The organism is Rhodococcus sp. OAS809 (genome assembly GCF_040546695.1).
GTDB classification, from domain to species: Bacteria; Actinomycetota; Actinomycetes; order Mycobacteriales; family Mycobacteriaceae; genus Rhodococcus_F; species Rhodococcus_F qingshengii.
Map to the genome: position 1 here is coordinate 233,187 of NZ_JBEPOI010000002.1, position 228,105 is coordinate 461,291.

Consider the following 228,105-nt stretch of genomic DNA (forward strand, 5'->3'; position numbering starts at 1 on the left):
CGACTCCGGTGTTCCGATCATCGTTGCGTGACCACCACCCGCAGCGAGCGTCCCGAGGAGTTCCCGCACAGTCGGTGCGTCCTTCTCGACGATCCGCAAAATAGTGGCGTAGCGGCCCTGCGGCCCGGTGAACGCTTCGAGTGGAGGCAACGGGGGCACGGGCCCGTCGAGATCCCAGTTCTCGCAATCCTGTCCGGTGAACAACGAGAGTTGGCGTATCGACTGTTCGGCGGGCAGCAGGAGATCGAGTTCGGCCTTCTTCGCCCTGGCCTCGGCGACGGTGCTGCCGACGTAGGTGACCAGTCCCGGCATGACGGCGACCGAACTCGAATCCCGGCCGGCTCGCTCGATTCTCGATTTCACGTCCGCGTAGTAGGTCTGTGCGCTGGGTAAGTCGTAGGCAACCGAATAGATTGCCTCGGCGCGACGCGCCGCCAGATCGCGACCCTGCTCGGACGCCCCGGCCTGGAACAACACCGGCCGGCCTTGCGGGGAGCGCGGAACCGTCAACGGCCCGTCCACCCGAAAATGTTTGCCGTCGTGATCGATTCGAGAAATCCTGTTTGCATCGGCAAAACGCCCCGACCGGTCGAGAATCAGCGCGTCTTCCGACCATGAATCCCACAATGCGAGGGCCACTTCGACAAATTCGTCGGCTCGTTCGTATCGGGATGCATGATCGGGCATCGCCTCGAGTCCGTGGTTGCGCGCCTCCTGGTCGAACATCGAGGTCACGACGTTCCAGCCGGCCCGTCCGCCGCTGATGTGGTCGAGCGAGGCCAACAGTCGCGCCGCGTGAAACGGCGTGTAGAAAGTGGTGGAAATGGTGGTCACCAGGCCGATGTCCGCTGTCGCTCGTGCCATGGCAGTCAATGCGGTGATCGGCTCGAGAAACCACGACGCACCCGACTCGGGTTCGCGAACACTGTGACCGTCAGCGAAGAAGACGGCGTCCAGCTTGCCGCGTTCGGCGATCTGGGCGAGCGACTCGTAATACGTTATGTCGCCGAGACTTTCGACCGGTGAGTCGCGATGACGCCATGCCGCACTGTGATGTCCGCACCCGAGCAGGAACGCACCTATCCGCAGCTGTGCGCCCATCAGTTCTTGACGAGTCCGCCGTCGACAACCAGGTTCTGGCCGGTCACGGCCCGCGACCATGGGGAGGCGAAAAAGAGTGCAGCGTCGGCAAATTCGTCCGGCGTGGTGACTCGGCGCAGGGGAGTGCTTGCCGCGATCATGTCGAACACGGCTTCCGGTGTTGTGGCGCTCGCATCGGTGGTGCGGAGCAAGCCGCCCGAGACCATGTTGACTGTGATCCCGTCCGGACCGAGGTCGGCGGACAGCGTCCGTGTCAGTGCCAACAGTGCGGCCTTGGCAGCGGTGTAGTCGTGGTACGGAACTACCGGATTCTGGACCAGATTGGTTCCGACAGTGATGATTCGGCCGAAGCCGAGTTCGCGCATGCCTGGTAGCGCTGCCTGGGTGGTATTGAGTGTTCCGGCAACAGCTCCGCGTAGTTGAGAGTCGAAGTCGGCCCAGGTGATCGTGTCCGCGTTCGGCCGTGCATCGCCGTTGAACGAGAAGTCAACCAGTGCATTGTCGACCACGGTCGAGATCGGTGCGTCGAATCTCTCGCGTGCAGCGGAGAACAACTGGTCGACGGAACTGCGGTCCGTCACGTCCGCCTGGACTGCGAAGGTGCGATCCTCACCCAGTTCGGCGACCAGGGCCTCGGCGGCATCGCGGCTCTTGTTGTAGTTCACGATTACGCGGGCGCCCGAGCGGGAGAATGCTCGGCTCAGTGCGGCGCCGAGCCCGCGGGCGCCACCGGTGATCAGAACGATCTGCTCGTCCAGGCTGAGTGCGCGCTGAAATTGCTGTTCGGTCATGTCGACATCCCTCCGCCAGTGCTAACTGGTCAGGTTCATCGGGTCTGATCTCAGCCGACTTTTTCGGCACCCCGTGTCACCGTCCATCAGACCACGTGAGGTGAATCGTCCTGAACGCCGGGTGCGTTGTAACGGCCGGCGCGATGAGTTTTCGATTGCTCGGGAGTCGTAATTGCAAGCGAAGTGGCAACCGGCCGCTCGCCTTCGCCCCAGGAGATTCCGATGACCACCCAGCCCGTCCACAACGAAACTGTTTCCGGTAACGCCCCGACGACGACACCTTCGGCCACGGCTCGCAAGCTCGGATACGTCCTGAGTGGGCTGTTCGTCGTTTTCATGCTCTTCGACGGCATCATCCACATTCTCAACCTTCAGACAGTCAAGGATGCGTCGGCTGAACTTGGGTTGCCGGACTCGCTGGCATTGACGGCTGGGGTGGTGCAACTGATCTGCCTTGCGCTGTACGTGATTCCGCGAACGTCGATACTCGGCGCGATTCTGCTCACCGGTTACCTGGGGGGAGCGGTGTTGACCAACCTTCGAGCTGAACAGCCTCTGCTGAGCACGACCCTGTTTGCCGTCTACACCGGAATCGTCATGTGGGCGGGACTGTATCTCCGGGACGAGAAGGTTCGCGAGATCATCCCGCTGCGTCGGGCCTGAAATAGGCCCCCGAGGGGGTTGCGTGGGACGCGGTGTCCCATTATGTTTGACCTCATTCAAGTCCGTCGACTGCAATCGACGGACTGGCCGTGAGGAGACACCGATGGCTCGGTCAGCGTCGATCGAAGTGGAAAAGCCGTACCACCAGGTACTGCAGACTTTGTCCGAGGGCTCAGTTGCCCGCAGTTTCGATCCCTATCTCGACATCGACTGGGATTCACCAGAGTTCGCGATCGATCCGCATGATCCGAGATGGGTGCTCTCGTCCGTGTCGGACCCCCTCGGGGCGACGCAGTGGTACCAGGATCAGTCGTTGGAGCGTCGAATCGCCATGGGAATGTGGCGTCAGGCGAACGTGACCAAGGTGGGTTCGGCCTTCGAGAGCATCTTGATCCGGGGAATGCTGCAATACATCATGGCGCTACCCAACCAGTCGCCTGAGTTCCGGTACTGCCTGCACGAGATGACCGAAGAGTGCAATCACATCCAGATGTTCCAGGAACTCGTCAATCGCATGGACATCGACGTGCCGGGTATGCGTCCGATGTTCCGGCGGCTGTCGCCGATCATCGGAGTGCTGGGAGCAAAGTTCCCGGTCATCTTCTTCATCGGCATTCTGGCTGGTGAAGAACCGATCGACCACTTCCAGAAGGATCTCATCCGCGAGGGTAAGGACACGCCGCCGGCGATGCTCCGCACCATGGAGATTCACATCGCCGAAGAAGCGAGACACATCTCGTTTGCTCACGAGTTCCTGCGTAATCACGTCCCCAGACTCAGTCGTACGAGTCGAGCCATCACATCGGTCGCCTTCCCCGGCGCGATGCGTTGGCTTGCGGGCGAAATCATGTCACCGCCAAAGGAATTCGCCGAAGAATTCGGAATCCCGGACGAGGTGATGAAGAGCGCCTTCTGGGGGAGCCCGCATTCACGCCGCATCCTGGGTAACTACTTCGGTGAAATGCGAGCCCTGGCAGACGAACTCGGATTGATGAATCCGGTGTCGAAGCGTGCGTGGCGAAAGCTGCGCATCGACGGCGACTACGCCCGCTACCGCGGCGAGCCGAAGCGTTCCGACAAGACCCGGATCTAGTCCGGCCGCGAAGTTCCTCCGTCGGAGGACACCAGCTCGGCTATGAGCGTGGACAATTCGACATGGGGATCGATCTGTAGTCCGCTCGAGCGGGCAACGCCGTCGAACATGTACCAGGTGTATTTCGCGAGGTCGGCGACGATCTCTTCGCGGCTCGGTTTCGGATCGGTGCTTCGGACCCAGTGGGTGAGCGTGCCCTCGACCATTGTCACCACTGCGAACGGTAGTGAATCGAAGGGTGAGGAGTCGATCCCCACGGATCGACCGACTTCGGTGATAGTGGTGCGGGCGGAGTCGGCGATTGTGGCCTTCAGACTGCTGATCGCGTCGATGCTCTCGTCGTCGTAGTCGGTGGGGCCGGTACCCATGAACTCGTGAATCCGTGGATGCTCGGTGATCCACTCGGCGACGGCGCTGATGGTTCGGGTCAGGATCTGGTCGAGAGTGCCTACCGAAATGCTCATCGACGCGTCCAGGGCCGCCGCAAATTGGCCGAGCACAAACGCTCGGACTCGTCGATCGAGGTCGTCTCGGCCGCTGAATTGGCGGTACACCACCGACTTGGCGAGGCCGGCACGATCGGCGATCTGCTGGACGGACACCTCGGCACCTGCCGCACGCTCTTCGATCAGTTCGACCGCCGAGGTGAGTATCCGTTTCTGACGCTCGGAGTTGTGTCGCTCCCACCGCGCTTCGCGACCGGTCAACTCTGCAGTGACAGGTTGCGCAATTGCGTCGCTCGGCATCGCGCCAGTCTATCCGGACGGACCTGCCGTGTTTCCGACTTGTCATCGGGCGCGGCATCGGGATCGGTCGTCGGTACAACGTGGGACACTGGTCGAGTGAGGTTGTATCGAGACACGGCGGTGGTGCTGCGCCTGCACAAACTGGGCGAAGCCGACCACATCGTCACGTTGCTCACCCGTCAGTTCGGGTTGGTACGTGCCGTGGCCAAAGGTGTCCGCCGAACCACCTCCAAATTCGGTGCCAGACTCGAACCGTTTGCTCACATCGACGTGCAACTACTTCCGGGCAAGAATCTCGACATCATCACTCAGGTGCAGACGGTCGACGCATTCGCCACCGACATCGTCGACGACTACAGCCGGTACACCACGGCCTGCGCCGTACTCGAAACTGCCGAGCGGTTGGCCGGCGAGGAACGCGCGCCGGCCCCGCAGCTTCAGCGATTGACGGTGGGAGCACTGCGTGCGATCGCCGAGCAGGCACGACCGGTCGAGTTCGTGCTCGACGCGTTCTTGTTGAGAGCCATGGGCTATGCGGGTTGGGCGCCTGCCCTCGAAGAGTGCGCCCGCTGCAGTGCTCCTGGACCGCACCGGGCCTTTCATGTCGCCGCAGGCGGAGCCGTGTGTACCTATTGCCGCCCGGCGGGTGCTGCGACGCCGTCGCCCGGAGTGCTCGACTTGATGGAAGCCCTGCTCCGAGGGGAGTGGGAGGGTACCGATTCGGCGCCCGCGACGCTGCGGACGCAAGCCAGCGGACTGGTCGCGGCACACCTGCAGTGGCATCTCGAGCGCCAATTGCGGACGTTGCCGCTGATCGAGCGTTCGAGGCCGCATGCAGCCGTCGAGGTCGACTTGCCCGTGAGGCAGGATGGAACACGTGATTCGACGACGCGAACCGCGAACTCCGCTTGATTCTGCTGCTGACCGGGTGATCCGACCACCGGACCCACATCCGTCCGGGGCGACCCCGCCGATCCTGCAGACCGAACTGATCCCGCGCCACGTCGCTTTGGTGATGGACGGCAACGGACGATGGGCGCAGGAGCGCGGTCTGCCCCGAACCGCCGGGCACGAACGCGGCGAAGCTGTCCTGATGGACACCGTCTGCGGGTGCATCGAGATGGGTGTCGAGTGGCTCTCCGCTTACGCCTTCTCCACCGAGAACTGGAAGCGGAGTCCCGACGAGGTTCGATTCCTGATGGGCTTCAACCGTGATGTCATCCGCCGTCGACGCGACGAGATGAACGAAATGGGTGTGCGTGTTCGCTGGGCCGGTCGTAAGCCACGCCTGTGGGCCAGCGTGATCAAGGAACTCGAGATCGCCGAAGAACTGACCAAGAACAACACCGTCATGAACTTGACCATGTGTGTGAACTACGGCGGCCGGGCCGAAATTGCCGATGCGGTAAAGGAAATCGCGAAGCGTGTCGCGGCCGGTGAGATCAATCCGGACAAGATCACCGAGGCGACGGTTGCCAAGTACCTCGACGAACCCGACATGCCCGACGTCGATCTCTTCCTGCGTCCGTCGGGGGAACAGCGGACGTCCAATTTCTTGATCTGGCAATCCGCCTACGCCGAAATGGTGTACCAGGAGAAGCTGTTTCCCGATTTCGACCGCCGCGACCTTTGGGCCGCCTGCGTCGAGTACGCCTCACGCGACCGTAGATTCGGTGGCGTCAAATGACAGGGGAGAACATGACCGACACCACCGACGAAGCAGCCCGCCTACAAGAACGCGCGGCCGCCTCGCTGGCGCATTTCGTGACGGTCGATGTGGCTGCCGACGGATCACTGGGTTTCCAGTACTCCGGCGCGCTGTGTTCCATCCAGGCGATGAATCTGTCCGAGGGTCTGGACGTGCTGTCCATGACGTGTGTTCTCGCATGGGACCGACCGGTGAGCGCGGCACTGCATCGCAAGGTGGCCGAGCGGAATCGCACCATCCAATTCGGCTCCATCGCGGTGTTCGGCCACGGCAGTCTGGCGGACGTCATCCTGCGTTACACGTTCCCTGCCGCCGGACTGGACGACGAGGCACTGACCACGATGTTGCTACTGGCGCTCACCGGTGCCGATACCGCCCGGCAGGGTTTGATTCCCTGACGCTCTCAGGCGGCGGCGCAGTCGCGGCAGGTGCCGAAGATCTCGACGGTGTGACTCACTTCGGTGAAACCGTTGTCCTCGGCGATGGTCTGTGACCACTGCTCGACCGTCGGGCCCTCGACCTCGACGGTGAATCCGCAGTTGCGGCACACCAGGTGATGGTGGTGCCCGGAGGAGCAGCGTCGGTAGACGGACTCACCTGAGTCGGTGCGTAGGACGTCGATGGTTCCGGCGTCGGAGAGTGCCTGCAGCGTGCGGTAGACGGTGGTCAGGCCGATGCCTTCACCTCGCTTGCGCAGTTCGTCGTGCAATTCCTGAGCCGACTTGAATTCGTCGATGTCGTCGAGCAGGGCGGAGATGGCGCTGCGCTGTTTCGTGGAACGAACGCCGACTGTGGCCGGTCCACGTTTCGAGGTCGTACTGCCCGGGGTGTTCATGCGGTGGAATCTCATCCTTCTTCGGCGTGGGCGACAGCGTCGACGACGATGTGTGCGAGGTGATCGTCGACGAGTCGATAGAGAACTTCTCGTCCGTTGCGTTCGCCGCGGACGACGCCCGCTGCTTTGAGTACGCGCAGATGCTGGCTGATGAGTGGCTGAGTGACACCGAGAGCTCCGACGAGTTCGTGAACGCAACGCTCCGACTCGTGTAACTGAAGCACGATCGCGATCCGAACGGGTGCAGCGAGCGCCCGCAGAATTTCGCCGGCTGCCGCCAGGGTTTCCTTGGGCGGCACGGGCGCGGGCGGTGCGGCTTCGAACGGGTCGTGCGTGTGTCCGAGGTCGGAATGATCATGGCTTTTGTGGAGATCGCCGGTATCCGCAATGCTCACAGCGAGGCTCCTTCGAGGGGTAGATCATGATGTCCGGGCATAGCCATCTCACCACATTATTGCAAATCACTTTCATTTTGATATGCACAAGTATGCATGTCAACCTTGGACGGAAGTGCGTGGCAGCCGCCAGATAGGCTGATGGTGCGAAAAGCGCACGAAAATCATGCATCTATTACCCAGATGGAGAGCAATCGAGTGGCACCCAAGTCCAAGATCGAAGCCGTTGTCAATCTCGCCAAGCGGCGAGGCCTGGTCTACCCCTGCGGTGAGATCTACGGCGGTACCAAGTCCGCATGGGACTACGGCCCATTGGGTGTCGAGCTCAAGGAGAACATCAAGCGCCAGTGGTGGCGCAACATGGTCACCAGCCGCGAGGACGTCGTCGGCCTCGACTCGTCGGTGATCCTGCCCCGCGAGGTGTGGGTCGCGTCCGGTCACGTCGGTGTCTTCAACGACCCGCTCGTCGAGTGCCTCAATTGTCACAAGCGTCACCGTCAGGATCACCTGCAGGAGGCGTACGCGGAGAAGAAGAAGCTCGACAACCCGGACGACGTCTCGATGGATGTCATCGGTTGCCCCGATTGCGGCACCGTCGGCCAGTGGACCGAGCCGCGCGACTTCAACATGATGCTCAAGACGTACCTCGGCCCCGTCGAGAGCGAAGAGGGCATGCACTACCTTCGCCCCGAGACCGCACAGGGCATCTTCGTGAACTTCGCCAACGTGCTGACCACCTCGCGTAAGAAGCCGCCGTTCGGCATCGGCCAGATCGGCAAGAGCTTCCGCAACGAGATCACCCCCGGCAACTTCATCTTCCGCACCCGTGAGTTCGAGCAGATGGAGATGGAATTCTTCGTCAAGCCGGGCGAGGACGAGCAGTGGCATCAGTACTGGATCGACTACCGCCTTGACTGGTACACCGGCCTCGGTATCAACAAGGACAACCTGCGTCTGTACGAGCATGCGCCGGAAAAGCTTTCGCACTACTCGAAGGGCACGACCGACATCGAGTACCGCTTCCACTTCCAGGGCAGCGAATGGGGCGAGCTCGAGGGCATCGCGAACCGTACCGACTTCGATCTCTCGACGCACTCCAAGCACTCGGGCACCGAGCTGAACTACTACGACCAGACGACGGGCGAGCGGTACACGCCGTACGTCATCGAGCCGGCGGCCGGTCTCACGCGTTCGCTGATGGCCTTCCTGGTCGACGCCTACACCGAGGACGAGGCGCCCAACTCCAAGGGCGGCGTCGACAAGCGCACAGTGCTCCGCCTGGATCGTCGACTCGCTCCCGTCAAGGCTGCCGTTCTGCCGCTCTCGCGTAACGCGGACCTGACGCCGAAGGCCAAAGATCTTGCAGCGCAGCTGCGTCAGAATTGGAACGTCGAGTTCGACGACGCCGGCGCCATCGGTCGTCGTTACCGTCGCCAGGACGAGATCGGCACACCGTTCTGCATCACGGTCGACTTCGACACTCTCGAAGACCAGGCTGTGACGGTGCGTGAGCGTGACTCCATGGCGCAGGAACGCGTCGCCCTCGATCAGGTGGAAAGCTACCTGGCCGCACGGCTGATCGGCTCCTGATTCTCGTTCGAAGCTGACGGGCGGTCCTTCTCAATCGAGAAGGACCGCCCGTTTTCTCTTTCCCCGATGGTCCTTCAGGCGCAGGATCGAAGTTATGAGAAAACTCAGCGTGACCAACAGCGTGACTCTCGACGGTGTCATGCAGGCACCTGGTGGGCCGGACGAGGACCGTCGTGGCGGATTCGAGCACGGTGGGTGGGCAGCACCCTTCAACGATTCCGTCATGGCGCAGAAGATGGGGGAGGGGATGGCGAAGAAATCGGCGTTGCTGTTCGGTCGCAGAACTTACGAAAACTTCGCCTCGTACTGGCCGTTTCAGACCGACAATCCGTTCACCGAGGTGCTCGACAACACGCAGAAGTACGTAGCGTCAAGGACTTTGGGTGAACCGCTGCCGTGGAAGAACTCGACCTTGTTGAAAGGTGATGCCGCCGACGCGGTCGCCACGCTCAAGGAAAGTGAGGGCCCGGATCTGATGATTCTGGGCAGTGGCGACTTGATCACGTCCTTGGCCGATCGGCGTCTCGTCGACACCTTCACTCTGCTGATACATCCGCTGGTTCTCGGAACCGGGCGCAGATTATTCCCCGACGGAGCTGCGCTCGCTCAGTTCACCCTCACCGACAGCGTCCCTACGACAACAGGCGTCATCATCGCGACGTATCAGTTGAGCTGAACGCAGTTGAGCTGAACACAGTCGAGCTGAGTACATCAGGGAACTCGCCGAAATGCCGAATCTGCCAGCGCTGAGTTCTGACTGCTTGCGCGCTGGTCGGCGTAACCCAGGGCGCATAGACCCGGACAGCGCGCTTACCGCCGGAGAAGTTCGTCGAGACGATGTCGTGTTCGACGAGGGTTTCGACGGGAAAGACGAAGTGCCCCGAATGCTCTTCGTCGTATACCTTCACCACGAACAGCATCACGCGGTCGCTGGCGTCGAATGGGCGGATGGGCCCGGCCTCGGATCGGCGCCACAGTGTGACGAACTGACCGAGCTTGGTCGGCGTCGTCTTGGCGGTTCGATAGACGGTGGGAAGGCCGTTGACGGTCAGCGTGTGAGCGTCGTACTCAGCACCCTCGGACTCGGGAATCGGTGTGGACCAGGTAAATCCGTCGGCGTTCATCGGCACCGATGATGCCACGAACCACCGACAACCTTCGTGACGAACGCTGTCGGTGGTAGTCCCGATTCAGGCCGAAGGCACCTTGTCGAGAAACCCGAGGACAAGCGTCACCCGGCCGTCGTCGTCGCGTTCGAGTACGTCGAATCCGTCGATCAGTGACTCGGCCCCCGACGGGCCGAGAGCCCAACCGAATCGGGCCTGTCGGTGATGCGCGTCCACAGGTCCGACGAGGGTGAAGTGCATGCCCGGAAATTGTTGCTGCACAGCGTTGATCATCGCGTCGATCTGATCGTGTCCGGTGACGTCCGCGAGCGGATCGGTGTAGCGACCGCCGGGTGCGAACAATTGCTCGACCCGTGCTTTACGGGCGGTGGTATCGGTTTCGTTCCACATGTCGATGTAGGCGTCGGCGATTGCGTCGAAGTCGCTCATGGTCGCTCCCTTGATCAGTTTCCGGTGGTGAATGTCCGGCGGCCTCGCCGGCTGAGACCACTGTTCCTCCGAAACTGCGTCGGGTCGATTACCTCTGAGGTCATGGCCTCGGCTACCTCGGGTCGCTAACTTGAAAGAATGACCTTCGAGACGATGGACGTGGGCTCCGAACTCAAGCGGTGGCGGGAGCGGCGAAGGCTCACTCAGTTGGGACTCTCGGCGGCGGCAGGAGTGTCGACCAGGCATCTGAGCTTCATCGAAACCGGCCGCTCCAAGCCGAGCCGGGACATGATTCTTCACCTGTCCGAATGTCTGGATGTTCCTCTACGACAACAGAACACGCTTCTGCTGGCAAGTGGCCACGCGCCGGAGTACTCGCAGAAGTCGTTGGCAGAAGCGCCGATGTCAGCGGTGAGTGAGGCCATCGATCGCATCATCGACGCGCATGACCCGTATCCGGCCGTGGTGGTCGATCAGCAGTGGGAGATGGTCGCCGGGAACCAGGCCGTGGGAATTTTGACCGCGGGCGCCGCTGATTTCCTCCTGGAACCACCGGTGAACGTATTGCGTCTGAGCTTGCATCCCGAGGGCATGGCGCCGCGGATCGTGAACCTCGCGCAGTGGCGGGCCCACCTGCTCACAAGGCTGGCTCGGGAAGTGGAGGTCAGTGCGGATGCGCAGCTGTCGTCGTTGCTCGACGAGCTGCGCGCCTATCCGAGCGGCGGAGACTGGCACGACGACCGCGCGAATTCCCTGCTGGTTCCGTTGCGTGTACGCGTCGGCGATACCGAACTGGCGATGTTCAGCACCACCACCGTGTTCGGTACGCCGCGCGACGTCACGCTCGCAGAGATTGCGATCGAATCGTTCTACCCGTCGGACACGCAGACGGCCGACTACTTTCGATCGGCCGCCGAGGTCACAGGGACTTCTTGCCGAACTTGAGCTTCCACGGCACCAGTGCAGACTCCAACTGAACCGAGAGACTCATCTTGGAGACGCCTTCGGTGCGCTCCTCGAAGCGGATGGGCGTTTCGGCGATCTTCATGCCGCGCTGAACAACTCGGTAGTTCATCTCGACCTGGAACGCGTAGCCGTTGCTCTGCACCGATTCGACGTCGATGTCGCGCAAGGTCTTTGCATGCCACGCCTTGAAGCCGGCGGTCGCATCCTTGACGTGCAGTCGCAGAATAGCGTTGACGTAGAAGTTCGCCCAGGCGGACAAGGCCTTGCGGTGCCACGGCCAGTCGCCGGCGACTGCGCCGCCTTCGACGTAGCGGGAGCCGAGAACGACTGCCGCATCGGTAGTGGTGAGGATCTCGATCATGGCGGGGATCGCTTCGGACGGGTGCGAGAGATCTGCGTCCATCTGAATGACGATGTCTGCGTTCTCTGCCAGAGCCCGGCTCATGCCCGCGACGTAAGCACGGCCGAGTCCGTCCTTGACCGTGCGGTGAAGCACTCCGACCGGGATGGGACCGTCGATACCCAACTTGTCCGCAACCTCACCCGTGCCGTCGGGGGAGTTGTCATCCACCACGAGGACGTGCAGGTTCGGGATCTTCAACGCGGCGAGGCGATCGACGAGCTTTGGCAGGTTCTCACGCTCGTTGTATGTAGGTACAACGACGGTTATCTGCGGGGCGACGCTTTCCATAACACCTTCGTATGATCTGTGATCCCGACTTGCCGGATGAAGCGTACGACGAGTGCGGTCGTGAACAAAGTAGGGATTTTACTACCTCGACTGGATCGGTCAGAACCGGCCGCCGCCGCCTCGACTGGTTCGGCCGCCGCCCCCGCCGCCGAAACCACCGCCGCCGCCACCGCGACCGGAGCGTCCGCTGCTGCTCGGTCCGCCGTACGAACGGGGCCCTCCGCCACCTCGCAGAATGCTGTTGATCAGGATGCCGCCGAGGATCGCTCCTGTCGCATCGCCACCGCCGCCACGGGGTCGTTGGTTTGCTTCCCAGGTGTTGACGTCGTTTTGCGCGGCGCGAAGTGAGTGCGTCGCCAAGGTGGTCGCGGCCTGGGCGTGTTGCAGCGCCTTCGACGGATCCGAGGCCTGCAATTGCTGGGCCGCCTGCAGGTGCCGCTGAGCCTCGGCGTAGCGAGTGCGCGCCTCCGCTCCGATCGCGCCGCGCCTGGTTCCGAGGAAGTCGCCTGCAGCGGTCACCTGAGCCTGTGCGGCCAGAATGTCCTGGGCGAGGCGCTGCTGTGCACGTTCGAGCTGCTGCTTCTGCTCCTGAGCGTCGGCAAGAAGCGCGTCGAGTTGGGCGTCGGCCGCGACGATCTGGTTGAAGGCTGTCAGCGGATCGCTGTCCTTCGATGTCTGAGCATTCGCCAACGCTGCCTGGGCCGCGGCCTTCGCGTCCGCCAACTTCTGCCCGCCTTGCGCCAGGTAAGCGTCCGCAGCGGTGATGCCCTGTTGGACGTCGTCCATCGCGGACGGAAGTGTCGCGATGGCGTTTCGGATGTCGTCGGCGGCGTGATCGACGCCGTCGAGTAGCTTGCGTGCCTGATCGAGGGCGGCTTCGGCCGTGCGAATCGCAGTGACGGCAGCGCCTTGCTTACCGGCCGGCAGCGCGGTGGCATCGCGGCCCTCCTCGATCGACTTCTCGGCGAGCGTCAGGCGTTCACTCGCCATCGTGACGTTGTTCACGACCGATGCCAGCGTCGGCGCGGGGAATTGATCCTTCAATTTGGTCAGAATCGCCTCGGATTCGGGCAAGCGCACGCTGAGAGAAACAACACTCTGCGTCAACGCATCGAGACGTGCGGGGGCGTTGATGAGAAGGTCGCGAAGCCCGTCGAACTCCTCGACGCGAGCTTCGAGTTCTTGGTCGGCTCGACCGCACGAGGAAATGATGTCGATCAGCATCTGTCGGCGTTGATCGGGAGTTTCGGGGATGGCGTCGTCGAGTCGCTGCCTGATCGCGAAGGCTTCGGCGAGGGTGGCCTTGGCCTTGTCGAATGCTGCCGAGAAGGGTGCGACGGCGGAATCTCCGAACTCGCTGCGGGCCAGATCGAGTTCCTCCTGGCTGCCGGCGATCGCGTTGTCCGTCTCGACGAGGATCTCCTTCGCGCGTTCGTCGAGCGTCGGCAGCGGGAGTGCGTTGAGGCTGGCGATGTCGTCGGGGGAGATGTTCTTCGCGGCTTCGACGCTTGCCTTGTTCTTGTCGTTCTTGCGCTTACGTGAGTACAGGACCACGCCGCCCGTCCCGACCACCACAGCGCCGCCCGCGATGAGGAGTGTTCCGACTCCCATTCCGCCGCTCGTGTTGTTCGCGTCGCCGAGTGCTCCAGCTGCGGCAATTGCCGCGCCGGTCCAATCATCCTCGGCGAGAGCCGGTTCCACCGCGTCGGTATTGATCGATTCGATGTCGGAATCCGTGATGTTGCTCAGCTCAGCGGGCACATCGAGGTAGTAAGCACGCTCCGCCGTGGCAACTGCAAGCAGGACGGACTTGGTACTCAGCGTCGACTTCGTGGCTGTCTGCTGTGCCCACGCCTGGCCACCCAGGTTGTTGAAATCGGGGACGAACGCGACCCACAGATCGATCTGGTGGTCCTCGCCGAGTTGATCGATCGCGGCTTGTATGTCGCTGCGTTGCCCGGAATCGAGGACCCCGGAGGTGTCGGTGATGTGATTCGGCAACACCATCGGGGCGTCCGCCGAGGCGAGCGCAGGACTGAAGACGAGCGCCAGCAAAGCGAAAATCGCAGCGACGGCGGCGGCGCTTCCCCGACGCCGAACGGGTCGGGTGGTTGTCCGACTCTGCTCTACCGAGGACAACTGCGCGAAGTGTGGTGCGAGGGCCATGACGCAAATCTATCCGTTGTGGCGCGTCGGCATCGGAGGTGATCGCTGCGAACTGGCAGAATTGCGGGAGTGAAACCTGCTTTCGGTAACCGCCCCCACGACCCATCACCCTCGCGGGCGGGCGGCTTCGGGGCAGGATTGGCTCGCTGGACGCGCCGACTGATCGCCGGTGCGGTGTTGATGGCCGTGGTTCTGGTCGGGGGTACTGCGTTCCGGGTGTGGCAGGTGGCGCGCATCGACGACACGCGGCCGGCCGACGCGATAGTCGTTCTGGGCGCGGCTCAGTATTCCGGCACTCCGTCGTCCGTCTTCGAGGCCCGACTCGAGCAGGCGTACAAGCTGTACAAGCGCGGAGTGGCTCCGCAGATCATCACTGTCGGCGGTAAACAAGAAGGCGACGAGTACACCGAAGCGGCGTCGGGAAAGATGTATCTGACCGATCGCGGAATTCCTTCGAGTGCGATCACCGCGGTGGAGACCGGTTCAGACACACTGCTCAGCATCGACGCAGTCAGTGCCGAGATGTCTTCGCAGGGAATCAATTCCGCCGTCCTGGTCAGTGATCCGTGGCACTCCTTGCGAACACGGACGATGGCCCGCGACACGGGCCTTCAAGCGTGGACCGCACCTACTCGTCAAGGCCCGGCTGTGTTCACCCGTGAATCCCAGTTACACGGAATCGCTCGCGAAACCGGCGCACTGCTCTGGTATCAGCTCACGCACTTCTCGGCAGACTTCCCCTACACGGCAGGGCAATAGAGACCATGACAGCTCACACCACCTACGGAGGCGGCACCTACTCCGAACACGACCTCGGACGTCGTGTCGTCGAGGCGCCGAAGCGAGCGGGGTTGCCGGGTTCGCAGATCGCAGCGGCGCAGCATCGTTCGGACTTCTCGCGAGATCGGGCCCGCGTCCAACACTCCGCGGCTTTGCGGCGGCTGGCCGACAAGACCCAGGTTGTCGGCCCGCGCGACGGAGACACGCCTCGTACGCGGTTGACACACTCGATGGAGGTTGCGCAGATCGGGCGAGGGATTGCCGACGGACTCGGTTGCGATCCGGACCTGGTGGACCTCGCCGGTCTCGCGCACGACATCGGGCACCCACCGTACGGTCACAACGGCGAGAAGGCCCTCGACGAAGTCGCCAAGGACTGCGGAGGTTTCGAGGGCAATGCGCAGAATCTGCGGATCTTGACCAGCCTCGAACCCAAGATCCTGCGCCCCGACGGTCTGAGCGCAGGCCTCAATCTCACCAGGGCGTCACTCGACGCAGCCATCAAGTATCCCTGGACCCGCCCTGAGCCCGGCGCGAAGTTCGGGGCATACGACGACGACGCAGAGGTGCTCGCCTGGGTTCGCGAGGGAGCGCCCGAGCGTCGGCAATGCCTGGAAGCTCAGGTCATGGACTGGGCCGATGACATCGCCTATTCCGTGCACGACGTGGAGGACGGGGTGATCGCAGGCCGCATCGACCTTCGCTCGCTTGCCGATCCGTCCGAGCAGCGCGCACTGGCAGAACTCGGGGCCTCCGAGTTTCGCGGATTGGTAGTCGACGATCTGATCGAAGCCGCCCAACGGCTGTCCGAACTCCCCGTCGTACGCGGGGTCGGAAGTTTCGACGGAACGCTAGGGAGTTCCGTCGCATTGAAGAATCTGACGAGTGAATTGGTGGGACGCTTCGCCACCGCGGCGATCGCCAGCACCCGGCTGACACACGGTGACCGACCCCTCTCGCGCTATCAAGCCGACCTCGACATACCCGAGGCCGTCGCATCCGAGGTGGCGTTGCTCAAGACCGTGGCGCTGTACTACGTGATGTCCGACGCCGGACACAAAGCGCGTCAGGATCGGCAGCGTGATCGTGTTCATCGCGTCGCGGAATGGCTGCTGGCAACTGCGCCGGCCGGGCTCGATCCGATCCTGCTGCCCGCGTGGGAACGCGCCGCGGACGACGGTGCTCGGGTCCGGGTAGTGGTGGATCAGATCGCGTCGTACACGGAGAGTCGGCTCGAACGGGTGGACAAAGCGAGCCTGGGCGCGCAGGCCAGCTGGGGCTGAGCCACTTACGCCCTCAGCAAGTCATCCGCGTCGACGGGTCGGTAGTGGTATCGAGCCACTTGCCGTAAGCGTCGCCACCTGCTGCGCGAACGTCCTTGCAGATCTTCGACTCGGTGTTCCCGGATTCGCGATACACCGTGTAGATCGCCGTCCCCGAATCGGAGACTTGACGCAGTGACGGGCAGGACTGGTCTGTGCGTAGGTATTTCGAGCCGGGGAACGCGTCGAGGTAGTTCTGAATCTCGCTGGCGTACGTTGCCGGATCGGTGGCATTGGCCAACACCACGATTCCGGTTCCTTTGCATGAGGGGACGGTGATCGGCTTGCTCACCCCGAGGTCGCCATTTCTCGCGGACGGGTTCGACGCCCGGGTGGTCGTGGTCGCCTGCAGTCCGGCGGTGGGTAGCGGCTCGAGCTTCGGCGTTCTGACTGGATCCTGAATGGGTGCCGGTGCCGACGTGGCGGTGGAAGCTGCTACAGCGATTGGTGATTCGGGGCCCGAATTCCCCAGCGTCACCCAGGCCGCCGTGCCTCCTGCGGCCAGAACGAGTGCAATTCCAGCCGCACCGATCGCGATCGGTGCTCGGTTTCGCTTGGTCTTTGTCACGATGTGCGTGTAGTTCCCGTGAGCGGGATTCGCCGTGGTGTAGGTGGGCTGCCCGACGATCGTGGGTTGCAATCCGCCGGCGGCACCGGGGGTGTGGGTCGTCGAGAGGGCCTGCCGCGCTTGGAGTGCGAGCGCTCCCGTAGTCGGATAGCGGTGTGCGGGATCCTTTGCCATGCCGCGAGCCACGATGGCGTCAAGGCCTTGCGGGAGCGACGGAACCGCCAGTGTGGGGCGTGGCGGCGGAGAGTTCAGGTGCGAATTGACCAGATGCTCGATGCTTGTGGTGTTGAAAGGTGTTGTTCCGGTGAGTGATTGGTAGAGGACACAAGCCAGGGAATAGACATCCGCTGCGGCCGTCGGCGTTTCGATTCCGAACCGCTCCGGCGCCATGTATGCATACGAACCGACTGCGCTTCCCTCGGTGGTGATCTTCGTGTCCGTCTGTGAGTATGCGATTCCGAAGTCGACGAGGTAGGCGAAGCCGTTGTTCGTGAGAATGATGTTGTCTGGTTTGACGTCACGATGGATGAGCCCGCGGGCATGGGCGGCGTCCAACGCCGACGCGATTTGCGAGACGATGTCGACGGCTCGTACAGGCGTGAGTCGGCCGAATTCGGTCAACTCGGCTCGCAACGTATGACCTTCGACCAATCGCATGTCGATGAAGAGAACTCCGTCGATCTCGCCCCAGTCGTGCACAGGGATCACGTGCGGTTCGTTCAGGGCGGCGGTGGTGCGAGATTCTCGGCGGAAACGAGCTTGGAATGACGGGTCGGCCGCAAGCTCTCAATGGAGCAACTTGAGAGCGACCAGGCGATCCTTCGAGGTGTCGTACGCCTCGTACACTTCACCCATTCCGCCTCGGCCGAGGAGGCTACGCAACTCGTACACGCCGAATCGGGTTCCTGATCGCCCTTCGTGCGAGCTCGAGGCGTTTTCAGTCATCGTCGGTCCCATCGCTGCGGTGCAGAGTCGGCCATCAACATATCGTTGTCAGGAGGTGCCGGGCGACCGCCTAGACTGATGTACGTGGCGGGCCGAATTTCTGACAGAGACATCGCGGCCATTCGCGAACGCACTCGCATCGAGGACATCGTCGGTGAATACGTTTCACTCAAGCGTGCCGGTGGCGATTCGATCAAAGGTCTGTGTCCCTTTCACGACGAGAAGTCGCCGTCGTTCCATGTGCGACCCAACCACGGCCTCTACCACTGCTTCGGCTGCGGTGAGGGTGGTGACGTGTACTCGTTCCTGCAGAAGATGGATCACATCAGCTTCGTAGAGGCCGTCGAGCAGTTGGCGGATCGACTCAGCTACACGATTTCGTACGAGGGCGGCGGACCGTCCGTTCAGCGCGATCGCGGCACCCGTGCACGCTTGATCGCAGCAAACGCGGCGGCTCAGGAGTTCTACGCCGCTCGTCTGCGCGAACCCGATGCCCAGGCGGCTCGCGACTACCTCACCGAGCGAAACTTCGACGGTGCCGCGGCCTTGCAGTTCGGGTGTGGATACGCGCCAGAAGGTTGGGACACTCTCACAAAACACTTGATGTCCAAGGGCTTCGAGTTCAAGGAACTAGAAGCAGCCGGGCTGTCCAAAGAAGGCCGGCGAGGTCCGATCGACCGGTTCCATCGCCGACTTCTGTGGCCGATCCGCAGCGTCGCCGGTGACGTCATCGGCTTCGGTGCCCGCAAGCTCTTCGACGACGACACCATGCCGGGTAAGTACGTCAACACGCCGGAAACGATTCTCTACAAGAAGTCTCAGGTCTTGTTCGGCTTGGACCTCGCCAAGCGCGACATCGCCAAGGGGCACCAGGCGGTAGTCGTCGAGGGTTACACCGACGTCATGGCGATGCATTTGGCCGGCGTCAAGACCGCCGTCGCTTCGTGCGGGACCGCCTTCGGTGAGGAGCACCTTGCGATGCTCCGTCGACTCCTGATGGACGACAGCTACTTTCGCGGTGAGATCATCTACACCTTCGACGGTGATGCCGCGGGGCAGGCCGCTGCGATGAAGGCGTTCGAGGGTGATCAAAAGATGGCCGGGCAGACGTTCGTCGCCGTCGCGCCCGACGGAATGGACCCGTGCGATCTGCGACTGAAGTCTGGTGACGCCGCCGTTCGCGACCTCGTGGCACGGCGCACTCCGATGTTCGAGTTCGTGGTGAAGTCCATCCTCACCGAACACGATCTGGAGACCGCTGAAGGTCGTGTCGAGGCACTGCGTCGTACCGTGCCCGTCGTTGCGCAGATCAAGGAATCAACTCTGCGCGACAGCTACGCGAATCTGTTGTGCGGATGGGTCGGTTGGGACGATCTTCCGTCGGTTCGACGACGCGTGCGTGACGAAGCTCGCAAACGGGCGTCGACGCGTGGATCGTCACCGGCACCCAAGCGTCGTCAGGTTGTCGACCAACCTGCTGCCGATGCGCTTGCGCTGCCGATCGGAATCTCCAGGCCCCGGCCCAACGATCCCGCGCTCTCGACGCAGCGAGCTGTCCTCAAGGCCGCATTGCAGCACCCTGGCATCGCCGGCAGTGTCTTCGACTCGTTGCCGCCCGAGACGTTCACCCACCCCGCCTACGTTGTCATCAGACAGGCAATGGCTGACGCCGGTGGAACGAGCAAGGGACTCGGCGGCGCCGAGTGGATCGAAGTCGTCACCAAGGGCGTCGAAGACATGACGGTGGCCTCGGTTGTATCTGAGCTGGCCGTCGAACCGATGCCGTGTGACGAAGACACGGTTCCGCGCTACATCAACGGAGTGCTCGCACGACTGCAGGAAGCGTGGGTGGGCGAGCAGGTTGCCGACCTCAAATCCAAGCTTCAGCGCGTTTCACCTGCTGCAGCCCCCGAGGAGTACAACTCACTGTTCGGCGACCTCGTGGCGCTGGAGCAGTATCGCCGACAGCTGCGTGAGCAGGCTGTCGGCGACCAAAGCGTCTGACCTAGCGGTTTTTCTTCAACTGGTCGTGGGGGACCAGAATCGTAGTCTCCTCGTTGATCGGCTTCATCGGCTCGAGCTTGGGCTGAGTACTCAGTGAGTCGGCCAGCTTCTGCCGTGACGCGTCCAACACCTTCTTGGTGGCCGGACTGGTGGCCACCGCCTTCGCGGCCCGGCTGATCTGCTCGTATCGTGCGCGGCCCGCTTTGGTTCCCAGGACGTACCCAGCTGCAACACCGATCAACAAACGCATCATTCCTGCTTCCCTCCAGCACCGATCGTCCTGACTCCATCCTGCCTGATGACTCGCTGGGCAGGCGATTTGGTACTTCGGTGAAGGATTCGCTACAGTTTCTCAGGCAACGCCGGAACGGGCGAAGCGAGCAAGACAATCCCCTGTAGCTCAATTGGCAGAGCTTCCGACTGTTAATCGGACGGTTGCTGGTTCGAGTCCAGCCGGGGGAGCAGCAAAGCCCCTCACCTGAGAAATCGGGTGGGGGGCTTTCTTGTTGTGGTCTGATCTTGTTTTTGTCTGACCTAGTGCGCTCGCAGCAGACCCACCGATCGAAGTGCCGATTCGACGTCTGCCGCCTTGTTTGCTTGTTCGCCGCGAATTCCCAGCCGTCGAGCGCTGAGGACGTTCACCGGGTTGTCGTCGACGAAGAAGGTCTGCTGTGGACGCGCATCGAGCAACTCCAGCGCAGCCAGGAAGGCCGCAGGTTCGGGTTTGGTAGCTCCGAGCATGCAGGAGAAAACATGCTCGTCGATTGCCGATGGAGTTACGACACTCTCGATGGCGGCCAAGAGAACAGGTCCGTTGTCGGAGAGTGTGGCGACCACGACCCCCTCGCTTCGAAGCGCGATTGCGAGATCGATGACCGCGCGGTCCGGGATGAAGGCCTTGGCCCAGGCTCGGCGTAGCTCGTCGCGGTCACCAGGAAACCCGAGTCGTCGAAAGCGTTCCAGGATCGCGGTTTCGGAGTGAATGCCGAGATCGCATTCCTGGTCGAACCCGGACGCGAACACGAGGGCATGAATCTCGTCTTCCGTGACGCCGATGGCCGCAGCCAGTTCTGCGGCGCGACGGTCAGGCTCGAATCGACACAGCACACCGCCCAGGTCGAACAACACGAGTTCAGGTGGTCCGCTGTCGTTCGCCATGTCGGAGAGGATAGGCGGCATCAGCACCCGTGAACGCGACGCGAAGATATTGGCGACAGATACACCAAAGCCCGACGCAAGTGTCTGCGTCGGGCTTTCGGTGGAACCGTCGAACTGTCTGACCGGTGCGCCTACTTCGCTGCGCGATCCGACGGCTCGAACAGCCGGATGATGTGGCTGGGGTTGATGTAGTAGACACCATTCGGAGAATTGAGAACGAGAGTGTCTTCGGTGAAATCGGTGACGGTGCCGTTCAGTTTCGCGCCGTCGGACATGATGATCCGGATCGTGGCCTTCGAGTTCTTGAATTCGGTCAGTGCAAGCTTCATGTGGTGATCCTGTTCCGTGGGGTGTGCACTCCCACGGTATCGGCTCATCGCGCCTGTGCCGACCAACCTTGGAAGACTCGACTCGAAAGAGTGCAACGCGTCACCGCCTGCCCGATTGTGATCCGCGTCGGATGTGCCGGTAACATTCGGATTCGCCGCGATGCATCGCATCCGGATGGGGCGGTAGCTCAGTCGGTTAGAGCCGTGGACTCATAATCCATTGGTCGCGGGTTCGAGCCCCGCCCGCCCCACATTCAGTTGCCGTGAGCCCGCAGGTCAGACCCAATGACGTTTGTCGAAAGTCATGCTGCCGACGATCGCAACGGCGACAAGTGCGCAGAGTGCAATCAACAGGGCAGTTGCCCACAGGTAGTTGGTGCAGTTGCCCACACGTAGTTGGTATTGAATCGCACGCAACGCGCATGCGGGTACGGCTGTGATCCTTCGTGGCTACACAAGTAAATGTCGTACCGCGATCGTCGATCTCGGACGAGGTGAAAGTCTCGGATCCGGATACCCAATCCTCGACAAGTATCGGGAGCGCAGTGCAATTGGGCGCAACCGAGCGAGCGACGTGCCGGACGTGAAGGAAAAGTAGGTACCTATCCGGGTATTTCAGCGTATGTGCTCGACGTACAGAAGTGTCACGCTTTAGACGTGCCTACCGGTGTAGGTACAAGGCAGTCGAGCCGTCCCCCCCCCGCGACTCGGCTGCACCCAAATGTTGACGCGCTGACCGGCAGCCGACTGTCGGAAACGACTCTACGCAAGGAACGGCAACGATAGTGGGCCCCGCAACTGCGGGGCCCTTTCCCTGTCTGAAAAGCGCTGTCGGACTTGGGTCATCACCATTGAGGACTTCGTGCTCGATCACTGGAAATGAGTGCCAACGAGGGCTGTCTCGCCGTCCTTGTCTGCGTCGGATCCATTTTGCCGAGCTTCGTGAATTGCAGAATCCGCAGCCCGCGAGAGCTCAGTAGTTACCTCGATCGGGTGCAAAACCGGGCAATCGGAACAAAACGCTTGTCGATGCGTTACAACTATTGTTAAAGTGTAACGATGAACTGCAAGTGAACAGCAACTTCAAGGTCTCGCTACCGGAAGCCGATGGGCGCCGGGGGAGATTCGTCTGCTGTCGATGGACGCGACGCCGTTGGGCGGCACGGATAAAGGCTCTGCGAATTGCGCCGGGTCGCACCCCTGATCAACCTGACAGACCAACGTAACGGAGAACATACTGTGACAATCAAGAACTCGATCGGGCCTGGTGTCGAAGCCGGTCATGGAAACAGGCTGTTCGGCAACACTATTCGATCAGCTGAAGGTGAGGAACTGGTCCAGCGGCTGAATGCCATGTTCGAGCGAGCGAACAGCGCAGGTCAGGTGGTGAATCAACGAGAACTCTCGACCGTGCTTTCTGTGCGGAGATCCGAGGGTTCGCCGGTCGACCGGTCGATTCCGGCGCCTGACAGGCTGATGCATGCGATCGAGGGACTCTCGTACGAATCCCTTTCCCTGTTGATTTGTGCGGCCGAGCATTTACTGCGTTCGGAAGGGGTACATGTCGACTCGACGCCCTTCACGTGAGGGGCGACGAGACCCGTCGAGGAAATCGAAGTGATCGGTCCGTCGCCGACGAACGAGTATTTTGTCACGAACGGAATGACGTAGTTACGTCGTCGTTTGTAATTCTGTTGTGCGACCGGCGAATCAGGCCTCCGGCGTTGCTCAGTCGCACGATCCCGATTCCGCTGCTTCGAAGGCTTCTTGGTGCGCTCACGCGCCTTAGCGTCGAATCCTCTCCAGTCGTCGTGCGGTCCGCTCATGTCATCGCGGACTCGATCGATCGGCGACGTGGAATCAGTCGGAGTATGTCCAGTTCTTCGGCCGATCCGAGTATCGACCGGCAAATCTTGTCGACGGAGTCAGATGCCGGATACCGGCACCGAAATACGGATCAACATTCACCTCGGGAAGCCGCATGAAGTGAATTGACTAACGCAGTCTGCTGTTGTGGTGTGAACGCTGCCCAGGCGCTGGCGGAACCCACGAGTTCAGGGACATCGTTCCATCCAGGGCTCTGTAGCCGGGCCAACGCCGCCTCGACCGTCCCGAAAACTTCGAGGTACGAATGTGCGTCGTCGCATGTGAAGGCGAGTTCGTGTGGTTCGGCGTCGCCCCCGTCCCCGCCACACGAAGTAAGCATCAGCACGAATGGAATCGCAATACCGACCATGATGCGCTTCATCGGCCAATCGAAGCAGACCGACTCCGCTCCCGCGGACTATTCTCGATGCATGCCGATCACCCCGGATACAAAGAACTGGACCTGGGTCCTCGAACGCCCTTGCGGCGAGTGTGGGTTCGATTCATCCACCGTCGCATTCACGGACGTTCCCGATCTCGTGCGTGCCAACGCCGCATCCTGGGCTGCAGTGCTCGAACACGAGAACGTGACGGTGCGGCCAGACAGCGACACATGGTCAGCGCTGGAGTATTCCGCCCACGTACGCGACGTGTTCCGGATCTTCAAGGTGCGGTTGGAACAGATGCTCGAATTCGACGATCCGCGATTCGAGAACTGGGATCAGGACGCAACAGCCGAGGCCGAGCGGTACAACGACCAAGATCCGGCAACGGTGGCATCGGAATTGTCCGACGCCGCGGCGGAGGTCGCGAATGCCTTCGAAACCGTGCCAGAGGGTAGCCGCCAACGACGGGGTCTCCGCAGTGACGGATCGGCGTTCACCGTCGAATCGTTGGCGGCCTACTTCATTCACGATCCGATCCATCACCTGCACGACGTCTCGGTGTAGTCAGAGCCCGCGCACCTCCTCGAGGGTTCTTCTGGCTCCGACGGAGTGCAATGAGTCGAGGGTCTTTCGGAAGCTTGCGACAAATCGGCGATCGTCCACGAGATCGCCGAACACTTGTCGGTACCCGATGAAGGCCAACGGGTCGCTCGACTGTTTCTGGGCGAGCGGCACCAGAGTGTCCGACAGCTGATCGACGACGGTGATGGGATCTCCGTTCTCGTCTGTGCCCTCGGCGTAGCGGGCCCAGCTGGCGACAATTGCGGTGGACAGGTTGATCGACCCACCGGTGTCGAGTTGGGTCCGGATGACGGGCAACAGCCACTTGGGAATTCGATCGGACGACTCGGCGCACAGACGTGCAATCGTGTCGCGGATCTGGGGGTTCGAGAATCGTTCGATGAGGGTCTTCTTGTACTGATCCAGGTCGACGCCGGGTACCGGGTCAAGGGTCGGCGTCGCTTCGAGATTCATGTAGTCGAGCAGGAACCCCGACAAGAGTTCGTCCTGGCATGCCTCGTGGACCAGGCGGTATCCGGCAAGGTAGCCGAAGTACGCGATGCCTTGATGGCCGGCATTGAGAAGGCGCAGTTTCATCAGTTCGTACGGGCGAACATCCGGCACGAGATTGACGCCGGCATTCTCCAGAGGTGGCCTGCCTGAGGTGAACTCGTCCTCGAGGAACCACGCGGTGAACGGCTCAGCCGCGACCGGCCACTGATCTTCCACGCCAAACGTCTCGGCGATCTCGGTGGTCACCTCGGCTGTCGTGACGGGTGTGATCCGGTCGACCATGGAGTTGGGGAAGGCGCCGTTCTCGTCGATCCATTCCGCAAGTTCGGGATCTTTCAGAGCGGCGAAGGCTTCGACAGCCGTCTTGGCGACCGATCCGTTGCCTTCGATGTTGTCGCAACTCATGATCGTGAACGGGGCGAGGCCCCGGTCGCGACGGAGTGCGAGTGCCGCACAAATCAGACCGAAGGTGGTGCGGGGGAGTGTTCCCGGCTCGAGATCGTGCATTACATCGGGATCGGACGCGTCGAACTCACCCGTAGTGTGCGAGATGTTGTATCCGCCCTCGGTGATGGTGAGAGATACGATTTTCGTCGATTCGGATGCCATCTTTTCGATCACCGCCTCCGGATCCTCCGGAGCGAACAGGTACTCGACGATCGACCCGATGACCCGGGCCTCGAGGGTTCCGTCGGAATGCTTGAGCGCCAGCGTGTAGAGGCCGTCCTGCGCGCGGAGTGCGTCTTTCATTCGCTTGTCCGACGGCATCACTCCCACTCCGCAGATTCCCCAGTCGAAGCCCTCACCGCGTCGCAGGAGAGCATCGATGTACATGGCCTGGTGTGCACGGTGAAAGCCTCCGACACCGAAATGCACTATGCCGGTAGTAACTTTGCTCCGGTCGTAGGTCGGCACTTCGAGTGCAGCATCGAAGTCGAGCAGGGTCTTCGTATTGAGTTCCATGAAAGTACTAGTCTCCTTCGGCGACAATGACTACGGCTTTGATGCTGCCGGGAATGCGATCGGCCACCAGGGCCTCTTGCGACTGTTCGAGTGAAAAGCGTGCTGTGACCATCGAGTCCAGATCGACGCGCCCGGCAGCGACCAGTGCGGCGGCGATCGGCCACGTGTTGGCGTATCGGAACACTCCGGTGAGCATCAGTTCGCGATTCTGAATGATCGGGACCGGCAACGGTATCTCGTCGGCACCCATTCCGACCAGAACGACGGTTCCAGCGGGCCGAACTGCGTGAATCCCGTCGATCACTGCGGCCGTGGCACCCGACGCGTCGATGAATGCGTCGACGGCCAGCGAGCGTACGTCGCTTACATGGGGATCAACGACGGTTGTTGCGCCGAATTTCAGTGCCACATCACGTCGGGCCGCATCGATGTCCGAGACAATGACTTCCGTCGCGCCGAATGCCTTGGCCACCTGCGTCGTCACGATTCCTACCGGGCCGGCGCCGGCGATCAACACCCGAGAGCCGGCAGTGATCCCCGCCTTCTGGGCTGAGGCGATCCCTACGGAAAGTGGCTCGAACAGCGCAGCTGCCTCGTAGGACACGGAATCTGCGATGGGATGGGCGAAGTCGGCACCGATCGTGACGTAGTCGGTCAGCGCACCGTCGATCGGCGGCGTCGCGAAGAACTCCATATGAGGGCAGAGGTTGTATCTGCCTGCCTTGGATTCGGGACTTGTCGGATCGGGCTTCTGAGGCTCGATGGAGACACGCTGCCCGATGCGTCTTGGGTCGACGCCGTCACCGACCGCAGCGATGCGTCCCGATGCTTCGTGTCCGAGAACGAGCGGTGAGTTGACTACGTAAGGGCCGATGCGACCTTCGTGAAAGTAGTGCGCGTCCGACCCGCACACGCCCACGGCATGGATGCGAACGAGGACTTCACCCGCCTTCGGGGACGGTCGTGGTCTCTCGACCATCTGCATCTTTCCGGTCTCGACGAGGACATTTGCCCGAATTGTCGCAGGTAGATCGACGGATTCTCCGGAAACTGTTGTGTGGGTCACAACGTAGATGTTAGCTTAATGAGCATAAGAACATCTAGTGAGCATTTGCTCACGATCGAGAAACTTTGAACCTGATGCACAAGGAGACCGTGTGAACCAGTCGGCTCAGCCCACAGGACTCAAGACGTCGAAGTTGCCCGCTTCCGAAGATGTGCGGCTCGCCTTGCGGGCAGCGACCATGTATCACCTCGAAGGTGCCACTCAGGCGGAGATTGCAGCGAAGTTGGGCGTCTCGCGGCCGACAGCCGGGCGACTGTTGGCCAGGGCGCGGACGCAAGGTTTGGTCAGGGTCGAGATTTTGGTACCGCCGGAGCTCGAAGGTTCGGTGAACACGGAGTTGGAATCGAAGCTGGAGAAGCACTTCGGGTTGGCCGAAGTGTTGATCGTCCCCGAAGCGATTTCGGATGCGGACGACCCGGACTTCGACGCACTCGGTCGACGAGCAGCGGAAGTTCTGGTTCGTCGTCTGCAGCCGTCGAGCGTTCTCGGGTTTACCTGGGGTCCGGAAACCGTTGCGGTAGCAGGATCTTTGCCAGACAAGGCCGCGAAGTGCTCGGCTGTGGTACAACTTGACGGCTCCATGACGGTGACCGACTACCAAACCGGTGTCGACTTCACCATCGGCCGATGTGCACAACAGTTGCAGGCCAATCCTATTCGTCTCAACGCTCCGCTGTATGCCGACCCGGCGACTGTGGAGTCGATGCGAAACGACTCGGTGATCTCGAAGGCGCTGCAAGCCGGAACTGATTCCGACATCATGGTTTTCGGAGTTGGTGCCGTCTCGACTGCCACGACTTTGTTTGCCGGTAGCTTCGTCGACTCGACCATGCTGGACGAGTTGGAAAGTCGAGGCGCTGTCGGTGAAATCGGCGGCCGTTTCTACACCGTCGACGGCAATCCAGTGGAGGGGCCACTGCCTGAGCGAACGGTCTCCGTCTCGCTCGACGCAGTGAAATCCTGCGATCAGACGATTCTGATTTCGGGGGGAACACACAAACGCCAGGCCGTTCTGGGCGCATTGCGCGGAGGTTTGGCAAACGTACTCGTCGCCGACGTCGAGTGCGCCCAGTGGCTGCTCGAAGGCTAGCGATCTCACGAGTTTCGCTGTCCGAGCGCGCGACTGACACGCAAGTGTGAAGGAAGGTAATCCGTGAAAACAGGAAGACGAGTGTGGGGCGCTGCCGCGGCGGCGCTCTGCCTCCTGGTGTCGGGATGTGCGGGCGCTGGTGCGCTCGGTGGTTCCGGCGAACGAACAGTCACCATCGCGATGGTGTCGAACTCGCAGATGCAGGACGCCATCAAGCTGGCGCCAGCTTTCGAAGCCGAGAACCCCGGCATCGACCTCAAATTCGTCAGCCTTTCCGAGAACCAGGCGCGCGCCAAGATCACGGCGTCGACGGCAACCGGCGGCGGTGAGTTCGACGTCGTGATGATCAGCAACTACGAGACACCTCAGTGGGCCGCAAACGGTTGGCTCACGAACCTGTCCGAGTACGCAGACACGACGCCCGGTTACGACGAGGACGACTTCGTACCGTCGATCAAGACTTCTCTGTCGTACGAGGACAGTATGTACGCGGTCCCCTTCTACGGGGAGTCGTCGTTCCTGATGTACCGCAAGGATCTGTTCGATCAGGCGGGGATTACAGTTCCCGAAGACCCGACGTGGCAAGAAGTCGCAGGTTGGGCAGCGCAGTTCGACAACCCGGACGCCAAGATGGCGGGAATCTGCTTGCGCGGAAAGCCTGGCTGGGGTGAGGTACTCGCACCGCTGAACACAGTGATCAACACCTTCGGTGGACGCTGGTACGACGAGAATTGGAATGCGCAGCTGACCAGTCCGCAGGTCGAGGATGCGGTTCAGTTCTACGTGGACACGGTCAAGGAGCACGGTCAGCCGGGTCCTGCCACAAGCGGATTCGGTGAATGTGCAACACAATTCGCGCAAGGCAACACGGCGATGTGGTACGACGCGACGTCGGCTGTGTCGGTTCTCGAGGACCCTGCGTCGTCGAAGGTAGTCGGCAACATCGGATATGCGAAGGCCCCGAAGGTCGAGAAGTCCGATCCTGGTTGGCTCTACACGTGGGCGCTCGGAATCCCGGAGTCGGCACAGAACAAAGATGATGCCTGGAAGTTCATTTCCTGGATGACGAACAAGGACTACATCCAGAAGGTCGGAACCGAACTCGGCTGGTCGAGAGTTCCTCCGGGAAGTCGCCTATCGACCTACGAGATTCCGGAATATCAAGAGGCCGCACAGGCATTCGGTCCGATCACCCTCGAATCGATCAACAATGCAGATCCGAAAAACCCTACAGTGCAACCGGTTCCGTACACCGGCGTCCAGTTCCTCACCATCCCTGAGTTTCAGGACCTGGGCACTCGCGTCAGCCAGCAGATCAGTGCGGCCATCGCGGGTCAGAAGAGCGTGAAAGAAGCACTCGAACAATCCCAGCAGTATGCCGAGGTGGTCGGCAAGACCTATCAGGAGAACCGATGACTACGGTTGCCGAGCCCAGAACTACGGTGGACGACGCGCCACCGGTCCGTGTCGAAAAGAAGATCTCCCGCGCCGAGGGTTGGCGTCGTAGAGGTCCCCTGTTGCCGGCGTTGATCTTTTCGATCGTCGTCACCCAGATTCCGTTTCTGTTCACCCTCTACTACTCGACGCAGTCGTGGAACCTTGTCCGGCCGGGATCGCGGCAATTCAACGGGTTCGACAACTACATCGAGGTTTTCAAGGACAGTCAGTTTCGGGAAGTCGCGGTCAACACGGTCATCATGATCGTGGGGACGGTCATCGTTTCGGTGATCCTCGGACTCGCGTTGGCACTGCTACTCGACAGAGCCTTCCTCGGTCGCGGGATCGTGCGGACACTGCTGATCACGCCGTTTCTCATCACCCCCGTCGCTGGCGCATTGCTCTGGAAGACAACAATGTTCGACCCGGTGTTCGGTATCGTGAACTTCGTCCTCCAGCCTTTCGGTGTCGGCCAGGTCGACTGGGTCAGCAAGTTTCCGCTCGCCGCCGTCATGATCAATCTGATCTGGCAGTGGACGCCTTTCATGATGCTGCTCATTCTGGCCGGCTTGCAGTCCATGCCCCGAGACATCCTCGAAGCCGCACGGGTGGACGGAGCCAAGCCGTTTGCGATGTTCCGCGAACTGACACTGCCGCACCTGCGCCGTTTCATCGAACTCGGTGCAGTTCTGGGTGCGATCTACCTCGTGAACACCTTTGACGCGGTGTACATGATGACGTCGGGCGGGCCAGGCGTGGCCAGTTCGAACCTGCCGTTCTACATCTACCAGCGCGCGTTCCTCGGCTTCGACGTAGGTCAAGCTGCGGCGATGGGTGTCGTGACAGTGATCGCGACCATCATCGTGTCGACACTTGCGCTCCGATTGATCTTCAAGAGCTTCACCGGCAACGAGGAGGCGGCGTGATGACTGCCGTAGAGACGACAAGCGTGACGACCGACAAACCCGTCGTCAAGAAAAAGAAGAGCAGTAAGTTCAGTCCGTGGTCGGTCGTGGCGTGGATCGCCGCTCTGGGATTCTTCTTCCCGGTCTTCTGGATGGTCCTGACCGCATTCAAGACCGAGGCAGACGCCTACACGGATCCGCCGAAGTTGTTCTTCACCCCGACGCTCGAGCAGTTTCGTGCCGTTCTCGATTCCGGTCTCGGCACGACGCTGGCGAACTCGGCATTTGCCACAGGAATGTCGACGATTCTTGTTCTGCTACTGGGTGTTCCGGCGGCTTTTGCGCTCTCGCTTCGCCCGGTGAAGAAGACTCAGGATGTGCTGTTCTTCTTCATCAGTACCAAGATGCTCCCAGTCGTCGCTGCAATCGTGCCGCTGTACGTGATCGTCAACGACATCGGATTGCTCGACAATATCTGGGCGCTGGTCATCTTGTACACATCGATGAATCTTCCGATCGCAGTGTGGATGATGCGTTCGTTCTTTCTCGAAGTCCCCGGCGAACTTCTCGAAGCTGCCAGCATGGACGGCGCGAGTTTGTGGACCTCGGTTCGCGAGGTGATCCTCCCGCTGATCTCGCCCGGAATTGCTGCGACTGCGCTGATCTGCGTGATCTTCTCGTGGAACGAATTCTTCTTCGCAGTCAACCTGACAGCTGTTCAAGCGCAGACGATTCCGGTCTTCCTGGTCGGGTTCATCACCGGCGAGGGACTGTACTGGGCTCGGCTCTCCGCGGCAGCGACCATGGCGGCATTGCCCGTCATCCTGGCCGGTTGGTTCGCCCAGAACAAACTGGTGCGCGGCCTGTCCTTCGGTGCAATCAAATAATTCTCCTCACCCTCTCAGGAGTTCGTCATGGCTGAAATCTCTTACCAGAAAGCGTCTTGCATCTACGAAGGTGCTGGGACCCTCGCTGTAGATTCACTCGATCTTGACATCAAGGACGGGGAGTTCATCGTGCTCGTCGGTCCGTCAGGTTCCGGAAAGTCCACGGCCCTGCGCATGTTGGCAGGGCTCGAGGACATCGATTCCGGTGCGATCACCATCAACGGCAAGGACATGACCGATGTCCCGTCGAAGGATCGCGACATCGCAATGGTCTTCCAGAATTACGCGCTGTACCCCAATAAAACCGTCGGCGAAAATATGGGGTTCGCGTTGAAGATGCGCGGTGTGCCCGTCGAGGAGCGTAAGAAGAAAGTGGCCGAAGCGGCCAAACTGCTTGACCTGACTGACTATCTCGACCGCAAACCGGCCAAGCTTTCCGGTGGTCAACGGCAGCGAGTTGCCATGGGCCGAGCTATCGTTCGTGAACCGCAAGTGTTCTGCATGGACGAGCCGCTCTCCAACCTCGACGCAAAGCTACGCGTCCAGACCCGCACGCAGATCGCGGCGTTGCAGCGTCGTCTCGGAACCACCACCGTCTACGTCACGCACGATCAGGTGGAAGCGATGACGATGGGTGATCGCGTGGCAGTGCTCAAGGGCGGCAAGTTGCAACAATTCGCTTCTCCGACCGAACTTTACGATCGGCCGGCCAATGCGTTTGTTGCCGGTTTCATCGGATCTCCAGGTATGAACTTGGTAACGGCGCCGGTCAGTTCGGGTGGGGTGCGTTTCGGTGACGTCGAGGTTCCGCTGGACCGCGAGCAGATGGCGGCAATCGCCGCGGCCGGTCTGGCTTCGGTCACAGTGGGAATTCGGCCCGAGCAATTCCAGGTGGTTGCTGCCGGAGACGGAATCGCAGCTCAGATCGACCTGGTAGAGGAACTGGGCAACGAGTCGTACATCTACGCACACGTGCCTGGTACCGAAGCCGACCCGATCTCGCTCGTTGCACGCACCGGCGGTCGATCGAAGCTGCAGTACGGCCAGACGCTGGGCTTCGAGCGGGTGGACGGCCTCGTTCACCTCTTCGACCCGACTACGGGTGAGCGCGTGGGTAGCTGAATCCCACCATAATCGTGACCTGCTCGGCACCCGAACTCGTTCGTGCCGAGCAGGTCACATCCATCTTCGACCGGTGAGAAGGTTAGGGTCTACCGATGAGTGATACACGCGAACGATCCGTCGTGGTGTGTGGTGAGGGACTGGTTGATCTGGTTCCGGTGGGGGAGAACTTCTCACCCAAGTTGGGCGGTGGACCGTTCAACGTTGCGGTTGCACTGGGTCGACTCGGATCCGACGTGGGATTCGTCTCTCGCTTGTCCACCGACGCCTTCGGAGATCGGATGATCGACTCGCTGGCCGCGTCCAATGTCGACACAACCGGAGTCGAACGTGGGCCCGAGCCGACAACTCTGGCCGTCGTGAACCTTGCAGCGGACGGAGGTGCGCGGTATTCCTTCTACCTCGAGGGAACGGCAGATCGACAGTTCGCGCTGCCGAAACTTCCCTCTGCCCGGGCATTCTCGTTCGGAACGCTGTCGCTGGTGCTCGAGCCCGGGGCCTCGGCCTACGAAGCTTTGCTGCACGAAGCCCACGCCCGCGGTCGACTCACCATGGTCGACCCCAACATTCGTCCGGCGGTGATCTCCGACCCGGACGCGTATCGACGACGGTTTCGTTCGTGGTTGCCCGCCATCGATATTCTCAAAGTGAGCGACGACGACGCGAAGTGGTTGGGTTCGGTCGACGGCGCCGAGTGGCTCCACGAAGGCGTCGGCGCCGTCCTGCTCACCCGTGGTGGTGACGGGTTGCGGTTGATCACCGAGGAACTCGATGTTTCGGTGCCGGCGCCCGCGGTCGACGTCGCGGACACGATCGGTGCGGGCGATACCGTTCACGGAGCCCTGTTGGCCTACCTTGATCGTCACGACGCACTCGACGTCGCTGTTGTGCGTGCGTTCACCGAGGCAGATTGGTCGGCCGCGTTGACCTTTGCCGCACGCGCGGCAGCCGTCACCGTGTCACGTCCCGGGGCGGATCCGCCGTGGTCAAGGGAGTTGGGCCTGCCCGTCTAGCACTGGGGACCACCGCCCTACTGCGAGCGCAGTACGTCGAACTGCCTACCTGTGCACGATGTGCGACGGGGTCGTGTATCGGCACAGTGACACGCATGTCGATATTCCTGTACAAACTCTCGCGACTCGCGTTTCGGCGCCGTTGGGCAATGGTGGGCTTCTGGGTCGTCCTGCTGGTGGCGGGCGGAGTAGGCGCAGCAACGCTGTCCGGTCCGACCGTCAATACGTTGTCGATTCCGGGCACCGAATCACAAGCGGCGCAGGATCTTCTGGCTGAAAGATTTCCGCAGTCGTCCACCGACGGAGCCAGTGCTCGCATCGTCTTCGAATCTCCGGCAGGCACGACGCTCACCGATCCGGCGATTCGACAATCCGTCAGTGACTTGGTCTCTGCGCTCGGGAAGGACCCCGAGGTTGCAGCGGTATCGGATCCGTATGCCTCCGGCGGAGTGTCGCCGACTGGGACGATCGGATACATGCAGGTCTCCTATACCGCCGACTCGATCGACTTGCCGGACAGCTCGAAAGAACTGCTCGAGTCCGCCGTCCACGACGCCGCGGATTCAGGGCTGGCAGTCGATGTTGCCGGCAACGTGCTGATGGAAAGCAGTGCCGAATCGATGGGCGAAGTGATCGGCGTCGCGATCGCCGCTGTGGTCCTGACGGTCACTTTCGGTTCGTTGGTGGCAGCAGGGCTTCCCTTGATCAGCGCGTTGATCGGCATCGGCATCGCGATCTGCACGATCACTATCGCAACTGGTTTCATCGAATTGGGTTCGAGCACAACCGTCCTGGCAATGATGCTGGGGCTCGCCGTGGCGATCGACTATTCGCTCTTCATCGTCTCGCGCTACCGCTCCGAACTACGTGACGGACATGATCCAGAAATTGCTGCGGGCCGCGCAGCGGGGACTGCGGGTTCGGCCGTAGTGTTCGCGGGGTTGACGGTGCTCATCGCATTGGCAGGACTGTTCGTCGTGAACATCCCGTTCCTGACGAGCATGGGTCTGGCTGCAGCATTCGCAGTTGCTGTTGCAGTGGTGATTTCACTGACGCTGCTGCCCGCCACACTCGGATTTGCAGGGTCGCGCGTCATGAGTCGGTCTGATCGTCGACTGCTGGCGTCCGGCGGTGAACTGACACACCGGAAACAGTCGGAGGGGGCGGGCTCGCGATGGGCCAAGTTCGTGATCCGGCGTCGAGTTCCGGTTTTGCTCGCGTCAGTCCTCGGGCTGGGATTGCTGGCGATCCCCACCTTCGGAATCAACCTGAGTTTGGCGAGCCCACCAGTGCCCGACACAACTGCCGCCAGGGCTACCGACCGACTATCCGAGGGGTTCGGTGCCGGGTTCAGCGGTCCGCTCATGGTGGTCGTCGACGTTGCCGACGCCGCAGATCCGGCAGCGGCATTGAGCGGCGCCCAGGAAAAGCTCGGCGCTCTGCCCGACGTAGCGGCAGTGACGCCGCCAGCACTCAATCAGGCCGGCGATACAGCAGTCATCACGGTGGTTCCCTCGAGTGGCCCGGAAACCGAGGCAACAAAGGCGCTCGTCGCAGATATACGTGAGGTCGCCGGATCACTGACCGACGAGACCGGAGGCACGATGTCGGTCACCGGTCAGACAGCGTTGACGATCGACGTTTCGGATCGCCTGGCCGACGCCCTGGTTCCCTACCTCGCATTGGTCGTCGGCCTCGCCTTCATCCTCCTGATGTTGGTGTTCCGCTCGATCTTGGTACCACTCAAGGCAACTCTCGGATTTCTGCTCTCGATCGGTGCGACGTTCGGTGTGCTGGTCGCGATCTTCCAGTGGGGTTGGTTCGCCGGCATTCTCGGAATCGAAGGTCAAACCGGATCAGTTGTGGCGATGTTGCCCATCTTCATGATTGGCATCGTCTTCGGGTTGGCGATGGACTACCAGGTGTTCCTGGTGACCAGAATGCGTGAAGCGTTCGTCCACGGTGACGGACCGGATGAAGCAGTCGTGAAGGGCTTCGACCAGGGCGCGCGAGTGGTCACGGCCGCGGCGCTGATCATGATCGCCGTTTTCGCGGGCTTCATCTTCGGCGGCGACGCCTTCATCATGCAGATCGGACTCGGACTCTCGTTCGCGGTTCTGTTCGACGCCTTCGTGATTCGTATGACCGTCGTACCGGCCGTCATGTCCCTGTTGGGCTCGAGGGCATGGTGGTTCCCCTCATGGCTGGACCGGTTGGTCCCGAACGTCGATGTCGAGGGGGAGCAGTTGACTGCGCTGCTCGCAGATTCGAAGGAATCCAGTGAACCCACGAGCGACAAGTTGTCGGTGTGACCCGGATACGGTAGATCGATGACTTCGACATCGACGTGGGGTCGATGGTGTGCGGAACACCCGCGCACCATCGACCTGGCACTGGCGATTCTCGTGCTCCTTGCCACGTGGACGGCGCACCGCATCGCGCTCGACGGCAATGACACCCGCGAGGTCACGGTTGTGGGAGTGCTTGTAACAGCGATCGCAGCGGCAACCATCGTGTTCCGAAGGCGCTATCCGTTCTCGGCACTGGCGGTGGCAGTACTCCTCGGCGTATTGATGATTGCACTGTCAGCGCCGCCGAATGCCGGCACAGGTTCCGCAGCGATGGTGTGCCTCTACTACGTTGCCAGCACGAGTGACCGCCGGAGGACCTTCTTCGCAGCGGCGAGCACAGTCAGCTCGCTGATGCTCGTCACGATCTTCCTGGGAGTGGGGAACAATCTCCTGCAGGAGGCACTGGGGTTGTTGGCTTGGTTGCTGATGGCAAGTTTTGCCGGCGCCGAGGTCCGTTCTCGCCGAGCCTATCTGGAGTCCGTCGAGGCGCGCGCGGTGCAAGCGGAAAGAATGCGCGAGGACGAGGCCCGACACCGCGTCGTCGAAGAAAGGATGCGGATTGCGCGAGACCTGCACGACGTTGTCGCGCACCACATTGCCTTGGTCAACCTGCAAGTCGGGGTCGCGTCGCACTTGATCGGGAAAGACCCGGAGAAGGCGACGACTGCACTACGCGGAGTGGAGGAAACGTCCAAGGCGGCACTCGATGAAATTCGGGCCACGGTCGGAGTTCTCCGTGATGCTCAGGACGGTGATCGCTCGATGAAGCCGGCTCCGGGGCTTTCGGATCTACCGGCACTGGTGGATCAATTCGTCAGTGCAGGAATGGAAATCGATGTGCGCGCTGTGGGTTCGCTGCGCCCACTCGGGCCCGCAGTAGATCTAACAGCGTACCGAATTATCCAGGAGGCACTCGTGAATGCGAGCAAGCATGCGCTGCCAGGAGCCGTCACCGTGTCGTTGTCATACGAAGCCGAGGTTCTGATGCTGTCGGTCGAAAACGCCGGAACGGCAGTGCCTTCGACGTCACCACCCGGGTACGGACTGCTGGGAATGAAGGAGAGGGCACAGGCGATGGGAGGCGAGGTCTCAGCAGGATTCCGCGCCGACGGGGGATTTCGTGTGGACGCCCAACTACCGCTTGTCTCGGTGTCCAGGGGTTCGGAGCGTGAGGAGTCGTGAGTATTCGGGTGGTAGTGGCAGACGATCAGGCGCTCTTCCGTCAAACGCTTGCGCTGCTGATCGGTTCGGAAGAGGACATGGAGGTGGTCGCCGAGGCGGCAGACGGAGAGCAGGCATTCCAGGCGGCGCTCGAGCATCGACCCGACGTTGTATTGATGGACATTCGAATGCCAGGCACCAGCGGAGTCGAAGCGACCGCCATGATTGCAGATCATCCGGATTTGACCGACGTGCACGTGTTGATTCTTACCACCTTCGAAGTGGATGAGCATGTGGCACAGGCGATCCGGGCGGGAGCCAGCGGCTTCATCGGCAAAGGAATCCGAGCCGAGGATCTACTCGATGCTGTTCGGACGGTCGCAGGTGGGAACTCTTTGCTGTCGCCGATTGCGACCAGCGCGTTGATTTCTCGGTTCCTTTCCACTCCGTCGCGGGCCGACTCGACTTCTGGGATTTTCGGTCAGTTGACCCCACGCGAACTCGAAGTGGTAACCCTCGTTGCCCTCGGGATGTCCAACGACGAAATCGCTGCGGAATTGGTGATCAGCGCGGTCACGGCAAAAACGCACGTGAACCGGGCGATGACAAAACTGGATGTCCGCGACCGCGCGCAACTGGTGGTTCTCGCCTATCAATGCGGTGTGGTGATTCCGGGACGCTCGGTGGATTGACTCGAGAAACTCTTGACTCGAACGGGTGTTCGAGTATTGTTTGGGGAGGGGATCGGGGGATTCAATGAGTGTCTTGTTGTCGGATGTGGTGTCTGGTTCTGCGGTGGGGTTACGCGGACGTCTGTGGCGGTTGTCTGCTGCTGAGTTGCGTGAGGCTGCGGTGTCGTCGAGTGCGGAGATTCTGCGCCTGGAAGCGGTGCGGGTGGCGGTGGTGGACGAGTTGTCGTTGCGTCCGGATGATCAGGTGATCGCGAGCCGCGGTGTGGGGTCATGGTTGGCGGCGAACACGATGCTGCAGGTTCGGGACGGGAAGAAGATCGCCGCGTTGGGTGCAGCTTTGCGGCCGTTTCCGGCGGTGGCGGCTCGGTTCGATGGCGGGGATTGCTCCTTCGATCATGCCGTGTTGATCGTGGCGTTCTGTGAATCACCACCGAAGGGGATGCCGGAGGAGGCGCTCCCGAAGTGCATCGATTTGTTGCTCGCTGCTGCGTCGGGTGTGGAGGCGACGACGACGAAGGTGCGGAACGTGATTGCGACCTTGGAGCGGTTGTTCGAATCGGATGAGATTCCGCCCGCCGAGGATGTCGATCTCAATGAGTTGCGGATCGCGTCGACGCTCAATGGTCGGGTGGTGGTGCGTGGGGATTTCGATGCTCTCACCGGTGAAATGTTGTTGTCGGCGTTGTCGAATCTGACGATGCCGACCCCGGCACCAGATGGGACGCCGGATTCTCGGTCGGCGGCGAAGCGGACTGCGGATGGGTTCACCGAACTGATTCGCCGCTATCTCGATTGCGCCAAGACCGGTACCGATGGTGGTCAGCGTCCGCATGTGAACGTGCACATCAATGCTCGGGATCTGGCTGAGCATCGGGACTGCGCCGCCACACCAACTGATGGTGGTGGAGTGGCTGTGTCTGATCTTGATGTCGGGCACATGCCCTGGCTCGGACCGCTGTCCGTTTCGCAGACAAGGCTTCTCGGGTGTGATTGTTTCCTCTCGACCGTGCTGCTCGACGATCACGGCACGCCCTTGGATGCGAAACCAGGAAAGAGGTTGGTCACCGCCGAACAACGGACTGCGTTGATTGCCCGCGACAGAGGCTGCGCGTTCCCGGGCTGCACATGCGTGCCCGCCTGGACCGATGCGCACCATATCCGGCACTGGGCGAACGGTGGCCCGACGGTGATGAACAACCTGGTCCTGCTGTGCCGTTCACACCACCGACTGATGCACCGGAAATCAGGGTTCGTCGGCAAATGGGAAATTCGGATAGGAGTCGACAATAAACCCTGGTTCATCCCGCCGCCCTCGATCGACCCGCAGCAGCACCCACGGCCGGCGAACACCACCTTCAAAACCTGAGGGGCCAAACCTCAGATGCACCAGAACATGCCCAGGCCTGTTTCAGACCCGCTGCTCTGTGTCCGACCGATTGGTGGGAGGTGGAGTCGAATGGTTGCGTGCTTTCGGGGCGGCTCTACTTTCGGGTGCCCGTGTGGCCTGTCCCACTCAGTGGGTCATTATTCCGTCATTGCCGCGCCGGTTGTGCCAGGTCATTTGGACGTCTGACCTGCAGTGCAAAATCTTTCGTTAGAACACGTTCCAATTTCGCAGATTTGTGGCTATGGTCACAGAGATAGATGCGGGTGTGCGAATGAAAGGGTGAAGTGACGTGAAGACCAAGGGTGCAATCCTGTGGGGCCTCAATGAAAAGTGGTCCGTCGAGGAGATCGAGATCGGTGAGCCGGTAGCCGGCGAAGTTCAGATTCGCATGGAAGCGGCCGGAATGTGCCACTCCGATCACCACATCGTCACCGGCGCGACCCCGATGCCGTCGTTCCCCGTCATGGGTGGGCACGAGGGTTCGGGCGTCATCACCAAGCTCGGCCCGGAGGTCAAGGGTCTGGAGGTCGGCGACCACGTCGTTCTGTCCTTCATTCCGGCTTGTGGAACCTGTCCGGCGTGTTCGGCCGGTCATCAGAACCTGTGTGACCTCGGGATGGGCCTCCTCAGCGGCCAGGCCATCAGTGACGGCACTTACCGGATCCAGGCTCGCGGCGAAAACGTGATCCCGATGTGCCTGCTAGGGACGTTCTCGCCCTACATGGTCGTGAACCAGTCGTCAGTGGTGAAGATCGACAAGGACATTCCGTTCGAGGTTGCCGCACTCGTCGGTTGCGGCGTCCCGACCGGTTGGGGATCGGCAACCCACATCGCCGATGTGAAGCCCGGCGAAGACGTTGTGATCATGGGTGTCGGCGGCGTCGGTATCAGTGCGCTACAGGGTGCAGTTGCATCGGGCGCCCGGTACATCTTTGCCATCGACCCCGTGCCGTGGAAGCGTGAGCAGGCTCTGAAGTTCGGCGCAACGCACGCTTTCGAAAGCGCTGCCGCTGCCATTCAGCCGATCATCGACGCTACGTATGGCCGCATGGCGCAGAAGACGATCATCACCGTCGGCGAAATGAAGGGTGAGTACGTCGAAGAAGCGATGATTCTGACGGCAAAGGCCGGCCGTTGTGTCGTCACCGCAATGGGGCACCTGACGGACATGGATGTGAAGCTGAACCTGTTCCTGATGGCGATGCTTCAGAAGGACCTTCAGGGCAACATTTTCGGCGGTGGCAACGCTCGCCAGGACGTGCCGAACCTCCTCGCGATGTACAAGGCAGGCAAGCTGAACCTCGACGACATGGTCACTCGGACCTACACGCTCGAAGGCGTGAACGACGGCTACCAGGACATGTTGGATGGCAAGAACATCCGCGGCGTCATCCGCTACACCGAAGCTGACTGGTGATCGGAAGCGCAACCCTTGTGCCAGTAGTCTGATCGGGTGCCCAGTACTCACAGTCTCGACGTAATCCAGCAGTGGCCGGTCGACAATGCGGCAGCGGTCGTCCTCTCCGGAAAGAATCCCGGTGAGGGCGACCGCATTCGTGCTTTCAGTGGCGACCAGGCGCATGTTTTCCCCCTGGCTTCGGTGACAAAACTGTTGTGCGCCTACGCGATTCTCGTGGCACTGGAGGAGGGGGCGGTCGAGTTGGATGGGCCGGCCGGGCCTGAGGGGTCGACCGTTCGTCATCTCCTCGCACATGCTTCGGGATTGGCATTCGCCGAACGTGTTGTTCAGGCGCCGGTGGCGTCGAAGCGGATCTACTCGAGTGCGGGGTTCGAGGTGCTTGCCGAGTTGGTTTCCCGGGAGACCGAGATCGAATTTGCCGACTATCTGGCCGAGGCGGTGTTCGCGCCGTTGGCGATGACCAGCGCGGCTCTTGTCGGTCCGGCCGGTCACGGTGCGCAGGCATCGGCAGACGACTTGGCCAAGTTCGCGGCTGAACTGCTCTCGCCGACTCTGGTCTCGGCGCAGACGTTCGCAGAGGCGACAACTGTGCAGTTCCCGGGGCTCAACGGAATTCTTCCGGGCTATGGCTCTCAGCGCCCCAACGACTGGGGGCTCGGATTCGAAATTCGGGGCGACAAGCGTCCGCATTGGACGGGTCTCGAGAACTCGGCCGCTACCTTCGGTCATTTCGGCCAGTCCGGGACGTTCCTGTGGGTCGATCCCACGATCGATACTGCGTGCGTCGTGCTTACCGATCGCGATTTCGGTGATTGGGCCAAGCCTTTGTGGACCGAATTGTCGGATGGCGTGGTCGGTGAAGTTTCGCGGTAGAGCACAAATTTCTCTCCTTCCACTGGCGCAACACGGGTAACACAAGGCACACTGTTCAATCGAGCGTGCTGCACGAACTCGACAGAGGTCGTTGGGGAAGACGTCCCTCGTCGAAGCAGGAGGCTCGAGTGCGCGAAATGAATCAATTCGCGGACGTGACGACTGGTGTGGTTTACATCCACTCGTCGCCCGCGGCGCTGTGCCCGCACGTGGATTGGGCTTTGTCCGCCACGTTGGACAGCCCTGCCAAGCTCAGATGGACCTCACAGCCTGCCTACGACGGGCTTCTGCGTGCGACGACGGACTGGACGGGTCCCGTCGGAACCTGTGCCCGCCTGGTCGACTCGCTACGCGCGTGGCCGATGTTGCGGTTCGAGGTCACCGAGGACCCGAGTCACGGCGTCGACGGCGAACGGTACAGCCATGTGCCCGGTCTGGGCCTGTGGCGCGGATCCACCAGTGCGAACGGTGATGTCGTCGTAGGGGAGATGAAACTGCGGTCCATCATGAATTCCGGTGGAGACATCGCCGCGGAAATCGATCGGGCGATAGGTACACCGTGGGACGAGGAACTCGAACCCTTCCGGAGTTCAGGCGAAGGTGCCGAAGTGACATGGCTGCGAAGGCGTGTCAGCTGACCGAGGTCCATCCTGAACCCGGAGTGCTCTCGCGGCTTGAACGACAAAGACTCGAATGACAAAGGTGGGCCCCGCCGTATCGGCGAGGCCCACCTTGCTGTCCAGGGTTGTCAGAGCGGAATGTTCTTGTGCCGCGCGCGGACAGATGGTGCAGACGCGAGGGCAGCGGTCACGATGCTGCGAGTCTTCGCCGGGTCGATTTCCTCGTCGACGACGCCGATTTCGACCGCGCGGTCGACGCCGCCCGCGATTGCCTCGTGCTCGGCAGCGAGTCGGTCGTGCAATGCTTCACGCTCGTCGTCCGGTGCAGCTGCGAGGGCCCGCTTGTGCAGGATGCCGACAGCAGCCTTCGCACCCATCACGGCTACTTCGGAGTTGGGCCAAGCGAATACGGCCGTGGCTCCCAGTGCTCGCGAGTTCATCGCGATGTAGGCGCCGCCGTAGATCTTTCGAGTGACGACGGTGACGCGGGGGACCGTTGCCTCGGCGAAGGCGTGAAGTAACTTCGCTCCGCGTCGGACAACGCCTTCCCACTCCATCGAGACGCCCGGCAAATACCCGGGAACATCGACGACGACCACGAGCGGCACGCCAAATGCGTTGCACAGTCGCACGAATCGAGCGGCCTTCTCTGCACTTTCGGAGTTCAGGCACCCCCCGAGTCGCAGTGGGTTGTTCGCAATGACGCCAACGGTGCGTCCGGCCATCCGGCCGAAACCGGTGACGATGCTCCGAGCGTAATTGCCTTGCAGTTCTTCGAAACTCGACTCGCCTTCGACGTTGTCGAGCATTTCGTGAACGATGGGACGAACGTCGTATGCACGTTTTGCGGACGCAGGCATCATGGCGCGCAGATCGCTGTCGCCGAGTTCCGCTGCCCGCTGATCGAATTCGCCCTGCTCGCACATCATCGAGACCAGGCGTCGTGCGCGGTGCAATGCGTCGGCCTCGTCGTGTGCGGCGATGTGCGCGACACCCGACTTCTTGGTGTGTGTGTCCGGACCGCCGAGTGACACCATGTCGACCTGTTCGCCGGTGACACTACGAACTACGTCTGGCCCGGTGACGAACACTCGGCCTTCCGGCGCCATGATCACGACATCGGTGAGGGCTGGACCGTACGCGGCTCCGCCAGCAGCAAAGCCGAGCACGACGGAAATTTGAGGTATGAGACCCGACGCGCGGACCATGGCCTCGAAGACCAGTCCGACGGCGTGGAGCGCCTCGACGCCTTCAGCCAGACGCGCGCCACCGGAGTGCCAGAGGCCCACGATGGGGGACTCTTCCTCGATGGCGGTATCGATGGCTTTGACGAGGTGTTTGCAACCGTCGACGCCCATGGCGCCACCCATGACAGTGGCGTCGGAGCAGTATGCGATGGTGCGGACGCCGTCGATGTTTCCGGACGCAGCGAGCACACCGGACTTGTCACGGGCGTGGAGCGGCACTGTTGTGCCGGGGTCGAACAGATTTTCCAGGCGCGCAAGAGGATCGCGCGGGTCTGTCGATGATTCGGACTTTGTCACGGGGGCCAGGATGGTCATCGCGTCCTCCTTCAGTACGAGCCTTGGGTGGAACGAAAGGTCGGTGTTGTCCGCGGGTGACGTTGTGTTGCAACGACACCCGCGGACAGGTGCAAACCACGGTTCGGGCTAGGCCCGACCGAAGGCGAGCGCGACATTGTGCCCACCGAAACCGAACGAGTTGTTCAGTGCGAAATCGAAAGAGCCGGTTCGGGGTTCACCCTTGACGACATCGAGATCGATTTCTGGATCCTGGCTGTCAACATTGAGCGTGGGCGGGATGATCCCGTCACGCACTGCCAGAACCGTGAGGACTGATTCGAGGGCGCCGACAGCGCCGATCGAGTGTCCCAGCGCGGATTTCGGGCCGTACACCGCAGCGTGATTGCCGACCGCTGCGTTGATTGCCTTTGCCTCTGCGATGTCACCGATCGGCGTCGCAGTGGCGTGGGCGTTGATGTGCTTGATGTCGGACTTCGTCAGTCCGGCCATCTCGATTGCTCGGGTCATGGCTCGCGCCGCGCCCAGGCCTTCCGGATGCGGTGCCACGATGTGGTACCCGTCCGAAGTGATTCCGGAACCGAGCAGGCGGGCGTGAATCGTTGCCCCGCGTGCCTTGGCGTGCTCCTCGGTTTCGAGGATCATCAGGGCGCCGGCTTCGCCGAAGACAAATCCGTCGCGGTCCTTGTCGAAAGGACGTGAAGCTGCGGCCGGATTGTCGTTGTTGGTGCTCATCGCACGCATCATGGCGAAGCTCGCGATCGGAACGGCGTCGATGAAGCTCTCGACTCCACCAGCCACAACCATGTCCGCGTCACCCATGACAAGCATGCGGTGAGCGTGAGCAATTGCCTCGGAACCTGATGAACATGCCGACACCGGAGTGATGACGCCACCGCGGGCCCCGAGTTCGAGTCCGACCGTTGCGGCCGGTCCGTTGGGCATGACCATCTGCACCGAGAACGGGGACACCTTGCGGTATCCGCCGCCACGGAGCTTGTCGACGGCGTCGATGAGCGTGTCGCCGCCGCCGAGTCCGGTGCCGATGACAACGGCCAGGCGGTCCTGATCGACTTCAGGGCTGCCGGCGTTGCTCCAGACCGTGCGACTCAACGTGAGGGCAAGGCGTTCCACCCAGCTCATCCGTCGAATTTCGACGCGGGACAAGCCCTCGTCCGGTGAAACCTTCAGGTGCCCGCCGATGCGAATGGGAAGGTCGAACTCGTCGATGAACGGGTCATCGAGGATTCCGATGCCGCTTTCGCCGGCGAGTAGCGCCTTCCACGTGCCATCCACATCACCAGCCACCGAGGTCGACGTCGCGAGGCTCGTGACGACGATGTCGGGGAATTTCCCTTTGCGGGTAGAAGCGGAAGTCACGGTCGGCTCACTCTGCGTTCTTGGCTTCGGCGCCTTCGGCTTCGAGCTTCTGGATGTACGCGACGATGTCGCCGACGGTGCGCAGGCCTGCGAGATCCTCGTCGGGGACCTTCACGCCGTACTTGTCTTCGGTCTGAACGGCGATCTCGACCATGGACAGGGAGTCGATATCGAGGTCGTCCACGAAGGACTTGTCGACGGTGACCTCGGAAGGCTCGATACCGGTGACCTCCTCCACGATCTGGCCGAGTTCCGCGATGATTTCTTCCTGAGTGTGGGCCACTGGTGTGGCTCCCTTCTTGATCGATTGAGGTGGGGTGAAACGTCCGGCCGCCGTTCGGGCTGATCGGCCGGGTGGGCGTCCGAGCTAGGTCAGCTCGGACAGTGCGGAGATATCCTCCGGGTTCTTGAGGGCCACCGTCGGTGTGCCACGCATTTCACGCTTGGCAATTCCGACGAGGGTTCCGGCCGGCGGGAGTTCCACGATCGCGCTGACTTCTGCTGTCCGCAACGACGCGGAGCAGAGGTCCCAACGAACGGGGCGGGTTACCTGCGCGGCAAGCTTGGTGAGGGCGTCGGCGCCCGAGGAGACGGGTGTGCCATCCGAGTTGGAAAGCAGCGTGCGCGTCGGATCGGAAGGGGTGATCTTGGCGGCAGCAGCTGCGACGGCGTCCTGCGCAGGCGCCATGAAGCGGGTGTGGAAAGCTCCGGCGACGGGTAGTGCGCGGACTCGGGCCTTTTCGGGTGCGTTTGCTGCGAGTTCTTCGAGCGCGGTGAGCAGTCCGGCCGCCACGATCTGGCCGGCCGCATTGCGGTTGGCTGCTTCCAGCCCGAGTTCTTCGATTCGTGCGAGCACTTCGGCTTCGTCTCCACCGAGAACGGCTGACATGCCCGTGGGCTCGAGCGCACAAGCCTTGGCCATCTCGGCGCCACGGAGGGCGGCAAGCGCGACCGCGTCGTCAGCGGAGATAACACCGGCGACCGCAGCAGCGGCAAGTTCACCCACCGAATGGCCGGCAGCGATGACGTCGGCGCCGAGGAGCCCACGTGATTCGATTTCCTCGTATGCCAGCAGAGCAGCGGCAACGACGAGGGGCTGGGTTACCGAGGTGTCGGTGATTTCTTCGGCGGTCGCGGTCGTGCCGAGTCGGACGAGGTCCAGGCCGGCTGCCTTCGACCACACTTCGAGGCGGTCTTGTGCTCCGGGCAGTGCCAGCCAGGGGCTGAGCATGCCGGGTGTCTGAGAGCCCTGTCCCGGGGCGAGCAACGAAATCACTTATTAAGAGAACACCGCCGCGAGCGACCTGCGAGATGTCGGTCGCGATGAACTCTGGCGAAGTGTTTTGTAGGGTTCCCACAAAATCCCACGTCGCGCTCGGCCATCGAAATTGGACGCTCAGGGGTTACAGGTTTGTTTGTCCGGATGTTAAAGATGTGACTGAAGTAACCGAATTGTTCGATTTGAGATCGATTTGTGTCAATCGGCCCACGGTAGCGGCGATCCGTAGTACATACGCGTCGCGTGGATTCGTTGGATCCCGGCCGGTAACTTCCGCGATTCGCTTCAAGCGGTACCGAACGGTATTTGGATGAACAAACAGAAGACGTGCACAAGTCTCAACCGCACCTCCACAGTCGAGATAACTGTCTAAAGTATCGGTCAAGACTGTGCCGGATTCAGCTAAAGGCGCGACAAGGAAATCGCGAAGAGCCTTCACGGCAGCGGCGTCTCCCAGTAGTGCCCGTTCCGGGAGCAGTTCAGTCGCGAAAACGGGACGAGGTGCGCCGCGCCACCCGGCAACAGCCTTGATTCCCGCCAGAGCTTCGGACGCACTGAAGTGCGCTGCGCTCAACGAGGGTGTCGTCGGGCCGATCACCACCGGCTCGTCGGCGAAACTCATGAGCAGGTCTTGAAGGAATTGGCTGCCTTCCGTCTTGCTACTCAGTTCCCCGCTGACGATCATCACCAGTCGCGGACCCTGCACCACGGCGAGAACAGCGCGCCCGTGCGCGGCGGCAGTCGCGTGGACGGTGCCGGCAACCGAGACCCGCTCGTCCGGCGGGGGAGACCCGACGATGACGGTGGCCGGAGCCGTGGCATCCCAGTTCAAGGTGGCGGCGCGAGAGAGCATGTCCGAGCCGGTGTCTCCCTGCACGACGGCGTCGACGACGAGCGCTTCCAGTCGCGTGTCCAGGGCACCCCGCGACTCGGCAGCGCTTGCGTACACCGTCGCTGCTGCGAAACCGAGTTCACGCCCGTAGCGCAGGACGGCTTCTGTCAGCGCGATCAGCTGCTGATCGTTGCGGGCGAGAGCCGGCAGCCATTTCTCGAAGAACTCCATCGCCACCCGGACCATGTCGACGGTCTGGCGCAGCGTGAGCTGTCGAGCAAGATCCTGAGGGATGACCGGAAACGACTCGTATCCGAAGCTGATCTCCGAGTCGAGTTGCCGCAGCCATTCCAGGAAATTCACCACCGACGTCTGCACCAACAGTTGAACGTCGGCGCGTTGCGAAGCGTCGAGACTGTCGAAGAACGGAAGCTGCTCCTCCATCACGGTCACGGCCTCGGTGGAGAGCCGGCCGGAGAACTGTTTGACGCGGCGGAGCAAGGCTTCTGGAAGTGGATCGCGAACCTGACGACGGCGGGCGAGTACAGCCTGCAACCCGGACGACTGTGGTCGAGTGCGGCGTACGCCCTCTTCGGGTTTCTCGGGATCAGGTTCGGGCATGAGAAAAACCTACGCCCATCGCCGCAGCGGATGTCGAGATGACACCCGCGGCGATGGGCGTAGGTCTGTTTTCGATCGCTGGGACTGTTGCCCTACGACTTAGGCGCTACCGGTGTCCCCGGTCTGCTCGGGAGCAGCATTCACGTCGTCGATGCGGTATCGGCTCGCTGCTTCGACGGCCTTCGACCGCTCGATCGATCCTTCCTTCGCCAAACCGATCAGCACGGCAACGACGATGGATTCGGCATCGACGTTGAAGTAGCGACGCGCTGCAGTGCGGGTGTCGGAGAACCCGAACCCGTCCGTGCCGAGCGTGGTGTAGTCGCCGGGAACCCACTGACGGATTTGATCCGAGACCGCCCGCATCCAGTCCGAAGCCGCGACGACGGGGCCTTGGGCCGAGGACAACGCCGTGGTGACGAAGGGAACCGGAGCATCCTCGGACGGATTGAGCAGCGCCTGACGTTCGCACTCGACGCCTTCGCGGCGCAGCTCACCCCAGGACGTGACCGACCAGACGTCGGCCGAGACGCCCCATTCGTCGGCAAGCAGCTTCTGCGCGCGCAGCCCCTCGGGCATCGCGACACCGGAGACGAGGATCTGTGCCTTCGGGCCCGATGCTTCGGACGTCTTGTAGAGGTAGATGCCCTTGAGCAAGCCCTCGACGTCGAGACCTTCGGGCTCCGCCGGCTGAACGTACGGCTCGTTGTAGATGGTCAGGTAGTAGAAGATGTTCTCGCCACCGAAACCGTCGACGCCCTCGGTGCCGCCGTACATGCGGCGCAAGCCGTCCTTGACGATGTGCGCCAACTCGTACGAGAACGCGGCGTCGTACGTGACAGCTGCGGGGTTGGTGGATGCCAGGAGCAGCGAGTGTCCGTCGGCGTGCTGAAGACCTTCACCGGTCAGAGTTGTACGACCGGCGGTGGCGCCGAGAACGAATCCCCGAGCCATCTGGTCGGCAGCCGCCCACAGGCCGTCGCCGGTGCGCTGGAAACCGAACATCGAGTAGAAGATGTACAGCGGAATCATCGGTTCACCGTGGGTGGCGTACGACGTGCCGACTGCGGTGAACGAAGCCGTCGAACCGGCCTCGTTGATGCCCTCGTGCAGGATCTGGCCGATCGGGCTCTCCTTGTAGGCGAGCATGAGTTCGGCGTCGACGGACGTGTAGAGCTGCCCGTTGCGGTTGTAGATCTTCAGCGACGGGAACCACGAGTCCATACCGAACGTGCGAGCCTCGTCCGGGATGATCGGCACGATGCGCTTGCCGATTTCCTTGTCGCGCAACAGTTCCTTGAGGATGCGCACGATCGCCATGGTGGTGGCGACTTCCTGCTTGCCCGAACCCTTGCGGATGACGTCGTACGTCTTGTCCTCGGGGAGCTTGAGCGGAGCAGCGTCGGTGTTGCGGGAAGGCAGGAACCCGCCCAGTGCTTTACGACGGTCGAGCATGTACTTGATCTCGGGAGCGTCCGCGCCCGGGTGGTAGTACGGAGGCAGGTACGGATCCTTCTCGAGCTCGGCGTCCGAGATCGGGATGTGCTGCATGTCGCGGAACGCCTTGAGATCGTCCAGCGTCAGCTTCTTCATCTGGTGCGTGGCGTTGCGGCCCTCGAAGTGCTTACCGAGGGTGTAGCCCTTGATGGTGTGCGCCAGGATGACCGTCGGCTGGCCCTTGTGTGCCATGGCCGCTGCGTAGGCGGCGTGGACCTTGCGGTAGTCGTGGCCACCGCGCTTGAGGTTCCAGATTTCCTGGTCTGTGAGGTCCTTGACCAGTTCCTTGGTGCGGGGGTCACGTCCGAAGAAGTGATCGCGTACGAACGCGCCGTCGTTGGCCTTGTACGTCTGGTAGTCACCGTCCGGCGTCACGTTCATCAGGTTGACGAGTGCGCCGTCGCGATCGGCGTGCAGCAGCGCATCCCACTCGCGACCCCAGACGACCTTGATGACGTTCCAGCCGGCACCGCGGAAGAACGATTCCAGTTCCTGGATGATCTTTCCGTTGCCGCGGACCGGGCCGTCGAGGCGCTGGAGGTTGCAGTTCACGACGAACGTGAGGTTGTCGAGGCCTTCGGTTGCCGCGACGTGAGCGAGGCCGCGTGATTCGGGCTCGTCCATTTCGCCGTCGCCGAGGAACGCCCACACGTGCTGATCGGTGGTGTCCTTGATGCCGCGGTCGTTGAGGTAGTGGTTGAACCGGGCCTGGTAGATGGCGTTCATCGGGCCGAGGCCCATCGAGACCGTCGGGAACTCCCAGAAGTCGGGAAGCAGCCGTGGGTGCGGGTAGGACGGCAGTGCGCCGCCGAAGTCGGCGTGGGACTTCTCCTGGCGGAATCCGTCGAGCTGTTCCGCGGGGATCCGGCCCTCGAGGAAGGCGCGGGCGTAGATGCCGGGGGAGGCGTGACCCTGGATGAAGATGTGGTCGCCGCCGCCGGGATGGTCCTTGCCGCGGAAGAAGTGGTTGAAGCCGACCTCGTACAACGCTGCCGAGGATGCATAGGTCGAGATGTGACCGCCGACGCCGACGCCCGGTCGCTGAGCGCGGTGGACCATGATCGCGGCGTTCCAACGGATCCAGGCGCGATAGCGGCGCTCGACCTCTTCGTCACCGGGGAACCACGGCTCGTTTTCGGTCGGAATCGTGTTGACGTAGTCGGTCGAAGTGAGCGCGGGGAGTGCGACATGCTTCTCACCGGCGCGTTCGAGCATGCGGAGCATGAGGTAGCGGGCACGCGTGGGTCCGGATCGATCCAGAAGTCCGTCGAATGATTCGAGCCATTCGGTGGTCTCGTCCGGATCGATGTCCGGCAGGTACGACGCAACACCTTCGCGAATGACGCGAACGCGACCGTCGGTTCCCCCCGGCGTATTCGACGCGGGCGAACCCGACTCGCCGGCGGCGCCGGAATCGGCGTTCTGCCCGGACGCGGGACCCTGGATCAGGTCAGACAACGTGTGCTCCTCATTGGTTTGGGGACGCGTGGTGGGGCGTCCTTACATAGGTGATCGAGGCCTTGTTAGGTCCGACGCACTTCCATCGTGAATATGGCGCGTACCTCATCTTTCACCATCCCGGTCGGTCCGGCACACCTCGCCTCTGGTTACTCTCGGGTAGCGTTTTTCGGCGTGACGCAGGGGTGTGATGGTTCCCCGTAGTCACAGGCTTGGGGGATCGATCGGAACGTATGAAGGGGTGGGAAAAAATAAACAAAGAAATCAATTACGGCAGGGTCGGGGCGTGGGTCTCGGTCGGATCGATCGCAGTGGGACTGTCGGTGATCGTGGGATGTTCGGCGGCGGTGACCGGATCGGCAGTACCCAATGAAGCGCACGTGGCTGCATACCAATCCGAGGTGAGTATTTCGATGGCCGCCGCGTCCTCGTCGAAAGCGGCGGCAGATGCGGCAGATGCGGCGTTCGCGATCTGTGAGGAAGCGGTCTCTCGATCGAAAAACGACGTGGTTGCGTTCAATGCCTACGTCGACGCCGGAAATCATGGTGAGACCGACCTGAGAGCCGAAGCAAGCGCTGCTGCTTCCTCGGCAAGGGAGACGGCCTCGTGGTTCGACTCGGTCTCGAGTGAACTTCCGACGCAACTTTCCGGACTGTTCGCCGAATTGGCCGCGAACCTACGTTCATCTGCTGTCGTGATCGAGAGTGATCATTCGGCCGATGAAATCAATTCGATCAGCGATACGAGCAATTCGATTCGCAAGTCGATCTTCGATGAATGTGGATCCCTGTGACCTGCGGTAATCCGCAGGCGTAAGGTTCGCCGTGTGTCAGAAGACGATCTTTGGTGAAAGTTTTCGGCGTGGTCGGCTTGCGCTAACGCCTCAGACCATGTTCGCTTTCCCTAATTGATCGTCAAACGGTAGGTGTGCGGGGTCGCCACACACCATCAACAAAAGGAGGACCCCACCGTGGTCGCCGCGGCGGATGCCCAGAACTACGCTCAGAAACTCGGGATTACCACTGACATGGTGGTGCAGGAACTGGGCTGGGATGAGGATACCGACGACGGCATTCGTGCCGCGGTTGAGGAAACCATCGGCGGGGAAATGCTCGACGAGGATTCCGACGAGGTCATCGACGTCGTGCTGCTGTGGTGGCGCGACGAGGACGGTGACCTGGTAGATGCCTTGATGGATGCCATCGGGCCCCTCGCCGACGAAGGCTTCGTGTGGGTTCTCACTCCCAAGACCGGTCTCGACGGACACGTCGAGCCCAGCGAGATCGCCGAATCGGCGCCGACTGCCGGCCTGACGCAGACATCGGCAGCCAACCTCGGTGACTGGTCGGGAAGTCGACTGGTTCAGCCGAAGGCTCGTCCGGCCAACAAGCGCTGACCCGGTCCTTTCCGCACTTTCCCAAGGAATCGCACATGCCTCTCGAAGTTGGTGCCCAGGCACCGGATTTCACCTTGAAGGACCAGAACAACCAGGAAGTCTCGCTAGCAGATTTCCGCGGTAAGAAGAACGTTCTGCTGGTCTTCTATCCGTTGGCCTTCACCGGGACTTGTCAGGGGGAACTCTGCAAGGTCCGTGACGAGCTTCCGAAGTTCGAGAACGACGACACCGCCATTCTCGCGATTTCTGTCGGTGCTTCGCCGACTCACAAGATCTGGTCGGCCGAGCAGGGATACACATTTCCCTTGCTGTCGGACTTCTGGCCGCACGGTGAGGTCGCTCAGAAGTACGAGGTGTTCAACGACAAGTTGGGCTTCGCGAATCGTGGCACCTTTGTCATCGACAAAGACGGAATCATTCGTTTTGCCGAGATGAACGGCCCCGGAGAAGCCCGTGACCACGGACTTTGGGCAAATGCGCTTGCCGCGCTAGAGTCTTAGAGCACTCCCGGTGAGGGTCTCACCGGGAGTTCGGGCGTGTAGCTCAGTGGTAGAGCTCTGGTTTTACACACCAGCGGTCGGGGGTTCGAAACCCTCCGCGCCCACCGAAGAATTCAAGCCCCGATCTGCGTCGACGCAGATCGGGGTTTTTTCATTTTCGGCAACGAATTGTCCGCAATACGCCATTCTGGACGCATGTCCAGTTCTGTGATCGAAGTAGCCGTCGACCCGACGCGCGTGCATCCCACCCGTCCGCACATACACATCGCCGAGATGCCCAGTCTCAGTGTTGCGTAGTTCGCGGGGCAGACGATCCGGGTTCGTTCCCAGAGCGACGCACTGGCGACCGGGATTGCCCGTGTCTGGGAAATCAACCGAATGCACCGCTTGATCTACCTGACGATCGACTGGGACGGGTAGAGATCGGCTCGTGCAGACACGTGACGGTTGGCCAGAGAACGAGCGTCGCTGCTACAACTACGCTCGTGCAGATTTCGGTTCGTTCGTCCCAATCTCGATTCAATGCGCGAGCTGCCGGGCTTCTCCTCGGCTTCGTCGCGGATCGGGCATTCACCGATCCGGGGCGGTTCCATCCGGTTGCCGGCTTCGGAACCGCGGCTATCGCGCTGCAGAAGATGTCCTACCGGGACTCGCGAGCGGCCGGAACACTTCATGTCGCTGTGCTCTTGGCCGGCACCGCTGGACTTGGGCTCGCAGCCGAAGCAGCGTCGCGCCGGGCTGGTTGGGTGGCCGTCACGGGTACGACGGCGATAGCTACCTGGGCCGTGCTCGGCGGGACGTCGCTTGCACGCACCGGCATCGATATGGCCGCTCGATTGGAGGCGTCACAGGTCGATCGCGACCTGACGAAAGCGCGTGAGCTACTTCCTTCACTCTGTGGACGCGATCCATCGGTGCTGGGCGAGGAGGGCCTCACGCGTGCAGCGCTGGAGTCGGTCGCCGAAAACACCTCGGATGCAAGCGTCGGTGCAATGTTCTGGGGTGCAATTGCGGGCGTGCCGGGTCTGTTCGTCTACCGCGCTGCCAACACACTCGACGCGATGATCGGCTACCGCTCCGAGAAATACCTCAGATTCGGGTGGGCTGCGGCGAGGTTCGACGACCTGGTCAACATCGTCCCCGCTCGGCTGACCGGTGCGCTGACGGCTGCGTGTGCACCGGTGGTGGGCGGCTCGGTTCAGGAATCACTGGCAGCGTGGAAACGCGACGCAGCGGCTCATCCAAGCCCCAATGCGGGCGTCGCGGAAGCGTCGGCGGCAGGGGCGTTGGGCATTTCGTTGGGTGGTCGGACCGAGTACGCGCACGGGGTGGAGATGCGTCCCGTCCTCGGCCGCGGGCCTGTGCCGACGCCGAACGATCTGCGCCGCGCGGCGAGGCTTTCGTCGGCGGTGCAGATCAGTGCAGTTGTGGTGTCAGCGGGTATTTCAGCGGGTATTGCCGTATCGATCGGCAAGTTTGGCTTCCTGCGCCGTCAGCGGCACTGATTCCGGCTCCGGCTTCTTGCGACGGCTGAAGGTACGAGCCGGTTCGGCGGGGTGTGAGGCAGGCGCGGACACCGGCGCTTCCGGGGTCGTCTCGGTAGCGGCGTCGCCGGCTGCGAAGCCGTCGACAGCTGCTTGAGCTGCCTTCTCCTTGCGACGTTCGCGCCACTCCGCGCGAATGAAGTAGGCCAGTCCGAGCGGCGCCATGATGCCGAACGCCAGCCATTGGAACCCGTACGAGAGATAGGGGCCTGCATCGAGTTGGGGGAGAGGGATCGTCCCCAGGCCGCCGGGCTGGTCGGGTTCGAGTTGGATGTACGCGTCGATCAGGTCCGTTCCGATGAACTCGCCGATAGGTTGTGCGTCGATCGAGTAGACCTGTTTCGCGCCGTCCTCGAACATCGGAACTCGGCCGGGCGCGGTGCCTTCCGACAGACGCACGCGACCGTTGAGAGTGACCGGATCGGTCGGCGGCGCGGCGATGGGCGGTGCCTCGGCGCCGTTGATCGGCCGAACGTATCCGCGATTGACGAGGATCGTGCGGCCGTCGTCGAGAAGGAACGGCGTCAGGATCTCGTACGACGGTGCGCCCTCGATGGACTGCAGTCGAACGAGGATGTCGGCGTCGGGCAGATAGGTGCCTGCCGCGGTGATGTTTCGCCATTCGTCGTCCGGTGCGATCGTCGAATCGGCGATGACGTCACCGATCGGCACGGTCTCCGCGTTGATCGAGTTCGAGATCAGATCATTGCGGTGCTCGGTCTTTGTGTTCTTGCCGAGTTGCCATGGGGCGAGCACGGTGAAGCACAGGTAGGCGAAGAGCCCGACCACAGCTGCCAGTACCAACCAACCGGGCCGCAACAGGAATTTCAGTCTTCGCACACGTCCACGGTATCCGTTGCCCGAACGGGAGTGAATTTTGCTCCGGGTTCAGGCCCGCTCGCGGATCCAGTCGAGTATGTCGGGAATGGCTGCTTCGATCTGGTCTCGCACCAGTTCGAAGTCCTCCTGATCCCCGTAGTACGGGTCCGGAACCGATTCTCCGTCAGCCTCGGGGTCGAACGATCGCAGTAGGCGCCGACGCTCGGTGGGCACGCCGAGATGAGCAAGCTCACGTTCATGGCCGGTGTCGAGGGCGACGACCAGATCGGCCGCGAGATGATCTGCATTGACCTGCGCGGCACTGTGGCCCGTCGGATATCCGGCCGCTCGGAGCACGACGTTGGTCCGCTCGTCGGCCTCGCTACCGGTGTGAAACCCCTCGGTACCTGCACTGCTGACACGGACTCGGTCGGCGAGGCCTTCACGGTCCAGATGCGCGAGCAAGATCTTTTCGGCCATCGGTGACCGGCAGATATTGCCGGTGCACACAAACGTCACATGAAGTGGTTCAGTCACGTGGAGTGGTTCAGTGGCGGCCATCGAGAAGTCCTCCCAGTTCGGATGCCGACGATACGGAGCGAAACGCTTGCCGCGCTTCCTCGGCGGAACCGTAGCCCCATTCGACGACGACGGTGGGGATGCCGTACTTCGCGGCGCCGAGCACGTCGTGATCACGGTCGCCGATCATGAGAACGTCGGGGGTTCCGCCGTCGGATGCGAGGACGGGAGTGATCCCGAGTGAGGTCAGCGAATGCGCGATCACATCGGGTTTCGCCCGACGAGTTCCGTCGTCACTCGCGCCGCCGATGAACTCGAAGTGCTCGGCCAGGCCGAAATGCTCGAGGATTCGAATGGCGAATCGCTCCGACTTGGAGGTGGCGACGGCCAGTCGGGTGCCGCTCGCGCGAGCCTTACCCAGGACGACGTCCATGCCTTCGTACACCGAGTTCTCCTGCCACCCGGTCGCGTCGTAACGCTCGATGTACGCGGCGATCGCCCGATCCACGTCCGCCGGGGCCATACCGAGTGACCTGAAGGTGTCGACCATCGGCGGGCCGATCACCGATGCCAACATCGCTTCCGTCGGCTCCGGATGGCCGACAGTTGCCAACGCGTGTCGGAAGCCGCCGTGAATGCCGGGAGCGGAATCGGTGATGGTGCCGTCCAGATCGAACAGAACTACGGGAAAGCGGTCGAGCGGTGGTGTCGTCACGGCACTCATTGTCCCGGACGGCAGGGGTGATGTCCGCGCACGGTGCTCGACCGTAGGCTGACCGGGTGAGTACCGGAACGGTTGACCTGGAGAGCTTGCGACATCACGGCGATGTCGAAGCGGAGCCCGGGTTACTCGATTTTGCCGTCAACGTTCAAGGCTCCGGCCCGCCGAAGTGGTTGCGGGATCGGCTGGCCGCAGGGCTGGCGACGCTCGGTTCGTACCCGTCGGCCGCAGCGGAACTGAAGGCTCGCGAAACGGTCGCGCAGCGGCACGGGCGCCGGCCCGAAGAGGTGTTGTTGCTCTCGGGCGGTGCCGAGGGATTCGCGATGCTGCCGCGCCTGGGCGCTCGTTCGGCAGCGCTGATCCATCCGTCGTTCACCGAGCCGGAACTGGCACTGCGAGAGGCCGGTGTGCCGGTGACTCAAGTGATTCTGGAGCCGCCTTTCGAGCTTCGGACCGCGCAGGTACCCGAATCCGCGGACCTTGTCGTTCTGGGCAATCCGACCAACCCGACGTCCGTGCTTCACCCCAAGGCCGATGTGTTGGCATTGCGTCAGCCGGGCCGGATCCTGGTGGTGGACGAGGCCTTCGGCGACGCGGTCCCCGGCGAAACGGAGAGCATCGCCGGTGTCGAGTCGGCGGATGTACTGGTCCTTCGGAGCCTGACCAAGACGTGGGCGCTCGCCGGATTGCGGTGTGGATACGCGATCGGCTCTCCCGATCTTCTGGCTCGACTCAGTCACGGCCGAGCCCACTGGCCATTGGGCAGTCTGCAGATCGAGGCCATCACGGCGTGCTGCGAACCGTTTGCCGTCGAGCAGTCGAGGATCAAAGCCGACGCGATTGCCGTGGACCGCCGAGACATGTCGCGGCGACTGACCGAGATCGGGATTGCCGTGCACCAACCCGCTGCGGGGCCGTTCGTGCTCATCGACGTCCGTGACGGCGCCACGATGCGAGAGCACCTGCGTGCCCGCGGAATCGCCGTCCGCAGGTGCGACACCTTTCCCGGACTCGGCCCGGATCGGCTGCGCGTGGCCGTCCGTCCAGCCGAGCAGGTTGCGGTACTGATCGAAGCGATGAAGGAGATCTTGTGAGTGGCCCCACCCTTGCGGACGTCATAGCCGTGCTGGAATCCGCGTATCCGCCGGCCCTGGCGGAATCGTGGGACTCGGTCGGTCTGGTCTGCGGCGATCCGGCCGACGCTGTGACGAGAGTGGTTTTCGCGGTGGATCCGACCGAGGCAGTGGTCGACGACGCCATCGCCTCCGGTGCCGACCTTCTGGTCGTTCACCATCCACTTCTGCTGCGTGGGGTGGACACCGTCGGTGCTCACACACCCAAAGGTGCGTTGGTTCACAAGCTCATCAAGGCGGGATGCGCACTGTTCTCGGCGCACACCAATGCGGACTCGGCCGACCCCGGAGTGTCCGACGCGTTGGCGCAGGCTCTGGGCCTGACCGTGCTTCGCCCGATCGAACCCAAGCCGACGCAGCCGCTCGACAAGTGGGTCGTCATGGTTCCGGTGGAGAATGCATCGGCCGTGCAGGATGCACTTTTCGAGGCCGGGGCTGGGCGGATCGGTGACTACAGCCAGTGCAGTTGGACCGTCACCGGTACGGGTCAGTTCCTGCCCGCCGACGGAGCGAATCCGACGATCGGGACCGTCGGCGCTGTGGAGCAGGTTCGCGAGAATCGTGTGGAAGTGATTGCCCCTCGCGGAAAGCGAAGCGCAGTGCTGGGCGCATTGCGTGCCTCCCATCCGTACGAGGAACCGGCCTTCGATGTCTTCGAACTCGCAGCGTTCCCCAGTTCACTCGGACTCGGGCGGTTGGGTGAGCTCGACCACCCCGAAACCTTGCGGGAATTCACCGCGCGAGTGGCGCGCTCACTGCCCTCGACCGAGTGGGGTGTTCGCGCGGCCGGAGATCCAGACGCGACCGTTCGTACCGTGGCGGTGTGCGGCGGTTCCGGCGACTCGTATCTCGACGTGGTGGCGGCACTGGGCGCCGACGTCTACGTCACTGCGGACCTGCGGCATCATCCCGCGGACGAGCATCTACGCGCCGGTGGCCCGGCTCTGGTCGACGTCGCGCACTGGGCGAGTGAATACCCGTGGTGCGCGCAGGCGAAATCGGTGCTCGACGCCGCGTTTGCCGACAATCCGGAGTGGGAAAGCCGGGTTTCGACAATTCGCACCGATCCGTGGTGTTTGAGTGCGCATTAGTGCAGCGCTCTGCAAGGTACGGTTGCACGAACAATTCAAGAGCAGTTCTTCGAGAGCCGTCCTTCGCGAGCACTGCCGACATCGGACTTACAGCAGGAGTTATACAGCGTGAACGTCGAACCACAGGTGCAATCCAAGCTTCTCGACCTCGCCGGGGTGGATGCTGAGCTCACTCGGATCACCCACCGACGCGGAGCGCTTCCCGAGCAGCAGGAAGTCGAACGTCTCGAGGCCGAGCGAATCAGCCGTAAAGACGCGTCCGTAGCCGTCGAAATCCAGATCGACGACATCGATCGCGACATTCGCAAGCTCGAAGGCGAGGTCGACGCGGTTCGTCAGCGCGAGGATCGTGACCGCACACTCCTGCAGAGCGGGTCGGTCGGGGCGAAGCAGCTCACCGAACTCGAACACGAACTCGGCAGCCTGGTCCGGCGTCAGGGGCTCCTTGAAGACGAGTTACTCGAAGTGATGGAGCAGCGTGAGGCGTTGCAGGCCGATCACGATCACGCCGGTGCCCAGCTGTCCCAGGCCGAAGAAGAGCTGATCGACGCCAAGCGTCGCCGCGACGATGCCGTCGCTGATCTGGACAAGGCGCAGGAGCGTTGCGCCGCCGATCGTGAACGACTCGTCGGTGAATTCCCCGCCGATTTCCTTGCTGTCTACGAGAAGCAGCGCACCCTGGGCGGACCGGGCGCGGCGCTTCTGCAGGCACGCCGATGCGGCGCTTGCCGGATCGAGATCGACCGCGGCGAGATCTCGCGAATCGCCGCGACGCCGGCCGACGTCGTAGTTCGTTGCCCAGAGTGCAATGCAATCATGGTGCGTACCAAGGAGTCCGGTCTGTGACTCCCACGCAGGTCATCGTCGAGGCCGACGGTGGATCGCGGGGCAATCCCGGTCCGGCCGGCTACGGAGCGGTGGTGTTCGACGCCTCGCGCTCGGTGTTGGCCGAACGCAAGGAAAGCATCGGTATCGCGACCAACAACGTCGCCGAGTACCGCGGACTGATCGCCGGGTTGACCGCTGCCGGTGAACTCGGCGCGTCGACGGTCGACGTCCGCATGGATTCCAAGTTGGTCGTCGAGCAGATGTCCGGGCGCTGGAAGGTCAAGCACCCGGACATGATTCCGCTGCAGCGGCGCGCTGCCGAGCTGGCGACGCAGTTCTCGCGAGTGACCTACACGTGGATTCCTCGCGGCGAGAACTCTCATGCCGATCGTCTTGCCAACGAGGCGATGGACGCGGCTGCCGGCATCGAAACCGCAGCCCCCGCACCCGCCGCGCCGTCCGAAGAGACGTCGGAGCCGCAGATCGCCGGCTCTCCGGGATGGATCGCCACCACCGGCAAGCCGACACGAATGTTGTTGCTACGTCACGGACAGACAGCGATGTCGGTCGATCGCCGGTACTCCGGACGCGGGAATCCGGAGCTCACGGAACTGGGCCGCGCGCAGGCTGCCGGCGCAGCCGGACGCTTCGGGAACCGAGGCGGTATCGACGCCATCGTCTGCTCACCCCTCGGCAGAACCCGTGAGACGGCAGAGGCATCGGCCCGCGTGCTCGGTTTACCCGTCGTCGAGCACAAGGGTTTGATCGAAACTGATTTCGGCGACTGGGACGGACTCACGTTCCGCGAGGCAGCCGAGCGTGACCCGGACCTGCATCGCGAATGGCTCTCGGACACTTCGGTGCGTCCACCGGGCGGCGAGAGTTTCGACGAGGTACGCGAACGAGTCGTCGCCGCGCGTGACGACCTGATCTCGACCTACGGCGGCGCGACGCTGTTGGTCGTCTCTCACGTCACCCCGATCAAGACTTTGGTGCAGCTGGCCCTCGATGCCGGGCCGTCGTTGCTGTATCGGTTGCATCTGGATCTGGCGTCGCTGAGTATCACCGAGTTCTATCCCGACGGGGGAGCCTCGGTCCGGTTGGTCAACGACACGTCACACCTTCGCTGAAAGAGCCCCGACGGCTGATCAGCCTCTGATCAGATCACCAACCACAGGGCACTCACGGCGGCGAGCAATGTCAGTGGCGTCGTGATGACCCCGAGCAGAGTGAATGTCGCCAGCGTGGGCGGTGCGCCCGCGCTGGTGGCGACTCGTCGCCAGAGCATCGTTGCCAGTGAGCCCACGTAGGTGAGGTTGGGGCCGAGGTTGACGCCGATCAACATCGCAAGCACCAGCGCTGGAGGTGCCGCCGTTCCGAGCGCTGCGATCATCAGCAAGGTTGCCGGCAGGTTGTTGACGAGATTGGACGCAACCGCCGCTACCGCGGCAACAAAGAGCAGCGAGCCGTAGCTGGTGTCGCCTGGCAGGATCTGCGCAATCCATTCACCCACCGGCCCGTTCGCGACTCCGGCGACGATGATTCCGAGAACCAGGACGAACGCGCAGAACCAGAGGTCGGCAGCGTAGAGCATCTTGGCGGCGGTCGTACGGTGCCGAGACAGAGCGATCGCTCCCAGGACACTCGCACCCACCACCGCGATCCAGGCGGGCTCGATCCCGAAGAAACCCGAAACCGCGAAACCGAGCAGCGTCATTCCGATCACCGTCAGCGGCAGAATCGGCGCAGGCGCAGATCTGGCTGCCACCGGCGGTTCGGCGCTGTCGCCCCGCGCGAGTTCCGAACGGAAGAACAGTCGAAAAATCAGGTACTCGACAGCGATCGTCACAACCCACGGCAACGCCATCAATGCGGTGAAGTGCAAGAACGTCAAACCTGTTGCAGCAAACGCGATGAGGTTGGTCAGATTCGATACCGGCAGGAGCGTCGACGCCGAGTTCGACAGGTGCGCACTGGCATAGGAATGGGGCCGCGTACTTGCTCCGATGGATCGTGCGGCCGCGATCACCGCGGGTGTCAACAGCACGACGGTGGCGTCGAGGCTCAGGACCGCCGTGGTCAGGGCAGCGGCGCCGAAAACGTAAATCAGCAACCGGTGTGGATCGGCGAGGGATTTTTGCTGCAGGATCTGGCTGACCCAGCGAAAGACGCCGAGAGCGTCCGCGGCATGAGCGAGAACCAGCACGGCAACCAGGAAGACGACGGTGGGTGCCATGCTCGTCAGTTCTTCGCGGGCTTCGTCGAGAGTTACGACGCCGGTCAGGAGAACGATGACGGCTGCCGGCCCGGCGATGACGATCTCGGGAAGCCCGCGTGGACGCACTATCGCAAAGACGAGTACGGCGGCGACGAGCAGGATGGGAAGAAGAGTCACGCGTTGGTGCTCCGTGTCGGGGCGAGCGTCATTTGAGCAGTTTGTAGAGCGTGTTCAGGTTTCGGGTTGTGGTGAACGCCTTGAACTTCGGTTTTCCGGTGTTCCGGCCGAACGCGCTCTTGACGGTCTGCCCCTTCTCGACCTCCCAGTACAAGACTCCGTCGCCTGCCGCCACACGCTCGACCGAGGCATCGAGTTGCGCTGCCGCAGTGCTCAATTCCTCCAGGATTTCCGGCTCGGAGGCAACCATCGCATAAGCGTGCCAACCCTCGCGTTCGCGCTCGAACGGGTAGTTGTCCACGATCACCTGCAGTGTCGGAAGGTCGAGGACGAACACCCAAGCCTCGTAGCCGAACTCGCGGGCAAGGGCGGATTCGATCTGTTTCTTCAGCGTCGGGATGTCGGTGCTCGGACTGTCGAACAGAACGTTGCCTGAGGCCAACACGGTTTTCACCCCTTGGAATCCGAGGTCACCGAAGACTCTCGCCAGGTCCGCCATCTTGATGTTGATGCCGCCCACGTTGATACCGCGTAGCAGGGCCACGTACCGAGTCATACGGTGACCATAGTGCCGGCCACCGACAGGCGCCCGGTAGCATACGGGGGCGGACGAGTTGGCCGGGCGGCCGCGGCTTCTGGAACCAGCGCGTATCGCGCACAGGCCTGGGGCCGAGGAAAGTCCGGACTCCACAGAGCAGGGCGGTTGTTAACGGCAACCCGAGGCAACTCGCGGGACAGTGCCACAGAAAACAGACCGCCTGCCTTTCGAGGCAGGTAAGGGTGAAACGGTGCGGTAAGAGCGCACCAGCACCTCGGGTGACCGGGGTGGCTAGGTAAACCCCGCCCGGAGCAAGGTTGAAGGTCGCATCGCTCGCGGTGCGGCTGCGCAGGTGTTCGAGGGCTGCTCGCCCGAGCCTGCGGGTGAACCGCTCGAGGCACCCGGCGACGGTGTGCCCAGATGGATGGTCGCCACTCGGCACTTCGGTGCCGCAGGACAGGATCCGGCTTACACGCCGACTCGTCCGCCCGCGATCTGCACAGTGAGAAAAAGAAGACCCCCACCGGATCGGTGGGGGTCTTCCTTGTTCGAAAAGCTGTCAGACAGGCTTGATGACCAGCAGCGTAGCCCAGTACGTTGCCGCGTCATGGCCCATGAGCGGGAGGAGGTAATCGTAAAGAATTGCGGACATGCGCACTCCATTTTCTGTTCGTAGCTTGTGTTGGGCATTCAAGCAGAACTCACCGTTCGAATGTCCGGTTCTCACCTGCCAGGCCAAGTAGAAAGAATATCAGTCTCACAGCGATCTACAAGCTTCTATCTCACTCTGATGTCACACTGTGGATATGACTGATGAAGATCGACTCTGGTACTTCGACGTGTCCGACGGTTCCGTCACGCAGGGAAAGGGTGCGTCCTCGCTGACGAGGATGGGGCCGTACCCTGATCGGGACTCTGCCGAGCATGCATTGAAGATCGCTGCCGAACGCAACAAAGCCGCCGATCGGGCAGACGAAGACTGGAACAACTGAGCCTTGGAATAACTGAGCCTTGGAACAGCCGGGACTCGAACAACTGGGACCGGTACTGCTGCTACACCGGCCCGAACCGATCATGGAGGATGCGTGCCCGCAAGTCGAATGATGGTGCAGGGAATCGACTTCGGAGTGGTTCGGGCGGAGTTCGACTTGCCAGGAGCATTCTCGGCTGCGGCGCAGGCCGAGGCCGAGAATGCCGTGGATCGTTTCGGTGCCGGGCGTGTCGACGAAACGGGTATCGCCTTCGTGACCATCGACCCTCCCGGATCGATGGACCTCGACCAGGCAGTGCACATCGAGAAGATCTCGACCGGGTACGTCGTGCACTACGCGATCGCCGACGTCGCGGCGGTGGTGACGCCGGGTGGCGCTCTCGACATCGAAACCCGCAAGCGGGGCCAAACCTTCTATCTCCCGGACGGTTCCGTCCCGCTGCATCCCCGAGCGTTGTCGGAGGGATCGGCGAGTCTGCTGCCGGACGTGGTTCGTCCCGCCGCGCTGTGGCGGATCGAACTCGACGCGCAGGCCGAGCCGACGTCGTGGCAGGTGAGACGCGCTCTGGTGAAATCGGTGGCACGTCTGGACTATTCGACCGTGCAGCGCGATGCCGACGCGGGAACCTTGCATCCGTCCATCGCCGCACTACCGGAGTTCGGACGATTGCGCAGTGTCTCGGCGGTTGCCAGGGGTGCCATCGAGCTGAAACTGCCCGAGCAGTCAGTGGTTCGGGATCAGCCGGAGGACGAGTCCTCGGCTCGCTGGCGGATCGAACTGGAGCCACGCACCGAAGCGGACGACTGGAACGCAGAAGTGTCGCTGCTGACCGGGATGTGTGCCGGCCGCATGATGATCGACGCAGGTATCGGGTTGCTTCGCACGCTGCCGCCGGCCGAGGAGTCCGCGGTTCGGACCTTGCGGAGAACTGCAGTGGCGCTGGGTATCACGTGGCCGGAGGGGCAAAGCGTCGGGCAGATTCTTGCCGGACTCGATTCCAACGAGCCGTCGACGATGGCGCTGATGTCGGTTGCGCCGTCGTTGCTGCGCGGGGCAGACTACGCGGCCTTCGACGGCCGACTACCGGAGTTGACGGTGCATGCGGGGATCGGAGCGCCCTACGCTCACGTGACTGCTCCGCTGCGCCGGCTGTCCGATCGTTTCAGCACCGAGGTGTGTCTGGCGATCACAGCTGGTACGCCGGTACCGGAATGGGCGCGCACTGCACTTCCCGAGCTGCCCGACATCATGAGTGGGTCCGACTCGCTGGCGAACAAGGTCGACCGTGCGTGCATCGATCTGACCGAGTCCACGCTGCTCGACGGCCGGGTCGGCGAGGTCTTCGACGCAGTGGTGATGCGCGCCAAGGACGGAAAGCGCTCGGCGGAAGTGTTTGTCCCGTCGGTCGCAGTGATTGCGAAATGCGTCGGAACGCCCGACGACGGTGAGCGCGCAAAGGTGCGACTCACCGCCGTCGACACCGTCAAACGGACGGTGGAGTTCACGTTCCCGGCGTAGCGAGCTACCGGTAAGAATCGGTGGCTTCCACCAAGTGATGTGCGATGCCGGGCTCCATCGCGGAGTGTCCGGCGTCGTCGACGATCACGAGCTTGGATTCGGGCCACGCCTTGTGCAGCGCCCACGCGCTGGTGGCGGGGCAGACGACGTCGTAGCGGCCCTGGACGATCGTCCCCGGAATGCCGTGCAGTGCGGAGCTTTCGCGTAGGAGTTGACCCTCGTCGAAGAATCCGCCGTTGACGAAGTAGTGGTTCTCGATACGAGCGAAGGCCAAGGCGAACCTGGTCTCGGAGTTCTGTTCGATCTTGTCCGCCTGTGGGTACAGGTAGCTCGTCGATCCTTCCCAGGCCGACCAGGCGATCGCTGCCCGGGCTGCGACGGCGGGGTCTTCGGAATGGAGCAGTTGGTGATAGACCGCGACGAGGTCTTCGCCGCGCTGCGCCTCGGGTACCGGTTCGAGGAATTTGTCCCAGCGCTCCGGGAAGATGTTTCCCGCGCCGCCGTTGTAGTACCAGTCGATCTCGCTACGACGCAGGAGGAAGATCCCGCGCAGGACCAGCTCAGTGACGCGCGTAGGAAACGTTTCGGCGTAGGCGATGGACAGCGTGGAACCCCAGGACCCGCCGAAAACCATCCACTTGTCGATCGAAAGATGTTCGCGCAGGGCTTCGATGTCGGCCAGCAGCTTGTCCGTCGTGTTCACCGACAGGTCGGCGCCGTCGGCAACGTGAGGGGTGGACCGCCCGCAGCCGCGCTGGTCGAGTAGAACGATGCGGTATGCGGCCGGATCGAAGAACTGGCGTACCGCCGGTTGCGCACCACCGCCGGGGCCACCGTGCAGGAACACCACCGGCTTGCCGTCCGGATTTCCGCTGACTTCCCAGTACATGCTCTGGCCGTCACCGACATCGAGGAAGCCGGTGACGAAAGGCTCGATCGGGGGATACGGACTCCGGAGAGCCGACGGCTGCGCGGAAGTGTCGGTCATCAGAAGCCCACCAGGCCGGAAGCGAGATCGGGGATCTCGAGTGCGGAAATCGCGCCGCTCCGGACGTCGGGGCACGCGGCTGAGGTTGCCGCGTCGATGCTTTCGCGGTTCTGAGCGAGATCGAGCAGGTTGATGCCGTTCTGCGTCGCCCACGTGATGACGATCGTGTTCAGTCCGCCCTTGCCGAGCGTCGGGGTGACGGTCCGCCAGTTCTGCAGCTGCCCTTCCATATCCGAGCACAACTGCTGGACTTGAGCGTCGGTGAACGTCGAACCGGACGCGGAGGTTGTTGCCGGCGCCGTCTTGGTGGAACTCGCGGGCGTAGTGCTGCTGGGCGCGGGAGAGTTGGTGGACCCTCCCGCGCATCCGCTCAGCACCGTGACGAGAGCTGCCGCACCGACTACAGCTGCGGCAGTAGAACTTCGACGGTTACCGATCATTGAACGCACCCCTGGCTGGTTGAGAGACAGGCGGCGTTCGCCGGTCTCGGATCAGAAACTGTGTTCTGCGGCCGGGAAAGCGCCAGTGCGAACTTCTGATGCATAGGCTGCGGCTGCGGAACGCAGTTCGTCACCGACGTTACCGAAACGCTTGACGAACTTGGCTGTCTTACCACTCGTGTAACCCGCCATGTCCTGCCAGACGAGTACCTGAGCGTCGCATTCGGAACCGGCCCCGATGCCGACGGTGGGGATGGTGAGTTTGCGGCTGACCTGGCCCGCAATCTCGGCCGGAACCATTTCCATGACGACGGAGAACGCCCCGGCTTCCTGGACTGCAATGGCGTCCGCCACAAGCTGCTCGGCCGCGTCGCCGCGACCCTGGACGCGGAATCCGCCGAGCGAGTTCACGCTCTGCGGGGTGAATCCGACGTGTGCCATGACGGGGATGCCGGCCGAGGTGATTGCCGCGATCTGCTTGCTCATCCGCTCACCGCCCTCGAGTTTGACGGCGTGCGCGAGGCCTTCCTTCATGAACCGTGTGGCAGTCGCCAGGGCCTGCTCGGCGGAACCCTCGTAGGTGCCGAAGGGGAGGTCGGCGACGACGAGTGCGTGCGGCGCGCCGCGAACGACGCCACGCACGAGCGGGAGCAGTTCGTCGACGGTGATCGGCACGGTGGTGTCGTAGCCGTAGACGACGTTGGCGGCAGAGTCGCCGACGAGCAGCACCGGGATGCCTGCGTCTTCGAAGATGCGTGCCGTGGAGTAGTCGTAAGCGGTGAGCATCGACCAGCGTTCGCCGTTCTGCTTCATCTCGGCGAGGTGGTGAATGCGCGTCTTACGCTTCGGTGCATCGGTAGAGCTTGCAGTGGGTACAGAAACTGCACTGGGTACAGAACCGTAGAGAGGTGTTTCGGACATCGTTGTCCCTTTCTGGCCTCGAGGCCCTGAGCGTTGATCGCCTTCGGGTCCCCGGGTGTGGGTGATGACGTGTTCAGTCTGCCACCGGACATCGCCGACACGAATAGTTGACGGGGTGCAATGGGTCACATCACCGCGCGCGTATCAGGTAGGTGCCGAGACGAGGCGAACCGCTGGCTATCGCGGTTTCCTGGCACCATCGATGGCATGTCGAAGTTCGTTCGCCTCTCCGGTGCCCTCGCCGGAAGCGCAGCAGTGCTCGTGTTGGTTGTCGGTTGCACCAGTTCGGAAGGCACGCCCGAATCAGTGGAACCTGCTGGTTCTGCCGCGTCCGCGGTGCCGTCCGGCCTCGAGAAATTCTACGAGCAGACGCTCGACTGGGGTTCGTGCGACCAATTTGTCGAAGAAGGAACTGCGCCGCTGGGGCGTGGGGTCGACTGCGCCGAGGTGAGCGTTCCCGTCGACTACGCGAATCCGAACGGCGACACCGCGAAGGTGGTGATCTCGCGTTCGAAGGCAACCGGCGACCGCATCGGCTCACTGTTGCTGAACCCCGGCGGGCCGGGTGGGTCCGGGCTGTCGATGGCGACCTCGGGTTCGGGCACCGAATTGCAGGAACGTTTCGACATGATCGGCTTCGATCCGCGGGGGATCGGGGCGTCGACCCCGCAGGTTCGGTGTTTGACGCCGGAGGAGACCGACGCGGAGCGTGCGGAGGTCAACGTCGACATGACGCCGGAGGGCATCGCTCTCGCCGAGGCGGACAGCAAGGACTACGCCGCCAAGTGCGCTGAGCGGACCGGTACGGAGTTCCTCGCTCATGTCGGTACCTACGAGGTGGTGCGAGATATGGACGTCATTCGGGGCGTTCTCGGCGATCCGAAGATGAACTACCTCGGGTTCTCGTACGGGACCCGGCTCGGATCCACGTACGCGGAAACCTTTCCGCAGAACGTCCGAGCGATGGTCCTCGACGGCGCGCTCGACCCCGAGCAGGATCCGGTCGACGAGGTGGTCTTGCAGGGGCAGGGCTTCCAAGGCGCGTTCGACGCCTTTGTCGCCGACTGTGTCTCGCGAACGGATTGCCCGCTGGGTGATGATCCGGCGCAGGCGCAGGCACGCTTTCAGGCACTCGTCGATCCGTTGATCGAGAAGCCGGCACAGACCACCGATCCGCGAGGGCTGAGTTATTCCGACGCGATCACGGGCGTGCAGCAGGCTCTGTATTCGCCACAGTTGTGGACGCCGCTGCGTGGGGGTCTGTCGAGTCTGGCCGACGGACGCGGCGACTCGCTGCTCAATCTCGCCGACATGTACGAAGGCCGTGAGGATGACGGCAGCTACTCCAACATCAACGACGCGTTCAACGCCATTCGCTGCGTGGACGATCCGGCAACCACCGACCGCGCCGAGGCCGGCGAATCCGACACTCGGTACCGCGAGGCGGCGCCGTTCCTCGACGACGGCCGCGGGACGGGTCAAGCGCCGCTCGACCTGTGCGCGTTCTGGCCCGTTCCGGCTACCGGCAGCCCTCACGCGCTCGACCCCCAGGCACTCGCTGACGCCGGTCTGCCGCAGCTGGTCGTCGTGTCCACGACGCAGGATCCGGCGACCCCGTATCAGGCGGGAGTGGATCTCGCGAAGCAGTTGGGCGCTGCTCTGATCACGTTCGACGGAACCCAACACACGGTGGTTCTGGACGGAAACTCCTGCGTCGACGATGCCGTCGTCGACTACTTCGTTTACTTGAAGGCTCCGGAAGAGGGTCTGACATGTTAGCCGGCGCGGCGCCGTACGCTGCGCCTATTCGATGGTGACCAATCACTCTGTTAACCGGGACCACTGATGTAACACAGATTTAACGTGGCTTGCTTAGTCTCGCGTGCATGGATCGCCAAAAAGAATTCGTGCTTCGTACCCTGGAAGAGCGCGACATTCGGTTTGTCCGCTTGTGGTTCACCGATGTTCTCGGGTACCTCAAATCGGTGGCGATCGCCCCCGCCGAACTCGAAGGCGCTTTCGAGGAGGGAATCGGATTCGACGGTTCCGCCATCGAGGGATTCTCACGAGTCTCCGAAGCCGACACCGTCGCTCGGCCCGACGCCTCGACATTCCAGATCCTGCCGTGGGCGCACAAGGACGGTGCGCAGCATTCCGCTCGCATGTTCTGCGACATCACGATGCCCGACGGTTCGCCGTCGTGGGCCGATCCGCGCCACGTACTGCGTCGCCAGCTGAGCAAGGCCAGCGACTTGGGCTTCAGCTGCTACGTCCACCCGGAAATCGAGTTCTTCCTTCTGGAGAACGGCCCGATCGACGGCACTCCACCGATCCCGGCCGACTCGGGCGGATACTTCGACCAGGCCGTGCACGATTCGGCTCCGAATTTCCGCCGCCACGCCATCGACGCACTCGAGTCGATGGGCATCTCGGTCGAGTTCAGCCACCACGAGGCCGCGCCGGGTCAGCAGGAGATCGATCTGCGCTACGCCGACGCACTCTCGATGGCCGACAACGTGATGACGTTCCGGTACGTCGTCAAGGAGGTCGCGATCGGTGAAGGCGTCCGGGCGAGCTTCATGCCCAAGCCGTTCAGCGATCAGGCCGGCTCCGCGATGCACACCCACATGAGCCTGTTCGAGGGCGACACCAACGCCTTCCACAATCCGGACGATCCGATGCAGCTCTCCGAGACCGGCAAGGCGTTCATCGCCGGCATCCTCGAGCACGCCAACGAGATCAGTGCGGTCACGAACCAGTGGGTCAACTCGTACAAGCGACTCGTCCACGGGGGAGAGGCACCCACTGCTGCGTCGTGGGGCCCGTCCAACCGATCGGCTCTCATTCGCGTCCCGATGTACACGCCCAACAAGGCGTCCTCGCGCCGCGTCGAGATCCGTAGCCCAGACTCGGCTTGCAACCCGTACCTGACTTTCGCGGTCCTGCTTGCTGCCGGTCTTCGCGGCATCGAGAAGGGCTACACCTTGCCGCCCGAGGCAGAAGACGACGTGTGGTCGTTGACCTCCGCCGAGCGCCGCGCCATGGGTTACAAGGAACTGCCGAGCAACTTGGACAGCGCTCTGCGCGAGATGGAGAAGTCGGAGCTCGTGGCCGAAGCACTCGGCGAGCACGTCTTCGATTTCTTCCTGCGCAACAAGCGTCGTGAGTGGGAGGAATACCGCAGCCACGTGACGCCGTTCGAGCTCAAGACCTACCTCGGTCTGTGACGGTGAAACCGCCCGCTGCGAGATCAGCAGTTCCAGGACCGGGTCGACTCGGGCTGGTCGAGCCCACCGCTGCCGACGAGTTGCGTCAGCTCGGTTGGGTCGACGCCGAGAGCATCGAACTCTTGTGGTCGCTGTCGCGTGCCGCGAACGCCGACCTCGCTCTGCGCACCCTTGTGCGGATCAAGGACGGGCTCGGCGACGGGTGGCGCGAACTCGATCAGGTCCTGCGCAAGGACAAGAGCCTGCGCGGCCGTTTGTTCGCACTGGTGGGTGCGTCGTCGGCCTTCGGCGACCACCTGGCCGCGGATCCGATCGGCTGGAAACTGCTCGACGGCACCGCTCTGCCGACCAAGGACGAGGCGACTGCAGCGTTGCTCGAGGTCGTGGGTGCAACTGTCGACGAGGGTGCCACCGAAGGTTCATTGACCTACCGCGCCACGGTAACCGGGCCGGAAGCTGTTGTTGCTCTGCGTAAGAGCTACAAGGACCAGTTGATGCTGCTGGCTGCGGCTGATCTTGCGGCGACCGTCGAGAACGAACCCGTAGTTCCGTATCAGACTGTGGGGCACCAGCTTTCCGATCTGGCCGACGCCGCGCTGACCGCTGCACTTGCGGTGGCCATCGCAACGGTGTGTCCCGAGGGCAGCTGTCCGATCCGGCTCGCCGTGATCGCCATGGGCAAATGTGGTGCGCGCGAGCTGAACTACGTCTCCGACGTCGACGTGGTGTTCGTCGCCGAACCGGCCGATGCGACGGCCAGTCGCGTTGCCGGTGAGATGATGCGTATCGGTACCTCCGCATTCTTCGAGGTCGATGCTGCGCTGCGGCCCGAAGGCAAGCGCGGAGAATTGGTTCGCTCCCTCGAATCCCACATCACGTACTACAAGCGCTGGGCCAAGACCTGGGAGTTCCAGGCACTGCTCAAGGCTCGTCCGATGACCGGCGACATGGAGCTCGGTCGCCAGTACTCCGAGGCGATGAGCCCGATGGTGTGGATCGCCTCCGAGCGCGAGGACTTCGTCCCCGAAGTCCAGGCCATGCGTCGACGCGTCGAGGAAATGGTTCCCCCCGAACTGCGTGAGCGCGAACTCAAACTCGGCCGCGGAAGTTTGCGCGACGTCGAATTCGCCGTCCAACTCCTGCAATTGGTGCACGGGCGCGCTGACAGTTCGTTGCATGTCCAGAGCACCGTCGATGCACTGACTGCATTGGCGGCGGGTGGATACGTCGGCCGCGACGACGCCGCCAACCTGACTGCGTCGTACGAATTCCTGCGTCTGCTCGAGCACCGTCTGCAGTTACAGAAGCTCAAGCGCACACACACCCTGCCGCCGCCGGACGACGAGGAAGCGCTGCGTTGGCTGGCCCGCGCCGCGCATATGCGACCCGACGGTCGTCTGGATTCCCTGGGAGTCCTGCGCGCCGAGATCAAGCGGAATTCGCATCGGATTCGCCGCCTGCACGCCAAGTTGTTCTACCGCCCGCTTCTCGAATCGGTGGCGCGGATGGACAAGGAAGCACTGGTCCTGGGGCCAGAAGCCGCGGTTCGCCAGTTGGCCGCTCTCGGTTACACGGCACCCGAGCATGCTCTCGGGCATCTGACTGCACTGACGAGTGGCGCTTCACGCAAGGGTCGCATTCAAGCGCTCCTGTTGCCGACTCTGCTCGAATCACTCGCGGACACACCGGATCCCGATGCCGGTCTGCTCGCCTACCGCAGGCTCTCGGACGCGCTCGTCGACCAGACGTGGTTCCTGCGCCTGCTCCGCGACGAGGCTGCGGTGGCCGAGCGTCTGATGACCGTGCTGGGCTCGTCGGCGTACCTACCCGACCTGCTCATCAAGGCTCCCGACGTGATTCGCTTGTTCGCGGATTCGCCGAGTGGACCGCGCCTGGTCGAGCCGAAGCCCGAGGACGTCGCTCGCGGAATACTCACCGCCTCCGGCCGACACAGTGATCCCAATCGTGCTGTTGCCGCGGCCCGCTCGCTGCGGCGACACGAACTTGCGCGCATCGCTTCGGCCGACATCCTCGGCATGCTCGATGTTCCTGCAGTCTGCAAGGCGCTGTCCTCGGTGTGGGCCGCGGTGCTCAATGCATCGCTCTCCGCGGTGATCAAGGCCAGCGTCACCGAACTCGGGACCGAGGCGCCGGCCAGTTTCTCCGTCATCGGCATGGGCCGACTCGGCGGCGGCGAACTCGGCTATGGATCCGATGCGGACGTGCTGTTCGTGTGCGAACCCCGCGAGGGCGTCGACGAGACCGTTGCGGTCAAGTGGGCCAACAGCATTGCCGACAAGGTGCGCAAGCTTCTCGGGGCACCGAGCACGGATCCTCCGCTCGAAGTCGACACCGGATTGCGTCCGGAAGGCCGCAACGGGCCGATGGTTCGCACGCTCGAGTCGTACGACGCGTACTACGCGAAGTGGGCTCAGGCGTGGGAGATTCAAGCGCTGCTTCGTGCGCACCCGGTTGCCGGTGATCCTGAATTGGGACTGCGGTTCCTGCACATGATCGACAAGACCCGCTACCCCGAAGGCGGCGTCAGTGACGCGGCGGTGCGCGAGATCCGGCGCATCAAGGCGCGAGTCGATTCCGAAAGGCTCCCGCGCGGAGCCGATCCGGCGACGCACACGAAACTGGGTCGCGGCGGCTTGGCCGACATCGAGTGGACTGTGCAACTGCTGCAGCTACGCCATGCCGACAAGATCGAGTCGCTGCACAACACGTCGACGCTCGAGACTCTCGACGCCATCGGGGCCGCGGAACTGCTCAGCGAAGGTGACGTCGAACTGCTGCGTGACGCCTGGATCACCGCGACGAAGGCACGCAACTGCCTCGTTCTGGTGCGGGGGAAGCCGACCGATCAGCTTCCCGGTCCCGGACGCGTCCTCGCGGCGGTGGCGCAGGTCGCCGGATACGGCGACGACGCAGGGGAGTTCCTCGACAATTATCTGCGCATCACGCGTCGAGCAAAAGCTGTGGTGGAGAGGGTGTTCGGCGGGGAGTAGCGTTTTCGCTCAGTCTTGGCGAACCGGCGCATTCGCGGCGAACTTGCGGACTTCGGCGTCCTGCCACACGTGGGCGGGAACTCCTCCGCCGAGTAGCTCGCGCGCGAGCGCGGGTTGCCCGCCGATCGGTACGTCGCTGCCCGCGATGATCATGTTGCCGTAGCGACGGCCCTTGAGCATCGCGGGATCGGCGATGATCGCCATGTGTTCGAACTGCGCACCGATGGTTGCGGCTTCACTGCGCGCGCCCTGAAGATCCGGGGTGTCGCCGCAGTTGACGATGTAGGTACCGCCCGGTGCCAGCACGCGTCGTACGTGGGTGGTGAATTGCGCTGTTGTCAGCGGAGTCGGAGTTGTGTTGCCGGCAAAGACATCTCGAATCACGACGTCTCGGGTGGACTCAGTGAGAGTTTCGGTGACGGCGCGGGCTTCTCCGACGCGGATGCGCAGAAGAGGCGCGCGCGGGAGGTCGAACCAATCGCGTACGAGTTCCGCCAGAGCACCGTCGATTTCGACCACCACTTGACGCGCGTCAGGGTACGTGGCGGCGAAGTATCTGGCCATGGAGCAGGCGCCACCGCCGAGATGAAGCACCCGCAGGCGCTCGGCCTTGTCACGTTCGGAATCGACCAGATGCGCGATCCACCGCATGTACTCGAAATCGAGCACCGTGGGATCCGCGACGTTCACGTGGGAACTGGGCACTCCGTTGATCTGGATGATCCAACTGTCATCGGAGTACTGATCGCGGACTAGTTCGCACGTCCCGGTATCGATCGGAAAAGTGCCGGCGACGGGACCGGACTCGCCTCGCTCGGGAGTACTGCTGCGAGTTCTGGTCTTGCGAGTTCCCTTGGCCACTGTGTCCATGTTAGCCGTGCGCCTTTCTGGTAGAGGCGGCTACCAAAAAGGCACACGGACCGACGGTATTCTCGGGCTACTTCAGGCACACTCGTACATGGAGTGTGATCGGCGACACAAATGCCGGCGCGTTCTTTCGTCGTCCGTGCATCACGAAGAATTTCGAGGAGTGCAGGTGAAGGTCAAGGCAGCGGTAGTCAAGGCGCCAGGTCAGGCGTGGGAGATCGAAGAGGTCGAGCTGGGGGACCCGGTCTCGGGTGAGGTGCAGGTCCGACTCGCCGCATCGGGGCTGTGCCATTCGGACGAACATTTGCGTACGGGCGCCAGCCCGCTGCCCTTCTACCCGGCCCTGGGCGGGCACGAAGGCGCCGGAGTGGTGACGAAGGTCGGCCCGGGTGTCGCGAGCGTCGAAGAAGGCGACCACGTGGTTCTCGCCTTCATCCCGGCGTGCGGACGTTGTCCGTCCTGTGCGAAGGGTCTGCAGAACATCTGCGACGAGGGAGCCGGCCTGTTGACCGGGCAGGCGATCTCCGACAAGACGTACCGCGTCACCCTCGACGACGAGCCGGTCATCCAGATGTGCCTGCTCGGAACATTTTCGCCGTACGTGACCGTCAACGAGGCGTCGGTGATCAAGATCGAGAAGGACATCCCGCTCGACAAGGCGGCCTTGCTCGGCTGCGGTGTTGCCACCGGTTGGGGATCGGCCACCGCGATCGGTGGAGCCAAGGTCGGCGACACGGTGGTGGTCGTCGGCGTCGGCGGCGTCGGAATCAACTCGGTGCAGGGTGCGGCGTCCGCCGGAGCACGATTTGTGATCGCGATCGATCCCGTCGAGTTCAAGCGCGACAAGGCAAAGGAATTCGGCGCCACACACACTTTTGCCTCCCTCGAGGAAGCGCTACCGGTGATCGGCGAGATCACCTGGGGCAAGATGGCCGACGTCACCGTGATCACCGTGGGCGAGATTCACGGCGACATCATTCAGCCCGCGCTCAGCGCGACGGGCAAGGGTGGCCAGGTCGTGGTCGTCGGAATGGGGCATTACGCGGATTCGCAGGTGACGCTCAGCCTCTTCGAGCTGACCCTTCTGCAGAAGCGTTTGCAGGGAGCCATCTTCGGCGGGGTAGGGCCACGGTCCCAGATTCCCAAGTTGCTCGATCACTACCGAAGCGGCGCACTCAAACTCGACGAGTTGGTGACCAAGACTTACAAGCTCGAGGAGATCAACGAGGGGTACGCCGACATGCTCGAAGGAAAGAATCTGCGCGGGATGATCGTCTACACGGAGGACGATTACTGATCGTTTCCCTTTGACTGAAGGCTCCGGCCCGGCACCACGCTTCGTGGTGTCGGGCCGGAGTCTTCTGCCCCCACGCACATTTCTGTCGATCGATGAGTCGACTGCCCCCGTAGTGGGCACTCGCAGAGTGAGGAAACCGGGCACCGTGTCCGGATCTCAGTCCACGACTCGACAGAGAAGAGCAGAGCATGCCCTACATCACCACCTCCGACGGAACCGAGATCTACTACACCGAGCACGGCGTCGGCCGGCCGATCGTCCTCAGCCACGGGTGGCCGCTGAGTTCTGACGCGTGGCAGGTCGAGATGAAGTTGTTCGCCGACGCCGGATACCGGACCATCGCGCACGATCGTCGAGGACACGGTCGCTCGTCGAAGACGTACACCGGCAACGACATGGATACATATGCCAAGGACCTGGCTGAGCTGATCGACGCACTCGACCTGAAAGACCTGGTCCTGGTTGGCCATTCGACCGGCGGCGGGGAAGTGGTCCGGTACGCGGCGCAGCACGGCAACGGGCGCGTGGCCAAGGTGATCACCGCCGGCGCCGTACCGCCGATCATGGTCAAGTCGGACGGCAACCCCGAAGGCACACCGATCGAGGTCTTCGACGGCATCCGTGAGGGAGTTCTGCGAGACCGATCGCAGTTCTACAAGGATCTCAGCGAGAGCTTTTACGGCGCGAACCGCGAAGGTGCCGACGTCTCGCAAGGGGCGAAGGACGACTTCTGGCGGCAAGGTATGTTGGTCAATCTCGCCGCGGCCTACGACTGCGTCAAGGCATTCTCGGAGACGGACCAGACCTCCGATCTCGAAGCCATCGACGTTCCGTTCCTCATCGCTCAGGGCGACGACGATCAGATCGTGCCGATCGGCGCAGCGGCCGAGAAGGCGATCAAGCTGGTGAAGAAGGGCACGCTGAAGGTGTATCCGGGCGCACCTCACGGCATCTACGGCTCATATCAGAAGACACTGGACCAGGACATTCTCGCGTTCATCGAGGACTGACGTCAGCGAGGCGGAAGGACCGGAGTCGAAAGGACCAGAGTGGGAAGGATAAAATTGCCATGTCTACACACGTTGCCTCACTATGCAATGGCCCCAGTGTCTTCGAGAACGAACTTGGGTCGATCTCGCAACTCGACACGAGTTCGTTGCCGATCCTGTCCGGTCTGTCGATCAAACGAATTGTTCTCGGTCCCGGCGCGATCCGTGAACCACAATGGAACGTCAACGCGAACCAGATCGCCTACGTCACCAGCGGAACCGTGCTCGTCTCGATGCTGGGCAATGCTGACCAGTTCGCCAGCTTCGTGGTGCGAGCGGGGCAGATGTATCACGTCGAATCCGGCGCGATTTATCACATCGAGAATGTCGGAGAGGAGGAGGCGGAGATCATCGCTGCCCTGCGTACTTCACTCCCGCAGCACTTTTCGTTGCAGAGTAGCGTCAGCGCAATGTCGAACGCGGTGCTCGGCAACACGTACGATCTCGCCGCATCGGCCTTCGACGTCTTCGGTAGAGCCGATGCGTCCGAGATAGTTCGGCGGGACGGCGCCGCCGTCGTTCCCGATACCGCCGGCCTTCCCAACGCGCATCTCTTCGATCTCGAAGGCCAGATCGCGCCTCTCGCATATCCATACGGACAGGCGAAAGTGGCGCGCAAGCAGTATTGGGCGGCGCTGGAGGATCTTTCGATGTACTCGTTGACAATTCGCGAGAGTGGGATGCGTGAGCCACACTGGCATCCCGTCACTGCCGAAATGGGATACGTGCATCGTGGTCACGGGCGGATGACGGTCCTCGATCCGGACGGTTCGCTCGACACCTACCTACTGGAGCCTGGTCAGGTGTATTTCGTTCCGCGTGCCTATCCCCATCACATCGAGGTTCTAGGTGACGAGGACATCAACTTCCTCATCTTCTTCGACCAGCCGACGCCGGGCGACATAGGCTACCGTGCAACGGCTTCCGCGTTCTCGCGCAGCGTTCTCTCGGCCTCGTTCGGCGTTCCGGAGCGGGAGCTGCCGCACTTCCCTTTCACTCCGATCGATCCGCTCATCGTCTCGCGGATCAATCCGATCGACCGCCAGCACTGACCGGCAAGGACGCCCATCATGGCCACCACGCTCACCGTGACCGATCACGGGACGATGCTCGACTTCACGTACGAGGACGCCCTCCGCTATCACGGTCCGCAGGCCCCGGGCGGCGTGGCGCATGCCTACAAGGTTCTCGAGCGCGCTCTCGGTGTGCTCGGCGGGGAAGGCTCCGTCGAGCGTCGCGAGCTGGTCGTCACCACCGCACACGGCGGACCAGGAGTGCGCGATGCGTTCGAGTTGGTCACGCGCGCGGTGACCGAAGGGCGGTACACCGTTGACAGTTCCTTGGCCAGGCGTGAACGTGGAAATACGCTCGCGCTGTATGTATTTCGGATCACCTATCGCGGCGCGAGCGTCACGCTGACTGTTCGGGAGGGGTTCGTCGTCGACGAGTTCATTACTCTGTCCCGTAAGTCCGACCGGACGGCCGAAGACGAGTCACGGCTGACAGAGCTCAAGCAGGAGATGGCGGATCGAGTGATGTCGAGCCCGGCCGAGAGCGTGTACGACGTCGACACCGGCACGCTCCCCGTCTGAGCGACGGCGGCGCAGGCGTCAGTGTGCAGAACTCGGGGCTGTCTGAAGTCAGCGGCTGGCGAACATCCTTATTCGTTGGTCGCGGCTGCGCTCGAGATGGTTGCGCATGTGACCACGTGCGGACGATTCGTCCCGGGCGCGGATGGCGTTCAGGATCTCTTGATGCTCCGAATTGAGCAGGTCAGGTTCGCCGTAGTTCGACGGCGGGCCGCTGTCGTAGATTCGCAATTGGGTGGTGAGGCGGATCAGCAATGAGGTGATCGTGGAATTGTGGGCGGCCTGCCAGAGGGCCTCGTGAAACTTGAAGTTTCCGGCACGAACCTCGGTGCCTTCTGTTGCAGTGCAGCAGAACTCGTGCAATCCGTCCAGGCGGGCAAGGTCGAGATCGCTGTGGCGGAGTGCGGCGGCGCCGGCGGCTTCCGATTCGAGGGCAACCCGCGCTGCGTAGATTTCGATGACGTCCTCGGGTGTGCCGGAACGGACACGAAAACCGCGGGCGGCTCGTTCGAGTAGACCGTCGTGCGCGAGCCAGTTGAGTGCCTCGCGGATCGGGGTACGCGATGCGCCGTACGATTCGCACAATTGAGTCTCGTGCAGCGGAGAGCCCTGGGGGAACTTGCCGGCCAGGATGTCGGCTCGCAGGCGCAGGTACTGCCGCGAGGTCTGATCGGACCGGCCCAGCGCAGCCTCCGGCACCAGCAGATCGGTGGTGCTCGTATCGGCGTCGAGATCCATGTGTCCTCATTCCTGTGCATGCAAGTAGAGCGCGTTCGATTATGCCATCGGCGACGAGTGAGTACTTGCGTATACGCTAGTACTCATTTAGGTTCGTGCTTGTTCGTTTCCGAGGGAGAGGGTCCGAAGTGGCTGGAGAGACCGCGTCGCCGCTGGTGAGTGCTGCTGAACTCGACGCGATGCTGCGCGAGGGAGGCGTCGCTGTGCTCGACGCGACGGTTCATTTTCCTCCCGCGCGATTCGACGGCGACTATCGCCCGGAGTCCGGGTACGACGGCTGGGTTTCCTCGCACATCCCGGGTTCCCGACACGTCGACCTCATGGACGTCTTTTCCGAAAGGGAAGCGGCGCTGCATTTCACACGCCCGTCAACGGAGCAGTTGATGTCCGATCTCCAATCCAGTGGTATCGAACCGGGTGCGACAATCGTGATCTACGACCAGGGTTCGACCACTTGGGCATCACGGCTCTGGTGGGTGTTTCGCAACGCCGGCATCGAAGCAAGGGTCCTCGACGGTGGCCTCGCCGAATGGACTCGATGCGGCTTCGCCCTCGCGAGCGGCGACGACGTCACCCGCACGTCGGCGTCGAAGCGTTGGAGTGTGACGGACCTTGGCCTGTGGGTCGATCTACCTCGCGTTGCCTCACTGTCCGCAGGAGAAGAAGCCGGAACGCTGGTGTGCGCGCTGGCGCCTGAGCAGTACGAGGGAACGGAGAAGACGCGATATTCGCGACGCGGACATATTCCGTCAAGTGTGAATCTGTCTGCGAAGGGTCTTCTCGACGCCGATGCCCGGATGCTTCCGGCGGACGATGTTCGGTCGAAATCTGCTGACGTTCTACCACCCGTCGCTGAACCTGTCGTGATCTATTGCGGCGGTGGAGTTTCGGCGTGCCTGACAGCACTCGCACTGATCCGCGGCGGCTATGAGGACGTCAAGGTCTACGACGGTTCGTTGGAGGAATGGACTGCAGATCCGACTTTGCCGATGGTTGTCGGCGGTGAGCCCGGCGGCGCGCTTGCGGATGTTCGATGTCCGCGGTCCTGAATCGCCGCAGTCCTCAATTACCTCCCGTCCTGAAGGAATTCTCATGTCTGACACTGTCTCTGTCGAAACCGTCGCGTCGGCGATCGACGCACTCCGCGATCAGGTACCGCTCGTCCAGTCGCTGACCAACATCGTTTCTGCGAACTTCTTGACCAATGTTCTGCTCGCCGCCGGCGCAAGCAACGCTCACATCGACAACGTCCACGAAGCGGGTGGGTTCGCTGCCGTCGCCGGGGGAGTGCTCGTCAACCTCGGAACGCCGGACGACGGGACAGCCGAAGCTTTCCTGATAGCAGCAGAAGCGGCCCGAACTGCGGGTACGCCATGGGTTTTGGATCCCGTCGGTGTCGGCGGACTACCCTGGCGGAGCGGTATCGCTGTGGATCTGCTGCGCTTTCACCCCAGCGCCATCCGCGGGAACGCATCGGAGATCATCGCTCTGGCCGGACTCGGCGGTGACACCCGCGGCGTCGACAGTGCCTCCGATTCCGCCGACGCAGTGCCCGCCGCTCTGTCACTCCTGAAGCATGCGGATGCCGTGTCGGCATCCGGACCGGTCGACTACATCGTCGGCCGCGATGGTGGCGGCGACGTTCGGGGCATCCGAGTCTCCGGTGGCAGCGCTCTGTTGCCGCGCGTGACCAGTACCGGTTGCTCTCTGGGAGGCCTGGTCGCTGCCTACCTCGCCGTGACGCCGACCGCGCTGGACGGATTGGTTGCCGCGCACACGCATGTTGCCGTGGCATCGGAGATCGCCGAGGAAAATGCCTCGGGCCCCGGTTCTTTCGCGGTCGCATACCTCGACGCGCTCTACAGCGTGAATGCGGACACCATCCGTTCGCGTGCCCGAATCGAATCGTTCGACCTGCCGGCTGGAGTGCAGAACTGATGGGCATCAAGACATTCTGGTATCTCACCCAGGCAGACGGGGACTACCCGTGGAGCCCCGGTGGGCTGTTCCCCGTGGACGGGGCCAGGCAGATCGAGCTCGCGAAGACCATCGACGACGGCGGATTCGAAGGTGCGCTTGTTGCCACCTGGCCGAACGATCCGTTCATCTCGGCGACGTGGGCGGCAGCGCACACCACGCGCATGAAGTTCCTCGTCGCCGTCTACGCGAACATGACGCCGGCGCGACTGCTGGCGGAGAAGGCATTGACTTTCGACGCCTTCAGCGGCGGCCGACTGTTGATCAACTCGGTCAACGGACGCGAGAACATCCTGACCAAGTACGACATGAACGTGCCCCACGACGAGCGTTACGAGTTGGGGGAGCAGTACTGGGCGGACTTCCGCCGCATCTACGCCGAAGGCACGGAGTCGAACTTTCCCAACACACCACTGCGTATCGATGCGCCCGCTGGGCATCAGGTTCCGCTGTGGGGTACCGGTGATTCGCCTGCAGGCCTGGCGAATTCAGGCAAGGTGCTCGACACCTACTTGGCGATGCTGCGCGAGACTTCGTTCATCGAAGACAAATTCTCTGCCGCACGGGCGGCGGCGGAGGCAGCCGGGCGCGAGTTCACCGACTTCGGTGCGCTCACCGGTGTGATCGTTCGCCCCACCAAGGCGCAGGCGCACGACCGGTTCCGTTCGTTGTTCGAGAAGACGGGCGTCGAGCAGATCGCTCATGTCTTGGACAACGCAGTGCGTCGTCGTACTCAGGGGAAGCAAGACCTCAAGACCTTCACCGCCCGCGACGCTCAGCGGCAGGGTTGGGCGGACAAGATTGCCTCCGGCCGACTTCCGGAACCGGAGGAGTTGTACGTCGGTGACGGGCTGTACGCGGGTATCACGGCGTGGTCACCCCTCGACATCTTCGGCACCGGGTCATCGGCGGTGTATTACGTCGGCGATCCGGATTCGATCACGGACTCGGTACGCACGCTTCGCGGCCGAACCGGTTTGACTGCACTGATCCTGGCAGGTTGGCCGCTGATCGAGGAAGCGAAGTGGGTTGCGGAGCATCTTGTTCCGCGATTCGACGAACTCAGCTGACGGCGCGCCGCAAGACAGTGGCACCGAGACCTAGAACGTCACGGAGAAATATTGTGGCAGTGTCGATTTCAGGCGCAGTACATTCGAGAAGGATCTTGACTTCCACGTCCTTCTTGACGATGTCGGCAACAACGGCCACGGCGACAACACCGTTGCCGACGGCCGAGCCTCGGAACAGATCGATCCCGTCGCCGTCCGCGCTGACCGTGCCGTCGAGATAGCCGTAGTCGAGCGGATAGATCGCATCGGGGTACCGCGGGTGTGCCGACCCTCGGGGGCGATCGATCACGACAGCTGACGTGGCAGCCAGGTGATCGAGGGCGGCGAACAGTTCTTCGCTCATCGTTACCGGTGCTCACGCAGTAGCTGAGTCGGTGTCAGACCTGCCAGTGCACGCGTATCGCGTGCGAGGTGGGCTTGGTCGGCGTAGCCGGCGCGACCGGCCAGCGACGACAGCGTGAGTTTTGCGCCGCGGCTGAGAGTCAACACGTCCTGCATTCGTTGCACCTTCTGAATCAGTTTGGGGGACAGCCCGACCGCTGACGTGATCGATCGTCTGAAATGACGTTCGGAAACACCGAGGTCTGCAGCAATCTCTCGTATCGGCGTGGAAGGGGAGGAGATGAGCGCGGAGTAACCACGCTCGATTCCGTGGTCGGGTTCCAGTCCGCGCCACAACTGGCCCAGTAGGTGAGCGTCGACTGCCTCGTGGCTCAGGGCGTCGGCAAGTACCCGCGCTTGTCTGGAAGTGAGGATGTCGTCGAAGGCGATCTTCGAATCCTGCACCGCGTCGGCAGCTGTGCCGAGCAGGCTCCGCAGAGCCGGTGGATTGATCCGGATGCCCCACATGGTTGTACCGGCGGCGACCGAAACCAGATCGGCACCGGTGGCAGGTCCGACGAGCCACGACTTTCCGGTGCTGTCGACGATGAAGTCGGCGCAGAGATCGGGAAGAATCCGCTTTGCTTCCGTGGGCGTATGGGCTTCGCTGGTGCTTTTCCACGTGCAACTGAAGAGGCCGGCCGAACCGGTGATCCGAGTCTCGACATAGGTGTGGCCGTTTTGTTCAAGACTCGACGCTACCGTCCGACTACCGTCGAGAGCGAGGGTGTCAGTGCCGGTCATCAGATCATCGTCACACACTCGCCGATCACTTCTCGACCCGAAACAGGAGAAATACCGTGTCCGTCTCTCCGAGACTCGATCTCGTCGGAATCGTCACCAACGATCTCGCGCGTTCCCTCGCGTTCTACCGAACCCTCGGGCTCGACATTCCGGAAACACCCGCTGACGCTCCGCATGTGGAGTTCACTTTCGACGGTGGGCTTCGGCTGGCCTGGGACGCGCTGTCCACCATCGCGAGCTTCGATCCGGACTTCGCTGTCGGGGAAGGTCGACACCCCGTCGCTTTGGCCTTCGATTTCGGGACTCCCGCCGCAGTAGACGAGGCGTATCAGCGCATGACAGCCGACTTCCCCGGGCACAAGGCGCCCTTCGACGCCGTATGGGGGCAGCGTTACGCCGTTCTTCTCGATCCCGACGGCAATACCGTGGATCTCTTTGCCGCGCTCTGAATTCGAACGACGCAGGCCCCGAACGAATATCGGTCGGGGCCTGCGGTTGTCGGTGATCGAGTCGTTGTCAGTTCACCAAGCGTTCAGGGTGTCGAGGATCTGGCCTCGGGCCTTCCACAGTTCTGCACCCCAGTACGGCCACGAATGAGTGCCGTTGGCCGGGAAGCTGTACGTTGCCGGAATTCCCAGGGAGTTCATGCGCAGTTGGAATGCCCGTGAGTTCATCAAGGCAAGGGCCTCGAGCCCGATGGCACTACCGGTATTCACGAAGTCGACGGGCCGACGCGGTTGATCGAACTGCCCGGGCAGGCCGCTCGCAGCGGATATGTACAGCGAGAGCCCAGCCAGTTCGGGTGCAAACACGAAGGGATCGTTGCGGAGCCAAGCGGGGTTCCACGGCGGTCCCCACATTGCATCGACATTGAAGGACCCGGCGCTGACCATGGCCACCCGGATCGCCTCACGCATGCCTGGAGCTGAGATGTTGAGGTATCCCGAGAGCGAACCGGCGAACTTGAACTGATCGCGGTGGTAGGCGGCTAGCGTCAGTGCCGCGCTGCCACCCATGGACAGTCCGAGCACGCCGTTGTTGGTTCGGGAGACGCCGCGCGATTCCAGATAGGCGGGAAGTTCCTGGGTGAGGAAGGTTTCCCATTTGTACGTGACCGGCTGGCGATTCAAATTGCTGTTCGCATACCAGTCGGAGTAAAAGCTGGACTGCCCGCCGACCGGCATGACCAGGGTGACGTTGTCGCCGCGATACTGCTCGAGAGCGTTGGTCTCGAAACTCCATGCGTTTCGGTCGTCGCGTGCTCGTAGGCCATCGAGAAGATAGAGCGCCGCGTTGCCGCCGCGCGAAGCCCACTGGATCTGAACCTTGATCGGTCCCATCGACGAGTCGACGAACACTTCCTCGTAGCCACCGGCCGGGGCGGTACGCGCGGGCGCTGCGGTCGCTACCGATCCGCTGATCAGGCCTGCGGTCAGGGGGAGTGCGAGTGCTGTCGCTGCGAGGCCCAGGATCCGACGCTTGATTCGTTTCGAAATACGGTTTCTCGAAAGATCCGGGTTCGAAATATCTGGGTTCTTCGCCAAATCTGTGTGAGCCTCGTGCATGTATCACTCCCGCCCCAAAGGTGCTTGCACACCGAAATCCGACCGAGCCCCCCGAGGCGCGGAATTCCTTATGACACTAAGTGGTCTGTATTGACCTCGACGGCACCGTTACCGGTTCGTTATCAAACTGGTCCGATTTACCGTAATGCCGTCAGGCGTCGTCGACCGGAGGTTGTGCCACGATTTGCCAACCTCCACGAATCAGGTGTTCACGTACCCGAGCGACGTCCGATTCGTGCGGAATATCGTCGGTGACCTTGGTGATGAGGACGCCGATGTCGATCGGATCGACCGAACCGGGAAAGTCCATCGGATCGACCGGAAGCGGAAAGCCGGCGACGAGATCGTCAGCAAGAACGGCGATCTCGTCGTCGGACAGTTGTCGCCGGAGCAGGGCCATCAAAGGGACGTAGTCCTGCTCCGGCACACCGTTCGGATACCCGGCACGCAGCCAGCCGAGTATCGAAGCCAGAAGTGGTGGAAGACTCAACGAATCGAGCTTCAGTGGTTGTCGAGATCAGCGAGGGGCCACCCGGCGGCAGCAAGGACGGAGGCAACGCGCGCGATGTCCTCGTCCGAGGGAGTCTGGCTCGTCAGATCGGCGATCTGAGCGCTGATCTCGTCGCTCGAGATCACCTGGTCGCTGTTGACGTCGCTCAGTTCTGCGAGTGCAGCGCCGATGGCAATGTCTCGAATTTGCGCGTCCGAGAGTTTGCGTCGTAGCAATGCGACCAGCGGAATGCGGTCCTTGGGCGGTATGCCTTCGGGGTAGCCGGCGCGAAGCCAGTCAAGAATGGATTGAGGAAGGGATGGAGTCGGTGCAGTCACGGTGATGTCTTTCCGCTCGTGAGGGTGCACGGGATCAGAAGATCTCGATGCCGAATGTGTGGCTGAGGAAGCCCTGCATGATGAAGAGGATTCCGGTGACGATCGCGATGAGCACGACCGCGAAGCACACCACTGCGCCTGCCACGGCCAACGGACTGCGAGCCGCGACGGCAGTGCTCCCGCCGCCACTGCCACGTTGTCCGGCGTCGAGCGACTTCAGGCCGATTGCGAAGATCGCCGGTAGTCCGGCGCCCAGCAGGAGGCCGACCAGTACGACCTGCCAGAGCGAGTCGACGGTGTTTTTCAAGATATCCATGTCGATTCCCTCTTTCAGGCTTTGACGTCGGTGGTGACGCGGGCGTCCGGACCGGGGACCTCTGCGGGTACCAGGCCGCCGTCCCACTCGGCGTTGACGTTGCTCGGATCGATGGGCTCCTTGCGGGAGCGCAGGTACATCCAGCCGGCCAACGCGATGAGCACGGCGAAGACGACCAGGACACCGGGCAGGCCGCCGACGATGTTGGCCAGTCCCCAGCACAGAGCGCCGACGATTGCAGCGGACGGAAGAGTGATCAACCAGGCGACCGCCATACGTCCGGCTACGCCCCAACGAACTTCGGCGCCCTTGCGTCCCAGACCGGTTCCCATGATGGAACCCGTCGCCACATGGGTGGTGGAGAGCGGAAGGCCGAGGTGGCTGGAGGTGAGAATGATTGCAGCAGAGGATGCTTCGGCTGCCATGCCTTGTGGTGCGGCAATCTCGACAAGTCCCTTGCCGAGAGTGCGGATGACTCGCCAACCGCCGAGGTAGGTTCCGGCAGCGATCGCGAGCGCACAGGTGAGCTTGACCCAGAACGGCATGTCCGCGTCGGCGGAAATGGTTCCGTGGGCGACCAGGGCGAGGAAGATGACGCCCATGGTCTTCTGAGCGTCGTTGGTGCCGTGTGCGAGGGAAACGAGTGAAGCCGAACCGATCTGGCCGAGTCGGAAACCTTTGTCCTTGGTTTCTTCTCCGACGTTGGAGGTGATGCGGTAGATGAGCCAGGTGCCGGCCGCGGCAACCAAGCCGGCCACGACGGGAGCGAGAACTGCGGGGACGACAACCTTGCTGAGGACGCCGCTCCAGGCGACACCGCTCATGCCGAGGGACGCGATGGCGGCGCCGATCAGGCCGCCGAACAGTGCGTGTGAGGAACTCGAGGGGATGCCGAGCAACCACGTTGCCAGGTTCCAGATGATGCCGCCGACAAGGCCGGCGAAGACGATGGTGAGCAGCGCTTGGCCACCCACATTTCCGAGGTTCACCACGCCCTTGGCCACGGTGGCAGCAACCTCTACCGAGAGGAAAGCTCCGACCAGGTTCAAGGAAGCAGACAGAGCGACTGCCACCTTGGGCTTGAGGGCGCCGGTTGCAATCGACGTGGCCATAGCGTTGCCAGTGTCATGAAAACCGTTGGTGAAGTCGAACCCCAGAGCGGTTACGACGACGACGAGGAGAACGATGAGTTCCGCATTCACGAGAAGTCATGTTCCAACACCTCCGGGCCTCAAATCGACCTCAGACGTGGTCGTTCCGCGACATTTCCACCACTCGGCACCTGTTGTTCACCTTCGTCCGGATAATTGTCCGTTTTGAAACTCCTGGGGTAGAGAAAATTCATTCGCGTGCATGGTCGTGGAGGTTGTGGAGGCATACGCTCGTTTCATGTCCCTGGGCGAAGAGAAGACGATCTCGGTCACCACATTCCGTAAGAGCGGTGACGGCGTAGCCACGCCGACGTGGGTCGTGCCTCTGCCTGACGGACGTATCGGCTTCTGGACTTCCTCGAAGTCGGGTAAGGCCAAGCGTCTGCGAAACAACCCACGCGTCACCGTAGTGCCGTGCAACAACCGCGGAAAGGTTGCCGACGGTGCGTCGCCGGTCACCGGGACCGCTCAGTTGGTGAGCGGTGGAGCTGAATTCGACGAGATCCGCAGCAAAGTCAAAGCGAAATACGGTGTGATGGTGCCTATTTCGAAATTCTTCAACACCCTCGGTCACATCGGTAATGGTCCGTTCCCGTACGGCGACACCGGCGTGATCATTTCCGTCGATGCGTAGTCGGGATTGCGTAGCGGAGTAGTCTGAAGGTATGGAACCCACGACCGGGCACCTCTGCCTGACGGTTCCACGAATCCTCCGTCAAGGAGCCTCGTCATGGCGCACATCAGCACTCTCGACTATGCAATGGAAGCGCCGCAGCGCCATGTCGGGCAACCTTTCCCGTCGCCGACGCGGACTCCGCGATTCCTGCTTCGTGGGCAAGGTGCCGTCAAGGCATCGGTTGACGGCGCGTGGTTCCCGTGGACCACGAACGTCACGGCGGAGCTTCACGATCTGATATCCGCACTTTCGCTGAGGTTGGGGCCGATCGCGCGGGTTGCGTTCGACTGGAACACGATCAGCAGCGCGCAGCGTCGTATCGACGAGGTCGACGGACTGGAAGTGCGGGGTCCGTACCCTGGCCAGCCCCACGATTTGATGTATCTCGACGACATCTATGGTCGTCAACTCGTTCTGATGATGATTCCGCCGTACACGGATCCGGACCGCGCGTACGAGATCATGCGGCGGTTGGTTGATCCTGGCCGCAGCGAAACCTATCGGGTGCAGTGAGATCTTTCTGACGTGCGGGGGTCGAATCTCGCGATTCCTGAACATGCGTCCAGTTTGTCTGGTTTGATGGTTCTCGTAACCACGATCTCAGGCGCATTCCTTCAGGTCAGCGCTTGGGCGCGGCAGCTTGACTCCCTGCCGTGTCGTCGGTCCGGCATGTCCACCACCCTCCCACTGTGCGTGAGCGCCGGACCAGAGGAAGCCCCGCCCTCCCCACGGGGGTGGGGCTTCTACTCTGTTCGGGCTGAGCGGCGTTCGCATCGCCGAATCCGCCCGCTTGTTCGGCAGTTCGGGACGCCCTGGCCCGTAGCATCGCCACCGTGAACATTTCCCTACTCGGTGCGGCTGGGCTTCAGGACTGCGCCGACAGTGGAATGGACTGCATGGACGGATTCGAAGCATTCTTTCTTCTGTACGGCGGCGGATTCATTCTCGCCTTGATTTGGCTTTCCCTGTGTCTTGTCGGAACGGCCGATGTGGTTTCTGTGTCCGGGCGAGTCGGTGTGTGGCGCGCTGTCGCCTTCTCTGTCGGGATTTGGCTTGTGCCCATCGTCGGGTTGAGTGCATGGTTTGTTTACCGCCGCTCTCGCCAAATCTCGAAGACGGTCGGTCCGGATCAAGCCCCCTACTGGACTTGAATGAGACTGACATTTTCACTGAGACCGCACCTAGCCTTGAAACTATGTGGCATCCTGCCGTTCCAGCCAGTTCAAGATCGCTTGGTTGGTCTCTTCGGGTCTTTCTTGTTGGATCCAGTGACCGCAATCGAGATTGACTACTTCCACATTGGGCACGAACTCTGTCAGGTTCTCAGCTCTCGCGATCGCGTCACGGTCGCCGTAGATCATGAGTGTGGGCTGTTGGATGATCGGGTCCACCTCCGCCAGCAGATGCCAGTTGCGGTCAAGGTTCCTGTACCAGTTCACACTGCCCGTGAATCCTGTCGATTCGAAGGCGGAGACGAAAACGGCCAATTCTCTATCGCTCATCAGGGGCTCACCGAGTGGTGTCTCTGCTTTGGCGAGATCGATCAGCGCCATACCCGGCTGAGGTTCCCTGAGGGGTTCGTTCTTCCGGTACAGGTTGCGGAGGAACCGGAAGGTGTTGTCTTCGAACACCCGTCCGCGACGCCCGGCTGTCGATTGAAATGGACGAAGTAGAAATCACCGCCAAGCACGGCTTCCATGAACTCAATCCACGGCTGCTCTCCGCGATCCTGGTAGGGCAGGCTCAGGTTGATCACTTTGTTTACCCGGTCCGGGTGCAACAGGGTAAGGCCCCACACGACAAAGGCACCCCAATCGTGACCGACAAAGGTGGCATCGTCGTAGCCGTAGTGATCGAGAAGTGCGATGAGATCACCCGCCAAATGTTCGATGTCATAGTCCGTCACTTCGGTCGGACGTGACGAATTGCCGTAGCCGCGTTGGTTCGGGACGATGACGTGGTAGCCCGCCTCGACAAGGGCGGGCACCTGGTATCGCCAGGAATAGGCGTGCTCTGGCCATCCGTGACACAACACGATGGGTTTCCCGGCATTGCGTCGCCCTGCTTCGAAGACTTCGAGTTCCACGCCGTTCACTGGGATGAGGACGGGCCTGGGGAAGTCGGATGGATTCACGGATGCTCCTTTGAGTCGAGTACCGATCTCGTGTCTGGATCGACCGGTTGCTCCGACGATAGGGAGCATCGTGGACACATAAAGTCCTAGATCGCTGGCAATCTGAAGAAATGCGGAACGATCCCACAGGCCGAGCACTGCAACTGCTCTCGCTCCTTCAGACTCATCGCTTCTGGCACTGTGCCGAACTTGCCGCACGACTCGATGTCACGCAGCGGACGGTGCGCCGCGACATCGATCGCCTACGCGACCTCGGCTATCCGGTCGATTCCACGTCCGGAAAATACGGGGGCTACCGACTTGCAACGGGGGCGCACGTGCCGCCCCTGATCCTCGACGATGACGAGTCCGTGGCGGTAGCCGTCGGACTGCGCTACGCCGCCGAGGCCGCCATCGGAGGCATCGAAGAAACGGCGCTGCGCGCGCTGACGAAGATCGAAACACTCCTGCCCCATCGACTACGCCGACGTGTGTCGGCACTGCATTCGAGCGTCAGTTCCATGCGGCGGGCAAATGACGACATCGTCGATCCCGAAGCACTCAGTGTGCTCGCTGCGGCATGTCGCGACCACGAGCACGTTCGTTTCGACTATCGGCGAGGTGATGGCGAGAGCAGCAGACGACTCGTCGAGTCGCACCGCCTTGTCACGGCGGGGCGTCGTTGGTATCTCGTAGCATGGGACCACCATCGTTCGGATTGGCGAACATTTCGACTGGACCGGCTCTCGGAGCCCTGGCTGGCAGGCAGTCATTTCACGCCACGCGAGATCCCGGGCGGTGACGCGGCAGGCTTCGTCGCGAGATCAGTTGGCTCGCCACCCCGTCACCACGATGCAAAACTCGCCATCGAAGCTACGTTCGCCGACCTCGAGGGCGTACTCAGATGGATTGACCACACACCGATCGAGGTGGCAGCGGACCGCTGCCTTGTCGAGATCCGCAGCGAAGATCTCGGCAGGCTCGCCATGACGGTTGCGCGCATTGCGCTCACCGCCCCAGTGGTCGTCATCGAACCAACCGAGCTTGCCGACACCGTCAGTCGGCTCGCCCTTCACCTCAGGGTCTCGCCACCATGACAGTCAGAAGAGGATTGCGCGACAAGACCATTCACGTCCAAGTTGCCGCGGGGACGTGTTCCCTGCGCAGGCCCCTCGTCTATCGAGACACGTATCCGATTCCCTCTAGGCTGGAGAGTAAGTGACCGATTCGAAATCATCGCCGCCGGCTTCCGTCCACCCTCAGACGTGGAAGTTCGACTACCCGATCATCCACGCCGAGACTCGCGAACAGTGGCGAACTTGGTTGACGGACAATCACACGTCAGGCCGCGGAGTGTGGTTGTGCTCCTGGCGCACCACCACCAGCCGACCACGCTGCCCCTACCCTCAGGCCGTTGAGGAAGCGATCTGCTTTGGGTGGATCGATTCCACCAACACCGTCTTCGACGAAGAGCGCAATTTGCAACTGTTCACACCGCGGAGACGCAAGAGTTCCTGGACCCGACTCAACCGCGAACGCGCAGCTGATATGGAGGCGCGTGGCCTCATGACCGCTGCTGGTCGTGGTGCCATTGCTGCCGCGAAATCCACTGGTTGGTGGACGATTCTCGACCAAGTCGAAGACCTCGAGGAACCATCTGACTTGCAGGCGGCGCTGGACCTGGACACGCAAGCGCGAAGCAACTGGGACAGTTTTCCGCCCAGCGCCCGCAAACAGATGCTGTGGTGGATCGTCAGTGCCGCTCGAGACGCAACACGGGCAGGTCGAATCGCCCATATCGTCAACAATGCGGCCATCGGTCAACGTGCCCGCGGCTGATCCGCGATTCGACCGCGTCCGGTATGAAGGCCGGTCATCATCTGTCCGAGGGGTTTCCCTCGGACGAAACAAGTCCACCCGCCCCGCAGAAGCGGGACGGGCGGACTCGGTACTCGCAGGTCTGACTTACGTCAGGATGCGGATCACACGTCGTAGTAGAGCTCGAACTCGTACGGGTGCGGACGCAGGTTGACCGGAGCGATTTCCTGCTCGCGCTTGAGCGAGATCCAGGTCTCGATCAGGTCGGTGGTGAAGACGCCACCCTCGGTCAGGTACTCGTGATCGGCTTCGAGGCGGTTGATGACCGTCTCGAGGCTGGTCGGAGCCTGCGGGATGTTGCGAGCCTCCTCCGGGGGAAGCTCGTAGAGGTCCTTGTCGACCGGAGCCATCGGCTCGATCTTGTTCTTGATGCCGTCCAGGCCGGCCATCATCTGTGCAGCGAAGTTGAGGTACGGGTTACCCGAGGAGTCGGGTGCGCGGAACTCGAGACGCTTTGCCTTCGGGTTGTTGCCCGTGATCGGGATACGGACAGCTGCCGAGCGGTTGCGCTGGCTGTACACGAGGTTGATGGGGGCTTCGTAGCCCGGCACCAGACGGTGGTACGAGTTGATCGTCGGGTTGGTGAAGGCCAACAGCGACGGAGCGTGGTGCAGGATGCCGCCGATGTAGTGGCGAGCCATGTCCGAGAGGCCCGCGTAGCCGGACTCGTCGTGGAAGAGGGGCTTGCCGTCCTTCCACAGGGACTGGTGGACGTGCATGCCCGAACCGTTGTCACCGAAGAGCGGCTTCGGCATGAAGGTGGCGGACTTGCCGTGCTGCCAGCAGGTGTTCTTGACGATGTACTTGAATAGCTGCAGGTCGTCGGCCGCTGCGAGCAGCGTGTTGAACTTGTAGTTGATCTCCTGCTGTCCGCCGGTGCCGACCTCGTGGTGGCCGCGCTCGAGCTCGAAGCCTGCGTTGGTCAGGTTGGTGGAGATTTCGTCGCGCAGGTCCACGTAGTGGTCGTACGGAGCGACGGGGAAGTAGCCACCCTTGGCGCGAACCTTGTAGCCGAGGTTCGGGGAGCCGTCGGCGTTGGTCTCTGCGCCGGTGTTCCAGGAACCGGAGATGGAATCCAATTCGTAGAAAGCGGAGTTCATGCCGGAGTCGTAGCGAACCGAGTCGAAGATGTAGAACTCGGCCTCGGCGCCGAAGAATGCGGTGTCCGCGATGCCGGTGCTGACCAAGTACTCCTCGGCCTTGCGGGCAACGTTGCGCGGGTCGCGGCTGTAGGACTCACGGGTGAACGGGTCGTGCACGAAGAAGTTGATGTTGAGGGTCTTCGCCTTGCGGAAGGGGTCGATCTGCGCCGTGGTGACGTCGGGAAGCAACATCATGTCGGACTCGTGGATCGACTGGAATCCGCGGACCGAAGATCCGTCGAATGCGAGGCCGTCCTCGAACACGTCCTGGTTGAAAGCAGACGCCGGGATCGAGAAGTGCTGCTGGACGCCGGGCAGGTCGCTGAACCGAATGTCGACGTACTCGATGTTCTCGTCCGCGATGTACTTGATGACCTCTTCGGCCGTGGTGAACGCCACGCTTGTGCTCCTTAAGTCGCTTCAGCCAAGTGATGTCGGTTGAATCCGTCGAGGCAGACGGTAGGGAGCTGGTGTTGCCCGCTCGTCAACCCTTTGTTTCGGCAGTGTTACGCGTCGCAGCATCCTGGGGATTTCCGAAGTCCATGTGACCGGCCACACAGTTAAAACCCGGCAAATCTGGACTACGGTGCTGCGACGCCTATCCTGGACAGCATGGCACGTATCACCGGAACTTGGCTCTCTGGGCCGCAAGCAGCTTTGCCGAAGAGCGCGGACGGCCGTGAGCAGTCGTACCGTGGCGAGCTCCTCGGTTTCCCTCAGGAGGGTCCGGGTTCGCTGGTCGGTTCGGGCCGTCGTATCGCGGCACTGTTGGTGGATTGGGTGATGGCTGTGGGAGTGGCCTCGCTCATCACCGGCGACTTCTTCGACGGTATGACCTCGACTGTCACGCTGATGGTGTGGTTCGCCGTCGGTGTCGTCACCGTGGCTCTGTTCAACTTCACCCCGGGGCAGTTCGTCCTCGGACTTCAGGTTGCGCGTATCGAAGGCCCGATCCGAGTGGGCTTCGTGCGCGCGCTCGGACGTCAGGCACTGCTTGTGTTCGTGATTCCCGCGACCATCACCGACATCGACGGTCGCGGTATGCAGGACCGCGCGACCGGCACTTTGCTCGTGAAATCGCGCTGACACAAATTTCTCGAAGTAATGAAAGACCCGGGTCCGTGTGGGCCCGGGTCTTTCGTTTTGCTGTGGGGGAGTGTCAGCGACGACGAATGGTTCGCTGCATTCCCTTCATCTTCGCGCCTCCGGGCATCGGGCCCTTGGGAAGCGCTGCTCCGCCGCCGCGTGCGCTCAGTGCAGCGAGGCGACCTTCGATGTTGTCCATGCGCTTGGTGTCGATGTTGCGGGGCAACTTGTTCAAGTAGCGCTGGAGCTGCGAGAGCGGAACCTGGCCCTCGTCGTTGCCGATGATGATGTCGTAGATCGGGGTGTCGCCGATGAGGCGGGCGGTCTTCTTCTTCTCCTGCGCGAGGAGGCCCTTGACGCGTTGCGGCGAACCTTCGGCGACGAGGATGACACCCGGCCGTCCGACGACGCGGTGAACGGCATCGAGTTGGGTAGTGCCGGCGACGGCATTCGTGACGCGCCACACACCCTGCATGTTGTCGAGCGCCCACGCAGCGGCACCGGCCTGACCTTCAGCCTTCTTGTACACCGATTTCTGGACGCGACGACCGAAGATGATGAAGGCGCCGAGGAGACCGAGAACGATGCCGATCGGCAGCAGGAACCACTGAAGGCCCCAGATGAGGCCGACCAGGAAGAAGACCAGAGCCGCACCGACGAGGGTGCCGATCATCAGCGGCAGGAGGAGCTTGTCGTCCTTGCGCTGCATCTGGAATGCCTGCCAGAGCTGAGTTCTACGTTCCTTGGAAGCCTGCTTGCGGGCAGCCTTCGCTGCAGCCTTTGCCTCTTTGGTGGGTTTGCCCTTACCGGATTTGCTGCCGTTCGCCATGTACCCAGGATACGTCCATTGCTGTGCGCCTTTACTAACCGCCCGCGGTTAATAAAGGCGCACAGCAAAAAGTGGATCAGCGATTCAGGCGCGCCATGAGTGAGCTGGCTTCCTGGGAAGCGTCGCCGCCCTCGGTCAGATGACGCTGCGCCTCGGGAAGTTCGCGGCCGTGATGTGCCATGGCCTGCGCATACAGGCGGCCGGCGCGGTACGACGAGCGAACCAACGGACCGGCCATGACGCCGGCGAAGCCCATCTCTTCTGCAGCCTTCGAGTGTGCGACGAACTCCTCGGGCTTGACCCACCGCTCGACGGGGTGGTGCCGGGGCGAGGGGCGCAGGTACTGGGTGATGGTGAGGATGTCGCAACCGGCGGCGTGGAGATCTGCCATCGCCTCGGTGACCTCTTCAGGGGTTTCGCCCATGCCGAGGATCAGGTTGGACTTGGTGACCAGTCCGTAGTCGCGTGCTGCGGTGATGACGTCGAGGCTGCGCTGGTACCGGAATGCCGGACGGATCCGCTTGAAGATGCGGGGGACGGTCTCGAGGTTGTGTGCGAGTACCTCGGGGCGTGAGGCGAAGACCTCGTCGAGCAGTTCGGGCTTGCCGTTGAAGTCCGGAACCAGGTTCTCGACGCCGGTGCCCGGGTTGAGTTCGTGGATCTTGCGGACGGTCTCGGCGTAGAGCCAGGCGCCGCCGTCGGGGAGGTCGTCGCGGGCGACGCCGGTGATCGTGGAGTACCGAAGGCCCATGGCCTGAACGCTTTCCGCGACGCGACGGGGCTCGTCGCGGTCGAGGGCTTCGGGCTTGCCGGTGTCGATCTGGCAGAAGTCGCAGCGGCGTGTGCACTGCTCACCGCCGATCAGGAACGTGGCTTCGCGGTCTTCCCAGCACTCGTAGATGTTGGGGCAGCCCGCTTCCTCGCAGACGGTGTGCAAACCTTCACGCTTGACCAGGCCCTTGAGCTCCGTGTACTCGGGGCCCATCTTTGCTCGGGTCTTGATCCAGTTGGGTTTGCGTTCGATGGGCGTCTCCGCGTTTCGGATCTCGAGACGGAGCAGCTTACGTCCTTCTGGGGCGATAGTCACGACAGTGATCCTACGCCCGGTGATTACTGCAACGGGGTTCGGGCGAGCCCGTCAGCTGTACTGAACGGTAGTAAAAGTCGGAGTAGGCGAGGCGCTTTCGAAGGTGACGCGCTCTACGTTCCGTTCGGTGACGGGCATGGTTCCGTCGAGAGCAGCGATCACTGCCTCGGTCACAGCGGGAGTGACTTCGTCCACGGTGACGTCGCGACCGAGTTCATGCGACAGCGTCGTGACCCCGGCGTCACGGATGCCGCAGGGAATGATGTTGTCGAATCCGGTCAGGACCGAATTGCAGTTCAGGGAGAAGCCGTGCAGTGCCACGCCCCGTTGCACGCGCACGCCGATGGCAGAAACCTTGCGCTCGGGCTTCCATTGCCCGTTTGCGAGTTCGGCGGGCAGCCAGACGCCGGAGCGGCCGTCGATGCGCCCGCAGTTCAGGCCGAGGTCCGTGCACACCGTGATCAGTGCTTCCTCGATGCGTCGGACATACCGCACCACGTCGATGGGCTCGGCCAGTTTCACGATCGGATATCCCACCAGCTGGCCGGGGCCGTGCCAGGTGATCTTCCCGCCGCGGTCGACGTCGATGACAGGCGTGCCGTCGACGGGACGATCTTCGGGTTCCGTGCGTCGTCCTGCCGTGTACACCGGCGGGTGTTCGAGGAGCAGTAGCGTGTCCGGTCCGATGTCGTCCGCCCGCGCTGCCGCGAGCTCACGCTGGCGGTCCCACGCGGCGTTGTAGTCGATCGAACCGAGTTGCTCGACGGCGATCGGCAGTTTCGAGAACCGGGCGGAAACGGCAGCGCTGCTCATGGACGTAGAGATTACGCCCGACTTCGGAATCAACCGAGTGCGGCCGCCAGCGCTTCGCCGATCGTGTTGTGGCGGAAAGAGAATCCCGCCTTTTCCAAAGCTGCGGGAATGGCGCGCTGGCCACCGAGGATGCCGCTCTTGGCGAATTCTCCGATCAACGCTTCGAGTGCGAACCCGGGAACGATCCAGGGAGCCGGGCGGTGGACCGCACGGGACATGGCGTCATTGAACTGGGCATTGGTGACAGGGGCCGGACCGGTCAGGTTGACGGGACCGGAGAGTTCGGAATTCGTGAGCGCGAACTTGATCGCGTCGCACTCGTCCTCGAGTGAGATCCACGGAAAGTACTGGCGACCGTTGCCCAGTCGCCCGCCGAGGCCGAACGAATAAAGGCGCCGAAGCCGACCGAGCATGCCCCCATGAGGTGAAATCACGACGCCGGACCGCAGATTGACGACGCGGGCACCCGCCGCACGCGCCGGTTCGGTGGCAAGTTCCCAATCGCGACACGTCGTGGCGAGAAAGTCTGTGCCTGCCGGCGAATCCTCGTCGACGATCTTGTCGCCGGTGTCGCCGTAATAGCCGACGGCGCTCGCGTTGGCGAGGACGGGAACCTTCTCACTCGCGACCGCTTCGGCCAAGACGTCGGTCGCGACGATGCGGCTGTCACGGATCGCTTGCTTGTAGGAACCCGACCACCGTTTGTCACCGATGCCGACGCCGCAGAGGTTCACGACGGCGTCGGCGCCCTGCAGGACGGAGAGGTCCAGACGGTCGTGGTCCGGGTCCCAACGCGATTCGTCGGGGCCGGCGGTCGAGCGTCGCACCAGACGCACCACGTCGTGGTTGTCGGAGCGCAACGATGACACCAAGGCCGTTCCGATCAAACCGGACGAGCCGGCGATGACTACTCGCATTCGGAAAGCCTCCTTCGATTCAGCGTGCTTCGATATCCGAACGTATATCTCCGACCGTACTGAAAAAGCCGGGGCGCCACCTCCTGATGGAGATGACGCCCCGGCCGGCCGAGCAGTTGCTTACAGGCCCAGATCAGCTTCGAACGAGGCTTCTTCCAACCGCTGCTTAACAGTGGTGAGGAATCGGCCGGCGTCGGCGCCGTCGACCAGACGGTGATCGTAGGTCAGCGGCAAGTAGATCATCGAGCGAACGCCGATGGACTCGTTGCCGTTCTCGTCGGTGACCACCATCGGGCGCTTGACGATCGCGCCGGTTCCGAGCATGGCCGCCTGCGGCGGTACCAGGATCGGGGTGTCGAACAGCGCGCCCTGGCTGCCGATGTTGGTGATGGTGAAGGTGCCACCCGAGAGCTCGTCCGGCTTCAGGCCACCCGAGCGTGCACGCTTGGCGATGTCGGCGATGGCTCGGGCCAGGCCGGCCAGGCCGAGATCGCCGGCGTTGTGGATGACGGGGGAGAGCAAGCCCTGATCGGTGTCCACTGCGATGCCGAGGTGTTCAGCGTCGTAGTAGGTGATCTGCTTGGCAGCCTCGTCGTAGCTTGCGTTGATGTTCGGGTGCGACTTCAGCGCCTCGACGACTGCCTTGGCGAAGAACGGAAGGAACGTCAGGTTGACGCCTTCGCGCTCGATGAAGCCGGCCTTGGCACGGGCCCGCAGGGCGACGATCTTGGTGACGTCCACCTCGAAGGTCTGCGTGAGCTGAGCGGTGTTCTGCAGCGACTCACGTGTCTTGGTGGCCGTGATCTGCCGAATACGGTTGGCCTTCTGCGTGGTTCCACGCAGGTGTGCCAGTTCGGGTCGGACGCCTGCGGCTGCGGTGGCGGCCGGTGCGGCCGCGGGTGCTGCAGCAGGAGCAGCGGCGGCGGGAGCCTTCTTGGCCTCCGCAGCGGCGAGCACATCCTGCTTGCGGATGCGGCCGCCGACGCCGGTGCCGGTGACGGTCGCGAGGTCGACGCCGTTGTCCGTGGCGAGCTTGCGCACGAGCGGGGTGACGTACGGGCTGCTGTCACCGGACGCTGCGGGGGCAGCCGCCGGTGCGGGAGCCGCAGCAGGCTTCGGAGCGGGTGCGGCCGGTGCGGCGGCAGGCTTGGGTGCTTCAGCCTTGGGTGCTTCGGCCTTCGGAGCTTCGGCCTTGGGGGCAGGGGGTGCTGCCGGTGCTGCGGGAGCGGCCTTGGGTGCCGGTGCCGCGGCGGGTGCGCCGGAGCCGACGACGGCCAGCTGGCCACCGATCTCGACGGTGTCGTCTTCCTGCGCATTGATCTCGAGCAGGATTCCGGCGACGGGGGACGGGATCTCTGTGTCGACCTTGTCGGTCGAGACCTCGAGCAGCGCCTCGTCGACGGCAACCTCGTCGCCGACAGCCTTGAGCCAGCGGGTGACGGTGCCTTCGGTGACGGACTCGCCGAGGGCGGGCATCGTCACGGCGGTACCTTCAGCGGAACCGCTCGAAGCAGCGGGTGCCTCGGCAGCGGGAGCTTCTTCAGCGGGAGCTTCGGCAGCCGGCGCTTCCTCGGCGGGAGCTTCCTCGGCGGCGGGGGCGGGTGCCTCTGCCGCGGGTGCTGCGGCTTCGCCGGCTTCACCGATCTGGGCGAGCTCGCCACCGATTTCCACGGTGTCGTCTTCCTGCGCGACGATCTTGGTCAGGACGCCGGCGACGGGAGACGGAATCTCGGTGTCGACCTTGTCCGTGGAGACTTCGAGCAAGGGTTCGTCGACTTCGACCGTGTCTCCTTCCTGCTTGAGCCACCGTGTGACAGTTCCCTCGGTGACGCTCTCACCTAGGGCTGGCATCTGGACGGAGAAGGCCATGTCTTTTGACTCCTCGACAGTTGTGTTCGGGTTGTTGAATTTTGTCGACTTGTGGTCGTAATGCATTGTGCTCGAGTGGCGCGCGACGTGCGGCTACTTGTAGCTATTTTGCCGATGTCGACGCGCGAGCGCGGCGTCACCGTCGTTCATCTTTCCATTGATACGCCGGGCGTGTCCGATGAGGGGGATGCCGTCCGTTTCGGGTGTGTCGGCTACTGGCGAGTAGGTATGCGTCGGGGGTCCGGCTGTAACGTCGTAAGCGGACCAAACGGTATGTCGTGCGCAGGCACAACGGACATCGCCTGGCAAACTTGACATATCGCCGGGGTGCATCCGCGGCGTCGGTACCGAGGAGGGTACGACCGTGGGACTGTTCGATCGTTTCAAGCGTCCGCCGAGTGCGGCTCAGGCCGCAGCGCAGAGTGATGCGGATCATCTGGCGAATTGGGCGCACTCGCACGAAGGCGTCGAAGCCTATGTGGAACCGCAGACGACGGTGACCGAGGTGACCGTCGTCCTGGTTGCGAAGGACGGGGAGTGGACTCGTCGTCGTGTCGGCGGCGAACGTGGTGCCCGCAAATTGGGACAAGACCTGAAGATCCCGGTCTACGACGTCCGAAAAACGGGATATCCGCAGCGTATGCGCGATCACGACGAACGTAAGCGAATCGAACGCAAGCGGGCACGAGAGCAGGAATTACGCGACGGCGCCTGAACTGCTGTGCGCCTTTATTAACCGCGGGGGGTTAATAAAGGCGCACAGCAAGGGGTCAGCCGTTGACCGCGATGTCCTCCAGGACCGAGATCATCGTGCGAACGGGAACGCCGGTACCGCCCTTGCCGGTGTAACCCCACGGCCCTGACGTGTTGTAGGCCGGACCCGCGACGTCGATGTGCGCCCACTGGACACCCTCGGGAACGAATTCCTTGAGGTAGTGAGCTGCGACCAGCATGCCGCCCCAGCGGTGCGGGGTGACATTGGCCATGTCGGCGACCTTGGAGTCGAGATCTCCGCGCAATTCCTCCGGCAGCGGCATGGCCCAGCCGTTCTCGCCGACGCTCTGCGAGATGGAGGCGACGCGGTCACGGAACTCGTCGGTGCCCATGACTCCGGGGGTGCGGTTGCCGAGCGCGACCATCTGCGCACCGGTCAGGGTGGCGGTGTCGATCATGTAGTCGGGATCGTCCTCACCCGCGCGAACCATCGCGTCGGCAAGAATCAAACGGCCCTCGGCGTCGGTGTTGACGACCTCGATGGTGATTCCGCCGTACTGGGTCAGCACGTCGCCGGGACGCTGCGCGGTCGCGGACGGCATGTTCTCGGCCATCGGTACGTATGCGACGACGTTGACGGGCAGGCCGAGCTTGGCGGCAAGCACGACGGTGGAGATGACGGCTGCGGCGCCGCCCATGTCCGAGGTCATGTTCTCCATCCCGGCGGCGGGCTTGATGGAGATTCCGCCGGTGTCGAAGGTGATGCCCTTGCCCACCAGTGCGACCTTGCGGGCACCACGCTTCTTCGACGCGTATTCGAGGCGGACGAGACGCGGCTGGCGTGACGAGCCCTTGCCGACGCCGATGATTCCGCCGTAGCCACCCTTCTCGAGTGCCTTCTCGTCGAGAACCTGGACGGTGAGCCCGGCCTCGACGCCCAGTGCCTTCGCGCGCGCGGCGAACTCGGCGGGGTAGAGGTGGCTCGGGGGAGTGTTGACGAACTCGCGTGCGGTGGCGACGGCCTCGGCGATGGCGGCCGACCGTGCCAGCGTCGCTTTGGTCTCCTTCGTGCGCGGCGACGGCACCAGAAGTTCGACGCGGGCCAGTGGCTGCGAATCGGGACCGGGAGCCGTCATGGACGACTTGAATTCGGTGAAGCTGTACGCGCCCAACGCAAATCCCTCGGCGGCTGCACCGAGGTCGAGGATCGAGAGCGTGGTTGCGACGGTGTCGATGCCGGACAACGAGCGAGCTGCGGCGCCGGCGGACTTACGGATCTGCTCGCTGCCGAGCTTGTCGGCAGAGCCGAGTCCGACGGCGAGAACGCTGGTGACCGACAGTTCGCTCGGTGCCGGGACACGAGTGAGCTGCTCGGGCTTGCCCGTGGCGCCGACGGCGATGAGGCTGTCGAGGATCTCGGCGAGTACGTCTTCGGCGACGATGCCTTCGCTGAGTGCGATTTCGGGGCCGTCCGGACCCGACGTCAGACCGACGACCAGTATCTCTGCGCGCTTGGCGACTGTGCCGGCGAGAACGAGGTCGGGTCCCAACGATCGGGCTGTGCGAGTGCTCAAGGTGTCTCCTGTGAGGTGAGTGTGCGATGCGTCCGGTTCTGGCGGATGCCTGAGTCGATGTTAGGCCCTTTGCAGTTTGCGGACGGGCGATCGTCGCGGCCGGGTGAGCTCTCGCTGCGGACATGTTTCGATCGGCGAAGTCCGATAGGTTGTGGGCCATGACCGACGAACAACTGTTGCAGGGCCCGATCCACCCCGTCCACGTCGAACTCGGCGCGACGTTCGCGCCGTTCGGGGGGTGGCAGATGCCGGTTTCGTACGCCGGCGTCGTGGCCGAACACACCTCTGTGCGTGAGAATGTCGGACTCTTCGACGTCAGTCACCTCGGCAAGGCCGTCGTGCGTGGCGCGGGCGCCGCGGAATTCGTGAACTCCGCACTGACCAACGATTTGAACAAGATCGGGCCGGGTAAGGCTCAGTACACGTTGTGCTGCAACGAGTCCGGTGGTGTCATCGACGACCTCATTGCGTACTACGTCAGCGACGACGAAATCTTCCTCGTCCCGAACGCAGCCAATACCGCGGACGTCGTTGCGGCTCTGGTCGCCCTCGCACCGGACGGAATCACCGTCGAGGATCAGCATCGTGCCTACGGTGTGCTGGCTGTGCAGGGTCCGAAATCGGTGGCGGTTCTGACCGCTCTGGGACTTCCCACCGAGATCGAGTACATGGCGTACGAAGATGCGGAATGGAACGGCGTGCCTGTTCGTGTGTGCCGCAGCGGTTACACCGGTGAGGTCGGCTACGAACTCCTGCCGCGGTGGGAGGACAGCGAGCCGTTGTTCCGCGCGCTTCTCGAGGCAGTGCGCGCCGAGGGTGGGCAGGCCGCCGGACTCGGCGCCCGTGACACTCTTCGTACCGAGATGGGGTATCCACTGCACGGGCATGAGCTTTCGCTCGAGATTTCTCCGCTCGAAGCGCGCTGCGGATGGGCGATCGGTTGGAAGAAGCCGACATTCTGGGGCAAAGAGACCTTGACCGACGAGAAGGCTGCCGGCCCGGCTCGCAAACTCTGGGGGATCAAGGCTCTCGATCGCGGCGTGCTTCGTGCCGGGCTCGGTGTTCTGCGTGACGGCGAGGCAATCGGCGAGACCACCTCGGGGACGTTTTCGCCCTCGCTCAAAGTGGGAATTGCGTTGGCGCTCCTCGATTCCGGTGCCAATGTCTCGGCCGGCGACGAGATCGAAGTCGACGTCCGTGGTCGTGCTCTTCGGTGCGTCGTGGTGTCTCCTCCGTTCGTGGAGACCAACACCAAGTAGAGAGCTTTTTCACGTTCGATAGGATTGCGCCCATGACAGGTGCCGCCGATTTCGTTCGTGTTCAGAGCTCGTCCCCGAAGTCCGACGCCGAGCGCCGTGACATTTTGGCGGCGCCCGGCTTCGGGCGGCACTTCACCGACCACATGGTCTCGATCGACTACACCGCGGGCAAGGGCTGGCACGACGCCCAGGTGTTGCCGTACGGAAACATCGAGCTCGATCCGGCCGCAATGGTTTTGCACTACGGACAGGCCATCTTCGAGGGCCTCAAGGCATACCGTCAGCCGGGTGGCGAGATCAGCTCGTTCCGCGTCGAGGCCAACGCCGAGCGTTTCGCGGCATCTGCGCGCCGTCTGGCCATGCCGGAGCTCCCGTCGCAGATGTTCATCGATTCCATCACCGAACTGATCGACGTCGATCTCGACTGGGTTCCCGCAGCCGGTGGCGAGGACGCGCTCTACCTCCGTCCGTTCATGTTCTCCACCGAAGCCGGACTCGGTGTCCGTCCCGCCGACGAGTACCGCTACCTGCTGATTGCCTCGCCTGCCGGTGCGTACTTCCCGCGCGGCGTCAAGCCGGTCAGTGTGTGGCTGTCCACCGAATACGTTCGCGCGGCCCCCGGTGGTACCGGCGCGGCCAAGTTCGCCGGCAACTACGCCGCTTCACTCCTCGCCCAGGCGCAAGCCGCCGACGAGGGGTGCGACCAGGTGGTCTGGCTCGACGCCATCGAGCGCACGTACGTCGAGGAAATGGGTGGAATGAACCTGTTCTTCGTCTTCGGCTCGGGCCCCGACGCTCGCCTCGTGACGCCGTCGCTGTCCGGTTCGTTGTTGCCAGGCATCACGCGCAACTCGTTGCTCGCCCTTGCCGCCGATTCCGGTTTCGCCGTCGAGGAGCGCAAGATCAGCACCGACGAATGGCGCACTAAGTGCAAGAGTGGTGAAATCACCGAGGTCTTCGCTTGCGGCACAGCAGCAGTCATCACCCCCGTCGGACGCGTCAAGTCCGCCGAGGGCGAGTTCACCATCGCCGACGGCGAGCCGGGTGAGGTGACGATGGCACTGCGCGACACCCTCACGGGTATCCAGCGCGGAACCTTCGCCGACACCCACGGCTGGATGACGAAACTTCACTGATCGCTGGTTCGTTCCGCGAGCAATCGCTCCCGGAAGAACTGCAGAATCTCGTCTCGTGCGACGGTGGTGGGCGATCCCGCCTCGTCGACGAGATGAGCCGTCACCACGCTGTGTGGATTGGCAATGACGTGTTCGAAGAACGGCGACGTTGTCGCGTTGGCCGCTTCGTCGGGTAGTACCTTCCCGACGAAGCGCTCGCCCAAGGCCTTCGAATAGGCGGCGAATCGTTGTGCGCGGCAGAACGAGTCACCTCGAAAGCGGTATGCAAGCACCGTGAGGTCTTCGGCCTCGAGTCTCGAGCGCACGGCTTCGAGTTCTTCGGGCCCGTTGTCGGTTTCGTCCGGTCGATCGAGCGGTAACGACGGTTGGGCGAGAACCGGCGCGATGACCGAGGGTTCGAGCATCATCGACAACGCGAAGTTACCGGTGAAGCACATTCCGATCACGCCGACGCCAGGTCCGCCGCTCTCCTCATGAGCGGAAGCGGCGAGTGAACGCAGCCAACGGACCGCCGGACTCGGTTCGTCGGCAGCGAGGGTGCGGAATTCTGCACTGACGCAGGCTCTCTTGAACACCGTCAGCCCCTCGTTCACTGTGGGGACCGCGCCGTCGCGGCCGAACAGTGACGGAACGAAGACAGTGAAACCGGCGTCGCGCACCCAGCGGGCGAATCGCGCTACATGCGGGCTGATGCCCGGCATCTCCGGCATGACGATTACTGCGGGACCGGTGCCGGCCACGTACACGGACTTCGCCACTGCGTCGATGGTGATCGTTCGACGGTCGAAGTCTTCGAGCGGATCGTCTTCGGTCATGCTCCGGTTCGGCACGGTGAGCCCTCTCAGTAGTCGAAACAATTCCTCTTCACAGTCTTTCGGCGCGGGATCGACTACAGAAGAGGGCGGTTCGCCATGTTTTCGGGCGGGCTCGCCTCGCACCTATCCGGCGCCGCCGTTGCGGAATCGCTTTCGGTAGTCGGCCGGGCTGATGCCGACGCGGTCGGTGAACAGGCGACGGAAGGTTCCAGGATCCTGATAGCCGATGTGCCCCAGGATCTTTCCGAGAGACCAGTCGGTCGATTCCAACAACCGTTTCGCTTTTCGGATCCGTGCACGCTGCAGATAACTGCGCGGCGATTCCCCGGTCTCGTCCTTGAACTTCCGAAGCATGGTTCGGGTGCTGACACGAAAAGCACCCGACAGCAGATCCAAGTCGTAAGGCTCCGCCATCCGTTCGACCAGCCACCTTCCGACGTCGTCGGCAAACTGTGTGTGTTTGGCGGGCAGCATCGAGTCGACGATGTACGGAGATTGACTGGTTCGGTTTTCCGGCGCCAGAGTAATTCTTGCAGTCCTTCGCGCAATCTTGTCGCCGAGATGCTCGCGCACGAGTGCTGTTGCGAGGTCGAGCGCGGCGGTGAACGCAGCAGTGGTGGTGACGCCGTCGTCCTGGACGATCAACGAGTCGGTTCGAACCGTCGCACCGGGGTAACGACTCGCGAGGTCCGCACCGTACAGCCACGACGTCGTACATCGGCGTCCGTCGAGCAGTCCCGCCTCGCCCAGCAGATACGCGCCGACGCAGACTGACGACACCCGAACGCCGTGCGCCTCGCACGCACGGATGAACTCGATTTCTCCCTCCCACAGCGACAAGCGCGTCGCAGGGTCTTCGGACGGCACGAGTTCGAACCCCGGCACAACCAGGTGATCGATGTCGTGATGCCCCTCCTGCACGCCGAGCGAAAATCCACCTGCCGCAACGACGGGCGTGCGGGACGCTGCGATGACCGATACCTCGAAGGGGTCGGCGGGCGCTCCATCAGCGACGCGATTGGCGATCAGGAGAAGGTCGGTGAAAACGAAGATCTCGGCCGCGAGGCAACCTTCGTACGCAAGGACACCTACTCGCACGACGTCGGATCACAGTCCGAGAGTGAGGCCGACGGCCGTAAGCGTCACAGTGAGTTCGAGTGCGAATCCGAGAACGTCTCCGTTGAGTCCGCCGAATCTACGGACGCAGTGACGCACGCACAGCACACTGATCACCAGCGCCGACGCGGTCACGAGAGGGCCGAGCCACCACCGGTCGGCGGCAAAGCCGGAAGCGGCGATCAGCGGAACCGACCACACGATTGCGGCCCACAGCGGTTGTGAATCGGCGACGAGCGCACCGAATCCGCTCGGGCTCGACGCGAGAATACCTCGGCGGCAGGCAAAAACGACGGCCACACGACCCGCAGCGACAGATACGAGAACGGCGATCCACTGCGTGGGGGAGTCGGCAACAGCGAGGACGCCGAAGGAGACCGATTGCAGCCCGAGGAAGATGAACAGCGCCGCGACCCCGAACGGTCCGGCACCGCCGCTGTGCATGACTTCGCGGGCGCGCTCCGGTGGACCGTAACAACCCAGTCCGTCGACGGAGTCTGCCAGTCCGTCCACGTGCATCCCGCGTGTCCCGAGAGCGAGCGCACCGACCGTCAGCAAGCCTGCGAGATAGGGATTCAGGCCGATACTGGTTGTGCCCCAGAGCAGAAACGTCGCGGCAATGCCGAGAGCGATCCCGGTGAGCGGAGCTGCCGCGATGGCGCGACGGCCGGCAGTTCGATCGATGTCGGAGGGACCACGAACCGGAAGGACCGTCAGCCACGAGAAGGCCAGCGGCACTCCGGACAGCGGGCCCGCCACGCTCACTCCGCCGTATCGGTCTTGGTCAGGTCGATCGACTCCGGTTCGTCGGCAGGTGCGCTGCCCTGAGTGCTGACACCGGCTTCGGAGAATGTCGCCATCTTGCCCAGGATTGCCACTGCGCCCTGAAGAATCGGGAGAGCTGTGACTGCACCTGAACCTTCACCGAGACGCATGTCGAACTCGACGATCGGGTCGAGACCCATTCGGGTCAATGCGATGGTGTGGGCAGGTTCGGTGGAGCGGTGTCCGGCGACCCACCATTCACGTGCGCCGAAAGCCAGTTCGTCGGCAACCATGGCGGCTGCGGTGACCACAACGCCGTCGAGGATCACCGGCGTGCGACGCGAAGCTGCCTGGGCCAGAAAGCCGGCCATCGCGGCGAGGTCGGCACCCGAAGACGTGCGCAGCAGCGCGACTGTGTCGCGAACGTGCGGACGGGCACGCCGGAGAGCGTCGCGAATCGCTGCGGTCTTGCGGATCCATCCGGCGTCGTCGATACCGGTACCTCGACCCACGACCGCGACGGGTTCACTGTCCGTGAGTGCGGCGATGAGTACGGTTGCGGGCGTCGTATTGCCGATGCCCATGTCGCCGGCGATGAGAAGATCTGCGCCCCCGTCGATTTCCTCGTCCGCGATCGCTCGGCCGGCGGCGATGGCCTGAAGGGTTTCCTCGTTCGACATGGCGTCTTCGCGGTCGATGGACCCGGAAGACCTGCGTACCTTGTGGTTCGAGACGGACGGATCGGTATCGCCGTCCACTGCGATGTCGACGACGCGTACCGTGGCGCCGGCAACCTCGGCGAGGACGTTGACTGCCGCGCCGCCCCCGAGGAAGTTGGCGACCATCTGTGCGGTCACTTCCGGCGGATAGGCGGAGACGCCATTGCGGGCGATTCCGTGATCACCCGCGAACACGACGACGCGAGGCCGAGCGAAAGCGTGTGGGGGACAAACTCCTTGGCAGGCTGATGCCCAGCCGGCGAGAGCCTCCAGTCGGCCCAGCGAACCGGCCGGCTTGGTCAGATCACGCTGACGCGCATCGGCCTGCGCTCGCACCTCGCGGTCGGGCGGGGTGACGGGTTCGAAGTCGGCGCTACTGACTGGCGCGACGTCAGGGTTGGCATCTGGATTCGCCCCTGAAATGGCCCCTGGATTGGCCTCGGTACTCACATCGTGCCTTCCGGTTGTGCAGCAGTATCTTTCAAGATGAGCGGTAACCCTGCAACCACTAGTACGACACGATCGCACACCGCGGCGATACGAGCGTTGAGAGTGCCGATCTCGTCGCGGAACAATCGTCCGGACCGCGTCTCGGGGATGACGGCCAAACCCACTTCGGGGCTGACCAGCACCAGGTGTCCGCGATAGTTCTCGACACTGGCGACCAGGCTGTCCGCAGCGGGAGTGACGGTGCCGCGCGGAGCGTCCCAGGCGCCTTGCCGATCGAGTTCCGCGGTCAGCCACGTTCCCAGATCGTCGACCAACGTCGCTGTGTGTGAATCGCTTTCGAGCTGCGCCGCGAGGTCGCCGGCATCTGCGGTTTCGACCGTCGACCAATGGGAAGGCCGCCTGTTGCGGTGCTGGTCGATCCGGCTTTCCCAGTCTGCGTCGGAGACATCGCGCCTTGCCGTCGCCAGATACCGGATCGGTGCCGAACTTTCGGGTAGGTGGCCTCCACAAACCAAATCCTCGGCGTGCGCGGACTTACCAGACCGCGCGCCGCCGAGGACCAAAGTTCTATACGTGTTCGTCACGCTCAGATTGCGTCGCCCGGCCCCACACGAGGCTTCGGTGCGCGCAGCTTGCGGATCTGCGACGCGCGAACGAACGCGTACCAGCCGAGCTTGAAGCCGCCGTCGGTGCTGTCGGGGAAGCGCTCGGCGACGCGGTTGTTGATCATGCGACCGAGCCAGATGCCTTCACCGACCATGAAGAGCATCATCACGAGCATTGCCAGTGTGACGATCTGCTGGAGCGCGGGCGTGACGAACATGGTCATGATGAGGATCAACGCGAGCGGCATGAACAGCCCGACGAGGTTGCGGCGAGCGTCGATGAAGTCGCGGACGTAGGCGCGAACCGGTCCCTTGTCGCGGGGGAGCAGGTACTTGTCCTCGCCGGCGAGCATGCGGGCGCGGCGGTCTGCCGACGATGCGCGACGCTCGGCGGCTTCGGCCTTGCGGTCCTCCTTGGAGCCGCGGGTCGCCTTGCGGCGGGCGCGGGCTTCCTTCGCGGTCAGCGGGGCAGGGGCAACGGGGCCACGCCTCTTCGCCTCGGCGTCACGACGCTTGGGTGTGGGGCGGCCCTTGCCCACCTGCTCGATGGGCGCCTCTTCGGAGGCCGAGGATGACTCAGTGCCCTCGACGTCACGTTTGTCGGAGTTGTCTGAGTCACCGCGGCGTAGCAATTTCACACCTCCAGGCTATTGGATAAGTGCACGGTCTGGGAAACCGACCTCGGTCTTTCTGAAAAACCCGATCGCCCGAGGCACTGAAACGCGCGAGATCGTGAAACATCGGGGTCATTCGGGACTCTTAGACTTCGGCTATGCGGGTAATAGTTGCTCCAGATTCGTTCGGTGAGACGTTGACGGCCGTCGAAGCGGCCGAATCCATTTCTGCCGGTTGGCGACGTGGCCGACCCGAAGACGACGTCGTCACCGCGCCACAATCCGACGGTGGTCCGGGATTCGTCGACGTCTTGGCCACGGCCGGGGGCGACATCCGGACTGCACGGGTGTCCGGGCCTTTGACCGCCGCCGTCGACGCCACGTGGCTGTTCGATTCGGACACGGCGTACATCGAGTCCGCCGAGGCCGTCGGGCTCGGCCTGCTCGGAGGTCCGCCGACGCGGGACACCGCACTCGCCGCGCACAGTCTCGGTGTGGGAGAGCTGATCGCTGTCGCGCTCGAGGCAGGCGTGAAGACGGTTGTCGTCGGACTCGGTGGGAGTTGCTGCACCGACGGGGGACGTGGACTGGTGGAGGCGCTGGGCGGCCTGGAGGTTGCAGCGGCGGCTACGGCAGGCACTCAGTTGGTCGCCGCCACCGACGTAGAACACGTACTTCTCGGCGAGCACGGTGCGGCAGCGGTGTTCGGCCCGCAAAAGGGTGCCGACGCCGAAGCCGTCGCTGTCCTCGAAGCGCGGAACGCGAGATGGGCCGAACAGTTGGAGTCCGCCACCGGAAAACGAGTGTCGGATTTTCCGGGTGCCGGCGCCGCGGGTGGTATCGGTGCCGCGCTCTTTGCGCTCGGTGCACAGCGGCGATCCGGGGCCGACGTCGTCGCGGATCGCACCGGACAGGCCGCGCTACTGGCTTCCGCTGACCTGGTGATCACAGGCGAAGGCAAGTTCGACCACCAATCTCTGCGCGGCAAACTCGTCACAACGCTCGCTTCGGCGGGGGCAGCGCACGGCGTTCCGACGCTCGTCTTTGCCGGCCAGGTGACGCTCGACGAGGCGGACTATGCGTCGACCTCGATAGTCGCGGCGAAGTCGGTGACGGACTTCGCCGGGTCGGTGGAACGTGCGATGGAGGAAGCGTCGGCGTGTCTCGAGGGACTCGCCGAACACACGGCACGCGAGTGGAACATCTGGCGCGGCGTCCGGAGCTGAGGATCCACAAGCGTCGACGCGCCGTTGCCGTGTCGGGAAGACCGGATAGGATGAAGACGAATCGCACCCGGTAAAGGACTGGCGGGAATAAGTCGGCAGCGGCGTACCGTTGAAGCGTTCACGGGTTGGTACGAACATTAGGGAGAGCCCATGACTGTGCAGAACGAGACCGCCACCCACGGCGTCAAGATGACCGAGGCCGCGTCCGCCAAGGCGAAGGCACTCTTCGATCAGGAGGGTCGCGACGACCTCGCGCTGCGTATTGCAGTGCAGCCCGGCGGCTGTGCCGGACTGAAGTACCAGCTGTTCTTCGACGACCGCACGCTCGACGGTGACCTCACTGTCGACTTCAACGGCGTCAATCTGGTTGTCGACCGGATGAGCGCGCCGTACGTCGAAGGTGCGTCCATCGACTTCCTCGACACCATCGAGCAGCAGGGCTTCTCGATCGACAACCCCAATGCAACAGGCTCCTGCGCCTGCGGTGACTCGTTCAACTGAGTCTGTCGATCACAACTCAATTCACGAACAACTGACGCGGAACCGACATTCGGTTTCGCGTCAGTTGTTTGTGGTGACTCGTACGTAGACCGTTCCGATCCGACAGCTCGGACGCCGATGACGGCGCTACGGGCGGTAACGTGAACTTTTGCTCCTCTTTCATTCTTGTACTCACTTCGCTGAAAGGCCACGATCCGTGACTATTGCGGTAACCGGTTCCATCGCCACCGACCACTTGATGCGCTTCCCCGGCCGCTTCGCCGATCAGCTCCTCGCCGATCAGCTCGCCCACGTTTCGCTGAGTTTCCTGGTCGACGATCTCGTGATTCGCCGCGGTGGTGTCGGCGGCAACATCGCTTACGCCATGGGCGTGCTCGGTGGGTCCCCGCTACTCGTCGGCGCAGTCGGTGCCGACTTCGCCGAGTACCGCACGTGGCTCGAGGACAACGGCGTCGACTGCAGCGCGGTCCGTATCTCGGACAAGGCACATACGGCGCGTTTCGTGTGCACCACCGACGAGGACATGGCGCAGATCGCGTCGTTCTACCCCGGTGCGATGAGCGAGGCTCGCGAGATCGAACTCGCGGCAGTGGCCAAGACTGCAGGCGCAGTCGAGTTGGTGCTGATCGGCGCCAACGACCCCGAGGCCATGGTTCGCCATACCGACGAATGCCGTCTGCTCGGGATTCCGTTCGCAGCGGATCCGTCGCAGCAGCTTGCCCGCCTGTCCGGTGACGAGGCCAAGGCGCTCATTCACGGCGCGAAGTACTTGTTCACCAACGAGTACGAGTGGGGTCTTCTTCAGCAGAAGACTGGTCTGAGCGAGGAAGAGATCCGCGCGCAGGTCGGCATCCGTGTCACGACCCTCGGCTCCAAGGGTGTGGAAATTGTTGACGCCGAAGGCAATTGGGTGCGCGTCGACGTAGTGCCCGAGACCGGCAAGGTGGATCCGACGGGCGTTGGTGACGGCTTCCGCGCCGGGTTCCTGCTCGCACACGGCGCCGGTCTGAGCTTCGAGCGTGCTGCACAGTTGGGATCTTTGGTCGCTGTGTTGATTCTCGAGACCGTGGGAACGCAGGAGTGGGTGTTCAATCGCGACGAGGCACTCAAGCGCCTTACCGACGCATACGGCAGCGCGGCAGCGGACGAGATCGCGACGATCCTGCCGAAGTAGGGCTCCGCCCCGTGAGTGGTTGAGGAGTTCGGAGACTCCCTAACCGCTCACGGGGCCGAAGGCCTAGATATTGACCGGGTACACCGGTTCCTGGATCTGCGGCACGATGCGCTTCTCCACGAAGATTCCGTGCCAGACCATGAAGGTCAGGACGGTCCACAGGCGTCGGCTGTGGTCGGACACGCCCTCGCGGTGATCGTTGAGCATCTTCACGACGGCCTGCTTGTCGAAGATGTGGTCGGTTCCCGACTCTTCGATCTGCAGATGTGCCCAGTCGAAGAGTTCGGTGCCGCGCAGCCAATGGCGCAGGGGAACCGGGAATCCGAGCTTCGCGCGGTGCAGAACATGGTGCGGCACAATGCCTTCCAGGGCCTGGCGCAGTGCGTACTTGGTCGTGTCCTTCGTGATCTTCTGATCGAGCGGTACGCGTGACGCGACGTCGAAGACCTCGGGATCGAGGAACGGCACACGCAGTTCCAGCGAGTTGGCCATCGTCATCTTGTCTGCCTTGACGAGGATGTCGCCGCGCAGCCAGGTGAACAGGTCGAGATGCTGCATCCGCGCAACCGGATCCCAGTCCCGTGACTGCGCGTAGATCGGCGCAGTGACGTCCTGGTGAGTCCACTCGGGGCGGAAATCGCGCAGGACGGCGCGGAGCTGAGCGTCGTTGAAGCTACGAGCATTTCCGTAGTAGCGCTCCTCGAGCGTCAAGGAACCGCGGTTGAGCAGACTCTTGCCGCGAGTGCCGTCCGGGATGCGTTCGGACAACTTGCCGGCAGCCCGACGCAGTCCCTTGGGGAGGTACTCGAAAGGCTTGAGCGACAACGGCTCACGGTAGATCGTGTAGCCGCCGAACAGCTCGTCGGCACCCTCGCCGGACAGCACGACCTTGACGTGCTTGCGCGCTTCCTTCGCGATGAACCACAGCGGAATCAATGCCGGATCGGCTACCGGGTCGTCGAGGTACCAGACGATCTCGGGAATGGCAGCGGCGAACTCGGCGGGGGAGACCACCTTGACAACGTGCTTCGCGCCGATCGCTGCGGCAGATTCTGCAGCGACGTCGACCTCGGAATAGCCCTCACGTTCGAAACCGGTCGTGAAGGTGATCAGGTTGGGGTTGTGGCGCATCGCCAGCGCCGCGATCGCCGTGGAGTCGATACCACCGGACAAGAACGAACCGACGGTGACGTCGGCGCGCATGTGCTTGGCGACCGAATCCTCGAGTGCCTCGGCGATTTCCTGGTAGCGCGCCTTCTCGGTGCCAGGTGCAAAAGGCTTGGCCGGGAACTTCGGCGTGAAATACCGCGTGAACGTGGGCTCCTCGCCCGGACGCACCCGAGCGAAGCTGCCCGACTCCAGGCGTCGGATCTGCTTGTGCAGTGTTTCCGGCTCCGGTACGTACTGCAGAACGGTGTAGTGCTCGATGGCACGCGGATCCAGCTCGGTACCGATGCCGATCAGATCGGTGAGTTCGAGCAGGCTCTTCTTCTCGCTGCCGAACGCGGTGCCGCCGGCGCCGGTCGCGATGAACAGCGGCTTGATCCCGAACGGATCGCGCGCGATGAACAGCTCGCGTGTGTCGGTGTCCCAGATCGCGAACGCGAACATTCCGCGCAGGCGCCGGACCGCGTCCTCACCCCAGTAGTGGAATGCAGCGACGATGGCCTCGGAGTCGCCCTCGGTGAAGAACTTGGCGTCGTGGTCCTTGACCAGTTCGGCGCGGATCTCCAAGTAGTTGTAGATCTCGCCGTTGAACGTGAGCGCATAACGCTCCGGGTTCTCCGGTGGGCCCCAACGCAGCGGCTGGTGGGAATGAGCGATGTCGATGATCGCCAGGCGGTTGAACCCGAAGACGAGGTGATCGTCGTTCCACGTCCCGTGTTCGTCCGGCCCGCGGTGACGAAGGCAATGCATCGCCTGGTCGACCCGCGAGACGGCGTCCTCGCTGGTTCCGCCAGATGTCAGTAGCCCGAGCAGTCCACACACAGCGTCCGGTTCCTCGATTCAGAATTTTTGTACAGAAGGCTCCCGGACACGAGTGTCGGGGAGAGGTCAACGAACTCTTGACGAAAGTATGCCGCAGATCGACGTCCCTGCCGATCGCGGCGGAACGAATCGACGTGATGTGCGTCGCCGAAACGACCTGAGCCGTTCCTGAGCAGCACCTGAGAGAGCTGTGTGACGTCCGCCGCGACACGGGCGAGGACCCGAGGATGGATAGCGCCCGGCTTTGGTCTACGCTGCGTAGTAATTGGGCCTTCCCTCCGGGCATGCCCTAGTTGAATTTTGTGGCGATCAGGAAGGCGTGAACGTGGCGCAAGGTCGGATCCTTCGGCGAGCGGGGCTGGCAGTATCTCTGGGCATTGCTGCCTTGCTGCTGTCGGGTTGCTCCATCGACAACGAAGTGCTTCGTTTCGGGTGGCCTTCGGGCATCACCCCGGAGGCGACGCGCATGCGTGAGCTGTGGACGTGGTCGGTTGTAGCCGCCCTCGTCATGGGTGTGCTGGTGTGGGGGTTGGTCTTCTGGGCCGTCATCTTCCACCGTAAGAAGAAGGACTCGCCGGAATTCCCGCGTCAGACGGCATACAACGTGCCGCTCGAACTCGGTTACACGGCAGTTCCCTTCGTCATCATCGCGGTTCTCTTCTACTTCACCGTCATCGTTCAGAACCATGTTCTGGACAAGACGGACAACCCTGACGTCGTTGTAGACGTCACGGCCTTCCAGTGGAACTGGAAGTTCGGCTACCGCTCCATCGAGTTCGGTGACGGTTCCGCCAAGTACAACGGAATCGACGTCGAGGCCGAAGAGGCTGCCAAGACCGAGGGCTCCACTGTCAACGATCACGGCGAAGAAGTTCCCGGCCCGATCCACGGCAACAGCACCGAGGACCTGAGCTACCTGCACTACGACAAGATCGAGACCGTCGGCTCCAGCCAGGAGATCCCGATCCTCGTTCTGCCTACCGGCAAGCGAATCCAGTTCGAACTCGCTTCCTCGGACGTCATCCACGCATTCTGGGTGCCCGAGTTCCTGTTCAAGCGTGACGTTCTCCCGAACCCCAAGGAGAACCACTCGGACAACATCTTCCAGATCAGTGAGATCGAGAAGGAAGGCGCGTTCGTCGGGCGTTGTGCAGAAATGTGTGGCACGTTCCACGCGATGATGAACTTCGAGGTTCGTGCGGTTTCGCCGGAGGACTTCGCCAAGTACATCGAACTGCGCAAGGGTGACGCGGAGGGCAAGGGTGGTCTGACGACCGCTGAGGCTCTGCAGGCAATCGGTCAGTCGCCGGTGGCTACGTCGACCACGCCGTTCAACACCGACCGCGAGTACCGTCAGGCAACCGTCGCCACTGCAGGCAACTGAGCCGGCCAGCCTCTTCACTGAACAAGGACAAGTGCTGATATGAAGATCGAAGCCAAGCTCTTCGAGATCCTGACGATGTTCTTCATTCTCGTCGCGATCATCTACGGAGTGTTCACCGCTCTGTCACGCACAGGTATCGAGTGGGCCGGACTGACGGCCATCGTCCTGTCTGCAGGTCTGACGCTCATCGTGGGTACCTACTTCCGCTTCGTCGCCCGTCGTCTGGACACCCGTCCCGAGGACTACGACGACGCTGAAATCTCGGATGGTGCAGGAGAACTGGGCTTCTTCAGCCCGGGTAGCTTCTGGCCGATCCTGCTTGCCGCTGCTGCTGCACTCGCGGCAGTGTCGCTGGCGTACTTCCAGCCGTGGCTCATCGCAGTCGCAGTTGTCTGTGTGCTCGCCGCAGCCGCAGGCCTGGTGTTCGAGTACTACACCGGACCCGAGAAGCACTAGTTTCACCCGCACTCGAACAGAGGCGCCGCACCCACCCGGGTACGGCGCCTCTGTTGTCGTTTATGTACGTTTCGGTGGTAGGAGGGTGCCTGTCAACAGCCGCTCTCTGTCAATCGTGGAGCGAGTATTCGAGGTCGTAGCGGTGCAGACCGTCGACGACCTCGAGCTCGAGAGTGCCTGAGATGCCCTTCAACTCGCCGGTTCCGGACCCCGGCACGATCTCGTACAGAAGCTTCTGCGTTCCGTCGATCATCTGACCGAACTGCTGCAGGGCGAACGATCCCACAGCTTCGTCGACCTGCCCCGTGACAAACTCCAAAGCGACATAGCCCGCTGCACCGGCTGTCGGATCGCCCGCGGACAGCATCAGTCCGGACGACGTGCCTTCGACGCCGCCGATGAACGTCTTGTCGAACTCGAAGCGTCCGACGCGTCCGGAGAGCTCAGGATCGGCGGGGCGAAGATCGATCTCGAAGGTGCCGCGTGCATGGGATGTCATGGTCCGAGTATCTCACCAGGCGACAACGCCTCGAGGGGACTCCCGAGAACGTGCAACACTCGGTAGATGATTCTCGAACATGCCGTCCTGCAGGTCGATCCGTCGCAGTCAGCGCGTTTCGAGGCCGCATTCGACGTGGCCCGAACCATCATCTCCGAGGTTCCCGGATTCATCAGGCTGCGGCTCTCGCACTGCCTGGAATCACCGGAGCGATATCTCCTGCTGGTCGAGTGGGAAGACGTGGAGTCACACACCATCGGGTTCCGTAAGTCGCCAGGATACGAGAAGTGGCGAGAACTTCTCCATCACTTCTACGAGCCGTTCCCGACGGTGGAGCACTATTCGACTGTGCTCGAGGTCTAGCAAAGCGTAGTGCCTGCTGTTGTCGGCGCTCAGACGACGGACCGGGGGAGTGGTGCCCACTTGGAGGTTGTCCATACTGAATCGCTCAGAGAACGAGTGAGGCCCCGAACCGGAATCCGGTTCGGGGCCTCACTGGTCAACTGACGTTCTTAGTGGAGTTCTCCACTTGAACCATCGGACTTGCCGTTGGTTCGGTTCTGGTAGTCCAGAAGGATCTGAAGCTGCTCGTGCTCAGCTTCGTGATGAGCGGCTTCGAGAGCCTCGCTCTCCTCGACTGGGTCAGCGGTGATCAGGCTACCGCTACCGGGCTTGCCGGCGAGGCCGAGCTTGTTCATCTTCTTCGGGACAGCAGCACCCTGGTACTCGAGCGGGATCGGGTGTCCGTGCTCGTCGACGGGGCCGAGCGGCTGGTGGATCTCGATGTACTGGCCGTTCGGCATCCGCTTGATGATGCCGGTCTCGATGCCGTGTTCGAGGACTGCACGGTCACTGCGCTGCAGGCCGATGCAGAACCGGTACGTCACGAAGTACGCGATGGGCGGAAGGATGACCATGCCGATACGGCCGATCCACGTCATTGCGTTCAGCGAGATGTGCAGGTGGTACGCGATGATGTCGTTGATGCAGGAGATCGTGAGCACCAGGTAGAACGCGATGGACATCGCACCGATAGCGGTACGGACCGGCACGTCGCGCGGGCGCTGCAGGATGTTGTGGTGAGCGTCGTCTCCGGTGAGACGCTTCTCGATCCACGGGTACGCGATTAACAGTGCGAAGACGAGGCCCATGATCAGGGCGACGGCGAACACTGCAGGGATCGTGTACCGGTTGAACAGGTAGATCTCCCACGCCGGCCACAGTCGAGCAAGGCCGTCCGTCCACATCATGTAGATATCGGGCTGGGAACCTGCCGAGACCTGTGACGGGTTGTACGGACCGATGTTCCACACGGGGTTGATCTGGAACAGACCACCGAGCAGTGCGAGCACGCCGAAGGTCATGGCGAAGAACGCGCCACCCTTCATCGCGAAGACCGGGAGGATGCGGACGCCGACGACGTTCTGTTCCGTACGGCCGGGGCCGGGGAACTGCGTGTGCTTCTGGTACCAGACCAACGCGAGGTGGCCGGCGATCAGAGCCAGGATGATGCCCGGGAACAGCAGCACGTGAGCGACGTAGAGACGCGGGATGATGAGGTCGCCGGGGAAGTCGCCGTCGAAGATCAGCCAGTGCATCCAGGTACCGACGATCGGGATACTCATCGTGATACCACCGAAGGCGGCGCGGAGGCCGGTGCCCGAGAGCAGGTCGTCGGGGATGGTGTAACCGAAGAAGCCTTCGAACATCGCCAGGATGAGCAGCAGGCAGCCGATGACCCAGTTCGCTTCACGTGGGCGACGGAAGGCGCCGGTGAAGAAGATGCGAGCGAGGTGAACGATGATCGACGCCGCGAACATCAGTGCAGCCCAGTGGTGAATCTGGCGAACGAAGAGACCGCCGCGCACCTCGAAGGAGATGTTCAGGGTCGTCTCGTAGGCGCGAGACATCGTGACACCGCGAAGCGGCTGGTATGCGCCCTGGTAGACGACGTGTGCCATCGACGGATCGAAGAACAGCGTCAGGAACACACCGGAGATCAGCAGGATCACGAAGCTGTAGAGCGCGATCTCGCCGAGCATGAAGGACCAGTGCGTCGGGAAGACCTTGTTGATCTGCCGGCGCATGCCTGCGGCGAGGTGGTAGCGGGAGTCCATAGCCTCCGCTTGTCCAGCCGCTGCCGCGCTGATCTTGGACGGTTTGGTTGTTGTTGTGGTCACGGTCGACGCTCCCAAAATGCCGGGCCGAGTGCTTCGATGAAGTCACCGTCGGCGACCAGGAAGCCCTCTTCGTTCACTGTAATAGGCAACTGCGGAAGTGCGCGAGCAGCGGGACCGAAGATCGGCTTGCCGTAGGTCAGTGCGTCGAACTGCGACTGGTGGCAGGGGCACAGAATACGGTTGCTCTGCTGTTCGTAGAGCGAGGTGGGGCAACCCAGGTGGGTGCAGATCTTCGAGTAGGCGAAGTAATCGCCGTAGTTGAAGCTTTCCTGGCCCTTACGCTTGGTGACACGCGCGGTGTCTTCCGTGCGGAGGCGGATGAGCATCACCGAGTTACGAATGCCGCGTAGTGCTGCGAGCAGAGCGTGCTCGTCGCCACGGTCGGACTCGCGGAACGGGAAGACCGTTTCCATCGAACCGGCATCGAGATCTTCCGGGCGAACGAGGACGATGTCCTCGGGACGGCCGGTGTCACGACGCAGGTAGATGGTCTCGCCCGGGTAGTTCGGGGTCCAGCCGGACACCCACAGAGGTGAGTCGTCGCCCTTGGCCCACGGGTTCTTGATGAGTCCGCCGAGGGGCATGACCATCATGACGCCGAGTGCGCCGCCGCCGAACATCAAGCTGCGCTTGATGGCCTTGCGGCGGGGGAGGGTGGACGTCTCGAGGGTGTCGCCGAGCTCGGCGACGATCGTGCGACGATCGACCTCGGTGGAACCACCGTCGTGGCGGTCCTGGATCGAGACCTCTTCGGGGATGAACTTCTTCGTGAACTGAACGGCACCGATGCCGACGCCGAGGATCGCCAGACCCATGGTCAAGCCGATCAGCGGGGTGTACAGGCTGTACTTGCCGTAGTTCTCGTCACCGGCGCCTGCGTACTCCCAGGGCCAGAACAGGTAGATCGCGATGAACGCGATCGCCGAAACGCCGGCGAGGCCGAACCAGAAGGCGACGTTGCGCTCGGCGCGCTTTTCCGCCCTGGTGCCCTTTACCGACCAACGATCACGGCGGTAGACGACATCGACGCCATCGAGATTGGTACCCAGCTTGACCAGGTCGTCGCGTGACATCGCGTCGAGCTCTTCATCTGTGTACTTCTTAGGCGTATCGCCGCCATGCTGGCCAGCGTCGCTCATGACCTTGCTCCGATCCACAATGCTGCACCGACGACAGCGATGATTCCGACGGCCCACATGGCGAGACCCTCAGAGGCCGGACCGAGGCCACCGAGCCCGTACCCACCGGGGTCCTTCGACTCGCCCGACGACTTGACGTAGGCGATGATGTCCTTCTTCTCCTCGATCGTCAGCTGACGATCCGAGAACTTCGGCATGTTCTGGGGACCGGTAACCATGGCAGCGTAGATCTGCTGCTCGCTGGCCGGATCCAGGACCGGGGCGTACTTGCCCGAGGACAGTGCGCCACCGCGGCCGGTGAAGTTATGGCACGACGCGCAGTTGAGCCGGAAGAGCTCACTGCCGCGTCCGACGTCGCCACCGCGCAGCGAGGACTGGGCGATTTCGCCGTTCTCGTCGCGGATGAGCGTCGGGCCGCCGCCGTTGGCCTGGATGAAAGCGCCGAGGGCGTCGGTCTGCGCAGCATCGAACTTGGGGTCCTTGCGTGCAGCCTGGGCCTCGTTGCGAGCTGCCGGCATACGACCAGAGGAGACCTGGAAGTACACGGCTGCTTCGCCGACGCCGATGAGGCTGGGACCGCGGTCCTGCACGCCCTGCAAGTTCGCGCCGTGGCACGTGATGCATGACGTGTCGTACAGCTGCTTGCCTTCACGAATCAGGGCTGCTGAATCGTCACTGGCGGTCGCAACCTGCGGAGCTGGTGTCAACGCCGAAGCGAGGAAACCTGCGCTGATCAATCCCATCATCAATACGAGCGCGCCAGTGACGCGCCGGCGGATTTTCCGCTGGCGACGCGACTTCGCGGCATTCGCTGAGTTATCGGATGCGGGAGGGGGGGATGAACTCATCTGTATCCCTTTGGTATGTCGGGACGGAACTGGACGTCAGGGGCTGCCTGGGGCGTACAGCTGATTAACGGATGAAATAAATCGTGGCAAACAGCGCGATCCACACGATGTCGACAAAGTGCCAGTAGTACGAAACAACGATCGCGGCGGTGGCCTGGGCGGGCGTGAACTTGCTGACCCGGGTACGTGCGATCAAGAAGACGAAGGCGATGAGACCGCCGATGACGTGCAGACCGTGGAAGCCGGTGGTCATGTAGAACACCGAGCCGTACACGCTGCTCGAAATCGTGGTGCCCTCGTGCACGAGGTGGTAGTACTCGTAACCCTGGCCGGCGACGAAGAACGCCCCCATGACCAAGGTGATGGTGTACCAGCGACGAAGTCCGAAGACGTCGCCACGCTCGGCCGCGAAGACACCCATCTGGCAGGTGAACGAAGATGCGATAAGCACCAAGGTCACCGGCACGGCCAGATAAAGGTTCAATTCGGTTGGCTCCGGCGGCCAATTTCCGTTCGCCTGAGCTCGTGCCACGAAGTACATGGCAAAGAGCCCTGCGAAGAACATGAGCTCACTTGACAACCACACGATGGTGCCAACGCTGACCATATTCGGCCGGTTCAGCGAGTGCACGCGTTGGGTGATTGCCGATCCTGAAGTCCCTACTGCGCTCGTCACAGACAGAAGTATGACGCTTCGTCGTAAGAGACGACCACTCGGGTCCACCATCGGCGCGTCGCTCGGCTCGAGTTCGCGGGATCGGGCGGCGAACGCGCTGGTGGCGTGGTCGGAATATGCTGGCGCGATGGCAGCTACACACAAGAGTAGACCGTGGTTCCTGAGAATTTTCGGCACGAAGATTCCGACACCGCTCGATGCAGGGCGGTCGGATCTGGTCGTCGTTGCCGAAGGCTTCGACGACGCCGAGGCGAGCTCGACGGCTCTCGAACGTGCCGCCTCCACCGAGCCGGAGTTCAGGGCGGAGTCCGAAGTGGTTCTGCGGCATCATCTCGACCTCCCGGAGGGCTCGGTAGCCGATGCCGAGAGCATCGTCGCCCAGGACGGATATGTGCGAGGCGTGGGTCGGCCCGAGGACGTGACTCCGGTGGTCGAGAATTCGGTTCGCGTCGTCTTCGAGCGTGTCCAGGTGCTTGACGCCCTGCATTGCTCCCAGGAGCGGTCACGAATGGCTGGTCTGGCGCAGCGACTCGGTGGTTCGGTCGCCGGGTGGGACGCGCTCCAGCCCCCGATACTTGCGGAGGCGCCGCCCAAACGCGGTCGCAGAAAGTCCTGAGCGGCCCTATTCGGTTTCCTCGTTACCTCACTGACTAGGCTTCGAGGGTCATCGGCAGCACAAAATGGCAGCGCGAAACGACAGCTCGAAACGACAGCTCGAAATCCAGCCCACTTGAACGACAGGGGACCAAGGCACTATGGCCGGCACCGACGCATCCAACGCCGTGAACGTCGATTCGAGTGCAGTGGTGCGGTCCTGGCCGATGATTCTCGGTTTGCTCACGGACGGCAGTGACTTGTCGGAAGCCGACAGTCGCTGGGCTATGGGCGAGATCATGTCGGACAACGCCACCTCCGCTCAGATCGCTGCTTTCGGGGTCGGTCTGAAGATGAAGGGAGAAACCCCCGCGGAGTTGGAAGGGCTCGCCGCCGCGATGCTCGAACACTCCAGGCGCGTGCCGGTCGATTCCGACGTCGTCGACATCGTCGGCACGGGTGGTGACCGCTCCAACACGGTGAACATCTCGACGATGGCCTCGATCGTGGTTGCCGCGTCCGGTGTGCGAGTTGTCAAGCACGGCAACCGCGCTGCTTCGTCCAAGAGCGGTGGCGCCGACGTGCTCGAGGCGCTCGGCGTTCGCATCAACCTCGGGCCGGAGCAGGTTGCGAGGTGCGTCGAAGAGGTCGGCATCGGCTTTTGTTTCGCGCCGGTCTTCCATCCCGCACTGCGCTTTGCGGCGGTGCCTCGCAAGGAAATCGGCATTCCGACGGCATTCAACGTGCTCGGTCCACTGACCAATCCGGCTCGTCCGCGTGCCGGGCTGATCGGGTGCGCATTTCCGAAACTGATCTCGGTCGTCGCGGGAGTCCTTGCGCAGCGCGGCAATTCGGCGTTGGTGGTACGGGGAGACGACGGACTGGACGAACTGACCACATCGACGACGTCGACGGTTCACATCGTCGGCGGTGGAAGTGTGCGAACTGTCACGCTGGATCCGCGTGACCTCGGAATCGACCGCGTTCCTCTCGAAGAGTTGCGTGGAGGCGACGCCGAAATCAACGCCACCGTCGCCAGAACGCTGCTTTCCGGGCAGAAGGGGCCGGTCCGGGACGCGGTCCTGCTGAACGCGGGAGCAGCCATCGCGGCATTCAACGGTGTCGGCGACGATCTCGAGAGTGCGATCTCTGCCGGGATGACTGCAGCCGCTGCCGCGATCGACAGCGGCGCGGGCGCTGAACTGCTTCACAAGTGGGCGGCGCTCACCGCCGAGCTGGCTGACCAAGCCTGATCGAGGGGCTATTCACCCAGCGAGAAACCGGCCTCGACGTCTGCGCTGGAGAATGACTGGAACGCAATGTGTGTGGCGGTTCGGAGAACGCCGGGCACCTTGTTGATTCCTCCGGTGACCACGTCGGCGATCTGGGCGTGGTCACGCACTTTCACGATGGCGATCAAATCGACGTCACCTGCGCACGAGTAGACCTCGGTCACTCCGGACAGGTCGGCGACGGCCTGCGCGGTTTCCGGGATCCGAGCGGACTCGGCGTGAATCATGACGATGGCGTTGATCATTTCTCTCCTCGATTTCCCTGCGGGTTGTGATGACCCGGTGGTTTCGATCGAGCTTAGGGGTGCCGCCCCGCCGTTACGTCATCGATGTTCGGATTCGGTTCCGGCTCGGGCGAGTCGGCACCAGGCTTCCCACTTGCCGGCGCCGCTCACAGGTTCGACGTATCCGGATGTCGCCGACACGATTCGGACACCGTCCGACGAGAGCCACCTTGCGATCAGTCCCAGTTCTTCGGGTGACGCGCCGCGGAACGGGGCGTCGTCCGGTAGGACGGTTTCGGCCGCCGCGGTGATGGCGTCGACGACGGGCATCGGGTGAGTCCCACGTCTGGCGAGCCCGGCGGACGCGAGACGCCCGGACCGGATCACCGACAGCTCCCAGCCGCCGTCTCCGGTGGGGCGGGCGAGAACGAGTTGTTCGATCGCCGCGATTGCAGCGAGTCGCTGAGTGCGCCGCACTGCGGTGGCGACTGCGACCGTTCGGTCACGCAGACGAGCAGCATTCTCGAACAACGCGTGTGCGGACAGCTCGTCGATCCGGGCCTGCATCTGTTGGAGGGGAGCGTCGTTGGTTCCTCGGAAGAATCCACGCACGGCCTCAGGGGCGGCCGCGTAGTCCTCTGCGTTGATTTCCGGGGTCCAGGAGGCTGGACACGCCCCCAGTTCGCGAGCGGGGCAGTCAGGGCCGTGAACGGCGCCGCGTCCGAGACGCTTGGTACACGTGCGCAGACGACTGAACTCTGCGACGGTGTCGGCGACGTCGACTGCGTCGCCGCGAGAGGTGAACGGGCCGATCGAATCGGCCGTGGGCGTGCGAACCACGGACAGTCTCGGAAACGCCTCGTCGGTGAGGGTGATCCACCAACCTCGCTTGGGAAACTTGGAGCGACGGTTGTACGGCGGCGCATGCGCGCTCAGCAGTCGTAGTTCACGCACCCCGGCCTCGAGAGAGTGCGCGCACTCGACATGGTCCACGCGGGTGGCCAGCGCGACCATTTCCTTCATCCGGCCGCGGGTCTCCGAACCGGTGAAGTAGTTGCGGACGCGGCGTCGAAGGTCGGTAGCAGTTCCTATGTAGAGGGCTTCGTCGGAAGGACCGCGGAAAAGGTAGACACCGGGGCTTCGCGGCAGGTTTGCGGCGAAGGACCGTTTGGCCCGTTGATGCGAGGAAATGTTGGGCAGGTAGTCGACTAGTTCGCTGTAACTGTGGACACCCTGGTTTCCGACCCTGTCGATCAGTCCGTGGAGGACGTCGACGGTCGCACGCGCGTCGTCGAGAGCCCGGTGCGTCGGCTGGGTGGTCACTTGGAAGAGATGGGCGAGTGCGGAGAGCTTCACCGAAGGTGCTTCGTCGCGTGTGAGTACGCGCCGGGCGAGTTTGACGGTGCACAGGACACGGAACGCAGGCCACGGGCGCGCGCTGCGTGACGCCGCTGCTTTGAGGAAACCGATGTCGAACGGCGCGTTGTGTGCCACCAGCACCGCGCCCTCGGCGAACTCGAGAAATGCAGGCAGGACACGTTCGATGGGAGGTGCGCCGATCAGCATGGCTGTGGTGATTCCGGTCAGTTCGACTATGTACGGCGGAATCGACCGGCCGGGGTCGACGAGTGTTGCCATTTCGCCCAGTACCTCGCCGCCGCGGATCTTGACGGCGCCGATCTCGGTGATGGAGTCCTGGTCGGCGCTGCCCCCTGTGGTCTCGAGGTCGACCACGACAAATGTTGTCTCGCTCAGCGGTGTGTCCAGTTCGTCGAAGCTCAGTTGCCGCCCGACGTCGAACTTCTCCCCGTCGGAGAACGGGGGCGGAGACGGAAATTCTCGGGCCGAGGCGGGACTCACACCGCAGACAGTAGAAGTACCCCCCGACACGAATTCGAGAGTGCAGACACGGAATCCGACCCGCACGGACTTCCGTTGCGAAATCGGTCGATGAACGCCCGACAAAAGTAGGAGAGACGAGGATCACACTGGCGGTGGGAACTCGCGAATGTGGACGCGCGCCTACTTGTGAGTAGGGCGAGTCGAGGGGGTCTTCGGTGCGTCTGTCGACGGCTGAAACCGCGTCCGTGACCGGAACAAGTTCTAGTTTCAAGTAATCATCGTTGAACTGCATGGAAGATCGGATTGTCGGGTTTGGTGAGCCTTGGCAGTGGGTAGCGGGTGCGGGTTTGACGGCCTGGAGTGGGTCGCCGAACCGACCTGTTGTTATCTCCCCGTGACCCGCCGGGCGTATCGCGGGCGCGGCACCACGATTTCCGGCGAATCGGGCGCGATTGTCACGAAGCGGTCGACATCGTCGCGATCATTTCGTAACCTTCCTGAGACCTAACGAAGTCTTGCCGGACCAAACAGGACCGGCATCGTCAGGAACCGCCTAATCGGGATCTCCGCGAGGAACCCGAACCGGGAACCCAAGTTTCCACTGGGGTGAATCCCGCCTGGGGTGCAGCACGCAGGATCGCTGCAGACCACGCGGGTAGGGCTGATCTTCCCAGCCCGAACCCGTCAGCTAACTCGGTCGGCGGATGAATGGAAGAAATGGAGCACCCCTTAAGTGGCGTCACAGAGTTTCAAGCGTTCAGCGCAGTTGGCAGTAGCCGGCGCGCTCGCAGTCGGAGCATTCGCTGCAACCGCTGCACCTGCCTCGGCAGACCCCATCACCATCCCCGGCGTCGGCACGTTCGAGGTTCCGGGCGTTTCTATTCCTCAGTTGCCGGTCATTCCGGGCATCACCGACATCGCACCGGCTGCACCGGCCGCTCCCATCTCCAGTGTTGGTGAGCAGGCAGTTCGCGCCGCAGAGAGCAAGCTGGGCTCCCCGTACGTGTACGGCGCAGCCGGCCCGGACGCATTCGACTGCTCCGGTCTCGTTCAGTGGGCATACAAGCAGGCCGGTCTCAACCTGCCTCGCACGAGCTACGACCAGGCTGCAGCCGGCGTTGCCGTCGCACAGTCCGATCTTCAGGTCGGCGACGTGATCTCCTTCTACGGCGGATCGCATTCGGGCATCTACGCCGGTAACGGCAATGTCATCCACGCGTCGACCGCTGGTCAGCCCGTGAAGCTCGCTCCGGTGTCCTCGATGCCGTACGACGGCGCTCGCCGTTACTGATTTCTGAACACGCTCGACGGCTGTCTCCGGTAGGCAGTCGGAACGATCCGCCGCTGTGATGCGGCGGAGCTCGGGGGAGCTCCGGATCTTCGAATGTGGGCCTCGAATCTTCGATTCGGGGCCCACATTTTCGTTTCGCGACAATTCGCCCGGTACTTCACCCCGACACGCCTACCGGCGAGTAGACACAAACGTATGCCGTTCCGTAACCTTATCGAGACATTGCGCGGCCGAGACAGGTACTGTGGATAGTTGACAGCCAGCTAACAGATCGTCGACCGGTCCCGGTCGGCGTCGCTTCACCGAGACGGAGAGTTGCATTCCGTGGTTTCATCGAAAAACAACAGTCGAGTACGGGCCGCATTGACAGTGGGAGTGCTGGCGTTCGGACTCGTTGCAGGGCCTTCGATGCAGGCCGGTGCCGACCCCGTCATCACCAACCCCACCGAGGCGCTCGACAAGCTCGGTGAACTCTCCCGGGTTTCCGAGCAGACCAACGAAGCGCTGCACAACGCGCAGATCGACCTCGACGCGAAGCTGGCAGTCGCGAATGATGCGGACGTGCGATCGGCAGCCGATCAGGGTCTTCTCGACGCGGCTTCGGCGCGCGTCGCCGAGTTCGCTCCGGCGGTAAACCGTATTGCCACAGCGAATTACCAGGGTGCGCGAACCAATCGCCTCTTTGCGTTGATGGTGAGCGACTCGCCGCAGCAGTTGCTCGACCAGATGTCTGCGCTCGACGTGATTTCCAACGACGCGGCAGTACAGGTCTCTCAGTTCAACCAAGCCACTGCCGATGCGCGTGCCGCCTCGGAAGCGTCGAAGCGATCGGCCGAAGAAGCGCGAACCGCCGCCGATCAAGCCCGCGCGCTCAGTGACGATTTGCAGCGCAAGCAGAGTGAACTGCAGACGCAGATCGCCGACGTGACCAAAGCCTTCCAGAATCTCACCGACGACGAACGTAACCAACTGAGCGGTACGCCTTTCCCGCCGGACGTCGATCTCAGCAAAATTCTGGCTAACTTGACCCCTGGCTCGGGTGCTGCTGCTCTGCAGGCAGGCCTCACGCGGATCGGTGACCCGTACGTCTGGGGCGCGACCGGCCCGAACGAGTTCGACTGCTCAGGTCTGGTGGTGTGGGCCTACAAGCAGATCGGAAAGACTCTGCCGCGATCGAGCCAAGCGCAGGCGCAGGGCGGTGTACCGGTGTCGAGGGACCAACTACAGCCCGGCGACGTCGTGACGTTCTACAGCGACAACTCGCATGTCGGCATCTACGCCGGCGACGGAAACATTCTGCATGCGTCGACGTTCGGCGTACCGGTGAAGGTCCAGTCGATGGCAGGCATGGAGTTCTCCACTGCGCGTCGTTACTGACGGCTTGCTGCGCCTGAGTGGCGTGTGGCCAGCCGCCGTGAAGCGTCGAGTCGAGTTCTCCTACACTCGGCACCGTGCCGACTGAACCGATGACGACGCCCGACGTCGGCGCAGATCGACCACGCCGTTGGGAGTATCCGGCCCTCGTGGCGCTCGGTGTAGCCGTGGTGCTCGTTCTGGGCCTGACGATCTTCCTGACGAACAGGTCCGATTCCGACGAAAACGCCGCCGCCGAACAGGACGCGGAACGCAGCGCTCAAGTCCAGAGCTTTCTCGATGCATGGGCCGCGGCTCAGATGTCCGACGATCCGTCGGGGCTGGCGAAGTTCGTCGACAGTTCCGCCGCACCCGGTGTGCTCGAGGCGGAAGTTCGACGAGCCACTGCAGCGGGAGCGCTCGAATTCTCCGACTGGGGATACGAGATTCCCAGCGGCGGCCTGACTCCGGCGCCGCGAACCGGTGCGCCGGGCGGAGACGTCGAAGTATGGAATGCGCAAGTTCTGTTGCGGTACGCCCTCGACGGCGTCGACGCATTGCCCACGCGCAAGGCAGTGTCCATGACACTCGCGAAACGCGGCGATCAGTGGTCGGTTCTTGCGGACGGGTCGATCGTCGGACTGGACGGCGCCCGAACGGCGGGCGAATCCTGGAACGGCCCCTGGGACTTCGGCCCGCTTGCCGTCGCCGAGAATTCTGCGGGTAACGCGCTGGTGATCGGCCACCCGGGTCAGCAGGCGTTCGTCGACGCTTTGGCTGCCGATGTGGACTCAGCCATCGAGAACACGACGCAGTTGTGGGGGCCGTGGTGGTCCGAGCGCGCGGTGCTCATGGTGGCGGGGTCCGCTGAGGAATTCACCGCACTGGTCGGCTCCCATCACGACGGCGCTTCGATTGCCGCAGTGTCGGTCGCGGATGCGACGGCGGACGGGTCTTCCGACGTGAGCGGCCAGCGGGTGGTCTTCTCGCCTGCCGCGGCTTCGAGGTTGACCGACATCACCAGGCGAACGGTGTTGCGCCACGAACTGATGCACATAGCCGCCCGATCGAAAACCCGTGACGGGTCGCCGATGTGGGTATTGGAAGGGTTTGCCGAATACGCGGGAAACCGTGGATCCTCGCGGGCCTGGGGTGAGATCGCGCCGACTCTGGCGGCAGCGGTACGCTCCGGCGATACTCCGACCGAGTTTCCGGACGACACGCAGTTCAGCGGTGTACCGGTCGTGAGTTCACTGGCGTACGAATCGGCGTGGTCGATCAACGCGTATATCGCCGATCGATTCGGAGAAGCAAAGCTGACCGACCTCTTTCGCGCTCTCGCCTCCGGAAAGATGACTGCCGAAGACCTCGATTCGCGGATCCGAGCGGTCGTTGGCGTCGGAACCGAGGAACTGCGAGCCGGATGGGTCGACTGGACCAACAGCCATCTGGGCTGAGCGGTTCGCGGCTGGGTCGATTGCAGCGGCGAGGTGCCCTTCGCACGTTTGAAGCACCGAGTGCCCTACGGTGGACGGATGCGCCGGACCCTCTTGGTGACCAACGATTTTCCTCCTCGCCCCGGAGGTATCCAGTCCTATCTCCACACGTTCGCCGGGCATCTGCCGCCGGACAAGTTGGTGGTGTACGCACCGCGGTGGCGGGGCGACTCGCACAAGAAGTTCGATGCGGCACAGCCTTTCGAGGTCGTTCGGCACCCGACGACGCTGATGCTGCCGTCGCCTTTTGTCGCTCGTCGAGCCGCGAAGTTGGTCAAGAAGCACGACTGCGAGTCGGTCTGGTTCGGTGCGGCAGCGCCGTTGGCGTTGTTGGCGCCGGTTGTTCGACGTGCCGGAGCGAGCCGAGTGATCGCGAGTACTCACGGCCACGAGGTCGGATGGTCGATGATTCCCGGTGCGCGGCAGTCGTTGCGTGTGATCGGTGACCACACCGATGCGGTGACGTTCGTCAGCAAATACACCCGTGGGCGGTTCTCGGCGGCCTTCGGCCCGCAAGCGGCGCTCGAGCACCTTCCTTCCGGAGTGGACACGTCAGTGTTCCACCCGGACTCGGTCGCCCGCGCGGAACTGCGTAAGCGATACGGGCTGGGCGAGCGGCCCACGATCCTGTGCCTGTCGCGGCTCGTGCCACGCAAGGGGCAGGACATGCTCATCAAGGCGCTGCCGACCGTACGCAAGAGCATTGACGGGGCGGTACTGGTGATTGTCGGAGGTGGGCCGTACGAGGACCATCTCCGCCAATTGGCGCGTAAGACCGGGATGGACGATCACGTCGTCTTCACGGGCACGGTGCCCGCCGCAGAGTTGGCGGCGCACCACACGATCGCCGACGTGTTCGCCATGCCGTGCCGTACCCGAGGCGCCGGATTGGACGTCGAAGGACTGGGAATCGTCTACCTCGAGGCCTCGGCTACCGGTGTGCCGGTCATCGCCGGGCGCAGTGGTGGCGCTCCGGAAACGGTGCAGCAGAACAAGACCGGGCTCGTGGTCGACGGCACCTCTGTTCGCGACGTCGCCGAATCCGTGATCGAGGTGCTGTCCGATCGTGATCGCGCGGCCGCGATGGGAGCAGCCGGCCGGGCATGGGTTGCCGAAGACTGGAAGTGGGACACGCTCGCTTCCAAACTGCGTAATCTCCTCGGCTGAGCAAACGGGACTCGAACGCGAACGGCCCGCACCGAATTCGGTGCGGGCCGTTCATGTCGGCACGTTCGTGTCGGCAGAGGACTGATCGGCGAAAGACTACTTGGCGTAGATCTTTTCGATGTCGGCGGCAAAGCTCTCGTGCACGACGTTGCGCTTGAGCTTCATCGTGGGCGTGAGTTCGCCTGTGTCCTCGGAGAAGTCGACCGGAAGAATGCGGAACTTCTTGATCGCCTCGGCGTGTGAGACGAGCTTGTTGGCCTCGTCGATGGCGTCCTGGATTTCGCCGACCAGTTCGCCGTCCGAAACCAGGTCGGCCGCTGTGGTTCCTGCGGCCTTGTTGTTGCGCTCGTTCCAGGCGGGAAGAGCTTCGGCGTCGATGGTGATGAGGGCGCCGATGAAAGGCTTCTGGTCGCCGACCACGATGGCCTGGCTGATCAGCGGGTGCGCGCGAAGGGAATCCTCGAGCTGAGCGGGGGAGACGTTCTTGCCGCCTGCCGTGACGATGATTTCCTTCTTGCGGCCGGTGATGGTGATGTAGCCGTCCTTGTCGACGGTGCCGAGGTCGCCGGTGTGGAACCAGCCGTTCTCGATCGACTCGGCGGTCGCCTTCTCGTTGCGCCAGTAGCCGGTGAAGACCACCGGTCCCGAGAGGAGGATTTCGCCGTCTTCTGCGATACGAACGGAGTTGCCGGCCAACGGCTTTCCGACAGAGCCGACCTTCTGTGCGCCGATGGTGTTGACGGCGAACGCTGCGGTGGTCTCGGTCAGTCCGTAGCCCTCGTAGATCGTGACACCGATACCGCGGAAGAAGTGGCCGAGTCGAGCGCCCAGAGGTGCACCACCGGAAATGGCCAGCTGGCACTGCCCGCCGAGCGCTGCGCGCAGCTTCGAGTACACGAGCTTGTCGAAGAGAGCGTGCTTGGCCTTGAGAACGATGCCGGCGCCGCCCTTGTCCTGCGCCTCGCTCCACGCGACGGCGGTGTCTGCGGCCGCGTCGAAGATCTTTCCCTTGCCGTCGCCGTGCGCCTTGGCGCGTGCGCTGTTGTAGACCTTCTCGAACACGCGCGGCACCGAGAGGATGAAGTCGGGCTTGAACTCGCCGAACGTCGGAACGAGGTTCGGGATGTCACTCGTGTGCCCCAGCGCTGCACCGGCGTCGAACGACGCGATGCTGACTGCGCGAGCGAGAACGTGCGCGAGCGGCAAGAACATCAGCGTGCGGACGCCAGGAGTCTTGAGCAGCGTGCCGAGGTTGGAGTCGAGGATGCCCTTCGACTCGGCAATCAGGTTGGAGTGCGTCAGCTGGCAGCCCTTGGGTCGGCCTGTGGTGCCCGACGTGTAGATCAGGGTCGCGGGATCGGATGCCTTCAGTGCCGCGACGCGGGCGTGGACGTCCTCGTCGGAGATGTCGGCGCCCAGTGCGGTCAATTCCTCGACGGCACCCTTACCGCCCGCCGCGGCATCGATCTGGTAGACCGTGCGCAGCGCGGGTGCGGCTGCAGCGACGTCCTTCACGGTCGCGGCGTGAGTGTCGTTCTCGACGATGAGGTCGATTGCTTCGGAGTCCTCGAGAATCCAACGAACCTGCTCGGCTGCGGAGGTTTCGTAGATCGGAACCGTCACGCCACCGGCTGCCCAGATGGCGTAGTCGACGAGCGGCCATTCGAAACGCGTCGCCGACATGAGGCCGACGCGGTCGCCCTGCTTGACGCCGATCGCGATGAGGCCCTTGGCGACGGCAGTCACCTGAGCGGCGAAATCGCCTGCAGTGACATCGACCCATGCATTTCCGACTTTGCGCTTGTAGACAACCGCCGCCGGCTTCGTCTTCGCGAAGGCGAAGACCGAGTCGACCGCGGAGGCATCCTCGGGAATGGTGAACGTCTGGGGTGCGCTGAACTCAGGCACGAAATACCTCCGACACTGCGAAATACTGACGAGTAGGGTTTTCGTCTCCTACTGTAGTCGCATGTCCGACGCAGTTGTGGCCAGGCTTACAGTCTGTCCGGTATGTAGTGTTGCGACACCCCTCGACGCTTCGCGGACGCGATATGTGAAGCTACTTCGGTGAGCAGCATTCAGGTCGCAGACCAGACTTTCATCGCCGCCCCGCCCGAGCGGGTCGCCGAACTGTTGTCCTCGCGCGCGCAGTGGCGTCGCTGGTTCAGTGATCTCGAGCTCGAAGTCCGGGAAGATCGCGGTCCCGCAGGATTCCGTTGGGGAGTGTCCGGTCAGCTGGTCGGCACCATGGAGGTGTGGCTCGAACCGGCCATGGACGGGACGATCGCGCACTACTTCCTGCACTGTGAGCCGGTCGGCGTATCGCCGTCCGATCTGGCGACCCTCGACCTCGCCGGGATGAACCGCAAGCGTCGGGTCGATGGCAAGGTCATGTCGTTCCAGCTCAAACGCGAACTCGAAGCGGGACGTGCCGCCGGAGTAGCACCGGACTGATAATCGAAGCACTGCACGTTGTGCAGGTTCTGGACTTTTGACGAAGGAAGGTAGCGCAGTCGTATGGCCGAGAAGACCAAGGGGTTGATCAGCATCGACGCTCCTGCCGACGCCGTGATGGACGTCATCGCCGATTTCGAGCGGTACCCCGAGTGGGTGGCCGCGGCGAAGTCCGTCGAGGTGACGGCGCCGGGACAGGGCGGCCGCGCGGACCGAGTACGTTTCGTCCTCGACGCGGGGATGGTGAAGGACACCTACGAACTGCAGTATTCGTGGGCACCGGACGGTATGGCGGTGAGTTGGGAGCTGATCTCGGGCGAGATTCAGAAGTCCCAATTCGGTTCGTACACACTCGAGCCCGGCCCGAACGGCACCACGTCGGTCACCTATGAGTTGACGGTCGACCTGACGATTCCGATGATCGGACTGTTCAAGCGCAAGGCCGAGAAGATCATCACCGACACAGCTCTGAAGGAACTGAAGAAGCGAGTCGAGGGCTGAGTGCCGGAGCAACGATCGCGCGTCCAACTGTTCGTCGGTAAAGGCGGAGTAGGCACGACGACGCTTGCCGCAGCGACTGCTGTGTCGGCTGCGACCGATGGGGCGAGAGTGCTGCTCGTGTCGATCGATCAGGCAGGTTCTCTTGCAGACGTCCTGGGCGTGCCGAATCCGCGAACGACCACATCTCTCACCGAGCGTCTCGACGTCCGGCAACTCGACACGTCAGCGCTCCTCGAGGACAAGTTCCGAGGATTGTCGGGGTTGATCGACGCTGCAGGAACTTTCGGAGCGGGAGATCACGAACACGGTTCGTCGTTCGAGGGCTTGGAACCGGAAGAGTTGACGGGATCCCTGGGCATCCAAGACATGCTCGGGCTCGCCGAGATCGTCGACCTCTCGGACAGCGGCGACTACGACGTCGTGATCGTGGACTGTCCGGCCGCAGCCGAAGCGCTGCGGATACTCGGCTCGCCGTCGATGGTGTCGGAGTATCTCGAGCGATTGTGGCCGCGGCACAGGCGGATGGTCGCTGTGACAGGTACGGACATGCGGCTGCTCCTGCTCGTGTCCGTCGTCGAACGCGTGCTCGCGTCGGTGGATCGGATCGCGGTTCACCTCTCGGATCGGGAGAACACCGGCGTGCGTGTGGTGACGTCGGCCGACGGCGTGTCGGTCGCGGCGACTCGTCGGACGTTGTCCGGGCTGGCTCTGGCCGGGTTGCGAGTTGACGGGATTGTGGTCAACAACCTTGTCCCGCAGTTCAACTCGTCGGCCGGGAAGGGTGTCGACGATTCACCGGCGGCGCAGTGGCTCGCGTCGATCCGGGCGGCTCAGGCACTCGTCGTGGACGAACTGCGTGGATCAACCGATGGAATGTCCGTCACAACGGTCGAACGCGCTTGCGCCGAACCGGTAGGGTTGGCCGCTCTGGGCGAGATCGCGGCCACGTTCGAGGGTGGAACGGGCACGGATTCGGGCACCGTCGGTACCGCGGACAACATCGTGGTGTCGTTGGAGTCCGGGACCGGAGTCGATTCGGTGTACGTGATGCGGATGTACCTTCCGCTCGTGGATCCGTCGTCGTTGTCGTTGGGCCGGGTGGAGGACGATGTGCTGGTGGGAGCAGACGGCGTACGACGCAGAGTTCGTTTGGCGTCGGTGCTGCGTCGTTGTGTCGTGAACGGGGCGGAGTTGGACGGCAGTTACCTGATCATCCGGTTCAGCCCGGATCCCGCGGTGTGGCCGGTATGAGCGAAGAGCACGAGCGCCTCGTCGCGGAGTTTCGCGCGCTGGCGGAAACCGTTCTGACGCGCCTGGAACCGGTGCTGCAGAAGGCCGCAGCAGCGACGGCAGACGTTGCGAGTGACTCGGCGTCCACGGACACGCAGCCGGTGTTCACCGGCTGCAGCTGGTGCCCGGTGTGCGCCCTCGCCGCACTGGTTCGCGGTGAGCACCACGAACTGTTGGCATTCCTCGCGGGTCAAGCAGCAGCATTCCTTGCGTTGCTTCGTGAGATTCTCGACGAGTTTCTCGGGGGGCCGTCAGGTCCCGATCGTGGACCGGACGGCGGTCCGACGACGCCAGGTGCGGAGCGAACTCGCACGGCGGCATTTGTCCCGATCAACGTGACGGTCAAGGACTGACTCAGTACCCCGGGTAGAGCGAACGGCCCGAGATGAGCACAATCGACACAATGGTCACCGACGCACGAGGCACCGATTCAGGGTGCGCACTCCAGCGGACGCCGCTCGCGCGGGAATCGTCGCGATGAGCGCGCGCCGCTTGAAAGCGGTCTCCGACTCCACCATGGACGACATCTTGACGGTCGGCATCGACGTCGGCGGGACGAGTATCAGGGCCTCCGTCGTGGACGTCGACGGACAAGTGCTCGAGATGATTCAAGCCCCGACCCCGCAGTCGGCCAGGGCACTCGAAGACGGTCTCGATCGCGTCGTGCGCGAATTGGTCACCAGGCACGAGGTATCGGCCGTGGGGTTGGCGGTCGCCGGCTTCATCACCTCCGATCGAAGCTCGGTTCGGTTCGCTCCGCACTTGCCGTGGGTGGACGCGCCGGTCGGAAGTGACTTGAGCAAGCGGCTCGGCTTGCCGGTCGTTCTCGAACACGACGCCAATGCAGCGGCGTTCGCGGAGCACCGATTCGGCGCGGCCGCAGGTGGCCGCAATGTCGTGATGGTGGCAATCGGGACCGGAATCGGTGGAGCGCTGCTGATCAACGGTGAGCTGTACCGGGGGAGTCACGGCGTCGCCCCCGAACTGGGCCACATCCAGGTCGTTCCGGGCGGGCGTCAGTGCGCGTGTGGCAAACGTGGGTGTTGGGAGCGCTATTGCAGCGGAACGGCGCTCGTCGACACGGCAATCGAACTGCTTGCCGCCGACCCGGCCGCGTCGACGGTCCTGGCGCGCGAGGTAGCGGTGGATCCTGGTTCGCTCACCGGTCGCCGGATCGCCAACGCCGCGCAGGACGGTGACCCACTCGCGCTGGCAACGATCGCCGAGTTCACCCGTTGGCTGGCCGTGGGTCTGGCCATGGTCGGTGACGTCTACGATCCCGATCTGGTCGTGATCGCCGGCGGCGTCGCGAGTTCTGCCCCACTGTTTCTCGACGACGCCCGCGAGCAATACGCGACATTGTTGACCGGGGCGAAGCACCGCCCACTGGCCCGCATCCGTTCCGCTCAGCTGGGCGAAGCTGCGGGCATGGTCGGCGCCGCCGCATTGGCCCGATCGGTAGTGCCTCAGGATCTCGGTGGGGTCGACGGCGCTGGAACCACGTCTGCCGGACTGTGATCGGGTCGATCCTGCAGGGGCGTGTGTAGCGGGGGTTACCGGTCGGCAGTAAGGTCGTACTCAGCGAAATTCAGCTGTGAATGGGAGGGACGCCGTGTGGTATTGGCTCTTCAAGTATGTGTTGCTGGGGCCGATTCTCTGGCTGCTCGGGCGTCCGACGGTCAAGGGTCACGAGAACATTCCGACTGACGGGGCGGCCATTCTGGCCAGCAATCACCAGGCGGTTCTGGACTCGTTCTACCTTCCGCTTCGCGTCAACCGCCGCATCACGTTCCTTGCCAAGAGTGAGTACTTCACCGGTTCCGGTCTGAAGGGCGCTTTCCAGAAGTGGTTCTTCACCGCGGTCGGTCAGGTCCCTATCGACCGAACCGGTGCAGACGCGGCGCAGGATGCACTCAACGCCGGTCTCAAGGTCCTCGGTTCGGGCAGCCTGCTGGGTATCTACCCCGAGGGGACGCGCTCGCCTGACGGTCGCCTCTACAAGGGCAAGACCGGAATGGCGCGCCTCGCACTTGAATCGGGCGTCAAGGTGATCCCGGTAGCGATGGTCGGCACCGACAAGATGAATCCGATCGGCTCACGGATGTGGCGTCCCGCCAAGGTCACCGTGATCGTCGGCGAACCCATCGATTTCTCCCGCTTCGAAGGCATGGGCGGAAACCGCTTCGTCGAGCGCGCTGTGACCGACGAGGTGATGTACAAGTTGATGAAACTCTCCGGCCAGGAGTACGTGGACATCTACGCGGCAAGCCTCAAGAACCAGGCGCCCACGAAACCCGAAGCTGCCGTCGACGTTCCGGCGGAAGGCGGCGAGTCGGTTGTCGATCTCGTGGCCTCGGCCGAGTCGAAGGAATCCGCGAAGTCCGACAAGGATTCGCTCCCGGACGCACAAGCCAGCTAGAGATTTCCCACACCGGCCGCACGCGCATTGGCTCCAGAGCCTGCGCGTGCGGCATAGTTTTCGGACGTGCGCTACTTCTACGACTGTGAATTCATCGAAGACGGTCGAACCATCGATCTCGTGTCCATCGGCGTTGTCTGTGAGGACGGCCGAGAGTACTACGCGGTTTCGACGGAGTTCGATCCCGCCCGTGCCGGTAGTTGGGTGCGCAAGAACGTGCTGCCGAAGTTGCCGCAGCCTTCGTCGCCGCTGTGGAAATCACGCGAGAAGATCCGCGACGATCTTCTGAAATTCTTCGTTCCGCGGCCGATGGTGGTTCCGGAGCTCTGGGCGTGGGTCGCCGCCTACGACCACGTCGCGCTGTGCCAGTTGTGGGGCGACATGACGGAACTACCGCAGTCGATGCCGCGGTACACCCGCGAACTCCGACAGTTCTGGGAAGACAACGGCAGTCCTGCCCTCCCGTCGGCGCCCGCCGACGCACACGACGCACTTGCCGACGCCAGGCACAACCTCGTGAAGTTCGACGCCATTTCGGCTGCACGGTCACTTCGCTGACCCAGGTTTCGGTGCGTGGGAAGTGTTCCGATTGGGCTGCGATCGAGAGCCTGTGTGACGCGCCGACGAGCGAGCGAATATCCTGTAGAGGTGAACTGGACTGTCGACGTGCCGATCGACCGCTTGCCCGAACTCCCGCCGCTGCCTGCCGGACTGCGTAAGCAGCTCGACGAGGCGCTCGCGAAGCCCGCTGCTCAGCAGCCCTCGTGGCCCGCTGACCAGGCGGCCGCCATGCGGACTGTGCTCGAGAGCGTGCCTCCCATCACGGTGGCCAGCGAAGTCGAGGCGCTGCAAGAGCGTCTCGCGCAGGTCGCGCGTGGTGAGGCATTTCTGCTCCAGGGCGGTGACTGCGCCGAGACCTTCGCGGACAACACCGAGCCGCACATCAAGGGAAACATCCGCACGTTGCTGCAGATGGCCGTCGTGCTCACCTACGGTTCCTCGATGCCGGTCGTCAAGGTCGCTCGCATCGCCGGCCAGTACGCCAAACCGCGCTCGGCCGACATCGACTCGTTGGGTCTGAAGTCCTACCGCGGCGACATGATCAACTCGCTCGTCGCCGACGAGGCAGTCCGCGCCCACGATCCTTCGCGACTGGTGCGTGCATACGCCAACGCCAGCGCCGCGATGAACCTGGTTCGCGCACTCACCGGCGCCGGCATGGCCGACCTGCACAAGGTGCACGATTGGAACCGCGAATTCGTCGCAGCGTCTCCCGCGGGCGCACGCTACGAGCAACTGGCAGCCGAGATCGACCGCGGCCTGCAGTTCATGAACGCGTGTGGCGTCACCGATCCGAGCCTGCACCAGGCACAGATCTTTGCCAGCCACGAGGCTCTGGTTCTCGACTACGAGCGCGCGATGCTGCGTCTCGACAACGACAGCGATCACCCCAAGCTCTACGACCTGTCGGCTCACTTCCTCTGGATCGGTGACCGCACTCGTCAGCTCGACGGCGCGCACATCGCCTTCGCCGAGTTGGTGTCCAACCCGATCGGCCTCAAGATCGGCCCGAGCACGACGCCGGAAATGGCGGTGGAATACGTCGAGCGTCTCGACCCCACCAACAAGCCAGGTCGTCTGACTCTGATCTCGCGCATGGGCAACGGCAAGGTCCGCGACCTGCTGCCGGCGATCATCGAGAAGGTCCAAGCCACCGGTCACCAGGTCATCTGGCAGTGCGATCCGATGCACGGCAACACCCACGAAGCCTCCACCGGGTACAAGACGCGCCACTTCGACCGCATCGTCGACGAGGTCCAGGGATTCTTCGAGGTCCACAACGGTCTCGGCACGCATCCGGGTGGCATCCACGTCGAGCTGACCGGTGAGAACGTCACCGAGTGCCTCGGCGGCGCGCAGGACATCTCCGACCTCGATCTCGGCGGTCGCTACGAGACGGCGTGCGACCCCCGATTGAACACCCAACAGTCGTTGGAGCTCGCGTTCCTCGTGGCCGAGATGCTGCGAGGCTGAAACCTTGCTTCGCCGAAGCTGATTCGCGCCGGCATAGATTTTCGGCAACCGCCCTCACCCGCTCGCGCAGGTGGGGGCGTTCGCTATTGCGTGAATCGTGTGACGAATCGGCGCTGCCAGGGCATTTCGACGGCGCGAGGTGAGTAACGTGCGCGAACGTACGCGGTGGCGTCCTTACTGGGCACTCCGTCCATGACGGCAAGAGCGGCCAACGCTGTTCCGGTGCGGCCGTATCCACCACCACAAGCGATCTCGACTCTTTCGGTTTCCGAGCGCACCCACACTTCGTGCAAGGCCCTGCGCAGCGCATCGGGATCGCTCGGCAACCAGAAATCTCGCCAGCGGACCCACTCCGACTCCCATTCGGTGTCGGGAGGTTCTTTGCCGGTCAGATAGACGCCGAAGGTGGGGAGAGGTCCGGAAGGAAGTGGATTGCGGAGTCCTCGACCCCGAATCGATCTCCCCGACGGCAAGTCGAGTATCCCAATGCTCTCGGGTTCCCACGTGGCCATGAATTCAGATTAGGCCGAAGCGGACTGTCAGGGAATTGCGACGACGCTGATGTCGGTGCCCTTGGCAACGAGGTCGTTCTTGACGCTCTGGCTGATGATGACCGAGCTGTCGTTCTGGGTGAGCTGACGCACGGTGATCTCGAGGCCGAGGCGGCCGAGTTCTTCGCGTGCTGAGGAGACGGAGCGGCCGATCAGCGAGGGAACCTTGACGGAATCGGAGATGAGGAGAACCACGGAGGTGCCGGCGTTGACGGAGGACCCGACTGCGGGATCGGTGCCGATCACGCTACCGCCCTCGACGGCGTCGTCGAACGTTGTTCTGGTGGTGCTGACTGAGATGCCTACCTTGTCGAGGGCGGCGCGCGCAGCGTTCTCGGACATGCCCTTCACATCGGGAATGTCTACGGGCGGTGACCCTTTGGACGTGATGACCTTGACCGAGGAGCCCACGGCAACTTCGGTTCCCGGTGCCGGGTCGAGCGCGGCCACGCCGCCGATCGGGATCTTGGAGCTGAATGTGTCCCCGCCGTCGACCGCGACGAGAGTGCGGTCGGCGAGTTGTGCGCCCAGGGCCGAGACGTCGCCGCCGGCCGGAATGGGCGGGACAGTCGGACGCCCGAGCGAAGTCAGTAACGCCACGGTCGAGCCTTTGGTAACCCTCGAGCCGGAGGCCGGGTCTGTCCCGATCACCGTGTCGATGGGTTGGGCGTCGGAGTACTGACCCTGGACGTCGGGGGAGAGCCCGGCGTCCTGCAGAGCGGTGACCGCAGTGTCCTTGGTCAGCCCGTCGATCGAGGGAACGGCTGTATAGCGGCCAGATCCCATCCACCATCCGCCGAAGCCCAACGCGAGCGCGAGGACCGCGATGACGAGCAGCCAGATCAGGGTGGCTCGTCGCGATTTACGACGTGCCTCGACAAAATGAGCATGCGGATCGTCGTGCCCCGGGTGGTCGTCGCCGAAATCGGAACCGTCGTCGAAATCCGAGTCACCGTCGACCGTCGCCGGACGAGCAGTTTGTGCGGTGACCGCGCGAGTGTGCTGGATACCGCCAGGGGGAGGAGAGCCCGTGCCGAGCGCCGTGGTGGCTGCCACAGCCGGGGCCACGTCGGACGCCAATACCGTCGTGGCAGCAGGGTTCGGGCGCGCAGCAGAGTTCGGGTGTACCTCCGTGGGAGGCGCGGGCGCCGGTTGTGGCCGGGCCGGGGCAACTTGCGCGCTCTGGTGCTGGGCGCTTCGACGCGGAGCGGGAACGCGGTATGACGGAAGTTCCAGTTGCTCGCTCACACTGCGAAGTGCAGCTGCCATCTCACCGGCGTCGGCGAAACGATGTGCGGGCTCGCGGTGAGTGGCTTCGGCAACCAGACGATCGAACTGCGCCGGTACACCGGGGATACGTGAACCTGGGCGCGGGACATCGTCGTGGATGCGTTGGTAGGCGATGGAGAGTGACGTATCGCCGGTGAACGGTGTTGTACCGGTGAGAAGTTCGAACATCAACACACCGGTCGAGTAGACGTCGCTTCGAGTGTCGGCAATTCCTGACGTCACCTGTTCCGGCGACAGATAGGCCGCGGTGCCGAGGATCACGCTGTTGGAGGTGGTGGTTGCTGCCGCAGCTGCACGCACCAATCCGAAGTCGGCGATCTTCACTTCGCCGGTGTCCGAGATCAAGATGTTCTCGGGTTTGACGTCACGGTGAACCAGTCCCGCTCGATGCGCCACCGCCAACGCGTCCAGGACAGGTGCCACGACTGCAGCGACTGCGTGTGGCGGCATCGGTCCGCGCTCACGAAGGAGTTCACGCAAGGTTCCACCGTCGACGAGTTCCATCACGAGGAACACGTGATTGCGATCGCTGCCTTGGTCGTAGACGGCCACAAGGGCCGGATGCTTGAGTCGGGCCACGGCCCGGGCCTCGAACTCGAAACGAGTCAGGAACGCTGGATCGCCGGCGAATTGCGGGTCCATCACCTTGATCGCGACAGGTCGATCCAACCGTGTATCGAGGCCTCGATACACGGTCGACATACCGCCGCGCGCGATCGGTGCGTCCACTCGATAGCGGCGCTCGAGCATTTCGCCGATCAACCCTCGACCTCCGTAATGACTATTCCTCCGTGCTTGCGATCTGCGTGCTTGCGGTCTAGGTGGTAGCTGTCGGCATGTGGGTGGTTGTTTACCGCGTACTGGCTCCCGCAGTGAGGGCGCCCATTTACATCCACCGCGAAATCCCGGTTACTGATACGCCGCATCCCGTCCATCGTAGCCAGCGATACCGACGCGGAAGTCTCGAGAACGTCACAGAGCGCTGTGACCTGAGCGGAGCGGCAGTTTCGAGCACTGCACCGGGCGGTACACAGCGGGCTCGCCGGACCGGATAAACTTCTCGCGGTGAGCGCGATTCCTTATTGTGATGATGTTCTGGATTCTTCGGTTTCCCTGTTCCAGCTGGTGGATGTGGCGAAGAACGTCGGGTTGCCGGTGAGCAAGGTTCACCAGTTGCTTCGCGATCACAAGATCATCGCAGTCAAGCGGCATGGCGTTCTCGGTGTCCCCGAAGTGTTCTTCGGCGAGGACGGCCAGATCGTCAAGTGGCTGCCCGGTCTGCTGGCGGTGCTGCACGACGGCGGCTACACCGATGTCGAAATCCTCCGCTGGTTGTTCCTGGCCGACGATTCCCTGCCGGGGCGCCCGGTGGACGCACTGCATGGTGATCTCGCGCGTGAGGTCATCCGCCGCGCACAGGCCATGGCTTTCTGAGCTGCCGGCCTTCTGACAACTCACCGCATGCGGTTTTTCGCCGCGTAGGTTGCCGACCGGACCAGACCCGGCGCAGCGACTCGAAGTCGCGTGCGTCCTGGAACGGACACACGTCGATGCAGTATCCGGAAGTCGGCGCGCTCGACCTGGTCGAGAATTGCTCCGTACAACACGAAAGCCGTGCGGATCGACGGCTGGACCCGCCGATCGAGCATCGGGATGCCAGATTCGGCAGACCGATACCGCCCCCGCGTCACGGCAATGAAGTGTGCCAGCGCGCGCTTGACCCGAACGTCCACCGTTCCGGTTCTGCGCCCGTGCTCGAGCATCTCGATGTCGACCCCGAATGCGGCGAACTCGCCCGCCGGTAGATACAGACGTCCCCGGTCGAGGTCTTCACCGACGTCGCGGATGAAGTTGGTCAGCTGAAACGCCTCACCGAGATTCGACGCGGGCACTACCGCTTCCTGCTGCGGAACGCTCACTCCGAGAATCGGGAGCATCTGCAAACCGATGACGACGGCAGAGCCGTACATGTACTCGCTGAGTTCGTCCATCGTGTTGTAAACGGGTCGAAACTTCGCCGTGTCGGGGGCGTCCATCCGCATGGACTCGAAGAAGGCGTCGAAATATGCGCGCGGGATGTCGAACGTCTTCACAGCATCCGCGAAGGCCGGGAGTACGCGTGTCAGGTCGAGGGGAACCGTCGACGGGAAGCCACCTGTCGCAGTGGGGTTGTCGAGTGCGTTGACGGCTGCACGTTCGACGTCGGCGAGCACCGTGCCTCGTTCATGCGGACCCGAGGGTTCGTCCACGATGTCGTCGACGACGCGAGCAAATGCGTAGAGCGCGTGAACTGCGCGGCGTCGAGGTACGGGCAACAACCGGGTGGCCAGAAAGTACGTTCGGCCGTGTTCCCTCGTCACGTCCTCGCAGAATTCATAGGACGCAGGCAGTGCGTTCATGACACGCGGATCACGCAGATCCTGACGTCGAGGGCGCCGAGGCGGCTGACGTCATTTCGATCGGTTTCTCGTGTTTGCGTCCACGAAGTCGCAGTGGGTCTTCCGTCTGCAAGGACATCGCCGCGATCACGGCAGCGACGATGGCCAGAGCCACGTGCGGGAAGGTGTAGAGGCCGATCGATCCGTCCGGCTGGAACACCAGCATCAGCCAGGTGGACAGCCCGGTCAGTACGGCGAGAGTCGTCGGCGACATTGCGAAACCGGCAGCTACTGCCAGTGGCCAGGAGTAGTACCAGGGGAGTGCTGCGGGGGACAGAACGACGATGGCGACCATCACGATCACGATGCCCATGACGGCGTCGCGCTCGGTCTTGCGGTAGCGCCACCACACGACGGCGATGATCGCGATCAACACAACCGCCGAGATGGTCCGGGAGACTTCGAGGATGTCGTTGAAATGGTCGCCGGCGAACCAGGAGGTTGCCATGGTTCCGATGTGCGCCACGATCGTGGGCAGCGAGAGCCAGTTGATGATCTTTGCCGAACCGGAGAGTGCCGTCGTCCAGCCGAGGCCGACTCCGGCGATCAGTGAGGTGGATCCGAGTACCGCCACGAACACCGCGAAACCTGCGCCGGCCGTTTTGACGAACGATCGGATCGGTGACGCCGGTTCTCGCCCGGCCGCTGCGGCGTCCTCCCGCTCGTGGATCATCCAGATCCAGACTATGAAGGGAAGTGCGACGCCTGCGGTTGCCTTGATCGCGACGGCGAGCGCGATCAGCCCGATGCCGAAGAGGTGCTTGCGTTCGAGAGCGAGCGCAATGCCTGCGGCCATGAGGCCGACCATGAGCATCTCGTTGTGAACGCCGCCGATCAGGTGGATCAGGACGAGGGGATTGAGTACTGCGAGCCACAGGGCGATCGAGGTGTTTCCGCCGAGCTTCGTCGCGAGATGGGGAACGGCCCACATCATCAGGGCGAGTCCGGGGAGCATCGTGATCCGCAACAGCATCGTGCCGGCGATGACGTTCTCACCGGTCAGCCGAACGATGGCGTCGGCAAGGAGAAGGTGAACCGGACCGTACGGGGTAGTTGTCGTCGTCCACACGTTTGAGACGTTGTCGAGCAGGATTCCCGGATTGACGACGGGGCCGACGGCATACGGGTCGAAGCCGTTGCGCAACAACGCGCCTTGCGCCAGGTAGGAGTAGGCGTCACGGCTGAACATGGGCACCGCGAACAGCAGCGGAAACGTCCAGACCGGGACGACGTAGCGCAATCCGCGCAACGAGACGTCACCGCGCAGAGTCGAGCGGCCCAGTCGAACCCAGGCGGCGATCATGCACAGGACACCGATCCAGACGATGGCCGCCGACAGAATCGATCCGTGGCCGAAACGGAGCCAGGACAGATGCATCGACTCGAGCAGCGGATCTTGGCGCCGGACGCTACCGGCACCGAATCCGCCGAAAGTGATCATGACTGCGCCGAAGAAACCGAGCAGTGCACTGTGACCTTCGGGAGTCCGAAGGAAATTGGCGGCCCTTAGGTGCCACGGTCTTTCAGTGGCTGCGGCAGAGGACGTCATCGGTGCAGGTTCCTCCCCCGAGGAGATCGGTGTCGATCGGCGCATGCAGCGCCCGAGTCGGTGAATCGTGGATGAATGGTCGGTTACGAGGGGCTAGTTTAGTTGCTCGCACGAGTGCCCACCGCGCTGGCTCGCTCCCGTGTACCGGTAATACGTTCGGCGGCGAGTCGTCCGGACAGCAGAACGGTCGGTACTCCCACCCCCGGAACGGTTCCCGATCCGGCGAGAACGACGTTGTCGAAGCCGCGGGCGAGGTTCTTGCGTCGGAACGGCCCCGTCTGGGTGAAGGTGTGTGACGCCGCGAACGGGCTACCCGCGGCCATGCCCTTCTCGAGCCAGGTCTGCGGGGTGTCGATGTGATCGATATCGAACCCCTCCACCAGTCCCGTGTAGCCACGTTCTTGCAGCGTGAGGATGATTTCACGCACGTAGGCCGGGCCGAGAACTTCCCAGTCGAGCCTTGCACTGTCCAGATTCGGGCACGGCGCGAGGACTGACAGCGGTTCACGGATTCGGCCGTCTCGCGAGAAGGCCAGGCTCGGATCGGTCTGTGCCGGTCGGGTGACGAGCAGTGACGGATCACTCATCAGTCGCCCGCGGCCGCGGCGTGCCGTGATCTCGGCGAAGGTACGCTTCCACGCCTCGCCGAAGTCGATCATGTGGTGTCGCTGCGCGGGCCATTCGTCGGCGACCGCGGAGGAAACAGTGCCGTGAATCACGACAGCGGACGGCGATGTACGCACCGGGCGCGGACGCAATCGCGTATGCGGGCGCAACAGCGAGTCCGTGACGGCCATGTCGGGAGTGAGGACGGCGGCGTCACAGTAGAAGCGCTCGCCGTCGCGTGTGTGAACGGTGTGCACGCGCCGATCGCTCACCTCGAGGCGTTCGACAGTGCGGCCGAGATGCAGAATTCCGCCGGCCTCGGTGAAGGCGTCGGCCATCGACTCGGCGATCGTGCGCATCCCGCCCTCGGGGAAGTAGACGCCGAGTGAGGTGTCCATGTGAGCGATCGCCCCGTACACCGCGAGGGCCCGAGACGGAGCAACGCCCGCATACAGCGCTTGGAAGGTGAAGATCCGCCGGAGGCGAGGGTCGCGGATCTTGCGATCCACCTGCCCGCCCAGTTTCCCGAATCCTCCCAGTGCGACGAGCCGGCTCAGATCTTTGACTGCGTCACGCGAATTGACCAGTCCGAGGGGAGAATCGAAGTCGGCGTCCATGAAGCGGTCGAATTCCGCGTCGAAGATCCGGTTCAGCCATCGCCGCAACGCACGGTATCGCTGCGCTTCTTCCGGCCCGCAGACACGGGAGACCTCGGCAGCCATGTCTTCTGGATCGGCGTGGACATCGAGAGCGGTGCCGTCTGCGAATCGCGCGTGGTACGTCGGGTCGAGCTTGTGCACAACGAATTTGGGGTTTGTCGAGGCTGGGTCGGCACCGACGGCGGCAAGCGCGTCTTCGACGAGTTCGGGCATCGTGAGCACCGTTGCGCCGTTGTCGATGCTGTAGTCATTGCCCTGGTAGACACCGACTCGCCCACCGACCGAGCTGTTGCTCTCGAGAATCGTGACGTCGCGGCCGGCGCCACGCAGATACAACCCCGCAGACAGTCCGGCAAGTCCCGCGCCGACGATCACGACTCGATCGGTCGGCGAGCTGACGGTTCGAGTGCGGTGCACGTGTGCCACAGTCAGTAGCTTCGCTTCGTGGCCGCGATCGCCATGTCGGTCAGGCGAGCCTTGGACTCTGCCGTTGCCGTGCTCGAGTCGAGGGCGTTCGCAGCTGCCTCGACGAGGGTGTCGATCTGCGTTTCGACGTCGGTGACGGCGCCCAGATCGGTGATCACCTGGCGCAGAGTGTCGACCTCGGTGTCGGTCAGCTGGGTGCCGATTCCGTTGCGGAGCAGTTCTGCTGCCGCCGGATCTGCGGCGTCGGCGCGGGCAAGCGCCATCGCGAACAGGACAGTTCGCTTACCGGCGATGAGATCGTCGCCCGACGGTTTGCCCGTGACGGACGGATCTCCGAAGACACCGAGCAGGTCGTCGCGAAGTTGGAAGGCGATACCGATGTCCGTGCCGAAGGTCCGGTAGGCATCGACCAACTCGGCGTCCGCACCGAACAGCGCGGCGCCGAGGTGCAGTGGGCGTTCGATCGTGTACGCGGCGGTCTTGTAGCGGTTGACCCGCATGGCTGCCTCGACGGTCTCGTCGCCTCGGGCTTCGTTGCTGATGTCGAGGAATTGGCCACCGAGCACCTCGGTGCGCATTGCCGACCAGACCGGGCTCACTCGTGCGGCCGCGTCGGGGCTGATCCCGGATTCTCGGATCATGTCGTCAGCCCAGGCCAAGGCCAGGTCGCCGAGGAGAATGGCGACGGCCTCGCCGAAGTGCGCGGAATCGCCGCTCCACTCCTCGCCTCGGTGCTGGTCCTCGAATTCGACGTGAACGGTCGGGAAGCCGCGCCTGGTCGTTGATGCGTCGATGATGTCGTCGTGCACGAGCGCGCAGGCCTGCACCAGTTCGAGGGCCGCGCACGCACGAATCACCGCGTCTGCGTCCTTACCGTTCGGGTCGCCTCCGGCGCCGAGCCATCCCGTCCAGGCGAACGACGGTCGGACGCGTTTTCCTCCGCGCAGGACGAAGGCCTCGAGGGTGCTGACGGCCTCCTCGTATCCACCGCCGATGTTCGAGACGAGTTCGCGGCGTGAAGCGAAGAAGTCGCGGAGCGCTGCTTCGAACAGACCTGGCAGTTCGAGTGAGGTCGGATGCGGTGCGGTGTTGGTCGAACTCTGTCCAACGCGCGCGGTTCCTGCGGACAGGGTGGCCTCCAAGATCGGTATGTTCTCGCGCCGGATGGTTACACGGAAGCGAGCTTGGGGCCCAGCTTAGTAGGGGTTGGAATCAACGGCGGGTCGGGCCGTGAACTGCGCGATCCTGACATTCGGGATACGCAGTACTGGGCGATGAGCTTGTTTGCAGCTGGAAAACATATGCTTGACCGGTGACATTCGATCCAGTCAGGGGCCGCTCAAGCGAGGGGTGGGCCACCCGAACACCGTCGATCGTCGATCGGATCGCTTCCTCGACAGGTAGCCGTATTCCGTTCTCGGTCGAGTTTTCGCCGCCGCGTGACGCGGACGCCGAAGCGCGCCTGTGGCGTGCGGTGCGTACCTTCGAGCGGCTCGGACCGGCGTTCGTCTCGATGACCTACGGCGCAGGTGGCTCGACGCGCGATCGTACGGTGCGTGTCACCGGCGAACTTGCCGAAGAGACGACCCTGCTGGCCGGTTGCTCACCTGACTGCTGTCTCACACAGCACCGAAGAGCTTCGCGCCATGGTCGGTGCCTACGCCGATCGTGGGATCAGCAACATCCTCGTATTGCGCGGCGATCCGCCCGGCGATCCGCTCGGCGAGTGGAAGAAGCATCCCGAAGGCGTCGAGTACGCCGAGGAACTCGTGCGGATGGTCCGTGACCTGGGCGACTTCCACGTCGGCGTCGCATCGTTCCCCGAGGGGCACTACCGCGCTCCGGACTTGGCATACGACACGAAGTACCTGGTGTCGAAGTTGCGTGCCGGCGCCGAGTACTCGATCACACAGATGTTCTTCGACGTGGAGGACTACCTGCGTCTTCGTGACCGGGTGAGTGCGTACGACGCAGAACAGGGCGCCAAGCCGATCATCCCGGAGATCATGCCGGTGACGTCGCTACGCTCGGTGCGGCGCATGCTCGAGCTCTCGGGCTCGTCATTGCCCCCCGCTCTCGAGCGTCGATTCGACGCCGCGGCCGGAAGCGGTCCGGACGAGAACCGTGCAGCGGTCCGCGAACTCGGCATCGATCTGGCCACCGAGATGGGTGAGCGGTTGATCGCCGAAGGCGCTCCGTGCCTGCACTTCATCACGCTGAACTTCGCGCGCGCCACCAGTGAGGTCCTCGAGCGACTCGGTCTCACCCCCGACACCTCTGTCGGGACAGCACAAGCCGTCTGATCCCGGTTGCCCCGCTCGACACCAATCGAGGGGGCAATCGCCAGGCGCTACTTCGCGGTGTTTTTCGGATTCCTGTTGTCAGCTTGCTTGCTGACAGGTGATTTCGTGACAGGCGTCTTCATGACCGGTGCTTTCGCGGCGGGCGCGCGCTTGATCGGTGCTCGATTGCGCGCCATCCAGGCCATCGCACCGACGACAATCGCGACACCGAGCGCCAGCCCGGCCATGATTCCTGCCCACCCGGCGAAGCTTCGGGTGCTTGGGTCCGCGTAGTTGACCTCGGCGCGCATTGTCGACACCTCGCCGGCGGGCAAGGTCCACGACACCCGGGAATCGCCGTCTCGTGTTCCGTTGGTCGTGCCGACCCGTGCCGGGAAGGCGATGCTGACCTGGACGTCGGCGCCCTGAGTCGGAACCGTCTTCAGGTCTGCCTTGCCGTCGAGCGTGACGGTGTCCCCGGATCGCTTGAGGGTGATCTGGAACGACCCGGACCCCTCGGCGTACATGGAGCCCAGTTGGGCGACGTCACCGAAGGACAAGTCGCTGAAGAACGCCTGGCTGCCGACGTACCCGTCCTTCTTGTACTCCTGAACCCGTATCTTGTCCTCCAGCGACGAAGGTGGGGTCAGCTGCGGACCCTTGTCCGCCTCGTTCGCCGGAATAGCGGCAGCTACCACCTGTCCGGTCACACGATCGTTCGCGGACACTCCCATCGACACCTGCACGCGGATGCACCCGGCAAGCAAGGGAACAAGCATGAGGGCGAGCGCGGCAACCGTCAGGAAACGTTTCCGACTGGTCGGCTTGGCGGCGGGATCGGTGGACTGTTGCACAGTGGTCATCGTGCCAGCCGTGGCGTAGCCAGTCATCGAGGCGGGGGCGTGTCGGCGGGTGAAGTTCGGCGGGTGACCTTCACGACCTGCTCGAACGACGCATCCAACGACGAGTCGCGCCCTGGCGGCTGTCCGACAGTGCGATTCGAGCCGCACTGCGACCGCTGGCTCCGGACACACCGCCACCGGGATGAGTCGATGCTCCGGTCAGATACAACCCGTCTGCTCCCGGAACGCGATGGCCGGACAGTTCCGGAAGCGGTCGCCACAACATCATCTGATCGAGTGACATCTCGACGTGCATGACATTTCCGCCGATCATCCCCAATTCCGACTCGATGTCCCGGGGAGTCTGAATGAATCGGTCGAGGACGGAATCGGCGAACCCGGGTGCGAAAGCCTCCATCTCGCCGACGATCCGGTCGGCCTCCGCCTCGGCGACCGATGCCCAATCGCGATGTCCGCTGAGGCGATACGGCTGCCACTGCGACCACAGTGTCACCTGATGCCGCCCGGCCGGGGCGATCGTGGGATCGATTCCGCTGAAACTCATTCCGAGAACCGCAGGGCGAGGAGGAAGTTCCCCCGCCAGTGCTGCGCCGTGTGCCGTGCGCAAGTGTGCGCGATCGGAGACGAGTAATTGCAATCCCGAGGTACTTTCCCGTGTCGTGGCGTCGCCGCGGTACGACGGAAGCGCGGATGTCGCCAGTCGAAGTACCGCGCCGATGCCGGGGCCGACCCTGATTTTCCGCCGCCAGTGATCGAGCGTGGTTCGGTCGAAGCCCCCTCGGCCCAGGAGGTCGAGCGTGGTCAGGATGTGGCACCCGGCGATTACCTTGCGAGCGTGAACTTCTCGACCGCTCTCGGTTGTGGCGGTCCAGTGACTCGAGTTTCGACGGATCGACGTCACGCCGTCACCGAGCGCGACCGTGGCGCCGTCGACAGCCATCCGGGAGGCCAACGCAGCACTCAGTGCGCCGCTTCCACCGACTGCTCGCCCTGGCGGCAAGATGTGCATGAGGGCCGCGAAGCCGACCATCGGAGCGGTTCCCGGTTCCGACATCGCAGGCCCGGACTGGGCGCCGAACCACGCAAGCGCTGCTTTGAGTGCCTCACTGTCGAAATACTCGTCGAGCAGTGCGTCGCCAGGCGCGAGGAACTGCCGAGACAGTTCGCTGTTGCCGCGTGCGGTGGCGAGACCTCCGAACGCACCGATCAGGTTCGATCCGGTGGGCGGTGCGGAAAACGCTTTCATGACATGTCGACTGCGCTCCGACCAGACCGCGACGAATCGCCGGTAGGAGTCGGCGTCCTTTGTCCCGCATGCTCGTTCGATGGACCAGCAGGTTGCGTCGAGGTCGCGGTGAAACGCGATGCCCGGCCCGTCGGTGCCCGGGGCGGGCGGCGCGAACGCCCACGGGTCACAGTCGATGTAGCGCAGTCCGTGCGCGCCGAGTCCGAGTTCCTCGATGATGCCGCTGTGTCGGATCATGAGGTGTGCCGACGACCCCCGGTCCACCTTGTATCCGGGAAATCGCTCGACGGTCGAGACGGCGCCGCCGAGAACCGTGTCCTTCTCCAGAACCTCGACCGACCAACCCTCGCGTGCGAGGTAGGCGGCCGATACGAGCGCGTTGTGTCCGGAGCCGACGACGACGGCGTCGAGAAGCGCGCTCACAGCGGCAGTCCACGGCCGAGGACTGCGAACGGCCGGTTGTCGCCGGCAAAACGAAATCTGCGGAGCACGTCACGAAAGCCGAGGCGACGGTACAGCCGCCAGGCTCGGTTGTCCTCGTCGTACACCTCGGGTGTCGACAACAGAACACTGCGTTCGGGTCGATCGACGAGGAGGTGGCGCAAGAGCGATTCGCCCAACCGGTGACCTTGTCCGTTCGGATGCACGTGAAGTTCGGTGAGTTCGAAGTAGTCGCTCAGAATCGCGTCGATCTCGCTCTGGGGACGACCCGAGCGCCGAAGCCCGTGCAGTACCTGTTGATGCCACCACTGGTCCGGGCTCCCGCGATACCCGTAAGCGATCCCCACCAGCGGCAGATTTTCGTGTGACGGTTGCTGAGGAACCGCCAATGCGCCGACTGCCTTCCAGCCAGGCCGGTTCGCGTGCTCCTGCCACATCGGTGCGCGATGGAACTCGGTTCCTCGCGGATAGTCCATCGCGGTGACGTACACGGCCAGTGCCTCGTGGAGTCGACTCGCGAATTCTGCGCGATCGAGGTCGACCGTATGTGGTGTCCAGGCGATCTGCGGGTCGACCGGTCTCACCTCTTCTCTTGACGGCGTGTCGGTGGGTGCAGTTATATTGAATAGGTCGAACAGATGTTCGATGTGGGTGATCCGGAGATGCCCGAAGGGAAGCGGGCATCTCCGGCCCACCTGGTCTTGGATCCTCACGGTGCAGGAGGTGCCCCGATGTCCGAGCGTGTGAAGCCTGAACGTGTGAAGTGCCAACGAACTCTTCCTGCCGAGTTGTCGAGTCCGTCGGATGCCGCAATTTCTCGATTGCCGATGTCGGCGAGGCGGTCCTTCGGCGCGAGGGACGCCAGCGACCGCACTGCTCGAGTGGGAAAGTCCGGTGTGGCGTGGGGGCTGCTCCGGAAGGCGGATGCGCTTCTCGAGGAAGCGATTGGGGCGGGCGATCCTGCCGACCGGTTCCGGTGTGCCTACCTGGCGGCCCTACGTGGTGCCGGGGCAGTGTTGGCCGCAGCTCCTGCCGGTGCCGGCTCGAAGCGCAAGCGAAGCGGAAACGCGTGGGTTCTGATGGACGCCGCAGCGCCCGCGTTCGGAGCGTGGTCGAAGTTCTTCGCAGGGTGGTCCTCTACGCGTGCGGCCGTGGAAACCGGCGTGTCGATCGTGATCACGGACTCCGATTCCGACGCATTCTTCGCCGAGGTCGGCCGTTTTCTCACGGCGGTCGAAGATTTCATCGGTCAGGACGCGTCCGAGCATTTGCGAGCGTCGTGAACAAATGGTCCGTGTCGGCAGTTGTTTCCGGGGAATTTCCTGGTCCGCACAGGCAAATGGAGCCGAATCGGGGCCCTTCGACACGAATACGTACGCTTGTGGCGGAACTCGTACCCGGAGTTGGTGGTCCGAGACCTAAACTGCTCGTATTATGAAAACAGGTAATCGTCCAACTTGATTACCCGCCGCCTCACACCGTGGGGTGGTTGCCAAACTTCCAGTGCCGGGGGAGGTACCGTGCCACTCTCCGAGCACGAGCAGCGCATGCTCGATCAGATCGAGAGCGCTCTCTATGCCGAAGACCCCAAGTTCGCCTCCAATGTGAGGGGCGGCCGTATGCGGGCGCCGTCGAGTAGACGGCGGTTCCAAGCAGCGGCTCTATTCGTGCTGGGTCTGGTCCTGCTGATCGCGGGGGTTGCACTCCCGCTCAAGCCGGGCGGTTTTCCGATCATCAGCCTGTTCGGTTTCTTGTTCATGTTCGGCGCAGGGGTGTTGTTCCTCTGGGGTGGTGGACGTAAGTCTGCGCCGGCCGCCGACTCCGCTTCCGAAGGTGGCAATCATCCCTCCGGTCCGCCGGGTAGGGGTAGTGCCGGCGGATCCGGGCGGGGACGCGGCCGGAAGTCCGGCGGCGGATTCTCGTCGCGGATGGAAGATCGATTCAAACGCAGGTTCGAGCAGGACTAGCTCTCCCGCCCTTCTTCGGGCGTACTTCGAGAGTGATGCAGTTCGGACGTGACGCCCTCTTCAGGGCACGGACGACCACACGTGTGGCGGTCGGCAACCAAGGTTGCCGACCGCCACACGCCGTTGCTGTGGGTGTTGTACGTGTGCGCCGGCAATCCATCGAGTGAATCAGTGACGTGCGAGCGAATCACTCGCCACTCCTGCTGCCTCAGGGCATGCCCGCGGGCTTCCTCCACTTCGCTCCACTCGGCCCTCCACTTTCCTCCACCCTGGTCGAACTGCAACGCACGACCAGACCTCGTCCCGCTCACGTCTATTCGAAAACCGCGCTTGTACTGCGATTTTGTGTGGGGGAGCAACAGATCGTGGCGTAAAGTGTCGATCTGACGGCGGTGTGGGCCGGGACACGGTTGCAAATTTCCCCCACGTCTCCCCACCTGCGCTGACCTGCTATTTATCAGCAAATGATGCTGAATAGGGACCATGTGCTCCTTGTTTGTGGGGGAAAGTGGGGTACTGTGGGTTCGGGCGGAGAGCTGAAGCACGATCCGCTCGATAGGGAGGGTTTCAGCGCAAGCTCGCAGGAGGTGTCGAGTGTTCCTCGGTACCTTCACGCCGAAGCTCGACGACAAAGGTCGGCTCACGTTGCCGGCAAAGTTCCGAGACGAACTGGCAGGAGGATTGATGATCACCAAGAGTCAGGATCACAGCCTCGCCATCTACCCCCGGGACGAGTTCGTCAAGCTTGCTCGAAAGGCAGCGGCAGCTCCACGCAATGATCCGGCAGCTCGGGCGTATGTCCGTGCTCTGGCCGCCGGCACAGATGAACAGCACGCCGATGCCCAGGGGCGAATCACCCTCTCGGCTGATCATCGGCGTTACGCAAACCTGTCCAAGGAATGCGTAGTGACCGGCTCCGTCGATTACCTCGAGATCTGGGATCTAGCAGCCTGGGAGAGGTATCTCGGAGACAACGAAGAGGACTATTCGCAGGCAACAGGCGAATCTCTCAGCGAGATCGTCTAGGCGAAGAGCCCCCGGCGAATGCCGCGAGGCCTCTGCCCGGAAAGACCCTGACGCACTTCCCCAGCGCCAGGTTCTCCTTCGGGCAGGGACCTCGAAGCATTCGCCTTCTCGAACAGTCATCGCCTTCTCGGAAAGTCAGCACCTTTTCGAAAAGTCATCGGAAATCATGAAAGTAGGAGCCGGAGCAATCATGGTGGATCACGAGGTGAACGAACCCTCGGATGCCGATGGCTTCGCGCACGTCCCTGTACTTCTGCACCGCGCCGACGATCTTCTCGGCCCTGCCATCACCGCCGTCGGTGACGGTGGAGCGGGCGCATACATGATCGATGCGACGTTGGGGCTCGGTGGCCACTCCGAATTCTTCCTGGGCAAGTACCCGGGCCTTCACCTCATCGGTCTCGATCGCGACACCAACGCACTCCGGATCGCTTCCGAGCGTCTGGCGCCATTCGCGGACCGAACGACGTTCGTGCACACCACGTACGACGGGATCGAGGACGCGCTCGAACAGGCAGGTCTGCCGTCGACGGAGTCGGTTCACGCGATCCTTTTCGATCTGGGTGTGTCGTCGATGCAGTTGGACGAAGCCGACCGAGGTTTTGCGTACTCGATCGACGCTCCTCTCGACATGCGGATGGATCAGACGGTCGGGCTGACCGCGGCAGAGGTCCTGAACACCTACAGTCACGGCGACCTTGCTCGCATTCTGAGCACGTACGGCGAAGAACGGTTCGCGGGAAAGATTGCGTCCGAGATCCTTCGGCAGCGTGAGCGTGAACCCTTCACCACCAGTGCAGCTCTGGTCGAATTGCTGTACCGAACAATCCCGGCAGCCACGCGGCGTACGGGGGGACACCCGGCCAAGCGCACCTTCCAAGCGCTGCGGATCGAAGTCAATGCCGAGTTGGATTCGCTTCGTGCAGCCGTTCCTGCCGGGCTCGACGCACTGGCAGTCGGTGGGCGAGTGGTGTTCATGTCCTACCAGTCGCTCGAGGATCGAGTTGTGAAGGCGGAGTTGGTTCCCCGCTCGAAGTCCACCAGTCCTGAAGGACTACCGGTCGAGTTGCCGGGTATGGGACCGGAGTTCCGCATTCTCACCCGTGGCGCAGAACGTGCGTCAGAGCAGGAAATCGAAGAGAACCCACGATCAGCTCCGGTGCGTTTGCGTGCCGCAGAACGCATTTCCAGGAGGCGGGCATGAGTCGTCAGGGCAAATCCGGTGCAGCGCAACGTGCATACGACAAGCGCACCGCACGGGCGGCAGGCCGGACCGGAACTGTCGCTGCTGCCGGCCCGTCTATCTCTCCTCGGGCGATGCTCAAGGGGAGAGTGCCGTTCGTCGCCTCCGTCATCGGACTTCTGTCCATCGGTCTCGCGGTGACTCTGCTGCTGACCACTCGCGCTGCCGAGGATTCGTACCAACTCAGTGATGCACGTGCATACAACCAGTCTTTGGTCGAGCAGAAAGCAGCGCTCGAACGTGACTTCCAGTCGCGTAACTCGGCTCCGGAGTTGGCAAATCAGGCAAGCGCTCTCGGCATGGTCCCCGCCAAGGACCCTGCACGACTGGTAGTTCATCCGGACGGTTCGGTCGAGGTCGTCGGAACGCCGACTCCCGCGACTGCCGGAGCTATGCCTCCGCTCGATGCGCCCACATCGGTGCCCGCACCGACTGCGACACCCCCGCGCACCACAACGCCGGTTGCTCCCGGAGCCACGCCGAGCGTTCCGAATAACACGCGAAACCTCGCGCAGAGTGAACAATTGGTTCCTGTGATCCCCACGACGACAGCACCCGCCACCACGACGGCGGTGCCTGCTCCGCCTGAGGAACGTCGGTGAGTCAGAACTCCCGTAACAACCCCGGTCGGCGTCCGCGCCGCTCGGCCACCGCCTCATTTCCGTTTCGTCAGCGAGTCGGTCGTATCACCATGTGTGGTGCGCTCGCCGTTGCGGCATTGCAGCTCTTGTGGATTCAGGGAATCGACGCGCCGAGTCTGGCTGCGGAATCTGCCAATCAACGAACCACGACCCAGGTCGATCCGGCTGTACGTGGCTCGATAACCGATCGCAACGGAAACCCCCTCGCCTTCACCATGGAAGCCAAGGCGCTGACTTTCCAGCCGGTGCGGGTACGCAAGGAACTCGAGGAAGCGCGCGCCAAGAGCATCGAGCAGGGCGCCGAGGGTGACAAGCAGGCGCCGGAAGTGAGCGATCGCCTCGCCGAGATCGCCGCCGGAATCCACGCCAAGCTCGGCGATACCGTTCCGGAAAAAGATCTGCTTCAGAAGATGAACAGCAACGAGACTTTCACGTACCTCGCGCGCAGCGTGGATCCGGCGGTTGCTGCCGAGATCTCGGACAAGTTCCGGGAGGTCGGCCTCGAGCGTCAGGACATCCGCGAGTACCCCGGTGGCTCTCTGGCCGCGAATCTCGTCGGCGCGACCGGCTGGGACGGGCACGGTTTGCTCGGTCTCGAAGATTCGATGGACTCCACGCTCGCCGGAACCGATGGATCCGAAACGTATGACCGCGGTTCCGACGGCGCTGTGATCCCCGGTAGCTGGCGTGACAAGCAACCGGCAGTCAACGGTTCGGGTGTCGAGCTGACCATCGATTCGGACCTCCAGTTCTACGTTCAGCAGCAGGTCCAGATCGCCAAGGACAAGTCGGGCGCAAAGAACGCTTCGGTTGTGGTCATGGACTCCAAGACGGGACAGGTGTTGGCCATGTCCAACGACAGCACCTTCAACCCCGCAATCGGCATCGACAAGAACGCGCCGACAGCCGAAATGGGCAATCCGTCGGTCAGTACGCCGTTCGAGCCCGGATCGGTGAACAAGATCGTCACCGCAGCAGCGGCCATCGAGGACGGTAAGACAACTCCGGACGAAGTTCTGCAGGTCCCGGGCAGCATCACGATGTCCGGTGCCACAGTCAAGGACGCGTGGGATCACGGTGTGGCCCCGTACACCTCTACCGGTGTGTTCGGAAAGTCCTCGAACGTCGGCACCTTGATGCTCGCTCAGCGAGTGGGCGAGGATCGCTACGCAGACATGCTGAACAGGTTCGGCCTCGGACAACGCACCGACGTCGGACTTCCCGGCGAGAGCGCGGGCAGCGTTCCGAGTCGCGACCAGTGGTCGGGCGGAACCTTCGCGAACCTGCCGATCGGGCAGGGTCTCTCGATGACAACCCTGCAGATGACCGGGATGTACCAGGCCATTGCCAACGACGGCGTGCGAATTCCTCCGCGGATCGTGAAGTCGACTGTCGATTATTCCGGCACGCGGACCGAGACGCCGCAGCCCGAGGGCGTCGAGGTGGTCAGCGCCCAGACAGCGGCGACCGTTCGGGACATGTTCCGGTCGGTCACTCAGGAAGACACCGGCAACCAACGAGGAACCGGTGTTGCCGCGGGCGTCGAGGGATACCAGGTCAGTGGAAAGACCGGGACCGCGCAGCAGGTGGATCCCGCGTGCAAGTGCTACTCCAACTCCAACTACTGGATCACCTTCGCGGGAATCGCGCCTGCGGACAATCCTCGATTCGTGATCGGAATCATGCTCGACGCACCGGTTCGCGGCGTGGACGGCGGCGGCGGTCAGTCGGCGGCACCGTTGTTCCACAACATCGCGTCGTGGATGCTCCAGCGTGACAGTGTCCCGATGTCGCCGGACCCCGGTCGCAAGTTGGTGTTGCAGGCGGACTGATTGCGGTGTGTCGGTTTCGACACGGTCTTCGGGTGAATCCCGGACACGGTAATCTCAAACGTCGCAGTAACCTCATTCATCGCAGTGCGCCGAACTTTGCTTGCGTTGCGACCGCCATAGACAACGACCGCCATAGACAACGACCGCGATAGAACAACGACAATTGCCAGGAGTCGAGTGACAGTGCCGAATCGTTTGCAATCGTCGAACTCGGACGGCGCTCCCGGGACGCGTCCGACACAACCGGTTGCTACCGCGATCACGGCGCTCTCCGAACTGTCCGGGGCTCGCCTCGAATGGGTGGGGCAACCGGGATCACAGTCCTCGGAGGTCGTCGTCAAGGGCGTCGACCTGCGTGCGCAGGGAATCGTGACCGATGACCTCTTCGCCGCTCTGCCCGGTGCACGGACCCATGGCGCTCAGTTCGCCGTCGACGCTCTGGGGCGCGGTGCGACCGCGATCTTGACCGACGAGGCCGGCCTCGAACTGATCGAGGCCGCGGACAAGCCGCCTGACCGGTCCGTCCCAGTTCTCGTTCATCCGAACCCGCGGGATGTGCTCGGTGAGATCTCCGCGGAAATCTACGGCCGGCCCTCGGAGAAGATGCAGGTCGTCGGCATTACCGGTACATCGGGCAAGACCACGACGTCGTACTTGCTCGAAGCTGCGATTGCCGGAGCCGGCCGCAAGCCCGGCCTGGTCGGGACCATCGAGACTCGAATCGACGGCCGCCGGGTGCCCAGCGCTCTGACCACGCCGGAAGCTCCGCAACTGCATGCTCTGTTCGCCGTGATGGCAGAGCAGGGGATCGATACCGTCGTCATGGAGGTCTCCAGTCACGCTCTTGCTCTCGGACGCGTCGACGGCATCCGCTTCGACATCGGCGCGTTCACCAATCTTTCGCAGGACCACCTGGATTTCCATCGGGACTTCGAGGAGTACTTCCAGGCCAAGGCTCGGTTGTTCGATCCTGAGTCGACGGTGCGAGCCGAGCATGCCGTCGTCTGCGTCGACGACGTGTGGGGTCGACGGATGGCCGAGTTGGCCGCGACCGACGAGAGCGACGCGGTGACCACGGTCTCGACCTCGACGGCCGAGGCCGAGTGGACGGTCGGCGCAGTCGAGGTTGCCGAGGACGGCTCGCAGACCTTCGAGTTGGTCGGGCCGGATGGACAGTCGTGGCCAGTCTCACTTCGTCTCCCCGGGCGATACAACGTGGCCAACGCTGCGCTGGCGTTGACCGTCAGTTTTGCTGCGGGACTCGACCCGGACGCGGCTGTTCGAGCGCTCGGGACCGTGGACGTCCCGGGGCGAGTTCAGCGGATCGACCGGGGGCAGAGCTTTCTCGCCGTGGTCGACTACGCCCACAAGCCGGCAGCGCTCGAAGCCGTGATCGCCACGCTGCGCAACCAGGTTCCCGGCCGAGTGGCCGTGGTGGTCGGTGCGGGCGGTGACCGCGACGCCGGCAAACGGGCACTCATGGGTGAAGCGGGTGCGCGAGGCGCAGACCTGCTGATCGTCACCGACGACAACCCACGCACCGAGGATCCGGCGAAGATTCGCGCTTCGGTGATGCAAGGCGCCATGGACGTGCCCGAATCCGAACGCGGCGAGGTTCGCGAAGTGGGGGACCGGGCCGCCGCGATCGAGCAAGCAGTCCGGTGGGCACAGCCAGGAGATGTCGTCCTGGTGGCAGGCAAAGGCCACGAAGTAGGTCAAGAAATCGACGGGGTCAAACACCCGTTCGACGACCGCGAGGTGTTGGGCGAAATGATCGGCCGATTCGCGATCAACACAGCACATGGAGGCAAGCAATGATCCCGATGACGCTCTCTCGGATCGCCGAGATCGTCGGAGGAACCCTGCAGGACGTCGACGATTCGTCGACGCAGGTGACTGGAACCGTCGAATTCGATTCGCGCAAAGTAGCTCCCGGTGGGCTCTTCCTCGCCCTACCCGGAGCGCGTGTCGACGGTCATGATCACGCGGAAGCGGCGGTGGCAGCGGGCGCTGTGGCGGTGCTCGCGGCGCGGCCGGTCGGAGTTCCGGCAATCGTCGTTCCATCGGTGCCGAACGACGGTCCCAGTGCAGTGATGCTGCTCGAACACGACACCGACGGGTCCGGAGCCGCGGTCCTGCATGCCCTCGGCCTTCTGGCCCGAGCAGTCGTCGACGAACTGGCAACTAACGGCGCACCGACCGATGGTGGACTGACGCTGGTCGGTGTCACTGGTTCTGCCGGCAAGACCTCGACCAAGGATCTGATAGCAGCGCTGCTGCGCGAGTGCGGCGAGGTGGTTGCGCCCCCCGGGTCGTTCAACAACGAATTAGGTCTGCCGTGGACAGTGCTCCGCGCCGACGAGAGGACCCGCTTCCTCGTTCTCGAGATGTCGGCCCGTGGGGTCGGTCATGTCGGCGAACTGACGAAGATCGCGCCGCCGAAGATCGGCGTAGTTCTCAATGTGGGCACTGCCCATCTCGGTGAGTTCGGTTCGCGTGAAGCGATCGCGGTCGCCAAAGGTGAACTGGTGGAAGCACTCCCGTCGGCAGCCGACGGTGGAGTTGCGGTCCTCAACGCCGACGACCGCATGGTCGCCGCAATGGCGAGTCGAACCAAGGCCCGGATCGTATTCGTCGGTCAGTCCGAAGACTGCGACGTTCGGGCGACCGACGTGGTTGTCGACGACCAGGCCAGGGCTTCCTTCACACTGAACTGTTCACAGGGTTCTGCACGTATTCGCCTGGCCGTTCACGGCGAACACCACGTGAGCAACGCCCTGGCCGCGGCGGCCGTCGCACTCGAGAACGGCCTCGCGGTTGCAGACATCGCGCGTGTCCTCGAGGGCACGAAGGCAGCGTCCGCGAGGCGGATGGAAGTCACCGAGCGCGCCGACGGCGTCACCGTCGTCAACGACAGTTACAACGCCAATCCCGATTCCATGCGAGCCGCCCTCAAAGCGTTGGTGTCCATGGCGCGATCGGATCGGCACTTCGGTCGCCGTAGCTGGGCTGTGCTCGGAGAGATGGGTGAGCTCGGACCGGAATCAGTTGTCGAGCACGACGCGATCGGTCGCCTGGCCGTCAGACTCGATGTCAGCAAGTTGATCGTCGTCGGGACGGGCCGCACCTCGCGTGCGATGCATCAAGGTGCGGTGATGGAGGGGTCGTGGGGTGACGAGTCCGTCGTCGTGCCCGACGCAGCTGCGGCAATCGCCATTCTTGAAGCGGAACTCGAACCGGGCGATCTCGTCCTGGTGAAGGCGTCCAAGTCGGTGGAACTGTGGACGGTCGCCGAAGCGATACTGGCTGCAACGCCCAACACCGACAGCGAGAACACCGACAGCGAGAACACCGATGGCGAGAACGGCGGGGATTCGCAGTGATCCAGATTCTTCTCGCCGCAGGCATCGCGCTGGCGGTCTCCATCATGCTCACGCCGATCCTGATCAAGGCGTTCTCGAAACAAGGTTTCGGGCAGGAGATCCGAACCGAAGGTCCAGCCAGTCACCAGGCCAAGCGCGGCACTCCCACGATGGGCGGCGTCGCGATCCTGACCGGAATCTGGGCCGGCTATCTCGGCTCACACCTCATCGGTCTCGGCATGGACAACGCGGAGGGACCGTCGGCGTCCGGCCTACTCGTTCTCGGTCTGACCACCGCGCTCGGTGGAGTCGGTTTCCTCGACGACTTCATCAAGATCCGCAAGCAGCGCAATCTGGGACTGAACAAGACAGCGAAGCTGGTCGGCCAGTTCGTCGCTGCCATTGCCTTCGGAATCCTGGCCCTTCAGTTCCGCGGTGACGACGGGCTGACTCCGGGCAGTGTTCATCTGTCGTACGTCCGCGACATCGCCACCGTCTCACTCGGTTCCGTGGTCTTCATCGCCTTCTGCTACCTACTGGTCAGCGCCTGGTCCAATGCCGTCAACCTGACCGACGGCCTCGACGGATTGGCCGCCGGAGCGATGAGTTTCGTTCTCGGCGCCTACGTCATCATCACGTTCTGGCAGTTCCGCTACTCGTGCGAGACGAATCCCGGTAAGGGTTGCTACGACGTCCGAGACCCGCTCGATCTCGCGGTGCTCTGCGCGGCCGGCGCCGGCGCGTGCATCGGTTTCCTCTGGTGGAATGCCGCACCCGCCAAGATCTTCATGGGCGACACCGGTTCTCTTGCCCTCGGCGGCATGCTCGCCGGATTGTCGATCACCACCAGCACGGAACTGTTGATGGTGGTCATCGGTGCACTGTTCGTCGCGGAGGCCGCGTCGGTGGTGATCCAGGTAGCGGTGTTCCGGTCCAGCCGACGGCGGGTCTTCCGAATGGCGCCGTTCCATCACCACTTCGAACTTGCCGGGTGGGCTGAAACCACGGTGATCATCAGATTCTGGTTGTTGGCAGCTATTGCGTCGGCTATCGGATTGGCACTCTTCTACAGCGAATACCTCGCAGCGCTCGGAGGCTGAAAACCATGACCAGCTCAGCGGCTTCCGAGAATGATCTGTCCTGGCTTCGCGGTACGCGCGTGCTGGTCGCCGGAGGGAGGGTGTCCGGTCAAGCGACTATCGAGCCTCTCGTCGCCCTCGGTGCTGTCGTGACGGTCGCCGATTCGACCTTGGACTTCGCGGAGCGCTGCGCGGAGCTCGGCGCGGACATGGTGACCACCACCTCGATCGAGGATGCTCCGGATTCGATCACCGAGTACGGGCTCGTCGTCACCAGTCCGGGCTTTCGGCCGGATGCACCGATCCTTGCAGCCGCCGCCGGTCACGGGATTCCCATCTGGGGAGACGTCGAGTTCTCCTGGCGCGTCGACCACAGCGGGCACTTCGGCACACCCCGTAAATGGCTCGTCGTGACGGGGACGAACGGAAAGACCACGACGACGTCGATGCTGGCCTCGATTCTCGACGCCGCTGGAGTTGTCGGCCGAGCCTGCGGAAACATCGGGCTGCCGATACTCGACGCACTCGCCGAGACGTCGCCGCGCGTGGAGTACCTCGCTGTCGAACTGTCGTCCTTCCAATTGCACTGGGCGCCTTCGGTGCGTCCGGATGCCGGCGTGGTCCTCAACGTCGCCGAGGATCACCTCGACTGGCACGGCGGAATGAGCGCGTACGCCGAGGCCAAGTCGCGGGCGCTGAGCGGAAAGGTCGCGATGGTCGGCCTCGATGACGCGATCGCTTCCGAACTGGGAACTCGCGCAACTGCAGACATTGTCACCGGGTTCAGATTGGGTGAACCGGGCGAAGGGGAACTGGGTGTCGAAGCGGGACACCTCGTGGACAACGCATTCGGCGATCACGTCCGCTTGGCCGAAGCAGCGTCGATAGATCCCGCCGGCCCGGCAGGCGTCATGGACGCGCTGGCCGCCGCCGCGTTGGCGCGGGCACTCGGATTCGAGGCAGACGTCGTCGAACGCGGTCTGGCCGCACACAAGGTCGGCCCACACCGAGGGGCGCTGGTCGGCCGTGTCGGGTCCGTTGTGTACATCGACGACTCCAAGGCCACCAATCCGCACGCAGCCCGACCGTCGATACTCGCGCACGATCGCGTCGTCTGGGTTGCAGGCGGTCTGCTCAAGGGAGCCAGCGTCGACCAATTGGTGAGCGAAGTTGGCCCTCGACTCTCCGGCGCTGTCCTTCTCGGGCGTGACGCTGGTGTGATCGAGGACGCGCTCGCGCGACACGCGCCCGATGTTCCCGTGGTGCACGTGATGTCGGGGGACGATGCAGTGGTGAGCGAAAACAGCAGCAACTCGACTCTCACCATCCGGCTGCCGTCGGGTGCCGACGCGGATGCCGTCATGGCCGCAGTGGTAGTCGAAGCTGCCGAGTTGGCGTCCCCCGGTGATGCAGTTGTACTCGCCCCGGCCGCCGCGTCCTTGGACATGTTCGCCAGCTACGGACATCGTGGTGACAGCTTCGCCGCCGCCGTAGCCGCATTACCCGATCCGTTCACGGATTCGCCTGGCCAAGCCGGGAACTTGCGATGACCAAGGGTCCCAAGACCCGAATCGGTGCCTGGTTGGCGCGGCCGTTGGCGTCGTTCCACCTGGTGGTGACGATTGCCACGATGTTGACTGTCTTGGGGCTCGTGATGGTTCTGTCGGCGTCGAGCGTCGAGCAGTACGTGTCCGGTGGCTCGGCATATTCGTTGTTCACCCAGCAGCTGATTTTCGCGATTCTCGGGGCGGTGCTCTTCTACGTCGCGCTGCGGATCCCGGCGAGAGTGCTCCGGCAGTATTCGTTTCCGCTGTTCGTCGTCGTGCTGATCATGCTGGTACTCGTCCTGATTCCGGGAATCGGCACAGAAGCGCAGGGCGCGCGTCGCTGGTTCAACGTCGGCGGGTTCTCGGTGCAGCCCTCGGAAATCATGAAGGTCGCGTTGGCGATCTGGGGCGCCCATCTGTTGGCTTCGCGGCGGCCGGACGACCGATCCGTGAAGTCGATCCTGATTCCGCTCGTGCCCGCAGCAATGCTGGTCTTCGCGCTGGTCGTCGCGCAACCGAACCTCAGTACGACCATCGCATTGGGAATCATCGTCGGGGCCCTGCTGTGGTTCGGTGGGCTGCCACTGAAGCTCTTCGGCTCGATCGCGGTGACGGGCGTCGTCGTGGCGGGCGTGCTGGCGATGACGGCCGGTTATCGTTCCGATCGAGTTCAAGCCTTCTTCAACAAGAGCGACGACCTGCAGGGCAACAACTATCAGGCCAAGCAGGCTTTGTATTCGCTCGCCGACGGGGGCCTTTTCGGACGCGGACTCGGTCAGAGCGTCGCCAAGTGGAACTACCTACCCAACGCGCACAACGACTTCATCTTCGCGATCATCGGCGAAGAGTTGGGATTTGTCGGCTGCGCAGTGGTGATCGGTTTGTTCGCTGTATTCGTCTACACGGGATTGCGGATCGCAGCCCGCAGCATCGATCCGTTCTGGCGGCTCCTGTCGGCCACTGCAACTACCTGGATCGTCGGCCAGGCAATGATCAACATCGGTTACGTCATCGGACTGCTGCCGGTGACCGGACTCCAGTTGCCCTTGGTCTCCGCCGGCGGTTCGTCCTTGGCGATCACATTGTTCATGTTCGGTGTCATCGCCAATGCAGCGCGCCACGAGCCCGAAGCAGTTGCCGCTCTGAACTCCGGGCAGGACGGCAAGATCTCGAAGTTGCTCAGACTGCCGAAGCCCGTGCTGTACCACCCGCCGTCAGGGGGCCGGCCGATCCGTCGACCGAAGCCCGCACGGCAGATCGAACCGGCACGCGGACGCGACGGCCGGCGCGCGATCGAGACGGGCGATCGACGCAAGCGGGCAGATCAAGGTGCTCGCCCTTCCTCGGATTCCAACCGAGGTGCGGCCGCTGGGTCACGGAAGCGCACCGCGGGAGGGCAGAATGGTCAGCGTCGGCAGGCGCCGACACGTAGGGCACAAGATCCACGAGAAGTTCGAGAGCGAGGAATTCGTAGGTGAGCGGCAACAAATCGGCTCTGTCGGTAGTGGTGGCAGGGGGAGGCACGGCTGGTCACATCGAACCCGCACTTGCTGTCGCGGACGCGGTCAAGGCCGCTGCGCCCGACACCAGAATCACTGCGCTCGGGACGGCGCGTGGTCTCGAAACCACCTTGGTGCCGGCTCGCGGGTACACGCTCGAGCTCATTCCCCCGGTTCCGCTTCCTCGTAAGCCCACGATGGATCTCGTCAAGCTGCCGACACGCATCCTCGCCTCGGTGCGCAAGACCCGTGAGGTACTCGATTCCGTCGACGCCGACGTGATCGTCGGTTTCGGTGGTTACGTCGCGCTTCCGGCGTATCTTGCCGCACGTGGTGGTGTTCTTCGGCGCCGCCGCAAGATTCCGATCGTCATCCACGAGGCGAACGCCAGTGCCGGCATCGCGAACAAGATCGGTGCTCGCCTGGCGACGCGGGTGCTTGCTGCTGTTCCGGGTTCCGGAGTGAAGAACCGCGGCGATCAGGACGCCGAGATCGTTGGCATCCCGGTTCGCGCGTCGATCGCCAATTTCGATCGAGCGGGACTCCGCTCGCAAGCTCGCGAGTACTTCGGACTACCTCAGGACGGTCCCGTTCTGCTCGTCTTCGGCGGATCGCAAGGCGCGAAGTCGCTCAATGACGCGGTGTCCGGAGCAGCGGAAGAACTGGCGAAGGCCGGGATCTCGGTCCTTCACGCACACGGACCCAAGAACTCTCTCGAAGTCACGCAGTACTCGGAGACGGCACCGTATGTGGCTGTTCCTTATCTTTCGCGGATGGATCTCGCGTATGCCGCAGCCGACGCGACTATCTGTCGTTCGGGCGCGATGACGGTCGCCGAGGTCTCGGCGGTCGGACTACCGGCCGTCTACGTTCCGTTGCCGCACGGCAATGGTGAGCAGGAACTCAACGCGAAACCCGTTGTCGCAGCGGGCGGTGCGATCATCGTCTCCGACAACGAGCTCACGCCGACGTTCGTCGCCGGTACCGTCGTCCCGATGCTGAGCGACAGCGCGCGCCTCGACAAGATGAGCAGTGGCGCTGCCAACGTCGGGCACCGCACCGCGGCAACCGAGATCGCACGGATCGTGCTCGACATTGCGGCAAAGGAAAACGCCGTCCAGGAAAACGCAAGGGGAAACCGATGACCGCGCTGCCCGCCCACCTCGAGCGAGTACACATGGTCGGAATCGGCGGTGCCGGTATGTCCGGCATCGCTCGAATTCTGCTTTCCCGCGGGGGCCTCGTCTCGGGTTCGGACGCCAAGGAGAGCCGAGGAGTCCTGGCGCTCCGTGCACGCGGGGCGCAGGTCCGGATCGGCCACGACGCCGATGCTCTCGACCTGCTGCCGGGTGGTCCGACCGTCGTCGTCACGACGCACGCGGCTATCCCGAAGGACAACCCGGAACTCGTCGAGGCCGCTCGCCGCGGAATCCCGGTGATTCTTCGTCCGGCTGTCCTTGCATCACTGATGCAGGGCAATCGCACGTTCCTGGTTTCGGGTACACACGGCAAGACGTCGACAACGTCGATGCTCGTGGTCGCCCTGCAGCACTGTGGTTTCGACCCTTCGTTTGCCGTTGGCGGCGAACTCAACGAAGCGGGAACGAATGCCCATCACGGCAGCGGTGACGTCTTTGTCGCGGAGGCGGACGAGAGTGACGGGTCGCTGCTGCAGTACGACCCCAACGTGATCGTCGTGACCAACATCGAGGCCGATCACCTCGACTATTTCGGGAGTGTCGAAGCGTATGTGAAGGTGTTCGACGATTTTGTCGACAAGTTGCGTCCGGGTGGGCTCTTGATTGCTTGCCTCGACGACCCGGGATCGGCGGATCTCGCGAAGCGAATCGTGGCCTCGGGCCGTTCGGACATCCGGGTACTCGGTTACGGATCGGCAGACGCGCAGGAAGTGGAGGCGGGCACCGCCTTCGAGCCTGTCGACGGTGTCGAGGTCGGAGTCCGACTACTGGGCTTCCATGCGCACGACGTCGGGGGAGTCCTGCAGTTCCACCTGGCGGGCGAGAGCGCCGCGCGAACCGTGCGGATGGCAGTGCCGGGTCGTCACATGGCGCTCAACGCACTTGCGGCTCTACTGGCTGCCCGTGACGCCGGCGCCGAGACGGAGGAGATCGTCGAGGGGCTCGCCGGATTCGGTGGCGTACACCGCCGGTTCCAGTTCACCGGCCGCGAGCGTGGTGTCCGGGTGTTCGACGACTACGCCCACCATCCGACCGAAGTTCGTGCGGTTCTCGGCGCGGCGGCGGATCTGGTTCGACCGGAGGACGATTCGTCGTCGACCAATTCGGCAGCCGGACGCGTGATCGTGGTCTTCCAACCTCATCTCTATTCACGCACCGCCGCGTTTGCCGAGGAGTTCGCGCAGGCGCTGGACTTGGCCGACGAGGTTGTCGTTCTCGATGTCTACGGCGCTCGCGAAGAGCCGATGCCGGGCGTCAGTGGTGCGCTGGTCGCTCAGTCGGTCACGAAACCTGTTCACTATCAACCGGATCTGTCACAGGCGCCGAAGCAGGTGGCGGCGTTGGCTCACCCCGGCGACATCGTCATCACGATGGGTGCCGGTGACGTGACCATGCTCGGCAAACAGATCCTCGATGCTTTGCGTTCGGCGCCGCATCCCGCGCCGCGATGACACCCGACGCACGAAGTCGGCGCGGGCGTCGAGATCCTCGAGCCAGACAAGCCACCAGTACGCGTCGGCGCAGTACTCGCACCGAATCGCGATACTCGACGCGGTCGACGGAGCCGGCTCCCGAACCCACACCGACTCGTAAGTGGTTCAAGCGACCGCTGATCGTGGCACCGCTGGCAATCGTGCTGGTGGTGGGAATTGCGTTGACGGCTTGGTTGTCTCCGGTGCTCTCGGTCCGGGGCACCGAAGTTCTCGGTGCGACGACCGTCAGTGAGGAACAGATCCTTTCGCTCCTGGCCGTACCGACCGGTCAGCCGTTGATGCGGGTAGACACCGGCGCCGCCGCCGCACGTGTGGCGACGATTCCGAAGGTGGCCTCGGCTCGTGTGCAGCGGATGTATCCGTCGACTATCCGCGTCACCGTCACCGAACGGGTACCGGTCGTCTTCGTCGACTCACCTGAGGGTGCACACCTGCTGGACGAGAAGGGCGTCGACTTCGAGATGGGCGTCCCGCCGCCCGGGGTTCCGCGTCTGGTGACACCGACGCCCGGGTGGAACGACGAGCCGACGCTTGCCGCGCTCGAGGTGTTGTCGGTGTTGCCGCCGGATCTGAGATTTCAGGTGAGAGAGGTTGCCGCTCGGTCGATTTCGAGTGTCACGCTGACTCTGCTCGACGGTCGCGTCGTAAACTGGGGCGGTGTCGAGCACTCGGATCGTAAGGCTGCTGTGACGCTTCCGCTGTTGACCCAACCGGGGCAGACGTACGACGTGTCCAGTCCCGATCTGCCGACGGTCCGATAGCGCACGGTGCAGCCGTGCGTCAGTGCGCAGCAAATACTTCGGTGTGTCTCGGCGCGCCTAATGGCGGAACGCGACGACGGTGCATAGCGTTTCGTTTCAGATCGAATACTTGACATAACTCTAACCCTGTGGTTGAGGTTTAGGGTTGTTCTCGAAGAGCATGAAGCTACAAAAACAGCAGTAACAAAGACAGCAGCACTGACAAGCAGCGTGAAACACGACACGGAAGGCGAGAGCCGATGACGCCCCCGCACAACTACCTCGCCGTAATCAAGGTCGTCGGCATCGGCGGCGGCGGCGTGAACGCAGTCAACCGCATGATCGAACAGGGACTCAAGGGAGTCGAGTTCATCGCGGTCAACACGGACGCGCAAGCCCTTCTGATGAGTGACGCCGACGTCAAGCTCGACGTCGGTCGTGAATTGACCCGTGGCCTCGGCGCCGGTGCCGACCCGGAAGTGGGTCGCAAGGCAGCCGAAGATCACAAGGACGAGATCGAAGAGGTCATCAAGGGCGCCGACATGGTGTTCGTGACCGCAGGCGAGGGCGGTGGCACCGGAACCGGTGGTGCCCCTGTCGTGGCAAGCATCGCCCGGAAGCTGGGCGCACTCACCGTCGGTGTCGTGACGCGACCGTTCTCTTTCGAGGGCAAGCGTCGTGGGGGACAGGCGGATACCGGAATCCAGGCGCTCCGCGAGTCCTGCGACACACTGATCGTCATTCCCAACGATCGCCTGCTCCAGCTGGGTGACGCGGCCGTCAGCCTGATGGACGCGTTCCGCAGCGCGGACGAGGTTCTCCTCAACGGCGTCCAGGGCATCACCGACCTCATCACCACTCCGGGTCTGATCAACGTCGACTTCGCGGACGTCAAGGGTGTCATGTCCGGTGCCGGTAGTGCGTTGATGGGAATCGGTTCCTCGCGGGGTGAGGGACGCGCGATCAAGGCGGCGGAATCCGCGATCAATTCCCCGCTCCTCGAAGCTTCGATGGAAGGCGCCCGCGGCGTGCTCCTGTCGATCGCCGGCGGTAGCGATCTGGGTCTGTTCGAGATCAACGAGGCGGCTTCGCTGGTGCAGGAAGCTGCCCACATCGACGCCAACATCATCTTCGGAACGGTCATCGACGATTCACTCGGTGACGAGGTTCGTGTGACGGTCATCGCTGCGGGATTCGACGGAGGAGCTCCGGCTCGTCGTCCCGTGGAGTCGACCGCGCAGGGACGTGGAGCTATCGGCGCCGGGCGCGCGGGTGAGGTCGGCCGGTCGCCGGTGGCCGCCGAACCTGCTGGCGAGCAGCCGATTTCCGCAGCGCGCGAGACCACCGGTTCGGGCAGCTTGCCTCCGATCGGTGGCCCCCGCCATGCGCCGGTCCAGGAAGACGAGGGCGACGACGACGTCGACGTGCCGGTCTTCATGCGTCGCTGACGTAGGGCTACAAACAGTTTCGAGAACAGGGTGCCCGGAATTTCTGGGTACCCTGTTCTTGACTGGATGTCCGGTCACGTCTGAGCCGGACGACAACTTTCGACGTTTGTGAGCACACTTATCTTGAGTACCGAGAAGTCGACCACCCGCACCCGCATTCGCCGCGTCGTGACCAGCCGAGCCGGTGGTGTTTCCGCGTCACCGTACGAGTCGTTCAATCTGGGCGATCACGTCGGAGACGATCCGGCAGCCGTCGATGCGAATCGCCGACGTCTGGCACGCGAAATAGGCGTCGAGCCTGACCATCTCGTGTGGATGGAACAAATCCATTCGCGCAACGTCACTGTCGTGACGGAACCGACCGACGAAGTGATTCCGGTGACGGATGCTCTGGTCACCACTGTTCCCGGCCTGGCGCTAGCCACCCTCAGTGCAGATTGTGTTCCCGTTCTGCTCTCCGACGAGGAGGCCGGTGTGATCGCGGCCGTTCATGCCGGACGGATCGGTGCCCGCATCGGTATCGTCCCGCGCGTCCTCGCGGAGATGGTGCGTCAGGGCGCGGACGTTTCGCGTATCGGCGCCTTCCTCGGTCCGGCTGCGAGCGGACGCCAGTACGAGGTTCCCGCTGCGATGCGCGCGGACGTGGAAAAGCACTTGCCGGGCAGCGCAACTCGCACCGAGAAGGGCACGCCGGGGCTCGATCTGCGTGCGGGACTGCGTAAGCAGTTGCTCGCCGCGGGTGTGTCCGGTGTCGCCGAGGACCCGCGGTGCACGATCGAGGATCGCGCGTTGTTCAGTCATCGCCGAGAATCTCTGACCGGGCGTCAAGCTGCAGTGATCTGGATGGAAGCGCCCGCAGCGCAGGAAACCGTCTAGGCAGAAATGCGCGAGACGGAAATGCGGCTGACAGAAATATCGACGGCACTCGACTCGGTGAGGGCGCGATTGGCGGCCGCCTGCCTTGCCGCCGGTCGCGAGGTTTCCGACGTAGCACTGCTGCCGGTGACCAAATTCTTTCCGGCGTCCGACGCTCGAATCCTGTACGAACTGGGTTGCCGTGAATTCGGTGAGTCTCGTGAGCAGGAAGCAGTGGAGAAGGTCGCGGACTTCGACGGCGCTGCACAGACGGGCGCGATCGATGATCCGGTTCGCTGGCACATGATCGGACAGTTGCAGCGCAACAAAGCTCGGTCGGTAGCGAAGTGGGCCTATGCAATTCACTCGGTGGACAGTGCGCGACTGGTCGATGCACTCGATCGGGCTGCGCTGAGTGCTTTGTCGGACGGTGAGCGCACGGAGCCGCTCCGGGCGCTCATCCAGGTAAGTCTCGACGGAGACCCCGCGCGTGGCGGAGTTCCGACGGGCGAGCTAACGCCTCTCGCCGAGCGGATCGAATCAGCCGAAGGTCTCGAATTCGCGGGACTGATGGCCGTCCCGCCGCTTGGATCAGATCCGGACGAGCAGTTCGAAATCCTCCGCAGGGCACATCTTTTGATCCTCGAATCGCATCCCCGGGCAACCGAACTCTCGGCCGGTATGACCGGCGATCTGGAGGCTGCAGTGCGCCACGGATCAACCTGCGTGCGTGTCGGAACCGCACTGCTCGGCTCACGACCAGTAATCTCGAGGTGATCGCTCAGGTGATCGCCCAACCCGTCCACACCGCTGCGACCGGTCGCAGTCGGATTGATTCCGCCGCGCCAAGGAAGGTCGATCAATGAGCAACCTGCATAAGTTCAAGGCTTACTTCGGCATGGTTCCCCTCGATGACTACGAGGACGAATACGTGGAGGAGCCCGATCAGGCTCGCCGCGCACCCCGTCGTAGTCACGACGGCTATGCCGAGCGCGACGACCGCGAGTTCGTCGAACCTGCCTTCTCGAAGGCGAGCTACGCGCCCAGTCGTCGTGACGAAGAGGACGCGGAGTTCGATCGCTACGATTCCCGGCCCCGCGTCGACACCGTTCCCAGCCGCAGCAGCCGCCCGGCGATGGCGCCGCGCCCGGCAAGCCGTGGCAACCTCGCGGTCGACGCGCGCGCAGAGCGACCCGAAGCGCGACGTGCGCCGGTTGTCGACGACGGCGGCCCGCTCGCCAAGATCACGACACTGCGTCCGCAGAGCTACGCAGAGGCCCGCACGATCGGTGAGCGGTTCCGGGACGGCACTCCCGTCATCATGGATCTGGTCGACATGAGCAACGCCGACGCGAAGCGTCTGGTCGATTTCGCGGCCGGCCTGGCGTTCGCATTGCGTGGTTCTTTCGACAAGGTAGCCACCAAAGTGTTTCTTCTCTCACCGGCCGACATCGACGTTTCCGCCGAGGAGCGCCGTCGGATCGCCGAGACGGGTTTCTACAGCCAGAAATGATGGTCTCGACCGCAGTCCGGCCCCTGAGCAGGGGTGACGTGAGCACATTCGAACGGCGGCCCGCCTCGGCGGACGCCGCATTCGGACCCATCGCCGGCCGTTACAAGACGGACTCGATGCGGACCGGTTCCGGAATTGCTGCGGTGTGTCTGTTTTGGACACACCGCAGAAGTCAGGCAGAGTGAGGGTGTGGACGCGCTTCTCTCTGTGATCTATCTGGTGCTGGTTGTCTTCTGGCTGTTGCTGATCGGCAGAGTGATCGTCGAGTTCGTTCGTTCGTTTGCCAGAGATTGGCGACCGACCGGATTGGTCGCAGTCATTCTCGAAACCATTTTTACGATCACCGATCCTCCGGTGAAACTGCTCCGCAGGTTGATCCCCCCGATCAACCTCGGTGGAGTTCGCTTGGATCTATCCATCATGGTCTTGCTTTTCATCGTCATCATCCTGATGTCGGTTGTTCGCTGAGCGCAGTCCGAGTGAGTGGTATGCCAGAATGGATGCCATAACTCATCCAGTGGTTCGCCACTACGTAGACTGTGTTGCAACTGAATGCTTGCTAGACCGCCAAATGACGCGTGAAGGGATCCTTCCATGCCGCAACTGACTCCAGCTGACGTGCACAACGTTGCGTTCAGCAAGCCGCCTATCGGCAAGCGTGGCTACAACGAGGACGAGGTCGACGCATTCCTCGACCTCGTCGAGCAGGCGCTGTCGCAGCTCATCGAAGAGAATGCGGACCTGCGCCAGCGCGTAGGTGAGCTGGATCAGGAGCTCGCGGCTGCCAAGAAGTCGCCGGCACCTGCTCAGCAGGCAGCACCCGTCGCAGCGCAGCCCAAGCCGGAGCCCGCTCGGGTCGTCGAACCGCCCAAGCCTGCACCTGTTGCAGCGCCGGTTCCCGCCGCCGCTGCCGTTGCAGCGCCGCAGAGTGGCGACACCCACATGCAGGCCGCAAAGGTCCTCGGACTGGCTCAGGAGATGGCGGATCGCCTCACCAACGATGCCAAGACCGAGTCCGAGCAGCTGCTCGGCAGTGCCCGCACCAACTCCGAGCAGCTCATGAGCGAGGCTCGCAGCAAGGCTGACGGCATGATCGCGGATGCGCGCAACAAGTCGGAGGCGATGCTCACCGACGCTCAGACTCGCTCCGAGACCCAGCTTCGCCAGGCTCAGGAGAAGGCAGACGCTCTCAAGGCGGACGCCGAGAAGAAGCACACCGAAATCATGGCGACCATCAACCAGCAGCGTTCGGTCCTCGAGGGCCGTATCGAGCAGCTCAAGACGTTCGAACGCGAGTACCGGGTGCGCCTGAAGTCCTACCTGGAATCGCAGCTCGAAGAGCTCGAACAGCGCGGCTCGGCCGTTCCGGTCGACGGTGGACAGGATTCCTACAGCCCGTCCTTCGCCAAGGGAAACAGCTGACCGAGAGCGCCCCGTCGGCTCAGCTATCGGACCGGACAAAGGTTGATACGTGCTGGTCGTGACGTTGGTTCTCGCGGGAGTTGGTTTCGCTCTCCTGATCGTCGCCCTGACCACAGGGTCGCTGATCTGGGCGTGGGCATGTATCGCGATTTGTGTAGCAGGTGCCGTCCTCCTGCTGGTCAGTGCGCTGACCAGCAGGAAGGCGGTTCCTTCGTTGGATGACCCGGCATCGGGCAGCGGAATGTCGTCGCCTTACGGTCGAGTCGAGAGTTCCTCGAATTCGTCGATCGACGATGCAGCCACCGCCAACGATGACAATCAGAGAAATCATGGCGAGTCGCCGGGTGGCCCCGACAAGTCCTAGGGCGAGTTCCGACAAGGTCCAGGACGAGTATTAGACTGTCCAACACGAATACCAGGCTGTGATCCGGCAATCACCGGGGAGCTTTCGGAAGAACGGTTCTTGTCGCTTCAGGCGCCCAGAACTCAGTAGAACCGAACGGGTGAGCCCGTCACAGCTCGATCGAGTGGCACCTCGGGATCCAAGCGCGGATCTACGGGGTGCAAACGGGGTGGTACCGCGGTGTCGGCGCACAAGCGCCACGTCGTCCCCGTGCCGAGTCCGACTGGCACGAGGAGATCGCCATGGCGAGTAACGGGTATCCCAAAGTCGACTACGGTGTCCCCGCCGACACCGGAGTCAAGTTCCCCGAACTGGAACAGAAAGTCCTGAAACAGTGGGACGACGACGACACCTTCCGTGCGTCGGTTTCCAATCGGGACGGCAGCGAAGAGTTCGTTTTCTACGACGGACCGCCCTTCGCAAACGGTTTGCCGCATTACGGTCACCTGCTGACGGGGTACGTCAAGGACCTGGTGCCGCGCTTCCAGACCATGCGTGGACGCAAGGTCGAGCGACGCTTCGGCTGGGACTGCCACGGACTGCCCGCAGAACTCGAAGCGGAGAAGCAACTCGGCATCAAGGACAAGGCCGAGATCGAAGTCATGGGTCTGGCCAAGTTCAACGAGTACTGCAAGGCCTCGGTGCTCAAGTACACCGACGAGTGGCGCGACTACGTCACCCGCCAGGCACGTTGGGTCGACTTCGACAACGACTACAAGACCCTGGACGTCGACTTCATGGAGTCCGTCATGTGGGCCTTCAAGGAGCTGCACGACAAGGGCCTGATCTATCAGGGCTTCCGCGTGCTGCCCTACAGCTGGTACGAGCAGACTCCGCTGTCCAATCAGGAGACTCGTCTCGACGACGCGTACAAGATGCGTCAGGATCCTGCAGTCACGGTCGACATGCCGCTGGTCGCTCCGGGTTCACCATTGGACGGCGCAAACGCGATCATCTGGACCACGACTCCGTGGACACTGCCGTCCAACTTGGCCACTGCGGTTCATCCCGAGGTCGACTACGTCCAGGTGCTCGGCGAGGACGGAAAGCGGTACGTGCTCGCGGAAGCACGGGTTGCTCATTACGCACGTGAGCTGGGGGAGGACCCCGAGGTCGTTTCCCGTCACAAGGGCGCCGAATTGGTCGGACTGTCGTACACACCGCCGTTCGACTTCTTCCTCGGACATCCGAACGCGCACGTCGTGCTTTCGGCCGACTACGTGACAACCGATTCCGGAACCGGAATCGTCCACCTCGCACCGGCTTTCGGTGAGGAGGATATGGATGTCGCCACGGCCAACGGTATCGAGGTCGTGCAGCCGCTCGATCCGGGTGGAAAGTTCACCTCGATGGTTCCGCCGTACGAGGGCTTGATGGTCTTCGACGCCAACCCGGTCATCATCAAGGACCTCAAGGCCGCTGGAAAGCTGCTGCGGCACGAGACGATCGAGCACTCGTACCCGCACAGTTGGCGCAGTGGGCAGCCGCTCATCTACATGGCGGTTCCCTCGTGGTTCGTCGCGGTCACCAAGTTCCGCGATCGCATGGTCGAGCTGAACAAGGACATCACGTGGGTGCCCGAGCACATCCGTGACGGCCAGTTCGGCAAGTGGCTCGAAGGTGCACGCGACTGGAACATCAGCCGAAACCGCTACTGGGGCAGCCCGATCCCGGTGTGGGTGTCGGACGATCCGCAGTACCCGCGTACGGACGTCTACGGATCGCTCGATCAGTTGGAGGCAGACTTCGGTGTGCGTCCGACCGATCTGCATCGCCCGATGATCGACGACCTGGTCCGCCCGAACCCCGACGACCCGACCGGGAAGTCGATGATGCGCCGCGTTCCCGAGGTGCTCGACTGCTGGTTCGAATCCGGTTCGATGCCGTACGCGCAGGTGCACTACCCATTCGAGAACCGTGAATGGTTCGAGGGCCATTTCCCGGGCGATTTCATCGTCGAGTACAACGGGCAGACTCGCGGCTGGTTCTACACGCTGCACGTGCTGGCCACCGCACTCTTCGATCGTCCGGCGTTCAAAACCGTTGCTGCGCACGGCATCGTGCTCGGCGACGACGGACTCAAGATGAGCAAGTCCAAGGGCAACTACCCGGACGTGAAGGAGGTGTTCAACCGCGACGGCAGCGATGCCATGCGATGGTTCCTGATGTCTTCGCCGATCTTGCGCGGCGGAAACCTCATCGTGACCGAGCAGGGCATCCGCGAAGGTGTGCGTCAGGCATTGCTCCCGCTGTGGAACGCCTGGAGCTTCCTGCAGTTGTACGCGCCGGAATCCGGTGTGTGGCGTACCGATTCGGAGAACATCCTCGATCAGTACATCCTGGCCAAGCTCGCTACCACCCGCGACGTGATCACCGAGGCCCTCGAGGTCAACGACATCGCCGGCGCGTGCGACGAGCTTCGGTTGTTCTGTGACGCACTCACCAACTGGTATGTGCGACGGTCGCGTTCGCGGTTCTGGGACGAGGATCGCGACGCGATCGACACCCTGCACACCGTGCTCGAGGTCGTGACGCGTCTCGCTGCGCCGCTGTTGCCGCTGGTGTCCGAGGTGATCTGGCGCGGGCTGACCGGGGAGCGCTCGGTTCACCTGGCTGATTGGCCCGAGGCGTCGGAGCTCCCCGCGAACCCCGAGCTGGTAGCGGCGATGGACGACGTCCGGACCGTGTGCTCCACGGTGCTGAGCCTGCGCAAGGCGCAGAATCTGCGTGTTCGTCTTCCGTTGCCCGAGGTCACGGTTGCGGCGCCGGATGCCGAGCGTCTGCGTCCGTTCCTCGGACTGATCGCCGACGAGGTCAACGTCAAGAAGGTCGATCTGACCGATGACGTCGACGTGCACGGGCGCTTCGAGATCGCGGTCAACGCGCGTGCTGCAGGACCGCGTCTGGGCAAGTCCGTTCAGACTGTCATCAAGGCGGTCAAGGCGGGCGACTGGACCGAGAACGCGGACGGCGTCGTGGTTGCGGCGGGCATCGAACTGCTGCCCGAGGAGTACACGCAGAAACTGGTTGCGGCCGAGCCGGATTCGACGGCGGCACTGCCGGACGGTGCGGGACTGGTCGTACTCGATTCCGCTGTGACGGAGGAACTCGAAGCCGAGGGGTGGGCCAAGGACCGTATCCGTCAGTTGCAGGATGCGCGCCGTGCTGCCGGTTTGGACGTCTCGGACCGGATCAACGTCGTACTCGAGGTTCCGCAGGACTGCAAGGAGTGGGCGGAGCGTCATCGCGAATTGATCGCCGGTGAGGTTCTGGCCACCTCGTTCTCGGTGGGTGAAGCGGGAGACGACGCCGTCGATCTCGGTGACGGTATCCGCGCCGCGATTACGAAGGTCTAATACCGCCAAATCTACTCCGGCTCCCCGATGAATGTCTGTATGTCGGGGTGCCGGAGTAGTTTGCTCTCATGAGTACGAGCGAGGAAACCGTGGCGCGCATTCTCGAGCAGTTGGAACCGCTCGACGTGCGGGCAAGGGCGATGTTCGGCGAGTACGGAGTGTATTGCGACGAGAAGATCGTGGGCTTGATCTGCGGAGACGTCCTGTTCGTCAAACCCACGGAGGTCAGTACCGAGTTCGGATCAGAGGCCGATCTGGCTCCGCCGTACCCGGGGGCGAAGGATTACTACCGGGTTCCGGAGGAACGGTTGCAGGACCTCGATCACCTTCACGCCTTCATTCAACGGACTGCCGACGTATTGCCCCTGCCGAAGAAGAAGTCGACCGAGAAGAAGGCGCGGACGTAGATTCTGCACCTACTTTTGAGAGAACCGTAACGCCCGATGAATCAAGGTGATCCCACACGAAGTCGCAGGTGGGTGCTGCATCTCGACATGGATGCGTTTTTCGCTTCCGCCGAGCAGTTGACGCGTCCGACGCTGCGAGGTCGCCCGGTGCTGGTCGGCGGCTTGGGCGGGCGCGGAGTGGTGGCCGGGGCAAGTTACGAAGCGAGAGTTTTCGGTGCGCGTTCGGCGATGCCGATGCACCAAGCACGCCGGATGGTCGGTGGCGGAGCGGTGGTATTGCCACCGCGGATGTCGTTGTATTCGGTTCTGAGTAAACGCACCTTCGACGCGTTGCGCCTTCGTATGCCGATCCTCGAGCAATTGTCGGTGGACGAGGCCTTCGGCGAACCGGTGGAATTGGCCGGAGTCGGCGCCGACGAGGTCCGCGCGTTTTGTGAGGACCTGCGGGCGTTGATCAAAGCCGAGACCGGGTTGGTTGCCTCGATCGGTGCCGGCGCAGGTAAGCAGGTCGCCAAGATCGCGTCGGGACTGGCAAAGCCCGACGGCGTCGCAGTGATTCCTCCCGGGATGCAGCACGAGTTGCTCGATCCACTTCCGGTGCGAAAGCTGTGGGGGATCGGTCCTGTTGCCGAGGAAAAGCTCAAGCGTCTCGGAATCGAAACCATCGGAGGGTTTGCCCGCACTCCCATAGCGGAGGTGGCGTCGATACTCGGAACCACTGTCGGACCGGGGTTGCATCGGCTCGCACAGGGGATCGACGATCGGCCGGTCGCCGAGCGTGCCGAATCCAAGCAGATCAGCGCGGAATCCACGTTCGCCGCAGACATCGTCACGATGGCACAATTGCGCGCGGCCGTCGAAAGTAGTGGTCGTGCAGCATTTTCCAGGCTGGAGAAGGACGGAAGAGCTGCTCGCACCGTCGTACTGAAGCTCAAGAAGTCCGACATGAGTATCTTGACTCGATCCGTGACGCTGCCGTTTGCCACCATCGACCGCCAAATCCTTATCGCGACCGCGCAGAAACAGGTCATCGATCCACAGGAATTGGGGCCGATTCGCCTGGTCGGTGTGGGATTCGCCGGTTTGTCCACGGTTCGGCAAGGATCACTTTTTCCCGAGTTGGATCAGGATGTTCCCGGCTATCCGGTCGAGACTCTCACGGGCGCCCTCGATGAGGCCGAACTCGACGTTCCGGTGGCCGCACGCGTCCCTCAGCGCTACTGGCACCCCGGTTTGGACGTGAAGCATCCAGAATACGGACACGGTTGGGTGCAGGGCGCGGGGCACGGTGTGGTGACGGTTCGCTTCGAAACCCGTTCCAGTGGAACGGGAATCGCCAAAACCTTTGCCGAATCCGATGAGGTGCTCGAGGTAGCAGATGCGGTCGACAGCCTTCTCTGAGGATGTCCTTAGACTTTTTCCGCTTACCGTTGGGTAATGTTGTCGACGATCCTCGAGCAAGCACGATGTTCGACTGACGCTCGAATGTGAACACCCGAATGGATAGGACTGAGAAGTTGAAGCTTCAGAAGATGACCGTTGCAGCCGTGGCGATCGCAGCAGCCCTGACGATGACCGCTTGTGGCTCGGACGGAGGAGATTCCGACAAGACCACTTCGGCGAAGCCCACGACCACCACCTCTGCGGCAGCTCCGTCTGAAGTTGTCCTTCCGACATCTGCCGAGCTCAACGGCAAGGTCGCTCAGGCACTCGACGAGAGCGTTCCGGCCGCAGACAAGGTCAACCTCGTCCAGGGCGCCGAGCAGGATCCCGAGCTGATCAACCAGGTCGCCGCTGCCGCCAAGGCTGCCGGCGCACAGGTCGAGATCCTCGACCCGGTCACCGACACGGGTAGCGAGACGGCAGCAGCTTCGCTGAACATCGTCGTCAACGGTCAGCCGCTGCAGCAGGGCCTGCAGGCGTCGTTCGTCTACGAAGACGGCGTCTGGAAGCTCTCGAAGACCACCGCTTGCCAGATCGTCGGCGTTGCAGGTCTGACCTCGCCGGCTTGCGCTGCTTGATCTCTCGGTAACACCTGAAACACCAGAGCGGCCGCCGACTCCCGAAGGGAGTGGGCGGCCGCTCTTCACGTGGTAAGCGACGTCAATGATGGAATCCCTCGGTGACGCGCGGCCGCGGCATCGGGCTGTCCAGTTCGTCGAGGAACGCGGTTTCCTCTTCGATGATGCGCAGCAGATTGGCCGCCAGGTCCATGCTCAGTCCGTTACGAACCACGATGCGCTGCACTGTCAGATCCGCGAGATCGTCCGGCATGGGGTAGGCCGGCACCAACCAGCCCTTGCCTCGCAACCGGTCCGAGAGGTCGTACAGCGTCCAGTTGGACGTGTGCCCCTCGGCGAGGCGCCACGCGAAGACCGGGATGTCGGAACCGTCGTTCCACAGTTCGAACGCGTCGAGTTTCCCGATCCCTTCGGCGAGAAATTTCGCCACGTCCTGGGAGGACTGCTGGATCGCGCGATAGCCGTCGTGGCCGAGACGCAGGAACAAGTAGAACTGCAGGATCACCTGAGCGCCGGGACGCGAGAAGTTCAGTGCGAAGGTCGGCATACTGCCGCCGAGGTAGCTCACCTTGAAGACGAGGTCGTCGGGAAGTAGATCCTGCGATCGCCAGACCACCCAGCCGAGGCCGGGGTAGACGAGCCCGTACTTGTGCGCCGAGGTGTTGATGGAGTGGACGCGTGGTAGTCGGAAATCCCATTCGAGTTCGGGCTGAAGGAACGGTGCGATCATCGCACCGGAAGCGCCGTCGACGTGGATGGGGACGTCGAGTCCCGTCTTCGCCTGGATCGCATCGAGTGCCTTCGAGATTTCCAGGACCGGCTCGTACATCCCGGTGTACGTGACGCCCATGATCGCGACGACACCGATGGTGTTCTCGTCGACGTACTTGTCCAGATCGTGACCGTCGAGGGTGCGGTGTTCCTCGCTGATCGGCACGTAACGCGCTTCGACGTCCCAGTAGTTGCAGAACTTCTCCCAGCACACCTGGACCGCGGAACTCATGATGAGATTTGGCTTTTCGGTGGACTTGCCCGCGGCTTTTCGTGCGTGCTGCCAGCGTCGTTTCATCGCCAGGCCGCCGAGCATGCAGGCTTCGGACGAACCGATCGTCGAGGTGCCGATTGCGTCCTTGGGGGAGGGTGAGTGCCAGAGGTCGGCAAGGATACGCCAGCAATAGGTTTCGATCGCGGCGGTCTGCGGATACTCGTCCTTGTCGATCATGTTCTTGTCGAACGACTCGGCATACAGTTTGGTGGCGTGATCGTCCATCCACGTGCTGACGAACGTCGCGAGATTGAGCCGCGCATTGCCGTCGAGCATCGTTTCGTCGTGGACGATCTGATACGCGGTCTCGGGAAGCATGCCATCGGGTTCGAGTGTGTACTTCGATGCAACCGAATCCTCGCCAGGCCTCGAGAAGATCGGATTGACGGCTACGTAATCGGTGTGATCTGACCTTCTGGGTTCCGGCATGAACTCTGGCTCCTCACATCAGTGTGTCGCGTTGGTCTGTTTCGTACCTACTCTCACCGTTCAGTGTGGACGGGCAGTTGTCAAAGGGTCTGTGGTCCCGAATCATTCGCGAAAGGCCGAGACAGGACGAATCCGCTCGTTGTCAGGGCGTTTGTGCGCGCAGGCGATCTGCGGCGGCCGATGCCATCGAGAGGAGAACATCGGGGGCGATCGGACTCGGCGCCGTCGCGGACAGCTGAGTCAACGTCGTCCCGACTGCGGCCACGATCGCGTCGGCAACCAAGGTGAAACCGCCACTCTCCGTGATGATTCGGAAAGCGAAAGACGCGTCGCCGATGTTCGGGTCCGACGCTCCGCCGACGCGATAGGTGATTGTCGTTCCGTCGGCATCGGTTCCCGAATACTCCGCACACCCAGCCAGCGTGGTCTGAAGTTTCTCGAAAGCTGCTGCTGCCGCGGTGCCGTCGGCGTACGAAGCAGAGTCCTGATCGATGCTCGTGAAATCGGGGCCGGTGAACATGTCGGAGAGGTCGGCGACCGATCCGGGAGCGTGGGTGGCTATCGGCGCCAGAACCTGGGCGCAGACGGCGGGGTCGGTGCTCGACTTGTCCGCCTCCGAATTTTCCGGCGCCGGTGCGAGGCCGAGGTCGTCGACCGGGTCGGGAACTACGTCGAAGTCGGCAGGTAGCTCGGACAGGGTGAGCGCGGCTCGTTGCAGGCCGTCACGGTCGAGAGGCGCCCCGCTCAGCGGTGCGGCCGGAGCAGCCGTGAACGGCGCCAAGCCGACCTGTGGGGCGGAAACCTGCGTAGTCGTGTCGGCACCAGGCGAGTCGTCCGAGCCGCAACCGGTCACGACGAACAGTGCCGCCGTTGCGGTCAGACCAAGTGCGAGAAGCGACCGGCGTGTCACGATTCCCACCGAATGCTGTTGGAGATGGTCTGCCGGATCACCGAGGAGCTGTCCGGGTCGCCGTATGCCTGGTCGCCGCCGACGGTCATCTGTCCGTCGATCGGCAAGGGGAGTGAGAGGTCGACGGTGAGGTTTCCGGAGCCGGCCATGACGTATTGATCGATGTTCAGCGTTCCGGCGTCACCAGCCAGGTTCCAGACCGGGCTCTGCGGGGTCTGCGATACGTCCACCGCGAGCGAAAGCCGATTGCCCTCGCGCGCGGTGAGCGTGACGGTGGTTGTCTGATCGAGCAGGATTTCGCTGCTGACTTGCTGCCGAACCACCCAACGTGCGCCGACACCGACCGGAGCGTCGGGGAGTGCAACGGTCCGGTAGACCGCTTGGCCCAGCGCTTGTTCGATTGCAGCGCGGGCAGCATTGGCCGAGTTGGCGGAGGGCTTCAACCGTAGGGCGGTGATGGCGCCCGAATCCGTGACCGACAATCCGGCCGCAGACCCGTCGGCCCCGCTCAGCGCAGCCTGCAGCGTTGCATCGGGCGAGGTCATCGACGACAGCGTGAGGTCAACGACTGCGGTGGGATCGTCAGCGGTCACGTTTGCCGAGAGCGGGATCGTGATCTCCGGCGAAGAGAAATCCTGCGCCGGTTGTTGATCGATCTGCTGACTCACGACGGCCTGGGTGACGAGCGTCGCCGTCTGCGTGGTGCCGACAGGCAAGTTCGTACGCAAAACCTCGCGCGGCTCGCTTCCCGCCTCGAGAACTTCGACCGTCGCGGCGGTCACCGGAACAGTCACCTCACTCGGCGAGGAGGTCGGGGTGTTCGGAGGTTGATCCGAGTCGCCGCAAGCGGTGAGAACGGTGGTGAGAGCGAGGGCAGCGAGGGCGAACGGAACGCGTCGGCCGGTCGTGGACAGCAGTGGCACGCGCTCCAGGCTAGCCGCAGTTGCAGAGTGCGTGACCCGGTGCGGTGAACATGAGGGATGATGGTTGCGTGAGTACAGACCACCCAGACCGAGATGTCAACGCGGAGGATCAGCCGATTACCGAAATCTCGAAGGCCGACGAGCCCGAAACCGTGAAACCGGAAGCCGTGAAATCGGAAGACGGTGACCTGGCGGTTGTGCCGGTCGAAAAGCCCCGCCGGCTGACCATGCTCATTGCCATCGCCGCTGTCATCCTGCTCTCGGACATTCTCACGAAGGTGTGGGCAGTCGCCGCGGTCAAACCGGGGCAGCCGATCGAAATCATCGGTGACGTGGTCACATTCACGATGGTGCGCAATCCGGGGGCAGCGTTCTCGATGGCGACGTCGATGACGTGGATCCTCACTCTCGTCGCAATCGGTGTGGTCATCGGTGTGATCAAGATCGGTCGCACGCTCCGATCACCGTGGTGGGCGCTCGGTCTCGGCCTCGTTCTCGGCGGCGCGCTGGGTAACCTCGTCGACCGATTCTTCCGCTCTCCCGGAATCATGCGCGGACATGTGGTGGATTTCGTCTCCGTCGGCTGGTGGCCGGTGTTCAACATCGCGGATTCCGCGATCGTCTGTGGCGCGATTCTGCTCGTCGTCCTGACACTGTTCGGCTTCGAACCCAACGGTGAACGCCTGCGTGATCACAAGGCGGACGACAAGAAGCTCACCGAATCGAAGGCTGCAGCCGAGGGAGAAACCAAGTGAGGGAATCCCGTTCGATGCCAGTGCCCGACGGTCTCGATGCCATGCGCGTCGATGCCGGCCTCGCGCGCCTTCTCGGACTCTCGCGCACCGTGGTCGCGACACTCGCGGAAGAAGGCTCGGTACTCGTCGACGGTGTGGCCGTCGGCAAGTCCGATCGTCTGACCGCAGGGTCGTGGCTCGAGGTAGTCCTGCCCGAACCGCCGCGGCCCCTGACCATCGAAGCGACACCGGTCGAGGGAATGGAGATCCTCTACGCCGACGACGACGTCGTGGCAGTCGACAAGCCCGTCGGAGTTGCCGCGCACGCCAGCGTCGGGTGGACGGGACCGACCGTCATCGGCGGACTTGCCGCGGCCGGTTTCCGCATCTCGACGTCCGGTGCCCACGAGCGTCAGGGCATCGTCCACCGCCTGGACGTCGGAACGTCGGGTGTCATGGTGGTTGCCACATCCGAGCGCGCGTACACGTTGCTCAAGCGCGCTTTCAAGCAGCGGACCATCGACAAGCGCTACCACGCTCTCGTGCAGGGACACCCCGACCCGAGCAGCGGAACGATCGACGCGCCCATCGGACGCCATCACGGGAACGATTGGCGATTCACGGTCACAGCCGACGGCAAGCCCAGCGTCACGCACTACGACACCATCGAGGCGTTCCAGGCAGCGAGTCTGCTGGACGTGCACCTCGAAACCGGTCGCACACACCAGATCCGTGTCCACTTTTCGGCGTTGCGCCATCCGTGCTGCGGCGACCTGACCTACGGCGCGGACCCTCGACTTGCCGAAAGGCTCGGCCTCGAGCGCCAGTGGCTGCATGCCGTGTCTCTTGGATTCGCACATCCGGCGGACGGTCGCTGGGTCGAGATCAAGAGCAAGTACCCGAAGGATCTCGAACACGCACTCGAAGTTCTGCGGTCCTCATGACACCGCGCGGGCTTACCCCCGCGCCGGCCGTCGTCGCGGTGGTGGTCGGTGTGGCGGCGGTGGTGGGCGTGGGGTTCGCGAATCCCGTGCCGACCCCGCCGATCCGGACGGACACCCTGGGTCCGGACAGTGGGGAAGCTGTCCCGGACTACCTCGACCGAGCGCGAGATTCCGTCGCGTCGGTCGATGGGCCGGTGTGGGCGTTGGTCTCGTTCACGAAGGCACTCACCGTCGACGAGGTCATCACGTCGACCAGCAGTGTTCAGGTGCCGGGCGCTGAGGTCTCGGGCGTTCGCGTGTCCAGGGTCATGTTCCGAGTTCCGATCGAGCGCGTCCAGACGCCGCTCATGTCGGTGCCCGTTCCCGACAACGACGAAGCAGTACGCAGATCGCCCGGTGTTGCAGCCACGCGACTGGTCTCGCTCGGCGGCGACACCGATCGTCAGCAACAGGTGGCGCTCGCGTCGGCGAAGCAATTGTCCGCCGGGTGCGCCTGCGCGGTGGGCGTGCTGGTGCGAGCTACTCCCGAAGGACTCGAAGCGATCGAACATGACTCGAACGTCCGTGCAGTGGAAGCGTTGCCGTCCGACGCCTCGCCGTGGTTGGCAGCCGTCCGTCCCTTGCTGCCGGAGTACGTGGACGTCGCTGCTCCCGGCCCCGACGATGGTCCGGTCCCGTGAACTCCGGTTCTGTGAACAAGGACGAACGCGCTGAGTCCCGTTCGTCCTCGGGGATCTTCTACGGTGTGGCGGCTTTCCTGTTGTGGGGAACGTTCCCGGCATTCTTCGGGCTACTCGACTTCGCCGATCCGGTCGAGATCCTGGCGCACCGGGTGGTGTGGACCCTTCTGTTGATGCTGATCGTGTTGGCCTTTGCCGGCCGCCTCGGATCGCTTCGCGGAATCAGCGCACGCACCTGGCTGCTGGTGACCGCGGCGTCAGCGGCGATCGCCGTGAACTGGGGGACGTACATCTATGCCGTGGTGTCAGGCCGCGTCGTGGAGGCGGCTCTCGGGTACTTCATCAACCCGCTGGTCACCGTTCTGCTCGGCGTCGTGATCTTCCGCGAACGATTGCGTCCCGCCCAGATCGCCGCGCTCGTTCTCGCTGCCACGGCAGTTGTGGTGATCACGGTCGACTTCGGGAAACCTCCGATCGTCGCTTTGCTGCTCGCCGGCTCGTTTGCCACCTATGGGTTGGTCAAGAAGGTGGTTCCGCTCGATCCTCGAACCAGTTTGACTGCCGAGGGAGTCGTTGCCGCACCGTTCGCGGTCGGCTACCTCGTGTTTCTCGGCCTGACCGGGGCCGGTGCATTCATCAGCAGCGGTACCGGGCACAGCCTGTTGCTGCTTGCCGCCGGCCCGGTCACCGCGCTGCCGCTGCTCCTGTTCGGCGTCGCCGCTCAGAGAGTTCCGTTGGCGACGATGGGCATGCTGCAGTACCTCACCCCGGCGCTCCAGATGGCGTGGGGTGTGGCCGTCATGCACGAGGACATGCCGGCGTCACGGTGGATCGGCTTCGTTCTGATCTGGGCTGCACTGGTGATCTTCACGACAGACACCTTCGTCGCCGGTCGACGTTCGCGGCGTTCGGTGAGGTCGAGCGCCGAACCCGAGGTTCCGGTCACGTGACCGGAGGCGGCGCACGGCGACTCCGCTACGTCGGTCGCCGGTCGTGTCGGCAGCGCGGCATACACTCGATCTCGCTCCCAGACCTTCAGAGAGGCGCACGTGGCTGACTCGTTCGTACATCTTCACAATCACACCGAGTACTCGATGCTCGACGGTGCGGCCAAGGTCGGCGCCATGTTCGAGGAGGCCGCTCGTCTCGAAATGACCGCAGTCGGCATGACCGACCACGGAAACATGTACGGCGCCAGCCAGTTCTACAACGAGGCAAAGAGCGCCGGCATCAAGCCGATCATCGGCATCGAGGCCTACATCGCACCTGAGTCTCGCTTCAACACCAAGCGAGTTCTGTGGGGCGATCGCAGCCAGAAGTCCGACGACGTCTCCGGTAGCGGTGCGTACACCCACATGACGATGGTGGCCGAGAACGCGACCGGACTCCGCAACCTCTTCAAGCTGTCGTCGCTCGCGTCCATCGAGGGCCAGCTCGGTAAATGGCCACGGATGGACGAGGAGCTCATCGCCGCGCACGCCGAGGGCATCATCGCGACCACGGGTTGCCCGTCCGGTGAGATCCAGACCCGCCTTCGTCTCGGTCACGATCGCGAGGCTCTCGAAGCTGCCGCGAAGTGGCAGGAGATCTGGGGCCCGGACAACTTCTTCCTCGAACTGATGGATCACGGTCTCTCGATCGAGCGCCGTGTGCGAGAGGGTCTGCTCGACATCGGCAAGCAACTCGGTATTCCGCCACTTGCCACCAACGACTGCCATTACGTCACCAAGGACGCCGCCGAGAATCACGAGGCGCTGCTCTGCATTCAGACCGGCAAGACGCTCTCCGACCCCACTCGCTTCAAGTTCGACGGCGACGGCTACTACCTCAAGTCCGCTGCCGAGATGCGCGCCATCTGGGACAACGAGGTACCGGGGGCATGCGACAACACCGTTGCCATCGGCGAGCGTGTGCAGTCGTACGAGGACGTGTGGGCGTTCCACGACCGCATGCCGATCTTCCCGGTCCCGGAGGGACACACGCAGCAGACCTTCCTGCGCGCCGAGGTGATGCGCGGACTCGATCGCCGCTTCCCGAGCGGACCGCCGCAGGAGTACCTCGCCCGCGCCGACTACGAGATCGGCGTCATCAACGAAATGGGCTTCCCGGCCTACTTCCTCGTGGTCGGCGACCTGATCAACCACGCCAAGGACGTCGGGATCCGTGTCGGGCCCGGCCGTGGATCGGCTGCCGGTTCGTTGGTGGCCTACGCGATGGGTATCACCAACATCGACCCCATCCCGTACGGGTTGCTGTTCGAGCGATTCCTCAACCCCGAGCGTGTGTCCATGCCCGATATCGATATCGACTTCGATGATCGCCGTCGCGGCGAGATGGTTCGCTACGCGACGGACAAGTGGGGCAACGACAAGGTCGCCCAGGTCATCACCTTCGGCACCATCAAGACCAAGGCTGCCATCAAGGACTCGGCTCGCGTCCAGTTCGGCAAGCCGGGCTTTGCCATCGCCGATCAGATCACCAAGGCGCTCCCGCCGCCCATCATGGCCAAGGACATCTCGGTTTCCGGTATCACCGACCCGAAGCACGAGCGGTACAAGGAGGCAGTCGAGGTTCGAGCGCTCATCGACTCCAGCCCGGACGTCGCGAAGATCTACAAGACCGCGGTGGGTCTGGAAGGGCTGATCCGCAACGCCGGTGTGCACGCCTGCGCGGTCATCATGTCGTCCGAACCGCTCACCGACGCAATCCCGGTCTGGAAGCGCGCCCAGGACGGCGCCATCATCACCGGGTGGGACTACCCCTCGTGTGAAGCCATCGGTCTGCTCAAGATGGACTTCCTCGGTCTGCGAAACCTCACGGTTATCGGCGACACGCTCGAGAACATCAAAGCCAACCGCGGCATCGACCTCGACCTCGACACGTTGCCGATGGACGATGCGGCAACATACGAACTGCTCGCCCGCGGCGACACTCTCGGTGTGTTCCAGCTCGACGGCGGCGGTATGCGCGAGTTGCTGAAACTGATGCAGCCCACCGGATTCGGCGACATCGTCGCCGCATTGGCGCTGTATCGACCGGGACCGATGGGTGTGGACGCCCACATCTCGTACGCCAAGCGCAAGAACGCCTTGGAAGACGTCAAGCCGATTCACCCCGAGCTGGAGGAGCCGCTAGCGGAGATCCTCTCGGAGACATACGGCCTGATCATCTACCAGGAGCAGATCATGCAACTGGCGCAGAAGGTGGCCGGTTACACCCTGGGTCAGGCCGACTTGCTGCGTCGCGCCATGGGTAAGAAGAAGCTGTCCGAGCTGGAAAAGGCCTACGCCGGCTTCCGGCAGGGCATGTTGGACAACAACTTCAGCGAAGCCGCCATCAAGGCGCTGTGGGACACGGTCCTTCCCTTCGCCGGGTACGCGTTCAACAAGTCGCACTCCGCCGGCTACGGACTCGTGTCGTACTGGACTGCGTACCTCAAGGCGAACTACCCGGCCGAGTACATGGCGGGTCTGCTGACCTCCGTCGGTGACGACAAGGACAAGTCCGCGATCTACCTCGCCGACTGCCGCAAGTTGGGCATCACCGTTCTCCCACCGGACGTCAACGAGTCACGCGTCGACTTCGCGACCGTCGGCGACGACATCCGTTTCGGTATGGGGTCGGTGCGCAACGTCGGCGCCAACGTCGTCGCTTCGATCATCAAGGCGCGCACCGAGAAATCGAAGTTCACCGATTTCTCCGACTATCTCGGCAAGATCGACGCGATGGCTTGCAACAAGAAGGTCACCGAATCTCTCATCAAGGCCGGTGCTTTCGACTCGTTGGGTCACCCGCGCAAGGGCCTGATGTTGGTTCATGCCGACGCCATCGATTCCGTGATGAGCACCAAGAAGGCAGAGGCGATCGGACAGTTCGACCTCTTCGGCGGTGCCGAGGCGGACGAGTCGATCACCTCGGTGTTCGACGTCAAGATTCCCGAGGAGGAGTGGGACTCCAAGCATCGCCTGGCACTCGAACGAGAGATGCTGGGGCTGTACGTTTCCGGTCACCCGCTCAACGGTGTCGAGCACATTCTTCGCCAGCAGTCCGACACGTCCATCGCTGCGATACTCGAAGGCGGCGTTCAGGACGGTGCCCAGGTAACTCTCGGCGGCATCATTGCCTCGGTGGACCGCCGGGTCAACAAGAACGGTCTGACCTGGTGCATCGTGCAGCTCGAAGATCTCGTGGGTGGAATCGAGGTGCTGTTCTTCCCGCAGGCGTACGCCGTTTACGGAATGGACATCGCCGAGGATGCCATCGTGTTGGTCAAGGCTCGCGTTTCGATCCGAGACGATCGGATGTCACTGATCGGCAACGACCTTGCGGTACCTGATATTTCGGCGATCGGGGTTGCGCGTCCGCTGTCGGTCTCGCTGCCGCTTCGGCAATGCACCAAGGACAAGCTCAGTGCTCTCAAGCAGGTGTTGACCAGGCATCCGGGGACGTCCGATGTCCATGTCCGACTGATCGGCGGAACCGAAATCAGCTTGTGGAAGGTCGACGACGTCCTTCGGGTCGAACCGTCCTCGGCACTGATGGGCGACCTGAAGGCATTGCTCGGACCGAGTTGCCTGACGGTCTGACCGCCGAGCGGACCTGAACCGAACGAAGGGACCTTGCTGCTGATGCAGCAAGGTCCCTTCGTGGTTCGCGGGAGTTCGGGGGAGTGCGGTGATCAGGTGGTGCGTGAGTAGTGCACGCGCCGTACCCACCACGTGACTACAGCGGCCGTTGCGGCAGTCAGTACGGCCACCTGCATCGACTGCGTGACGGCACCGGCGACGACGAACAGCACGAACCCGACCACGAGAGCTTCGATCTTGTACAGCGGCCACCGAGTTCCGGCCAGATCGACGCAATAGTCGGGGGAGGGGCGTGATTCGCGAGTGGAGATATCGGCGGTGGTCATCTCGTCCCTTTCTGATACGGCTGTTCGAAGCTGTGGTTTCAGAGTAGCCAGAGATGAGAGTTCGGGCAAGCGAACTTTATTGATCGGCAGCTCACTTAATCGATCAACCAGGGGAGTGCGCGGGCGACAGGCCTGGTCGGCGTGGTTCGGTGGCCAAGGTGCTCGAGTGGGTGTTCACTGGTACACATGCCAATCACAGGTGAGTACGAACCCAGTCCAGCGTCGTGGGCCGCCGATCAGGTCGCACGCATCGAGAACTCCGGTGGCACCGAGGGAAACGACATGAACGGCATGCCCGTCGTCGTTCTCACGACCATCGGGGCAAAGTCCGGCAAGGTCAGGAAGACGCCGCTGATGCGGGTCGAGCACGACGGTTCGTATGCCGTTGTGGCTTCGCTCGGTGGCGCCCCGAAGAATCCGGTCTGGTACTACAACGTCAAAGCCGACCCGCACGTCACGCTGCGTGACGCGACGCAGGTCTTCGACCTGGTTGCTCGGGAAGTCACCGGCGACGAGAAGGCGGTCTGGTGGGAGCGCGCTGTCGCTGCGTACCCCGACTACGCCGATTATCAGACGAAGACCGATCGTGAGATTCCGGTGTTCGTGCTCGAACCCAAGTAACCCCGCATTCCACAAGAAGCGCTGCATCAATCACAAGTAAATCGTCACTCCCGGGGGTCGGCGATCCCGACTCCCGTGAGTGTGTCATGGAGGTCTGATGAGTCCGAAAACCGTTGCAGATCAATTGGTTCAGCAGCTCGTTGACGCGGGTGTCAGTCGGATCTACGGCATTGTCGGTGACAGTCTCAATCCCATCGTCGATGCGGTTCGTCGCACCGGTGGTTCCGAGAAGGGCGGAATCGATTGGATACACGTCCGGCATGAGGAAGCAGCCGCCTTTGCGGCCGCAGCGGATGCCCAGATCACCGGAAAACTCGCAGTGTGTGCCGGATCCTGCGGTCCCGGAAACCTTCACCTGATCAACGGCCTGTACGACGCTCATCGTTCGGGCGCGCCGGTCCTCGCGATCGCCTCACACATCCCCAGCGCCCAGATCGGAATGGGCTACTTTCAGGAAACGCATCCCGAGCGGATCTTCATCGAATGTTCGAGTTACACCGAACTCGTCAGCACGGCAGTCCAATCACCTCGCGTGGTGCAGTCGGCGATTCAGCATTCGGTGGCTCGAAACGGCGTCTCGGTGATCGTGCTTCCCGGGGACATCGCCGATTGTCCGGCAGAAGGCACCCCGCCGACGCTCGTCGAAACCCGAAGGCCGACAGTCGTTCCGGATGCCGGTGACGTCAAGGCGTTGGCAGATGTGATCAACGGCTCGCGTAAGGTTGCGATCTTCGCCGGCGCGGGCGTGCGAGATGCGCGCGCGGAGGTTCTGGCGTTGGCCGAAACCGTCGGCGCTCCCATCGGGCATTCACTGCGTGGCAAGGAATGGATCCAGTACGACAATCCATACGACGTCGGGATGACCGGATTGCTCGGTTACGGTGCGGCGCACGACGGTATCCACGGCGCCGATCTCCTGCTCCTGATCGGTACGGACTTTCCCTACGATCAGTTCTTGCCCGACGACGTTCGCACTGCTCAGATCGACATCGCGGCCGAGCGGTTGGGGCGTCGAACCAGCCTGGACCTGGCTGTGCACGGCGACGTCGCGAGCACCTTGAGCGCACTGATTCCGCAGCTTGATCGAAAGACCGACCGCGGGTTCCTGGAGGACACGCTCGCCAAGCACAACACTCTGATGACCAAAGTGGTTGGTGCATACACGGATCCGGTCAAGCAGCGCACGCCGATTCACCCCGAGTATGCGGCATCGATCTTGGACGATCTGGCAGCCGACGACGCAATCTTCACCGCCGACACCGGGATGTGCAACGTGTGGACGGCGCGCTATCTCAATCCGAACGGATCGAGACGCTTCATCTCCTCGGCGCTGCACGGATCGATGTCCAATGCGCTCCCACACGCGATGGGTGCTGCATGGTCGAGTCCGGGGCGTCAGGTCATCTCGGTGTCGGGCGACGGTGGATTGTCGATGCTGCTCGGTGAGTTGGTCACCGTCGCGATGTACAAGTTGCCGGTCAAGATCGTGGTGTTCAACAACTCGACGCTCGGAATGGTCAAGCTCGAGATGCTGGTCGACGGCCTTCCGGATTTCGGGGTCGACGTGCCCGCGGTCGACTACGCGGCGGTTGCTGCTGCGCTCGGTATCTTTTCGCGCCGAATCGAGAATCCCGCGGATATCGAAGCGGGCCTACGCGCCGCGCTCGATCACGACGGTCCGGCCTTGGTGGATCTGGTGACCGATCCGTTGGCATTGTCGTTGCCGCCCACCATCACCGGTGGTCAGATGAAGGGCTTCGCTTTGGCGATGTCGAAGATGGTGATGAACGGCGGCGTCGGCGAGGCAGTACAGATGGCCAAGTCGAATCTGCGGAACGTGCCACGTCCCTCACAGTTGGATCCGCGCGGCTGACCTACCGCCACCCTGCCTCGCAGACCATGCGGGGCGGGGTGGTGGGAAGGTTGATCTCCGACGTGCGAAAATGGCGGGGTGTCTAACTCGCCCGATGTCGTAGTAACGAAGTCCACCGTCCCCGCGCTCGACGCGCAGGAGATCGACGCGGCCATCGAGCGAATTCAGCACGTCATTGCGGCGACGCCCCTGCAGTACAGCGATCGTCTTTCGGCGTTGACCGGGGCACACGTGTATCTCAAGCGTGAGGACCTCCAGGGCGTTCGTTCGTACAAGATTCGTGGAGCGTACAACCTGATCGCTCAGCTCAACGAGGCCGAACGCGGTGCCGGCGTAGTGACTGCCAGTGCCGGTAACCATGCGCAGGGTGTTGCTTTCGCGTGCCGAACGATGCAGATCAAGGGTCGGATCTACGTTCCGGCCAATACCCCCAAGCAGAAGCGTGATCGCATCCGCGCGCACGGTGGAGCGTTTGTCGAACTGTTCATGATCGGTGAGACCTATGACGCCGCCGCTGCTGCGGCCGCCGAGGACGTAGCCGAAACCGGCGCAACCATGGTTCCGCCGTTCGACGACGTGCGCACCGCTGCGGGGCAAGGAACCATCGCAGCGGAGATTCTCACGCAATTGGACGCCCCTCTCGACACGATCGTCGTGCCGGTCGGAGGCGGCGGTTGCATTGCGGGCATCGCCACCTACCTGCACGAACGGTCGCCGAAGACGTCGATCGTCGGGATCGAGCCGTCCGGTGCGGCGTCAATGACGGCCGCTCTTGTTGCCGGGGGCCCGGTGACTCTTCCCGACGTCGATCCATTTGTCGACGGAGCAGCGGTCAAGAGGATCGGCGATGTTCCCTACGAGGTCGTCTCACGTCTGGGTGCCGCCGTGGTGTCGCACGCGTCGTTGCCGCTCGTGGCTCGTCAACTTCAGACACGGTCCGGTTCGGGATCGTTTGTCGTCAATCAGATCGACGAGGGCGCTATCTGCACGGCGATGCTCGAGCTGTATCAGAGCGAGGGCATCATCGCCGAACCCGCGGGAGCGCTTTCCGTTGCGGCACTTCAGAATTTGACGTTCGAGCCGGGTTCGACCGTCGTGTGCCTGATCTCCGGTGGCAACAACGACGTCTCTCGTTACGGCGAAATCCTCGAGCGTTCGCTCGTTCACCTCGGGCTCAAGCACTACTTCCTGGTCGACTTTCCGCAGGAACCGGGAGCGCTCCGTCGCTTCCTCTCGGACGTGCTCGGGCCGGACGACGACATCGCGCTGTTCGAGTACGTCAAGCGAAACAATCGCGAGACGGGTGCCGCGTTGGTGGGTATCGAACTCGGTTCCGCCGACGGGTTGGCGGCGTTACTCGAGCGGATGGAGCGCGCGCCGATGCAGTCCGAGAGGCTCGAGCCGGGAAGCCCGGCGTACCGCTATCTGACGTAAGGGACGCCCCCCCGGTCAGGGCCGCAGTCGCTCGACTACCTGTCGATGCAGTTCGGGATCCGGCTGGGGGAGTCCGAGCATGGCCGCCAGATACAGGCCGTCGCCGACGAGTCGGATGATCTCGGCCTGCACAGGGTCGGCGATCTCGGTCTGAAGGCCCTTGTCCCAGCTCCGCATCACATGTGTGACGGCCTTCTGGATTTCGTCGTGTTGTCCGTCGACTGTTCTCAGTGCCGCGATGATCGACCGGAAGAGTGAGAGTTCTTCGCTTTCGTTCGCATCGGGGATCTGCAGATAGAACTCGGTGACCGTCGTACCGCCGGCTACGGCGTCTTCGAGTTGCTGATCCGAGCGTTCTCCGAGTCTGCGGACCATCGCCGCGAGCAGTGCTTCCTTGCTGGGGAAGTGATAGAGAAGTCCGCCCTTGGAAACCCCGGCTTCGGCGGCAACGCCTTCGAGCGTGACTTGGGCGACGCCGCTGACCAGCAGCAGCTTCTCCAGTGCGTCGAGAATTCGATCGCGAGTGTCGGCAGCCATGTGATGTGACCCTACCCGGAAATAACTTTACCGCTCGGACGGTTCACTGTTACCGTAGACCTACTGTACCGGCTGGACGGTGCAGTGAAGTCTTTTCGAAAGAACTCAGAGAAAGTCGCAGGGGAGCAATGTCAGTGTCGGCAGATCACACGTCTGCAATCAATCCCGACGAGGTTCGGGCGACAAAGCGTGACTGGGCGGGCTTGATAGTCCTTGCCTTTGCTGTGTTGCTCATCGCAGTCGACGGCACGGTGCTCGATCTTGCGCTTCCGTTCATCAGCGCCGACCTCGAGCCGAGCAGCACGCAGTTGCTGTGGATCATCGACGTCTATTCGTTCGTGCTCGCCGGTCTGCTCATCACCATGGGTACGCTCGGCGACCGGATCGGTAGGCGAAAACTGCTCCTGATCGGCGCAGTCGGCTTCGGTCTCGCCTCGATCATCGCCGCTCTCGCTGTCAGTCCCGAGATGCTCATTGCCGCCCGCGTGCTGCAGGGTATTTCCGGTGCAACGCTGATGCCGGCCACCCTCGGTCTGATCCGCACGATCTTCGTCAACCCGCGTCAGCGCACCGAGGCGATCGGTGTCTGGGGCGCGATGGCCGGTGGCGGTACCGCGGCCGGCCCGTTGGTCGGTGGTTGGTTGCTCGAGCACTTCTGGTGGGGTTCGGTCTTCTTGATCAACATTCCGGTCATGATCGCGCTGGTTGTACTCGGCCCGATCCTGATCCCGGAGTCGAAGGACCCCAATCCGGGTCGATTCGACCTCATCAGCGCTGGTCTGTCGATGGCGACCATGTTGCCGCTGGTGTACGCGGTCAAGGAATCCGTGGTGCACGGCGTCAGCATCACGTTGCTGGTGATCGGCCTCGTTGGTCTCGCGGCGGGTTACGTGTTCGTGCGTCGTCAGCGGATGCTGAAGGATCCGATGTTGGATCTGAAGCTGTTTGCCAACGCGTCGTTCTCCACCGCCGTCATCACCAACCTGCTCTCGATCTTCGCGCTGGCAGGTGTCCTGTTCTTCGGCTCGCAGTACCTGCAGTTGGTGCTGGGTAACTCGGCGCTCGACGCCGGCCTGCTGATGCTCCCGGGTATGTTGCTCAGCGCATTCACCGCGGTTGCGGCGGCCTGGTTGATTCGCCGGTGGTCGGTGTCTCACGTGCTCAGCGCGGGCCTCGCGGTTGCCGGTATCGGTGCTGCGATGCTGCTCGCGCTCGGCGTCGACAGCGGCCCGTTGATGTTCGTGATCGGCTTCGGTCTGGCCGGTGCTGGTGTCGGTGTCGCGTTGACGTTGACATCGGATCTCGTGGTCAGCTCGGTGGAACCCGAACGCGCCGGCGCTGCGTCCGCTGTGTCGGAGACCGCGTACGAACTCGGCATCGCGCTCGGCGTGGCGATCCTGGGCAGCGTGGTGATGGCGATCTTCCGCAAGGGAATCGACACCTCGATGCTCGAAGCAGATCAGGCGCACGCTGCACAGGGCACGCTCGGCGGTGCCCTGCAGGAAGCAACGTACCTACCTGGTGAACTCGGTTCGGTGCTTGCCGATTCCGCGAAGTCGGCGTTTGTCGACGGTATGCACGTTGCTGCCGGTGCAACAGCTTTGGTTCTGTTCGTCAGTGCCGCATTGGTGTTGCGGATGCTGCGGAGTACACCAGAGAACGCGAAGCGTTAATACCGGAATCTCGAGAGTTAGTCAGCTTTCGAGTACGACGAACGAGTGCCCCGGCACCACTGTTGCGGACGCGGTCTCGTCCTGTGTCGGCGGATCCCACCAGAGGATGGGGGTTCCGCCGACCGGAACCGAGGCCGCGTCCGTTCCCAGATTGCACACGATCTGTAATGCGCCGCGGCGCAAGGTGATCCACTGGTCGTCCTCGTCGTAGTCGACGTGCAGGTTCCCCAGCCAAGGGTCGGTGATCTCGATTCGCTTCCTGCGCAGGGCAAGTAGATCGCGATAGCAGGCCAGGACGCGAGCGCGTGTCTCGTCGTCTCGCTCGTCCCAGTCCAGTTTCGATCGCAGAAATGTCTGTGGGTCTTGCGGATCCGGAATGTCGTCACTGTTCCAGCCGTGCGCCGCGAACTCCGCTTTGCGGCCTTTGGCAGTGGCCTCGCCGAGTTCCGGTTCCGGATGCGAGGTGAAGAACTGGAACGGAGTGGTCGCTCCCCATTCCTCGCCCATGAACAGCATCGGTGTGTACGGCGATAGCAGGACCAGCGCCGCCTTGATCGCCAATTGTCCTGGCGTCAGATAGGCGCTCGGGCGGTCCCCGATCGCGCGGTTGCCGATCTGATCGTGGGTGCACGTGTATGCGAGCAGGGCGCTGGCGGGCTGATGCGTGATGTCGATCGGCCGGCCGTGAACCCGTCCACGGAACGAGGAATACGTTCCGGCGTGGAAGAAACCGCGCCGCAATGTATTTGCAAGGGATTCCAAGGATCCGAAGTCGGCGTAATAACCCTGGCGTTCGCCGGACACGGCCGTGTGAATCGTGTGGTGGATGTCGTCGTCCCACTGCGCGTCCAAGCCGAACCCGCCGGCCGCTCGTGGTGTGATCAGAGTGGCGTCGTTGAGATCACTTTCGGCAATCAACGTGAGCGGTCGGCCCAGATGGGCCGACAGTGTTTCCGTTCGGACGGCGAGTTCCTCGAGGATGTGCGTTGCGGTGTGATCGACCAACGCGTGGACGGCGTCGAGGCGTAGACCGTCGATGTGGAAATCGCGCATCCATCGCAGGGCATTGCCGATGATGTACTCGCGAACCTCGCCCGACTGCGGACCGCCGATGTTGATCGTTCGGCCCCAGGTGTTCGCTCCATCGGCAATGTAGGGGCCGAACTTTTCGAGGTAGTTGCCCGACGGGCCCAGGTGGTTGTAGACCACGTCAAGGATCACGCCGAGTCCGCGTTCGTGGGCCGCATTCACCAAGCGTTGCAATCCGTCCGGGCCACCGTAGATCTCGTGGACCGTGTACCAGAGCACACCGTCGTAGCCCCAGTTGTGAGTTCCGTTGAAGCCGTTGACCGGCATGATTTCCACGAAGCCGACGCCGAGGTCTACCAGGTGATCGAGACGTTCGATCGCGGCGTCGAATGTTCCTTCGGGGGTGAACGTTCCGATGTGCAGTTCGTAGACCGATGATCCTGGGAGTTGTCGTCCGGTCCACTGAGAGTCGGTCCAGGACGCCTCGTCGAGTTGGTGCAGTTGGGAGCGGAGATGCACGCCTTCGGGCTGGCGTGGTGAACGCGGATCCGGGAGTGTTTCACCGTCGACGACAAAGCCGTAGCGAGCGCGGTTGTCGCAGTCGACCTCGGCGCGCCACCACCCGTCGTCGGTCCGGTCCATCTCGTGCGTGATGCCGTCGACTTCGACCCGGACCGATTCCGGTGTGGGCGCCCAGACCTCGAATGTATGCACACGATCAGCATGCCTTGTTCGGCCGGATGTGGCAGCCCGGCGGGCTGGTTCCGTCGTCAAGGACTGTTTCTATCCGCAGGTGTTGCCGGACGGTGCAGACAGCGTGATCAGTTTCGGAGCGGGGGCGCTGCAGCATCCGCCCTCGGCTTTCCCTGTGTCGGTTTCTGCTGTGTCAGGTTCGTCGAAAATGCCTGCGCCGCCGCAGACTCCGGTCTCCGGAAGGACCAACTCGACGCGGGCCGCTGCTTCGTGATCGCCGGCGAGCTCGGCTGCGATGCTGCGAACCTGCTCGTAGCCGGTCATCGCCAGGAAGGTGGGTGCTCGGCCGTAGCTTTTCATTCCAGCCAAGTACACCCCCGGCTCCGGATGGCGAAGCTCCTTCGCGCCATGCGGGTAAACGGTGCCGCACGAGTGGACGTTCGGGTCGATCAGCGGAGCAAGCTCGACCGGTGCTTGTAAGACCGGGTCGAGGCCGAGTCGAATTTCCGAGAGCCAGGACAGATCGGGGCGGAAGCCGGTCAGCGTTATGACGTTGTCCACGTTCTCGATGCGATCACCCGCATCGGAGGCGAGTATGAGTTGTCCCGAAGGGGTAGTTGTCACCTCTGCGGTGCGGAAGCCGGTGACGACTCTCAACAGGCCATCCTCGACGGCCTTCTTTGCACGCAAGCCCAGGGCGCCGCGCGCGGGCAGTTCGTCAGCGTCGCCGCCTCCGAATGCAGAGCCGATGTTTCCTCGGCGGACCGCCCAGGTGATGCGGGTGCTCGGAGCCTGCTCCGCCAACCCTGACAGCGCAACGATCGCCGTCAGCGCGGAGTGGCCACTACCTGCGATGACGGTGTGCGTTCCGGCGAACTGTGCCCGCACTGCCGGATCGTCGAGATCAGGAACCCGGTACCGGATCGCAGTACCCACAGCGCCTTCGCCGAGTGCAGGAAGACCTTCACCACCGAGCGGGTTGGGGGTGCCCCAGGTGCCGGACGCATCCACAACGGCCTGGGCGAACATCCGATCCTCGGTTCCGTCCCGGCGCCGCAGGTGAATCGAGAGGGGTTCGCTGTCGCGTCCGGCGTCGACGACCAGGTCACGTCCGCGTCGAGCTACGCCGATCACCTCGGTGTCGAACTGGACCAGGTCGGCGAGGGCCGAGGCGAGTGGTTCGAGGTAGAGCTCGCGCCATTGCCGGCCGGTCGGATAGGTCTGCCCGTCGGGTGAGCTCCATCCATTCTGGTCGAGGAGTCGCCGCGCGGGCGGGGGAGACGAGTTCGGACCACCGGGAGAACAGTCGAACGTGATTCCACTCGGAGATCGCAGCACCGGCTGTGGTTCCGCGCTCGAATACAAGGGGTGTGAGTCCGCGCTCGCGCAGTTCTGCTGCGGCTGCTAGGCCGATCGGGCCGGCCCCGATCACGACAACGGGTAGGGGGTTCATTTTCGTGCCTTTCATCGACGATTATCGATCTACGGGGAACAGTATCGACGATCATCAATGTAGGCAACCATCGACAGCTGTCGATATAGTGGAGAGATGACTTCGCTGCAGACTCCGACGGTGCGAGTCGGAGATTCGGACTCGGATCAGATCCGTTCTTCCGTCCTCGCGCAGGGCGATGCCGATACCTACGCGCAGTGGTTCGCCTGCCTTGCCGAGCCGATGCGCGTCCGATTGCTTCACCGGGTAGCGAGCGCGGTCGGTGGTATTACCGTCGGAGCGCTCGCCGAGGCGTTGGGGATCGGGCAACCGACGGTGTCGCACCACCTGCGCAAGCTTGCCGATGTGGGTTTTGTGACCATGCGTAAGGAAGGGACGAGCACGGTCGTCGCGATGAGTCCGACGTGTTGCGTTGCCTTGCCGCAGGCGGCGGATGTGGTGATGGGAGTCCTTGCTCCGCGTCCGTGCTGCCCGAGTGATCTGCCCGACGATGTCTCTGTCCGGGCCATGATCGACGACGACTGGGATGCGGTTCGCCGTATTTACGGCGAGGGTATCGACACCCGAAATGCCACCTTTGCCGCTGAGGTCCCCTCGCGTGAGCATCTCCACGAACGGTGGCTGCCGCAGCATCGATGGGTGGCGACTGTCGGGGGTGTTGTTGTCGGATGGGCTGCGTTGAGTCCGGTTTCCGAGCGTGACTGCTACCGCGGGGTTGCCGAGAACTCCGTGTACGTTGCGGACGGCATGCGTGGTCGTGGCGTCGGAAAGGCGTTGTTGCGCAAGCAAGTCATGGCCGCCGACGCCGACGGACTCTGGACTCTGCAGACGTCGATGTTCCCGGAGAACCGTGCCTCCATCTCGCTCCATCATTCGGCCGGGTTTCGAACGGTCGGCCTTCGCGAGAAGATCGCCGAACTCGACGGCGTGTGGCGCGACACTGTTCTGCTCGAGCGTCGAACGGCGATCGCCGAGGGATGAGTCCGGGATCCGGCTGACCGGATGCCCGATTGCGCGTTGATTCGATATCTGCCAATATCGAAGAATGTCGAATCAAGAGCTGCCGGACTCCGAGGCTTGCTGCACCCCGCTCGTTCGTGAACCGTTGACCGAGGATTGGGCCGGCGACTTGTCTCGGATGTTCAAGGCCCTCGGCGATCCGGTTCGTCTCCGCTTGCTCAGCTTGGTGGCAAGTCACGAGGGTGGTGAAGCCTGCGTCTGCGACATCTCCGACTCGTTCGACTTGTCTCAGCCGACTATCTCGCATCACCTGAAGGTGTTGCGCCAGGCCGGGCTGCTCGATTGTGAACGACGCGGGACCTGGGTGTACTACTGGGTTATTCCGGCTGCGCTGCAACAGCTTTCCGCCGTTCTGCTGGTAGAAGGTGCGAGCGTGAGTGCCGCGGACGCTTGCGCTGAGGTCACCGCATGAGCAACACCGCTGCCACCACCGAACACCCCGAAGTCGTCGGAAAACTCTCCACCCTCGACCGCTATCTGGCGGTCTGGATCGGCGTGGCCATGGTCGTCGGCCTGCTGGTTGGACGCTGGATCCCCGGTGTGAACACTGCCCTGGACAAGGTGCAGATCGACGGCATCTCGCTACCGATCGCCCTCGGTCTGCTGATCATGATGTACCCGGTCCTGGCGAAGGTCCGCTACGACCGCCTCGACACAGTCACCGGGGACAAGAAACTCCTCGCCGGCTCCCTGTTCCTGAACTGGGTTCTCGGCCCGGCGCTGATGTTCGCCCTCGCCTGGCTGTTTCTGCCTGACCTGCCGGAATACCGAACCGGTTTGATCATCGTCGGTCTCGCTCGGTGCATCGCGATGGTGATCATCTGGAACGACCTGGCCTGCGGAGACCGCGAAGCCGCCGCGGTGCTGGTCGCCATCAATTCGGTGTTCCAGGTGATCATGTTCGCCGTGCTCGGTTGGTTCTACCTCTCGGTCCTGCCCGGGTGGCTCGGCCTCGAACAGACCACCATCGACACCTCGCCCTGGCAGATTGCGAAATCGGTCCTGATCTTCCTCGGTATCCCGCTGCTGGCAGGTTTTCTGTCCCGCTTCTTCGGCGAACGCGCCAAAGGCCGCGACTGGTACGACAACAAGTTCATCCCCAAGATCAGCCCCTGGGCGCTCTACGGTCTGCTGTTCACCATCGTCGTGCTCTTCTCGATGCAGGGCGAACAGATCACCTCCCAGCCTTGGGATGTCGTCCGGATCGCGCTGCCCCTGCTCGCGTACTTCGCGCTCATGTGGGGCGGAGGCTACATCCTCGGCGCCGCAATCGGATTGGGCTATGAACGCACCACGACCCTGGCGTTCACCGCCGCGGGCAACAACTTCGAACTCGCGATCGCGGTAGCCATCGCCACCTACGGCGCCACCTCGGGGCAAGCTCTTGCCGGTGTCGTCGGCCCGCTGATCGAGGTACCGGTGCTCGTCGGGCTGGTCTATGTCTCCCTTGCTCTACGCAAACGCTTTGCAGTCGAAGAGGTTTCATCCAGTCGAGAAAGAGTGAGGTCATGAGCAAACCATCGGTGTTGTTCGTCTGCGTCCACAATGCCGGTCGATCTCAGATGGCCGCGGGATTCCTGAGCCATCTCGCAGGCGACGCCATCGAGGTCCGTTCCGCCGGATCCGCACCCGCCGAGACCGTCAATTCGGCAGCGGTCGAGGCGATGGCAGAGCGCGGTATCGACATCTCAGCGCAGTCTCCGAAGATCCTCACTGTCGACGCCGTCCAGGATTCGGATGTCGTCATCACCATGGGCTGCGGCGACACGTGCCCGATCTTCCCCGGCAAGAGTTACCGAGACTGGGTTCTCGACGACCCGGCCGGACAGGGCCTTGAAGCAGTTCGCCCGATCCGTGACGAAATCGAGCGGCGCGTTCAAGCCTTGATCGCTGAACTCACCACTGCCGCGAAGTCTTCCTGACCGATCGGGGACTCGACAGGATCATTCGTCGGTGGGCTCGATGTGTTCGGCACCGAGGACGGAGAGTCGGTATTCCTGTGCGTCCTGCTCGGTTTCGAAATCTTTCTCTTCGAGGAGATTCCGGTCGGCGTCGAGGTATCGGTAAGTCGTCATTCCTCCACCGTGTCACTGATGAACGATTCGTGCTCGGATACCGGTTCGATTTCGTCGACGGCTATTTGAATCAGCCTTCCGTAGCGCCGGATCAGATCCTCCGACGACAGTGAATCCTCACCGAGGAGTTCGAGCGTCCGCATGCCGGTGGCCAGTCCGAGCAGCAGTGAGACGACGATCTGGCTGCGTACCAAACCGGGCTCCGTGTCGCCGATGCGGCGCGCGATCCCGTGAACGTATCGTTGCTTGATCTCGGCCCGAGCGGCGGCCGGATCTGGCGCCTCGTGAACGTGTACTGCGAGCATTGCCCACGGATCGGTTTCGTCGGATTCTCTACGAGCGACAAGTTTCTCGACCAGTTGACAGCCGATGTCTCCGGTGGCGTCGGCATTCGGATCCTCGTCCATCGGAGGTGCGGACGGGATCGCAGCCGAGTACAGCCGAGCTTTGCTGCCGTAGATCTTCATGACCAGGGCAGGGGAGTAGCCGGCTGCGACCGCGATGTCCTTGATGGTCGTCGATGCGTAACCTCGTTCCGCGAACAAGGCTTTCGCTGCTGTGAGGATGCTGGCTTCACCGCTGCTCATGCCGCTCGCCTCGATACCCGATCGCCATGTGTTCGGTTGCTCATACTGGCGTTCATACTGTCGTCAACGGCTCGGCATCGACGGGTACGTCGAAATCGACGACGGTGGACTGCGCGATGACCGCTATCTGACGAGCCAATGTGCCGTGTCCGCTCTCGGTCAGCGCGGTCAGGATGTACCGGCCGGATGTGGGAAGTGCGATTCCGTAGTGCCCGGTTCCGTCGGTGACGGTGGATGCGACGAATTCGCCGGTCGGTTTCGTGAGCGTGACGACGGTTCCCGAGGTTGTTCGGCCGCCGACTCCGACCTTGCCGGAGATGGTGAGGCGGTCACCGAGTTCGACGGTGTGCGTCGATTGCGCGCTGTCGAAAGCGATCACCTGCGACCGAGGGGACCAGCCGTCGGCACTCGTCACTACCAAATACCGTCCGGGCCGGGGTAGGGCGAGGGAAAAGTTGCCCTCGTTGTCGGCGCGACTCCAGTCGATCGGTCGACCCTCCATGTCCATCACGGTGACAACGGCCTGCCGGATCGGTCGGCTGTCGGCCCGGACCACACGACCGGCAACCACAATTTCCGTTTCGGACACGGCGGCGTCGGGAAGCTCGAACCCTTCCGGGGTCACCGGGCGAAGTGCCGCTTCCGGTTTTGCGCCGCGGCGAGGAATGAACGCAGCGGCAGCGGCAGCAGCCACGGCGGCGAGGGCGGCCAGCCAGAAGATGTTCTTGAAGGCGTCGATCGACGGAAGGCCCTCGCCCGGCCCGGACGGGATGACCATCGACGTGAGCATGGCGGCAACCACCGCGCTGGACGTGGAAGTACCGACTGAGCGGAGCAGCGAATTGAGGCCGTTTGCCGACGCGGTTTCGGTAATCGGAACCGATCGCATGATCAGCATCGGCATCGCGGAGTAGGCGATTGCGGTTCCGATGCTGACCACCGCCGCGCTGATGATGATCAGTGCTATCGAACCGGTCAGGAACACTCGCGCGATGTAGGCGAGCGCGAGCACCGTGCCGCCGACGATCAGAGTGATCTTGGCTCCGAATCGCTTCGTGATGTTCGCGGAGACGGGCGCGAAGAAGACCATCGCGAGGCCTGCCGGAATCATGCACAGTCCGGCCGCCATCACGCCCAGTTCGAAGCCGTAGCCGGAGATCTTCGGCATCTGAAGTTGTTGGGTGGTGGAGAGGTTGTTCGCGTACATCGAGAAGCCGACGAGGATCGAGGCGACGTTGGTCAGCAGAACAGGCCGCTTGGCCGACGTTCGTAGATCGACCATCGGCTGGGTGACGCGGAGTTCGTAAGGGAACCACAATGCGAGAGTCACGATTCCGATGACGAACATCAGCAATGTCAGTTCGCTCGTCCATCCCCAACGGGCGCCCTTGGAGATGGCGAGGAGGATCGCCGTGAGTGCTGTCGAGAGCATGACCGCGCCCAGGAAGTCGAATTTGCCGCGGGTACGAACACTTGATTCCGGGACGACGACGGCTACCGCGATGATCAGCAGGACGCCCACGATCGCCGAGAGCCAGAAGATGGCGGGCCAGCCCAGATGCTCGAAGATCAACCCGGACAGCGGGAGCCCGAGTGCGCTGCCGATTCCGAGAGTGGCACTCATCAACGCTGTTGCCGACGCCACCTTCTCCTTGGGCAGTTCGTCGCGCATGATGCTGATTCCGACGGGGATCATCGAGATCGCGAAGCCCTGGAGACCACGTCCGATCAGCAGGGCGACAAAGTTGCCGCCGATCGCCGCGACCAGTGATCCGACCACGATCATCGTCATCGAGATCAGCATCATGCGTCGTTTTCCGAACATGTCTGCCAGGCGGGAGACGATCGGAGTGGCGACGGCACTCGTGAGGAGCGTGACGGTGACGAGCCAGGAGGCGTCGTCAGCGCTGACGCCGAGGATCTTCGGGAAATCGGGCAACAACGGAATGACCATCGTTTGTTGCAGCGCGACCACGGTGCCGGAAAGACAGAGAATTGCGGTAATGAGCCGACTCGAACGGCGAGTGGTCGGAGACGAGTGCAATGCCAAGAGACGGTCCTTCACGCGGCGATGGTGAACGGGAATTCACCCATGAGTGAACCACTGTTCACCCGTCGCTGTCACCTTCGGTGAATATGCGATTTCTCACGACGGCAACTCGCCCCAGGGTTTCCGAGTCGGCATGGCGGGAACAACGTCAGTGGTTGGTCTGCGCCTGCGCGAGCGGGCAGCGAGGAGGAGTGATGCATGCCGAAGTGGGTGACCGTCTCCACGTCCAGGGGCGCGTGGTGGGGCAGGCGGAGGTAACTGCCGAGGTTCTCGAGGTGCACGGCGAGGACGGCGGTCCTCCGTATCTGGTCAGGTACGACAACGGCCACGAGGCGTTGGTGTTTCCCGGTAGCGACGGCTGGATAGATCACCCCGGAAAAGGCTCCTGAGCTGCACGATTCTTTCCATGCATGGTCGTTGCATCGAATGCGGCTAAAGTGTGCGCAATGGAGGGCAGACGCCAGTACCACTCCCGCGTGCGTGAAGCTTCCGCGCAGCGAACGCGTGAACTCATTCGTGATGCGGCGACGGCCTTGTTTGTTCGAGACGGGTATGTCAAAGCCACCGTCAAGCAGATTGCCGCCTCGGCCGGCGTCGCCGATCGGACGGTGTTCACAGCCTTCCCCGGCGGGAAACTCGAGATCTTCGAAGCGGCCCTCGCTGCGGCGCTCGATGCCGAAGAGGTTCCACTCGGCGCGCCGAACCTGGCCTCGGACCCCGATGACGTTCGCCGGATCGTCTCCCAGATCGTGGCTCAGGGCATCGGACTGCTCGAACGTGCCGGCGCTCTGATGATGGTCGCGGTCGAATCCTCGGGTGCGGATGCCGACATGCGTCGACTATCCGAGGAGTCGTCGGATCAGTCGGCCGTCAATGCGATGTCGATAGCCGAGGGTCTCTCCGAGCATGGCTTGTTGAGGCCTGAGATTTCGCTCGAGAAAGCCGCGGGCATACTTGCCGCTTTCGTCTCGCCTCAGCTTCATCAGCAATTGCGTCGGGTCAGTGGATGGGACGTCGATGCGTACCGAGGATGGCTCGAGTTCAACATTCGCCAGAATCTAATGTACTAATTGGTCTGTTTTCGTTAGCATGGCGAGGGTTTTTTATTCTCGGGAGGAATCGCCAGCGTGCCCTATGCCTTGTTCGGCCTCATCACGATGTTGCTGTGGATTTTCTGCATCGTCGACGCCATCACGAGAGATGACGCCTACATCCAGTACCTACCCAAGGTCGTCTGGATTCTGATCATCATCTTCCTTCCTACTTTGGGATCGGTTCTGTGGCTGGTGGTCGGGCGCGGACAGAACGCGCCCCGCGGTTACGTCGGCCCAACCGGTTACGGCGAATACGAGCGCCCGGGACGTGCCGTTGCGCAGGATCCGGCGGCGGACGAAGCCTTCTTGCGTCAGTGCCGCGAGCGGGCGGAAGAGCAGCGTCGAATTGCCAAGCAGCAGCGCCGCGACGGCGACGCTGATCGGATGTGAGTTATCGGTAGGCCGTGAGTCGGTCCAACACGAGCCGAAGCGGCGGCCACGACGATCGGCCGCGACGCGTCACCGCATAGGCAGTGAGGATGACGGGCGGATCGACGAGTGGTTCGACGCGCACGCCTTCGCGAGTCTTGCGTTCGAGCGGCATCAGCCCCACGCCGTAACCACTGAGGATCAAGAGTTCGACCAAGTCGAGACTGTCGATCTGGTGAGTGATCCGAGGGGTGAACCCGGCCAGCGACGCGAGGGTTCGCACAGCGCGCTCGTCTGCCGTGTTGCGTGAGTTCACTATCCATGACGTGTCGGCGAAGGCGCGGAGATCGATTCCGGATTCTGTGGACTTGTCGGGAGCTTTGGCGTCGTCGGGAACACACAGTCCCCAGGGCGTCGACCAGAGCGGAATTGCTTCGAGTAGTGGGCTCGGCGACGCGGGGGCAAGGTTGTAGTCGTACGTCAGTGCGAGGTCTAGATCGTCGCGTTCGAGGAGTGCAAAAGCCTCGACGGGTTCGTATTCGTAGATCATCACGTCCACCTGCGGGTGACTGCGTTGCAGGCTTCGAGCGACGGGGAGCATCGCGGTTCTGATCGCAGTTGCGAATCCGCCGACTCGCAGGGTCCCCACCGGTTCCGCGTCCGGATCGAGGTCCAGGCGAGCTGCATCGACGGCTGCCAGGATGGTGACGGCATGATCGGCCAGTCGTTGACCGGCCGGCGTCAGCCGCACCCGGCGACCGTCGGGCTCGATCAGTGCGGTACCGGTCTCCGCGGTCAAGGCCGCGAGTTGTTGGGACACTGTCGACGTCGTGAGGTTGTGCGCTTCGGCGACCGCACGCATCGAACCCAAGCGGGAGAGTTCGAGGAGGAGATGGAGTCGACGGGTTTCCATCCTTCGATCATTCACTAATCGTGAACATAATGTAGGTCAAAATCGCGTGGACACGAACGGTTGGCCTCCCGTTCAATTCAGCTATGGATACGAAAGCGCGGGCCGGAGTGGGCCTGGCTGTTTTGGCGATGTTGTGCGTGCAGCTCGGGCTCGCCGTGTCGGTGGGCCTGATCGATCAGCTCGGCGCAGACGGAGCGGCGTGGCTACGACTCGCCTGGGCAGGCATCATTCTTCTGATCATCGTCAGGCCCCGCCCTTCGGCGTTCACTCGCAAGGCGTTTCTGGCTTGCGTGGTTCTGGGTGTGGTCACCGCAGGCATGACGCTCCTGTTCATGGCAGCGGTGGAGCGCCTTCCGCTGGGAACAGCAAGCGCATTGGAATTCTTGGGTCCGCTGACGGTTGCTTTGCTCCGGGGGCGTGGCCGCGTTCTGTGGCCGGTTCTGGCAGGCGTGGGCGTCGTGCTTCTCACCGAACCGTGGGCCGGGACAGTCGATCTGGTCGGTGTGGCGTACGCACTCGGTGCGGCGCTCTGCTGGGCGATGTACATTTTGCTCACCCAGCGCGTCGGCGACGAGGTTGCCGGTATCAACGGGCTGGCGGTGTCGATGGCGGTAGCCGGGTTGGCCGCGACAATTGCCGTAGGCCACTCGGCTATCGGGCGGCTGACTCCGCATCTGATTCTCGTGGGCCTCGGACTCGCGATCTTGCTGCCCGTCGTGCCGTTCGTTCTGGAGATGGTCTCGTTGCGAAGGCTGTCCACGGCGGCGTTCGGCACGCTGATGAGTCTCGAGCCTGCTTTCGCGCAGCTTATCGGTCTGGTTGTGCTGCAACAGGTTCCGAGTGTTCTGGCCGTGGCAGGTATCGCGTGCGTCGTCGTCGCAGGGATCGGCGCGGCCCGCGGTGGTGCTCGAGGTGGCGCCCGGAAGCCGACTGAGCCACCCTCCGATTCCGAGCGAACGTACCTTTCGGCGCCTTCATGAGACCGAGAGTGCCGTTCGCTCAGGTCGCGTTCGCTCAGTGCGAGTGCGCCGCGGCGATTGCTCCGTCGAACACGTCGGCGACCTCGCCGAGGGAATCGAGAATCGGCTGACCGGATCGTTCGACGCGAGCCCGCACCAGCGAGCCCTCGAGCGCGGACACTGCCAGGACGGCAAGCCGTTCCGCTCGCGCACGTCCGACCCCGGACGCGATCAGTGTGTCGCGCAGTAGCGAAGTCCACTGTCGATACACCGCCTGTCCGGCGGCTGTCACGCTCTCCGAATCGGGGGCAAGTTCCAACAACACCGTCGTGATCGGCGAGCCTTCGTGGAAATCCGAATCGCTCACCCATCCGGCGAGCAACCGCGCGTACTCGCGCAGCAGCGACCCGGCGTCCGATTGGCTGTCGGCGAGTTCGGTCAGGGTGTCGGTGACCAACTGCCCGCCGACGCGGACGACCTCTTCGCCGATCTGCTCTTTGCCGCCGGGAAAGTAGTGGTAGAGCGAACCTTTCGGCGCCCCGCTCGACTTGAGGATCTCGTTGAGGCCCGTTGCCGCATACCCCTGGCGGCGAAACAGATCGGCCGCAGCTCGTACGAGTGCTTCGCGGTGTTTCGGGGGAGTCGCCACGAGTTGGAGCTTAAACACCCCAGCGATCCACCACAATCTATGTAGACTGGTCTACATGGGAAATTCTGAAATGCTCGAACAGTTGCGCGCGGTCAACGCCTCGGCGGCCTTCAACCGGTGGGCCGGATTCGAAGTCACGGAGGCCGAACCGGGTCGCGTTTGTCTGCGGCTCGAATGGCGTGAGGATCTGGGCCAGTACTCGGGACACCTGCACGCTGCGCTCGTGGCGGGACTCGTCGACACCGCGTGCGGATTTGCTGCTTTCACCCAGGTAGGTGTCGTGGCGGCGTCCAACTGCGCGGTCAATTTCGTGAGTCCGGGCGTCGGAACCGCATTTGTCGCTACGGCGCGCTCGGTCAAGGCCGGGCGCAAGCAGGTGTTCGTCACTGCCGAGGTACATGCCGAACGCGAAGGCGAATCGGTGCTCGTCGCGTTCGGCACCACCCTGTTGGTTCCACTCGCCCCTAAGGCCTAGGCAAGACAGAGCTGAAGGTCACGGAACGAGGATGAACTTTCCCGCGGGGTGCGAACTCTGCAACTCGGTGTGAGCGAGTGCCACGTCCGCTAGCGGGAAGGTCTTGGCGATCTTCACGATGAGGTGTCCGGAACCGGCTTGTTCGACAAGTTCGGATCGTGCCTTCAAACGCGCTTCCGCACTTGCCGGATTGCCTCCGCCGACGGACGCGAAGCCGTCGGTCTGGGCGCGTCCGAACGCGACGATGGTGACGATGCGACTCTTGTCGGTGACCAAAGCCAGAGATGCATCGACGGCTTCGTCCGTTCCGGCGGTGTCGAACGCCGCATCGACGCCGTTCGGCGCGAGTTCACGGACACGCGCTTCGAGGCCGTGGCCGTAGAGCACAGGCGTGGCGCCGAGCGAGCGCACGTAATCCTGATTCGAGGCTCCCGCAGTGCCGATCACCGTAGCTCCGCGACCAACTGCCAGCTGAACAGCGATCGCGCCGACGCCGCCGGACGCGCCGTGGATGAGAACGGTGTCGCCGGAACCGACCCGAATGGTGTCGAGGGCGTCGACTGCAGTTCCGCCGACCAGAAGGAGGCCGGCTGCCTGTTCCCAGCTGATGCCTGCGGGCTTCGCGGTGACAGAGGAGACCGGCACGACTACTTGTTCGGAGTAGAGGCCGTTGCCGGGGCTGACGATCACTTCGTCGCCGACGGTCACATTTGTGACGCCGTCGCCGACAGCCGAGACGACGCCCGCTGCCTCGCCGCCGAGGTGGATGGGAAGTTTCTCGGGGTCGGTGCCGAAAGCGCCGCTGTAGAGCTTGAAGTCGAAGGGATTGACGCCGATCGCCTTCACGTCGACCAGGACTTCACCTGATTTCGGCGCCGGTAAATCGACGTCCACCAGCTTCAGGACCTCGGGCGTGCCGTACGTCTGCGCTACAACAGTTTTGGTCATGTCTCGCGCAACCGTCCTCGGGGAAGCGATATTCCCCGAGGACGGGAAAAACTCGAGAAGATTCGATCAGCGGATCAGGGTGCCCAGATCGAGCGGCATCGCGATGCCGGTGATGTGATGGGCCTCGTCGGAACCGAGGAACGCGACGGCGGCGGCGATGTCCTCCGGCTGGCTGACCGGGTCGGGCAAGGTCTGCATGAAGATCGGACCGAGTGTGTGGGCGTTGGCGTCGATGAGCGGCCGCATGTCCGTCATCTGCATTCCGGTTTCCACGCCGTGTGGGTGGATGGTGTTGACCCGAATGTTGTACTGCCCCAACTCCGAGGCCATCGTCTTGGCCAGACCGGTGATGCCGTGTTTGCTCGCGACGTAATGGCCGAGGAAGGGGAGGCCGCGCAGGCCGGCGACGGAGCTGGTGAAGATGATCGAGCCACCGGTGCCTTGCTTGATCAGGTGCGGGATCGCTGCCTTGGCGGTGTGGAAGACGCCGGTCAGGTTGACGTCGAGCGTTTCCTGCCACTGCTCGGGCGTGATTTCCCAGGACATGTTGGCAGAACAGATTCCGGCGTTCGCGACGACGACGTCAAGTCGCCCCAATTCGTCGATGCCGGCCGCGAGCGCCGCGGACAGTGCAGAGAAGTCGCGAACGTCGGTCTTGGTAGCGACAATTCGACGGTCCAGGGCCTTGACCAGTTCGACTGTCTCGGCCAGGTCGTCGTCGGTGGCGCCGGCATACGAGGTGGATTCGAATTGAACACACGCGTCGACGGCGATGATGTCTGCGCCCTCTTCTGCCAGCCGGACAGCTTCGGCGCGCCCCTGACCACGGGCGGCTCCGGTGATGAAGGCAACTTTTCCGGTGAATCGACTGGCGGCCATGCTCAAACCTCCGACTAGTGGTGATGATCTGCTCTTCGGAAGTTAGCGCGACGAAGTTCTTTTCGGGGGTGAATGCCCAGTCAGCGGAAACCGCTCAGCGCACCCTGTTCAACAGGGCACATGGCCCGGCAGCGAAGATGTCCCGCGCATCCGAAGACAAGACGGGTTGTCCGCTCAGTGCGTCGACCCATTCGCCATCTGGCAGGTCCACTCGCGTATCTCTCCAACCGTGCGACGAGAGTCTGAGCGAATGTCGCGTCGCCAGAGCAACGACCATAGGCGGATCACCTGCCGGGCCGCGCGAGAAGCCGACCAGATGACCGGATCCGGAACCTGAAGCGAAGACCGGCCGGTACTCACCGTGATCGAACCACGAGGGGTTCTCCCGCCGCAGTGTCAGTGCCGTGCGAACGAGGTGCAACTTTGCGGTTCCTGTTGCGTCGATCGGCGCGGTGCCGGAATCGAGCAGTGATCGCCTCGTTCCGTAGTCGACAAGCCGCCGGTTGTCCGGATCGACCAACGAGTCCTCCCACAGCTCAGTGCCCTGGTAGACGTCGGGAACGCCGGGCCCGAGAAGTTGGAGCAGCTTTTGGCCGAGAGAGTCCGACCAGCCGTGACGCGCGATCCGGCCGACGAATTCGCTGACCGAATCACCGACCGGGCCGTCGATCACCTCGTCGATCCAGCGGTGCACTGCCGACTCGAAGTCGACGTCCGGATCGTTCCAGGAAGTCCTGGCGCCGGACTCGCGGACGGCTTTCTCCGCATAGGCGTGCAAACGCTCGCGCAGCTCTGGAACCGAGGCTGCCGAGCGGCCGTCCGTCGGCCACACACCGATGATGTTCTGCCACAAGAACAATCCGGTAAGCGGATCAGGGCTGGGGCACACGTCTTCCCACTCGCGAATCAGCCGGGCCCACAGGGTCGGCACTTGAGACACAACACCGATCCGTGCCCGCACGTCCTCGCCGCGTTTGGTGTCGTGAGTGGACAGACTCGTCATCGCGCGCGGCCACCGCTTCGCTCGGTCCGCGTTGTGGAGATGGAATTCGGCGACGGAGACGGCAAGCGATGCAGGGTTGCCGCCGACTTCCTGACGTGAGACCAGGCGCGCCGTCCGATAGAAGAGTCGATCTTCGACGGACTTGGCCATGACAGCGCCACACACCTGCTGGAAGCGAACTGAGGCCTCACCGCTGTTCACCAGGGATTGCGCCAACACGTTGAACGATGGTTCATGTCCGGGAGCCAATTCGTGCATGTCACCGACGATCCGAGCGGCCAAACCGGCGAGGGGACTGTAGTCGGATCGGTACACCGGCATCCGAGCGATCGCGACGACAACTGCGTCGTTCAGTTCGGTTTCACTGCAACGACTTCCGGTTTCGCGTCGGATTGCACGCACGAGCCTGCGAACCTCCGGTGCAAGGTCACCGCGCCCGGTGTCGCGTTTGAACTGACGTTCGGTGTGATGCAACCATGCACTGTCCCCGTCGTCGCCGGTCAGATCTGCCGAGAGTTCGGTCAATTCGAGTTCGGCGGCGGGATCGACGAAAACGCCGCCCAGCTGATTGAGGGCGTCGTATCCGGTGGTGCCGTCGATCGGGAGCATCGGATCGAGTGGTTCCGTATGGCCGAGGATCTTTTCGATCACGAGCCACTGATCTGGTCCGATCAGTTCTCGCAGGCGCCCGAGATATTCCGCCGGATTCGCGAGTCCGTCCGGGTGATCGATGCGAACGCCGTCGATCAGTCCTTCGTCGACCCACGACTTCACTTGCCGATGGCAGAGTTCGAAGACTTGGGGGTCCTCCTGGCGCAGCGCAGCGAGTTCGTTGACGGCGAAGAACCGTCGGTAATTGACGATCCCTGCGTTCCACGGTACGAGTCGGTACGACTGCCTGGAGTGCACCTCCTGTGGAGATCCGAATTCAGTACCGGCAGCGATGGGGAAGCGGTGCTCGTAGAACGCGAGAAGTGTTTCCTCGCCATCTTTCTCGACAGTCAGTGCGTCGAGATCGTCCGGGCTGCCCAGTACCGGGAGTGAGAGTTTGCCGTCGGCGCCGTTGGCTCCGTTGTCCTCGGCCCAATCGATGTCGAAGAAATGCGCGTACTCCGACGACTGCCCGTGCGTGAGAACGTCCCACCACCAAGCATTTTCGCGAGGTTTGGCGACACCGACATGGTTGGGGACCAGATCGACGATCAGGCCCATCCCACGTGATCGAATGGCGCGCGAGAGCTCCACCAGGGCCTCGCGGCCACCAAGTCCTTCGGACACGGTTGTCGGATCGGTGACGTCGTAGCCGTGCGTCGATCCGGACGTTGCCGTGAGGATGGGGGAGAGATAGAGATGTGAGACCCCCAATGCCTCGAAGTAGTCCACCTGTGCGGCCGCATCACGAAGAGTGAATGCATCCGGTCGCAACTGCAGTCGGTAGGTGCTGGTTATCGGGGCCATGTGCACGTCTCCCTCAAGCGGTTCTGCGAAGTACCGTCAATGCTCGCGCTTTTACATCCAATGTTGTTCCGGCTTTGATCACGGTATCGCTCTCACCGGTGGGGACCGAGGTGTCGAGTACGACGGTCCACTCCGACGCGTAGTCCGCGTTGGGGGTGGAGAATTCGAGATCTTCGTAGTGGGCGTTGAAGCAGAGAAGGAACGAATCTCCGGTGACGCGCTCGCCACGGTAGTTCGGTTCCGGGATCGCGTCACCGTTGAGAAAGACAGCCAACGACTTGCCGAAACCGCTGTCCCAGTCGGCCGGAGTCATCTCTTCGCCAGACGGCGTGAGCCAGGCGATGTCGCGACTCTGATCGCCGCTTCGAATAGGTCGCCCCTCGAAGAATCGACGACGCCGGAAGACCGGGTTCTTGGCGCGCAAGGCAATTGCGCGCTTGGTGAACTCGACGAGGTCGGCGTTGGTTTCCGCGAGAGTCCAATCCATCCATGACAGTTCCGAATCCTGGCAGTAAACGTTGTTGTTACCCTGCTGAGTTCGGCCCATCTCGTCGCCGTGAGCAAGCATCGGGGTGCCCTGGCTGAGCATCAGCGTAGCCAGTATGTTCCGGCTCTGACGGCCACGCAGTTCGAGGATTTCCGGGTCGTCGGTGGGGCCTTCGACCCCGCAGTTCCAAGATCGGTTGTGCGATTCGCCGTCGTTGTTGTTCTCGCCGTTGGCTTCGTTGTGCTTCTCGTTGTACGAGACTAGGTCGTGGAGGGTGAAACCGTCGTGAGCGATGACGAAGTTGATGCTCGCGCCAGGGCGACGTCCGGTGGCCTCGTAGAGATCAGAGGATCCGGTGAGACGGGAGGCGAACTCCCCCAGCGTTGCCGGCTCACCACGCCAGTAGTCGCGGACGGTGTCGCGGTATTTGCCGTTCCATTCGGTCCACAGGCCGGGGAAGTTGCCGACCTGGTAACCGCCTTCGCCGACGTCCCACGGTTCGGCGATCAGCTTCACCTGACTGACGATCGGATCCTGTTGCACGAGATCGAAGAAGGCCGAAAGGCGGTCCACGTCGTGCAGTTCACGGGCGAGTGTCGAGGCGAGGTCGAAGCGGAAACCGTCGACGTGCATCTCCGTGACCCAGTACCGCAGAGAGTCCATGATCAATTGCAGCGTATGCGGATGACGGGCGTTGAGGCTGTTGCCCGTTCCGGTGTAGTCCATGTAGTGCTCTTCGTCGCCGTCGACCAGGCGGTAGTAGGCGGCATTGTCGATTCCGCGGAAGCTGATGGTCGGCCCCATGTGATTGCCCTCGGCGGTGTGGTTGTAGACCACGTCGAGGATCACTTCGATACCCGCCTGGTGGAAGCTGCGCACCATGGCTTTGAATTCCGCTACGGCCGCATCGGGTTTCGTGGCCGAGGAGTAGTCGGTGTGCGGAGCGAGAAAGCCGAAGGTGTTGTAACCCCAGTAGTTTCGCAGACCTTGGTCGAGAAGCACCTGATCGTGCATGAACTGGTGGACCGGCATCAGTTCGATCGCCGTGACACCCAGATCGGTGAGGTGCTCGATGATCACCGGATGAGCGAGCCCCGCGTACGTGCCGCGCAATTCCTCCGGAACTCCGGGATGCGTCGCGGTCATACCCTTGACGTGCGCTTCGTAGATGACCGTCTCGTGATACGGACGCTTCGGCGAGTGGTCGGACGCCCAATCGAAGAACGGGTTGATGACGACGGTCGACATCGTATGGCCGAGCGAATCATGTTGGGGGAAAGGGATGGTGGCGGGTTCGTCGACGAGTGGTTCCGGCTCGAAGGGTTCGGGCTCGAGGATCTCGTCCGATTCCTGATCGCCCGTGGGCGAGTCGTCTTCGAGGCCCACCTCGTCCGATTCGGCTTCCGAACTCGTTTCGTCGGTAGCCTCTTGCGGCCCCACGGCGGGAGATTCGTCGTCTCCTGAAGGTTCGGGGTCCGCCGCCGATTCGACGTCGTACGAGAACAGCGAACGGTCTCCGTCGAAGTCTCCGTCGAACGCTTTTCCGTACGGGTCCAGCAGGAGTTTGCTCGGATCGCATCGCAGACCTGCAGCCGGATCGTACGGCCCGTGTACGCGGTAGCCGTATCGCTGGCCGGGGGATACCGACGGAAGGTACGCATGCCAGACGTAACCGTCGACCTCGTCCATCCGAATGCGGGTTTCGGTTCCGTCCTTGGCGATCAGGCACAGCTCGACGGCCTCGGCGACCTCGGAGAAGAGCGAGAAATTGGTCCCAGCGCCGTCGTAGGTGGCACCGAGTGGGTACGCACTGCCAGGCCATACCGGGATGGGAGTGGCTGAGGTCTCGCTCGGCGGTTGATCCATGAATCAGACCCTATCGGGTGCAGCCGATCGAATCTCGTCGACTGTCTACGGTGCCGATCACCGTTTCGCCTGGCTGCGGGCGGTTGCAAGCATTCCGGCTGTGATCTGTTCCACCTCTGCCTCCGAACACAGGTACGGAGGCATCGCGTATACGAGGTTGCGGAACGGCCGGAGCCAGACGCCGGCGTCGACGGCTGCATCGGTCGCGCTCTGCATGTCGACCGGCTGTTCGAGTTCGATCACTCCGATTCCGCCTTTGACGCGGACGTCGACGACCCCGGGAATTGTGACGGCTTCGGCGAGGCCTCGAGCGAGGCCACGTTCGAGGGTTGCGACGTCACGCCGCCAGTCCATCGCAAGCAGAAGTTCGGTCGACGCCACCGCGACGGCGCACGCGAGTGGATTGCCCATGAAGGTGGGGCCGTGCATCAGCCCGCCGCCCTCACCGGCAGTGATGGTCTCCGCGATCTCCGTGGTGCACAGCGTTGCCGCCAGACTCATGTACCCGCCGGTCAGTGCCTTGCCGACGCACATGACGTCGGGACTGACGCCGGCGTGATCGGCGGCGAACAATTCTCCGGTGCGTCCGAATCCGGTCGCGATCTCGTCGAAGACCAGGAGGACTTGGTACTTGTCGCAGAGGTTACGCAGGTCGATCAGGTACGCGGGATCGTGGAAACGCATTCCGCCGGCGCCTTGGACCACCGGTTCCACGATCACCGCTGCGAGGTCCTCGTGATGCTCGGCCAAGAGCGATTCCAACTCCTGCACGTATTCGGGGAGATAGCCCGCCGGGGGAGCCTGCGCGAAGACCTGAGGGCGCAGGACGTCGGTCCAGAGAGAATGCATGCCGCCGTCGGGATCGCAGACGCTCATGGGGGTGAAGGTGTCACCGTGGTATCCGCCGCGCCAGGTCATCAAACGATTCTTCGACGGCTTTCCGAGGCTCCGCCAGTACTGCAGGCACATCTTCACTGCGACTTCGACGGCCACCGAACCGGAGTCGGAGAGGAACACCTTGTCGAGGTGAGGTGGTGTGATGTCGACGAGCAGTCGCCCGAGGCGAGCGGCGGGTTCGTGCGTCAGTCCGCCGAACATGACATGGCTCATTTTGCCGAGCTGCCGTGCGGCGGCGGTGTCGAGCACGGGATTGCGGTAGCCGTGAATGGCGGCCCACCACGAGCTCATCCCGTCGACCAATCGGCGGCCGTCGGAGAGCGTCAGGGTAGCCCCCTGCGCAGAGTCGACGATCAGCGGACGAGTCGACGCGGGAAACGATCCGTACGGATGCCAGAGGACATCGGCATCGATGGCGGAGACGTCATGGGGATCAAGTCCGGTTGTGAGCACGGATGCACCCTAACCATTGAGTTGAACGGTGTTCAAGTATGGTCGGAAAAGTGAACACCTCGCTGAATTGGCTGACGGCCGTCGAAGCGGACCGCAGGGCCGCTGGACTGCGTCGCGAACTCCGTCCTCGCACGGTCGACTCCCCGTTGATCGACCTGGCGTCGAACGATTACCTCGGACTCGTGCTGCACCCCGATGTGATCGAGGGTGCCGCGGCGGCTCTGCGCCGTTGGGGCGCGGGCGCCACGGGCTCTCGTCTGGTCACCGGCACCACCACCGAACACGAACTGCTCGAAGTCGAACTGGCCGAGTTCGTCGGGGCGGACTCCGGACTTGTCTTCTCCTCCGGTTACACAGCCAATCTCGGCGCGGTGACGGCGCTCTCGGGTCCAGGGTCGTTGATCGTCTCCGATGCGGGATCGCATGCCTCGCTGGTGGATGCCTGCCGCCTGTCACGTGCTCGGGTCGCCGTTGCTCCGCATTCGGACGTGGGCTTTCTCGCCGACACGTTGCGCAGCAGAGTGGAAGAGCGAGCGCTGGTCGTCACCGATTCGGTCTTCAGTGCCGACGGAGACCTCGCGCCACTGCGGCAGATGCATCAGGTGTGCCGCGAGTACGGGGCGATCCTGTTGGTCGACGAGGCGCATGGCATCGGTGTGCGCGGTGCCGGTGGACGTGGACTCGTCCACGAGTCGGGCCTGGCCGGTGAACCCGACGTCGTCGTGACGGCAACACTGTCCAAGTCGCTCGCCAGCCAGGGCGGAGTTGTGCTCGGTGACAACAAGATCCGCGCGCATCTCATCGACGCGGCAAGAACGTTCATCTTCGACACCGGTCTCGCACCGGCCGCCGTAGGCGCGGCCAGGGCTGCACTCGCCGTACTCCAGCGTGAGCCGACGCGAGCGCTCGACGTCCTGGCCCGGGCATCCGAGTTGGCGGACGTCACCGGTGCTCCGTCGCCTGAATCTGCTGTCGTCTCAGTCGTTCTCGGTGATCCGCAGCGGGCGTTCGATGCCGCGTCGGCGTGCCGGGATCAGGGGTTGCATGTCGGTTGCTTCCGCCCGCCGTCGGTTCCGGAAGGAACGTCACGGCTGCGTCTGACCGCACGAGCGACGCTGTCCGCATCCGAGATGGAGCAGATCGCTCTCGTACTGCGCGAAGTATTGGCCGGAGCCCGAGCATGAGCATTTTCCTGGTGACCGGAACGTCGACCGACGTCGGAAAAACAGTGGTGACAGCCGCATTGGCATCGGTGGCCTTGCAGTCGGGAAAGTCGGTTGCAGTGCTCAAACCGGCCCAGACCGGCGTCGACGTGGACGGTGCGGGTGATCTGGCCGAGATCGAGCGTCTGACCGGCGGCGGTGCGACGCTGGTCGAGTTGGCGCGGTACCCCGAACCTTTGGCGCCGGATACTGCTGCACGTCGAAGTGGTCTCCCGTTGTTGGCGCTCGACGACGTGGTTCGGGTCGCCTCCGACCTGGACACCACCCACGACTTGACCCTGATCGAAGGCGCCGGCGGCTTGCTGGTCCGCTTGGGCGTCGACGGGTTCACCGCTCGCGATCTTGCCGCGGCTCTGGCAGCGCCAGTGGTGCTGGTGGTTGCGTCCGGCCTGGGCACGCTCAATCACACGGCACTGACCGTGGAAGCCCTACGTGCATCCGGCGTGGACTGCGCCGGGTTGGTGATCGGTTCGTGGCCGCAGGAACCGGACCTCGCCGAGAGATGCAATCGCGAGGATCTGGTCTCGGTCAGCGGTGTTCCCCTTCTCGGGGTAATGCCTGCCGGAAGTGGGGGCGCGAGTGTCCGAGAGTTTGCTCGCACCGCTTCGATCACGCTCGGTGAACTTCATTTGACCAACTGACGACGTAACATCCGATTTGTCCGCATCGATAGCCAAGGCACAGTGGGGCGCCTTGGGTTTCGACGTCCCTCGCGTACGATTCCGGTCGGTATATTTCGACGGGTGTCTTGCGGCGACCCTGCATCCGGGGCGCCTTGGTCACCGACAGTGGTTGTCGAATTGTGAGTAGGTCAGTCGAATGTAGGTGGTGAGCACGGTCGAAAAGTCGTTGTCGTCATCGGCCGTACGTCGCGCACTGCTTATCGGCGTAGTCGTCTTCGTCTCGTGCCTGGTCGGAATTCTGAGCCGTCTGCCGGGCACGCTTGCAGTCTTCTGGCCGGCCAACGCGCTGCTACTCGGGATCCTCTTTCGGTCGCCGCGTTCCGCCACACTGCTCACCTGGATCTGCGTCGTAGTCGGTTATGTCGGAGCCGACCTGATCACCGGTGGGGCATGGGAGTCCACGGTGTGGCTCAACGCGGCCAACATCGTCGGGGTTGCGAGCGGCTTCTACGGCTTTCGCTGGGTCGACAGTGAGGACCGTCGACTGACCAGTATTCAGTCCGTCGGCTATCTCGTGTCGATGACTGTCGCCGCCGCGTCGATGGCGGCGCTCGTGGGCGGTATCGCGAACCGCGTGCTGTTCGGCGGGCAGTGGTGGGACGGCTGGTTGCTCTGGTTCTCGAGTGAGTTCGTCAACTACATGACCATCGTCCCCTTGGTGCTGACATTCCCTTCGCTTCGACGAGTGGATCGAGAACCGAAAGCTGTTGCCACGCTTGTGCGTCGATCATTTGTTCCGACGGCGCTGCTGGCCGTCTGCATCATCTTGGAGTGGGTGATAGGCGGTGCCGGAGCGATCGCGTTTGCCATGCCGGCGCTGGTGACTGCAGCCTTGCTTACCAATGTATTTGTCACGTCGGTGCTCACCGCTGTGTCAACTGCCTGGACGTTGGTACTGACGGCCGACGGCCATCTCGGATTGTCCAGCGAGGGCGTCTCGCCGGTCAGCGCGTCGGTCCAGATCGGATTGTCGCTGCTGGCGGTAGCGCCGATCGCGGTGGCCTGTGTGATCCTCGAGCGTCGCCGCGCGCTCGAGGCACTCACCCAGGCCGTCACCCACGACGATCTCACCGGTGCGTTGCGCCGGGACGAATTCTTGCGGCGAGGCGGCAGCGTGACGGGTGCGACCGATCCGCGTCGCCACTCTGGACGTCCGGTCAGCGTCCTGATGATGGATCTGGATCACTTCAAGATGGTGAACGACAACCTCGGTCATCGTGCCGGCGATACAGCGTTGGTGAGTTTTGCCGATCAGGTGCGGCGGCACCTCGATGACAAGCACCTCTTCGCCCGATTGGGCGGCGAGGAGTTCGTCGTACTGATGGCCGGTGTCGATCTCGAGGGCGCGACCGAAACAGCCGAGATGATTCGACGCGCGCAAGCGGAGAATTCGTCGGCAGTATTGGGCGACTTCGGGCCGACGGTCAGCATCGGTGTCGCGTGTTCACCCCACGGCGACGCAGACCTGACGCAATTGGTCGATTGCGCTGACGAGGCGTTGTATCGAGCGAAGAAGTTGGACCGCAATCGAACCGTGGCGCTCACGGTCGGTAGCTGAAGAAATACGTGCGGACCCGCAGTTTGTTGCGGGTCCGCACGTGGTGGTGGAGTCGACCGATTCAGAACAGATTGATCAGGGCAGGAACACTGAACAGCGCTACGTAGTAACCCATGAACAGAACTCCGCCGTGAATCTTGAACAGGCGCCCGAGAAGACCACCGACCAGGCCGACCGTCACGGTGATCAGAAGCCCGAGGATGCCGCCCTCCCAGATGCTGATGACCACGACCAGTCCCGTGAACACCGCGATCACAGCTTCGTGACTGATGTGCTTGACCACCGCTGACGCAGCGCGGTACGCGTAGTTCATGGCAAAGGGGTATGCGATGACCGTTGCCGTGACCACTGCGAGCAGTCCGTAGAGCAGGAACTCCCACTGCGTCAGGTACGTGGAGAGATTGTTGATCACTCCGGTTTCCTGATTGGTCTCGAACACCGGTGGAGCGTTGAACAGAGGGGCTGCGGGGCCTGCCGCGAGCGGGCTGAGCGGAAGGCCGAAAGCGACGAGTGGGATGAGGGTTTCCGCGATGTAGGTGGATTCCGTCGTACCGTTCTTCGCCGAGACCATTGTGGTCAGTCGGTGATAGCCGTTCTTGATCCGCGCACCTACCAGCTCACCCATCAGAACAGTCATGGCGACCGGGCTGAAGACGAAGGTTGCGCTCGACACCGTGGAAGCGGCGGCGGTGTAACCGATCTGCTTGCGATCGAGGACCTTCAGAGGATTGGGGAAGTATCCCTTCCATCCTTTGATGTCCGGGGCCAATGCAACGGTTTTGGGTTCACTGCGTTCCATGTCCTTACGGCTCGACGGGCCCAAGGTCAATGCGAGGTCCGCGATCAGCGGCCCGACTGCGATCGCAAGGAAGTAGCTGATGTTCAGCGACACATCGTAATTCGACGTCAACGCGCGAGCGCCGAGGATCAAGATGACGAAGGGAACGAGGGCGACAACCCCGGCCCAGCGGCCTGGTGAGGCGTAGGCGATGCCGATGGCGGCGACCAGGAACAGCCACGGTGCTATCGACTGAACGGTGTCCGCGAACGGCGCGAGGATGGTCGCGAACAAAACGGCAACCGGCACAGCGACGAACGCCGAGATCACTGCTCCCGAGATCGCCTTGCGGAGTGCGATGTGCGGGATGCCGAGTGAGCGCATCATCTGCGCTTCCGGCAAGAGTGGAATCGCCATCGTGTCGCCGGGAATGCCCAGCAGCATCGTCGGCACCGCGTGCGTCATGTGTTTGGCGATCGCACCCGAGAGGAAGAACGTGAAGACCGCCGCCGGGGGAGCGCCGAGCAGAATCACGAGCAGAGTCAGTGGTGCGATCGTGGCGGTCTCGTCCGTGCCGGAGATCAATCCGATGAACGTGAATGCGACCGCGCCGATGATGCCGAAGAGAACGGCAATCAGAATTTCGTTGGTCAGAACCGAACTCATGCGCGCCCACCGTCCTTCGGTGTGTTCGAGACCCGTGCGTGCTCGGCCTCGGCAGCGGCGAAGTGGTCGTACAGACCCAGCTCGCGAAGTTCCTGTCGGCTCTGCTCCGGAATGTCGGCGAGAGTGCCCAGACCCTGGCGCTGTTCACTCATCGTCGTGATGACACCGTCGATCGACTCCGCGTCGGCGGCGGCCAAGGCGACTATCCGCTTCGGCTTGATGAAGATTCCGCAGACCACCCCGGCGAGCAGGCAGGCCGCGATGCCGACCAGAAGGCTGTACGCCTGGGCCAACGACGGTTCGCTGACGACCCGTTCGAACAGTGCCTGGGCCGCGAGAAGGGCCGAGGCGCCGACGACACTGCCGACTGCAACGGAGATCGCGAGGTGTCGACCGTTGACGGTGTCACCCCAGACTTCGAGGTATGTCTGCTGCTCGGTCGGCTCGGTTGTGGTGGTCGGCGTCGTTGCCGGCTGCGGTGGTGACATCAGTCTTCTCCAGTGTCATGCATGGCGGGGTCGTACAGGGAGGGGCTTGCGAGATGAGGGGCTTGCGTTGCGGGTGTCAGGTGCGTGCTGCGCGGAGGGCGGTGACAACTCGGGACGGGCTCGAGTGGCCGATCTGTTCGGCCATCCAGCTGCTTGTATCGGTGAGCGAATCCAGGTCGATGCCGGTGTCGATCCCGAGGCCGTGGAGCATCCACACCAGATCCTCGGTGGCGAGATTTCCGGTCGCGCCCTTGGCATACGGGCACCGTCCGAGACCACCTGCGGAACTGTCGAATTCGGATACCCCAGCGGTCAACGACGCATAGACGTTCGACAGCGCCTGGCCGTAGGTGTCGTGAAAGTGCATGGCGATCTGCGATGTGGGGATGCCACGTTCTCGGAGGGCGCCGAGCAAAGCGAGCACATGGCCAGGTGTGCCGACGCCGATGGTGTCGCCGAGTGAGAGTGACGTGACACCGCTGTCGATCAGGGTCTTTGCGATGTCGGCGACACGCTCGACGGGCACGGAGCCTTCCCAGGGGTCGCCGAAGCACATGGAGATGTAGCCGCGGACGGGAAGTCCCAGGGCTCGGGCGGCCGTAGTGACCTCGGCAGCCGCGGCGATCGCGCCGTCCACCGTGGAATTGAGGTTGCGTTTCGCGAATTCCTTTGTGGCGCTGACGAATACTGCAACCTCGCTCGCTCCGGCGGCGACGGCCCGCTCGAGACCCTTGCGGTTCGGGACAAGAACGACCGTACGTACCGAGTCCGGCAGGTGCAGCCGACCCATCAATTCTTCCGCGTCCGCAAGTTGCGGGATCCATCGAGGTGAGACGAAACTCGTCAATTCGACAGTGCGGGAGCCGGCCGCGACCAGGCGTTCGATGAACTGGGCTTTCGTCTCGGTCGGGATCACCGCTGTTTCCGCTTGAAGTCCGTCGCGTGGCCCGACTTCGTAGATCCGGACCGAGGTCGGCAGCCCCGGCGCCGGCACTCGATGAGGCGCCGGCTTCCACACCGGTGATCCTGCAACTGTTTCGGTCATTGTCGTCAGTTTCCGCCGCGGATCTCGGCGAGAACCTTCTCGGCATGCTCGACGCGAATGCTCTTGTCCGCGATCAGGCGTGCCACCACGGCGTCGATCTCGTTCTTCTGCGCTCCGGCGGTGGCAGCGATGTTGCGGGCGTGCAGCCCCATGTGTCCGCGCTGGACACCCTCACTGGCCAGAACGCGGACCGCAGCCAGGTTCTGCGCCAGGCCGACTGCCAGGATGATGCCGGCGAGTTCCTCGGCGCTCTCGACGCCGAGCATCTTGATTGCGGCCTGCGCTACGGGGTGCACTTTGGTGGCCCCGCCGACGAGGCCGACCGGCATGGGCAGTTCGAGGGTGCCGACGATGTTTCCGTCGGCATTCTTCTCGAAATGCGAGAGCGACGAGTAGATTCCGTCGGCGTTGACTGCATGGGAGTGGCACCCGGCTTCGACTGCGCGCGTGTCATTTCCGGTCGCCAGCACCACGGCGCTGATGCCGTTCATGATGCCCTTGTTGTGCGTCGCGGCGCGGTAGGGATCCAGCTCCGCCAAGCGTGCGGCATGGATCAGGTTGTCCACAACCTCTGCGCCGCCGATCAATTCGGCGTCGAACACGGCGCGAACGCGTGTCAGCCGCAGATCGGCCTTGTTGGTGAGGATGCGCAGGACGACGTGTCCGCCGCCGATCTCGGCGACTCGATCCGCGATTGCCTCGGCCATCGTGTTGACGGCGTTGGCGCCCATGGCATCTCGTACGTCGACGTGAAGGTGAAGGACGACGTAGGTGGCCTTGTCCGAAGAAACGATGCGTACCGAAACGTCCTTCACGCCACCGCCGACGCTGACCAGTTTCGGGTCCTGTTCGTTGGCGAGTGCAATGATTTCTTCACGTGCCTCGAGGAGTCGGATACGGGCGGCTGCCGGATCCACGACGTCGACGAGTTGTATCTGGGCCTGCATGATCGGCGGGGTACTCGAGACGTGAAAGCCGCCGAGTCCGCGTGCGATGCGAGCAGCGTTGCTTGCGGCTGCGACTACCGACGGCTCCTCGGTGGCGAGCGGGATCAGGTAGTCCGTGCCGTTGACCGTGAAGTTGGTGGCCACGCCGACCGGGATGCCGATGACGCCGAGGACGTTCTCGACCATGCGATCGGCCTGGTCGATGGTAAGGCCGTCGGCGGCGTCGTAGACCGCGATGTCTGCTTCGGTCAGGTCGGTCTGGCGGACGATCTCGGCGCGTCGTGCGGCGAGGTCGTAGGACCGGAAATCGGCGATGCGGCTGTTGATGGACCGGTTGTTCATAGACACGTGGGGTCGTCCTCCTGAAGTGGTTCTGTGCTCCGCTTCACAGTAGGGAGGTTGATGCCTGCCAGGCCACGTGCTCACGACACATCGATCGGTCGAAATTGTAGTGTCATGCACCATCGGTGCTGTCGGTGATGCCGCTTCCGGCCTCTTCGGTTCCCACGTCCCGAAGTTCGTCGAGCCTCGTCGCCATGGACACCCGGAAAAAGTTCTCGTCTTCGCGCCACGATTGACCGAGGAGCGTACGGATGCGGTCGAGACGCTGAACGACGGTGTTGGGGTGATAGTTGAGTGCGCGGGCAGCCTTGGTCGGGCTCCCTTCGTTGCGTACCAGGGCACGAAGGGTCGCGGTGAGATCGGTGTCCTTGTCGCGGTCGTACGCGCGTACCGGGCCGATTACTTCGTCGATGAACTGATGAAGTGATTCCGGATTTTCGCCGAACAGAACGGTGTACGGCAGATATGACGCCGTCGTGACCGCGCCGTCGGTCTTGCCCAATGCCGTGAGTAGGCGGGCCGTGCGCAGCGCCGAGGTGAAGCGCGCCGGGAGCTCTTCGGGGCGTTCCGCCGTCGTCGGCGCAATGACTACTGCGTGCGGTCCTACCGAACCGGTGATCTGACGGTGAATGACCGTCGCCGCGGCTGCCGGGTTTCCCGAGCGCGAGACCACCGCGATCAATCCGGCATGCTGCGCCGCCAACCCCGCTACCGGCAGAGACTGCCCGATTGCGCGGAGCGCGGCGGTGCGGAGTTCCGGAGCGACCGACACCACGAGGACGGTGTCCAGTTCGCCGAGGGAGATGCCGAGGTTTCGGGTCCTACGTTCGAGATCGCGCCTGCGCTCGGGCGCAGTGCTCAGCAAGTCGGCGACCAGTTCGTCACGTGCACGCCGGTCCGCTGCTGCTGCCGCCGAGTGTTGCAACACGAGGATGGCAGTGACCTGAGCTGCCCGTTCCACGGTCCGGAGTTCGACGGGGCCGATCGGCGCGTCCGAACGATTCAGCAAGATGGCCCCGAGGAACGATTCTCCGGCGGTGACGGCGCTGACGAGTTGGATCACGGTCTCGCTGTTATCGGCGACAAACGTGCATCGGCCGCTTCGGCGACTCTGGTCGATGGCATCGGACACGGCGGGAGGTAGCGACAACGGCACCGTCGTGATCTGCTCACCCGACGATGTGACGAGAGGGCGTAGCTCATTGTCGACGACGACGGTGCTGCGTTCGAGTGCGCTGCTGAGGGTTCGTGCAACCTGGGCGTAGCCACCGCCGCGGAGAACGGCGTGGATCAGATCCTGGTGGACGATGTTCGATTTGTCCCGCGCGGACACGTGCTCGCGCAGCTCGTCGAGTGCTCGCCCGGTCTCGGCGGCGGATTCCTCGGCGCGGTCCAGCGCCCGTGCGGTTTGCAGGACTACCGAGGCGTGATCAGCCAGCGCAGAGAGCAGGGCGATCTGATCTGCGGTAAATCGTCGTTCCCGGCGGTCGGCGGCAAACAGGACTCCGAGGATCTGGCCGTCGGAGAGCATCGGCACGCCGAGAATCGCCACCAGACCCTCGGCGACGATCGCGGCATCGACCACTTCGTCATGGCGCGACTGCGTGTAGTCGCTGTAGTTCTGAACCCATTGGGCTGCTCGAGATTCGGCAATCGCGCTGACCAGTCCCGCGCCGGCAGGAACTTGCAGATGCTGGAGTTCCGGCGAGACCGCGCCGGCCGTCTTTCGAACATTCAGGTCACGAGTGATCACGTCGAACTCGGACAGGTACGTGACGTCGGTGCCCATGATGTCGTGTGCGCGGTTGACCAGCCTCTGCAGCAGTGTGTCCACGTCGCGAACCTGCGCGAGCTCACGTGCACTCGAATAGAGAACCGCCAATTCGTTCTCGCGACGGCGAAGTCGCCGAAATTCCGACCGACTGGCCCGGATGAGGGCCGCGGTCTCCGCGACCTCCGTTGCACCAAAGCCGAATTCGGCAAGTACCTGTTCGACATGTTCGTCGCCGACTGAATCGGACGTCACGTCGAACAGCGCGGCAATCACGTTGGGCGCTGAGTCGGAGTCTGAATCAGGGGCGGTCACACCGAACAAACTACAGACCGGTGGATCCACCGAATTCGTCGAGCGGTGTGGATATGTGATTGTTGTTTGTTTCCAATGCATTCCGAGTCGTGCTCGTGTCTCCCGTTTCCCGTCTCAGTCTGTTC

At 63.1% G+C, this 228,105-nt stretch carries 218 protein-coding genes, 3 tRNA genes, 1 other RNA gene, 2 pseudogenes and 2 riboswitches (2 of these 226 running past the window's edge); of the genes and pseudogenes, 128 read left to right on the top strand and 96 right to left on the bottom strand.

Annotation, left to right across the window (positions count from 1 at the left end; genetic code table 11):
• Both ABIE52_RS04225 and ABIE52_RS04230 read right to left on the bottom strand, forming a co-directional pair.
• Positions 1–1,101, bottom strand: the 5' portion of a protein-coding gene (locus ABIE52_RS04225) for an LLM class flavin-dependent oxidoreductase (RefSeq protein WP_192712967.1). It extends 180 nt beyond the left edge of the window; the window shows 1,101 of its 1,281 coding nt (coding positions 1–1,101); it begins with the start codon at positions 1,099–1,101; its stop codon lies beyond the left edge, outside the window.
• On the bottom strand, positions 1,101–1,892 hold the full coding sequence (locus tag ABIE52_RS04230) for a 3-oxoacyl-ACP reductase (protein WP_192712968.1): 792 nt from the start codon (positions 1,890–1,892) through the stop codon (positions 1,101–1,103). The genes ABIE52_RS04225 and ABIE52_RS04230 overlap by 1 nt, the downstream gene beginning before the upstream one ends.
• Positions 1,883–1,976, bottom strand: a riboswitch (TPP riboswitch). (Overlaps the previous gene by 10 nt.)
• A 138-nt stretch (positions 1,977–2,114) precedes the next feature.
• On the opposite strand from ABIE52_RS04230, the gene ABIE52_RS04235 reads away from it, so the two are divergent.
• Both ABIE52_RS04235 and ABIE52_RS04240 read left to right on the top strand, forming a co-directional pair.
• Positions 2,115–2,555: a DoxX family protein gene (locus tag ABIE52_RS04235; protein WP_192712969.1), complete on the top strand. Its 441-nt coding sequence runs from the start codon at positions 2,115–2,117 to the stop codon at positions 2,553–2,555.
• A 103-nt stretch (positions 2,556–2,658) separates the two neighbouring features.
• Positions 2,659–3,648, top strand: a complete 990-nt coding sequence (locus tag ABIE52_RS04240) for an AurF N-oxygenase family protein (RefSeq protein WP_003944493.1) — start codon at positions 2,659–2,661, stop codon at positions 3,646–3,648.
• Here the strand turns inward: ABIE52_RS04240 and ABIE52_RS04245 are convergent.
• Positions 3,645–4,394, bottom strand: a complete 750-nt coding sequence (locus tag ABIE52_RS04245; RefSeq protein WP_007731095.1) for a TetR/AcrR family transcriptional regulator — start codon at positions 4,392–4,394, stop codon at positions 3,645–3,647. The genes ABIE52_RS04240 and ABIE52_RS04245 overlap by 4 nt on opposite strands.
• 96 nt (positions 4,395–4,490) lie before the next feature.
• On the opposite strand from ABIE52_RS04245, the gene recO reads away from it, so the two are divergent.
• The 3 genes from recO to ABIE52_RS04260 are packed head-to-tail and all read left to right on the top strand — an operon-like array spanning position 4,491 to position 6,500.
• A complete protein-coding gene (recO, locus tag ABIE52_RS04250; protein ID WP_029255636.1) occupies positions 4,491–5,306 on the top strand; it encodes a DNA repair protein RecO in 816 nt (271 codons plus the stop codon).
• Positions 5,263–6,081: an isoprenyl transferase gene (locus ABIE52_RS04255; protein WP_003944543.1), complete on the top strand. Its 819-nt coding sequence runs from the start codon at positions 5,263–5,265 to the stop codon at positions 6,079–6,081. The genes recO and ABIE52_RS04255 overlap by 44 nt, the downstream gene beginning before the upstream one ends.
• Entirely contained in the window at positions 6,078–6,500 is a 423-nt protein-coding gene (locus tag ABIE52_RS04260; RefSeq protein WP_019749000.1) for a YbjN domain-containing protein, read from the top strand. The genes ABIE52_RS04255 and ABIE52_RS04260 overlap by 4 nt, the downstream gene beginning before the upstream one ends.
• 5 nt (positions 6,501–6,505) lie before the next feature.
• Here the strand turns inward: ABIE52_RS04260 and ABIE52_RS04265 are convergent, their stop codons facing one another.
• Positions 6,506–6,937, bottom strand: a complete 432-nt coding sequence (locus tag ABIE52_RS04265) for a Fur family transcriptional regulator (RefSeq protein ID WP_192712970.1) — start codon at positions 6,935–6,937, stop codon at positions 6,506–6,508.
• 11 nt (positions 6,938–6,948) lie between these two features.
• Entirely contained in the window at positions 6,949–7,332 is a 384-nt protein-coding gene (locus tag ABIE52_RS04270; protein ID WP_003944457.1) for an ArsR/SmtB family transcription factor, read from the bottom strand.
• A 198-nt stretch (positions 7,333–7,530) separates the two neighbouring features.
• Between ABIE52_RS04270 and ABIE52_RS04275 the strand changes: the two genes are divergently transcribed.
• Positions 7,531–8,922: a glycine--tRNA ligase gene (locus tag ABIE52_RS04275; RefSeq protein ID WP_003944491.1), complete on the top strand. Its 1,392-nt coding sequence runs from the start codon at positions 7,531–7,533 to the stop codon at positions 8,920–8,922.
• Between the two features lie 94 nt (positions 8,923–9,016).
• Complete coding sequence (locus tag ABIE52_RS04280) at positions 9,017–9,598, top strand: dihydrofolate reductase family protein (protein ID WP_192712971.1); 582 nt, start codon at positions 9,017–9,019, stop codon at positions 9,596–9,598.
• Here ABIE52_RS04280 and ABIE52_RS04285 read toward each other — a convergent pair.
• Positions 9,573–10,064, bottom strand: coding sequence for a MepB family protein (locus ABIE52_RS04285; RefSeq protein ID WP_058227198.1), 492 nt, complete (start codon positions 10,062–10,064; stop codon positions 9,573–9,575). The two genes, ABIE52_RS04280 and ABIE52_RS04285, sit on opposite strands and share 26 nt — an antisense overlap.
• 48 nt (positions 10,065–10,112) lie before the next feature.
• Positions 10,113–10,478, bottom strand: a complete 366-nt coding sequence (locus ABIE52_RS04290; RefSeq protein WP_054781579.1) for a nuclear transport factor 2 family protein — start codon at positions 10,476–10,478, stop codon at positions 10,113–10,115.
• A gap of 138 nt (positions 10,479–10,616) precedes the next feature.
• On the opposite strand from ABIE52_RS04290, the gene ABIE52_RS04295 reads away from it, so the two are divergent.
• Positions 10,617–11,423 carry a helix-turn-helix domain-containing protein gene (locus ABIE52_RS04295; protein ID WP_054827649.1) on the top strand — a complete coding sequence of 269 codons (807 nt, stop codon included), beginning with the start codon at positions 10,617–10,619 and terminating at the stop codon, positions 11,421–11,423.
• Here the strand turns inward: ABIE52_RS04295 and ABIE52_RS04300 are convergent.
• Entirely contained in the window at positions 11,398–12,135 is a 738-nt protein-coding gene (locus tag ABIE52_RS04300; RefSeq protein ID WP_003944487.1) for a polyprenol monophosphomannose synthase, read from the bottom strand. The two genes, ABIE52_RS04295 and ABIE52_RS04300, sit on opposite strands and share 26 nt — an antisense overlap.
• Before the next feature lie 99 nt (positions 12,136–12,234).
• Positions 12,235–14,301 (bottom strand): TPM domain-containing protein, encoded by a 2,067-nt coding sequence (locus ABIE52_RS04305; RefSeq protein ID WP_064113212.1) that lies wholly within the window; start codon positions 14,299–14,301, stop codon positions 12,235–12,237.
• A gap of 69 nt (positions 14,302–14,370) precedes the next feature.
• Here ABIE52_RS04305 and ABIE52_RS04310 point away from each other — a divergent pair, with 69 nt between their 5' ends.
• Both ABIE52_RS04310 and ABIE52_RS04315 read left to right on the top strand, forming a co-directional pair.
• Entirely contained in the window at positions 14,371–15,060 is a 690-nt protein-coding gene (locus tag ABIE52_RS04310) for a YdcF family protein (RefSeq protein ID WP_007731109.1), read from the top strand.
• A 5-nt stretch (positions 15,061–15,065) separates the two neighbouring features.
• Complete coding sequence (locus ABIE52_RS04315; protein ID WP_192712972.1) at positions 15,066–16,364, top strand: deoxyguanosinetriphosphate triphosphohydrolase; 1,299 nt, start codon at positions 15,066–15,068, stop codon at positions 16,362–16,364.
• Between the two features lie 13 nt (positions 16,365–16,377).
• Here the strand turns inward: ABIE52_RS04315 and ABIE52_RS04320 are convergent.
• Positions 16,378–17,724: pseudogene (locus tag ABIE52_RS04320) on the bottom strand (serine/threonine-protein kinase); the annotation flags it as partial.
• A gap of 33 nt (positions 17,725–17,757) precedes the next feature.
• Positions 17,758–17,916, bottom strand: a complete 159-nt coding sequence (locus ABIE52_RS34005) for a hypothetical protein (protein WP_452623830.1) — start codon at positions 17,914–17,916, stop codon at positions 17,758–17,760.
• 84 nt (positions 17,917–18,000) lie between these two features.
• Between ABIE52_RS34005 and dnaG the strand changes: the two genes are divergently transcribed.
• Positions 18,001–19,920 (top strand): DNA primase, encoded by a 1,920-nt coding sequence (gene dnaG, locus ABIE52_RS04325; protein WP_030536590.1) that lies wholly within the window; start codon positions 18,001–18,003, stop codon positions 19,918–19,920.
• A gap of 1 nt (position 19,921) precedes the next feature.
• Here dnaG and ABIE52_RS04330 read toward each other — a convergent pair whose 3' ends face one another.
• Positions 19,922–20,173 (bottom strand): hypothetical protein, encoded by a 252-nt coding sequence (locus tag ABIE52_RS04330; protein WP_003941570.1) that lies wholly within the window; start codon positions 20,171–20,173, stop codon positions 19,922–19,924.
• Between the two features lie 136 nt (positions 20,174–20,309).
• Between ABIE52_RS04330 and ABIE52_RS04335 the strand changes: the two genes are divergently transcribed.
• A tRNA-Asn gene (locus ABIE52_RS04335) sits at positions 20,310–20,382 on the top strand.
• Between the two features lie 72 nt (positions 20,383–20,454).
• Here ABIE52_RS04335 and ABIE52_RS04340 read toward each other — a convergent pair.
• A complete protein-coding gene (locus ABIE52_RS04340) occupies positions 20,455–21,078 on the bottom strand; it encodes an HAD-IA family hydrolase (RefSeq protein ID WP_223304513.1) in 624 nt (207 codons plus the stop codon).
• Positions 21,079–21,209: 131 nt separating this feature from the next.
• Positions 21,210–21,407, bottom strand: a complete 198-nt coding sequence (locus tag ABIE52_RS04345; RefSeq protein WP_003941659.1) for a hypothetical protein — start codon at positions 21,405–21,407, stop codon at positions 21,210–21,212.
• Between the two features lie 177 nt (positions 21,408–21,584).
• Between ABIE52_RS04345 and ABIE52_RS04350 the strand changes: the two genes are divergently transcribed.
• From ABIE52_RS04350 to ABIE52_RS04360, 3 genes are all read left to right on the top strand, one after another.
• Positions 21,585–21,658, top strand: a tRNA-Ile gene (locus tag ABIE52_RS04350).
• Between the two features lie 988 nt (positions 21,659–22,646).
• On the top strand, positions 22,647–22,994 hold the full coding sequence (locus ABIE52_RS04355; RefSeq protein ID WP_075833484.1) for a hypothetical protein: 348 nt from the start codon (positions 22,647–22,649) through the stop codon (positions 22,992–22,994).
• Between the two features lie 710 nt (positions 22,995–23,704).
• Positions 23,705–24,223, top strand: coding sequence for a DinB family protein (locus tag ABIE52_RS04360; protein ID WP_039973216.1), 519 nt, complete (start codon positions 23,705–23,707; stop codon positions 24,221–24,223).
• Here the strand turns inward: ABIE52_RS04360 and ABIE52_RS04365 are convergent, their stop codons facing one another.
• Together ABIE52_RS04365 and ABIE52_RS04370 are read right to left on the bottom strand one after the other, a co-directional pair.
• Entirely contained in the window at positions 24,224–25,696 is a 1,473-nt protein-coding gene (locus ABIE52_RS04365) for a mannitol dehydrogenase family protein (protein WP_054187647.1), read from the bottom strand.
• Between the two features lie 7 nt (positions 25,697–25,703).
• On the bottom strand, positions 25,704–26,714 hold the full coding sequence (locus ABIE52_RS04370) for an NAD(P)-dependent alcohol dehydrogenase (protein ID WP_050657017.1): 1,011 nt from the start codon (positions 26,712–26,714) through the stop codon (positions 25,704–25,706).
• A gap of 139 nt (positions 26,715–26,853) precedes the next feature.
• Between ABIE52_RS04370 and ABIE52_RS04375 the strand changes: the two genes are divergently transcribed.
• The 13 genes from ABIE52_RS04375 to ABIE52_RS04435 all read left to right on the top strand — a co-directional run bounded on the left by ABIE52_RS04375 (position 26,854) and on the right by ABIE52_RS04435 (position 41,738).
• On the top strand, positions 26,854–27,852 hold the full coding sequence (locus ABIE52_RS04375) for a sugar-binding transcriptional regulator (RefSeq protein ID WP_192712973.1): 999 nt from the start codon (positions 26,854–26,856) through the stop codon (positions 27,850–27,852).
• Between the two features lie 63 nt (positions 27,853–27,915).
• Complete coding sequence (locus tag ABIE52_RS04380; RefSeq protein ID WP_452623831.1) at positions 27,916–29,268, top strand: ABC transporter substrate-binding protein; 1,353 nt, start codon at positions 27,916–27,918, stop codon at positions 29,266–29,268.
• On the top strand, positions 29,265–30,215 hold the full coding sequence (locus ABIE52_RS04385) for a carbohydrate ABC transporter permease (RefSeq protein ID WP_192712974.1): 951 nt from the start codon (positions 29,265–29,267) through the stop codon (positions 30,213–30,215). The genes ABIE52_RS04380 and ABIE52_RS04385 overlap by 4 nt, the downstream gene beginning before the upstream one ends.
• Positions 30,215–31,081 (top strand): carbohydrate ABC transporter permease, encoded by an 867-nt coding sequence (locus ABIE52_RS04390; RefSeq protein ID WP_007731137.1) that lies wholly within the window; start codon positions 30,215–30,217, stop codon positions 31,079–31,081. The genes ABIE52_RS04385 and ABIE52_RS04390 overlap by 1 nt, the downstream gene beginning before the upstream one ends.
• A 27-nt stretch (positions 31,082–31,108) precedes the next feature.
• On the top strand, positions 31,109–32,203 hold the full coding sequence (locus ABIE52_RS04395; protein WP_030536580.1) for an ABC transporter ATP-binding protein: 1,095 nt from the start codon (positions 31,109–31,111) through the stop codon (positions 32,201–32,203).
• 95 nt (positions 32,204–32,298) lie between these two features.
• Positions 32,299–33,216: a carbohydrate kinase family protein gene (locus tag ABIE52_RS04400; RefSeq protein WP_042921922.1), complete on the top strand. Its 918-nt coding sequence runs from the start codon at positions 32,299–32,301 to the stop codon at positions 33,214–33,216.
• A 95-nt stretch (positions 33,217–33,311) separates the two neighbouring features.
• Positions 33,312–35,528, top strand: a complete 2,217-nt coding sequence (locus ABIE52_RS04405) for an MMPL family transporter (protein WP_192712975.1) — start codon at positions 33,312–33,314, stop codon at positions 35,526–35,528.
• A gap of 18 nt (positions 35,529–35,546) precedes the next feature.
• The gene (locus tag ABIE52_RS04410) at positions 35,547–36,749 is read left to right on the top strand and encodes a sensor histidine kinase (RefSeq protein ID WP_058039428.1); all 1,203 of its coding nucleotides are present in this window, start codon (positions 35,547–35,549) and stop codon (positions 36,747–36,749) included.
• Positions 36,746–37,420, top strand: coding sequence for a response regulator transcription factor (locus ABIE52_RS04415; RefSeq protein ID WP_042450142.1), 675 nt, complete (start codon positions 36,746–36,748; stop codon positions 37,418–37,420). Before ABIE52_RS04410 ends, ABIE52_RS04415 begins: the two co-directional genes overlap by 4 nt.
• Positions 37,421–37,484: 64 nt before the next feature.
• The gene (locus tag ABIE52_RS04420) at positions 37,485–38,786 is read left to right on the top strand and encodes an HNH endonuclease signature motif containing protein (RefSeq protein WP_192712976.1); all 1,302 of its coding nucleotides are present in this window, start codon (positions 37,485–37,487) and stop codon (positions 38,784–38,786) included.
• A gap of 310 nt (positions 38,787–39,096) precedes the next feature.
• Positions 39,097–40,224: an NDMA-dependent alcohol dehydrogenase gene (locus tag ABIE52_RS04425; RefSeq protein WP_003941638.1), complete on the top strand. Its 1,128-nt coding sequence runs from the start codon at positions 39,097–39,099 to the stop codon at positions 40,222–40,224.
• A 36-nt stretch (positions 40,225–40,260) separates the two neighbouring features.
• Positions 40,261–41,100: a serine hydrolase domain-containing protein gene (locus tag ABIE52_RS04430; protein WP_047270813.1), complete on the top strand. Its 840-nt coding sequence runs from the start codon at positions 40,261–40,263 to the stop codon at positions 41,098–41,100.
• A gap of 128 nt (positions 41,101–41,228) precedes the next feature.
• Positions 41,229–41,738 carry a DUF3145 domain-containing protein gene (locus tag ABIE52_RS04435; RefSeq protein ID WP_042445731.1) on the top strand — a complete coding sequence of 170 codons (510 nt, stop codon included), beginning with the start codon at positions 41,229–41,231 and terminating at the stop codon, positions 41,736–41,738.
• Positions 41,739–41,848: 110 nt separating this feature from the next.
• Here ABIE52_RS04435 and ABIE52_RS04440 read toward each other — a convergent pair whose 3' ends face one another.
• The 6 genes from ABIE52_RS04440 to aceE form a co-directional block, all read right to left on the bottom strand.
• Entirely contained in the window at positions 41,849–43,282 is a 1,434-nt protein-coding gene (locus ABIE52_RS04440) for an acyl-CoA carboxylase subunit beta (protein WP_003941597.1), read from the bottom strand.
• A gap of 108 nt (positions 43,283–43,390) precedes the next feature.
• Positions 43,391–44,641, bottom strand: a complete 1,251-nt coding sequence (locus tag ABIE52_RS04445; RefSeq protein WP_003941591.1) for a KasA/KasB family beta-ketoacyl-ACP synthase — start codon at positions 44,639–44,641, stop codon at positions 43,391–43,393.
• Positions 44,642–44,648: 7 nt separating this feature from the next.
• Entirely contained in the window at positions 44,649–44,924 is a 276-nt protein-coding gene (acpM, locus tag ABIE52_RS04450) for a meromycolate extension acyl carrier protein AcpM (RefSeq protein WP_003941649.1), read from the bottom strand.
• Positions 44,925–45,008: 84 nt separating this feature from the next.
• Positions 45,009–45,917 carry an ACP S-malonyltransferase gene (locus ABIE52_RS04455; RefSeq protein ID WP_007735477.1) on the bottom strand — a complete coding sequence of 303 codons (909 nt, stop codon included), beginning with the start codon at positions 45,915–45,917 and terminating at the stop codon, positions 45,009–45,011.
• Positions 45,918–46,044: 127 nt separating this feature from the next.
• Positions 46,045–47,373: a PucR family transcriptional regulator gene (locus ABIE52_RS04460; protein WP_003941635.1), complete on the bottom strand. Its 1,329-nt coding sequence runs from the start codon at positions 47,371–47,373 to the stop codon at positions 46,045–46,047.
• Positions 47,374–47,472: 99 nt separating this feature from the next.
• Positions 47,473–50,328, bottom strand: coding sequence for a pyruvate dehydrogenase (acetyl-transferring), homodimeric type (aceE, locus tag ABIE52_RS04465; protein WP_042445740.1), 2,856 nt, complete (start codon positions 50,326–50,328; stop codon positions 47,473–47,475).
• A gap of 233 nt (positions 50,329–50,561) precedes the next feature.
• Here aceE and ABIE52_RS04470 point away from each other — a divergent pair, with 233 nt between their 5' ends.
• From ABIE52_RS04470 to ABIE52_RS04490, 5 genes are all read left to right on the top strand, one after another.
• Positions 50,562–51,122 carry an Rv2240c family protein gene (locus ABIE52_RS04470; protein WP_228401081.1) on the top strand — a complete coding sequence of 187 codons (561 nt, stop codon included), beginning with the start codon at positions 50,562–50,564 and terminating at the stop codon, positions 51,120–51,122.
• Positions 51,123–51,299: 177 nt separating this feature from the next.
• Positions 51,300–51,725, top strand: a complete 426-nt coding sequence (locus ABIE52_RS04475; protein WP_003941575.1) for a DUF3052 domain-containing protein — start codon at positions 51,300–51,302, stop codon at positions 51,723–51,725.
• Between the two features lie 35 nt (positions 51,726–51,760).
• A complete protein-coding gene (locus ABIE52_RS04480) occupies positions 51,761–52,225 on the top strand; it encodes a peroxiredoxin (protein WP_003941619.1) in 465 nt (154 codons plus the stop codon).
• A gap of 32 nt (positions 52,226–52,257) precedes the next feature.
• A tRNA-Val gene (locus ABIE52_RS04485) sits at positions 52,258–52,329 on the top strand.
• A gap of 381 nt (positions 52,330–52,710) precedes the next feature.
• Positions 52,711–53,730, top strand: coding sequence for a cobalamin biosynthesis protein (locus tag ABIE52_RS04490; RefSeq protein WP_076948678.1), 1,020 nt, complete (start codon positions 52,711–52,713; stop codon positions 53,728–53,730).
• Here the strand turns inward: ABIE52_RS04490 and ABIE52_RS04495 are convergent.
• The 3 genes from ABIE52_RS04495 to ABIE52_RS04505 are packed head-to-tail and all read right to left on the bottom strand — an operon-like array spanning position 53,671 to position 55,831.
• Positions 53,671–54,609 (bottom strand): SURF1 family cytochrome oxidase biogenesis protein, encoded by a 939-nt coding sequence (locus tag ABIE52_RS04495; RefSeq protein WP_050656438.1) that lies wholly within the window; start codon positions 54,607–54,609, stop codon positions 53,671–53,673. The genes ABIE52_RS04490 and ABIE52_RS04495 overlap by 60 nt on opposite strands.
• A gap of 48 nt (positions 54,610–54,657) precedes the next feature.
• A complete protein-coding gene (locus ABIE52_RS04500; protein WP_007735468.1) occupies positions 54,658–55,149 on the bottom strand; it encodes a low molecular weight protein-tyrosine-phosphatase in 492 nt (163 codons plus the stop codon).
• Positions 55,136–55,831 (bottom strand): HAD hydrolase-like protein, encoded by a 696-nt coding sequence (locus ABIE52_RS04505; RefSeq protein ID WP_042445748.1) that lies wholly within the window; start codon positions 55,829–55,831, stop codon positions 55,136–55,138. The genes ABIE52_RS04500 and ABIE52_RS04505 overlap by 14 nt, the downstream gene beginning before the upstream one ends.
• A 56-nt stretch (positions 55,832–55,887) precedes the next feature.
• On the opposite strand from ABIE52_RS04505, the gene cobC reads away from it, so the two are divergent.
• The 4 genes from cobC to ABIE52_RS04525 all read left to right on the top strand — a co-directional run bounded on the left by cobC (position 55,888) and on the right by ABIE52_RS04525 (position 60,010).
• A complete protein-coding gene (gene cobC / locus ABIE52_RS04510; RefSeq protein WP_050656437.1) occupies positions 55,888–56,922 on the top strand; it encodes an Rv2231c family histidinol phosphate aminotransferase CobC in 1,035 nt (344 codons plus the stop codon).
• Positions 56,919–58,052: a Nif3-like dinuclear metal center hexameric protein gene (locus ABIE52_RS04515; protein ID WP_030537562.1), complete on the top strand. Its 1,134-nt coding sequence runs from the start codon at positions 56,919–56,921 to the stop codon at positions 58,050–58,052. The genes cobC and ABIE52_RS04515 overlap by 4 nt, the downstream gene beginning before the upstream one ends.
• 108 nt (positions 58,053–58,160) lie before the next feature.
• Positions 58,161–58,898, top strand: a complete 738-nt coding sequence (locus ABIE52_RS04520) for a zinc ribbon domain-containing protein (RefSeq protein WP_019748955.1) — start codon at positions 58,161–58,163, stop codon at positions 58,896–58,898.
• A complete protein-coding gene (locus ABIE52_RS04525; RefSeq protein ID WP_050656436.1) occupies positions 58,895–60,010 on the top strand; it encodes a bifunctional RNase H/acid phosphatase in 1,116 nt (371 codons plus the stop codon). Before ABIE52_RS04520 ends, ABIE52_RS04525 begins: the two co-directional genes overlap by 4 nt.
• A gap of 29 nt (positions 60,011–60,039) precedes the next feature.
• Here the strand turns inward: ABIE52_RS04525 and ABIE52_RS04530 are convergent, their stop codons facing one another.
• Together ABIE52_RS04530 and ABIE52_RS04535 are read right to left on the bottom strand one after the other, a co-directional pair.
• Entirely contained in the window at positions 60,040–61,275 is a 1,236-nt protein-coding gene (locus ABIE52_RS04530; protein WP_042445760.1) for an SLC13 family permease, read from the bottom strand.
• A gap of 28 nt (positions 61,276–61,303) precedes the next feature.
• Entirely contained in the window at positions 61,304–61,831 is a 528-nt protein-coding gene (locus tag ABIE52_RS04535; protein WP_042445763.1) for a DUF1697 domain-containing protein, read from the bottom strand.
• A gap of 54 nt (positions 61,832–61,885) precedes the next feature.
• Here ABIE52_RS04535 and rnpB point away from each other — a divergent pair.
• The 3 genes from rnpB to ABIE52_RS04550 all read left to right on the top strand — a co-directional run bounded on the left by rnpB (position 61,886) and on the right by ABIE52_RS04550 (position 64,323).
• Positions 61,886–62,300: RNase P RNA component class A (rnpB, locus tag ABIE52_RS04540), an RNA gene on the top strand.
• 319 nt (positions 62,301–62,619) lie between these two features.
• Positions 62,620–62,805, top strand: a complete 186-nt coding sequence (locus ABIE52_RS04545) for a hypothetical protein (protein ID WP_007735457.1) — start codon at positions 62,620–62,622, stop codon at positions 62,803–62,805.
• 108 nt (positions 62,806–62,913) lie between these two features.
• The gene (locus ABIE52_RS04550) at positions 62,914–64,323 is read left to right on the top strand and encodes an RNB domain-containing ribonuclease (RefSeq protein WP_007735456.1); all 1,410 of its coding nucleotides are present in this window, start codon (positions 62,914–62,916) and stop codon (positions 64,321–64,323) included.
• A gap of 4 nt (positions 64,324–64,327) precedes the next feature.
• Here ABIE52_RS04550 and pip read toward each other — a convergent pair whose 3' ends face one another.
• Genes pip through panB form a run of 3 tightly spaced genes read right to left on the bottom strand, consistent with a single transcriptional unit; the run spans position 64,328 to position 66,672 of the window.
• Positions 64,328–65,311: a prolyl aminopeptidase gene (pip, locus tag ABIE52_RS04555; RefSeq protein WP_042445768.1), complete on the bottom strand. Its 984-nt coding sequence runs from the start codon at positions 65,309–65,311 to the stop codon at positions 64,328–64,330.
• Positions 65,311–65,751 carry a hypothetical protein gene (locus ABIE52_RS04560; protein WP_042445770.1) on the bottom strand — a complete coding sequence of 147 codons (441 nt, stop codon included), beginning with the start codon at positions 65,749–65,751 and terminating at the stop codon, positions 65,311–65,313. Before ABIE52_RS04560 ends, pip begins: the two co-directional genes overlap by 1 nt.
• A 51-nt stretch (positions 65,752–65,802) precedes the next feature.
• Complete coding sequence (panB, locus tag ABIE52_RS04565) at positions 65,803–66,672, bottom strand: 3-methyl-2-oxobutanoate hydroxymethyltransferase (protein WP_007735454.1); 870 nt, start codon at positions 66,670–66,672, stop codon at positions 65,803–65,805.
• 207 nt (positions 66,673–66,879) lie between these two features.
• Here panB and ABIE52_RS04570 point away from each other — a divergent pair, with 207 nt between their 5' ends.
• The 3 genes from ABIE52_RS04570 (at position 66,880) to ABIE52_RS04580 (ending at position 72,910) form a co-directional block, all read left to right on the top strand.
• Positions 66,880–68,451: an alpha/beta hydrolase gene (locus ABIE52_RS04570; protein ID WP_030537557.1), complete on the top strand. Its 1,572-nt coding sequence runs from the start codon at positions 66,880–66,882 to the stop codon at positions 68,449–68,451.
• Positions 68,452–68,558: 107 nt separating this feature from the next.
• Positions 68,559–69,899, top strand: coding sequence for a glutamine synthetase family protein (locus ABIE52_RS04575; RefSeq protein WP_003941637.1), 1,341 nt, complete (start codon positions 68,559–68,561; stop codon positions 69,897–69,899).
• Positions 69,896–72,910 (top strand): bifunctional [glutamine synthetase] adenylyltransferase/[glutamine synthetase]-adenylyl-L-tyrosine phosphorylase, encoded by a 3,015-nt coding sequence (locus ABIE52_RS04580; RefSeq protein ID WP_030537556.1) that lies wholly within the window; start codon positions 69,896–69,898, stop codon positions 72,908–72,910. Before ABIE52_RS04575 ends, ABIE52_RS04580 begins: the two co-directional genes overlap by 4 nt.
• 9 nt (positions 72,911–72,919) lie before the next feature.
• Here ABIE52_RS04580 and ABIE52_RS04585 read toward each other — a convergent pair whose 3' ends face one another.
• Positions 72,920–73,780, bottom strand: coding sequence for a spermidine synthase (locus ABIE52_RS04585; RefSeq protein ID WP_058227216.1), 861 nt, complete (start codon positions 73,778–73,780; stop codon positions 72,920–72,922).
• Positions 73,781–73,946: 166 nt separating this feature from the next.
• Here ABIE52_RS04585 and ABIE52_RS04590 point away from each other — a divergent pair, with 166 nt between their 5' ends.
• From ABIE52_RS04590 to ABIE52_RS04605, 4 genes are all read left to right on the top strand, one after another.
• On the top strand, positions 73,947–75,074 hold the full coding sequence (locus ABIE52_RS04590) for an NDMA-dependent alcohol dehydrogenase (RefSeq protein WP_003941634.1): 1,128 nt from the start codon (positions 73,947–73,949) through the stop codon (positions 75,072–75,074).
• A 188-nt stretch (positions 75,075–75,262) separates the two neighbouring features.
• Complete coding sequence (locus tag ABIE52_RS04595; protein ID WP_162113835.1) at positions 75,263–76,084, top strand: alpha/beta fold hydrolase; 822 nt, start codon at positions 75,263–75,265, stop codon at positions 76,082–76,084.
• Between the two features lie 59 nt (positions 76,085–76,143).
• Positions 76,144–77,175, top strand: a complete 1,032-nt coding sequence (locus tag ABIE52_RS04600) for a cupin domain-containing protein (protein WP_192712977.1) — start codon at positions 76,144–76,146, stop codon at positions 77,173–77,175.
• A gap of 18 nt (positions 77,176–77,193) precedes the next feature.
• Positions 77,194–77,715 (top strand): hypothetical protein, encoded by a 522-nt coding sequence (locus ABIE52_RS04605; RefSeq protein WP_042445775.1) that lies wholly within the window; start codon positions 77,194–77,196, stop codon positions 77,713–77,715.
• A 48-nt stretch (positions 77,716–77,763) separates the two neighbouring features.
• On the opposite strand, the gene ABIE52_RS04610 is transcribed toward ABIE52_RS04605, so the two are convergent.
• Positions 77,764–78,450: a GntR family transcriptional regulator gene (locus ABIE52_RS04610; RefSeq protein ID WP_003941581.1), complete on the bottom strand. Its 687-nt coding sequence runs from the start codon at positions 78,448–78,450 to the stop codon at positions 77,764–77,766.
• A 128-nt stretch (positions 78,451–78,578) separates the two neighbouring features.
• Between ABIE52_RS04610 and ABIE52_RS04615 the strand changes: the two genes are divergently transcribed.
• Genes ABIE52_RS04615 through ABIE52_RS04625 form a run of 3 tightly spaced genes read left to right on the top strand, consistent with a single transcriptional unit; the run spans position 78,579 to position 81,497 of the window.
• Positions 78,579–79,499 (top strand): sulfurtransferase, encoded by a 921-nt coding sequence (locus ABIE52_RS04615; RefSeq protein WP_192712978.1) that lies wholly within the window; start codon positions 78,579–78,581, stop codon positions 79,497–79,499.
• Between the two features lie 43 nt (positions 79,500–79,542).
• On the top strand, positions 79,543–80,388 hold the full coding sequence (thiM, locus tag ABIE52_RS04620) for a hydroxyethylthiazole kinase (RefSeq protein WP_192712979.1): 846 nt from the start codon (positions 79,543–79,545) through the stop codon (positions 80,386–80,388).
• On the top strand, positions 80,388–81,497 hold the full coding sequence (locus tag ABIE52_RS04625; RefSeq protein WP_042445783.1) for an LLM class flavin-dependent oxidoreductase: 1,110 nt from the start codon (positions 80,388–80,390) through the stop codon (positions 81,495–81,497). The genes thiM and ABIE52_RS04625 overlap by 1 nt, the downstream gene beginning before the upstream one ends.
• On the opposite strand, the gene ABIE52_RS04630 is transcribed toward ABIE52_RS04625, so the two are convergent.
• Together ABIE52_RS04630 and ABIE52_RS04635 are read right to left on the bottom strand one after the other, a co-directional pair.
• Positions 81,490–81,840 carry an inorganic pyrophosphatase gene (locus tag ABIE52_RS04630; protein WP_042445785.1) on the bottom strand — a complete coding sequence of 117 codons (351 nt, stop codon included), beginning with the start codon at positions 81,838–81,840 and terminating at the stop codon, positions 81,490–81,492. The two genes, ABIE52_RS04625 and ABIE52_RS04630, sit on opposite strands and share 8 nt — an antisense overlap.
• Positions 81,841–81,842: 2 nt before the next feature.
• Positions 81,843–82,622 carry a helix-turn-helix domain-containing protein gene (locus tag ABIE52_RS04635; RefSeq protein WP_223304497.1) on the bottom strand — a complete coding sequence of 260 codons (780 nt, stop codon included), beginning with the start codon at positions 82,620–82,622 and terminating at the stop codon, positions 81,843–81,845.
• Between the two features lie 56 nt (positions 82,623–82,678).
• Between ABIE52_RS04635 and ABIE52_RS04640 the strand changes: the two genes are divergently transcribed.
• Positions 82,679–83,071 (top strand): VOC family protein, encoded by a 393-nt coding sequence (locus ABIE52_RS04640; RefSeq protein WP_003941628.1) that lies wholly within the window; start codon positions 82,679–82,681, stop codon positions 83,069–83,071.
• Between the two features lie 72 nt (positions 83,072–83,143).
• Here ABIE52_RS04640 and ABIE52_RS04645 read toward each other — a convergent pair whose 3' ends face one another.
• The 5 genes from ABIE52_RS04645 to ABIE52_RS04665 all read right to left on the bottom strand — a co-directional run bounded on the left by ABIE52_RS04645 (position 83,144) and on the right by ABIE52_RS04665 (position 86,533).
• Positions 83,144–84,187, bottom strand: a complete 1,044-nt coding sequence (locus ABIE52_RS04645) for an alpha/beta hydrolase (RefSeq protein ID WP_172827113.1) — start codon at positions 84,185–84,187, stop codon at positions 83,144–83,146.
• A gap of 151 nt (positions 84,188–84,338) precedes the next feature.
• Entirely contained in the window at positions 84,339–84,677 is a 339-nt protein-coding gene (locus ABIE52_RS04650; RefSeq protein ID WP_042445790.1) for a DUF3349 domain-containing protein, read from the bottom strand.
• Between the two features lie 11 nt (positions 84,678–84,688).
• Positions 84,689–85,015 carry a DUF3349 domain-containing protein gene (locus ABIE52_RS04655; RefSeq protein ID WP_003941653.1) on the bottom strand — a complete coding sequence of 109 codons (327 nt, stop codon included), beginning with the start codon at positions 85,013–85,015 and terminating at the stop codon, positions 84,689–84,691.
• A gap of 34 nt (positions 85,016–85,049) precedes the next feature.
• Positions 85,050–85,331 carry a hypothetical protein gene (locus ABIE52_RS04660; RefSeq protein WP_003941641.1) on the bottom strand — a complete coding sequence of 94 codons (282 nt, stop codon included), beginning with the start codon at positions 85,329–85,331 and terminating at the stop codon, positions 85,050–85,052.
• Between the two features lie 14 nt (positions 85,332–85,345).
• Positions 85,346–86,533, bottom strand: coding sequence for an inorganic phosphate transporter (locus ABIE52_RS04665; RefSeq protein ID WP_192712980.1), 1,188 nt, complete (start codon positions 86,531–86,533; stop codon positions 85,346–85,348).
• A gap of 187 nt (positions 86,534–86,720) precedes the next feature.
• On the opposite strand from ABIE52_RS04665, the gene ABIE52_RS04670 reads away from it, so the two are divergent.
• From ABIE52_RS04670 to ABIE52_RS04680, 3 genes are all read left to right on the top strand, one after another.
• On the top strand, positions 86,721–87,116 hold the full coding sequence (locus ABIE52_RS04670) for a PPOX class F420-dependent oxidoreductase (RefSeq protein ID WP_042445944.1): 396 nt from the start codon (positions 86,721–86,723) through the stop codon (positions 87,114–87,116).
• A 96-nt stretch (positions 87,117–87,212) separates the two neighbouring features.
• On the top strand, positions 87,213–87,671 hold the full coding sequence (locus tag ABIE52_RS04675; RefSeq protein ID WP_003941615.1) for a DUF5994 family protein: 459 nt from the start codon (positions 87,213–87,215) through the stop codon (positions 87,669–87,671).
• Between the two features lie 320 nt (positions 87,672–87,991).
• On the top strand, positions 87,992–88,309 hold the full coding sequence (locus ABIE52_RS04680; RefSeq protein ID WP_228232664.1) for a hypothetical protein: 318 nt from the start codon (positions 87,992–87,994) through the stop codon (positions 88,307–88,309).
• A gap of 42 nt (positions 88,310–88,351) precedes the next feature.
• On the opposite strand, the gene ABIE52_RS04685 is transcribed toward ABIE52_RS04680, so the two are convergent.
• Together ABIE52_RS04685 and ABIE52_RS04690 are read right to left on the bottom strand one after the other, a co-directional pair.
• A complete protein-coding gene (locus tag ABIE52_RS04685; protein ID WP_341514393.1) occupies positions 88,352–88,711 on the bottom strand; it encodes an alpha/beta fold hydrolase in 360 nt (119 codons plus the stop codon).
• Positions 88,702–89,244 (bottom strand): alpha/beta fold hydrolase, encoded by a 543-nt coding sequence (locus tag ABIE52_RS04690; protein ID WP_354541461.1) that lies wholly within the window; start codon positions 89,242–89,244, stop codon positions 88,702–88,704. Before ABIE52_RS04690 ends, ABIE52_RS04685 begins: the two co-directional genes overlap by 10 nt.
• 158 nt (positions 89,245–89,402) lie before the next feature.
• Here ABIE52_RS04690 and ABIE52_RS04695 point away from each other — a divergent pair, with 158 nt between their 5' ends.
• Positions 89,403–90,368: a helix-turn-helix transcriptional regulator gene (locus tag ABIE52_RS04695; protein ID WP_007735427.1), complete on the top strand. Its 966-nt coding sequence runs from the start codon at positions 89,403–89,405 to the stop codon at positions 90,366–90,368.
• A 121-nt stretch (positions 90,369–90,489) separates the two neighbouring features.
• Positions 90,490–91,110, top strand: coding sequence for a YdeI/OmpD-associated family protein (locus ABIE52_RS04700; RefSeq protein ID WP_042445829.1), 621 nt, complete (start codon positions 90,490–90,492; stop codon positions 91,108–91,110).
• Positions 91,111–91,253: 143 nt separating this feature from the next.
• Here the strand turns inward: ABIE52_RS04700 and glnA are convergent, their stop codons facing one another.
• Positions 91,254–92,690 carry a type I glutamate--ammonia ligase gene (gene glnA, locus ABIE52_RS04705; protein WP_003941609.1) on the bottom strand — a complete coding sequence of 479 codons (1,437 nt, stop codon included), beginning with the start codon at positions 92,688–92,690 and terminating at the stop codon, positions 91,254–91,256.
• Between the two features lie 213 nt (positions 92,691–92,903).
• On the opposite strand from glnA, the gene ABIE52_RS04710 reads away from it, so the two are divergent.
• Complete coding sequence (locus ABIE52_RS04710) at positions 92,904–93,377, top strand: RDD family protein (protein WP_003941579.1); 474 nt, start codon at positions 92,904–92,906, stop codon at positions 93,375–93,377.
• A 73-nt stretch (positions 93,378–93,450) separates the two neighbouring features.
• Here the strand turns inward: ABIE52_RS04710 and ABIE52_RS04715 are convergent, their stop codons facing one another.
• The 5 genes from ABIE52_RS04715 to sucB form a co-directional block, all read right to left on the bottom strand.
• Entirely contained in the window at positions 93,451–94,206 is a 756-nt protein-coding gene (locus tag ABIE52_RS04715; protein WP_192712981.1) for a DUF4191 domain-containing protein, read from the bottom strand.
• Positions 94,207–94,282: 76 nt separating this feature from the next.
• Positions 94,283–95,293 (bottom strand): lipoyl synthase, encoded by a 1,011-nt coding sequence (lipA, locus tag ABIE52_RS04720; RefSeq protein ID WP_003941610.1) that lies wholly within the window; start codon positions 95,291–95,293, stop codon positions 94,283–94,285.
• Between the two features lie 51 nt (positions 95,294–95,344).
• Positions 95,345–96,106 carry a lipoyl(octanoyl) transferase LipB gene (gene lipB, locus ABIE52_RS04725; RefSeq protein ID WP_003941602.1) on the bottom strand — a complete coding sequence of 254 codons (762 nt, stop codon included), beginning with the start codon at positions 96,104–96,106 and terminating at the stop codon, positions 95,345–95,347.
• A gap of 29 nt (positions 96,107–96,135) precedes the next feature.
• Positions 96,136–97,023, bottom strand: a complete 888-nt coding sequence (locus tag ABIE52_RS04730; RefSeq protein WP_007730042.1) for a TIGR01777 family oxidoreductase — start codon at positions 97,021–97,023, stop codon at positions 96,136–96,138.
• A 120-nt stretch (positions 97,024–97,143) separates the two neighbouring features.
• Positions 97,144–98,892 carry a 2-oxoglutarate dehydrogenase, E2 component, dihydrolipoamide succinyltransferase gene (sucB, locus tag ABIE52_RS04735; RefSeq protein ID WP_058039509.1) on the bottom strand — a complete coding sequence of 583 codons (1,749 nt, stop codon included), beginning with the start codon at positions 98,890–98,892 and terminating at the stop codon, positions 97,144–97,146.
• Positions 98,893–99,256: 364 nt separating this feature from the next.
• Between sucB and ABIE52_RS04740 the strand changes: the two genes are divergently transcribed.
• Complete coding sequence (locus ABIE52_RS04740; protein ID WP_003941713.1) at positions 99,257–99,607, top strand: hypothetical protein; 351 nt, start codon at positions 99,257–99,259, stop codon at positions 99,605–99,607.
• A 55-nt stretch (positions 99,608–99,662) separates the two neighbouring features.
• Here ABIE52_RS04740 and ABIE52_RS04745 read toward each other — a convergent pair whose 3' ends face one another.
• Positions 99,663–101,180, bottom strand: coding sequence for a leucyl aminopeptidase (locus tag ABIE52_RS04745; protein ID WP_019748919.1), 1,518 nt, complete (start codon positions 101,178–101,180; stop codon positions 99,663–99,665).
• A 158-nt stretch (positions 101,181–101,338) separates the two neighbouring features.
• Between ABIE52_RS04745 and gcvT the strand changes: the two genes are divergently transcribed.
• Together gcvT and ABIE52_RS04755 are read left to right on the top strand one after the other, a co-directional pair.
• A complete protein-coding gene (gene gcvT, locus ABIE52_RS04750; protein ID WP_003941726.1) occupies positions 101,339–102,439 on the top strand; it encodes a glycine cleavage system aminomethyltransferase GcvT in 1,101 nt (366 codons plus the stop codon).
• A gap of 32 nt (positions 102,440–102,471) precedes the next feature.
• Positions 102,472–103,575 carry a branched-chain amino acid aminotransferase gene (locus tag ABIE52_RS04755; protein ID WP_003941766.1) on the top strand — a complete coding sequence of 368 codons (1,104 nt, stop codon included), beginning with the start codon at positions 102,472–102,474 and terminating at the stop codon, positions 103,573–103,575.
• On the opposite strand, the gene ABIE52_RS04760 is transcribed toward ABIE52_RS04755, so the two are convergent.
• From ABIE52_RS04760 to ABIE52_RS04785, 6 genes are all read right to left on the bottom strand, one after another.
• Positions 103,569–104,390 carry a dienelactone hydrolase family protein gene (locus tag ABIE52_RS04760; RefSeq protein WP_082661511.1) on the bottom strand — a complete coding sequence of 274 codons (822 nt, stop codon included), beginning with the start codon at positions 104,388–104,390 and terminating at the stop codon, positions 103,569–103,571. The genes ABIE52_RS04755 and ABIE52_RS04760 overlap by 7 nt on opposite strands.
• 123 nt (positions 104,391–104,513) lie before the next feature.
• Positions 104,514–105,488, bottom strand: a complete 975-nt coding sequence (locus tag ABIE52_RS04765; protein ID WP_064113258.1) for a GlxA family transcriptional regulator — start codon at positions 105,486–105,488, stop codon at positions 104,514–104,516.
• Between the two features lie 9 nt (positions 105,489–105,497).
• Positions 105,498–106,265 (bottom strand): adenosylcobinamide-GDP ribazoletransferase, encoded by a 768-nt coding sequence (locus tag ABIE52_RS04770; protein WP_083197676.1) that lies wholly within the window; start codon positions 106,263–106,265, stop codon positions 105,498–105,500.
• A gap of 2 nt (positions 106,266–106,267) precedes the next feature.
• Positions 106,268–107,413 (bottom strand): nicotinate-nucleotide--dimethylbenzimidazole phosphoribosyltransferase, encoded by a 1,146-nt coding sequence (gene cobT, locus ABIE52_RS04775; protein ID WP_050793993.1) that lies wholly within the window; start codon positions 107,411–107,413, stop codon positions 106,268–106,270.
• Between the two features lie 23 nt (positions 107,414–107,436).
• The gene (gene cobU, locus ABIE52_RS04780) at positions 107,437–108,024 is read right to left on the bottom strand and encodes a bifunctional adenosylcobinamide kinase/adenosylcobinamide-phosphate guanylyltransferase (protein ID WP_064075447.1); all 588 of its coding nucleotides are present in this window, start codon (positions 108,022–108,024) and stop codon (positions 107,437–107,439) included.
• Between the two features lie 2 nt (positions 108,025–108,026).
• Complete coding sequence (locus ABIE52_RS04785; RefSeq protein WP_054187284.1) at positions 108,027–108,683, bottom strand: DUF3043 domain-containing protein; 657 nt, start codon at positions 108,681–108,683, stop codon at positions 108,027–108,029.
• A 134-nt stretch (positions 108,684–108,817) separates the two neighbouring features.
• On the opposite strand from ABIE52_RS04785, the gene ABIE52_RS04790 reads away from it, so the two are divergent.
• The 3 genes from ABIE52_RS04790 to ABIE52_RS04800 all read left to right on the top strand — a co-directional run bounded on the left by ABIE52_RS04790 (position 108,818) and on the right by ABIE52_RS04800 (position 111,560).
• A complete protein-coding gene (locus tag ABIE52_RS04790) occupies positions 108,818–109,885 on the top strand; it encodes a glycerate kinase family protein (RefSeq protein ID WP_192712916.1) in 1,068 nt (355 codons plus the stop codon).
• Positions 109,886–110,035: 150 nt separating this feature from the next.
• Positions 110,036–110,386, top strand: coding sequence for a HesB/IscA family protein (locus ABIE52_RS04795; RefSeq protein WP_007730053.1), 351 nt, complete (start codon positions 110,036–110,038; stop codon positions 110,384–110,386).
• A 196-nt stretch (positions 110,387–110,582) separates the two neighbouring features.
• Positions 110,583–111,560, top strand: a complete 978-nt coding sequence (locus tag ABIE52_RS04800) for a carbohydrate kinase family protein (protein ID WP_003941700.1) — start codon at positions 110,583–110,585, stop codon at positions 111,558–111,560.
• A gap of 63 nt (positions 111,561–111,623) precedes the next feature.
• Here ABIE52_RS04800 and asnB read toward each other — a convergent pair whose 3' ends face one another.
• Positions 111,624–113,549 (bottom strand): asparagine synthase (glutamine-hydrolyzing), encoded by a 1,926-nt coding sequence (asnB, locus tag ABIE52_RS04805; RefSeq protein WP_003941790.1) that lies wholly within the window; start codon positions 113,547–113,549, stop codon positions 111,624–111,626.
• Between the two features lie 319 nt (positions 113,550–113,868).
• Here asnB and ctaC point away from each other — a divergent pair, with 319 nt between their 5' ends.
• Together ctaC and ABIE52_RS04815 are read left to right on the top strand one after the other, a co-directional pair.
• Positions 113,869–114,933 carry an aa3-type cytochrome oxidase subunit II gene (gene ctaC / locus ABIE52_RS04810; RefSeq protein ID WP_007730054.1) on the top strand — a complete coding sequence of 355 codons (1,065 nt, stop codon included), beginning with the start codon at positions 113,869–113,871 and terminating at the stop codon, positions 114,931–114,933.
• 39 nt (positions 114,934–114,972) lie between these two features.
• On the top strand, positions 114,973–115,389 hold the full coding sequence (locus ABIE52_RS04815; RefSeq protein WP_003941723.1) for a cytochrome c oxidase subunit 4: 417 nt from the start codon (positions 114,973–114,975) through the stop codon (positions 115,387–115,389).
• A 109-nt stretch (positions 115,390–115,498) separates the two neighbouring features.
• Here the strand turns inward: ABIE52_RS04815 and ABIE52_RS04820 are convergent, their stop codons facing one another.
• On the bottom strand, positions 115,499–115,888 hold the full coding sequence (locus ABIE52_RS04820; protein ID WP_063316159.1) for a DUF3224 domain-containing protein: 390 nt from the start codon (positions 115,886–115,888) through the stop codon (positions 115,499–115,501).
• Between the two features lie 66 nt (positions 115,889–115,954).
• Here ABIE52_RS04820 and ABIE52_RS04825 point away from each other — a divergent pair, with 66 nt between their 5' ends.
• Positions 115,955–116,251 (top strand): antibiotic biosynthesis monooxygenase family protein, encoded by a 297-nt coding sequence (locus tag ABIE52_RS04825; RefSeq protein ID WP_019748908.1) that lies wholly within the window; start codon positions 115,955–115,957, stop codon positions 116,249–116,251.
• Between the two features lie 149 nt (positions 116,252–116,400).
• On the opposite strand, the gene qcrB is transcribed toward ABIE52_RS04825, so the two are convergent.
• From qcrB to ctaE, 4 genes are all read right to left on the bottom strand, one after another.
• Entirely contained in the window at positions 116,401–118,005 is a 1,605-nt protein-coding gene (gene qcrB / locus ABIE52_RS04830) for a cytochrome bc1 complex cytochrome b subunit (RefSeq protein WP_007730057.1), read from the bottom strand.
• 59 nt (positions 118,006–118,064) lie between these two features.
• On the bottom strand, positions 118,065–119,207 hold the full coding sequence (gene qcrA, locus ABIE52_RS04835) for a cytochrome bc1 complex Rieske iron-sulfur subunit (protein ID WP_007730058.1): 1,143 nt from the start codon (positions 119,205–119,207) through the stop codon (positions 118,065–118,067).
• Complete coding sequence (gene qcrC / locus ABIE52_RS04840; RefSeq protein WP_003941682.1) at positions 119,204–120,055, bottom strand: cytochrome bc1 complex diheme cytochrome c subunit; 852 nt, start codon at positions 120,053–120,055, stop codon at positions 119,204–119,206. Before qcrC ends, qcrA begins: the two co-directional genes overlap by 4 nt.
• A 64-nt stretch (positions 120,056–120,119) precedes the next feature.
• Complete coding sequence (gene ctaE, locus ABIE52_RS04845) at positions 120,120–120,731, bottom strand: aa3-type cytochrome oxidase subunit III (RefSeq protein WP_007730060.1); 612 nt, start codon at positions 120,729–120,731, stop codon at positions 120,120–120,122.
• 127 nt (positions 120,732–120,858) lie between these two features.
• Between ctaE and ABIE52_RS04850 the strand changes: the two genes are divergently transcribed.
• Positions 120,859–121,347 (top strand): hypothetical protein, encoded by a 489-nt coding sequence (locus ABIE52_RS04850; protein WP_030537046.1) that lies wholly within the window; start codon positions 120,859–120,861, stop codon positions 121,345–121,347.
• 139 nt (positions 121,348–121,486) lie between these two features.
• A complete protein-coding gene (gene trpD / locus ABIE52_RS04855; protein WP_003941751.1) occupies positions 121,487–122,578 on the top strand; it encodes an anthranilate phosphoribosyltransferase in 1,092 nt (363 codons plus the stop codon).
• An 8-nt stretch (positions 122,579–122,586) separates the two neighbouring features.
• Here the strand turns inward: trpD and ABIE52_RS04860 are convergent, their stop codons facing one another.
• Together ABIE52_RS04860 and ABIE52_RS04865 are read right to left on the bottom strand one after the other, a co-directional pair.
• Positions 122,587–122,862 carry an Lrp/AsnC family transcriptional regulator gene (locus ABIE52_RS04860; protein ID WP_003941677.1) on the bottom strand — a complete coding sequence of 92 codons (276 nt, stop codon included), beginning with the start codon at positions 122,860–122,862 and terminating at the stop codon, positions 122,587–122,589.
• Between the two features lie 78 nt (positions 122,863–122,940).
• On the bottom strand, positions 122,941–124,623 hold the full coding sequence (locus ABIE52_RS04865; protein ID WP_054187293.1) for a DEDD exonuclease domain-containing protein: 1,683 nt from the start codon (positions 124,621–124,623) through the stop codon (positions 122,941–122,943).
• 600 nt (positions 124,624–125,223) lie between these two features.
• Positions 125,224–125,402: riboswitch (cyclic di-AMP (ydaO/yuaA leader) on the top strand.
• 14 nt (positions 125,403–125,416) lie between these two features.
• Between ABIE52_RS04865 and ABIE52_RS04870 the strand changes: the two genes are divergently transcribed.
• The 4 genes from ABIE52_RS04870 to ABIE52_RS04885 all read left to right on the top strand — a co-directional run bounded on the left by ABIE52_RS04870 (position 125,417) and on the right by ABIE52_RS04885 (position 129,990).
• A complete protein-coding gene (locus ABIE52_RS04870; protein ID WP_003941754.1) occupies positions 125,417–125,974 on the top strand; it encodes a C40 family peptidase in 558 nt (185 codons plus the stop codon).
• Between the two features lie 324 nt (positions 125,975–126,298).
• A complete protein-coding gene (locus ABIE52_RS04875; protein WP_003941704.1) occupies positions 126,299–127,351 on the top strand; it encodes a C40 family peptidase in 1,053 nt (350 codons plus the stop codon).
• A gap of 74 nt (positions 127,352–127,425) precedes the next feature.
• Entirely contained in the window at positions 127,426–128,784 is a 1,359-nt protein-coding gene (locus tag ABIE52_RS04880; protein ID WP_230691661.1) for a peptidase MA family metallohydrolase, read from the top strand.
• Between the two features lie 78 nt (positions 128,785–128,862).
• On the top strand, positions 128,863–129,990 hold the full coding sequence (locus ABIE52_RS04885) for a glycosyltransferase family 4 protein (protein WP_003941734.1): 1,128 nt from the start codon (positions 128,863–128,865) through the stop codon (positions 129,988–129,990).
• 96 nt (positions 129,991–130,086) lie between these two features.
• Here ABIE52_RS04885 and ABIE52_RS04890 read toward each other — a convergent pair whose 3' ends face one another.
• Entirely contained in the window at positions 130,087–131,898 is a 1,812-nt protein-coding gene (locus tag ABIE52_RS04890; protein ID WP_192712917.1) for an AMP-dependent synthetase/ligase, read from the bottom strand.
• Positions 131,899–132,057: 159 nt separating this feature from the next.
• Here ABIE52_RS04890 and ABIE52_RS04895 point away from each other — a divergent pair, with 159 nt between their 5' ends.
• The 8 genes from ABIE52_RS04895 to ABIE52_RS04930 all read left to right on the top strand — a co-directional run bounded on the left by ABIE52_RS04895 (position 132,058) and on the right by ABIE52_RS04930 (position 138,688).
• On the top strand, positions 132,058–132,444 hold the full coding sequence (locus ABIE52_RS04895; RefSeq protein WP_054827545.1) for an SRPBCC family protein: 387 nt from the start codon (positions 132,058–132,060) through the stop codon (positions 132,442–132,444).
• 63 nt (positions 132,445–132,507) lie between these two features.
• Positions 132,508–132,945 carry an SRPBCC family protein gene (locus tag ABIE52_RS04900; RefSeq protein WP_003941701.1) on the top strand — a complete coding sequence of 146 codons (438 nt, stop codon included), beginning with the start codon at positions 132,508–132,510 and terminating at the stop codon, positions 132,943–132,945.
• A complete protein-coding gene (locus ABIE52_RS04905) occupies positions 132,946–134,196 on the top strand; it encodes an ArsA family ATPase (RefSeq protein WP_054826515.1) in 1,251 nt (416 codons plus the stop codon).
• Positions 134,193–134,588, top strand: a complete 396-nt coding sequence (locus ABIE52_RS04910; protein WP_042453569.1) for a hypothetical protein — start codon at positions 134,193–134,195, stop codon at positions 134,586–134,588. The genes ABIE52_RS04905 and ABIE52_RS04910 overlap by 4 nt, the downstream gene beginning before the upstream one ends.
• A 124-nt stretch (positions 134,589–134,712) precedes the next feature.
• On the top strand, positions 134,713–135,753 hold the full coding sequence (locus ABIE52_RS04915) for an ROK family protein (RefSeq protein ID WP_020969875.1): 1,041 nt from the start codon (positions 134,713–134,715) through the stop codon (positions 135,751–135,753).
• A gap of 94 nt (positions 135,754–135,847) precedes the next feature.
• Complete coding sequence (locus tag ABIE52_RS04920; RefSeq protein WP_003941692.1) at positions 135,848–136,654, top strand: lysophospholipid acyltransferase family protein; 807 nt, start codon at positions 135,848–135,850, stop codon at positions 136,652–136,654.
• Positions 136,655–136,720: 66 nt separating this feature from the next.
• Entirely contained in the window at positions 136,721–137,212 is a 492-nt protein-coding gene (locus ABIE52_RS04925; protein WP_003941683.1) for a polyadenylate-specific 3'-exoribonuclease AS, read from the top strand.
• A gap of 90 nt (positions 137,213–137,302) precedes the next feature.
• A complete protein-coding gene (locus ABIE52_RS04930; RefSeq protein WP_007730070.1) occupies positions 137,303–138,688 on the top strand; it encodes a class II 3-deoxy-7-phosphoheptulonate synthase in 1,386 nt (461 codons plus the stop codon).
• Between the two features lie 83 nt (positions 138,689–138,771).
• Here ABIE52_RS04930 and ABIE52_RS04935 read toward each other — a convergent pair whose 3' ends face one another.
• Entirely contained in the window at positions 138,772–139,200 is a 429-nt protein-coding gene (locus ABIE52_RS04935) for a protein-tyrosine phosphatase family protein (RefSeq protein WP_003941706.1), read from the bottom strand.
• A gap of 27 nt (positions 139,201–139,227) precedes the next feature.
• Positions 139,228–141,291, bottom strand: coding sequence for a Stk1 family PASTA domain-containing Ser/Thr kinase (gene pknB / locus ABIE52_RS04940; RefSeq protein ID WP_083197675.1), 2,064 nt, complete (start codon positions 141,289–141,291; stop codon positions 139,228–139,230).
• Positions 141,292–141,594: 303 nt separating this feature from the next.
• Between pknB and ABIE52_RS04945 the strand changes: the two genes are divergently transcribed.
• Positions 141,595–141,963: an Rv2175c family DNA-binding protein gene (locus tag ABIE52_RS04945; protein ID WP_003941747.1), complete on the top strand. Its 369-nt coding sequence runs from the start codon at positions 141,595–141,597 to the stop codon at positions 141,961–141,963.
• Positions 141,964–141,983: 20 nt separating this feature from the next.
• Here the strand turns inward: ABIE52_RS04945 and ABIE52_RS04950 are convergent, their stop codons facing one another.
• The 4 genes from ABIE52_RS04950 to ABIE52_RS04965 form a co-directional block, all read right to left on the bottom strand.
• Positions 141,984–142,928, bottom strand: a complete 945-nt coding sequence (locus ABIE52_RS04950; RefSeq protein ID WP_007730072.1) for a phytoene/squalene synthase family protein — start codon at positions 142,926–142,928, stop codon at positions 141,984–141,986.
• A 10-nt stretch (positions 142,929–142,938) separates the two neighbouring features.
• Positions 142,939–144,516 carry an alpha-(1->6)-mannopyranosyltransferase A gene (locus tag ABIE52_RS04955; protein ID WP_003941737.1) on the bottom strand — a complete coding sequence of 526 codons (1,578 nt, stop codon included), beginning with the start codon at positions 144,514–144,516 and terminating at the stop codon, positions 142,939–142,941.
• A 98-nt stretch (positions 144,517–144,614) separates the two neighbouring features.
• Positions 144,615–146,207: a phytoene desaturase family protein gene (gene crtI, locus ABIE52_RS04960; protein ID WP_007730073.1), complete on the bottom strand. Its 1,593-nt coding sequence runs from the start codon at positions 146,205–146,207 to the stop codon at positions 144,615–144,617.
• Between the two features lie 2 nt (positions 146,208–146,209).
• Positions 146,210–147,349: a polyprenyl synthetase family protein gene (locus ABIE52_RS04965; protein WP_007730074.1), complete on the bottom strand. Its 1,140-nt coding sequence runs from the start codon at positions 147,347–147,349 to the stop codon at positions 146,210–146,212.
• Between the two features lie 170 nt (positions 147,350–147,519).
• Between ABIE52_RS04965 and ABIE52_RS04970 the strand changes: the two are divergent.
• Positions 147,520–148,510, top strand: a pseudogene (locus tag ABIE52_RS04970) (methylenetetrahydrofolate reductase).
• A 47-nt stretch (positions 148,511–148,557) separates the two neighbouring features.
• Here the strand turns inward: ABIE52_RS04970 and ABIE52_RS04975 are convergent.
• From ABIE52_RS04975 to ABIE52_RS04985, 3 genes are all read right to left on the bottom strand, one after another.
• Positions 148,558–149,352 (bottom strand): LppM family (lipo)protein, encoded by a 795-nt coding sequence (locus ABIE52_RS04975; RefSeq protein ID WP_075833434.1) that lies wholly within the window; start codon positions 149,350–149,352, stop codon positions 148,558–148,560.
• A gap of 70 nt (positions 149,353–149,422) precedes the next feature.
• On the bottom strand, positions 149,423–151,021 hold the full coding sequence (locus ABIE52_RS04980) for a phytoene desaturase family protein (RefSeq protein WP_007730076.1): 1,599 nt from the start codon (positions 151,019–151,021) through the stop codon (positions 149,423–149,425).
• Positions 151,018–151,623: a GNAT family N-acetyltransferase gene (locus tag ABIE52_RS04985; RefSeq protein ID WP_003941672.1), complete on the bottom strand. Its 606-nt coding sequence runs from the start codon at positions 151,621–151,623 to the stop codon at positions 151,018–151,020. Before ABIE52_RS04985 ends, ABIE52_RS04980 begins: the two co-directional genes overlap by 4 nt.
• A 147-nt stretch (positions 151,624–151,770) precedes the next feature.
• Here ABIE52_RS04985 and ABIE52_RS04990 point away from each other — a divergent pair, with 147 nt between their 5' ends.
• The 25 genes from ABIE52_RS04990 (at position 151,771) to ABIE52_RS05110 (ending at position 180,092) form a co-directional block, all read left to right on the top strand.
• On the top strand, positions 151,771–152,322 hold the full coding sequence (locus tag ABIE52_RS04990) for an SAV_6107 family HEPN domain-containing protein (protein WP_223304500.1): 552 nt from the start codon (positions 151,771–151,773) through the stop codon (positions 152,320–152,322).
• Between the two features lie 237 nt (positions 152,323–152,559).
• Positions 152,560–153,006, top strand: a complete 447-nt coding sequence (locus ABIE52_RS04995; RefSeq protein ID WP_003941660.1) for an SCO2097 family morphological protein — start codon at positions 152,560–152,562, stop codon at positions 153,004–153,006.
• A 594-nt stretch (positions 153,007–153,600) separates the two neighbouring features.
• Positions 153,601–154,032 carry a division/cell wall cluster transcriptional repressor MraZ gene (gene mraZ / locus ABIE52_RS05000; protein ID WP_003941779.1) on the top strand — a complete coding sequence of 144 codons (432 nt, stop codon included), beginning with the start codon at positions 153,601–153,603 and terminating at the stop codon, positions 154,030–154,032.
• A gap of 190 nt (positions 154,033–154,222) precedes the next feature.
• A complete protein-coding gene (gene rsmH / locus ABIE52_RS05005) occupies positions 154,223–155,236 on the top strand; it encodes a 16S rRNA (cytosine(1402)-N(4))-methyltransferase RsmH (RefSeq protein WP_007730079.1) in 1,014 nt (337 codons plus the stop codon).
• Positions 155,233–155,877, top strand: coding sequence for a cell division protein FtsL (gene ftsL / locus ABIE52_RS05010; RefSeq protein ID WP_003941715.1), 645 nt, complete (start codon positions 155,233–155,235; stop codon positions 155,875–155,877). Before rsmH ends, ftsL begins: the two co-directional genes overlap by 4 nt.
• Positions 155,874–157,748 (top strand): peptidoglycan D,D-transpeptidase FtsI family protein, encoded by a 1,875-nt coding sequence (locus ABIE52_RS05015; protein WP_192712918.1) that lies wholly within the window; start codon positions 155,874–155,876, stop codon positions 157,746–157,748. Before ftsL ends, ABIE52_RS05015 begins: the two co-directional genes overlap by 4 nt.
• Positions 157,749–157,931: 183 nt before the next feature.
• The gene (locus ABIE52_RS05020; protein WP_192712933.1) at positions 157,932–159,566 is read left to right on the top strand and encodes a UDP-N-acetylmuramoyl-L-alanyl-D-glutamate--2,6-diaminopimelate ligase; all 1,635 of its coding nucleotides are present in this window, start codon (positions 157,932–157,934) and stop codon (positions 159,564–159,566) included.
• A complete protein-coding gene (locus tag ABIE52_RS05025; protein ID WP_192712919.1) occupies positions 159,563–161,131 on the top strand; it encodes a UDP-N-acetylmuramoyl-tripeptide--D-alanyl-D-alanine ligase in 1,569 nt (522 codons plus the stop codon). Before ABIE52_RS05020 ends, ABIE52_RS05025 begins: the two co-directional genes overlap by 4 nt.
• Positions 161,128–162,210 (top strand): phospho-N-acetylmuramoyl-pentapeptide-transferase, encoded by a 1,083-nt coding sequence (mraY, locus tag ABIE52_RS05030; protein ID WP_003941699.1) that lies wholly within the window; start codon positions 161,128–161,130, stop codon positions 162,208–162,210. Before ABIE52_RS05025 ends, mraY begins: the two co-directional genes overlap by 4 nt.
• Before the next feature lie 5 nt (positions 162,211–162,215).
• Positions 162,216–163,739 carry a UDP-N-acetylmuramoyl-L-alanine--D-glutamate ligase gene (gene murD / locus ABIE52_RS05035; RefSeq protein ID WP_192712920.1) on the top strand — a complete coding sequence of 508 codons (1,524 nt, stop codon included), beginning with the start codon at positions 162,216–162,218 and terminating at the stop codon, positions 163,737–163,739.
• Positions 163,736–165,214 carry a putative lipid II flippase FtsW gene (ftsW, locus tag ABIE52_RS05040; RefSeq protein ID WP_007730088.1) on the top strand — a complete coding sequence of 493 codons (1,479 nt, stop codon included), beginning with the start codon at positions 163,736–163,738 and terminating at the stop codon, positions 165,212–165,214. The genes murD and ftsW overlap by 4 nt, the downstream gene beginning before the upstream one ends.
• Positions 165,211–166,380: an undecaprenyldiphospho-muramoylpentapeptide beta-N-acetylglucosaminyltransferase gene (gene murG / locus ABIE52_RS05045; protein ID WP_003941767.1), complete on the top strand. Its 1,170-nt coding sequence runs from the start codon at positions 165,211–165,213 to the stop codon at positions 166,378–166,380. Before ftsW ends, murG begins: the two co-directional genes overlap by 4 nt.
• A complete protein-coding gene (murC, locus tag ABIE52_RS05050; RefSeq protein WP_030537033.1) occupies positions 166,377–167,885 on the top strand; it encodes a UDP-N-acetylmuramate--L-alanine ligase in 1,509 nt (502 codons plus the stop codon). Before murG ends, murC begins: the two co-directional genes overlap by 4 nt.
• A 164-nt stretch (positions 167,886–168,049) precedes the next feature.
• Positions 168,050–168,688 carry a cell division protein FtsQ/DivIB gene (locus ABIE52_RS05055; protein ID WP_192712934.1) on the top strand — a complete coding sequence of 213 codons (639 nt, stop codon included), beginning with the start codon at positions 168,050–168,052 and terminating at the stop codon, positions 168,686–168,688.
• 239 nt (positions 168,689–168,927) lie between these two features.
• Positions 168,928–170,115 (top strand): cell division protein FtsZ, encoded by a 1,188-nt coding sequence (ftsZ, locus tag ABIE52_RS05060; RefSeq protein WP_003941788.1) that lies wholly within the window; start codon positions 168,928–168,930, stop codon positions 170,113–170,115.
• 108 nt (positions 170,116–170,223) lie between these two features.
• Positions 170,224–170,991 (top strand): peptidoglycan editing factor PgeF, encoded by a 768-nt coding sequence (gene pgeF, locus ABIE52_RS05065; RefSeq protein WP_007733207.1) that lies wholly within the window; start codon positions 170,224–170,226, stop codon positions 170,989–170,991.
• 6 nt (positions 170,992–170,997) lie between these two features.
• Positions 170,998–171,747: a YggS family pyridoxal phosphate-dependent enzyme gene (locus ABIE52_RS05070; protein ID WP_007733204.1), complete on the top strand. Its 750-nt coding sequence runs from the start codon at positions 170,998–171,000 to the stop codon at positions 171,745–171,747.
• Positions 171,748–171,832: 85 nt separating this feature from the next.
• A complete protein-coding gene (locus ABIE52_RS05075) occupies positions 171,833–172,483 on the top strand; it encodes a cell division protein SepF (RefSeq protein WP_003941752.1) in 651 nt (216 codons plus the stop codon).
• 189 nt (positions 172,484–172,672) lie between these two features.
• Positions 172,673–172,951 carry a YggT family protein gene (locus tag ABIE52_RS05080; protein WP_003941780.1) on the top strand — a complete coding sequence of 93 codons (279 nt, stop codon included), beginning with the start codon at positions 172,673–172,675 and terminating at the stop codon, positions 172,949–172,951.
• Positions 172,952–173,077: 126 nt separating this feature from the next.
• Positions 173,078–173,905 carry a DivIVA-like cell division protein Wag31 gene (gene wag31 / locus ABIE52_RS05085; protein ID WP_003941722.1) on the top strand — a complete coding sequence of 276 codons (828 nt, stop codon included), beginning with the start codon at positions 173,078–173,080 and terminating at the stop codon, positions 173,903–173,905.
• A 49-nt stretch (positions 173,906–173,954) separates the two neighbouring features.
• Positions 173,955–174,269 (top strand): hypothetical protein, encoded by a 315-nt coding sequence (locus ABIE52_RS05090; protein ID WP_007733197.1) that lies wholly within the window; start codon positions 173,955–173,957, stop codon positions 174,267–174,269.
• 281 nt (positions 174,270–174,550) lie between these two features.
• Positions 174,551–177,664, top strand: coding sequence for an isoleucine--tRNA ligase (gene ileS / locus ABIE52_RS05095; protein ID WP_042453572.1), 3,114 nt, complete (start codon positions 174,551–174,553; stop codon positions 177,662–177,664).
• Between the two features lie 68 nt (positions 177,665–177,732).
• Positions 177,733–178,071 (top strand): TfoX/Sxy family protein, encoded by a 339-nt coding sequence (locus ABIE52_RS05100; RefSeq protein ID WP_192712921.1) that lies wholly within the window; start codon positions 177,733–177,735, stop codon positions 178,069–178,071.
• A gap of 36 nt (positions 178,072–178,107) precedes the next feature.
• The gene (locus ABIE52_RS05105) at positions 178,108–179,472 is read left to right on the top strand and encodes a DNA polymerase IV (RefSeq protein WP_042452844.1); all 1,365 of its coding nucleotides are present in this window, start codon (positions 178,108–178,110) and stop codon (positions 179,470–179,472) included.
• 116 nt (positions 179,473–179,588) lie between these two features.
• Positions 179,589–180,092 (top strand): WKL family lipoprotein, encoded by a 504-nt coding sequence (locus ABIE52_RS05110; RefSeq protein WP_039973321.1) that lies wholly within the window; start codon positions 179,589–179,591, stop codon positions 180,090–180,092.
• 82 nt (positions 180,093–180,174) lie between these two features.
• Here the strand turns inward: ABIE52_RS05110 and gad are convergent, their stop codons facing one another.
• From gad to ABIE52_RS05125, 3 genes are all read right to left on the bottom strand, one after another.
• Complete coding sequence (gad, locus tag ABIE52_RS05115) at positions 180,175–181,566, bottom strand: glutamate decarboxylase (protein ID WP_042921836.1); 1,392 nt, start codon at positions 181,564–181,566, stop codon at positions 180,175–180,177.
• A 142-nt stretch (positions 181,567–181,708) separates the two neighbouring features.
• Positions 181,709–182,476, bottom strand: coding sequence for a sensor domain-containing protein (locus ABIE52_RS05120; RefSeq protein ID WP_354541463.1), 768 nt, complete (start codon positions 182,474–182,476; stop codon positions 181,709–181,711).
• On the bottom strand, positions 182,473–183,399 hold the full coding sequence (locus ABIE52_RS05125) for a hypothetical protein (RefSeq protein ID WP_003941753.1): 927 nt from the start codon (positions 183,397–183,399) through the stop codon (positions 182,473–182,475). The genes ABIE52_RS05120 and ABIE52_RS05125 overlap by 4 nt, the downstream gene beginning before the upstream one ends.
• Positions 183,400–183,467: 68 nt before the next feature.
• Between ABIE52_RS05125 and lspA the strand changes: the two genes are divergently transcribed.
• The 5 genes from lspA to dnaE all read left to right on the top strand — a co-directional run bounded on the left by lspA (position 183,468) and on the right by dnaE (position 190,343).
• Positions 183,468–184,154, top strand: a complete 687-nt coding sequence (gene lspA, locus ABIE52_RS05130) for a signal peptidase II (protein WP_050655314.1) — start codon at positions 183,468–183,470, stop codon at positions 184,152–184,154.
• A complete protein-coding gene (locus tag ABIE52_RS05135) occupies positions 184,151–185,077 on the top strand; it encodes an RluA family pseudouridine synthase (RefSeq protein WP_007733161.1) in 927 nt (308 codons plus the stop codon). The genes lspA and ABIE52_RS05135 overlap by 4 nt, the downstream gene beginning before the upstream one ends.
• Complete coding sequence (locus tag ABIE52_RS05140) at positions 185,074–185,757, top strand: hypothetical protein (RefSeq protein WP_192712923.1); 684 nt, start codon at positions 185,074–185,076, stop codon at positions 185,755–185,757. Before ABIE52_RS05135 ends, ABIE52_RS05140 begins: the two co-directional genes overlap by 4 nt.
• Positions 185,754–186,707 (top strand): EamA family transporter RarD, encoded by a 954-nt coding sequence (gene rarD / locus ABIE52_RS05145; RefSeq protein WP_007733157.1) that lies wholly within the window; start codon positions 185,754–185,756, stop codon positions 186,705–186,707. Before ABIE52_RS05140 ends, rarD begins: the two co-directional genes overlap by 4 nt.
• A 99-nt stretch (positions 186,708–186,806) precedes the next feature.
• Positions 186,807–190,343: a DNA polymerase III subunit alpha gene (dnaE, locus tag ABIE52_RS05150; protein ID WP_007733155.1), complete on the top strand. Its 3,537-nt coding sequence runs from the start codon at positions 186,807–186,809 to the stop codon at positions 190,341–190,343.
• A 92-nt stretch (positions 190,344–190,435) separates the two neighbouring features.
• Here the strand turns inward: dnaE and ABIE52_RS05155 are convergent, their stop codons facing one another.
• Entirely contained in the window at positions 190,436–190,669 is a 234-nt protein-coding gene (locus ABIE52_RS05155) for a hypothetical protein (RefSeq protein ID WP_003941759.1), read from the bottom strand.
• Positions 190,670–190,855: 186 nt separating this feature from the next.
• Here ABIE52_RS05155 and ABIE52_RS05160 point away from each other — a divergent pair, with 186 nt between their 5' ends.
• The 3 genes from ABIE52_RS05160 (at position 190,856) to ilvA (ending at position 194,597) form a co-directional block, all read left to right on the top strand.
• A complete protein-coding gene (locus ABIE52_RS05160) occupies positions 190,856–191,290 on the top strand; it encodes a nitroreductase family deazaflavin-dependent oxidoreductase (RefSeq protein ID WP_003941666.1) in 435 nt (144 codons plus the stop codon).
• 97 nt (positions 191,291–191,387) lie between these two features.
• Positions 191,388–193,163 (top strand): pyruvate dehydrogenase, encoded by a 1,776-nt coding sequence (locus tag ABIE52_RS05165; protein WP_020969844.1) that lies wholly within the window; start codon positions 191,388–191,390, stop codon positions 193,161–193,163.
• Between the two features lie 78 nt (positions 193,164–193,241).
• Positions 193,242–194,597: a threonine ammonia-lyase IlvA gene (gene ilvA, locus ABIE52_RS05170; protein ID WP_007733150.1), complete on the top strand. Its 1,356-nt coding sequence runs from the start codon at positions 193,242–193,244 to the stop codon at positions 194,595–194,597.
• 15 nt (positions 194,598–194,612) lie between these two features.
• Here ilvA and ABIE52_RS05175 read toward each other — a convergent pair whose 3' ends face one another.
• Positions 194,613–195,134: a TetR/AcrR family transcriptional regulator gene (locus ABIE52_RS05175; RefSeq protein ID WP_007733148.1), complete on the bottom strand. Its 522-nt coding sequence runs from the start codon at positions 195,132–195,134 to the stop codon at positions 194,613–194,615.
• 128 nt (positions 195,135–195,262) lie between these two features.
• Between ABIE52_RS05175 and ABIE52_RS05180 the strand changes: the two genes are divergently transcribed.
• Positions 195,263–196,807 carry an MFS transporter gene (locus ABIE52_RS05180; protein WP_007733146.1) on the top strand — a complete coding sequence of 515 codons (1,545 nt, stop codon included), beginning with the start codon at positions 195,263–195,265 and terminating at the stop codon, positions 196,805–196,807.
• A 21-nt stretch (positions 196,808–196,828) separates the two neighbouring features.
• Here the strand turns inward: ABIE52_RS05180 and treZ are convergent, their stop codons facing one another.
• The 3 genes from treZ to ABIE52_RS05195 all read right to left on the bottom strand — a co-directional run bounded on the left by treZ (position 196,829) and on the right by ABIE52_RS05195 (position 199,997).
• The gene (gene treZ, locus ABIE52_RS05185) at positions 196,829–198,550 is read right to left on the bottom strand and encodes a malto-oligosyltrehalose trehalohydrolase (RefSeq protein WP_050655315.1); all 1,722 of its coding nucleotides are present in this window, start codon (positions 198,548–198,550) and stop codon (positions 196,829–196,831) included.
• Positions 198,551–198,619: 69 nt separating this feature from the next.
• The gene (locus ABIE52_RS05190) at positions 198,620–199,663 is read right to left on the bottom strand and encodes an NAD(P)/FAD-dependent oxidoreductase (RefSeq protein WP_354541464.1); all 1,044 of its coding nucleotides are present in this window, start codon (positions 199,661–199,663) and stop codon (positions 198,620–198,622) included.
• Positions 199,635–199,997, bottom strand: a complete 363-nt coding sequence (locus tag ABIE52_RS05195; RefSeq protein ID WP_354541465.1) for an FAD-dependent oxidoreductase — start codon at positions 199,995–199,997, stop codon at positions 199,635–199,637. The genes ABIE52_RS05190 and ABIE52_RS05195 overlap by 29 nt, the downstream gene beginning before the upstream one ends.
• A gap of 81 nt (positions 199,998–200,078) precedes the next feature.
• Between ABIE52_RS05195 and ABIE52_RS05200 the strand changes: the two genes are divergently transcribed.
• The 4 genes from ABIE52_RS05200 to ABIE52_RS05215 all read left to right on the top strand — a co-directional run bounded on the left by ABIE52_RS05200 (position 200,079) and on the right by ABIE52_RS05215 (position 202,924).
• Positions 200,079–200,963, top strand: coding sequence for a helix-turn-helix domain-containing GNAT family N-acetyltransferase (locus tag ABIE52_RS05200; RefSeq protein ID WP_050655317.1), 885 nt, complete (start codon positions 200,079–200,081; stop codon positions 200,961–200,963).
• A 64-nt stretch (positions 200,964–201,027) separates the two neighbouring features.
• Positions 201,028–201,414, top strand: a complete 387-nt coding sequence (locus tag ABIE52_RS05205; RefSeq protein WP_003941739.1) for an ArsR/SmtB family transcription factor — start codon at positions 201,028–201,030, stop codon at positions 201,412–201,414.
• Entirely contained in the window at positions 201,411–202,514 is a 1,104-nt protein-coding gene (arsB, locus tag ABIE52_RS05210; protein WP_050655318.1) for an ACR3 family arsenite efflux transporter, read from the top strand. The genes ABIE52_RS05205 and arsB overlap by 4 nt, the downstream gene beginning before the upstream one ends.
• Positions 202,511–202,924 (top strand): arsenate reductase ArsC, encoded by a 414-nt coding sequence (locus ABIE52_RS05215; RefSeq protein ID WP_003941758.1) that lies wholly within the window; start codon positions 202,511–202,513, stop codon positions 202,922–202,924. The genes arsB and ABIE52_RS05215 overlap by 4 nt, the downstream gene beginning before the upstream one ends.
• A gap of 21 nt (positions 202,925–202,945) precedes the next feature.
• On the opposite strand, the gene ABIE52_RS05220 is transcribed toward ABIE52_RS05215, so the two are convergent.
• From ABIE52_RS05220 to ABIE52_RS05230, 3 genes are read right to left on the bottom strand one after another with little or no spacing between them, the layout of a single operon-like run.
• Positions 202,946–203,077 (bottom strand): hypothetical protein, encoded by a 132-nt coding sequence (locus ABIE52_RS05220; RefSeq protein ID WP_256082667.1) that lies wholly within the window; start codon positions 203,075–203,077, stop codon positions 202,946–202,948.
• Positions 203,074–203,664 (bottom strand): TetR/AcrR family transcriptional regulator, encoded by a 591-nt coding sequence (locus ABIE52_RS05225; protein WP_003941800.1) that lies wholly within the window; start codon positions 203,662–203,664, stop codon positions 203,074–203,076. Before ABIE52_RS05225 ends, ABIE52_RS05220 begins: the two co-directional genes overlap by 4 nt.
• Before the next feature lie 52 nt (positions 203,665–203,716).
• Positions 203,717–205,729 (bottom strand): MFS transporter, encoded by a 2,013-nt coding sequence (locus ABIE52_RS05230; protein WP_050655319.1) that lies wholly within the window; start codon positions 205,727–205,729, stop codon positions 203,717–203,719.
• 179 nt (positions 205,730–205,908) lie between these two features.
• Here ABIE52_RS05230 and ABIE52_RS05235 point away from each other — a divergent pair, with 179 nt between their 5' ends.
• Genes ABIE52_RS05235 through ABIE52_RS05245 form a run of 3 tightly spaced genes read left to right on the top strand, consistent with a single transcriptional unit; the run spans position 205,909 to position 207,198 of the window.
• Positions 205,909–206,103 (top strand): DUF1918 domain-containing protein, encoded by a 195-nt coding sequence (locus ABIE52_RS05235; RefSeq protein WP_003941743.1) that lies wholly within the window; start codon positions 205,909–205,911, stop codon positions 206,101–206,103.
• Positions 206,104–206,160: 57 nt separating this feature from the next.
• Complete coding sequence (locus ABIE52_RS05240; RefSeq protein ID WP_050655320.1) at positions 206,161–206,784, top strand: TetR/AcrR family transcriptional regulator; 624 nt, start codon at positions 206,161–206,163, stop codon at positions 206,782–206,784.
• A gap of 57 nt (positions 206,785–206,841) precedes the next feature.
• Positions 206,842–207,198 carry a PLD nuclease N-terminal domain-containing protein gene (locus ABIE52_RS05245; RefSeq protein ID WP_003941757.1) on the top strand — a complete coding sequence of 119 codons (357 nt, stop codon included), beginning with the start codon at positions 206,842–206,844 and terminating at the stop codon, positions 207,196–207,198.
• A gap of 1 nt (position 207,199) precedes the next feature.
• On the opposite strand, the gene ABIE52_RS05250 is transcribed toward ABIE52_RS05245, so the two are convergent.
• Positions 207,200–208,090 (bottom strand): LysR family transcriptional regulator, encoded by an 891-nt coding sequence (locus tag ABIE52_RS05250; protein ID WP_042921818.1) that lies wholly within the window; start codon positions 208,088–208,090, stop codon positions 207,200–207,202.
• Positions 208,091–208,173: 83 nt separating this feature from the next.
• Between ABIE52_RS05250 and ABIE52_RS05255 the strand changes: the two genes are divergently transcribed.
• Positions 208,174–209,070 carry an EamA family transporter gene (locus tag ABIE52_RS05255; RefSeq protein WP_042921816.1) on the top strand — a complete coding sequence of 299 codons (897 nt, stop codon included), beginning with the start codon at positions 208,174–208,176 and terminating at the stop codon, positions 209,068–209,070.
• A 34-nt stretch (positions 209,071–209,104) separates the two neighbouring features.
• On the opposite strand, the gene ABIE52_RS05260 is transcribed toward ABIE52_RS05255, so the two are convergent.
• Positions 209,105–209,698, bottom strand: a complete 594-nt coding sequence (locus ABIE52_RS05260) for a TetR/AcrR family transcriptional regulator (RefSeq protein ID WP_003941729.1) — start codon at positions 209,696–209,698, stop codon at positions 209,105–209,107.
• Between the two features lie 55 nt (positions 209,699–209,753).
• Between ABIE52_RS05260 and ABIE52_RS05265 the strand changes: the two genes are divergently transcribed.
• Positions 209,754–210,173, top strand: coding sequence for a PaaI family thioesterase (locus ABIE52_RS05265; RefSeq protein WP_230587613.1), 420 nt, complete (start codon positions 209,754–209,756; stop codon positions 210,171–210,173).
• 18 nt (positions 210,174–210,191) lie between these two features.
• Here the strand turns inward: ABIE52_RS05265 and ABIE52_RS05270 are convergent, their stop codons facing one another.
• The 5 genes from ABIE52_RS05270 to ABIE52_RS05290 all read right to left on the bottom strand — a co-directional run bounded on the left by ABIE52_RS05270 (position 210,192) and on the right by ABIE52_RS05290 (position 218,164).
• Positions 210,192–211,121 carry an NADP-dependent oxidoreductase gene (locus ABIE52_RS05270; protein WP_030537111.1) on the bottom strand — a complete coding sequence of 310 codons (930 nt, stop codon included), beginning with the start codon at positions 211,119–211,121 and terminating at the stop codon, positions 210,192–210,194.
• 66 nt (positions 211,122–211,187) lie between these two features.
• Positions 211,188–212,000 carry a mycofactocin-coupled SDR family oxidoreductase gene (locus ABIE52_RS05275; protein ID WP_007733124.1) on the bottom strand — a complete coding sequence of 271 codons (813 nt, stop codon included), beginning with the start codon at positions 211,998–212,000 and terminating at the stop codon, positions 211,188–211,190.
• Positions 212,001–212,094: 94 nt separating this feature from the next.
• Positions 212,095–214,461, bottom strand: a complete 2,367-nt coding sequence (gene treY, locus ABIE52_RS05280; protein ID WP_158170107.1) for a malto-oligosyltrehalose synthase — start codon at positions 214,459–214,461, stop codon at positions 212,095–212,097.
• Positions 214,462–214,474: 13 nt separating this feature from the next.
• Positions 214,475–216,814, bottom strand: a complete 2,340-nt coding sequence (glgX, locus tag ABIE52_RS05285; RefSeq protein ID WP_030537109.1) for a glycogen debranching protein GlgX — start codon at positions 216,812–216,814, stop codon at positions 214,475–214,477.
• A gap of 57 nt (positions 216,815–216,871) precedes the next feature.
• Entirely contained in the window at positions 216,872–218,164 is a 1,293-nt protein-coding gene (locus ABIE52_RS05290; protein WP_030537108.1) for an adenosylmethionine--8-amino-7-oxononanoate transaminase, read from the bottom strand.
• Between the two features lie 38 nt (positions 218,165–218,202).
• On the opposite strand from ABIE52_RS05290, the gene ABIE52_RS05295 reads away from it, so the two are divergent.
• The 3 genes from ABIE52_RS05295 to ABIE52_RS05305 all read left to right on the top strand — a co-directional run bounded on the left by ABIE52_RS05295 (position 218,203) and on the right by ABIE52_RS05305 (position 221,628).
• Complete coding sequence (locus ABIE52_RS05295) at positions 218,203–219,348, top strand: 8-amino-7-oxononanoate synthase (protein WP_030537107.1); 1,146 nt, start codon at positions 218,203–218,205, stop codon at positions 219,346–219,348.
• Positions 219,345–220,028: a dethiobiotin synthase gene (gene bioD, locus ABIE52_RS05300; protein WP_030537106.1), complete on the top strand. Its 684-nt coding sequence runs from the start codon at positions 219,345–219,347 to the stop codon at positions 220,026–220,028. The genes ABIE52_RS05295 and bioD overlap by 4 nt, the downstream gene beginning before the upstream one ends.
• A gap of 187 nt (positions 220,029–220,215) precedes the next feature.
• Positions 220,216–221,628: a GGDEF domain-containing protein gene (locus ABIE52_RS05305; protein ID WP_230587611.1), complete on the top strand. Its 1,413-nt coding sequence runs from the start codon at positions 220,216–220,218 to the stop codon at positions 221,626–221,628.
• A 61-nt stretch (positions 221,629–221,689) separates the two neighbouring features.
• Here ABIE52_RS05305 and ABIE52_RS05310 read toward each other — a convergent pair whose 3' ends face one another.
• From ABIE52_RS05310 to ABIE52_RS05335, 6 genes are all read right to left on the bottom strand, one after another.
• A complete protein-coding gene (locus tag ABIE52_RS05310; protein ID WP_003941745.1) occupies positions 221,690–223,072 on the bottom strand; it encodes a tripartite tricarboxylate transporter permease in 1,383 nt (460 codons plus the stop codon).
• The gene (locus ABIE52_RS05315; protein ID WP_003941716.1) at positions 223,069–223,560 is read right to left on the bottom strand and encodes a hypothetical protein; all 492 of its coding nucleotides are present in this window, start codon (positions 223,558–223,560) and stop codon (positions 223,069–223,071) included. The genes ABIE52_RS05310 and ABIE52_RS05315 overlap by 4 nt, the downstream gene beginning before the upstream one ends.
• A gap of 76 nt (positions 223,561–223,636) precedes the next feature.
• The gene (locus ABIE52_RS05320; protein ID WP_080712772.1) at positions 223,637–224,605 is read right to left on the bottom strand and encodes a hydroxymethylglutaryl-CoA lyase; all 969 of its coding nucleotides are present in this window, start codon (positions 224,603–224,605) and stop codon (positions 223,637–223,639) included.
• A 5-nt stretch (positions 224,606–224,610) separates the two neighbouring features.
• A complete protein-coding gene (locus ABIE52_RS05325; protein WP_030537103.1) occupies positions 224,611–225,894 on the bottom strand; it encodes a hydroxymethylglutaryl-CoA reductase, degradative in 1,284 nt (427 codons plus the stop codon).
• Positions 225,895–226,006: 112 nt separating this feature from the next.
• Entirely contained in the window at positions 226,007–227,980 is a 1,974-nt protein-coding gene (locus ABIE52_RS05330) for a helix-turn-helix domain-containing protein (RefSeq protein ID WP_233272337.1), read from the bottom strand.
• A gap of 10 nt (positions 227,981–227,990) precedes the next feature.
• Positions 227,991–228,105 carry the end of a tail fiber domain-containing protein gene (locus ABIE52_RS05335; RefSeq protein WP_030537101.1) on the bottom strand. Its footprint extends 401 nt past the window's final position, so 115 of the gene's 516 nt are visible here — the last part of the coding sequence; its start codon lies off the right edge, out of view — the gene reads right to left on this strand; it ends in the stop codon at positions 227,991–227,993.

What these genes read in the sequence shown, in the direction of transcription:
- ABIE52_RS04230 (WP_192712968.1), bottom strand. Translation starts at nt 1,892, where the DNA reads ATGACCGAACAGCAATTTCAGCGCGCACTCAGCCTGGACGAGCAGATC.
- ABIE52_RS04235 (WP_192712969.1), top strand. Translation starts at nt 2,115, where the DNA reads ATGACCACCCAGCCCGTCCACAACGAAACTGTTTCCGGTAACGCCCCG.
- ABIE52_RS04240 (WP_003944493.1), top strand. Translation starts at nt 2,659, where the DNA reads ATGGCTCGGTCAGCGTCGATCGAAGTGGAAAAGCCGTACCACCAGGTA.
- ABIE52_RS04245 (WP_007731095.1), bottom strand. Translation starts at nt 4,394, where the DNA reads ATGCCGAGCGACGCAATTGCGCAACCTGTCACTGCAGAGTTGACCGGT.
- ABIE52_RS04255 (WP_003944543.1), top strand. Translation starts at nt 5,263, where the DNA reads ATGGAACACGTGATTCGACGACGCGAACCGCGAACTCCGCTTGATTCT.
- ABIE52_RS04260 (WP_019749000.1), top strand. Translation starts at nt 6,078, where the DNA reads ATGACAGGGGAGAACATGACCGACACCACCGACGAAGCAGCCCGCCTA.
- ABIE52_RS04265 (WP_192712970.1), bottom strand. Translation starts at nt 6,937, where the DNA reads ATGAACACCCCGGGCAGTACGACCTCGAAACGTGGACCGGCCACAGTC.
- ABIE52_RS04280 (WP_192712971.1), top strand. Translation starts at nt 9,017, where the DNA reads ATGAGAAAACTCAGCGTGACCAACAGCGTGACTCTCGACGGTGTCATG.
- ABIE52_RS04290 (WP_054781579.1), bottom strand. Translation starts at nt 10,478, where the DNA reads ATGAGCGACTTCGACGCAATCGCCGACGCCTACATCGACATGTGGAAC.
- ABIE52_RS04295 (WP_054827649.1), top strand. Translation starts at nt 10,617, where the DNA reads ATGACCTTCGAGACGATGGACGTGGGCTCCGAACTCAAGCGGTGGCGG.
- ABIE52_RS04300 (WP_003944487.1), bottom strand. Translation starts at nt 12,135, where the DNA reads ATGGAAAGCGTCGCCCCGCAGATAACCGTCGTTGTACCTACATACAAC.
- ABIE52_RS04305 (WP_064113212.1), bottom strand. Translation starts at nt 14,301, where the DNA reads ATGGCCCTCGCACCACACTTCGCGCAGTTGTCCTCGGTAGAGCAGAGT.
- ABIE52_RS04315 (WP_192712972.1), top strand. Translation starts at nt 15,066, where the DNA reads ATGACAGCTCACACCACCTACGGAGGCGGCACCTACTCCGAACACGAC.
- ABIE52_RS34005 (WP_452623830.1), bottom strand. Translation starts at nt 17,916, where the DNA reads ATGACTGAAAACGCCTCGAGCTCGCACGAAGGGCGATCAGGAACCCGA.
- ABIE52_RS04330 (WP_003941570.1), bottom strand. Translation starts at nt 20,173, where the DNA reads ATGATGCGTTTGTTGATCGGTGTTGCAGCTGGGTACGTCCTGGGAACC.
- ABIE52_RS04340 (WP_223304513.1), bottom strand. Translation starts at nt 21,078, where the DNA reads ATGGCGAACGACAGCGGACCACCTGAACTCGTGTTGTTCGACCTGGGC.
- ABIE52_RS04345 (WP_003941659.1), bottom strand. Translation starts at nt 21,407, where the DNA reads ATGAAGCTTGCACTGACCGAATTCAAGAACTCGAAGGCCACGATCCGG.
- ABIE52_RS04360 (WP_039973216.1), top strand. Translation starts at nt 23,705, where the DNA reads ATGCCGATCACCCCGGATACAAAGAACTGGACCTGGGTCCTCGAACGC.
- ABIE52_RS04365 (WP_054187647.1), bottom strand. Translation starts at nt 25,696, where the DNA reads ATGGAACTCAATACGAAGACCCTGCTCGACTTCGATGCTGCACTCGAA.
- ABIE52_RS04385 (WP_192712974.1), top strand. Translation starts at nt 29,265, where the DNA reads ATGACTACGGTTGCCGAGCCCAGAACTACGGTGGACGACGCGCCACCG.
- ABIE52_RS04390 (WP_007731137.1), top strand. Translation starts at nt 30,215, where the DNA reads ATGACTGCCGTAGAGACGACAAGCGTGACGACCGACAAACCCGTCGTC.
- ABIE52_RS04395 (WP_030536580.1), top strand. Translation starts at nt 31,109, where the DNA reads ATGGCTGAAATCTCTTACCAGAAAGCGTCTTGCATCTACGAAGGTGCT.
- ABIE52_RS04400 (WP_042921922.1), top strand. Translation starts at nt 32,299, where the DNA reads ATGAGTGATACACGCGAACGATCCGTCGTGGTGTGTGGTGAGGGACTG.
- ABIE52_RS04405 (WP_192712975.1), top strand. Translation starts at nt 33,312, where the DNA reads ATGTCGATATTCCTGTACAAACTCTCGCGACTCGCGTTTCGGCGCCGT.
- ABIE52_RS04410 (WP_058039428.1), top strand. Translation starts at nt 35,547, where the DNA reads ATGACTTCGACATCGACGTGGGGTCGATGGTGTGCGGAACACCCGCGC.
- ABIE52_RS04420 (WP_192712976.1), top strand. Translation starts at nt 37,485, where the DNA reads ATGAGTGTCTTGTTGTCGGATGTGGTGTCTGGTTCTGCGGTGGGGTTA.
- ABIE52_RS04440 (WP_003941597.1), bottom strand. Translation starts at nt 43,282, where the DNA reads ATGACCATCCTGGCCCCCGTGACAAAGTCCGAATCATCGACAGACCCG.
- ABIE52_RS04460 (WP_003941635.1), bottom strand. Translation starts at nt 47,373, where the DNA reads ATGCCCGAACCTGATCCCGAGAAACCCGAAGAGGGCGTACGCCGCACT.
- ABIE52_RS04470 (WP_228401081.1), top strand. Translation starts at nt 50,562, where the DNA reads ATGAAGGGGTGGGAAAAAATAAACAAAGAAATCAATTACGGCAGGGTC.
- ABIE52_RS04480 (WP_003941619.1), top strand. Translation starts at nt 51,761, where the DNA reads ATGCCTCTCGAAGTTGGTGCCCAGGCACCGGATTTCACCTTGAAGGAC.
- ABIE52_RS04500 (WP_007735468.1), bottom strand. Translation starts at nt 55,149, where the DNA reads ATGGCCGCCACTGAACCACTCCACGTGACTGAACCACTTCATGTGACG.
- ABIE52_RS04505 (WP_042445748.1), bottom strand. Translation starts at nt 55,831, where the DNA reads ATGAGTGCCGTGACGACACCACCGCTCGACCGCTTTCCCGTAGTTCTG.
- ABIE52_RS04535 (WP_042445763.1), bottom strand. Translation starts at nt 61,831, where the DNA reads ATGACTCGGTACGTGGCCCTGCTACGCGGTATCAACGTGGGCGGCATC.
- ABIE52_RS04545 (WP_007735457.1), top strand. Translation starts at nt 62,620, where the DNA reads ATGACTGATGAAGATCGACTCTGGTACTTCGACGTGTCCGACGGTTCC.
- ABIE52_RS04550 (WP_007735456.1), top strand. Translation starts at nt 62,914, where the DNA reads ATGATGGTGCAGGGAATCGACTTCGGAGTGGTTCGGGCGGAGTTCGAC.
- pip (WP_042445768.1), bottom strand. Translation starts at nt 65,311, where the DNA reads ATGACCGACACTTCCGCGCAGCCGTCGGCTCTCCGGAGTCCGTATCCC.
- ABIE52_RS04560 (WP_042445770.1), bottom strand. Translation starts at nt 65,751, where the DNA reads ATGATCGGTAACCGTCGAAGTTCTACTGCCGCAGCTGTAGTCGGTGCG.
- panB (WP_007735454.1), bottom strand. Translation starts at nt 66,672, where the DNA reads ATGTCCGAAACACCTCTCTACGGTTCTGTACCCAGTGCAGTTTCTGTA.
- ABIE52_RS04570 (WP_030537557.1), top strand. Translation starts at nt 66,880, where the DNA reads ATGTCGAAGTTCGTTCGCCTCTCCGGTGCCCTCGCCGGAAGCGCAGCA.
- ABIE52_RS04575 (WP_003941637.1), top strand. Translation starts at nt 68,559, where the DNA reads ATGGATCGCCAAAAAGAATTCGTGCTTCGTACCCTGGAAGAGCGCGAC.
- ABIE52_RS04585 (WP_058227216.1), bottom strand. Translation starts at nt 73,780, where the DNA reads ATGGACACAGTGGCCAAGGGAACTCGCAAGACCAGAACTCGCAGCAGT.
- ABIE52_RS04595 (WP_162113835.1), top strand. Translation starts at nt 75,263, where the DNA reads ATGCCCTACATCACCACCTCCGACGGAACCGAGATCTACTACACCGAG.
- ABIE52_RS04600 (WP_192712977.1), top strand. Translation starts at nt 76,144, where the DNA reads ATGTCTACACACGTTGCCTCACTATGCAATGGCCCCAGTGTCTTCGAG.
- ABIE52_RS04605 (WP_042445775.1), top strand. Translation starts at nt 77,194, where the DNA reads ATGGCCACCACGCTCACCGTGACCGATCACGGGACGATGCTCGACTTC.
- ABIE52_RS04610 (WP_003941581.1), bottom strand. Translation starts at nt 78,450, where the DNA reads ATGGATCTCGACGCCGATACGAGCACCACCGATCTGCTGGTGCCGGAG.
- thiM (WP_192712979.1), top strand. Translation starts at nt 79,543, where the DNA reads ATGTCTGACACTGTCTCTGTCGAAACCGTCGCGTCGGCGATCGACGCA.
- ABIE52_RS04625 (WP_042445783.1), top strand. Translation starts at nt 80,388, where the DNA reads ATGGGCATCAAGACATTCTGGTATCTCACCCAGGCAGACGGGGACTAC.
- ABIE52_RS04630 (WP_042445785.1), bottom strand. Translation starts at nt 81,840, where the DNA reads ATGAGCGAAGAACTGTTCGCCGCCCTCGATCACCTGGCTGCCACGTCA.
- ABIE52_RS04635 (WP_223304497.1), bottom strand. Translation starts at nt 82,622, where the DNA reads ATGACCGGCACTGACACCCTCGCTCTCGACGGTAGTCGGACGGTAGCG.
- ABIE52_RS04645 (WP_172827113.1), bottom strand. Translation starts at nt 84,187, where the DNA reads ATGCACGAGGCTCACACAGATTTGGCGAAGAACCCAGATATTTCGAAC.
- ABIE52_RS04660 (WP_003941641.1), bottom strand. Translation starts at nt 85,331, where the DNA reads ATGGATATCTTGAAAAACACCGTCGACTCGCTCTGGCAGGTCGTACTG.
- ABIE52_RS04670 (WP_042445944.1), top strand. Translation starts at nt 86,721, where the DNA reads ATGTCCCTGGGCGAAGAGAAGACGATCTCGGTCACCACATTCCGTAAG.
- ABIE52_RS04675 (WP_003941615.1), top strand. Translation starts at nt 87,213, where the DNA reads ATGGCGCACATCAGCACTCTCGACTATGCAATGGAAGCGCCGCAGCGC.
- ABIE52_RS04685 (WP_341514393.1), bottom strand. Translation starts at nt 88,711, where the DNA reads ATGGCGCTGATCGATCTCGCCAAAGCAGAGACACCACTCGGTGAGCCC.
- ABIE52_RS04695 (WP_007735427.1), top strand. Translation starts at nt 89,403, where the DNA reads ATGCGGAACGATCCCACAGGCCGAGCACTGCAACTGCTCTCGCTCCTT.
- ABIE52_RS04710 (WP_003941579.1), top strand. Translation starts at nt 92,904, where the DNA reads ATGGCACGTATCACCGGAACTTGGCTCTCTGGGCCGCAAGCAGCTTTG.
- ABIE52_RS04715 (WP_192712981.1), bottom strand. Translation starts at nt 94,206, where the DNA reads ATGGCGAACGGCAGCAAATCCGGTAAGGGCAAACCCACCAAAGAGGCA.
- lipB (WP_003941602.1), bottom strand. Translation starts at nt 96,106, where the DNA reads ATGAGCAGCGCTGCCGTTTCCGCCCGGTTCTCGAAACTGCCGATCGCC.
- ABIE52_RS04730 (WP_007730042.1), bottom strand. Translation starts at nt 97,023, where the DNA reads ATGCGAGTAGTCATCGCCGGCTCGTCCGGTTTGATCGGAACGGCCTTG.
- sucB (WP_058039509.1), bottom strand. Translation starts at nt 98,892, where the DNA reads ATGGCCTTCTCCGTCCAGATGCCAGCCCTAGGTGAGAGCGTCACCGAG.
- gcvT (WP_003941726.1), top strand. Translation starts at nt 101,339, where the DNA reads ATGACCGACGAACAACTGTTGCAGGGCCCGATCCACCCCGTCCACGTC.
- ABIE52_RS04755 (WP_003941766.1), top strand. Translation starts at nt 102,472, where the DNA reads ATGACAGGTGCCGCCGATTTCGTTCGTGTTCAGAGCTCGTCCCCGAAG.
- ABIE52_RS04760 (WP_082661511.1), bottom strand. Translation starts at nt 104,390, where the DNA reads ATGACCGAAGACGATCCGCTCGAAGACTTCGACCGTCGAACGATCACC.
- ABIE52_RS04790 (WP_192712916.1), top strand. Translation starts at nt 108,818, where the DNA reads ATGCGGGTAATAGTTGCTCCAGATTCGTTCGGTGAGACGTTGACGGCC.
- ABIE52_RS04795 (WP_007730053.1), top strand. Translation starts at nt 110,036, where the DNA reads ATGACTGTGCAGAACGAGACCGCCACCCACGGCGTCAAGATGACCGAG.
- ABIE52_RS04815 (WP_003941723.1), top strand. Translation starts at nt 114,973, where the DNA reads ATGAAGATCGAAGCCAAGCTCTTCGAGATCCTGACGATGTTCTTCATT.
- ABIE52_RS04820 (WP_063316159.1), bottom strand. Translation starts at nt 115,888, where the DNA reads ATGACATCCCATGCACGCGGCACCTTCGAGATCGATCTTCGCCCCGCC.
- ABIE52_RS04825 (WP_019748908.1), top strand. Translation starts at nt 115,955, where the DNA reads ATGATTCTCGAACATGCCGTCCTGCAGGTCGATCCGTCGCAGTCAGCG.
- qcrB (WP_007730057.1), bottom strand. Translation starts at nt 118,005, where the DNA reads ATGGACTCCCGCTACCACCTCGCCGCAGGCATGCGCCGGCAGATCAAC.
- qcrA (WP_007730058.1), bottom strand. Translation starts at nt 119,207, where the DNA reads ATGAGCGACGCTGGCCAGCATGGCGGCGATACGCCTAAGAAGTACACA.
- qcrC (WP_003941682.1), bottom strand. Translation starts at nt 120,055, where the DNA reads ATGAGTTCATCCCCCCCTCCCGCATCCGATAACTCAGCGAATGCCGCG.
- ABIE52_RS04850 (WP_030537046.1), top strand. Translation starts at nt 120,859, where the DNA reads ATGGCAGCTACACACAAGAGTAGACCGTGGTTCCTGAGAATTTTCGGC.
- trpD (WP_003941751.1), top strand. Translation starts at nt 121,487, where the DNA reads ATGGCCGGCACCGACGCATCCAACGCCGTGAACGTCGATTCGAGTGCA.
- ABIE52_RS04860 (WP_003941677.1), bottom strand. Translation starts at nt 122,862, where the DNA reads ATGATCAACGCCATCGTCATGATTCACGCCGAGTCCGCTCGGATCCCG.
- ABIE52_RS04885 (WP_003941734.1), top strand. Translation starts at nt 128,863, where the DNA reads ATGCGCCGGACCCTCTTGGTGACCAACGATTTTCCTCCTCGCCCCGGA.
- ABIE52_RS04900 (WP_003941701.1), top strand. Translation starts at nt 132,508, where the DNA reads ATGGCCGAGAAGACCAAGGGGTTGATCAGCATCGACGCTCCTGCCGAC.
- ABIE52_RS04910 (WP_042453569.1), top strand. Translation starts at nt 134,193, where the DNA reads ATGAGCGAAGAGCACGAGCGCCTCGTCGCGGAGTTTCGCGCGCTGGCG.
- ABIE52_RS04915 (WP_020969875.1), top strand. Translation starts at nt 134,713, where the DNA reads ATGAGCGCGCGCCGCTTGAAAGCGGTCTCCGACTCCACCATGGACGAC.
- ABIE52_RS04935 (WP_003941706.1), bottom strand. Translation starts at nt 139,200, where the DNA reads ATGGCCACGTGGGAACCCGAGAGCATTGGGATACTCGACTTGCCGTCG.
- ABIE52_RS04950 (WP_007730072.1), bottom strand. Translation starts at nt 142,928, where the DNA reads ATGAACGCACTGCCTGCGTCCTATGAATTCTGCGAGGACGTGACGAGG.
- ABIE52_RS04955 (WP_003941737.1), bottom strand. Translation starts at nt 144,516, where the DNA reads ATGACGTCCTCTGCCGCAGCCACTGAAAGACCGTGGCACCTAAGGGCC.
- ABIE52_RS04975 (WP_075833434.1), bottom strand. Translation starts at nt 149,352, where the DNA reads ATGACCACTGTGCAACAGTCCACCGATCCCGCCGCCAAGCCGACCAGT.
- ABIE52_RS04990 (WP_223304500.1), top strand. Translation starts at nt 151,771, where the DNA reads ATGTCCGAGCGTGTGAAGCCTGAACGTGTGAAGTGCCAACGAACTCTT.
- rsmH (WP_007730079.1), top strand. Translation starts at nt 154,223, where the DNA reads ATGGTGGATCACGAGGTGAACGAACCCTCGGATGCCGATGGCTTCGCG.
- ftsL (WP_003941715.1), top strand. Translation starts at nt 155,233, where the DNA reads ATGAGTCGTCAGGGCAAATCCGGTGCAGCGCAACGTGCATACGACAAG.
- ABIE52_RS05025 (WP_192712919.1), top strand. Translation starts at nt 159,563, where the DNA reads ATGATCCCGATGACGCTCTCTCGGATCGCCGAGATCGTCGGAGGAACC.
- murD (WP_192712920.1), top strand. Translation starts at nt 162,216, where the DNA reads ATGACCAGCTCAGCGGCTTCCGAGAATGATCTGTCCTGGCTTCGCGGT.
- ftsW (WP_007730088.1), top strand. Translation starts at nt 163,736, where the DNA reads ATGACCAAGGGTCCCAAGACCCGAATCGGTGCCTGGTTGGCGCGGCCG.
- murC (WP_030537033.1), top strand. Translation starts at nt 166,377, where the DNA reads ATGACCGCGCTGCCCGCCCACCTCGAGCGAGTACACATGGTCGGAATC.
- ftsZ (WP_003941788.1), top strand. Translation starts at nt 168,928, where the DNA reads ATGACGCCCCCGCACAACTACCTCGCCGTAATCAAGGTCGTCGGCATC.
- ABIE52_RS05070 (WP_007733204.1), top strand. Translation starts at nt 170,998, where the DNA reads ATGCGCGAGACGGAAATGCGGCTGACAGAAATATCGACGGCACTCGAC.
- ABIE52_RS05075 (WP_003941752.1), top strand. Translation starts at nt 171,833, where the DNA reads ATGAGCAACCTGCATAAGTTCAAGGCTTACTTCGGCATGGTTCCCCTC.
- wag31 (WP_003941722.1), top strand. Translation starts at nt 173,078, where the DNA reads ATGCCGCAACTGACTCCAGCTGACGTGCACAACGTTGCGTTCAGCAAG.
- ileS (WP_042453572.1), top strand. Translation starts at nt 174,551, where the DNA reads ATGGCGAGTAACGGGTATCCCAAAGTCGACTACGGTGTCCCCGCCGAC.
- ABIE52_RS05100 (WP_192712921.1), top strand. Translation starts at nt 177,733, where the DNA reads ATGAGTACGAGCGAGGAAACCGTGGCGCGCATTCTCGAGCAGTTGGAA.
- ABIE52_RS05105 (WP_042452844.1), top strand. Translation starts at nt 178,108, where the DNA reads ATGAATCAAGGTGATCCCACACGAAGTCGCAGGTGGGTGCTGCATCTC.
- gad (WP_042921836.1), bottom strand. Translation starts at nt 181,566, where the DNA reads ATGCCGGAACCCAGAAGGTCAGATCACACCGATTACGTAGCCGTCAAT.
- ABIE52_RS05140 (WP_192712923.1), top strand. Translation starts at nt 185,074, where the DNA reads ATGACACCGCGCGGGCTTACCCCCGCGCCGGCCGTCGTCGCGGTGGTG.
- ABIE52_RS05155 (WP_003941759.1), bottom strand. Translation starts at nt 190,669, where the DNA reads ATGACCACCGCCGATATCTCCACTCGCGAATCACGCCCCTCCCCCGAC.
- ABIE52_RS05160 (WP_003941666.1), top strand. Translation starts at nt 190,856, where the DNA reads ATGCCAATCACAGGTGAGTACGAACCCAGTCCAGCGTCGTGGGCCGCC.
- ABIE52_RS05165 (WP_020969844.1), top strand. Translation starts at nt 191,388, where the DNA reads ATGAGTCCGAAAACCGTTGCAGATCAATTGGTTCAGCAGCTCGTTGAC.
- ABIE52_RS05175 (WP_007733148.1), bottom strand. Translation starts at nt 195,134, where the DNA reads ATGGCTGCCGACACTCGCGATCGAATTCTCGACGCACTGGAGAAGCTG.
- ABIE52_RS05180 (WP_007733146.1), top strand. Translation starts at nt 195,263, where the DNA reads ATGTCAGTGTCGGCAGATCACACGTCTGCAATCAATCCCGACGAGGTT.
- ABIE52_RS05195 (WP_354541465.1), bottom strand. Translation starts at nt 199,997, where the DNA reads ATGAAAGGCACGAAAATGAACCCCCTACCCGTTGTCGTGATCGGGGCC.
- ABIE52_RS05200 (WP_050655317.1), top strand. Translation starts at nt 200,079, where the DNA reads ATGACTTCGCTGCAGACTCCGACGGTGCGAGTCGGAGATTCGGACTCG.
- ABIE52_RS05205 (WP_003941739.1), top strand. Translation starts at nt 201,028, where the DNA reads ATGTCGAATCAAGAGCTGCCGGACTCCGAGGCTTGCTGCACCCCGCTC.
- arsB (WP_050655318.1), top strand. Translation starts at nt 201,411, where the DNA reads ATGAGCAACACCGCTGCCACCACCGAACACCCCGAAGTCGTCGGAAAA.
- ABIE52_RS05215 (WP_003941758.1), top strand. Translation starts at nt 202,511, where the DNA reads ATGAGCAAACCATCGGTGTTGTTCGTCTGCGTCCACAATGCCGGTCGA.
- ABIE52_RS05220 (WP_256082667.1), bottom strand. Translation starts at nt 203,077, where the DNA reads ATGACGACTTACCGATACCTCGACGCCGACCGGAATCTCCTCGAAGAG.
- ABIE52_RS05225 (WP_003941800.1), bottom strand. Translation starts at nt 203,664, where the DNA reads ATGAGCAGCGGTGAAGCCAGCATCCTCACAGCAGCGAAAGCCTTGTTC.
- ABIE52_RS05235 (WP_003941743.1), top strand. Translation starts at nt 205,909, where the DNA reads ATGCATGCCGAAGTGGGTGACCGTCTCCACGTCCAGGGGCGCGTGGTG.
- ABIE52_RS05240 (WP_050655320.1), top strand. Translation starts at nt 206,161, where the DNA reads ATGGAGGGCAGACGCCAGTACCACTCCCGCGTGCGTGAAGCTTCCGCG.
- ABIE52_RS05250 (WP_042921818.1), bottom strand. Translation starts at nt 208,090, where the DNA reads ATGGAAACCCGTCGACTCCATCTCCTCCTCGAACTCTCCCGCTTGGGT.
- ABIE52_RS05255 (WP_042921816.1), top strand. Translation starts at nt 208,174, where the DNA reads ATGGATACGAAAGCGCGGGCCGGAGTGGGCCTGGCTGTTTTGGCGATG.
- ABIE52_RS05265 (WP_230587613.1), top strand. Translation starts at nt 209,754, where the DNA reads ATGGGAAATTCTGAAATGCTCGAACAGTTGCGCGCGGTCAACGCCTCG.
- ABIE52_RS05270 (WP_030537111.1), bottom strand. Translation starts at nt 211,121, where the DNA reads ATGACCAAAACTGTTGTAGCGCAGACGTACGGCACGCCCGAGGTCCTG.
- ABIE52_RS05275 (WP_007733124.1), bottom strand. Translation starts at nt 212,000, where the DNA reads ATGGCCGCCAGTCGATTCACCGGAAAAGTTGCCTTCATCACCGGAGCC.
- treY (WP_158170107.1), bottom strand. Translation starts at nt 214,461, where the DNA reads ATGGCCCCGATAACCAGCACCTACCGACTGCAGTTGCGACCGGATGCA.
- glgX (WP_030537109.1), bottom strand. Translation starts at nt 216,814, where the DNA reads ATGGATCAACCGCCGAGCGAGACCTCAGCCACTCCCATCCCGGTATGG.
- ABIE52_RS05295 (WP_030537107.1), top strand. Translation starts at nt 218,203, where the DNA reads ATGGTCGGAAAAGTGAACACCTCGCTGAATTGGCTGACGGCCGTCGAA.
- bioD (WP_030537106.1), top strand. Translation starts at nt 219,345, where the DNA reads ATGAGCATTTTCCTGGTGACCGGAACGTCGACCGACGTCGGAAAAACA.
- ABIE52_RS05310 (WP_003941745.1), bottom strand. Translation starts at nt 223,072, where the DNA reads ATGAGTTCGGTTCTGACCAACGAAATTCTGATTGCCGTTCTCTTCGGC.
- ABIE52_RS05315 (WP_003941716.1), bottom strand. Translation starts at nt 223,560, where the DNA reads ATGTCACCACCGCAGCCGGCAACGACGCCGACCACCACAACCGAGCCG.
- ABIE52_RS05320 (WP_080712772.1), bottom strand. Translation starts at nt 224,605, where the DNA reads ATGACCGAAACAGTTGCAGGATCACCGGTGTGGAAGCCGGCGCCTCAT.
- ABIE52_RS05325 (WP_030537103.1), bottom strand. Translation starts at nt 225,894, where the DNA reads ATGAACAACCGGTCCATCAACAGCCGCATCGCCGATTTCCGGTCCTAC.